Here is a 227,591-nt window from a genome sequence, read left to right on the forward strand (position 1 = left end):
CAGCGTTCAGCGCGCCGCCACCGGCTTGCCGAACCCGCCGAGAATCTTCTTCTCGAGCGCGATGTAGTCGCGGCCGAAGTGGTGATCGCCCTGCGTCTTGATCACGTCGGCGCCCGTGTTCGCGAGCGCCGGGCACATCGTGTCCTTCTCTTCCGCGCCGTAGAAGCACTGCACGAGCTGCGGCGGCACCTTCGCGATTTCCGGCGCGACCTTCAGCGCCTTGTCGCTCGCGGGCATCCCGAGCCAGCCCGTCACGCGGATCTGGAAATCGGCGGACGGCGCAAAGCCGAGCAGCGACATCACCGCGACCTTGTCGCGCAGGTCGGCCGGCAGCCGGTTGTACGCGAACGGCATCACGTCGGCGCCGAACGAGTAGCCGACCAGCGCCACGCGGCTTGCATGCCAGCGCGCCATGTACGTGCGCATCACGCGTGCGAGATCGCGGCTCACTTGCGCGGGCGGCTTCTCGCTCCAGAAATAACGCAGGCTGTCGATGCCGACCACCGACACGCCGTCGCGCTGCAACGCCTCGGCGATCGTCTTGTCGAGATCGCGCCAGCCGCCGTCGCCCGAGATCACGATCGCCAGCCGGTCACTGCCGCCCTTGGCCGGCAGTTCGACGAGCGGCAGATCCGACACGTCGAGTTCATCGCCGCTGCCGCTGTCGCGCAGGTGCGACGTGACGAGCGAGACCAGCTTCGTGTTGTCGCCCGCGGCCGCCGTTTCGACGAAGCCCGGCATCGCGCGGCGCACGATCGTCGGATCGGGCGGGCACGGCTTGAAGCGCGGATCGAGCTTCGCGGCCGGGGCGACCGACACGACGCCGGCGATCGTGTTCTCCGGCGCCATCGACAGGATCTGCTTCGCGATCGCGCCGCCCTGGCCCACGCCCGCGACGATCGGCGTGAAATAACGCGACGACTGCGCGAGACGTTCGAGCTGATGGCTGACCGCCTCGGCGTCGCCGTCGAGGTGGTGGCAGGTCTCCTGCTTCGCGGCGAGATTCATCGCGTAGCGCTCGGTATCGACGCCGACCGTCATCGCACCGGCTTTCGCGAGCGCGTCGGCCGCCTGCTGATCGGCGGCATTCCAGCCGGCCTCACGCGAGAACAGCACGACGAATCCGCGCAGCGGCCCGCTCGGTTTGGTCACGGTAACGGGCCCATAACGGCCGCCCGACACGGTTTCGGCTTTCACGGCGGCCGGCTGCGTGGCGCACGCGGCGCCGGCCAGCATCATTCCCGCGCAGGCGGCTGCCGCCCGCGCGATTCCCTTCTTCAAACTCATGAGCGCCGACCTCCAGCCAGCAATGACAGATCCGCCAGCGTGACGAACACGCCGACCGAGCCCGAGGCCGCGAGATAACGCGGCTCCCAGTGCGGTTCGAACTTGCTCTTGAAAGCGCGCAAGCCGCGGAAGTTGTAGAAGCGGCCGCCGAAGCGCCAGACCATCAGGCCGAGCCGGTGCCACGGCGACGGCATCTTCGCCGCCCCCATTCCCGAGAACGGCGCGATGCCCAGGCTCAGCTTGCGGAAACCCGCTTCCTTCAGATGCAGCGCGAGCTGCGTGAACAGATACTCCATCGCGTACGGCGACGCGTCCGGCAGATGGCGCATCACGCCGACCGTCGCCTCGGTATTGAGATCGGTCGTCATGAACGTGACGAACGCGATCGGCTTGTCGGCCTGCCGCACGAGCATCACCGACTGCGTCGCGAGATAGCCGTCGTGGAACGCGGCCACCGAGAAGCTTTTCTCGCGCGCATCGCGGCTATCGAGCCAGCCGTCGGAAATGTCGCGCAGCGCCGGCAGCGCGGCCGGCACGTCGCCCGGCGCGATCACCTCGACCGTCAGCGCGTCCTTGTCGCCGCGGCGCAGCGCGTAGCGCAGGTGGGAGCGGTTCGAACCCTTCAGGTCGAACCGGTCGAGCGCGATATGCGCTTCCTCGCCGAGTTTCATCAGCGTGAGGCCCGCGTCGAGATACAGCGGCAGCGCGTTCGCGCGCACCTGGTAGAACGCCGCGCGGCCGCTGTGCGCGTGTGCGAGCGCGATGAACTTGCTGATCAGCGCCGGCCATTCTTCACGCGGCCCGACCGGGTCGTGCAGCGCGGCCCACGTGCGGCCGTTCTTCGCGTACATCAGGAACGCGCGGCGCGATTCGGAAAACAGGAAGGACTTGTCGCCCATCAGCGCGAGGCCCGCGTCGCTGCATTCCTGCGCGCGGATGATCTGCTCCGCGTCGATCAGGTCCTGCTCCGCGGGTTTCACGAAACGCCCGGGCGCCGGACGCAGCAGTTGCCACAGCGCGAACAGCGCAACGAACACGCCGGCCGCGAGCGTCGCGCGCAGCGCGCGCGGCGCACGCGCATCGAAAGAGAAATGCGACCACAGCTCGCGCGTGTACGGTACGTCGCGGAACGCGAAGAACAGCACCCACACGGCCAGCATCAGCACCATCGTCACCGACACGAACCAGCTCACCGTGAAGCGCTCGGCGAGCAGCGACGAATGACGGTTGAAGCGTCGGCGGCTGACGAGCAGCAGCACGAGCAGCGTGCCGAGCACGCCGGCCTCGACGAACGCGAGACCCTTCGCGAGCGACAGCGCGAGGCTCGCGAGCGTCAACGCGAAGGTCATCCACCATGCGCCGTCGAGCCGCCGCAGCAGCCCGCGCGCGACGAACAGCAGCGCGACGCCGAGCACGCTGCAGATCACCTGCGAGCCTTCGAGCACCCACAACGGCACGATATGACGCAGGATCGCGATCCGATGCCAGAACGCCGGCGTCGCGCTCGAGATCACCAGCATCCCGCCGACCGCGAACGTCACGAGGCTCAGGAACACCGGTGCGAGCTGCGACACGCGCACGGCCTGCCGCGTGACGAGCCGGCGCCGCAGCGCGCGGCCCTCGAAACCGGCCAGCAGGCCGGCCGACAGCACGAGCGGCACGCCGAAATAGATCGCGCGATAGGCAATCAGCGCGGCGACCATCGCGTGCGCGGGCACTTCGCGGCCGAGCGTGAACACCATCGCGGCTTCGAACACGCCGATCCCGCCCGGCGTATGGCCGATCATCCCGAGCAGCAAGGCGGCCGCGTAGACGGTGATGAAGGTCGGGAAACCGACCGGCGCGGCCGGCAGCAGCACCCACAGCGTCAGGCCTGCCGCGACGACGTCGAGCACCGCGTAGACGACCTGCGCGACGAGATCGCGCCGCGCGGGCACGTCGAACGACAGCCACTTGAAGCGCGTGACGACCGGGCGCGCGGTGTGGCCGCACATCGCGACCATCACGGCCAGCACCACGAGCAGCGCGGCGCCGGTCCACGTGAGCACGCCGGGCGCCACGTGCAGCATCGCGGCAAGCGCCTCCGGCACGCAGACCATGCCGACCGCCGTCATCAGCACCATCGCGAGCGCCAGCGTGCCGCTCGTGAAGACGGTCATCCGGCCGATCTGCGCGGGCGTCACGCCCGATACGCCGTACACGCGCGCGCGGACCGCGCCGCCCGTCAGTGCGCCGAAACCGGTTGCGTTACCGAGCGCGGAGCCGGCGATCGCGCCGATCCACAGCGCGACGCGCGGTACTTTCGCGGCGACATAGCGCAGGCCGACCGCGTCGCGGGCGACGAGCGCGAGATAACTGAGGGCCGTCGCGGCGAGCGACGCGCCCCACTCGCCGGCGGACAGGTGACGCAGTTGGCGGATCACCGACCGGTAGTCGACGGATTCCGACAGGTGCTGGAAAACCACGATCAGCAGCAGGCCGATGCCGAGCGCGAGCAGCGGCGACAGCACGCGCTCGTTGCGGATCAACGCCCGGGCACGGGCGATCACCGCCGCGGCGCGGCCGGGCGAACCAGAGTGGCGGGAAGACATAAATTGTTCAGTGGTGGTGCATAGCGTGTCGCGGCGCAGGCAAGCCAAGCGGCGACGTATCTGGTTGTTCTGCGTGGGCGGTCGGCCGAAGACGGGGCCCGGCGGCGCCTGGATCAGAACTTACGAGTATACGGAATTTATATTACAGAATCTTTCAGGTTCGCATTGTGCGCTTTTGTGACTCGCCGGGCGAGCTGACAACACATAAAAATCGTGCACCGCACAAACGCAAGGTGCGCATCATACCGGGAACACGGGCAGTTTTTTCATCGGATGAATGACTTGTGATGCATTTGGGAAAAATCCGCCGGACGGGGCGCGGAGGGCGAGGACGAATTTGTCGGGGAGTGGGCGCTGCTGAAACGGGGCCGGGTCATCTGACGTGCCGCCCGTCGCTTGAAAGGTTGCAATCCCGGCTTCGACGATTGGCCGGTGATGCAGTCTGGACCACGTGGCGACAACGGTGGTACCCCGAACGCCAGGCCATTTATGATTTACGCGTAACGCGTGACCATCCAGACACCGATCAGGATGACCAGTGCACCGACTGCCTGCATCGGTCGCAACAGATGCTCATGCAGCGCCGTGAACCCCAGCACGACGAGCATCGAGATCGCAACCATGGTCGGATACGCAACGCCGAGCGAAGTCTTGCGCAGAGCGACCGCGTAGAGCACGAACCCAATACCATAAGCCCCTACCGCCGCGCCGCGCACCATCCACGGCAATACGCTCGACTCGCCAAGCGCAATCCCCTTGAGCGCCGCCACTCTGAGCAGCAGGCTGGCCAGCCCGCCGAAAGCACCACTCGCGATCACAATCAGCCAATTCATCTCGCGACCTCCGTCACCGTGGCAACGTCGGGCCGACGACCGGACCGGACACGAACGCCGTCCGGCTCGCCGGCGCCCCCGCCAAAGATCGCATTGAACCGATTCGCGCCATGGAGAGCGATCAACACGATCGCAGGAAAGACGACCGAGAAGTTTCGCGCCTCGTCCCGATAACCGAAAAAGCAGAACAGCAGCAGCACCGGAAGGAACGCCGCAAGGAAGTAAGCTCGATAACGTGCGGGCGTCGCTCGCCAAGCCGCCCGGAAGAACACCGCAAGCGGCACGAGCATCAACGGGTTTTCCAGGCTCGGCGTAAAAATTCCCTTGCCGACGAGGTTATAGAACGACAAGTAGGACACCGGATTCAGCCAGAACTTAAGGTTGTCCCATATATGATATTCAACGAAGCCGCCCGCGTTCCCGCCATAACCGCTCATGATGAAATGCCGGGTCACCGCGCAAATGCCCAATTGCACAACCAGCCATGCAACGCGCCTCGACAACGCGACGTCGCGTTCATGCAGGAAGAAAAATGCGAGCGGAACCAGGAAGAACGTCTCCTTGTTCAGCGAGAAAACGGCAATCGTCAGCGTGCAAGCCAGCAGGCGCTTCGTCAATACGAAGTAGCACGCCGCCAGCACACCCAGGAGTTCGAAGAAATCGTAGTAGTAGCCGCCCTGCTGAAATGTGAGCGGGTAAACGAAACTGAACGCCGCCAGAAATCCGACGGAATGCCCGAAGCTCAACCCATGCAGCCGGGCCAGCCTGTACACCATCCACAGCGCCAGCAGCGTCGACAGTACGATCGCAATGTAGGTCAGGTGATAGACAAGCGCCACGACCGGTGTCCAATACTTGTCCGGCACGTTCGTGAAATAGGCGTTGCGCAGCGAATCATGGCGGATGATCGATTTGAACAGCTTGTCCTGCCTGGCTTGCCCGAGGCGTTCGACCATCCATTTCGCGGCTTTCGGAAATGATGAACGATAGACAAAGGGTTTCGGCGCATCGCCGTTCATCATTCCCACGAGACTGTAGCTCGTTGCAAAATCGCCTTTCTGATCGTCACGGAACCCCCACTTCAACAACATGCTGTTGGTGATGTTACCGGCGCACACGAAGAGCAACACGTAGACGATGGCGAAGCGGCAGAATGCCCGCACGCGGTTTCGGTTCATTTCCGTCATAGGGATCCGCGCTACTTACAGCACGGGCAGAAAGTGAGCAGCCAGCACGAGCGCCACCATGACGCAAAGCATGCCGAGACTACCCCGGTTTTCGAGAATATGGACGATTGGATCGTCGTGCATCGCGCCACGCACCGTTGCGATCCAAAGTCGGCCGAACAAGTAGATCAGGCCGATCTGAACGAACCAGAGCAGATGGGGAATCGTGTAACGGGCGGCCGTTTCAGGCGCATTGATAAACAAGCCGAACACGACCACCGCGGCAAGCGACGCGCCGATCCCGAACGGCCAGAGTACTTCGAGATCACTTACACGATAGTCACGGCCCGCCGATACGGGTTTTCCGTTCTGGCGGAGGAACACCAGTTCCGAGCAACGCTTCACGAGCGCCAGGCTGAGAAAGGCAAACACGGAAAACGCGAGAAGCCAGCGGCTGACCTGGATTTCAGCTGCAACCGCTCCCGCGACGATCCGGTGCGTATACAGCAGCGACAACGCCACCACATCGAGCAGCACGACGGATTTCAGGCTCCAGCTGTATGCGGTCGTCAATATCAGATACAGCACGAACATTCCCGCAAACTCGGACGACACCGCGAATGCCAATGCAAGCGCGATCACGAGCAGTAGCGCGGCACCCCCGATACCTTGGGCGATCGACAACGTGCCGTTCGCGAACGCACGATTGCGCTTGCGCGGATGGCGCCGGTCGTTGTCCAGATCCCACAGATCGTTGGCAATGTACGTTGCGGATGCCCCCAGTGACATCGACAGAAACGCGAGCACGAGCGTGGCAACCTTGGCGACGTCAAAGAATGCAAAGGCCGTCAACAGCGGGACGAACAGCAGCAGGTTCTTCAACCATTGATGGACTCGCAACGCCTTGCACCAGGTCAGGAACCCGACAGGCTCGTTCGGAAACTCGCGTTCGACTGGAATGTTGCTCCGGACGTCCGCGGCAATACCGGGGGCGACGCCCGCCAGAATGGCGCCCTTCGCATTCGCCCAGATCGGGATGTCGGCCTTGCTGTCTCCGGCGTAGACGAAATCGTCGCCGACTTGTTGACGAATGCCGGCAAGCTTCGTCTCGCTTTTCAGGTTCGTATCGCCATGGGTTGCAATGACGAGGTCGAACAAACCGAGATGAGCATCCACCTGCTCGGCAATCGAACGATGGGCCGCCGTTGCCAGCACGATCTTGCGACCACTTTTACGCTCGTGGGCCAGATAATCGACAAGCGACTCGCGGTAGGGAAGCGTCTCGGCCCGAAAACCAACCTGTTCCGCGACCTTGCCCTTGAATGCAGCGCGGCCGCCCACGAGCCAGAAAGGCAATTTCAGCAGGTTTGCAGGTTGATGCTTGACGACGCGTATCACGGATTCCATCAAGGTATCCGACGTCGTCAGCGTGCCGTCGAGATCGACGACAAGCGGCAATTTTCTGGTCTCTCGCATCATGTGTGATTCATTTCCGTTTGACATCGACGCCAAACTGGTCAATCCGTTCCTTGCGCCAAATTTATCGGCAGAAAGCGATATCGGCGTTCTTTTTTATTTACACCAGCCCCGACTTCATTGTGAATACTTTTCAAATCGCGGGATCTTACCAGAAAACGGGGTCCGATAAGCCGAACCCGCAACAATACGACCACTTTTGTCCCGTGTCGCCCTTGTCCGCATGATCGCGTCAGCTACAGACGCCCCCACTCACGATAACGTGACGGGCGGCAGGCAGCCATTTCTATTATTTTTTAAAGAATGTCACCAAATGGCGACTCTCTCCAAAACATTCCACGTTATTCCGTCACGCTCAATGCGCAATGCATTTACGAAGACACATAATCCCCCGGCTCCCTCCAGGACAAAATCGAAAGGCACTCGCCTCAATTCTGTTCCGGCCATTTCCCGGCTGAATTTCGACACGGTCGATACCGGACGATATCGCGGGACCATGACACGCCGGATCACGCTTCACCTCCCCCGCTCACGCTCCCCCAACGCGATTGCCTTGTAGTCGTAAGTCGGATAGAACTCCGTCCGATAGGCGCCCCACGCCGTATCCTCGAGCACGCGATTGACCTCGCGCAGCCGCGACGCCGGCAGCCGCAGCACGACGATCTGCCCGATCCCCATCGTCACGGTCCAGCTCACCACTTCGACGCCCGGCGGCGGAAACGCCTTGTAGAACCCCTGCTTCGCGAGTTGCGCATTCAGCTCGGCGAGCGGGCGCGCCTGGTCGTGTTTCAGGAAAACCGTCAGGAGTATCGCGTTATCCGGCGTCGCAGCGGCCGAGCCCGCCGGCACGGTCGACGTCTGGCCGACGGCCGGCGCGCTACCGGTCGCGGCACCGGCCAGCGCTGCGGCGATCACAAGGGTTCGAATCGGGAAAAACCGGGCTGCCGTCATGACGCGACTCCGTGGCTTCGTGGCTGGAGCCGCCATCATGCGCCGCCTCGGCCAGCGCTGCAGTCAGCCGGCCGCTGCGGCGATCACGCCGCGTCCGCGCCGTCGCGCTCGCGCAACACGTCGATGAGCGCGCGCAGCTTGGCCGGCACGTGCTTGCGATTCACGTAGTACAGCCACATCGGCGGCAGTGTGCGGCACACGCCCGGCAGCACCTCGACGAGCGAGCCATCAAGCAGATCCTGCTCGATGCGCTCGCGCATGAACGCGAATGCAATGCCGACACCCGCGCGCGCCGCATCGATCACCGCGTCGGCATCGTTCGTCACGAACACGCCGTCCGGATCGAGGTCGACGTCGCGCGGCCCGTCTTGCAGCAGCCATTTGTGCAGGCGTCCGCTTTCCGAGAAACGGAACCGGATGCACGCATGACGCCCGAGCGCCGCAATCGACGCCGGCACGCCATGCCGTGCCAGATAACCGGGCGACGCGACCAACGCACACGTCAGCGCCGGCGCGATGCGCACGCCGATCATGCCCGGCTGCAACCGGTCGGCCAGCCGGATTCCCGCATCGAACCCGTCCTTCGCGATGTCGACCAGTTCGTTCTCGTAGCGGATCTCGAGCCGGACTTTCGGAAAACGCTCGCGAAACGTGGCGAGTACGGGCGCGATCACGAGCGAGCGCGCCAGCGGCAGCGCGGTCACGCGCAACACGCCGCTCGGCTCGCTGCGCGCGTCCTTCAGCTCGTCGCGCGCCTGCATGACCTGCCGGTACGCGGGCTCCGTCTGCCGCCAGTAGCGCTGCCCGGCTTCCGTCAGGCTCACGCCGCGGGTGCTGCGGTTGAACAGCTTCACGTTCAGCTCGCCCTCGAGCTGCCCGATCGCGAGACTGACGGCAGCCGGCGTCAAGCCGAGCGCGGCGGCGGCCCGCGTGAAGTTGCCGGCCGTCGCGACGGTCATGAACACGTGCAGCCCGGCCATCGGATCGCGTCTGCCCATCATTAGAAAAACTTGAAACTCTTTCGAGCGGAATGCGGATTCTCCCATATACCGCAACTGCCTACACTGACGCTGTCGTCTCACCGGAGCTTCGCATGTCACCCGTTACCGCCGCGCTGCCGCTCGCAGCCGCCCGTCACGCGATCGATGCGGCCCTCGCGCACGCCGCGTCGCTGCAGGTCGACGGCGTCGCCATCGCCATCGTCGATGCCGGTGCAAACCTGCTCGCCTTCGTGCGCACCGACGATTGCTTCCTCGGCGCGATCGATCTCGCGCAGCGCAAGGCGCTGACGGCAGTCCGCTTCCGTGCGTCGACCGATGCGCTCGGCGCGATGTCGGGCGACGGTCCGCTGCACGGCATCGAGCACAGTCACGGCGGGCTCGTCACGTTCGGCGGCGGCGAACCGCTGATCGACGGCAACGGGCGCTGCGTCGGCGCGATCGGCGTCTCGGGCGGCAGCGTCGATGAAGACACCGCGATCGCGCGACACGGCCGCGACCGCTTTCCGGCAACGCTCCACCTCCCAACCACAGGGTAAGCCCATGACACAGAAGCGCATCCTCATCACCGGCGCAGGCACCGGGTTCGGCCGCGAGGTCGCCTTACGGCTCGCCGCGCGCGGTCACGACGTGACGGCCGGCGTTCGCGTCACCGCCGAAATCGACGCACTGACGGCCGCCGCCGCGCAACGCGGCGCCGCGTTGCGCGCGATCAAGCTCGACGTCACGTCGGCGCACGATCGCGCCCGCGCGGCGGAACTCGACATCGACGTGCTCGTAAACAACGCGGGCGTCGGCGAGGCCGGTGCGCTCGTCGACCTGCCGGTCGAGATCGTCCGCGAGCTGTTCGACGTGAACGTGTTCGGTCCGCTCGAACTCACGCAGCAGATCGCGCGCGGCATGCTCGCGCGCGGGCACGGCAAGATCGTGTTCGTGTCGTCGATCGCGGGCCTGATCACGGGGCCGTTCACGGGTGCGTATTGCGCGTCGAAGCACGCGGTCGAAGCGGTGGCCGAGGCGATGCAGGCGGAACTGGCGCCGCACGGGATCCGCGTCGCGGTCGTGAACCCCGGCCCGTACCGCACGGGCTTCAACGACCGGATGATGGAAACGACGCGGCGCTGGCGCGATCCCGCCGTGCATACCGTGACGCCCGAGCGGCTGACGTTCCCGCTCGAACAGCACGACCCGGAGGAAATGATCGCGAAGATGGTCGACGTGATCGACAGCGACGGCGGCGCGTTCCGCAACCTGCTGCCGGAATCGTCGGAAGCATTCGTACGCGCCGAACAGGCGCGCGCATGGGAACGGCAGCAATGACGAGCCGGGCGGCAGGCGCCGGACGGCGCGCCGCCGCTCGCGCGGTCAGTACACGTCGCGCATGTAGCGCCGAGCCTTCGCGAGCCGCGCGACATAGTCGTTCGCGGCTTCGTCCGACATCCCGCCGTGCTCGGCAACGACGGCCTTCAGCGCCGCATCGACGTCCCTGGCCATCCGCGCGGCGTCGCCGCACACGTAGAAGTGCGCGCCTTCCTCCAGCCACGCGAACAACTCGGCGCCCTGCTCGCGCATCCGGTCCTGCACGTAGATCTTGTCGGCCTGGTCGCGCGAGAACGCGAGATCGAGCCGCGTCAGGAAGCCGCTGTCGTGCATCGCACCGAGTTCGTCGCCGTAGTAGAAGTCGGTCTGCGCGTGCTGCTCGCCGAAGAACAGCCAGTTGCGCCCGCGCGCGCCGCGCGCCTGCCGCTCGTGCAGGAACCCGCGGAACGGGGCGACGCCGGTGCCGGGGCCGACCATCACGATCGGCACGTCGCCGTTCACCGGCGGCCGGAAATGCGCGGACTTCTGCACGAACACCGGCACGCGTCCATCGTCCGCGCGATCGGCGAGGAACGTCGACGCGACGCCTTTGCGTGCGCGACGGCCGTTGTGATAACGCACGGCCGACACGGTCAGGTGAATCTCGCCCCGGTGCGCGCTCGGGCTCGACGCGATCGAATAGAGGCGCGGCTGCATGCGCTTGAGCATGCCGACCAGCTCCGTGCCCGACAGATCGACCGGAAACGCGTGCAGCACGTCCGCGAGCTGCTGCCCCCACAGCCATTGCTTCAGGTCGCCCTTGCGATCGTCGCCGAGCAGCGCCTTCAGCGCACCGTTCGCGCTGCGCGACGCGATGAACGCGAGCGTATCCGGATGCGGACGCGTGATGTCGAAGTGGCGCGCGAGCGCGTCGCCGAGGCGGATCTCGCCGACACCCGCCACCGACACCGGCGCATCGGCCTTCAGCGCGGTCACCGACAGCAGTTCGTCGACCAGTTCCGGGCAGTTGGTCGGCCACACGCCGAGCGCATCGCCGGTTTCGTATTCGAGGTTCGCGCCGTCGGTCGACAGCGACACGTAGCGCGTGTCCTTCGCAGCGCCCGGGCGATTGAGCCGCACGTTCGCGACGAGCTTCGACGGCGCCGGCTGCGCCTTCGTCGGCAGCAGCCCCGGCGGGCTCATCCCGCCGGACGGCACCGCGTGCAGCGCCGCGTCGGCCTCCTTGATCCGCGCGACGACGCGTTCGAGCCACTGGTCGGCATCGTGCTGGAATTCGACGTCGCAATCGACGCGCGCGCACAGGCGCGCCGCGCCGAGTTCCGCGAGCCGCGCGTCGAGGCGGCGGCCGTGGCCGCAGAACTGGTCGTAGTTGCGGTCGCCGAACGCGAGTACCGCGAAATGCACGCCGTCGAGCCGTGCCGCGCTGCCGGCACGCAGCGCGTCCCAGAACTCGCTGCCGTTGTCGGGTGCGTCGCCGTCGCCGAACGTGCTCGTCATCAGCAGCACGTATTGCGCACCGGCAAGCGACGCGACTGGATAGTCGGACATGCACGCGCTGCGGATCTCGAAACCCGCGTTCATCAACCGCGTCGCGTAGTCGTCGGTCAGCGATTCGATGTTGCCGGTCTGCGACGCCCACAGCAGCACGACCTTCGGTCGCGTGCGCACGATCCGCACGCCGCCGGATGCGGCGGTCTCGGCCGGCAGCGCGGCGGTGTCGGCAACCTGCGCATGCGCAGGCAGCGAGCGGCTGAACAGGCCCGCGAGCATCCCGTCGAGCCAGAGCCGCACCGGCGGCGTCAACGGCGCGGCGGCCGGCAGCACCGGCACACCGCCCTCGCGCCGGCCGGCGCTGGCCTTCAGCCCGCTGACGAGGCCCGCCACATACAGCCGTTCGGTATCGGTCAACGGCGGCGGCGCGAGATCGGCGACGCCGAGCGCGGCCGCGAAAGTGTCGATGTCTGCCATGTCGGATTCCTGTGAAGCAGCAGCCTGCACCGGCGCCGGCGCGGGCCCCGCGTCGTCGGCGCATGCATCGGGTTGCGCCGCGTCGTCATCGGCGGACGCGAACGCATCCGTGTCGACGCGCCGCAGCGCGACCGCGCAATATTTCAGTTCGGGTTGCTGCGATTCCGGATCGATCGCGTCGTTCGTCACCGCGTTGACGCACAGGTCGTCGCCGTACACGTCGTTCCAGTGCATCGGCGCGAAGCAGTTGCCGCGCCGCACGCGTTCGGTCACGACGGCCGGCAGCACCGCGCGGCCGCGCGCCGAACGGATTTCGACGCCGTCCTTCGCCGCAATGCCGAGCGCGCGCGCATCGTCCGGGTGCAGTTCGACGAACGGGCGCGGGTTGAGCTTGTTCAGCATCGCGACCTTGCCCGTCTTCGTCATCGTGTGCCACTGATGCTGCAGCCGCCCGGTGTTCAGCACGATCGGGAACGTGTCGTCGGGCAGTTCGGCCGGGTCGACGTGCGGCCGCGCGAAGAAGCGCGCCTTGCCCGACGGTGTCGGGAATGCGATGCGCGGCGCATCGCCGCCGTCGGCGGCCGTGCGCGGCGTCTGGCTCACGCCGTCGTTCAGGTAGCGGACCGGATGCCGCTCGCGCGCGGTGCCCGGCGCGACCGGCCATTGCACCGGGCCGTCGCGCAGCGCCGCATGGCTCGCGCCGCGCAGGTCGTAGCCGGTCGCCGGATTCGAGAAGCGCACGATCTCGTCGAACACGTCGGCCGCCGACGCATAGTCGAAGGCCTCGCCGAAGCCCATCGCACGCGCGACTTCCGCGACGATGCGCCAGTCGGGCAGCGCGTCGCCGGGCGGCGCGACCGCCGCGCGCATCAGCGTCATGTTGCGCTCGGAGTTGACCATCACGCCGTCGCCCTCGGCCCACAGCGCACCGGGCAACAGGATGTCCGCGTAGCGGTTGGTCTCGGTGTCGAGGAACGCGTCCTGCGCGATCACGAGCTCCGCGGCCTGCAGACCGGCGATCACGTTCCGCCGGTTCGGCACGGTCGCGACCGGGTTCGTGCAAACGATCCAGCACGCCTTGATGTCGCCGGCCGCCATTCGCTCGAACAGGTCGACCGTGCCCTTGCCGGCGTCCTTGCGCAGCGTGCCGGCGGGCACGCGCCACAGGTCCTCGACGAAGCGGCGGTCGTCGTCGGACAGCACCGAGCGTTGGCCCGGCAAGCCCGGCCCCATGTAGCCCATCTCGCGCCCGCCCATCGCGTTCGGCTGACCGGTCAGCGAGAACGGGCCGCTGCCGGCGCGGCAAATCCTGCCGGTTGCCAGATGCAGGTTGCAGATCGCGTTGGTGTTCCACACGCCGTGCGTGCTCTGGTTGAGCCCCATCGTCCAGCAGCTCATCCATTCCTGCGCGTCGCCGATCCATTGCGCGGCCGTGCGCAGGTCGGCTTCCGCGAGCCCGGTGATCGCGGCCACGCGTTCGGGCGTGTAGTCGGCGAGAAACGCGGGCATCGCGTCCCAGCCTTCCGTGTATGCGTCGATGAACGCGGCATCGGTGCGGCCGTTCGCATGCAGCAGATGCAGCAGCCCGTTGGCGAGCGCGAGATCGGTGCCGGGCCGGATCTGCAGGAACAGGTCGGCCTTGTCGGCGGTGCCGGTGCGACGCGGATCGACCACGATCAGCTTCGCGCCGGCCTTCACACGGTCCATCATTCGCAGGAACAGGATCGGGTGGCAGTCGGCCATGTTCGCGCCGATCACGAAAAACAGGTTCGCGCGATCGAAGTCCTGGTACGACCCGGGCGGGCCGTCCGCGCCGAGCGACTGCTTGTAGCCGGTGCTCGCGCTCGCCATGCAGAGACGCGAGTTCGACTCGATGTTGTGGGTGCCGACGAAACCCTTCGCGAGCTTGTTGACGAGGTATTGCGCCTCGATCGACATCTGCCCCGACACGTAGAACGACAGCGCGTCGGGGCCGTGCGCATCGAGCACCGCGCGCAGCCGGCGCGCGGTTTCGGCGATCGCGTCGCGCGCCGGCAACGGTACGAGGTCGTCCTCGCGCGCGCGGCGCACGAACGCGCGGTCGAGCCGTCCCGAGCGGCGCAGCGCCACGTGCGCCGACGATCCCTTCGTGCACAGCCGCCCGAAGTTGGCCGGATGGTCGGCGTCGCCGGAGACCTTGACGACTTCGCCGTCCTCGACGTGCAGCACCATTCCGCAGCCGACGCCGCAGTACGGACACACGCTCTTGACGGGGGTGGCGGTCATGCGTGCTCCGGGACGGTCAGGCCGCGATCCATACGAAGCCGTCCTCGACCCGCGACGGATACGCGTTCACCGACTGCTCGGGCGCCTCCAGGCATTCGCCGGTGCGCAGGTCGAAGTGCTGCTTGTACAGCGGCGACGCGACCACGATGCGCTCGCCGAGGCTGCCGATCAGCCCGCGCGACATCACGGCCGCCTGCGATACCGGATCGACGTTGTCGATCGCGAACACGCCGCCGTCGGCATGCGCGACGTGGAATACCGCGACCTGCGCGCCGTTGACGAGCGCGCACACGCCGGTGTTCGGCACGATGTCGTCGAGCGCGCACACGCGGGTCCAGGATGGCGAAAGACGATCGTTCATGACGGGCTCCTTGAAGTGATGCGGATATCGGTCAGGCGGTTGCCGGTTCGGTCGCGCTGTCGGCCACGACGGGAATCGGCACGCGCTTGCCGCCCGCCCGCTCGCCGGGTGTCGCGGGCCGGATCTGGCCGCGCGTCTCGACGAATTCGATGGTCGTGTCGGGCGCGTCGCTGTTCACGAAGTGGCGGAAACGCTTGCGCGTATCCGGATCGGTGACGGCCCGCTTCCATTCGCATTCGTAGGTGTCGACCACGTGCTGCATGTCGGCTTCGAGTTCGGCCGCGATCGCGAGCTTGTCGTGCACGACGACGTCGATCAGGTAGTCGAGACCGCCTTCGAGGTTGTCGCGCCACACGCTGGTGCGCTGCAGCCGGTCGGCGGTGCGCACGTAGAACATCAGGAAGCGGTCGACGTAGCGGACCAGCGTGTCGCGGTCGAGGTCGGACGCGAGCAGCTCCGCATGGCGCGGTTTCATCCCGCCGTTGCCGCACACGTACAGGTTCCAGCCCTTTTCGGTCGCGATGATGCCGACGTCCTTGCCCTGCGCTTCCGCGCATTCGCGCGTGCAGCCGGATACGCCGAACTTGATCTTGTGTGGCGCGCGCAACCCCTTGTAGCGATGCTCGAGGTCGATCGCGAGACCGACCGAATCGCCGACGCCGTAGCGGCACCAGGTCGACCCGACGCACGATTTCACCGTGCGCAGCGCCTTGCCGTACGCGTGCCCCGACTCGAAGCCGGCCGCGATCAGCTCCTCCCAGATCGACGGCAACTGCTCGACGCGCGCGCCGAACAGGTCGACGCGCTGGCCGCCGGTGATCTTCGTGTACAGGCCGTACTTCTTCGCGACCTGACCGACCGCGATCAGCCCTTCCGGCGTGACTTCGCCGCCCGGCATGCGCGGCACGACCGAGTAGGTGCCGTCGCGCTGGATGTTCGCGAGGTAATAGTCGTTCGAATCCTGCAGCCCCGCGTGCGCCTTCTTGAGCACGAACTCGTTGAAGCACGATGCGAGAATGCCCGCCACGGCCGGCTTGCACACGTCGCAGCCGAGCCCGCGGCCGTGCTTCGCGAGCAGTTCGTCGAAGGTCGTGATGCGCTCGACGCGAATCAGGTGGAACAGCGCCTGACGCGAATACGGGAAGTGCTCGCACAGATGGTTGTCGACCGCGAGGCCCTGCTTCCGCATCTCGGCCTTCATGATCTGCGTGACGAGCGGCACGCAGCCGCCGCACGACGTGCCGGCGCCCGTGCACGTCTTCAGCGCGCCGAGGCTCGTCGCGCCGTCGGCGACCGCCGCGCAGATCTGCGACTTCGACACGTTGTTGCACGAGCAGATCTGCGCGGCCGCGGGTAGCGCGTCGACGCCGATCGCCGGCTTCGCCGCGCCGTCCGACGACGGCAGGATCAGGAATTCGGGCGACTCGGGCAGCTCGATGCGGTTCAGCATCATCTGCAGCAGCGTGCCGTACTCGGCCGCGTCGCCGACCATCACCGCGCCGTGCAGGAACTTGCCGCAGTCGGATACCACGAGCTTCTTGTAGACCTGGCGGCGCTCGTCCGCATACTGGTAGGTGCGGCTGCCGGCCGTCGTGCCGTGCGCGTCGCCGATGCTCGCGACGTCGACGCCCATCAGCTTCAGCTTCGTGCTCATGTCGGCGCCCGCGAACGCGGCTGCGGCCCCCGCGCCGACCTCGCCGCCAAGCTGCGTCGCGACCACGCGCGCCATGTCGTAGCCGGGCGCGACGAGGCCGTACACCATGCCGTTCCAGGCCGCGCATTCGCCGATCGCGTAGATGTCAGCGTCGCTCGTGCGGCACGCGTCGTCGATCGCGATGCCGCCGCGCGGGCCGGTGTCGAGCCCGCACGCACGGGCCAGTTCGTCGCGCGCACGGATGCCGGCCGAGAACACGATCATGTCGGCGTCGAGATGCGTGCCGTCGGCGAATGCCATCCGGTGCGCGCCGTCCTCGCCGTCGACGATTTCCAGCGTGTTCTTGCCCGTATGCACGGTCACGCCGAGCGCCTCGATCTTCGCGCGCAGCATCCGGCCGCCGCCGTCGTCGACCTGCACGGCCATCAGCCGCGGCGCGAATTCGACGACGTGGGTGTCGAGCCCCATGTCGCGCAGCGCCTTCGCGCATTCGAGGCCGAGCAGCCCGCCGCCGATCACGACGCCGCGCTTCGCGTGCGCGCCGCACGCCTGCATCGCCTCGAGATCCTCGATCGTCCGGTACACGAAGCAGCCTGCGCGATCGCGCCCCGGCACCGGCGGCACGAACGGGCGCGAGCCCGTGGCGAGCACGAGCTTGTCGTACGCGAGCGTTTCGCCCGACGCAAGCGTGACCGTATGCGCGGCGCGGTCGATCGACGCGACCTGCGCGTTCAGCCGCAGGTCGAACTGCGGATGACGCTCGAAGAAGCCCGGCTCGACCAGCGACAGGTCGTGCGCCGACTTGCCCGCGAAGAACTCGGACAGGTGCACGCGATCGTAGGCCGGGCGCGGCTCCTCGCCGAGCACGGTGACCTGCAGCGCGCCCGCCGCGCCCGCTTGCGCCGCGACGCATTCGAGGAACTTGTGGCCGACCATGCCGTGGCCGATGACGATGAGTTTCATGGTGAAGGTTCCTTCGCTCGATCAGTTCGCGGCGTTGGCGGCGGCCAGCGCGCGATCGCGCAGCTCGGCTTCGCGTGCCTTGTGTTCTTCGCTAAAGCGCACGGCCATCGCGCACAGCGCGGTCGCGGTCACGACGAGGCCGAGCAGGCTCAGCGTCTGCTGCACGTCGCCCACGCCCTTCAGCAGGAAAGCCGCCGCCACCGCGCCGACGTTGCCGCCCGCGCCGACGATCCCCGCGACGCCGCCGAGCGCCTTGCGGTCGATGAACGGCACCAGCGCGTAGGTCGCGCCGCAGGCCATGTGCGTGAACAGGCCGAAGGCCAGCATCGCGACGAGTGCGACGCCGACGCTTTGCGCATGCGAGAACCAGATCAGCCCGAGCCCTTCGCCGACGATCAGCGCGCACAGCAGCGCCGCGCGCACGTCGAGGCTGCGGCGCGCGGCGATCTTGTCGGACAGCCAGCCGCCGAGCGCGCGGGCGAACAGCGCGAGCAGCCCGAACAGGCCGACCGCGAAACCGGCGTCCTTCAGCGACAGGCTGAAGTGATTGACGTAGTACAGCGCGGCGATGTTGTGGATGAATACCTCGACGCCGAAGCACGCACCGTAGGTGACGAACAGCATCCACACGCGATAGTTCGCGCATGCGGCGACAAAGCTCGCCCAGCCGCCCTTCTTGCCGCTGTCGACCGTCACGCCTTCCTTGCGCAGCGCGATGATGTCGCCTTGCGGGCAGTCCTGCGTGAAACGCCAGTACGCCCAGGCCATCACGAGCATCGCGACGCCCGGCACGACCAGCGCGACGCGCCACGACGAATCCTCGCCGAGGCCGAGCATCAGGCCGGCGGCGACGAGCAGCGGCATCAGCGCCTGCGTCGCGCCGGCACCGGCGTTGCCCCAGCCCGCCGTCGTCGCGTTCGCGGTGCCGACGACGTTCGGCGCGAACATGACCGACGTGTGGTACTGCGTGATCACGAAGCCCGCGCCGATCGCACCGATGCCGAGCCGGCAGATCAGGAACGACAGGTAGTCGTGCGTGAACGACACCGCGAACACGGGAATCGCGCCGAGCAGCAGCAGGCCGACATACACGCGGCGCGGGCCGAAGCGGTCGCACAACGGGCCGACGAGCAGCCGCACGGCGATCGTCGCGGCCACCGCGGCGATGTTGATGTTGGCGACCTGAGCCGCCGTCAGGTGAAATTCGCGTGCAATGAGCGGCATCAGCGGCGCGCACGCGAACCACGCGAAGAAACAGACGAAGAACGCCATCCACGTCAGGTGGAACGCGCGCATCGGCGCGGTGCGGAAGCTGAAGAGATCGATACGGGTAGCTTTGTCGGTCATGTCATCCGCCAAACGAAAAACGGCGTCCTGCGCACCCGGTCTCGTCGAGACCCGATGCGTAGGACGCCGTTGCCCATGAAGCCCGTTGCCGGGCGCGTCGGTAATCGGTACTGCGGACGAATCGCCGTTGATCCGCCCGAATCGGCTTACGCAAACGCCATGCCATGTTGCCGCCAATCGGGCCCGCAGCCCCGCCGCACAAGGCTCGCCGGCCGGCATGCGGCGCCCGGCGACGCGCGTCGGACGCTGCGCGGTGAGGCAACGAGGCACAGATGTGGTGCGCTGCAGCACTGTCGCCGTGCGACATCGCGGTGCGCACACGTGGCGCGCGACGCACGCGATACGGCATGGCGGCTGCTCGCGCGCGGTGCGTGCCGGGCCGTGCACCGGTTGGCCCGGATATTGCTCGATCTCGTGCGCGACACCGGCAACGGCGCCGGTGGGCAGTTCCCGCAAACCCTTGCCCGCCCTTCGGGGCAGGCTCCCCCAGGACAACGGCGTCCCTCCCGTGCGCGGCACGGCGGATGCCGGTGCGTTTCGATCGCCCGCCGCCACCGCGCAGACCGTTATCGACCGCCGCACGCACGCATGCGGCAATGGAACACGACATGACGACTGGCAAAGTCACGCTGCTGGGCGCCGGCCCCGGCGATCCCGATCTCCTCACGTTGAAGGCCGTAAAGGCACTCGCCGCCGCCGACGTGCTGCTGCTCGACGACCTCGTCGCGCCCGGCATCGTCGAACTCGCGCCGCGGGCGCGCGTGATCCGCGTCGGCAAGCGCGGCGGCTGCCGCTCCACGCCGCAGGCATTCATCGAGAAGCTGATGCGCCGCTATGCGCTGCGCGGCGCGCACGTGGTGCGCGTGAAAGGCGGCGACGCGCTGCTGTTCGGCCGCGCCGGCGAAGAACTCGCGACACTGCGCGCCGCCGCGATTCCGGTCGAGATCGTCAGCGGCATCTCGTCGGGATTCGCGGCCGCCGCGAGCCTCGGCGTCTCGCTCACGCACCGCGCGCACTGCCAGGGCGTCACGTTCGTCACCGCGCACCGCCAGGATCACGGCGAACCCGACTGGGCGCGGCTCGCGGCGACCGGCATGACGCTCGCGATCTACATGGGGATGAGCCGCATCGACCGCATCGCGTCGGGCCTGCTCGCCGCGCTGCCGGCGTCGACGCCGGCGGCTGCCGTGCAATGGGCCGGCACGCCCGACGAACGCCGCTGGACCGGCACGCTCGGCACGCTTGCGCACGGCATCGACGCCGCGCGGCTCGGCAGCCCGGCCGTGATCCTCGTCGGCGGCGCGATCGGCGAAGCCGCCGCGCAGGATGCGGATGCCGCGGTCGGCACGGTGTTTTCGCGGGCCGCCTGACATGCGCGGCTTCGCACGGCTTCGGCCGCTCTCCGTTCCCGCCGCCAACGGCCACGCGCGCGGCCTGCATGCGCCGTTCGCGCGCGGCCCCGCGGCTTCACCGCTCCTGTCGCCTGCCTCATGAGTTCGCCTGCCCAGCCCCCCCGCCTGCGCGTGCTGCTCGTTACCGACACCGACAAGCCGATCGGCGAGCTCGGCGACGCGCTCGCGCGCCTCGGCTACGAGATGCTGAACGACGTCGCGACACCCGCGCGCTTGCCGGCAGCCGTCGAGGAGCAGCGCCCCGACGTCGTGATCATCGACACCGATTCGCCGTCGCGCGACACGCTCGAACAACTTGCGGTGATGCACACGACCGCGCCGCGCCCCGTGCTGATGTTCAGCCACGACGCCGACCAGGAACTGATCCGCGCGGCGGTCGGCGCGGGCGTCAGCGCGTATCTCGTCGAAGGCTTGTCGGCCGAGCGGCTCGCCCCGATTCTCGAAGTCGCGCTCGCGCGCTTCTCGCACGACGATGCGCTGCGCCGCCGGCTGGCCGACGTCGAGCGCGAACTCGCGGAACGCAAGCTGATCGACCGCGCGAAACGCGCGCTGATGGACCAGCGCAAGCTGTCCGAGCACGATGCGTACGCGGCGCTGCGCAAGCGCGCGATGGATCAGGGCCTGCGCATCGTCGACGTCGCGCGCCAACTGCTCGACGCCTCACCCCAGTCATGAGTGCCATGGATACCTCACCTCCCGCCGCGCCGGAACGCGCCCATCTTCGCCTCGGGTTCGTCGCGCTGAGCGACGCGGCCCCGCTGATCGTCGCGCAGCGCCTGAACCTCGGCGCGCGGCACGGCCTCACGCTCGAGCCGAGCCGCCAGCCGTCCTGGGCCGCCGTGCGCGACAAGCTGCTGAGCGGCGAACTCGACGCCGCGCATGCGCTGTACGGCCTCGTCACCGGGCTGCAGCTCGGCATCGGCGGCCCGCAGGCCGACATGGCCGCGCTGATGGTGCTGAACCGCAACGGCCAGGCGATCACATTGTCGCGCGGCCTCGCCGACGCGTTCCGCGACACCGGCAGCCTGCGCGACACGTTCGCGACGCTCGGCCGCAAGCCGCTGCTCGCGCAGACGTTCCCGACCGGCACGCACGCGATGTGGCTGAACCACTGGCTCGCGTCGCACGGCGTCGATCCGCTGCGCGACGTGCGCAGCGTCGTGATCCCGCCGCCCGAGATGGTCGCCGCGCTCGCCGGCGGCGAGCTCGACGGCTTCTGTGCCGGCGAGCCATGGCACGCGGTGGCCGACGCATGCGGCGCGGGCCGCACCGTCGCGGTCACGAGCGAGATCTGGCCCGATCATCCGGAAAAGGTGCTGGCGGCACGGCGCGACTTCGTCGCGCTGTATCCGGCCACCGCGCGAGCGCTGATCCGCACGCTCGTCGATGCGTGTGCGTGGCTCGACAGCGCCGCGCATCGCCGCGAGGCCGCCGACTGGCTCGCGTCGCCCGACGCGCTCGGCGTGCCGGCCCGCTTGATCGCGCCGCGCCTGCTCGGCGACTACGGCGCCGGGCCGTTCGCCACGCCGCCGCTGCCGATCCGCTTCCACGACGGCGGTACCGTGAACCGGCCCGATCCGCTCGAAGGCCGCTGGTTCCTGTCCCAATACCGGCGCTGGGGGATGCTCGACGGCCCGCACGACGATGCGGCGATCGCCGCGGCAATCGCGCAGACCGCGTTGTATGATGCTGCGGTCGCCGAAGGCGGCGCATCGGGCCCGTCGCGCGCGTAATGCGCGCGCCTGAAGCCGAAGGCGCGCTCCCGGGCCGCGCCACACCGCTCCGGGCCACCCAGCGGCGGCCGGCAGGCACCGCCCGGGCGACACCGCATGTCCACTCCGTCCCCGATCCGAATCGATGCCGAAACGTACGCGCGCGCCGCTCGACGTGCTGCTCACCGAAATCCGCGCGTGCCGTGCCTGCGAAGCCGACCTGCCGCTCGGCCCGCGCCCCGTTGTGCGCGCCCATCGCGACGCACGCATCCTGATCGTCGGGCAGGCGCCGGGCGCACGCGTCCACGCGAGCGGCATCCCGTGGGACGACGCGAGCGGCAAGCGGCTGCGCGGCTGGCTCGACGTCGACGCCGATACCTTCTACGACGAAGCACGCTTCGCGATCGTGCCGATGGGTTTCTGCTATCCGGGCCGCGGCGCGAGCGGCGACAACCCGCCGCGCCCGGAGTGCGCGCCGCTGTGGCTCGACCGGCTGCTGGCCGAACTGCCGTCGATCCGCCTGACGCTGCTGGTCGGCCAGTACGCGCAGCGGCATTTCCTGCGCGACACGCGCCAGGCGACGCTGACCGACACCGTGCACGCGTGGCGCGACTACGGCCCCGGCGTGGTGCCGCTGCCGCATCCGTCGCCGCGCAACCAGGCGTGGTTCAAGCACCACCCGTGGTTCGACGCCGAAGTCGTGCCCGAACTCCGCCGCCGCGTGGCACCGCTGCTCGGCCGATGAACGCAATCACCGGCGGCCTCGCCACGCCTCGCGTCCCGCCCGATGTCCCCGCCATCCCCTCATGAATACCACCTCGACCGACCTCGACTTTGCCTGCACCGGATGCGGCGCATGCTGCCGCGACCTGCGCATTCCGCTGACGCTCGACGAGGCGATCGCATGGCTGCAACGCGGCGGCCACGTGGAACTGCTGTGCGACGCGATGCCGTGGCCCGTCGAACCCGAGCCCGGCGACGCCTTCGCTGCCTACAAGCGCGCGCGTTCGACGCCCGCGACGAGCGGTTCGCTGCCCGTGCGCATCACGGCCGTGCTCACCGCGTCGCATGCCGGCCCGTGCCCGAACCTGCGCGACGACCTGCGCTGCGGGATCTACGACGAACGCCCGCTCGTATGCCGGATCTATCCGGCCGAAGTCAATCCGTTCGTGCCGCTGATGCCCGGCGGCAAGCAATGCCCGCCCGACGCGTGGCGGCACGCGCCGCTGGTCCGCGGCGGCATGCTCGTGGACGCGGCAACGCACGAGACCATCGCACGCTCGCGCGCGGCGAGTGAAGCCGAGACGCCGTTGCGCGCGCGGCTGTGCGCGGCGCTGGGCATCGACACCGCGGCCGTCGCCAACGAAGGCTTCATGGTTCATGCGCCGCCGGCCGCAGCGTTGCTCGCCGCGCTGACCGACCTGCGCACCCCGTTGCCGGCCGAAACCGGCGCCGCAATCGAATGGACGCTGGTGTCGAACCGCGCGCCCACGGTGGAAACGCTCGTGTCGGTCGGTGCATCGAGCATGCTCGCCGCCCGCGGCACGGAGCCGCACGCCCGCTATCTCGGCTTCCATCCGGACGCCTGATCGCCGCGCCGCCACGCGCCCGCACGTTCCGGCCGCGCCCGGTTCGCTGTACCATCGCGGCTCAACCGCGTCATCCACAGCAGAATCCCTCATGTCCTCCACCGCCCCGCCGCGCCTGTACGGGATGCCCGAACGCAGCGACCGGCTCGACTTCTACATCCGCGACCAGGCGTCGCGGCAGGCGATCACCGAGCCGCACCGGCACGCGTATTTCCAGATCCAGTTCAACCTCGGCGGCGACACCGAGCAACGGATCGGCGGCGTCACGCGGCCGTTTCCGCGCGGCGCGCTCGCGTTCGTGCTGCCGCACCGCGAGCACCTGATCCCGCATCCGGACGGCGCGCATTTCATCGTGATCAACTTCAGCCAGGCGTTCCTGCGCGCCGATCTCGACGTCGATCCGCTCGATCTCGAGGACGTGCCCGCACACCGCTTCCCCGAGCTGACGCCGTTCCGCTTCCAGGAGCATCTCGACTTCATCCTGACCGGCGACACGTTCGACGAGGCACGCCGCCTCGCGCTGTGCATGCTCGACACCGATCGCGTGCGCACGTTCGGCTCGACCACGTTGCTGCGCGGCTATCTGCTGCAGCTGATCGGGCTCGTCTGCACGCAGTATGCGGGTGCGCTCGACAAGCTCGCGCAGCGCGGCGCCCAGCGCGCGGGCCGGCGCGACGCGCTCGCGCGCGTGCTGCGGCACGTCCGCGCGAACCTGACCCGCGAGGACCTGACGCTCGCCGCGACCGCCGAGGCCGCGTTCCTGTCGCCGAACTATCTCGCGCACCTGATCCGCAAGGAAACCGGCAGCACGTTCACCGATCTCGTGACCGAGCGCCGGATCGCGCTCGCGCAATCGCTGCTGGCCCACACGAGCCGGCGCATCGCGGACATCGCGCGCTCGGTCGGCTTCCGCGACGAAGGGTATTTCGCGCGGCGCTTCCGGGCGCGCGTCGGCGTGTCGCCGAAGGCCTACCGCGACGCGAACGCCGCGCTCCCGGACGGCGACGATGCGCCGGCGGCCGCCGACACGTAGTTTTGTCCCGGTAAAACGCAGTTGCGTCGCATCCGGCCGCCCGCGCGTCGGGTATCGTTGCACGCATGCCGACCCGGGCGCCGCACGGGCACCGGTATCCGTCTTCCCACCGAATGAGGCCATCCGATGTCCGCCTATGTCATCGACGCCGCCGAGCGTCCTTCCGTCGAAGTCGACCAGTCGTCCGCGCGCTTTCCGGTGCGCCGCGTATTCTGCGTCGGCCGCAACTACGCCGACCATGCCCGCGAAATGGGCGCCGATCCCGACCGCGAACCGCCGTTCTTCTTCACGAAGCCGGCCGACGCGATCGTCCCGGCCAGCGGCACCGTCGCCTATCCGCCGCTGACGAACGACCTCCATCATGAAATCGAGCTGGTGGTCGCCATCGGCAAGGATGGCCGGTCGATCGACCCGGCCGACGCGCTGTCGCACGTCTGGGGCTACGGCGTCGGTGTCGACCTCACGCGCCGCGACCTGCAGGCCGAGGCGAAGAAGCTGAGCCGCCCGTGGGACTGGGCGAAGGGTTTCGACGCATCGGGCCCCGTGACCGCCCTGCGCGCGGCATCGGCCACCGGCCACCCGGCGACGGGCCGCATCTGGCTCGCCGTGAACGGCGACACGCGCCAGCAAGGCGATCTGGCCGACATGATCTGGGCCGTGCCCGACGTCATCGCCTACGTGTCGCGTTCGGTCGAGCTGAAGGCCGGCGACCTGATCTTCACCGGCACGCCGGCCGGCGTCGGCGCGCTGCAGCCGGGCGACCGCGTGACGGGCGGCGTCGACGGCGTCGCGACGTTCGAATTCGTGGTGGGCGCGAAGCCGTAATGCGGCACGCACGGCGGCCGCCCGTCCGGGCCGCCGTGCGGTATCCCGATGCCGGTCAGCCGTAACGGCGCAGGAATGCGTCGGCGACGGCCGGCGGATTCAGCGCTTTCGCCGATGCGTTTTCCAGCGCCTCGGCCGCGTCGTCGTCGCTGATCGACACGAACAGCGTGATGGCCGCCCTGTCCTCGCCCGTACCGAACAGGCCCTCGCGGTCGAGCAGCCGCAATGCCTCGATCATGTCGGTCTGCAGTTGCCGCGAGAATGCCGCGAATCGCGACTGGACGAACCGCGGGCTCAGCACTTCGTCGGCCAGCCTGCCGCAGATCGCGTTGAACGGCGAGGCCTCCGCCGCCTCGTACGCCCATTCGGCGGAGCCCCACGTGCACCACGGCGCCGGATCGTCGTCCGCGATCGCCCGTTGCGCGCGGATCCGGCCCAGCCCCTCGATCGAATTGGCGGCCGGCACCACCGTCATCGCGCCGCTGTCCGTATAAAGCGCGAACGCGTAGAAATGTTCGTCGGGGTGCAACGCCCGCAGCGCCTTGAAGGTCGCCCTCGCGGCATCGGCAATGTCCCGCTGGAAATCTGAAAAATCGCTCATCGCTTCCTCGCCCAGGCACCGTTCGCGCGTCGGCGAATACGGCTCGCGGAGGGTGCATCGTCTCCCGGTATTCGACGGATTGTCCGCCAATCGGCCGCGCCACGGTACCGGGCCGCACCCGCGGTCAGCGTGCGGTGTCCCGCGCATCGAATATCCTCACGCAGATCGCGGCCGCCAGCGCGATCGCCGTCGACAGCAGCATCATCGCGAGCGGCGCGTAACCCGCGTTGCCGGCGGTCAGCACCGCGCCCGTCAGCGACGACCACGCGGCGCCGCCGGCGATCGTCATCGCACCGGCCAGCCCCGACGCGGTGCCCGCCAGCTCCGGGCGCACCGACACCGCGCCGGCATGCGCGCCGGGATTCGTCAGCCCGTTGCCGATGCCGACCAGCACGCACGGGCCGAACCACGCGAGCGCATGCGTCGCGCCGCCGAACACGAGCGCAAGCGCGATCAGCGGCCCCGCACACGCGACGACGCGTCCGCACAGGATCGTCGTGGCCAGTGCGTAGCGGCGCGCGACACGCGCGGCCAGAAAGCTGCCGCCGACGAAACCGGCCGTGATCGTCCCCATGCAGAAGCCGATCTCCGCCGGCGAGATGCCGAACAGCGTTTTCGCGGCGAGCGGCGCGCCGGCCAGGAATGCGTAGAACGCGCCCGTCGAGAACGCCATGCAAAGCGCATAGGCCCAGAAACGGCGCGCGCGCAGCAGCGCCGGATAGGCACGAAGCTGCTGCCGGAAGCTCGATGAACGCTGCGTATGGGTTTCGACGAGATCGAACGCGCACCAGCCGAACAGCGCGATGCCGGCCGCGCCGAGCAGCCAGAAGCTCGCCCGCCAGCCGGCCGCCTGGTCGAGCGCGCCGCCGAGCGTCGGGCCGAGCATCGGCGCGAACGCGGCCGCCATCGCCGCATAGCCGATCCGGCTCGCCGCGCGCGCGCCGCCGCCGGTATCGCGGATCGTCGCCATCGACACCGGGTAGACCGACGTGATCGCCGCCTGCATCACCCGGCACGCGAGAAACACGCGGACATCGGCCGCCATCGCGCAGCCGAGCGAACCGAGCGCGAATATGCCGACGCTCGTCAGCACGACCGGCCGCCGCCCGAACCGGTCCGACAGCGGTCCCATCACGAACTCGAGCGACGCGGCCACCGCCGCGTAACCGCCGAGCGACAGCGCGACGAGCGCATAGTCGGTGCGCAGGTCGCGCGCGATCGCCGGCAACGACGGCAGGAACAGGCTCAGCGGCAGCACCGAGAGCGCGCACAGCAGGATCAGCGTCGCCTGTCGCGGCGACGCCGGGGCGGAATCGATCGGCGGGTTCGATGACAAGCGGATGCCCTCCATGCACGTGCCCGACGGCCGTGCGCAAAGCAAAAAAAAGCCCCCGAACGAGTCGGGGGCGCATGGGTGCCGGCGCGGTGCCGCTACCGGACCCTGCGCCTGTGGACTACGACGATGAAGCAAGCCGTTTTCATGCCGAATGGCTCCTGAATGCCGGGCAGACCGCCCGTGATATCGGACGATGTTAGGCGGACGACGCCGGCCGCGTCAACGCCCTAACGCGCGCGCACCGACACGAACTTCCGCGCGTTGTTGCGCTGGATCAGCACGGCGATCACGTTACCGCCGCTCGCTTCGAGCGACTGCACGTCGTCCGGCGTCTCGAGCAGCGTGTCGTTGAGTTCCAGGACGACGTCGCCCGGCTGGATGCCCGCGCTCGCGGCCGCCCCGTGCACCGCGTCCACCATCATCCCGACCGCGAGCCCCGTCGAACGGCGCTCGTCGTCGCTCAGCGCGTGCATCGTCAGTCCCAGCCGGTCGCCCCGGTCGCCCGCCCCCGGGCTCGATCGTGCCGCAGCCTTCGGCGCGGCCATGCCCGCCGTCGCGGCCGGTGCGTTCCCGGCCGCGTCTTCGGCGCCCGTGATCGTCAGCATCACCGGCGCGCGGTTGCGGATCACGCGCAGCGGCGCCTTCTCGCCGGGCGGCAGCGCGGCGGCCAGGTCGTTCAGTTCGGCCGAACGGCCAATCGCCTTGTCGCCGAACTTCACGATCACGTCGCCGGGCTTCAGACCGGCCGCGGCGGCCGGCGAGCCCGGCGCGACGCCATTGACGAGCGCGCCCGCCGGACGTGGCAGCCCGAATGCCGCGGCCAGCCCGACGCCGACGTCCTGCACGTCGACGCCGAACGCGTTGCCGGACGACGCCCCGGGCGCGGACGCCTGAACCTGTTGCGCCTGCATCTGTGCCTGTTGTTGCGCCTGCCACTGCGCGCGCACCTTTGCCGCGAATGCGATCGGAATCGCGAACGTCATGCTCGCGTAGCGATCGTTGCCGGTGTAGACCTGCACCGCGATGCCGATCACGTCGCCCGCGCGATTGAACACGGGGCCGCCCGAATTGTCGGGATTCGGCGAGATGTCGGTTTCGAAGAACGGGAACGTGCTGCCGTCCGGCAAGCGGTGCGACGTCGCACTGACGATGCCGGCCGTGACCGTGTTGCCCGACCCGTCCGGCGCGCCGATCGTCATCACCGGCTCACCCGCGCGGACCTTCGACGCATCGCCGGTGCGCACGAACGGCAGTTTCGTCGCGCTGACGCGCAGCAACGCGACATCGCTTTGCGGATCGACGGCCAGCACGGTCGCCTTGAATTCGCGGCGGTCGGTCAGCCGCACCGTCACGTCGGTCGCCTCGTCGACCACGTGGGCCGACGTGAGGATCAGGCCGTCGGCGCTGACGATGAAGCCCGAGCCGCTACCCGACACCGCACGCGGCGCCGTGTCGGGTGCCGGCGTCTGCGGCGCCTGCACTCCCTGCGCGGGCGGCGGCGCGTCGTGCCGGAAAAATGCGGCGAGCGGATCTTCGGGATCGAGCATGGCGAAGGACGGACCGCCCGTTTGCTGGTCGGGCGCGGCAGCCATGATGGTCACGACGGCCGGACCGTAGCGGTCGACGATCGCCGGAAAATCGACCGGCATCGCGTAAGGCGCGGCGGGCGCCCGCTGCTTCATCGCGCGTGGCGCGGCGGGCGGTGCGAGGGGGGCGGCAACGGCAGCGGGCGGCGGCGAAAAAACGGCAAGCACGCCCCCGATCAACGCGGTGCGAAGCACGGCGCGAGCAAGCGTCTGGCAAACCACGGTGCACCTCCCCCGGCAGTCGCGGCGCTGGCCTGCGCGAAACGCGCAGGCGCCCGACAAGCACCGGTACACGCATCCATTTATAGTCCACGCGGCCTGTTCGAACAGATGAATCGAAACCCGTATGCCGGATGGGGCGGCGGGCGCGGAGCCGCGATGGCGTTCGTTCCGGACAAAGTGCGCGGTTCGTCAATCCGCACAAGTCCGGCAACGAATCAACTCCCGGCCACCCGCTCCGCGAGCGCCGACAGCATCCGCAACATCGGCTCGAACGCATCGGCCGACGTATTGCCGAACCCGAGCACGAGCCCATTGCCCGCCCGCCCCGCGTCGATCGAAAAGCCCGACAGCGGAAACGGCCCGATGCCGTGCGCGCGGGCCGCGTCGACGATCGCGCGGTCGCGATAGCGCGCCGGCATCCGCAACGCGAGATGCAGCCCGCACGGCCCGCCCTCCACCTGGTGCGGCACGCCGAGGCTGCTGTCGAGCGCGGCGAGCAACAAACGCCGCCGGTCGCGATACAGCCGGCGCATCCGCCCGAGATGCCGGCCGTACTCGCCGGTCTCGATGAAATCGGCCAGCGCGAGCTGCACGTGACGCGTCCCGCCGCGCAGCATCTCAGGCAACGCCGGCCGCACGGCGGCCAACAGCGCCTCGGGCAGCACGAGAAAACCGATCCGCAACGCCGGAAACATCGTCTTGCTGAACGAACCGAGATAAACGACGGGCGAATCGGGAGCAAGCCCGTGCATCGCGCCGATCGGCTCGCCGGTGTGACGGAATTCGCTGTCGTAGTCGTCCTCGATGATCCACGCGCGATGCCGGCGCGCCGCATCGATCAGCGCGAGCCGGCGCGAAATCGACAGCACGGCGCCGGTCGGGAACTGGTTCGACGGCGTCGTGTAGACGAGGCGCGGCGTCCGCTCGCGCCAGTCGTCCGCTTCCGCGCGCAGTCCCTCCGCGTCGACCGGCATCGGCACGACCTCGAGATCGGCCGCCTGCATCGCCGTGCGCGCGCCGCGATAGCCGGGCTCCTCGACCCACACCGTATCGCCCGGGTTGGTCAGCAGCTGCGCGCACAGCGCGATCGCGCCCTGCGCGCCTTCCGTGATCACGATCTGCTCGGGATCGCAGCGCACGCCGCGCGTCACGGCCAGATGGCGCGCGATCGATTCGCGCAGCGCGCGCTCGCCGAGCGGGTCGCCGTACGCCAGCAGGTCGCGGCCGGCACGGCGCAATGCGCGGTCGATCGCGTGCCGCCACGCGTCCACCGGGAAATGCGACAGCGCGGGCACGCCCGGCCGGAACCCCTCCGACTCGCCGGCGCCGACGAGGCTCGGACGAATCCGGCCGAGCCGCTGGGCGACGGCCGGCGGCGCCGCTCGCCGGCGCGGCGGCGCCGGCCGCGACAGCCCGACCACGCGTGTGCCGCGACGGTCGGACTGCAGGAACCCCTCGGCGACGAGCTGCTCGTAGACGGCGGCCGTCGTGTTGCGCGACACGCCGAGCGTCTCCGCCAGCGCGCGCGTGCCAGGCAGCCGCGTGCCGGCCGGCATCGCTCCGCCGAGAATCGCGTCGCGCACGCGGCGCAGCAACTGGCGCTGCAGCGAAGGCGCGCCCGGTGCGCGCGCCAGCGGTGCGTCGAGCGGCAGCAACGGCGCGTCGCCGGAAGGAAAGGCAGTCGTCATCGGAACATCGCAGCGTGAAAATGTCGGAACGTGGCGCGCGGCGAGTGGCGCGAAGCCGGCGGCCGCCAGATCGTGGCACCATAAATTTGCCGATCCCTGGCGCTTCTCATGGTACCTCGCCGGGACTACGATCGTCTGCATGCCGGCATGTCGCCGGCCGCCAACCGAAGCGAGATCGACCTTGTCCACGCTCACCAACGCCTTCCAGCAATCCATCGGCCACCCCGTCCCCGACTGGTCCGCGCGCCCGCGCCCGGAGCGCATCGCGCTCGAAGGCCGCTACTGCCGGCTCGAACCGCTCGACGCCGAGCGCCATGCGGCCGACCTGTACGCCGCCTACGCACAAGCGCCCGACGGCAGCGACTGGACCTATCTCGCGCACGGCCCGTACACCGACGAGGCAAGCTACCGCGACTACGCACGCGGCGCGCAGGCAAGCGCCGATCCGCTGCACTACACGGTGATCGATCGCGCCACGGGCCGCGCGGTCGGCACGCTCGCGCTGATGCGCATCGATCCGGCCAACGGCGTGATCGAAGTCGGCTCCGTCACGTTCTCGCCGCTGCTCAAGCGCACGCCGGTCTCGACCGAAGCGCAGTTCCTGCTGATGAAGTACGCGTTCGACACGCTCGGCTACCGGCGCTACGAATGGAAGTGCGACGACCTCAACGAACCGTCGCGCAAGGCGGCCGCGCGGCTCGGCTTCCGTTACGAAGGTACGTTCCGGCAGGCGATCGTCTACAAGGGCCGCAATCGCGACACCGCCTGGTTCTCGATCGTCGACGGCGAATGGCAGGACGTGCGCGCCGCGTTCGAAGCGTGGCTCGCGCCGGACAACTTCGACGCGCAGGGCAGCCAGCGCCGCTCGCTCACCGCGATCCGCCAAGCGCAGGCCGACGCGCGCGACGCGGCCAGCCGTGCGAACGACGCCACGCGCGTCACGGTACGCCCGCTCGTCGCCGCCGACGAAGCCGCGTGGCGCCCGCTGTGGCAGGGCTATCAGAAGTTCTACGACACCGCGCTGAGCGATGCGGTATTCGCCACGACGTGGGCACGCCTGATGGATCCGGCCGAACCGATGTTCGTGCTGGGCGCCTTCGACGCGTCGGGCAAGCTGGTCGGGATCGTGCATTCGATCTACCACCGTTCGTGCTGGACCGAAGGGCCATACTGCTATCTGCAGGACCTGTACACGGCCCCCGACGCGCGCGGGCAAGGCGCGGGCGGCGCGCTGATCGAGGCCGTCTACGCACGCGCCCGCGAAGCCGGCGCGAGCCGCGTGTACTGGCTCACGCACGAAACCAACACGACCGCGCGCGCACTGTACGACAAGCTCGCGAACAATGCGGGGTTCATCCAGTACCGGCACGATCTGAAGAAGTAACGCGGATTCGCGGCCGGCCGGCGTTCCGCTCAGTCGAGCACGTCGGCCGAGTCGTGCGCGTCGTCGTGCCCCGCGGCCACGTCGCGCGTCGCGGCGGCCGCGCCCGGCACCGACGCCGGGCAGATCATCTCGTCGCCATTGGCCGGCACGGGCCGCCGCACCGGCCGGAACACGGGCTCGCCCGGCGCGATCGGCTGCCCCGAGATCGCGCAGCGGCCCGGCTGCAGCGCGACGCGCAAACGCCAGCGTTGTTCGCCGTAATGGCAACGGCCGCTCTCGACCCATCGAATCAGCAGGCCGTCGTCACCGGCCTCCAGCACCGTGACGAACAGTTGCGGACGCAACGGCGAAACCGCCGCCGCGTGCTCCGGCCCCGACGCACGGCCGATCGTCACGAACGGTTGGGCGACGACGCCATCGCGCGGCGGCCTCGCTTCGTGCTCGCCATATGCAGGCGCGTCGCACGACACGTCTTCTTCGCAGGTCGGGCTTTCCAGGGTGTTGAGCATGCTTGACGAATTTCCGTGCAGGTTGAACGGCACCGGCGCACTCAGCGCCGGCCCAGCGGTTCGCGCAGCAACGCCACGCCGATCGCCGCACCGGCCGCGGCGGCCGCGAGCATCAGCCCGATGCCGCCAGGCCAGCCGAACGCACCGACGATCGCGCCGATCGCCAGCGGCCCGATCACCTGGCCAAGATAGTTGCCCTGCACGACCCAGCCGATACTGAGCGGCGCCAGCGACGGCGACGGCGCGGAACCCGGCGCACAGGCGAGAATCGTCGCGGGCAGCATCCCGGCCAGGGCCGAGAACGCGAAGCCCAGCGCGACCGCGAGCGGCGCGGGCGTCGCCGCGCCGAAGAGCCCCGCGCCGGCCGCACCGATCGCAACCGACGTCGCGGCCATCACGATTCCAGGCCGCGCACCGCGTGACAGCAACCAGCCGGCCGTCAGGTTGCCGATCACGCACGCGGCGACGATCGCCGCACTGATCAGCCCCGCCGCGCCGACCGTGACGCCGAGGCGCTGCATCAGGAACACCGGCAGGAACGTCATCACCGCGAAGAACTGCACGTTGTAGGTCGCGAAGCCCAGCGCCAGGAGCATGGTCGAGCGCGACCCGAGCACGTCGCGCAGCGCGGGCCCGATGCGTGTCGCAGCCGCCTGACGCGACGGCGTGCCGGCCGATGTCGTCACGGGTACCGCGGCCGCCGCGACGAACGTCAGGACCGCGGCCGCGAGCCAGCCGTTGCGCCAGCCGCCGAGCAGCGGCCCGACGAGCATCGACAGCGCCATGCCGGCCGGCATGAACGTGCTCCACAGGCCGAACGCGAGATTGCGCCGCTCGGGCGGCGTCACGCGATTCAGCACGGCCGGCGCGGCAACAACCACGATCACGAAACCGAGCCCTTCGGCGAAGCGCGTGGCCAGCAGCAGCGCGAAGCTGCCCGCCCACGCGCCTGCGACGCTCGACGCCCCGAGGAAAACGAGGCCCGTCGTCAGCAACCGCCGGTCGCCCCAGCGTCGCACCAGCAACCCGGCCGCGATCCCGCCGAACACGCCGACGAACGGAAACACCGACATGATCCCGCTCAGCGATGCAAGCGAGCCACCGAACTCGTGTTGCAACGACGGTAACGCGATCGTCGCCTTGCCGACGTGCAGCGCCGCTACGATGCTCGCCAGCACGACGTTCGCGACGGCGGCCCGGTAACCGCGCGACGGCAGCGCGGCGGCATCGGCCGCGACAGGCGATTCGGTCATCTCCACCTCCGTTGAAGCGGGCGCGCGCAACGGGATGTCTCACGCGCCCGCAGTCGGACTGGCGCACATGATACAAATTGAAGTTAACTTCAAGTAAAGGGGTAACTTGCGCAACGATACATTGCGGCGATCGCGACAATCGGTCGGCGCGACGGCAGCGGCATCCTGATTTAAGCTGTCGGCTTCGCCCCGACGACGTGGTGCACCGACGCATGCCGACCGCCTCCCCCGCTCCTGCCGCCCTGTTCCCGCTCGACGAAGCCTGGTCGGCGTTCCCCCGTCGCAAGGCTGCCGTGCACACGTTCATCGCCGGCTACTGCGCCGCACGCGACCGTCGCGACGCCCCGCTGCGCGACAGCCCGGACGGTCAGGTCGTGCAGTTCGACGGCGGCATGGGCCGGCCTTTCGAGCATTTCGTTATCGAGGGCGCGCCCGCCTCCGGCGACGGCCCGTTTGCGGTCGGCGCGTGGATCACGCGCTACGGCGCCGCGCCGCTGCCGCCCGCGCTGCACGGCAGGACACGCCGGCTGTCGGAAGAAACCTTCATGGCCGCCGATATCGACGTATTGTCCGGCAGCGACGCGCTCGCGCAAGCGCTCGCCTGCCACACGCCCACGGACATCGACGCGTTCAACGTCAGCGACACTTTCCCGCCGTTCCAGCCGAATCCGGCCGCGTTCCTATTCGCGCATCGCGTCGACGGGCGGATCGCTGCCACCGCGCGCTACGGCTTCGCGTCGCCGCGCGATATCGTCGTCGACCGCGTCGGGACGGCAGACGCATTCCGGCGCCGCGGCCTCGCGACGCAACTGCTGTCCGCCATCGTCGCGCACGCGCGGCAACGTGGCGCGCGGCGCGCGTGGCTCGTGTCGACCGAGGCGGGTCAGCCGCTGTACCGTGCCGCCGGCTTCACGCCGCTCGCGCCGGTCACGGTGGACGAAGTCGTCGCCTGAGCACGCAGCGCACCGCACCACGTGCTGCCGTTCGTCTCACGATCCGTCTCATCGCGGTGAGACGACTGTCCCGGCGTCTCACTCGATCCACCGTTTCTCGCGCGCAGCACATTCCGTATGCGTTGCTCGCAAAATCATTTCCCGCCGGGGGAATGAAGCATGCTGCACCGCACACATCTCCCTCCATTCGATGACCGTAACGGACACCGATCCACGCTGGCCCCGTTCCTGCATACCGGTCGAGCGCGCATTCGCGCGACGGGCGCCGCGGCAGCCATGCCACGCGCCCGACGACAACCTGACGGAGACAGCAACGTGAGTACACCGGCACCGATCACCGCCCGCAGCATGAAAGCCGCCGTCTGGCGCGGCCGCCACGACATCCGCGTCGAAGAGGTTCCCGTTCCGCAGCGCCCGCCGGCCGGCTGGGTCACGATTCGCGTGCACTGGTGCGGCATCTGCGGGTCCGACCTGCACGAATACGTCGCGGGGCCCGTGTTCATCCCGGTCGACGCGCCGCATCCGCTGACGGGACTGAAAGGCCAGTGCATCCTCGGCCACGAGTTCAGCGGCGAGATCGCCGATCTCGGCGAAGGCGTCTCCGGCTTCGCGGTCGGCGACCGCGTGACGGCCGATGCGTGCCAGCATTGCGGCACCTGCTGGTATTGCCGGCACGGGCTGTACAACATCTGCGAGAACCTCGCGTTCACCGGGCTGATGAACAACGGCGCGTTCGCCGAATTCGTCAACGTGCCGGCCGAACTGCTGTACAAGCTGCCCGACAACTTCCCGACCGAGGCCGGCGCGCTGATCGAGCCGCTCGCGGTCGGGCTGCATGCGGTGAAGAAGGCCGGCAACATCGTCGGGCAGACCGTCGTCGTGGTCGGCGCGGGCACGATCGGCCTGTGCACGATCATGTGCGCGAAGGCCGCGGGCGCCGGGCGCGTGATCGCGCTGGAGATGTCGGCCGCGCGCAAGCAGAAGGCGCTGGAAGTCGGCGCGAGCGTCGTCATCGATCCGAAGACGTCGGACGCGGTCGCGGAAGTCAAGGCGCTGACGGGTGGTTACGGCGCCGACGTGTCGTTCGAGTGCATCGGGCACACGGCCACCGCGAAGCTCGCGATCGACGTGATCCGCAAGGCCGGCAAGTCGGTGATGGTCGGCATCTTCGAGGAGCCGACGCCGTTCAACTTCTTCGACATCGTGTCGACCGAGAAGGAAGTGATCGGCTCGCTCGCCTACAACGGCGAGTTCGCGGACGTGATCCGTTTCATCGCGGACGGCCGCATCGACGTGCAGCCGCTCATCACCGGGCGCATCGCGCTCGGCGACATCGTCGCGCGCGGGTTCGAGGAACTGGTCAACCACAAGGACCGGAACGTGAAGATCATCGTGCAGCCCGCCGTTTCCTGATAGCACGCGCCTCACCGCTTCATGGCCGACCGTCGCCCGATTCCCGGGCGACGCATCCGACCGCCCTCTCCCGATTTCCCGCTGCCACCATCCGAAACGAACCGCATCTCGTTTTCCGACGCGGACACGGTTTCGAATAAACTTCGTTATCCATACAATCAACCACGACGCGCCACCTGCCTGACATGCGATCAGGGTTTCTCCCGATCAACCATGTTTCACCCGGTATCGACAGGACCGTGGCGCAAGGCGATCCTGTGCAACGCGCGATGCGGCTTCCCGGCCGCGATCGGTGCCGCCGCGAAACGGCGGCGCCCCTGTTGAACCTCACGGTGCAACGGCGCCGACAGGCCGACAATACGGCCTACCCGGGATAGCTTGCAAACATGGTGTGTCATGACCCTCTCGTTCCATCGGGATCACGCAAACAACGTTCGAACGCTGACGATCCAGCAGAAGACCCATATCGGCTTCGCGCTCGTCACCACGCTGCTGGCCGTGCTGTGCGGCACGATCATCTGGGGAAGTTTCCGGCAATACCGGCAGGAAAACGCCGACCTGCAAAGCTTCGAATTCATCCACGGCACGATGGTCGCCGCCAACCTGCTCTCGGCCGAGCGCGGCCCGACGAACGACCTGCTGGTGCGCCCGCAGAACGACGACACGACGAAACTGCGCAACCTGCTCGCCGCCCGCGACCGTTCCAACCAGGCGCTCGCGCGCTTGCGCACCGCCATCGGGCAGGCGGCCGCACTCGACGACCGCGAGCGCGGCAACCTGCTGCACGCACTCGACGCCATCCGGATCACGCTCGCCGATGCGCGCGCGGAAGTCGACGCGCTCGCCGCCCGACCGCTCGCGTCACGCACCGTTCGCGATATCCAGCACGCGCAGGCGCGCCTGTTCCGTGTCGTCGACACCGTGTCGCGGCTGATCGACGGCGCGATGGCCGACACGGCAATGCGCGATCCGCGCACGTCGGGCGCGATCCTGCTGGCGCGGCTCCTGAGCGATCTCCGGGAATACGCGGGCCGCACGGGCTCCGTGCTCATCGCGCCGATGTTCAAACGGCAGGCACTCGATCGCGCGCAGTTCGCGGACATCATGCTGATGCGCGGGCGCATCGAGCAATTGCGCGCCCTGATCGACGGCGCGATCGGCGCACAGCTCGACGATGCCGACGTCGCGCGCGAGTACGCGCAGCTCGACGCGGCGTTCGACACTCACCTGCTCCCGCTCGTCGACACGATCGTCGCGAGCGGCCGGACCGGCACTTATGCGATGAGCGCCGCCGACTTCTCGAGGACGATCGTCCCGTATTTCCGGCCATGCGAACTGCTGCGCGACCGCGTCATCGACGTCGCCCGGCGTCAGGCCGTTTCGGACCGCGACACGGCCCGGATCAAGGTCGCGATATCGGCGCTCGCGACCGCGCTCAGCGTCGCGATCCTGATCTCGCTCGCGCGCGGCACGCAGCGGCTGCTGTCGAAACCGCTCGATGCGCTCGGCCGCCGGATCGTCGCGCTCAGCGACGGCGATACGGCGCACGTCGCGATGCCGCGCGGCATCGGGCCCGAGATCGCCCGCATCCACGATGCGCTGGAGACGTTGCGCCACGCGTATGTCCGCCGCGACATGCTCGAGCGCCAGCGCAACGACATGCTGACGCTGTTCTCGCACGACATGCGCGCGCCGCTGACGTCGCTGATCATCCTGATCGACGCGCAGGAAGACCACGCGCGCGATGCACGGACGAAGCAGCAGTTCGCGAGGATCGCCAGGATCGCGCGGCACACGCTGGCGATGGCCGACGGTTTCGCACAGCTGTCGCGTGCCGAGGCCGGCGAATACGAACACGTGCCGGTCAATCTCGCCGACCTGATGAACGAGGCCCGCGACGCGGTGTGGCCGCTCGCGCACCGCAAGCACATGTCGATCGACGACGTGCCCCGACGCGACGATACGGTCGTGCCGGGCGACCCGGCCCTGCTGTCGCGCGCGCTGATCAACCTGCTGGACAACGCGATCAAGTACAGCGCGTCGCTGACGAGCGTCGAATGCCGGGTCGAGCCGGGCGCCGACGGCAAGACGGTACGCTGCACGATCCGCGACAGCGGATGCGGAATCAGCAGCGCGGACCAGACGCGGCTGTTCGAGCGTTACCGGCGCTTTCGCACCGCCGGACAACCGGAAACCAGCGGCGTCGGGCTCGGCATGGCGTTCGTCAAGGCCGTCGTCGAGCGGCATGGCGGCACGATCCAGGTGGAAAGCGCCGTGTTGCAAGGCACCGCGGTCACGATCACGCTGCCGTCGGTCGCCAACGCGTGACGCAACCGGACGCGGCAGACGGCGATTGCGGCGCCGCAGCCGCGCACGATTCTTCGATATACTGGACCGAACCCTTTTCGGGGCAACCGCGGGCCACCCCGTCCGTCGCGCGTTCGCCCCAACCTGCGTGGAATGGCGCACCGTGAAACCGCGAGCCGGACTGATACTCGAACTCTTCGTCAACCTCGTGCTGCCGTGGGTGGCCTACCGGGTCGCGCAACCGCATTTCGGCGAAACCGGCGCGCTGTACGCGTCGGCAGTCCCGCCGATCGTCTGGTCGATCGTCGAATTCGTCCGCTCGCGCCGCGTCGACGCGGTGGCGGCCATCGTGCTGCTCGGCATCGCGCTGTCGATCATCGGGATGGCGCTCGGCGGCAGCCCGCGCACGCTGCTGATGCGCGAATCGCTCGCGTCGGGCACGATCGGCGTCGTGTTCCTGCTGTCGCTGTTCCGCACACGCCCGTTGATCTTCTATCTCGCCCGCGCGACCGTGGCCCGCGAGATGGACGGCGGCGCCGCACATTTCGAAGCGGTCTGGGCCGCGCAGCCGGGGCTGCGGCAGATGCTGCGGCGGATGACGTTCGTGTGGGGCGGTGTCATGACGCTGGAAATGCTGCTGCGCTGCTGGATGGTGATGACCTGGCCGGTCGAGCGCGTGCTCGTCGTGTCGCCGATCGTCGGCTACACCGTGTTCGGCTGTCTGCTGGCGTGGACGTTCTGGTACCGGCGGCGAATGCGCGTGCGCAACAGCGTCGACATCCCGGGCCGCAACGGCGTCACCGAGACCGCCGGCCGCTGACGTCCGGCCCGCTGCCGGCTCCACCCGTTCGTCGCGCGCCGGCGGCAGTCGCGACGGCTGCTGTATGATGCGCGGCGTCTCGTCCGACCCAAGCCTGTCCCGTCATGTCCCTTTCGCTCCTTCCGTGTGCCACGATCTGGCTCGCCCTGTTCGCGGCCGCCGCATTCGCCTGGCATCGTCCGCTGCACGGCCTGAGCATCATCCTGGCGACGTTCGGCTATGCCGTCGCGCTGGCGTTCGGCAAGCTCGGGGCGCTCGCGCTGGCGCCGCTCGCGCTGCTGGCCGCGGCCGCGTGGGGCGTGCTGCCCGCACGCCCGCGCGCGGTGCGGATCGCCGCGCACGCCGTGTTTGCCGCGCTGGCGATCGCGCTGAGCCTGCACCTGATCCCCGGGTTCCACAATCCGCTCGTGATCGGCCCGACGCGCTTCACGCCGGACGCCGTGCCGTTCACGATGTACCTGAATCTCGACAAGCCGCTGGTCGGCCTGTGGCTGCTGTGGGCACTGCCGTGGGTCGCGCCCGACGTCGCCCTGCCGCGCGCGCTGCGCACCGGCGCGATGGCGGCCGTCGCGACGGCCGCCGCGTGCCTGGCCGGCGCGCTCGCGTTCGGCATGGTCGGCTGGGCGCCCAAGTGGCCGGCGTCGGGCTGGCTGTGGCTCGTGAACAACCTGTTGCTCGTGACGCTGGCCGAGGAAGCGCTGTTCCGCGGCTACGTGCAAGGCGGGCTGACGCGCGCGCTCCGCGCGTTCTCGTGGGGCCCGTGGGCCGCGCTCGCGACCGGCGCCGTGCTGTTCGGCGCCGCGCACGCGGCCGGCGGCTGGCAATGGATCGTGCTCGGCACACTGGCCGGCGCCGGCTACGGCCTCGCGTGGCGGCGCGGCGGCCTGCTCGCAGCCGCCATCGCGCATGCGGGGCTGAACGTCGTCCACTTCGGCCTGTTCACCTACCCGATGCTCGCCGCCGCGCGCTGAACGCGGTGCGCGGCGGCGCCAGCGGGGCCGCTCGATCAGTTGAACCCGGCGACCGCGTGCGGCACGTACGGGCGCTCGAGCGTGGCGATTTCGTCGTCGGTCAGCTTCAACTCGAGCGCGCCGAGTGCGTCGTCCAGCTGCTGCGGCTTCGAGATGCCGACGATCGGCGCGGTCACGCCGCGCTTCTGGGCCACCCACGCCAGGGCGACCTGCGCCCGCGGCACGTTGCGCGCGGCGGCGATCGCCGCAACGGCGTCGACGATCGCCTTGTCCGCCTCGATCGTCGCGTCGTACAGCCGCTGGCCGACGTCGTCCTTCCGCTGCCGTTCCGACGATTCGTCCCAGCTGCGCGTCAGCCGGCCGCGTGCGAGCGGGCTCCACGGAATCACCGCGATGCCTTCGTCCTCGCACAGCGGCAGCATTTCGCGCTCCTCTTCCCGATACAGCAGGTTCAGGTGGTTCTGCATGCTGACGAAGCGGGTCCAGCCGTTCTGTTTCGACATGTGCAGCGCCTTCGCGAACTGCCACGCGAACATCGACGACGCGCCGATATAGCGTGCCTTGCCGGCCTTCACGACGTCGTGCAGCGCCTCGAGCGTCTCCTCGATCGGCGTGCCGTAGTCCCAGCGGTGGATCTGGTAAAGATCGACGTAGTCGGTGCCGAGCCGCTTCAGGCTCTGGTCGATGTCCGTCATGATCGCCTTGCGCGACAGGCCGGCGCCGTTCGGCCCCGGGCGCATCCGGTAGAACACCTTGGTCGCGATCACGACGTCGTCGCGCTTCGTGAAATCGCGCAGCGCACGGCCGACGATCTCCTCCGACGTGCCGTCCGAGTACATGTTCGCGGTGTCGAAAAAGTTGATGCCAGCTTCGACCGCCCGCTGGATGATCGGCCGGCTTTCCGCTTCCGGCAGCGTCCATGGGTGCGTGCCGCGCAGCGGCTCGCCGAACGTCATGCAACCCAGCACCAGCTTCGACACGTCCAGCCCGGTCGACCCGAATTTCACGTATTCCATTGCACGCCTCGCCACTCAAGTTGGGATTGCGGCGACATGCGCGTCGCGCATCCGCCGGACGTCGCATGGTATCCCGCACCGCGCGAACGCGTACGGCACGCGCACGCGTGCAGGCTGCGTGAAAGGATGAACCGGGACGATCCGGTTACTTGGCCTGGTCGGCGATCGGCTGCAGGAACGCGGAGAAGCCGGTCAGCATGATCTGTACGCCGATGCACAGCAGCAGGAACGCCGACACGCGCTTCGCGACCTTGGTCCCTTCGCTGCCGAGGTAGCGCGCGAGCAGCGCGGAGCGGCTATAGACCTGCCAGATCACGACCGCGACGAGCACGGAGACGGCGATCGACACGATGCTCGACAGCATGAACTCCGACAGCTTGTGCGTGCGGTTCGCGTTCAGCGCGATCGCGGTGGCGATCGAGCCGGGGCCGACCGTCAGCGGCACGGTCAGCGGGAAGAACGCGCGCGTCATGATCGCGTTCGCGTCGATCGGCTTGACCGGCGTGTCGCCGCCGCCCGGGCCGCCAGGCCCGTCGGGCTCGTTCAGCATCTGCCAGCCGGCCACCGCAACCGCGAAGCCGCCGCCGATCCGCAGCGCTTCCATCGAGATGCCGAAGAAATGCAGCACCGGCGTGCCGGCGAAGAACGCGACCAGCAGCACGACGAACGAGTTGAACGCGACCTTTCTCGCGAGCAGGTCGCGCTCGTGCTCGGTGAGCGCCTCGGTCCGTTCGAGAAACAGGAACGCGATGCCGATCGGATTGATGATGCCGATCAGGCCGGTGAAGCCAAACAGGATCTCGGAGATAAGGCGGTTGACGATCATCGTGCGAAGCATCGGTCGGGGCTGGGCCGGCAGCGCGCCGGAGGTCACGCATTGTAGAGCAAGCGCCCGCGCCCGAGACGCAATTCGCGGACCGGCCCGTTTCGCCGCCGATCGGGGTCGCGCCGCCTTACTCGGCGCCCGCCTCCCAGGCCGGCGGCCGCTTCGCGAAGAACGCGGCGAAGCCCTCCTTCGCTTCCGGTGTCGCCCGCACGCGGGAAATCGTCTGCGCGGTGAATGCCGCACGCTCGTCCGACGGCGGATACTCGCCGATCGCGTCGAAGAAGCGCTTGATCTCCATCAGCGCGTGCGGGCCGTTGCGGCCCAGTTCGGCGAGCGTGCGGTCGAGCGTTTCGTCGAGCGCATCGAGCGGCACGGCCTGGTGGATCAGGCCGATCGCGACGGCTTCGGCGGCGGCGAGCTGCGTCGCGGTCAACGCGAGCCGGCGCGCCTGGCGCTGGCCGACCGCCTCGACCAGATACGGGCCGATCACGGCCGGCAGGATCCCGAAGCGCGCCTCGCTGACCGAAAAGCGCGCGTGGTCGCTCGCAATCACGATATCGCAGGCCGCGCAAAGGCCGACGCCGCCGCCGAACGCGTGGCCCTGCACGCGTGCGACCGTCGGTTTCGGGCACTGCCGGATCGCGCGCATCATCGCGGCGAACCGCTCGGCATCGCGCAGGTTCGCGGCCGCGTCGTTCGCGCTCGCCCGCTGCATCCACTGCAGGTCGGCGCCCGCGCAAAATGCGCGGCCGTCCGAACGCAGCACGATCGCGCGTACGTCGTCGCGCCGGCCGAGCGCCGTGAACGCATCGGTCAGCTCGGCGATCATCGTCTCGTCGAACGCGTTGAGCACGTCGCCGCGCTGCAGCGCGACGGTCGCGATGCCGCGCGCATCGACCGTGACGGCCAGGGTCTTCAATCCATCCATCGAACAGGTTTCCTCGGGGTGAACGGCAAATATCGGCATCAGGCGGCCTGGCGACGATCGATCACGCGACGCGCCTTGCCGGTCGCGGTGGCGGGAATGCCGCCGGCCGCCAGCACCGTCACGCCGGACGACACGCCGACCATCGTCTTGATCCGGTGCTGCAGCTCGTGCGCAAGCGCCGCGCGATCGCCGTCGGTGACGGACGCCGCCACCTCGGAGCGCAGCTCGACCGCGAGGTCGAGCCGGTCCATGTGACCGTCGCGCGACAGCGTGATCTGGAACTGGCCCGACAGCTGCGGCAGCGCGACGACGATCTCCTCGATCTGGCTCGGGAACACGTTCACGCCGCGCACGATCAGCATGTCGTCGGAGCGGCCCGTGATCTTCGCGAGACGGCGCATCGCGCGCGCGGTCGGCGGCAGCAGCGCGGTGAGGTCGCGCGTGCGGTAGCGGATCACCGGCATCGCCTCCTTCGTCAGCGACGTGAAGACGAGCTCGCCCTGGCTGCCGTCGGGCAGCACTTCGCCCGTGACGGGATCGATGATCTCCGGATAGAAATGGTCTTCCCAGATCACCGGGCCGTCCTTCGTCTCGACGCATTCGCATGCGACACCCGGGCCCATCACTTCCGACAGCCCGTAGATATCGAGCGCGTCGATGCCCACGCGCGTTTCGACCTCCTCGCGCAGCGCCTGCGTCCACGGCTCGGCGCCGAAGATGCCGATCTTCAGCGACGATTCGGCCGGGTCCATCCCCTGCCGCACCATCTCGTCGATCAGGTTCAGCATGTACGACGGCGTGACGAGGATGATCTTCGGCTCGAAATCGCGGATCAGCTGCACCTGCTTCTCGGTCTGTCCGCCCGACATCGGCACGACCATGCAGCCGAGCCGCTCGGCACCGTAGTGAATCCCGAGACCGCCCGTGAACAGGCCATAGCCGAACGCGTTGTGCAGCGTGTCGCCCGGGCGGCCGCCGGCCGCGCGGATCGAGCGCGCGGTCACGTTCGCCCAGGTGTCGATGTCGCGCGCGGTGTAGCCGACCACCGTCGGCTTGCCGGTCGTGCCGCTCGATGCATGGACGCGCACGACCTGCTCGCGCGGCACCGCGAAGAGCCCGAACGGATAGTTGTCGCGCAGGTCGTTCTTGGTCGAGAACGGGAATTTCGCGAGATCGGCGAGCGACTTCAGGTCGTCCGGATGCACGCCGGCCGCGTCGAACGTGCGGCGATAGTGCGGGACGTTGTCGTACGCGTGGCGCAGCGACCACTTGAGGCGCTCGAGCTGCAGCGCCTGCAGTTCGTCGCGGCTGGCGGTCTCGATCGGTTCGAGGGCGGCGGCGGGATGCGTCGGGTGAGTCATCGGGGTGCTCCTCCAATGGAGTGATGTCGTTATCGTGTTCGAAATGGCAAGACGATCACGACCGGAACGTCCGGCCGGCCGCGTGCAGCGCGGCGATGCGCGGCGACACGCGATAACGGTCCTCGCCGTAGCTCGCCGCCAGGTTCGACAGCACGCGAAACACGCGGCCGATGCCGATCGCATCGGCCCACGCGAGCGGGCCGCACGGGTAGTTCACGCCCTTTTCCATCGCGAGATCGAGATCGGCGGGCGAGCACACGCCCTGGTTCACCGTGTCGGCCGCCTCGTTCGCGAGCATCGCGACGGTACGCATCGCGACCATCCCCGGCACGTCGGCGACGCCGACGACGCGAAAGCCCGCCTGCTGGAACAGGCCTACCGCATCCGCATAGGCCGCGTCGCCGCACTGGAGCGCGCGCGTCAGCGCGACGAGCCCGGCCTGCGCGTAATCGCGCGCGAGGTCGACGAGCACGAGATCGGCCACGCCCGTCTGCGCGGCGCGCGCGGTGGCGGTGCGGCCGTCGGTCAGCGCGATCGACGCGCGGCCGGCCGTCGCGAGCAGGTCGTCCTGCTGCATGCCCGCCTGCCGGGCACCCGGGATGCGTTCGGCGAAGCGCGCATGCAACACGGCGGCCGGGCCGTCCTGCGCGAACAGCACGACGTCGGCCGGCGCGGCGCGCGGCGGTTCGAGATCGGGCGCGGGCGGCGTCGCCCCATCCGCATACGAATAGAAGCCGCGCCCCGACTTGCGCCCGAGGAAGCCCGCGTTCACGAGTTCCTGCTGGATCAGCGACGGCGTGTAGCGCGGATCGTTGAAGTACGCGCGGAACACCGATTCGGTGACCGCGAAGTTCACGTCGTGGCCGATCAGGTCCATCAGCTCGAACGGCCCCATCCGGAAACCGCCGGCCTCGCGCATCACCGCGTCGATCGAGGCCGGTGCGCCGCCCTGCTCGTTCAGCACGCGCAGCGCCTCCGCGTAATACGGCCGCGCGACGCGGTTCACGATGAAACCGGGCGTCGATTTCGCCATCACGGGCCGCTTGCCCCATGCGGCGGCAGTCGCGTAGAGCACTTGCGCCACATCGGCAGCGGTCGCCAGCCCGCTGACCACTTCGACGAGCGCCATCAGCGGCGCCGGATTGAAGAAATGCAGGCCGGCGACGCGCCGCGGCACGCGCAGCCCGGCCGCGATCGACGTGATCGAAATGGACGACGTGTTGGTCGCCAGCATGCAGGCGTCGTCGACATGGCGTTCGAGCGTCGCGAAGATCTCGCGCTTCACGTCGAGCCGCTCGGCCGCCGCCTCGACCACCAGCGCGGCGCCCGCGAAGTCGGCCAGCGCGCGCACCGGACGGATCCGGTTGCCCGCCGCATCGGCGTCCGCCGGTTCGAGCCGGCCTTTCTCCGCGAGTCGCATGAACTGTGCGCGGATGCCGGCGAGCGCCTTGTCGCAGGCTGCGTCGCTCAGGTCGTACAGCAGCACCGTGTGGCCGGCCGCGGCCGCGACCTGCGCGATGCCCGCCCCCATCGCGCCGGCGCCGATCACGCCGACGACGGCCGACGGCGCCAGCGCGCCCGAGTTCACCGATTGTGCAGAGGAAACAGCCATCGCTTGCGATCCGTCATGAAGTGGAGGTGCGAGCAATTATAAACCGACCGGTCGGTAGATTTATGTCAGGGCGTGCCCGAATGTGTCGTGCAAGAGACCGTTACGGAGACTGCAAAGATAAAAAATCGAAAGATCGGGGCACTTTTTGTGAACCGAAAGGTCAACGTAAGGGTTCGAATATGAGATAGTGACCCCGGAACGCCTGATAAAATTCGACAAACCGCCGGATTTCAGGGGGAAACCGCGTGTCACGCCGCCACCGCCGTCCATCGCCGGCCACCCTTGCGGGGTCGGAACCGGGCCTACGGCCCGCGCGTCGTCCCGTGGACTCGCCTCGCCGTCCGCGGCCGGCCGCCTTGAACCGTTTCATCCAGCGACGGGCTTCGGCCCGCCCGCGCCCCTCGCCGCCTCACCGCGGCGAACCCAGGGCAGCGCATTGCGCACTGCCCCCCTTCGGTTTCATCGTCCTCGTTCGGCGGATAGTACGGCCGGGCTTCGTCAACCCGTGACGGCGCGTCGCGCGCCGCCACTCGCACCAGGAAACCCTCCATGCCGCTCTCGTCCAACCAGCTCCCGCGCTGGACCCTCTTGGCCCCGCTTGCCGCCTGGCTGGTACTCGCGCTGTCGCGCGTCGTGCCGGCCGAAGGCCTCGTCATCGCGGTGCTCGCCGCCGCGCTCGCCGGCGCCGTGTTCGCCGCCGTCCATCATGCGGAAGTCGTCGCGCATCGCGTCGGCGAGCCGTTCGGCACGCTCGTGCTCGCGGTCGCCGTGACCGTCATCGAGGTCGCGCTGATCGTGTCGGTGATGCTCGGCGCGGGCCCCGAGAAATCGGGCCTCGCACGCGATACCGTGTTCGCCGCCGTGATGATCATCTGCAACGGCATCGTCGGCATCTGCCTGCTGGTCGGCGCATGGAAGCACGGCGAGCAGGACTTCCAGGGGCGCGGCGCGAGCAAGGCGCTCGCGGTACTCGCGTCGCTGTCGGTGCTGTCGCTCGTGATGCCGAACTACCTGAACGCCGCGCCGGGCCCGTTCTTCTCGAAATCGCAGCTCGCGTTCGCCGGCGTCGCGTCGCTCGTGCTGTACGGCGCGTTCGTGTTCGTGCAGACCGTACGCCACCGCGACTACTTCCTCGCCGCGCACGACAGCGCGAACGAGGCGGTGCACGCGGCAGCGCCGAGCAACCGCACCGCGGTGACCAGCATGATCCTGCTGTTCGCGAGCCTCGTCGCGGTCGTGCTGCTCGCGAAGCTGCTGTCGCCGGCCGTCGAGCATGCGGTCATGAAGCTCGGTGCGCCCGAGGCCGCGGTCGGCATCGTGATCGCCGCGCTCGTGCTGCTGCCGGAAGGGCTCGCCGCCGTCACCGCCGCGCGCGCGAACCGCCTGCAAACCAGCATGAACCTCGCGCTCGGTTCGGCGCTCGCGAGCATCGGGCTCACGATCCCGACCGTCGCGGCCGTGTTCATCTGGGTCGGCCAGCCGCTCACGCTCGGCATCGGGCCGATGGAAACCGTGCTGCTCGCGCTCACCTTGCTGGTCAGCACGCTCACGCTCAGCCAGGGGCGCACGACGGTGCTGCACGGCGTCGTTCACCTCGCGCTGTTCGCCGCGTACCTGTTCCTGTCGATCACCCATTGACGCCCGAAAACGCGCGGCCCGGCGGATCACCTCCGCCGGGCCGCGCTCGTTTACGTCCCTTCACCCGCCCGCGTTCACGTCACGCCATCGTTACCGGACCGGAATCACGAGATGCTGGCCCGCCAGGATCAGGTTCGGATTGGCAAGGTTGTTGCGGCGCTGGATCTCGCGATAGCGCTGGCCGCTGCCGAGCTTGCTCGCCGCGATCATGTTTAGCGTGTCGCCCGCCTTCACCACGTACGTATGTTCGCCCGATGCGGCCGCGGTCGTCACCGTCTGGTCGCTGACGAAGTATTTGCGCAATAGGTCGAGATACTGCGGTGACTGCTTGAGCTTCGCGATCGCGGCGTTCAGGTAGATCAGCAGATCCTGGTCGTCGGCGCGCACGCCGATCTTGTACGCGATGCTCGAGCCGTCGAGCTTGGTCACCGCGAATTTCAGGTCGGTATTCCTGATCGAGCTGACCGCGAACGGATAGTCGTAGATGAACGCGTCGACCGTGCGGCCGTCGATGCTCTTCGCGATGAACGCCGGATCGGAATCGTCGACCTCGACGAAGTGCACGTTCGGATACTGGCGCGTGACGAACGCGCGCACGTCGGGGTCGCCCTTCAGGATGCCGACCGTCTTGCCGACGAGATCGTCGGTCGAGCGGATCGCCGAGCCTTGCCGCACGATCAGCGAATAGCCGAAATCGTCGACGTACGGCACTGAATAAACGACGCCGGCCGGCGAGTTGTCCGGGAACGTCAGCCCGTCCATCGCGACGTCGACCACATGGTTCCCCTTCGCGTCGGTATCGAGCAGTTGCTTCGGCACACCCGGGTACGTGTCGACCTCGTGGCGCGTATCGACGACGACCGGCTTGCCGCCGCGCGAGAACGACGGATCCGCGAACAGCAGCCGCGCGAATTCGACGTTGAAGCCGTGCGGTGCCCCCTTGTCCTCGCCGAAGAACGGCTCGCTCGGGTTCTGCACCGAGATTCGCACGATGCCGTTCTCGGCAATCGATTTCAACGTGCTGGCCTGCGGCGTGAAGCCGGCCGGCAGCACGTTCGCCGACGGCGGTGTCTGCGCGGACTGGCCGGTGTCGACATTTTGCGCGGATGTCGAGGACGGTGCCGCGTCATGCGCGGGAATCAGCGTCGACAGGCCGCCCTGATGCACGATCCATACGCCGACGAGCACGACCAGAAACGCGATTGCGCCAAGAAGTTTTTTCATGGTTGAGGGCCTGCGGGAAGTTATTGTTGTTTGGACGGCAACTGCGCGGGGTTCGCCGCATCGAGTCCGGGCGCGCGGCCGCCGTTCAGCACCGCCTGCTGCTGCGCCTGCTTGACCTCGGGGTTATCCATCAGCGACGTCTCCATCTCGGAGAACGCCTTGTTGACCGAGCGCATCACCGAATCGACGGCCACGTCGGTCTTGATCTGCTCGAACGTATCGGACGCCTGCCGGCCCGCGAGCTTGTTCATCTTCTGCGCCGCCTGCGACATGTCCCACATCGCCTTCGCGCGGTCGATCGCCGCCGCGAAATTCTTCAGTTCGACCTGCACCTGCTTGTAGCGGCCCTCGCGAAACGCGAGCAGCTGCTTCATCGTGTCGAGCTGCGCGCGAAAGCGTGGCGCGTCGTCCGGGTACTGCTTCTCGAACAGTTCCGTCTTGCCCTCGAAGTTCTTCACCTCGGTACGAAACGCGGTGATGCTGTCCGCGAACTTCTGCGCGTCCTGGCGCTTTTCCGCGAGCTGGTTGATCAGCGTCTCGATCGGATTCGACTGCGCCTCCTCGACGATCATCTTCACCTTCTGGTTCGCGAGCTTCATCGCGACGACCGGCGCCAGATAAATCGCGCCGAGACCGATCACGCCCGCCGTGACCAGCGCGATCACCCCCTTCAGGATGAACAGCGCGGCCGGTGCCGCGATCGCGACGCCGGCGACGATGATCGCCCACTTGATCAGCTTGACCTTGCCACTCCCCGAACTGCCGTTTGCTTCATTCGAAAGCTGCGACATGAGTTTTTCTCCTGGAACCTCGAACCGAACTGCGTACGTGTGCTTTTTCAAGCTCAATCGAAATGCTTCGGACTCCGGTGCCGCCCGGCAGACAGGCAAGCCGGCGGCGCAATGCAAGGATGGGCGCGTGCGGACGTCACGAGACGCCGGTGTAGGCGCCGTTCGGAATGCGGTGATCGGGGGCGGCGTGCGACGGTGCGATGCGGCAGGCCGAACCGGCGCCGTTCATCGTCGCGGCCCGTGCGCGGACGGGAAAGTGTACCGACGTGCGGTACGAAACGGGATGACGGATACGTGACGCGGCGGGCGTCGGGTGAAGCGTCGTCGCGGCGCGCGAACGGATGCGGCGCCGGTATTCCGGTACGAGGGCGTAAAGGCTCATCGTTGTTCTTTTGCGTGTCGCGGGTGCAGGAACCGCGCGGCCGGCGCGTCCCGCTCCAAATGCACGAACGTATCCTGCGCCGACCGGCATTCAGCGTCAAGCGGTCGGCATGGCCCGTGGCTTTCCCGATCGAAAGCGTGCACCGCACGTCAACTTTCAACACCGTAAGCATGTTGCCGGCACGGCAAGCGCCCGTGCCCGGTCAGGATTGCTTGGCATCGTCCCGCAGCCTGCGGCCGGCCGGTCGACCGGCAGCTACGTCACGGCGTCGGGCGAGGTGCGCGCATCGAACCCGTAGAGCGCCGCCGGATTGTCGACGAGAATCGTACGGGCCGCCGCGTCGTCCGCGGCACAGGCGTACAGCCAGCCCAGCAGGTTTGCATCGTCGGGCACTGGCGACGCATTCGGGTGCGGCCAGTTGCTGCCCCACACGCAACGCGCCGCGTGCTCGCGCGCGAGCACCGCGGCGAGGCGCGTGACGTCGCCGTAACCGGGCGCACCGGACTGCGACGTTTCGTAAGGCGCGGACAGCTTCACCCACACGTGGCCGCGATCGAGCAGGCGCCGCAACGCGACGAACGCCGGCGCCTCCGTTTCAACCGGCGTCAGGAACTTGCCCGTGTGATCGATCACGACACGCGCCGGTAACGACGCCAGCATCGACCCGACGTCCGGCAGCGTCCGGCCGTCGAGCTGCACGTCGACGTGCCAGCCGAGCGGCGCGATCCGCGCGGCCAGGCGTTCCAGTTCGTCCCAGCGCGCGACGCCGCCTGCGAGCGTCATGAAGCGCACGCCGCGGATACCGGCCGCATGCAGCCGCTCGAGCTCGGCGTCCGGCACGTCGACCGGCACCGTCGCGACGCCGCGCGCCTGCGGGCCGAACGCGGCCAATGCGTCAAGCGTGCAGCGGTTGTCGAAGCCATAGCCGGTCGGCTGCACGACGACCACACGTGTGAGACCGAGCGCCTGTTGCATGCGCCGATACGCGTCCACCGGCGCATGCGGGGGACGGAAGGTCGCCGTCGGCGCGAGCGGATACGCATCGTCGTAGATATGGATATGGCAATCGCACGGGTTCGGCGGCCGACCGCCCGTCGTGTCGTGCGTCATCGCACGCCCCGTGCGGCAGACGCGACGGCCGAACGCCAGCGCTCCAGCCGCGTCGCCTGCGCCGCGTTGACGGCGCCGGTCGGCACGCGCCCGTCGAGCAGCGCGGCGAGCTGGTCGACCGTCTCCAGCGCCTGATGCTCGATCGCCGGCAGCGTCAGCCCGCCGATGTGCGGGGTCGCGATGACGCGCGGATGCGCGGCCAGCGCGGGCGTCGGCATCTGGTCCGCCGCGCGGCCGACGTCGAGCGCGCAGCCGGCCAGCCGGCCGCCGTCGAGCGCGTCGGCCAGCGCCTGCTCGTCGACGAGTTCGCCGCGGGACGCATTGATGAAGCACGCGCCCGGCTTCATCGCGGCGAATGCCGCCGCATCGATCAGATTCGCGGTGGCCGGCGTGGCCGGGGCAAGGCAGACGACGTAATCCGCGTCGCGCAGCAACGTGGCGGAGTCGACCTGTTCGAGCGGCCGCGCGTCGACCTGCACGTACGGATCGCTGACGAGCACGCGCATGCCGAGCGCCGTCGCGATCGGTGCGAGATGGCGCGCGATCTGCCCGTAGCCGATCAGGCCGAGCGTGCTGCCGCGCAATTCGCGCCCCATCCGGGGCGCGGGCGGCGCGCCACGATGGTACGCGTCCGCGTAGCCGCCGATCCCGCGCGCGAGGTCGATCATCGCGCCGACCACCCATTCGGCGACGGCCGGCCCGAAGCCGGGGCTCGCCTGCGTGACCAGCACGCCGAACGCGCTCGCCGCGGCGACGTCGACCGTGCGGATGTCGACCGCGCAACGCAGGAACGCGGCGAGTACCGGCAGCCCCGCGAACAGCGCGCGCGGTGCCGGGGTCTGCCGGTACGCGACGATCGCGTCGCATCCCTGCGCGGCGGCAATCAGCTCGTCCGTGTCGAGTTCGCGATCGTGCGGGTTGCAGGCGACATCCGCGATCGCGCGCAGCGCGTCGAGCGCCCTGGCGCCGAAGTAGTGGTCGATCATCCCGACCGGATGCGTGACGTAGACGCGCGTCATGCGCGGCCTCCGCTCGTGCCGGCCGCATGCGGCGGCGGCGCCACCGACGCGCGCTCGACGAGCGTCACGTCCGCGAACACGCATTGCCCGGCGGCCGACGGCGCGTCGCCCTCCTGCCGCATCACGCGCCGCACCATCTCGTCGGCCATTTCGGTAACGGGCAATTGCACCGTGGTCAGCGCCGGCCACGAGATCGCCGACAGGAAATGACCGTCCATCCCGACGACGGATACATCGTCCGGCACCCGCAACCCGCCGTCGCGCAGCCCCGCCATCAGGCCGAGCGCGAACAGGTCGTTGACCGCGACGATGCCGGTCGGCCGTGCGGGATCGGCCGCGAGCTCGACGCCGAGCGCACGCCCGACATCGACGATCACCGAATCGCCGTATTCGTTGGCGGAGCCGCCGTCGAGCACGCGCGCCTGGGTGGCGCCGCCCGCCTCGCCTGCCACGGCGAGAAAGCCGCGGATCTTGTCGCTGCGGCTCACGGTGATGCCGGCCACCGTCGCGAACGCGAGCCGCGTATGACCCGCCTCGACGAGGCGGCGCGTCGCGAGCCGCGCGGCCGCCTCGTTGTCGGCCGTCACATGGTCGACCTTCGATGGCTCGCCGGGCGTCGCGCGGCGGTCGTAGCTGACGACGGTCATCCCGCGTTCGGCCGCGCGCTCGAGGTGACTTTCGTCGGCGAGCGACGAGATCACGATCACGCGCCGCACGCCATGCGCGTAGAGATCGTCGAAGAACGACGCCTCCTTGCGCGCGTCGCGATACGTGTTGCCGATCAGCACGCGATGACCGTACTGTTCCTGCGCGCAGGCCTCGACCTCGCGCGCGATGTAGCCGTACATCGGGTTCGCCATCGACGGCACCAGCAGCCCGACGAGCGGCGTCTGCCCCGTCTTGAGCTGGCGCGCGAGCGTGCTCGGCCGGTACCGCAGCGCGTCCATCGCGGCCTTCACGCGTTCGAGCGTTTCCGGCTTCATCTGATCGGTACGGCCGTTGAGCACGTTCGAAACCGTGCTGACCGAAACGGCCGCATGACGGGCCACGTCCTGAATCGTACTCATGTCGTCTTGCATGGAACGGGCTACAGGCCGAAACGGGCCGGCAGCCACAACGAAAACGCCGGTGCGAAGATCAGCGCCACCAGGGCGACGAACAGCACCAGCAGGTATTTCACCATCGGCCGGGCCACGCGCCCGACCTCGGTGCCCGTGATCGCGCACGTCGTGAACAACCCGAGGCCGACCGGCGGCGCGAACAGCCCGAACCCCATCGCCACCACCACGACCGTACCGAAATGCAGCGGGTTGATGCCGAGCTGCAGCGCGATCGGCGCGAGCAGCGGCCCGAAGATGATCAGCGCGGGCGCGCCTTCGAGCACGGCGCCGAACACGATCATCAGCAGCGCCGACAACAGCAGGAACATCGTCGCGCCGTACTGATGGGCGAACGCCGTCATTGTGCCCGAGACGAGCGCCGGAATCTGCTCGATCGACAGCGCGAACGACACGCTCGACGCCGCCGCGACGATGAACAGGATGCCGCTCGCCATCGATGCGGCGCGCACGAACACGCGGCCGACCGAACGCCACGTCAGTTCGCGGAACGCGAGCCAGCCCACGACCAGCGCGTAGACCACCGCAAACGCGGACACCTCGGTCGACGTCGCGACACCCGACGTCACGCCCTTGCCGATCATCGCGACCATGACCAGCGCGACGAGCGCGCCGCCCGCGAGCGGCAGCCACGCGCGACGCTCGACGAACACCTCGGCCACGTCGATCTTGCGCCCGGTGATCACCGTCACGACCGCGAGCGACGCGGCCAGCACGGCCGCCGGCACGATCCCGGCGACGAACAGCCCGGCGATCGAGATGTTCGCGACGAAGCCCATGATGATCATGTTCACGCAGGGCGGAATCGTCTCGGCCATCACCGCGCTGCACGCGAGCAGCGCGGCGGTTTCGTTCGGGTCCTGCCGTGCGCGGCGCACGGCGGGCATCACGACGCCGCCCACCGCCGCGATATCGGCCAGCTTCGAGCCCGACACGCCGGAAAAACACGCGGTCGCGAAAATCACGATCAGGCCGAGCCCGCCCCGCACGCGTCCGAACATCCGCAGCAGCAACTCGACGAGCCGCGCGGACATGCCGTTGGACTCCATCAGCAGCCCCGCCAGCACGAAGAACGGCACCGCCAGCAGCACGAAGTGATCGGCACCGGCCATCACCTGTTGCGAGTAGACGAGCAGCGGCAGCGTCGGATCCGCGAGGAAATACAGCAGCGCGGAAAACGCCAGCACGAACCCGATCGGCACGCCGAGCACCAGCCCGCCGACGAAGCCCGCGACGAGCAGCGTGCCCGGCGCGACCGCATGCGCGGGCCACAGTGCGTTCCAGCCGTACACGGCGACCGCGAGCGCCGCACAGCACGCGAACGTGCCGATCACACGGCGGCGCGGCGCGTTCAGCGCATTGGCGAGTGCGAATACCGTCATGAACAGCGCGCCGAACATCATCGGATACCCGTTGATCCAGCCCGGCAAGCCGCCCGTCGTCATCTGGTCGTACGAATCCGCGAGCAACTGGCACGACGACACCAGCAGGTTCAGCGCGACGGCCGCCACGATCCAGTGACCGACCTGGATCAGCGCGCCCTGCCAGCGTGCCGGCAGCCGGCCGCGAAACACGTCGATGCCGACATGCTGGCTGCGCCCCAGCACCGTCGCCGCGCCGAAGAACACCAGCACGATCATCAGCGCACTGGCCACTTCCTCGGCCCAGTCGACCGGGTCGTGCAGGAAATAGCGGAACACGACCGACACGAACACGACGAGCACGTCGACGGCGAGCACCGCCGCCGACAGGATTTCAATCCAGCGCAGCGCCGCATCGAGCACGCGGGCGGCGCGATGCGCCGGTTGGCCTGCAGCGGGCGCCGATGCGGCGCCCGAGACGGAATGCATGTCCATCGCTCAACCCCGCGCGGCGGCGATCGCCGGAAACAGCGGCGCGGTGGCCGGATACTGCTTCGCGAACGCGACATACAGGCGGTCGCGCATCGTCTGCCGCAGCACCGCGCGCTCGGCATCGGCCAGCGGGTAAAACGACATGCCGCGCTGCTTCAGCGCCTGCTCCGCCTGCGCGGCCTTCTGCGCGGCAATCGCACGCTGCTGCACGGTCGCGTCGGCCACCGCGCGGTCGAACGCCGGCCGCAGATGGGCCGGAATCCGGTCGAGCGCACGCCACCCCATCACGACGGTCATCGCCGCGAACACGTGGTGCGATTGCCAGCACGACTTCACGGTCTCGTCGAAGCGGCTCGCGAGCACCGTGGCGGGATCGTGTTCCAGGCCGTCGACGACGCCCGTCTGCACGGCCATGTACAGCTCGCCGAACGGAATCGGCGTCGGCACCGCGCCCATCGCCTTGAAGGTGTCCATGAACGCGGGCGTCGGCAGCACGCGCAGCTTCGTCCCCTTCAGTCCCGCCAGCGCCGTCACCGGCTGCTTCGTGAACACGCAGCGGCCGCCGAAATGCGAGCCCCAGGTCAGCACCGAACATCCGGCGCGCTTTTGCAGCAGCGTGTTCAGGCTCGTGCCGACCGGCCCGTCGAGCGCCTTCGCGACATGCGCGTAGCTGTCGAACAGGTAGCCGAGATCGAGCATCCCGAGCTCCGGCGCGATCGTGGCCCAGATCGACGAGCCCGCGATCATCATGTCGATCGCGCCGATCTTGACCTGCTGCACGACGTCGTTTTCCTTGCCGAGCTGGCTGTTCGGAAAGTAGTCGACCCGGATCGCATCGCCCACGCTCGCCTTCAGGTTCGCCGCGAGACGCTCGTACCACACGTAGTGCGCGGCGTTCCGGTCGGCCGGCATCGACGACGAGCAGCGCAGCGCGACGACCGGCTGCTGCGCGCGCACGCTTTCCGGCAAGCCGCCCGCGGCCGCGAGCGTGGCCGCCGACACCGTCTGCAGGAAGCGCCGCCGGGTGTAGGTATTCATGAGCCGTCTCCTTTGCAGTGCGCCTCGCGACGTCACTGTATCGATTTAGTGTATCGATACAGTAATACGATGACCGATAAGGAAAAATGAGGGTTTCCCCTGCCTAAAATGAAAACCAAGGGGGCGTGCAGCGCGTTTTTTCGCGAAAACCGGACAAAAATTGGCCGCTTCCCGCACATTTTCGGCTGCAGCCGAAACAATTCGAACGGCGGATCGAATCGTCAGACGACAGACTTTTCGGCGCGCGCCGGCGCCCGCTCGTGCGAGCAAACGCCGCTAGACGCCCACGTCGTCCGTGCTCTCGGTCAGAAACCGCTCGACCATCGCGTTGAACACCGGCAGCGCCGGATTATCGTTGTCCGCCCGCCACGCGAGATACAGCTCGGCCGCGACATTGACGCCCGCCAGCGGCCGGAACACCACGCCGTCGACATGAAGCTCGCGCGCCGATGCCGGCACCAGCGCCGCGCCGAGGCCCGCGCGCACGAGGCCGAGGATCGTATGCGTCTGCCCGACGTAATGCAGGTAGTTCGGCAGCCGCCCGGCGCCCGCGAACATCCCCGAGATCATGTCGTGGAAGTACTTCCCCTCGTTCGGCGAGTACGCGATGAACGGCTGCCGGTCGAGCTCGTCGGGGCCGATCTGCTCGTAGCCGGCGAGCGGCGCGCCTTGCGCGACCGCGACGAGCATCGGCTCGCGCTGCACGAGCCGGTATTCCAGCGGCTGGCGCGCCGCGCGCTGGCGCACGAAACCCGCGTCGAGCATCCGCGACGCGAGCGCGTCGATCTGCACGGTCGACACCATTTCGCGCAATTCGACGTCGACGTCCGGCAGCGCATGCGCGGCGTGCGCGAGCAGCACCGGAATCATCCGGTACGCACTGACGGCCGTGAAGCCGAGCGTGATGCGGCCGGCCCCGCCGTGCGCGACGCGCTGCGCGGCCTGCTCGGCCCGTGCCGAGAATTCGAGGATGTGCCGCGCATCGCGCAGGAAGCGCTCGCCGGCCGCGGTCAGGCTGACCTGCCGGCTGCTGCGTTCGAGCAGCGCGATGCCGAGCGCGTGCTCGAGCAGCTGGATCTGCCGGCTGAGCGGCGGCTGGGTCATGAAGAGCCGCTTGGCCGCGCGGCCGAAATGCAGTTCCTCGGCCACCGCGACGAAGCAGCGAAGCTGGTGTAGTTCAATCATCCAAATCTTGAATCAATCGATAGTCTTTTGATGTTAGACCGATATCGATGCGATTCCTATACTCGGTTCCACCTGATGCACGGCCCGCGCCGAACACGACGACCGAGACCTTCATGACCATCGACATCCTGCTGACCCAGCCGCTCCCCGACACCATCGACGCCGAACTGTCCGCCCGTTACGCGGTGCACCGACCGTATGCGGCCGCGCAGCCCGACGCGCTGCTCGATCGCGTGGCCTCGCGCATTCGGGGTGTCGTGACCGGCGGCGCGAACGGCCTGTCCGCCGCGCTGATGGACCGGCTGAGCGCGCTCGAGATCGTCGCGATCAACGGCATCGGCACCGATGCGGTCGATCTCGATCGCGCCCGCGCACGCGGCATCCACGTGACGACGACACCCGACGTGCTGACCGACGACGTGGCCGACATGGCGCTGGGGCTGATCCTGATGACGCTGCGCGATCTCGGCGCCGGCGAGCGGATCGTGCGCGCCGGCCGCTGGGGCAAGACGGCCCAGCCGCTCGCGACGCAGGTCACCGGCAAGCGGCTCGGCATCGTCGGGCTCGGCCGCGTGGGCCGCGCGATCGCGCAGCGCGCGCAGGCGTTCCGGATGCCCGTGAGCTACTTCGGCCCGCGCGAGCACCGCGACAGCGGCTATCGCTACGTGCCCGATCTCGCCGCGCTCGCGCGCGACAGCGACGTGCTCGTGATCGCGGCATCGGCCGATCACGGCAACGTGCTCGTGACGGCCGACGTGCTCGCCGCGCTCGGCCCGCAAGGATTCCTGATCAATGTCGCGCGCGGCAAGCTGGTCGACGAGGCCGCGCTCGTACGCGCGCTGGCCGACGGCACGATCGCCGGCGCCGGCCTCGACGTGTTCGCGAACGAGCCGCATGTCCCGGCCGCGCTGCTCGAACTCGACCGCGTCGTCGTGCAGCCGCACCGCGCGAGCGCCACGCACGAAACGCGCGAAGAGATGGGCCGGATCGTGCTCGCCAACCTCGCCGCGTGTTTCGCGGGCCAGCGCCCGCCGACCAGCGTCACCGGCTGACCGCGGCGCGGCCGTACGGCCGGCATCCTCGATACGACAACCGATGCCTCCGCCCGACGGAGGCCAGGAGACACGCATGCCCAATCGATCCAGCGGCGCCGCCCTCGCCGCCTCCCCCGCCGCGTCGCGCACGATCGGCCGCGTCCGCTACACGGTCCTCGCGCTGATTTTCGCGGTCACCGTCATCAACTACGCGGATCGCGCGACGATGTCGATCGCCGGCACCGGCGTCGCGCACGACCTCGGGCTGACGCCCGTGCAGCTCGGCATCGTCTTTTCCGCGTTCGCCTGGGCCTATGCGATCGGCCAGGTCCCGGGCGGCTGGCTGCTCGACCGCTTCGGCGCGCGGCGCGTGTACGGCCTGAGCCTGCTGCTGTGGTCGGTCTTCACGATGCTGCAGGGCACGGTCGGCTGGCTCGCCGTGCAGGGTGCGGGCGCGACGCTCGCGCTGTTCGTCATGCGCTTCATGCTCGGCCTCGTCGAATCGCCGGCCTTCCCCGCCAATTCGCGGATCGTCGCCTGCTGGTTCCCGACCGCCGAACGCGGCACCGCGTCGGCGCTGTTCAATTCCGCGCAGTACATGGCCGTCGTGCTGTTCACGCCCGCGATGGCCTGGCTCACGCACGCGCTCGGCTGGGAGCACGTGTTCCTGTGGATGGGGTTGCTCGGCATCGCGCTCGCGGTGCTGTGGTTCGCGTGGTATCGCGAACCTCACGGCCACCCGCGCGTGACCGATGCGGAGCGTGACTACCTGCGCGCACACGGCGCGCTCGTCGATCTCGAGGCGAATCGCGTGCGCCACCGGCCGCGCGTGTCGTGGCACGACGCATCGCAACTGTTCCGCCACCGGAACCTGTGGGCGATCTATATCGGCCAGTACTGCATCACGGCACTCACGTACTTCTTCATCACGTGGTTTCCGATCTACCTGATCAAGGGGCGCGGGATGACGATCATGGAAGCCGGCTGGGTCGCCGCGCTGCCGGCGATCTGCGGGTTCACGGGCGGCGTGCTCGGCGGCGTGCTGTCGGACTGGCTGATCCGGCGTGGACTGCATCCGTCGAAGGCACGCAAGACGCCGTTCGTCGCGGGGATGGCGATGGCGACGCTGCTCGTGCTCGCGAACGGCGCGTCGTCGAACGCGATCGTGATCGCGCTGATGACGATCGCGTTCTTCGGCAAGGGGCTGGCGGCGGTCGGCTGGGCCGTGCTCGCCGATACGGCGCCGGAAGGCATGGTCGGGCTGAGCGGCGGCGTGTTCAACGGCCTCGGCAACATCGCCGGGATCGTCACGCCGCTCGCGATCGGCTACTTCGTCGCCAGCACGGGTTCGTTTGCCGGCGCGCTGTGGTTCGTCGCCGCGCACGGGCTGATCGGCATCGCCGCATACACGTGGCTCGCGGGCCGCTTCGAGCGGATCCGCATCACGCCGGCCGCGTGAACGCCGCCGCCGCGCGCAGGCGCGCCGTCACGCGCGCTTGCGGCCGCCCGGAGCCGGTTCGATCGTCAGCCGCTCGAGCTCGCGCAGGTCGTTCTCCAGCGCAGGCGTGAGCGTCGTGCGCAGGTGATCGAGGAAGGTGCGGATCTTCGCGTCGAGATAACGGCGCGTCGCATACACGGCGTACACGCTCACCGTCTGCAGCCGATACTCGGGCAGCACGCGGATCAGCCGCCCTTCGCGAATGTCGTCGAGCACCGTGTACAGCGCGACGCACGCGATCCCGCGCCCGGCGCGCACCGCGACGCACAGCGCGTCCGGCACGTTGACCTGGAACGGCGCCGGCTGCAGTTCGTAGACCGCCTCCTCGCCGTCGCTGCGCTCGAGCCGCCATTCGCCGGCCGGCGACGCCGGCGTGTCGAGGCGCAGGCACACGTGGTTCGGCAGTTCGTCGGGCGTCTGCGGCGTACCGTGCCGCGCCAGGTATTCGCGCGACGCGACGAGCACGCTGCAGCTCGTGCCGCAGGTCTGCGCGACATAACCTGAATCGGGCAGTTGCGACGCCGTCACGATCGACACGTCGTAACCCTCCTCGACGAGATTCGGCATCCGCTGCGCAAGCGTCAGTTCGACCGACACGTCGGGATTGTCCTCCTGGTACCGGACGATCGACGACACGACATGGCTCTGCCCGAGCCCCGTCATCGCATGGATGCGCATCTTGCCGCTCGGCCGCAGCAGCGCGTTGCGCGCCTCGGCGTTCGCGTAGTCGATTTCCGCGAGGATCGACTTCGCGCGCTCGAAATAGCGTTCGCCGCTTTCGGTCAGACCGAGGTGGCGCGTCGTGCGATGCAGCAGGCGCGTCTGTACGTGCGCTTCGAGGTTCGAGACCGCGCGCGACACCTGCGCGGTGGTCGCGTCGATTTCCTTCGCGACCGCAGTAAAACTGCCGGCTTCGACAACGCGCACGAACAGGCGCATGTTTTCGAGCATGTCCATTGGATTGGCTTGGGGAGAGTCAGTGGGGAGGCGTCGGCGGCGCTCGCGTCAGAGGGGAAACGGAACGCGGCCGCGAACCACGTCGAATCGATCAGCGAGCCGGGGAAAAGGCGGGAGAGCGGGCATCGCGTACGTGGTTCTGGCATGACGGGGGATTCAGTGGCCGGAATTGTACGCCGCCGCAGACAAATTTGCGCGATTGTCCGCCCCCGAAGCTTTCATCGGACGAAAGGTTTTCGCAAGACTCGGGCTCCCCCCCGTGCGCAACGGCTGGATGCCGCGCGGCAATTTATATCACAACACGATATAATTCCGCTCTCGTCACCGCGCGCGCACCGCGCCGTCACTTTTACCGCTCGCCCGTTCATGTCACCAGGCTCCCCTCCATCGCGCCGCACGTTGCGGCAATGGCTGCACGGCTTCCTTCCGCATCCGATATCGCTTGGCTGGCGCGAGCGCCTGCGTTCGTGCACGGGTGCGCTCGTGGGAATCGCGACAGTCGGCGCCACGATGCGGCTGCTACCCGGCGTGCCGGGCCTCGTGCCGCTGCTCGTCGCGCCGATGGGGGCATCGGCGGTGCTGCTGTTCGCGGTGCCGGCAAGCCCGCTCGCGCAGCCGTGGTCGATCATCGGCGGCAATCTCGTCGCGGCGACGGTCGGCGTTGCCTGCGCGCAATGGATCGCCGATCCGGTCACGGCCGCCGCGGTCGCGATCGCGTGCGCGATCGGCGGCATGTTCGCGCTGCGCTGCGTGCACCCGCCGTCGGGCGCCGTCGCGCTCACAGCCGTGGTCGGCGGCCCGGCCATCCACTCGCTCGGCTTCCGTTTCGTGCTGGAGCCGATCGCGCTGCAATCGGCGATCCTGCTGTCGGCCGCGCTCGCGTATCACGCGCTGACCGGGCATCGCTACCCGCATGGCGGCGTACATCCCGAAGCGAAACCGCGGGCGGGCGGCGCCGTGCCGGCGCACGGCGGCTTCACGCGCGGCGATCTCGACGCGGTGCTGAAGCGCCGCGGCGAATGGCTCGACGTCGATCCGGACGATCTCGAAACGCTGCTGCGCGAAACCGAGATGCAGGCCTATACGCGCACGTTCGGCCAGCTCACTTGCGCCGACCTCATGACGAAACACGCGATCGAGGTCGCACCGTCGACGTCGGTAACGGCCGCGCTGACACTGCTCGACCGTCACTGCGTGAAGGCACTGCCGGTGGTCGATGGCGAAGGCCGCCTGACCGGCATCGTCACGCGCGCCGACCTCACGCGCCAGCCGCACCGCTCGGCCCCGCTGTGGCAACGCCTGTCCGCGCGACTGCCGCAATCGCTCGGCGGCCGGCCTGCGAGCGTCGCCACCGTGATGACGCGCGACGTCGCGTGCGTGCCGGAAACGATGCCGATCACCGCGCTCGTGCCGCTGTTTACGCATTCGGGCCACCACCACATTCCGGTCGTCGATGCGTCGCGTCGGCTCGTCGGGATCATGACGCAGACAGATCTCGTGACGGGCCTTTATCGGCAGACCCAAATGCTCGAGGCCGCGTAACGCACGTGACGCCACAAAACGGCTGACGCAGCGCGGAACGTCTCCATTCCGCCCAATATCGTTTATTTATATCATGTTGTGATATATTTGACGCTACCGTCCCCCGTACGACCGACCTCGATGAACGATACCCGACGCGCGCTGAACAAGAGCGATTTCCAGCAACTGTCCGAGTTCCGTTACCAGATGCGCCGCTTCGAGCGCTTCTCCGAACGCGCCGCGCAAAGCGAAGGCGTGACGCCGCTGCAATACCTGCTGCTGCTGCACATCAAGGGCTATCCGCATCGCGAATGGGCGACCATCGGCGAGCTCGCGGAACGCCTGCAGGCGCAGCATCACGGCGTCGTCGCACTGGTGACGCGCTGCGAAGCGCTCGGGCTCGTGAAGCGCAAGCCGAGCGAAGCCGATCGCCGCCAGGTCGAGGTCCACCTCGAGCCGGCCGGCGAAACGCTGCTCGCCCGCCTCGCGGCCATGCATCGCGCCGAGCTGAAGTCGCTCAAGGACACGTTCCAGGTGCCCCGGATCGATTACTGACCCTTGCCCTTGTCACGCCGATGAACGCACCACACAAACGCGATTTCGCGCCCAACGAACGCCTGCCCGGGATCGCGTTGCTTGCCGCCGGGATCGGCCTGCTCAGCACGCTCGCCGCGTTCGTGCTGTCGAGCCTGATCCACCTGTTCACGAACCTGTTCTTCTTCCAGCAGCTCTCGTTCGCCGACCGTTCCCCGGCGAACAACACGCTCGGCGCATGGGTGATCGTGATCCCGGTGATCGGCGGGCTGATCGTCGGGATGATGGCGCGCTTCGGTTCGCGGAAGATCCGCGGCCACGGCATTCCCGAAGCAATCGAGGCGATCCTGTTCGGCAAGAGCCGCATGTCGTCGAAGGTCGCGATCCTGAAGCCGCTGTCGTCCGGCGTCGTGATCGGCAGCGGCGGCCCGTTCGGCGCCGAAGGCCCGATCATCATGACGGGCGGCGCACTCGGCTCGCTGGTCGCGCAATGCGTGCACGTGACCGCCGCCGAGCGCAAGACGCTGCTCGTGGCCGGTGCGGCCGCCGGCATGACAGCCGTGTTCGGCACGCCGGTCGCCGCGGTGCTGCTCGCGGTCGAGCTGCTGCTGTTCGAATGGCGTCCGCGCAGCTTCCTGCCGGTCGCGCTGGCGTGCGCGGTGGCCGGGTTCGCACGCGCGGTATGTTTCGGCGTCGATCCGCTGTTTCCGCTGACGACGGCCGTGCCGACGCCCGTCGCGCTGCTGTCGTGCATCGTCGCCGGCCTGCTGTCGGGCATGCTCGCGTGCGGCCTGTCGGCGGCGCTCTATCGCGTCGAGGACACCTTCGCGAAGCTGCCTGTGCACTGGATGTGGTGGCCCGCGCTTGGCGCGATCGCGATCGGCATCGGCGGCTGGCTCGAACCGCGCGCGCTCGGCGTCGGCTACGACGTGATCGGCGATCTGCTTCATCAGCACATCGCGTTGAAGATCGCACTTGCGCTGCTGGTCGTGAAGGCCGTGATGTGGGTGATCGCGCTCGGCTCGGGCACGTCGGGCGGCGTGCTGGCGCCGCTCCTGATGCTCGGCGCCGGCCTCGGCACCGTGCTGTCGCCGATGCTGCCGGGCGGCGATCCGGCGCTGTGGCCGCTCGTATGCATGGCCGCGACGCTCGGTGCCACGCTCGGCGCTCCGCTGACCGCGATCGTGTTTGCGTTCGGCCTCACGCACGACGCGAACGCGCTGCTGCCGCTGCTCGCGGCGACGCTCGTCGCGCACGGTTTCTCGACCATCGTGATGAAGCGTTCGATCATGACGGAGAAGATCGCGCGTCGCGGCTATCACATCTATCGCGAATACGGCGTTGATCCGCTCGAGCGCCATGACATCGGCGAAGTCATGACGTCGGCCGACCGGGTCGTCGCGATCGACGGCGCGACGACGCTCGCTACCGTCGAGTCGCGCTACTTCGGCGCGAAGCAGACGCATCGCGCGTACCCGGTCGTGCAGCACGGCCGCCTGCTCGGCCTCGTCGATCGTGCGACGCTCGATGCGCGGCGCGCAGAGGCAGGCGCCGAGTCGCCGATCTCCGATGCATTCGCCAACCGCGTGCCGGCCGTCGCGCTCGCGCACGAAACGTGCCGCGTCGTCGCATCGCGACTCGCGATGCTCGGCCTCGAACGCCTGCCCGTCGTCGACGACGAGCAATCGCTGCGCGTCATCGGCATCGTGTCGCGCAGCGACCTGATCAAGCCCGCGCGCCAGCACTTCGACGACGAACAGAAGCGCGAGCGCTTCCGCCCCATCGTCCCGGTCAACCTGCGCGACGCAGGCACCCGCGAGGCGGGCTGATGCCCCCGCGTGCTGCATCGCATTCGGTCGCGTCCCGCGTTTAAAGTTGGTTAACAGTTCGACGGGCGAAAGTTTGTCATGATGGTGTCCATGCGACGGGGCCATCAATCAGCCATTCCACTTCGCCATCTGATAAAGAGTCGCGGCACGGCATGCACGCACATGCCGTTTGCCGCGGCCGTCACGACACCACACGACCGGACCGCGCGCCGACCGGGCAACACATGACGTCGAATCGCAGACGACGCATGCCGCATCGCAGCAACGCTGCACAGCACCGGAGCCGCCATTTGGCAAGCGCGTTAACAACTTGTTTCGGAATAGCCGGAACCGTGCTCGCCCGATGCGATCTCACTAGCACGCAGTACTACTGCGGATCCCACCTAATCAATCACGACTCGAGGGAGATAACGTGAACGCGAAATACTTACCGCTCATCGCATTGACCGTGGCATTTTCTGCTCATGCAGCCGATTCTGCCCTGCAGAACGTGGGACAAAGCCAAAAGCCCGCCGACCAGGTCGCGCAGTGCATCGCCAAGACGTGGGCCGACAAGTCGCAACAGCAAGTGACGTCGCAGTACGAACTGGCGAACGGCCTCGCCATGGCCGTTTATGCACCGGGCCAGCAGCCGCCGAACGGCGCTGCCGCCGTGGTGCGCCCGGCCAACGCCGCGAACGCGAAAACCTGGGTCGGTTTCCGCGGCGGCGATGCCTCGTCGGCCGGCGACATCAACGCCTGCCTGTAAATCGAACAGGCGCTCCGGATGGCCTTGCGCCATCCGCTTGCGACAAGCCCCGTTTCGACGGGGCTTTTTCTTTTTCTGCCGCCCGCGCTTACAGGTAGCTGCAGACGTAATCGAGCGTCTCGAGCACTTCGATGTCGAAGCGGCTCTTGCCCGGCACCGAGAACGACTCGCCGGCGCCATAGGTTTGCCATTCGCTGCTGCCGTCGAGTTTCACGCGGCACTTGCCGGCCTGCACTTCCATCAATTCGGGCGCGTCCGTACCGAAGTTGAGCGCGCACGGCAGGATCACGCCGAGCGTCTTGCGCGTGCCGTCCGGGAAGAGCACGGTATGCGACACGCACTTGCCGTCGAAATAGACGTTCGCGCGCTTGACGACCGATACGTTGTCGAATTGGGTTGCACTGGTCATGTGATGCCTCTGATTGCTGGATGCCGGATAGTGATGGATTGGAGGCCGGCCGGAGCGGCGGGCCGGCCGATATCATACCGGCTCGCGCGGCATACGTCGGAACGGCCGGCCGCCGGTCGCTTGTCGGGGTGGTCATCATCAGGATGACTACATGATTGCCGTGGAACTCGGGTTCACCGCAACCCCTTGCGCCGCGCGGAATCGCGCAGGCAGTCGAGCAGCATCGCCGCGGCCGGCGTCAGCGGGCTGTCGCGGCGCGTGACGACCTGTACCGAGACACCCGGCAGCCGCTCGCGGATCGGCAACACCGCGAGCTGGTCGCGCGCCCACTCGCCCTGCAGCAATTGCTCGGGCATCGATGCGATCAGGTCGCAACCGGTCATCAGGCTGTGTGCGAGCCCGAAGCTCGGGCATTCGACGACGCGCGCCGGCACCGGCAGCCCGTACGCGACGAATGAATTGAACAACACCTGCGTCGAGCTTTCGGGCGACGGGTTCATCAGCCAGTCGGCGTCGACGAGATCGGCGAGCGACGTGGCCGACGCGAGCGGATGCCCCTTGCGCGCGACGATCAGCGAGCGGCTCGCGTAAAGCTCCGCATGGTCGAACTCGGCCGCCAGCAGTTCGGGGACGACGACCGCCACCGCGAAATCGAGCGAGCCGTCGTGCAGGCGCGGCAGCGCGACGCCCGGAAACCCTTCGATCAGGTTGACGCGCGCCACCGGGAAGCGGCGCCGGAATGCCCGAAACGCGTCGGGCAGGATCGTCACCGCGGCCGCCGGTGTGATCGCCGCCGACACGGAGCCCGTCATCGCCCCCTGTGCCTGCTCGATGTCGTCGCGGGCGCGCTGCATTTCGGCGACGATCAGCCGCGCGCGCACCTGCAATTGCTGGCCGAACGCGGTGAGTTGAACGCCGCGCGCGGTACGCACGACGAGCGACACGCCGAGCGCGATCTCGAGTTCCTTGACCGCCTTCGTCAGCGCCGCCGGCGACACGTTCAGGCGCCGTGCGGCCGCACGGATGCTGCCTTCTTCGGCAACGGTGACGAACGCTTTCAACTGATGGTATTTCATGGCGGCAACGCGTGATCCGTGGAAACCCCGTGCATCGCGGCGTTACCGGCTCAGGGTATTCCCGAGCGGCAACCGGTAGTGTGCACCAAAGCAATTTATCAGCTTCTGGTACGCAAAAGAAATTTATATGCTTGCTCGTCATATACGCGTCAAACGCCCTTCGGCCCCACTGGAGACCCCATGCTGCAAGCCGTGAACCCCGTCATCCCCGGTATCGCCGCGATCGCCCCCGAGCTGGTCGAGGTGCGCCGCCGCATCCACGCCCATCCCGAGCTCGCGTTCGAAGAGACGCTCACGAGCGACCTCGTCGCCGAGCTGCTCACCGGCTGGGGCTATGAAGTGCATCGCGGCATCGGCAAGACGGGTGTCGTCGGCGTGCTGCGCGAAGGGCAAGGCACGCGCACGGTCGGGCTGCGCGCCGACATGGACGCGCTGCCGCTCGCCGAAGCCACGGGCCTGCCGTACGCGAGCCGCCATGCGAACAAGATGCACGCGTGCGGCCATGACGGCCATACCGCGATGCTGCTGTGCGCGGCGCGTCACCTCGCGGCGACGCGCCAGTTCTCCGGCACGCTGAACCTGATCTTCCAGCCGGCCGAGGAAAACTTCGGCGGCGCGAAGGCGATGATGGACGACGGCCTGTTCGACCGTTTCCCGTGCGACGCGATCTTCGCGATCCACAACATGCCGGGCCGCGCGGCCGGCGACATGGCCTTCCGCACCGGCGCCGCGATGGCGTCGGCCGACCGCGTGACGATCACGCTGCGCGGCGTCGGCGGCCACGGCGCGATGCCGCATTTCGCGCGCGATCCGATGTCGGCCGCGGGCAGCATCATGGTCGCGCTGCAGACGATCGTCGCGCGCGAGGTCGACGCCCAGCAGGCGGCCGTGATCACGGTCGGCAGCGTACAGGCCGGCGAGACGTTCAACATCATTCCCGAGACCGTCGTGATGAAGCTGTCGGTACGCGCGCTGAACGCCGACGTGCGCGCGCTGCTCGCGCGCCGCATCGAAGCACTCGCGAGAGGCCAGGCGGAAAGCTTCGGCGTGAGCGCGGAAGTCGACTACGACTACGGCTACCCGGTGCTCGTCAATCACGCGGAACCGACCGCGTTCGCGGCCGACATCGCGCGCCAGATGCTCGGCGCCGAACGCGTCGAAACCGAAGCCGCACCGCTGATGGGCAGCGAGGATTTCGCGTTCATGCTCGAAGCGCGCCCCGGCTGCTACGCGTTCATCGGCAACGGGATCGGCAGCAAGGGCGGCTGCATGGTGCACAACCCCGGCTACGACTTCAACGACGACATCCTCGCGATCGGCGCCAGCTATTGGGTGCGCGTCGCCGAAGCCTGGCTCGCCGCCTGACGGCCCTTCATCACGCAGTTTCGCGCTTATCGGGGGAACCCCATGGAAACGTCTGCCCTTCCGTTCGCCGGCACGCCGGTCGATGCCCGCGCCGCCGCGAAGAAACGCCGGCTGATCGCGGCCGCCGCCGTCGGCAACGCGCTCGAGTTCTACGACTTCACGGTCTACAGCTTCTTCGCGATCCTGATCGGCAAGCTGTTCTTTCCCGTCCATTCGCCGTTCGGGCAGTTGATGCTCGCGGTCGCGAGCTTCGGCGTCGGTTTCGTCACGCGTCCGCTCGGCGGGCTCGTGATCGGCATGTACGCCGACCGTGCCGGCCGCAAGAGCGCGATGATCCTCACGCTGCTGCTGATGGCGCTCGGCACCGCGACGATCGCGGTTGCACCGACCTTCGCGCAGATCGGCATCGCCGCACCGCTGCTGCTCGTGCTCGCGCGCCTGCTGCAGGGGTTCGCGTCGGGCGGCGAAGTCGGCGCGTCGACGACGCTGCTGCTCGAGCAGGCGCCGCAGCATCGGCGCGGCTTCTACGCGTCGTTCCAGTTCTCGAGCCAGGGGCTCGCCGCGCTCGCCGGCGCGCTCACCGGCGTTGCACTGACGTCGACGCTGAACGCCGCGCAACTCGAAAGCTGGGGCTGGCGCGTGCCGTTCATCATCGGCACGCTGTTCGTGCCGCTCGGCTACTGGCTGCGCCGCACCGTCGAGGAGGTACCGGCCGCCGCACCTGCCGCCGCGCACGACGAGCCGGTTGCGTCGCTGCCGCTCGCCGACGTGCTGCGCCATCACGGCAAGGCGGTGTTCGCGGGCCTCGGCGTGACGATCGGCGGCACGTCGATCCACTACATCATCGTGTTCTACATGGCGATCTACGGCGTGCAGGTGCTGCATCTGCCGACCTGGCTGTCGATGACGGCCGGCTGCGTCGCCGGCGCGATCCTGATGCTCGTGACGCCGATCGGCGGCCACCTGTCCGACCTGTTCGGGCGCAACCGGATCGTCTGGTGGACGCGCATCGCGCTGATGGCCGCGATCTACCCGGCGTTCATCGCGCTGAACCGCTGGCCGGGCGCCACGTCGCTGCTGTCGATCATCGCCGCGCTGTCGATCGTGCATGCGATCAACATTGGTGCGACGGGGGCCATGCTCGGCGAGTTGTTCCCGCGTGCGGTGCGGGCGACGGGCGGTGCGCTGGTGTACAGCGTGGGCGTCGCGATCTTCGGCGGCTTCGCACAATTTTTCGTCACGTGGCTGATCGCGGCAACCGGGAATCCGAATGCGCCGGCGTGGTATGCAATCGGATGTGGCGCGATGACGTTGCTCGCGATTCGTTGCATGGATGAAAAGGCGGGGAAGGCGTTGGACTGAGCGGTGGGGGGATGCCCGGTGTGTGAAGCGTCATTGACGCCGCGCGCATCGGACATCATTGACCAATACACAACACCACGATCACCCTTTCGACGACCACACGCACGATCGCCTTCGGCGGGCTCGTGCGGCAAGTGCGCGCAATATCGTAGCGTCACCGATTCCCACAGGCCCCACCGGTTCCGGACGGGGTCTTTTCGATTCTCCTTCTGCATCGGCCACTCAGGAGAAACGTAATGTCCGACACCGTCTCCCCAAAACGAGCGCTGCTTTCGCTCAACATGCAGGCGGGATGTTCCACGATTCCGATCGTCCGCATGGCAGCGAACGCTTGCTGGTCAACGTCAACCGGTTGACCTGTCGTGCACACGACGCGAGTGGGTCGATGTTCGCCGTGAGTCGCACCGGGTCCGCCGGCTCGCCGATCGCTCCCGACTCGCTGTGCCGTTGCCGAAACTTGTGATCGATAAGGCACGCGATATCGTATTCGACAAGACCCGATCGAGTTGCTTCGTGGGCACGCGGTCGACATCTGCGAAATCGTGATTCTGGGGGTAAAGACGCAATACTGCATGGACACGCCCGCATCAATGGCTAGGTTTCCCACTGCCGTTGTAGCGTCACCCGAGACTCGAAATCAGATGACAGCCGCATGTCGCTCGATGGCCGTGTCGTGCAACCGGAATGCCGTCGTCCTTCATCGATTCGTCGCCTTCCTCGACGAGATTCGGCGACACCTCAGGATGCTGCGGACACGACACGCGGTCGCCTTTACGGGCGACGTAGCGGCCATCAAATTTCATCGATGACGAGCCAGTTTCGACTTTGCCTCCGTGATCAGTGGAATCTCCGATACGAATGATATCAATTGACATATCTCTCTTGCGCTCTCGACGGAATCTTTGAAGCATTACCTGATCTATTCATCAAGTTAACATACCTCTTATATGCTGCACGCCCCTTCTCGACATCCCCCCTGCTCCAGTACGAATCGGCAATATTAAGCCACGCAACAGCTCGATTCGGCACAACGGATAACACAGTCAGAAAAACAGGAATGGCCTCATCATCTCGATTATTTAATTGAAGGGCGTATGCATAATCATTAAGCGACGAAATCAATATATCACGCACAACTCGATCGTCCAACCAATTTTTCTGGTATGCCTCAGCATACGAGGCGAGAACTTTAGCAGCATCTTTAGGACGATCATTCTTCAAAAAAAGAAGAGCCTCTTGATGAACCATATCAAGATAATAAGCATACTTTTCCCTTAAACCACCCCCTTCCGTTACTATTTTATAATTCCCAGTGAAATCTATATCATCCGCACATATCCCTGCAACATTTGCATCCATTACTTCAATAATTGACTTTTTTACCCTTGCAAAGACACGATGACCCGCAACACTCTTCTCGCCAATATTCGCAATTCCGTTGTGAATAGGCGCGAACTCTCCATCAAGAGAATCACTCTTTAACTTTATCTCTCTAGATTTAACGTAACAATCCGCCGAAGTAGATGCACCGGCTGGCGGGGCACCACCTGATAGCGTTAACGTATACAGGTCATCAACTTTGACCAGGGCCGCATCCGCTCCTTGAGTTTCATAAAATTTGACAAAACTCTCGGAGTGCGCAAGCAGTGTTGTGAAAGTGAAAAATCCACCAATAGATAAATTAATAATCTTTTTCATTAGCAAGCTCATGTTGCGCCTTCGCCCTCTCCGAAACAAACCTCTTTGCAACATTTTCTTGCCCATGAGACGACGAATGGATAAATCGAACAAGTTTCCCATCCGAATTTTTCCTACCCCTCTCTGCATAGATGGCATCAATCAACTTCACGTCGTAGTCTCGCGTCTCCGTCGGTGGCTCGAGAGAACTCATTGCCGTTGTAATAACATCGGTTGACGGCCCATGTTGAACGCACGTTGACCAAATGACATCATTCAGCGCATGAGAATGGTACCTCATGTCAACACGCGCAAAAACCTCAATTGTTTTAATCTGGATGTCGTAGTGAGTTTCTCTCGTGAACTTATGCTCTGCATCATGAAATTTAGATTCATCTGACTTCACAAGCTCCCGCCATTTATCAGAGAACTCCAACGATCCCGGCGTTAATCCTTCAAAGGCGTTTGGCCAGGGAAATCCAGACCATGAAACAAACTCCTTTACTCTACCGCCAATGATGGGCTCACCATGCTTCTGTCGCGTTTGGCTCGTAAACTGATACGATCCGTACGAAACTCCCCCGGGGTCTCCTTGACCACCGGAGATGGCAATTGGCCCTCGGCCACCCGTTTCGTAATATGTCGACAACCGTCCAAGATCGTAATCCCGTCGTTTTCTGACAGTGGCGAGGAAATTCCCCAGCAACCCAATCGGATGGAAGTGCCAAGGCGAGAGGTCCGTAGGAAAGCCATCAACTCCCTTGACTTGTTCCCACCACTGAAGCTTGGCAAGCCGATCAAGTTCCGTCTTCCACATCTCGGTCTGCTTCTTCATGAGCGGGGTGAGTTCCTCCCACTTGCCCATACCGCCACCCCATTCGGTTTCATTGCGCACAACAAGGTGCGAAACCGCTTCAGCCATCCACCGCGTTTCCAGCGCATGCTTCAGTTCCTGTGCAGTCACCTTCCCGTCGTGGTTCGTATCGATCGCCGTTTCAAGTTTCGTGATGAGTTCGCCAGCGTTGACCTTCCCCGCCGCGCCCTTGAACTCGGTACCTTCCTCATCCGCCAGATATTGTTCGGTCGTATGGATATGGCGTTTGAACATGTCGGCAGGGCTGACGCTGCCGTTGTCGACCAATTCGAAACCCGGCCATTCCCAAGGGCTACGCAACTGCACGCCGTCATGACCGGTATCGCATACCCATCCCTGTCGTGCGGAACCGTCCTTCGAACCAATCGTGATGTTCCACCAGTGATGCCCCTTGTCGTCGATCGCGACATTGTCCGCCCCAAGCTTGTCGAGCCCCGTACGGCGGAGCACATCCCGGAAATCCGCTTCCGGCCCGCTTGCCTTGGAAACGTCCAGCGGAAAGTTCTGCCATCCCGCGACATTCGCCGTGCTGATCGTGTTCGCGAGACTGCTTTCAACCCACATCGGGTTCCCAACGTCCGCGAAGGTTTGTTTGGCCTTCTGCTTGCCTTTCGCGGGCACAGTCATCACGCTCTTTGGCTGCACCTTGATCCAGCGCGAACCCTTTGCGTCGCCTATCGGTACAAGCTTCAATCCGGATTGGGTCAGTTTCTGATCCGGCGCGGGCACTTCGCTGACCAGCTTGGCCCCCGGCTCGATTTCCAGAAGCGGTTTGTTTTTATCGTTCAATTCTTTCGCATGCGCACGGCTTTGATCGATGAAGTCTTTCAGGTCCGGCCCCGCGAACACTTCGAGATGCAACATCGGATAGTTCGGCTTCGGCGGTATCGGGCTCGCCTTACTGGGCCATTGATACTGGCCGACATGCGCGACGACTTCGCCTGCCTTGACGCGCTGCGGCTCCTTCAGGATCACTACCGTATCGAGCGGTTTCGGATCGACAACAGCGTCCAGGTCCCCTTTGAACACGTAGCTCCACGGCGCTTGGGGGGACACCGGCTTACCGACTTCGGCAGACAAAACCGTGCCCGATTTAATGGACTTGATCTTGATCCAGTCCAGGTGCGTGGGATCGCCTTCGCCCGCAACGATTTCGGCCCCGATCGGTAATATCCCGATAATCTTGCTCTTTCCGTTCGGCAACTCTCGAATGTGCAAGCCTGTCTCCGGCGCTGGAGGAGTGGCATCTTGACCGCTATCTGCGGGCGGAGGCTCGTTCTGGTTCGTGTTGTTGACAGGCAGATCGTCGGCACCATTGATCCGCTTCGCGGATGGCTGCGCAGGCGCCTTCCGCTTCGGAACGGTTTGCTTGTCCTTCGCCTTGCCGCCCACTCGATAGTAGCGATCGCCTTCCCAATACGACATCGGTACCGGAAGCGCCGGGTCAGGCTTCGGGTTCGATTTCGCCTGTTCAATTGCTTTCTGATAGCCGGCCCAATCCATCGTGTGCATGTACAGGCTGAAGAACACGAGGGATTTGTCGTTCGCCGGTTTGCCGTTGGACGGCGCGTTATTGGCAGGGGCGGCTGTCGGGGGCGCGGTATCAGTCGATGCAGGCGCGGGGGCCGATGCGGGAGCCGATTTCGCGGATTCCTTCGCGGCCGGCTTCGGCGGCAACTTCAGTTCGTGGCGGACCAGTACAAAGCCGGTCGAGTAGTGCGCCCGACCAGCATTGTTCGGGTACGTCGTTTCCTCGTATTTCGCGTTCAGCCGATACGCCACGATTTTGCCGTCCGCAATCGCGCGCACGCCGCTGTCCTGCTTCAGCATTTCCGCGCTGCCGTCGGCGAAGTGCACGCCACCGTGCCACATGCCGCTGACGCCGAGCGGATAAAAGCCGTTTTCGCACTTGGCCAGCGCCCTGAAATAGGTCATCGGGTCGGCCGCGTCGTTCTTGCCTACCGGCGTGAACGGGTAGGCCCAGCTCAGTGGCGTATCCGCCGGTTCCGCAGGTTTGGTGGCCGATTTTGGGGCGGACGCCGGATGGTGCTTCTTTTTAGGCATTGTCTTGCTCATGATTCCCGACTCGGATTCGGTTTCAGGATTTTTTGTATTGGAACGATCCCGCCGCGCGGTTTAACCGGAGAACACGGTGAAACGACCGCCGTCGGCCGATACTGGCGACGAATGCAGCGGGTTTCGCAGCGCGCCGCTTGCCGCTCCCGCTTTCTCCCAATCCGCACACTTTTCTACAATCTGGCCGGAGGTTGCGTTCTCGATCATGTTCGCCGTCAGTTTGATATGCGAACCATTTGCGCCGATCCAAATTTCGTCAGCCGACAGATACATCCTCTTGCCCGCCGTAATTTTCACGTCTTGCGATGCGGTCAAGCTCATCGAATCGTTCTGCGCCTGAAGGTCTATCGGCCCGCTCCCCGCGTAGATCTTGACACCGAGTTTTTCCGCAAAGAGGCTGATTCGCTCCAGCACACTGGCGAGCAATGCTCGCCCGGCCGCGAGGTTGATGTTCTCGCCGGCAACCACATTGGCTTGCTTGTTTGCCGTAACGTGTGCCGACCCTTGTGTCGATACGGCAATGCCTTCCGGACTCGACAGCAGCATGATCGGCTTCGCGAAGCCGTTCGCGTTGCCCGTGCCACCGCCTGCCGTGCGCCCACCCTTGATCGTGCCAGCCACCGGGTGCCGCGTTGCGTCCGTGAAAGTTTTCAGTGCATCGTGGCCGTCTTGCTGACTCTGCGCCCGATTCGTCTGGCTCGCCTGCGACGTCGTCGCCAGCATCGCTTCGGCGCGAGTAAGCTGTTCGGATGCCGCCGCCGCACGCATCGGTTGCGTGGCTGCCGGTTGCGTCGACACATAGAGCCCTTGTTCGGCCCGCACCGCACCGTAGCCCAATGACTTGAGGTCGAAGCCCTGTCCGATGAATGCACCGCGCGTGTTGCCCGAATGCTGGATCAGGTAGCCCAGGTGCAAATGCGAGCTGTAACTCGTCGAATACAAGTGCACGCGGTTCTGCCCGCTGGCGTCGTCCATCATCAGCTGGTTATAACCTTCGCCGCCATATTCGCGCGACAGCAAGCCCGAGGTCAGCCCGTGCGTGTGCCATTCCGGCATGCTTTCGCCACCGTGCATTCTCGACAGAATCACGGGGCGATCGCAATCACCGTTAACGAAGCCGATCAGGACTTCGTCGTTCTTGCGCAGCGGAAACATGCCGCCGCGCTTGTGGCCCGCATCGGGCATCGCCGCGCGTATCCACGCCGAGACGTTCTGGTCGCCGTCATTGAGTCGATCGGATGTCAATCGAACCTTCGCTCGCAACATCGCATCCGTATGGATTTCCTCGCTGCCCGGTCCGCCGACAATGCCGGTCTGAAGCTGCATGACGGGCCTCTTGTGTTCGAACGGACTGCGAAACGCGACGCGACGCCGCTGCGCTTCGATTTCGACGTGGAAAAATCCAACGCCACCGTCGGTATGGCGCACCACCGAACCTGCACCATTCGTACGCACTTGCTCGACCTCCGCGCGCACGCTCTTGCGAAATCGCATCAGGTTTTCCAGCCCCGGCACGTTATTCTGGATGAGCCAGCTCACGGAAAGAATCGCCATCTCGCGATCCTGTTCCAACTGCGCATCGTGCACCGGGTGCCCGGTCAGCAGACCATAGCGACCCGGCCATGCGCAACGCAGCGCGCCCACTCCGTAGAAGCGCTGAGCGCGTGAGCGCCATTCCTCGGCGATAAAGTTCGCTTGAGCCTCGCCCATGTCGCGATCCGACCACGTGTGCGACCCCGTGTATTCGTATTGCTCGCCCAAGCCTGGAACATCGTCGAGATCGAATGCGGGCATCGTGACGTGTTTGGAAAGATCCGGACGCTTGTAATCGAACGTGCCCGTGTCGAGTTCGGCGGACTGGATTTCTTGCGAATCGATCCATTCGCTCAGGCCGTCGAATTCCTCGTCCTGCACCGAACCGCTAAACGAGATGGTCCTGCGCTTCAATTCGGGAACTGAAAAAAGGTCGTCCATGATGACGACCCGATACGACTTGCCGTCCGGTGCAATGTCGAAGCGCGGAAACAGGCCGAGTTCCTCAAACGTGCGGTGGACGTAGTTCCAGTCGGATTCCCATTGCATGCGCTGAGAATACGAACGTAGCGCTCGACGCAATTGCCAGGTCACGTTACCGGATGCCTGCGGATACTTTGCGAGCACGTCGGACACGGTTTGCTGTGCGGGCGCCTCGACCCAGTCCCGACGGTCGCTGCCCAGCCGAAGCAGCGCGAGGAACGAATTGAACCGAAGCTGGTAGTAGGTGTTGGCACCGTCCGCGCCCAAGCGACTGAACGCAGTCACATAACCGTGAATCGGCATTTCGCTGCCGTCCGTCTGCCGAATCCACAGCGTCACGGATTGCCGAATCAGGGCCTTGGCCTGAATCAATTCGAGCCGGGTCGAGGTTGCATCGATCGTGAATTCGAAGTCTCGCCCCAAACACGCACGCCCCCGGACATAGAGCGGAATCAACCGGTCCTCGCCAAGCGGCGTGTCAAGACGGACAATCCGTCCGTGTTGCGTGTATTGCGCGCGCAGCGCCTTGTTCAGCAAATCGGAAACCATCAGGCTACCCCGTACCATGTAGTAACAGAAACGACCGCCGGGCAACGCCACGAGCTGATTGCTATCTCGTCAAAAGAGGAAAAGGCCCGGAATTGCGACCACTGGTGAGAACCTTCGGGCACCGGCGCGATTCAAACCACTGAATCGGACCGAATCGGCATTCACCGCATCCAATCGTGATCGGTCCCGTCGTACGCTGATGATGCTTTCCCATTCAGCGTCGCAACGCGTCGGAATGAATCCCGCACAACTTACATCCTGCTTTCGATTGCGGCAATGTCGCGGGAAGCATCGGCTCGCGACTGGTCGAGCAACTGCATTCGGCAGCGTCGGCAAAGTCGTGATTGCCGGGATGAAGATGGACATGGCATGCCGAACGGGCGCCAGCCTCGGTTTTCGTGCGGTAATGGTCGCCGGTGCACGATCTTCATGGACACGTCCGTGCTGTCGGCCAAACGGATCGAATAGTGGCGATATCAGTTGATAGCGACCAATCGCGGATCCGTTGTCTGCTTCGGATTTCCGGACCGTAAACGTTTCGGAGTGTGAATCCATCGAGTGCGCATCACCGGCAGCGCACTACTCAGGTACGCCATACGCTATGAGCGAACCGATGGCCGCTCGATGTACGGCAGCGATATAACAGCCGTCCCGGCTCGCAAGATGCATTCGAATTCCGCGTCGACACCAATATGCTCGCCGCAATCATCTTCGCAGTCGCCGTAAACGCAAAAAAGGCACGGGTGCGACCACCCGTGCCTTTTACGTATCTGCCGTTGCCCGCTTAGAACGTATGCATCATCCCCACATACGCACCCGTCTGCGACTCGCCCGCCAGCGGGCTCGTGCCCGACGTCGCATCGCGCGGCGTCGCGAGCAGCGAGAAGTTCGAATTCCCGCCGTTGCGCACATACGCGACCGTGCCGTACAGGAACGTGCGCTTCGACAGGTTGTACGTGGTGCCGAGCACGTACATCATCGCGTGCCCCGACGGATCGTGCGATGCGTCGCTGCCGCCGTCGCCCACCTTCACGTAATAGCCGCCGGCCGTCACGGCCCATTGCGGATTCGCCGCATAGGTCGCGCCGAGCCAGTAGTGATCGGCGCGATCGGCCACGCCGGCCGGGCTGTCCGGCGCCTGGTAGTGCGTATACGCGCCCTGGATCTTGAACTTCTGCACCTTCACGTTCGCGCCGACGAAATACTCGCGCGACGCGGTGAAGATGTTGCTGAACTTGCCGTTGTTGTCGCGCAGTTCGTCGTAGATGCCGCGTACGTCGAGCACCGGCGAATGGTACGAGATCATGATCCCGTCCGAGCGGCCGAAATCGTCGGCCGCGCCGTAGTTGAAGCCGCGCGACTGGTTGCCGAACGCATACTGCGCCTGCACGTCGAAGCCGCCGATCACCGGGCTGTGATATTCGATGTTGTTGCTGCTCTGCTGCCAGTTGCGGCCACGCACGAGCGACGCCGACGAAAACGCCTGCTGAACGAACGGGTCGAATTCCCACACGCCGTCGCTGTCGATGAACAGGTTGCGGCCGGCCTGCAGCTGGCCCCACGTGTTGCTCTTCAGCCCGACATACGCGCGCCGCGACCACATGCGACCGCCGCCGGTCGTGCCGTTCATCACCTGGAATGCGGTTTCCAGGTTGAAGACCGTCGACAGCCCGCCGCCGAGATCCTCGACGCCCTTCAGGCCGAACATGCTGGTGCCCCAGTCGCCGCCTTCCGCGCTCCAGCGCGACTTGCTGCCGGTCGGCGTCGCGATGTGATTCAGGTATTCGATGCCGCCGTCGATCCGGCCGTACAGCGTCACGCTCGTCTGTGCAAAGGCGGCCGCCGGTGTGGCGGCCGCGATCAGCCATGCGAAATGTTTAAGTCGCAAAATGATGCCCCCTCGGAGTCTCGACCTTCCCGCGCGCGCCCCATGCGCGCGCCCAGGGTCCGTTTATCCGCGATCGATCGAATATCGGCCGGGGCCCGCTGCGCACAGTGCAAGCAAGCCGCCCGCGATCGCGATGTTCTTGTAGAAATGAATCATGTTGTTGATCTGCTCGCCGCCCGTCATCGTCCAGTAGTGGTGGCCGATGATGCCGGTGCCGATCGTATAGAGCGCCAGCAGCAGCGCGAGCGGGCGCGTCTGGAAGCCGACCAGGATCGCGATGCCGGCGAACAGCTCCATCACGACGGAGATCGCCGCGGACACGATCGGCGCGGGCGCGCCCTCCGAACCCATGAACGCGATCGTACCGGAGAAGTCGATGATCTTCTTCCAGCCGAACATCACGAACAGGATCACGAGCAGGATTCGGGACAACAGCAGCAGCACATCGCGCTGGGACGCGAGAAACGGTTGATTCGGTGTCATGGTCTCGATCAACGAAAGCGATGCACGGTCTACGCGCACCGGATTGCCAACGATCCAGGACGGGCGGCCGCCTGCGCCGCCCGTCCCGCTCTGCAACAACCGGCATCGGGCCCGCCCGATGTGCTGTGCGCCTCCTCTTGTCTATTGTTGCCCTGCTTCGCCGCGCGCCGCGTCAGCGCAGCTTCGCGACGTCCTGCTCGGTCACCTTCGCGGCCGGATTGCCGAACTGCCCGGTCAGGTAGTTCGTCAGCGCGGCGATCTGCGCGTCCGACAGCTCGTGACGGAATGCCGGCATCCCGACATCCTCGCTGCCGGCCTTGCGCTGCACGCCGTTCAGGATCACCTGCACGAGGTTGGTCGGATTCGGCGCGCCGACCGTCGAGTTGTGGAACAGCGGCGGGTAATAACCGTCCGGCGTGCCCTTGCCCTGCATCTGGTGGCACGTCGCGCAGTTGCCGAGGTACAGCCGCGCCGGATCGATGCCCGACGACGCGAGCGCGACGCCGCGCAGCTTCAGCCCGTCCTCGGCCGGCTTGCCCCACGACGAGCGCGACTGCTTCGCGTCGCCGCTTGCCACCGCCGGCACCGTGCGGATGTACGTCGAGATCGCGCCGATGTCCGCTTCCGTCATCTTCGAGAAGCTGTGCTCGATCGCCTCGGCCATCGGGCCGGCCGCCTGCGCGAGGCCCGGCACGCTGCCGGTGCGCAGGTACTGGACGAGCTGCTGCTGCGTCCATCCGCCGATCCCCGCGTTCGGGTCGGACGTGATGTTGTAGCCGTCCCAGCCTGCGAGTACCGAACCCGACAGGAAGCTGCCGCCGGTTTCGTCGAGCGATTTCTCCTGCATCGCGATGCCGCGCGGCGTGTGACATGTGCTGCAGTGCGCGAGGCCCTGCACCAGATACGCACCGCGGTTCCACTCGGCGCTTTGCGCCGGCTTCGGCTGGTACACGCCGTCCTTCAGGAACAGCCAGTTCCAGACCTTCAGCGGCCAGCGCATGCTCAGCAGCGCGGGGATCTCGTTCTTCGGCGGCGCCTGCTTGACCGGCTCGACACCGTGCATGAAGTACGCGTACAGCGCCTGCACGTCGTCGTCGTTGATCTTCGCGTACGACACGTACGGCATCGCCGGGTACAGGTTGTCGCCGTTCTTCGAGACGCCGTGGCGCACCGCGCGCTCGAAGTCGTCGAACGTCCAGTTGCCGATGCCGGTATCCGGATCGGGCGTGATGTTGCTCGTATAGATCTTGCCGAGCATCGGCACCGGCATGCCGAGACCGCCCGCGAACGGCTTGCCGCCCTTCGCGGTGTGGCACGCCATGCAGTCGCCCGCGATCGCGAGGTATTCGCCGCGCTTGACCTGCGCCGGATCGGCCGAGTCGGCCGCGCGTGCGAAACCCGGCAACGCGAGGCAGCCGGCAAGGAGGAAGGTGAGAGTAGATTTCCGCACGGTCAGACTTCCTTCTTCAGCGTGTCCGACATCCGCAGCGCAAGCGCCGCGATCGTCAGCGTCACGTTTACCGTACCGACGGTCGGCATCGTCGAGCTGCTCGAGATGAACAGGTTCGGATGGTCGAACGTGCGGCAGTCCTTGTCGACGACCGAATCGCGTGCATCCGCGCCCATGATCGTCGCGCCCGTGATGTGGTTGTTCGGCGCGAACTCGTCGTTGAAGACGACTTCGGTGCCGCCCAGCACCTTCGCGGCCGTCGCGTAGACCTCGCGCGTGTGCACGGCGCCGCGCTTCACGTAATCGTCGATCGCGTACGTGATCTCGGGGCGCGGGATGCCGATCGCGTCGGTGGCCGTCTTGCTCGGCACGATGCGGTTCTCGGGCTGCGGCAGGATTTCGTGGAAGCAGTCGAACTGCACGTAGCGCGCGGAGCGGTCGCGGATCTGCGCGTCGAGTTCCGCGGGCTTCATCAGCTTGCCGGCCTTGAAGATCTTCTGCGTCTCCTGGTTGATGCGCGACATGTTCGACAGGTGGATCTTCTTCGCGGCTTCGGTCGCGCGGAACGGGCCGTCGCGGAAACCGATCAACGAGGTCATCTCCTGCGGGCCGCGGCCCGGCCACAGCTTCTCGTTCGCGTAGAACGACACGCCGGTGCCCGGATGGTCCATCAGGTTGCGGCCGACCATGTCGGAGCTGTTCGCGACGCCGTTCGGGAAATCGCGGTTCGCGGACATCAGCAGGATCTTCGGCGTCTCGATGCCGTTCGCGGCCACGACGAAGTACTTGCCCTCGACGCGATGGTCGGCACCCGTCTTGTCCTTGTAGATCGCGGCGACGATGCGCTTGTCCGGCCCGGTCTCGAGCTTGTAGACGACCGCGCTGTCGATCAGCTTCGCGCCGGCCTGCTCGGCCTTCTCGACGTGAACGATGCCGTTGTACATCGCGCCGATCGGGCAGATCGGCATGCAGTTGTTGTTCCCGCAACAAGTGGGCCGGCCGTCGTACGGGCGGCTGTTGCGCGCGACGGGTTCGGTCACCACGTGGAACTTCGGGTCATAACCGTTGAGCGCGCTCTTGATCGTCTGCTCGTTGAACGACAACGGCAGCGGCGGCATCGGGTACGGCGCCTTGCGCGGCGAGTACAGGTCTTCCTCGGGGCCCGGGCCCCACACGCCGAGTTCCTCCTCGGCGCGCTGGTACCAATGCTCGAGGTCGTCGTACTGGATCGGCCAGTCGCGGCCGACGCCGTACACGGTCTTCATCTTGAAGTCGTTCGGGATGAAGCGCCACGCCGACGCGGCCCAGTGCCACGTCGTGCCGCCCACCGCACGGATGTACTGCGAGTTGAACTTGTGCTCGCCCTTCAGGATCAGGTAGTCGTTCGGCGGGCCGTATTCCGGATGCGGCGCCCATGCGCTCGACGGGTACGGCGCCATGAAATCGGTCTTGTCGACCTGGTTGCGAAAGCGCTCGACGATGTCGCCGCGCGGCATGCGCGGGCCGGCTTCCAGCAGGATCACGGACTTGCCGGCCATCGCGAGCTGGTGGGCAACGATCGCGCCTGCGACACCCGATCCGACGACGACGACGTCGGCTTTTTGCGTATCGGTATCGGCCATCAGGCTTGCCTCTCGATCGGTTTTTCGGCCCAGAAGCCGGGTTTGTTGGGGCAATACGAGGGAATCACGAGCGTATCGGAGACGACGCTGAACATTAATGCTTCTTCGTAGGTAATCACGACGTTGTCGACGATGCCGAGATACCACGCTTCAAGAATCTTCAGCGCGAGCGCTTCCTGATCGGGGTTCAGCGAACCGGACGCAAGTGCGCCGGCGAGTTGCGGCAGGCTGTCGGCCGTCTTGAACGAGCCCTTCTGCAAGGCCTGCAGGAAGCGTTCGCCGAGCACGCGGCTCAGCCCCTTCTTGCCGGTCAATGCTTCCGAGAGCGTCATGAACGTATCGAGCGGCGCTGTGCCGGGATCGTCGGCCAGGGCCCGCAACGCCAGCGAGCCGGTGAGGCCCGCCGCCGTCAGCGCCAGTGCGCCCTGCAGCCATTGACGCCGCGTGATGCCGCTTGCGGTTGCGTCGCTTTCGCGACGCGAGTGGGGAGTGTTGTCGTTGTGCATGTTTCCTTCTCTCGAACACCGGATTCGGGAAAACCACGCTTGATATTTCTCAAACATTGGCGCGGACCTGAAATGTACGCGCACAAATCGGATCGAACAATCTTTTTATAGTCCATTTAATGTTCCGCAATCCGAGACAATCGAAATTTCGATGCATTTTTGTGTCGTCGGCGCGACAAATCTGCGGCGCGCAACCCCGGTGTCGCATGCCGGCGACACCCCGAGCGCCGCGATGCGCGCGCATGACGGTCGGTTAGAATCGCGTGCAATCAAACAGAAAGCTTCCCTCCGAGGGCAATCGAGCGATGAAGCAGCACGACAAACACAACAAAGCCGATCGAACCGACCGCACCATCCGGCTGCTCTGGCGCATCGGCGCCGTCGCGGCGCTCGGCGGCGCAACGGCGCTTTCGCTGCACGCGGGCGCGGCGCGCACGGTGAGCGTGTCGCCGCAAGGCACCGTCACCGAGGTCCGGCAGAGCGTCGTCAAGTTCGACGAACCGATGGTCGCGTTCGGCTCGGCCTCCGCGCCGAACCCCGCCCGCGTGACCTGTAACGACTCGACGGCCGCGCGCGGCCAGGGTCACTGGCTCGACGACAAGACCTGGGTTTACGACTTCGAAAACGACCTGCCGCCCGGCGTGCGCTGCTCGGTCGCGCTCAACGACACGCTGCGCTCGGTCGCCGGCAATGCAGCCAGCGGCCCGCGCCGCTTCACGTTCCAGACGGGCGGCCCGTTCCCGGTGTCGGTGCGCCCCGGCTCGCGGGAAATCGAGGAACACCAGGTTTTCGTGTTGAAGCTGAACGGCCCGGCCGAGCCGCGTTCGGCGCTCGCGAACATCTGGTGCGAAGCGGCGGGCATCGGCAACCGCATTCCGGTCACGGCCGCCGACGACGATACGCGCAACGCGCTGCTCGATCATTTCGGGTTCAAGAAGGAAGCCGCGCGCGTGCTGACGCTGTCGTGCTCGCAGGCGCTGCCGGCCAGCGCGAAGATGCAGCTCGTCTACGGCAAGGGCGTCGCGAGCCCGAGCGGCATCGCGAACGAAACCGAACGCCGCTTCGATTTCACCGTACGCGCGCCGTTCGCCGCGAGCTTCTCGTGCGAACGCGAGAACGCGAAGGCGCCCTGCACGCCGCTGCGCCCGCTCACGCTGTCGTTCAATGCGCCGATCTCGCGCAAGAACGCCGAAGCGATCAAGCTGCGCGGCCCCGACGGCTCGCTGAGCCCGACCTTCGCGGCCGACGACCACAGCGAGGAAGTGACGACCGTCACGTTCAACCCGCCGCTGCCCGCGCAGGCCGGCCTGACGATCGAACTGCCGTCGGGCCTGCGCGACGTGACCGACCGCTCGCTGTCCAACGCCGACCTGTTCCCGCTGGCGACACGCACCGCGCCGATGCCGCCGCTCGCGAAATTCTCGTCGGGCACGTTCGGGATCGTCGAGCGCTTCGCCGAACCCGACACGCCCGCGCTCGTGCCCGTCACGCTGCGCAACGTCGAGGCCGACCTGCATATCGCGGGCCTCAACGCGGGCGGCGCGCAATTCGCGAACCTGAAGGTCGAGAACGATACGGCGATCCGCCAGTGGATGCGCACCGTCGACCGCTTCGACAACTGGTCGATGACGGCCGGCTCGATCGACAGCCAGATTCCCGGCCTGCTCGACCGCAAGGGCCAGCACCCCGTCTACGTGCCGCTCGAAGCCGGCGAAAAACAGCCCGCGCCGAAGAATCGCCGCATCGACGTGCGCTCGCTGTCGCTGCTCGAGGGCGAGCCCGGCGCGCAAACGCTGACGCTGCCGCAGGCCGATCCGAAGACGCTGCGCCCGTTCGAGGTGGTCGGCGTGCCGATCGACAAGCCCGGCTTCTACGTGCTCGAACTCGCGTCGCCCGCGCTCGGCCGCTCGCTGCTCGCGAAGCCGTCGAGCATGTACGTGCGCACCACCGTGCTCGTGACGAACCTCGGCGTGCACCTCAAACAGGGCCGCGAGAACAATCTGGTCTGGGTCACGACGCTCGACAAGGGCAAGCCGATGCCGAACGCGCAGATCCGCGTGTCGGACTGCAACGGCGACGAAATCGCGGCCGGCACGACCGATGCGCAGGGCCTGCTGAAGATCGACGGGCCGTTCGAGCCGAAGCGCGCATGCAGCTCGTCGGAGCAGCGCTTCGACGACTACTTCGTGTCGGCGCGCGTCAACGATCCGAAAACGGGCCCCGACATGGCGTTCGTCAGCTCGGGCTGGAACCGCGGGATCGAATCGTGGCGCTTCAACGTGCCGACCGACACCGACAGCGCGCCGACCGTGCGTGCGCATACGGTGTTCGACCGCACGCTGCTGCGCGCCGGCGAAACCGTGTCGATGAAGCATTTCATCCGCACCGAGACGCTGCAGAGTCTCGCGTTCCCGTCGCAAACCCCGACGCGTGTGACGATCCGCCATCTCGGCACGGGCCAGACGTACAAGCTGCCGCTCACGTGGGCGGCCGACCATAGCGCGGACACGCAGTTCACGCTGCCGGCCGCCGCGAAGCTCGGCGAATACAGCGTCGAACTCGAAGGCGGCCCGGAAGATGCACCGACCGCCACCTACTACAGCGGCAGCTTCCGCGTCGAGGCGTTTCGCCTGCCGGTGCTGAAAGGCTCGATCGGCGCGCGCGACGCGCAGAAGAGCCCGCTCGTCGCCGCGAAGGAAGCGCCGCTCGCGGTGCAGATCGACTACGTGTCGGGCGGCGGCGCATCGAACCTGCCCGTGCAGGTGTCGGCGCTGATGAAATGGGCATCGCCGCCGTTCGCCGATCGCTTCGAGGATTTCAGCTTCACGCCGTACCGTCCCGACTCGAGCGACGGCAACGCCGACGACGATTCGCAGGACGGCGACAACGCGTCCTCGTCGAACCACGATCCCGACGCGACGAAGCTGATCGCCGACAAGCTGCCGCTGACGCTCGACCGCAACGGCGCGGGCTCGGTCACGCTCAAGGGTCTGCCCGACGTCGACGCGCCGAAGCGCATCGCGCTGGAAGCGACGTTCGCCGATCCGAACGGCGAAGTGCAGACGATCCGCGGCGACACGATCCTGTGGCCGGCCGCGGTGGTGGCCGGCATCAAGGCCGGCCGCTGGGTGTCGGTCGGCCAGCGCGTGCCGGTGCAGGCACTGGCGGTCGATTTGCAGGGCAAGCCGCGTGCGTCCGTGCCGATCGAGATCAAGGGCGTCGCGCACATCACGACCTCGTCGCGCAAGCGGATGGTCGGCGGCTTCTATGCGTACGACAACAAGAGCGACACGCGCGAGCTCGGCGTGCTGTGCTCGGGCAAGACCGACGACAAGGGCCGCATGGCCTGCGACGCGACGCTCGAACAGGCCGGCAACGTGCAGCTGATCGCGGTCGCGAAGGACGGCGACGGCCGCACGTCGAATGCGTCGACGTCGGTGTGGGTCACGCGCGAGGACGAACTCTGGTTCGGTGGCGACAACACCGACCGGATCGACGTGATCCCCGAGAAAACGTCGTACGAACCGGGCGAAACGGCCCGCTTCCAGGTGCGGATGCCGTTCCGCTATGCGACGGCGCTCGTCGCGGTCGAACGCGGCGGCGTGATGGAAACGCACATCGTCGAACTGAACGGCAAGAATCCGACCGTCGACCTGAAGGTCGGCGATTCGTGGGGGCCGAACGTGTACGTGTCGGTGCTCGCGCTGCGCGGCCGGATTCGCGAGGTGCCGTGGTATTCGTTCTTCACGTGGGGCTGGAAAGCGCCGGTCGAATGGGCGCGCGCGTTCTGGCGCGAAGGCCGCCACTATGAAGCGCCGACGGCGTTCGTCGACCTGTCGAAGCCCGCGTTCCGCTATGGTCTCGGCGAGATCAAGGTCGGCACGGGCGTCCATCGCCTCGGCGTGACCGTGACGACCGACGCGACGCGCTACACGGTGCGCGGCAAGGCGCAGGCGCACGTGAAGGTCACGCTGCCGAACGGCCAGCCTGCACCGGCCGGCACGCAGATCGCGGTCGCGGCCGTCGACGAGGCGCTGCTCGAACTGATGCCGAACAACAGCTGGGACCTGCTCGACGCGATGCTGCGCCGGCGCGCGTACGGCGTCGAGACGGCCACCGCACAGATGGAGATCGTCGGCCGCCGCCACTTCGGCCGCAAGGCCGTGCCGGCCGGCGGCGGAGGCGGCAGCGCGCCGACGCGCGAGCTGTTCGACACGCTGCTGCTGTGGAATCCGCGCGTGACGCTCGATGCAAGCGGCAGCGCGACCGTCGAGGTGCCGCTGAACGACGCGCTCACGCGCTTCCGGATCGTCGCGATCGCGGCGGTCGGCCCCGACCGTTTCGGCACGGGCAGCACGTCGATCCGCAGCACGCAGGATCTGCAGCTGATCTCCGGCCTGCCGCCGCTCGTGCGCGAAGGCGACGCGTTCCGCGCGCAGGTCACGCTGCGCAACACGACCGACCGCGCGATGCAGGTCGTCGTGACGCCGCGCGTGACGGGTCTCGACGTCGCGCCGCAAACCGTGTCGCTCGCGGCCAATACGGCAACCGAGGTGGCCTGGACCATCACCGTGCCCGAGCAGGCGCTCGATGCGGCCGGTGCGCTGAACTGGCGCATCGAGGCGGCCGAGCAAGGCGGCAAGCGCGCGTCCGACGCGCTGGCGGTCGCGCAGAAGGTCGTGCCGGCCCTGCCGGTGACCGTGCAGCAGGCCACGCTCGCCCAGGTCGACGGCACGCTGACGGTGCCCGTGTCGGCCCCGGCCGGCGCCGTGAACAACGCGCAGGGTTCGCCGCGCGGCGGCATCGCCGTCTCGCTGCAGTCGAAGCTCGCCGACGGCCTGCCCGGCGTGCGGCGCTGGTTCGAGCGTTATCCGTACCGTTGCCTCGAACAACAAACGTCACGCGCGATCGGCCTGCGCGACCCGGCGCAATGGCAGGCGCTGATCGCCCGCATGCCGGTCTACCTCGACGGTGACGGGCTGGCGAGCTATTTCCCGCCGTCGTCCGACGATTCGCACCACGGCAGTCCGACGTTGTCGTCGTACCTGCTCGTGGTGTCGGACGAAGCCAGCCGCCTCGACCCGCGCTTCGCGCTGCCGGAAGACCTGCGCACGCAGCTCGAGGCCGGGCTTGCACGCTTCGTCGACGGCCGCATCGAGCGCAACGCGTGGGCGCCGCGCCAGGATCGCGACCTGCGCAAGCTCGCCGCGATCGAGGCGCTGTCGCGCTTCGGCGCCGCGCAGGGCCGCATGCTCGGCTCGATCGAGATCGCGCCGAACCAGTGGCCGACGTCGGCGGTGATCGACTATCACGCGATCCTGACGCGCGTGAAGGACATCCCGCAGCGCGACGAGAAACGCGCGCAGGTCGAACAGATCCTGCGGGCGCGCCTGACGTACCAGGGCACGCAGCTCGTGTTCTCGACCGCGCGCGACGACGACCTGTGGTGGCTGATGACCAGCAACGAGACCAACGCCGCGCGTCTCGCGCTGGAATTCGCGGGCGACCCGGCATGGAAGGACGAGATGCCGCGGGTGACGGCCGGCCTGCTCGCGCTGCAGCGCCAGGGCGCATGGCAGACGACGACGTCGAACGCCCTCGGGCTGCTCGCGGTCGAGCGCTTCTCGCGCACCTACGAGAGCACGCCGGTCGCCGGCGCGACGAAGGTCGCGCTCGGCGGCGACGAGCGTTCGATCTCGTGGTCGCAGGCGCCGGCGCCTGCCGACGCACCGGTGTCGTCCACCGCCGCGACCCGCGCCGCCGCCGCGCGCAGCGTGATGCTGCCGTGGCCGCGTGCGTCGCAGGGGCCAGCCACGCTGTCCGTCACGCAGGACGGCACGGGCCGCCCGTGGGCGACGGTCGAGAGCCTCGCGGCCGTGCCGCTGCGTGCGCCGTTCGCGGCCGGCTACCGGATCACGAAGACCGTCACGCCCGTGTCGCCGGCCGTCAAGGGCGTGCTGACGCGCGGCGACGTCGTGCGCGTGCATCTCGACATCGATGCGCAGAGCGACATGACGTGGGTCGCCGTCAACGATCCGATCCCGGCCGGCGCGACGATCCTCGGCTCGGGCCTCGGCCGCGACTCCGAAGCGGCAACGCAGGGCGAGAAGACGCCGGACGGCGCATGGCCGGCATTCATCGAGCGCGATTTCGACGGCTACCGCGCGTACTACGACTATCTGCCGAAGGGCAAATTCTCGGTCGAGTACACGGTGCGGCTGAACAACGTCGGCACGTTCGGGCTGCCGCCGACGCGCGTCGAGGCGCTGTACGCGCCGTCCGTCCACGGCCTGTGGCCGAACCCGCCGATGACCGTGAAGGCGCCCGACGCGGGCAAGTAACGAGACCGTGATGATCGATCTGGCATGGCCGCGGCCGGCGCGTTTCGCCGGCCGCGTATTCGTCGCCGTCGTGCTGGCCGCGCCGCTGGTTGCACATGCGCTGCCCGGCTACGACGACGTGCGCCGCAACTGGCGCAGTTCCGACTGGGTGCTGCTCGCGCGCGACGGCACGCCGTTGCAGCGCACGCGCGTCGACCTCGCCGAACGGCGCGGCGACTGGGTATCGCTCGCGGATGTCTCGCCCGCGTTCCGCGAGGCGATCGTCGTGTCCGAGGACAAGCGCTTCTACCAACACAGCGGCGTCGACTGGCGCGGGATCGCCGGCGCCGCGTGGGGCAACCTGTGGAACGAGCGCACGCGCGGCGCGTCGACCGTCACGATGCAGCTCGCCGGGCTGCTCAGCGATTCGCCGCGCCGCTCGGGCCAGCGTTCGCTGCCGCAAAAGGCCACGCAGGCGATGAACGCGCTGCTGCTCGAACGCGGCTGGCGCAAGGACCAGATTCTCGAGGCCTACCTGAACCTGGTGCCGTTCCGCGGCGAGACGGTCGGGCTCGGCGCGCTGTCGCAGGTGCTGTTCGGCAAGGCGCCGTCGGGCCTCGACGCGCGCGAGGCGGCGATCGCGGCTGCGCTCGTGCGTGCGCCGAACGCGGCGCCCGCGAAGATCGCCGAACGTGCGTGCCGGATCCTGCGCGACATGCACGCCGAACCGGCGTGCGCATCGCTCGACGGTTACGTGCAGCTCGTCGTTGTGCGCCCCGCCAGCGCCGTGCGCGATGACGGCGCCGCCCTCGCCCCGCACTTCGCGCGGCGCATCGCGGCCGAGGTCAAACCGGCGGCCGGCGCGCAGGTCCGCACGACGCTCGATGCGCCGCTGCAGCGCTTCGCGCGCGACACGCTGATGCGCGCGCTGACCGAACTCAATGCGCCCGCGCACCGGCGCAACGTGCAGGACGGCGCGGTCGTCGTGATCGACAACGCGACCGGCGAGATTCGTGCATGGGTCGGGTCGTCGGGCGCACTGTCGAGCGCGCGCGACGTCGATGCCGTGCTCGCGCCGCGCCAGGCCGGCTCGACGCTCAAGCCGTTCCTCTATGCACAGGCGCTCGACGAGAAACGGCTGACGGCCGCGTCGCTGCTCGACGATGCGCCGATCAACCTCGCCGCCGGCGGCGGCCTGTACATTCCGCAGAACTACGACAAGGATTTCAAGGGCTGGGTGAGCGTGCGCAGCGCGCTCGGCGGCTCGCTGAACGTGCCGGCCGTGCGCACGCTCGTGCTCGTCACGCCGCACCGCTTCGCGCGCACGCTGACCGCACTCGGCCTGCCGCTCGCGCAGGAAGGCGACTACTACGGCTTCAGCCTCGCACTCGGCAGCGCCGACGTCACGCTGCTCTCGCTGACCAACGCCTATCGCGCGCTTGCGAACGGCGGCGTCGCGCGCAAGGTCGTCGACCTGCCGGCCGCGGCACCGGCATCCGGCGCATCGGCGCCCGCCGGGACGAATGACGGCACGCGCGTGTTCAGCGAGGCGGCCAGCTTCATCGTCACCGACATCCTGTCCGACAACAACGCGCGCGTGCGCACGTTCGGCTTCGACAACCCGCTCGCGACGCGCTTCTTCTCCGCCGTCAAGACCGGCACGAGCAAGGACATGCGCGACAACTGGACCGTCGGCTACACGTCGCGCTATACGGTCGGCGTGTGGGTCGGCAATGCGGACGGCTCGCCGATGTGGGACGTGTCGGGTGTCACGGGCGCGTCGCCCGTGTGGTCGGCCGTCGTCGGTTATCTGCACCGCGACCTGCCGAGCCGCGCGCCGCGCGCGCCGGCCGGCGTCGAGACGCGCCGCATCGCGTTCGAGCGCGACATCGAGCCTGCACGCAACGAGTGGTTCCTCGCCGGGACGGCGGTCGACACGATCCGGCTCGCGGCGCCCGTCGCGCCGGGCAAGGACGGCGCGCGCGCGCCGCTGACGATCGGCGCGCCGACCGACGGCACGATCTTCGCGATCGACCCGGACATTCCGCCGAGGAATCAGCGCATCTGGTTCGAGCGCTCGGCCGGGCGCGCGACGAAGTTCGCGTGGCGGCTCGACGACAAGGTGATCGGGCATGCCGACCGTATCGCATGGCTGCCGTGGCCGGGGCGGCACCGGCTCGAGCTCGTCGACGCACGCGGCAACGTCGCGGATGCGATCAGCTTCGAGGTGCGCGGCGCGTTCGCGAAGACGGCCGCGCGCAAGCCCTGAGCACGTGAACCGGCCAACCCCGGTGCAGAGGCATGTGCGTCGCTGTCGTCGCGACCGGGTCAAACGAGCCAGCAGCGCGCCGATCCGAGGCCTAGAATGAGAACAGCGCCGCCTTCCCGACGCGCACCGGTTGCCCCATTCTTCCGATCGTCCGCGACCATGAACATTCGCCACGAACGCTTCACCCGCCCCGCGCTGGGCGTCTTGTGCGTCGCAACGCTCGCCGCCCTCCAGGCGTGCAACGGCGATGCCTGCTTCGGCGTCGATGTCTGCTTCAACAACAATACGCAAACCGTCGCGCTGTCGGGTACGGCCGCGACGGGCGGCGCGCTCGCGAGCGCGCAGGTGACGGTCAACTGCGCGGCCGGCTCGGCGACGACGCTGACGGACGGCGGCGGCAACTACCGCGTGACGCTCAACGCGACGCTGCCGTGTGTGATCACCGTGGCGTCGGGCGGCACGAGCCTTCATTCGCTCGCGTATGCAGGCGGCACCTTCAATACGACGCCCGAGACCGAGTTGATGCTGGTCTATCTCGCGGCCCAGCTCGGCACGAACACGGCCGGGCTGATCGGTCATTTCCAGGGCAGCCTGCACGATCAGCAGGTGATGAACGACCCGAACGCGGTCCAGGCCGCGCAATCGGCCGTCGTGTCGAACCTGCAGCAGCGCTATGCGGTCACGCTCGCGGCGCCGGCGTTCCTGACCACATCGTTCGTGGTCGGGCAACCGGGCGTCGACAGCGACCTCGTCGCACTGGCCAAGGCCGGCGCGATCGACTCGAACGGACAGCCGGATCCGGTTGCCGTTTCGCTGTTGCAGCAGGCCGGCGCCGCGCATCCGCTGTAACGGGCGCGACGGGAATCAGCCGTCAGGTGCCGGCTTCGCGCGCGTCGTCCGCCAGCAGCGCCCAGCGCTCGTGGTCGCGCCATTCGCCGCCGATGCGCAGATAGCGCGGCGAAAAGCCCTCTTTCGCGAAGCCGAGCCGCCGCACCAGCGCGATCGACGCGTGGTTGCCGGGCTGGATGTTCGCTTCGAGCCGATGCAGTCCCAGCTCGCCGAATGCGACGGCGATCGCCGCGCGCAGCGCATCCGTCATCAGCCCCTTGCGGCTGAAATCCGCCATCCCGTAGTACGCGAGATACGCGCTCTGGAACACGCCGCCGACGATCTCGTTGAGGTTCACGACACCGACCACCGCGCCGGACGCCTGCTCGCGCGCGACGAGGCCGACGTTCGGCCCCGTCAGGCAGCGGGCGAACCATGGGTCGAAACCCGCCTGGTCGACGAACGAGTCGACCCACGGCAGATGATGATTGCGGCTTGCGCGATTGGCGGCGATCAGGTCGGCGGCGTCGGATCGGGCGACGCGGTTCAGCAGGATTCGGCTCATGGGTCGGCCGGCCGCGCTTACGCGGCCTCCCCGCGCCCGCAAACAACCGGCGCGGCCTGTTGCTGCGACAGGTAGCGCAGCAGCTTCGTCACCATCCACACGACGATGAACGACAGCGCGACGAAGAACACCGCAAGCGGCGTCAGCACATGAATCGACACGAAGCCGGCCAGCCCCATCATCGCGGACGACACGAGCAGCAGCGCGCAGCCGAGGATCGCGCTCGTCAGCCCGGCGATATGCGGAAACAGCGAATTGCCCTTGGCCATCAGCGTCGGATACATCGCGCCCGCGCAGAAACCCATCACGAGCACCGGGGTCGCGAGCGTCCACACGCGCAGGCCGACGGTCAGCGCGAGCACCAGCATCGTGACCGATGCGCCGGCCATCACGCGCGCGCCGATGCGCAGCCGTTGCTCGGCGCTCGGCAGCCCGCGCCCGTGAATCCGGTTCGACAGCCCGCCGAGGAAATACATCAAGCCGATCCCGAGCGCGAGATAACCGAAGAAGGTCGGCGGCTTGTGCAGCGTCGTCTGCACCATGAACGGCCCGACGATGTTGAACACGAGGAGGATGCTGTAGCACAGCCCCTGGGCGAGGAAGCAGCTCTGGAACACCGGGCTCGCCAGCACCTTGCCCGCGTTCGTCATCAGCGTGCGCGGCTCGAGATGCACCGGCTTCGGCAAGGTTTCGCGGTAGTGCCACAGCAGCGCCCACATCACCAGCGAGTAGACGAGCAGGAACACGAGGCACGCCCGCCAGCCGAACCATTCCTGCAGGTGCGCGCCGATCACCGGGGCGATGATCGGTGCGAGCCCCCACGCGATCGACATGTACGTGAACGCGTGCATCAGCGCCTGGCCCGAGAACGAATCGGTGATGATCGCCTTCGCCAGCAGGTTGGTGGTCGCGATCCCGAAACCCTGCAGGCAGCGCGCCAGGATGAACGTCTCGAGGTTCGGCGCGCCGAGCGACAGCAGGCAACCGATCGTGTAGATCACGAGCCCGAATGCGAGCACGCGCTTGCGCCCGTACGCGTCCGCGATCGGGCCGAAGATCAGCTGGCCGAGCGCATAGGCCGCCATGTAGCCGGACACGCTCGACTGGATCGCCTGCGGCGTGGTCGCGAACGAGCGCGCCATGTCGGGCAGCGCGGGCACGTAGATGTCGATCGCGAGCTGGCCGGCGGATGCGAACAGACAGATCAGGAACAGCAGGAAGCGCGGCGAATTCGACTCGCGCGCGGGAGTGAGCGTGGCGTTCATGACGACTGGGAAGGAGATCGGGCAGCGGTGCCGCACCGTCGATGTTCGAATGTCGAACAGGCGTGCGATCGTGGCGAATCCCGTATTGTGCCTGTTGTAGCGCCAGGCGACCGGATTCCCCCTGGCGCGGGCGAGGTTGAATGCCGCGCGGCCCTTCCGGAAAGGCGCTGACCGGGGCGGCCGGCCGCGGTTTTAATGTTGATTTAAGCCGACGGCGGCATTGTCCCGGATGGCTCACTCCGTGAGCCGCACGTCATTGTTGATTCGATCAGTCTCGTTTGATGGAGATACGAAGATGCGATTCCGTTCGTATATGGCGGCGGGCGCGCTGGCACTGGTGCCCGTGCTCGCCTTGGCCGGCCAGGCCGGCGCGGCAGCCGCCGCCCAACCGATGTTCGTCGACGTCGACGGGCATGCCGTGCCCGTGAAAGCCGAAACGCGCGTCGTCCAGACGGCCGTCGGCCCGATGAAGGTCAGCACGTGGAGCTGGCACGGCCCGCAAGGCGGCGCGAGCTTCGAGATGCAGACGTCGTCGTCGGGCGGCATGCCGCCTGCGGCAGCGTTGCGGCAGATGCAGGCCGCGCAGTACCGGATGCAGGCAGCCCAGGCGCAGATGGTCGCGATGCAGCAGCAGATGCTGGCACTCCAGCACATCGCGCTCGCCAACGCGTTCGCCATGCCGATGCCGCAACCGGTCGGGTTCGCGATGCCGGCGTGGGCCGTGCCCCAACCGGTGCTCGTCATCGTGCCGGCGCGGCCTTCGGTGCCTTCGGCGGCGCCGTCGGCACCGGCCCGGCCGGCTGCGCGCGGGCCCGAAATCAAGGCCTGACGCGCGACGCCGGCGCACGAGCGACCGGGCTGCAAAACAAAACCGCCGGCATGTGCCGGCGGTTTCTTCATGTGCGACGCCCGGCGTGTCGCCAGAGGCGGCGCGTGCGCCACCGCCCCCGATCCTCCGGACTTTCCTCCGATTGACACACCTCCCCGCCTTCCCCCTATACTCCCCGGAGCGCCAATCAATTGTTGAACAATCAATCATGCGAATTGACGCCTGACCGGCCACCATAAAGGGTTACAGCCGGATCGACGCATCTGCCAACCTTTCCCGAGAGTACCGCGTCATGTCGAACTATCCCGCTGCCTACCAGGTCACCAAGGGCTCCGTCCTGAACGTCGACGAAGCCTTTTATTCCGCGATTGCCCGGCGCCAGGACGCGCGCGAACGGATTGCCTCGCACGTCGTGCCGATCCGCAGCGGCTTCGCTTGGACGGTGCCGGCCGGCCACGTATTCCGGATCGTCACGCTCGAGGGCCCGCAAGTCGCGGATTTCAACATCTGGAACCTGCACAATCCGCGCGAACGCATGTGGGCGTCGCGCACGCGCCAGTTGCAGGCCGCGCACGTGACGACGTTCGACCGGCTCTGGTCGACACTGCCGTATCTGCGCCCGATGGTCACGATCACCGACGACACGCTCGCCGGTTACGGCGTCGACGGCGACGGCGGCCGCGTGCACGACCTGCTCGGCACGCGCTGCGACCCGTACGTGAACAAGCTGCTGACCGGCGAGGATTTTCATTTCCACTGCCACTCGAACCTCGTGCGCGCGGTCGCGCCGTACGGGCTCACCGAATTCGACGTGCACGACGTGCTCAACGTGTTCCAGTGCACGGGCCTGAACGACGACGACAAGTACTTCATGAAGGCGTGCCCCGCGAAACCGGGCGACTACCTCGAATTCTTCGCCGAAATCGACGTGCTGTGCGCGATGTCCACCTGCCCCGGCGGCGATCTGTCGGTGCCGATGTGGGGGCCCGGCGCGCGCGATCCGATCGACGTGTGCCGGCCGCTCGGCGTCGAGGTGTACCGGCTCGACCCGAGCCTGCTCGAAGGCTGGTCGTCGCCGTCCGTCGCGCCGTACCGCGGCCAGCACGGCATGCAGCAGCCGCAGGCCGACGCGCCGTACCGCGGCCAGCACGGCATGCAGCAGCCGCAGGCCGACTGGCAGCACGGCGAAACGGCGTAACCCGAGCCGCAGCCCGTAGAATGGCGAAACGCCGCCGGCCGGCCACGCCGGCGGCGCACGATCAGGAGAGGAGCGAACGAACGGAATGGCAAGCGAAAAAGCGAGAGGACAGTCGGTCGCCGACCGGATCAGCCATCAACTGCGCGAGCACATCATCAGCGGCAAGCTGCCGCCCGGCACGGCACTGATCGAGATGGACCTCGCCGCCGAATACGACACGTCGCGCAACTCGCTTCGCGAAGTCCTGCATCAGCTCGGCCGTGAAGGGCTCGTCACGTTCGTGCGGCACAAGGGCGTCGTCGTGCGCACGCTCAACCGCCAGGACGTGCGCGATCTCTATGTCGCGCGCCGGACGCTCGAACTGCATGCGCTGAACACGGCCGAACTCGCCCAGCCGGCGCTGCTCGAAAAGATGCAGACCGCCATTCGCGCGGCCGAGCGGGAACTCGACAAGGAAAACTGGCAAGCCGTCGGCACGCACAGCCTGCGGTTTCACCAGCACATCGTCGCGCTTCAGAAGTCGGCGCTGCTCGACGAATTCTTCCGGACCATCTCGGCGCAGTTGCGTCTCGTCTTCGCGGCCGATCCCGACGAGAAGCGCGTGCAAACGCCTGACTGGATCCAGCGCGAATACCAGATCTACGACCTGCTCACGCAGAACCGCCGCAGCGAAGCCGTTACCACGCTGGCGCGTTATCTCGACGATTCCGAACGGATGCTCGTCGAAGCGATCAAGCGCGGCCATCGCGACGCAGCCTGACACCACGCACCGCACGATGCGGTGCGCAACGGCCCGACCGCACACGGGGTCAGGCTTGCCGTTCAGCCGGAAGCGCGTAGCTGCCGTCTTCCCGATGCGTCTCGAGCCCCGTCAGCGGCGGATTGAACACGCACACGAGATGCAGGTCGCCGCGCGTCGCACGCAGGATATGCGGATCGTTCAGATTCAGCGCATAGATCGTTCCGGGCGTGATCCGATGCACGGTGCCGGTCGCCGTGTCGACCACCTCGCCCTCCCCGGCCACGCAGTAGTTGGTCTCGAAGTGGTTCTTGTAATGCAGATGCAGTTCCGCGCCTTCATGCACGCGCGTTTCGTGGACGGAGTAGCCAACGCCGTCCTGCCTGACGATCATGCGCTTGCTGTCCCAGCCCGGGCCGCGCGCATGGCGTTCGGTATTGGCAATATCGGCCGATCTCACGACAATCATAAGTACCTCTGAATAATGGCGATGAAAGATGACAAGGCGATCCTTGCCGCGGGGAAACGCGTCATGCGAAACCGGTCAGCGTCCGTTCGACCGTGGCCGCGACATCGAAGAGTCGTGCGTCTTCGCCGCGGCGCCCGGTGATCAGCAAGCCGACAGGCTGCCTGTTCCGCAGGTCGCCCGGCACACTGATGCTCGGCAGATCGAGCCGGTTGGCGAATTCGGTCAGCCTGAACGCCCGCGCATTCTGTGCGAGATACACGGCTTCGTCGGCCAGATCGGTCAGGCGCGGCGGCAGCATCGGCACCGTCGGCGTCAACACCGCATCCGCGTCGCCGAGTTCGGCGTGGTATGTATCGGCAAGCGCGGCGAGACGCAGCAAAGCCGCCGCGTAGTCGTGCGCGCGCACGTGCTCGCCCGCCGCGATGCGCGGCCCGACCAGCGGATCGTAGCGGTCCGCGGCCGTTGCGAGGCGCGCGCGATGCAGCATGAACGCCTCCGCGGCGATGATGCCGCCCGTGCGGGCGACGGCACCGGCCTCGGCCACGCAATCGAGCCGCTTGCGCAGGATGCGCGCACCCTGCGCGGACAGCCGGGACAACCATCCGTCGAACGCGCGGCCGACCACGGGATCGAGGTCGTCGGTCGCAAATGGCTCGGGCACGATGAACGTGAAGTCGCGAATGGTTGCCGGTGCCGCCCGTTGCAGGCCGCGTCCGTGCAGCACCGCGTCCGCACGCCGGCACAGGCGGACCGTCGCGGCCAGCAAGCCCGGTACGTCGAAGCTAGTAGACAGAAGCTGCATGCCGCCGGTCGCATAGCGTCCGCGCGACGGCTTGAATCCGGTCACACCGCAGAATGCGGCTGGAATGCGCGCGGAACCGCTCGTATCGGAACCCAGCGACAGCTCGGCCGCGCCGAGCGCCAACGATACGGCCGCGCCCGAACTCGATCCGCCGGCGACCCGCTCTCGCCGTGCATCGAGTGGCGTCATCGGCGTGCCGTACGCGTGGTTCACGCCGAGCGCGCCATACGCGAACTCGGTCATCGCCGTCTGCGCCACCACGACGGCACCGGCACGACGCAGCGCCGCTACCGGTGCGGCGTCGGCGCGCGCCGGCAGCGCGTCCGCCAGCACGCGCGAACCCGCATGCGTGACCCAGCCTTCGCAATCGAAACAGGCCTTCACCGCCAGTACGACCCCGGCCAGCGGCGCATCGGCCGTCCCGGCGCGCAACGACGCGTCCATTGCCCGCGCTTCGCGGGTCGCCGCGTCGTCACGACGCGCGAGCCATGCCGTTTCGATGTCGCCGGGATGCGCGTTCGCGCGTTCCATACAGGCGCGCAGTCGCTCGGCACACGCATGATCGTGCATGTCGCTCAGCCGGAAAGCCGTCGGGTCCATTCCTGCTCCGATCCAGTGGTCCGTCATGCAAAGTGAACGTGCTTCAGAAAATCCTTCACGCGCGCGTCCGCGCTGCCGCGGATCCGCTCCGGCGGCACGTCGTACAGGATGCGTCCGTTCTCCATGAACACGATCCGGTCGGAAACCTTGAACGCGAAATTCATTTCGTGGGTCACGATGACCATCGTCATCCCTTCTGCTGCCAGCGTCTCGACGACCTTCAACACTTCACCGACGAGTTCGGGATCGAGCGCCGATGTCGGCTCGTCGAACAACATGATCGACGGCCGTGTCGCGAGCGCACGCGCAATCGCGACACGCTGCTGCTGGCCACCCGACAACTGGTGCGGATACTTGTTCGCATGTTCGAGCATCCCGACCTTCGACAGCAGCGACAGTGCCTGCAGCCGGACCGCTGCCGTATCGGCCTGCCGGTGATAGCACGGCGCCATCGTCACGTTCTGCAGCGCGGTGCGATGCGGAAACAGGTTGAAGCCCTGGAACACCATGCCGATATCCAGGATGCGCGCGTCCGACACGCGCGGCGGATGCGAAGCGAACGCGCGGATGAACGATACGCCGTACAGGTCGATCTCGCCGGCACTCACCGGCGCGAGGCCGTTGATGGTACGGATCAGCGAGGTCTTGCCGGAGCCGGACGGGCCGATGATCGACACGACCTGCCCGGGCGCGACGTCGAGATGAATATCCTTCAGCACCTCGTGGCGGCCGTAGCGCTGCTGCACGCCTTTCACGCGCAGTGCGAATTCCGCGCTCGCCCGCGGTCTGGGCGCGACAGCAGGCACCGACAGCGGCAGTTCGAGATCCGCGTGGCCTGACTGCGCGGGCGTGCGGCGGCTGACGTCGAGGTGCCTCTCGAGATAACCCAGCAGCCGGCTGAACACCGTGACGATCAGCACGTAGTAGAACGCGACGGCCAGCATCGTTTCGAACACAAGGAAGTTCTGCGTGTACAGCCGTTGTCCGACGAGCAGGATCTCGGCAAGCGATATCACGGACACCAGCGACGTGAGCTTGACGATCGTGATGAACTCGTTCGCGAGCGCGGGCAGCGCAATGCGGATCGCCTGCGGCATCACGATCAGCCGCTGAATGCCGGTAAAGCGGATCCCGAGCGCGCGCCCCGCCTCGATTTGCCCGCGCGGCACCGACAGAATCCCGCCGCGATGGATTTCCGCGAAATACGCGGTTTCGCTCAGCACCATCGCGATCAGGCCGGCCGTGAACGGATCGGACAGCACCACGCTGGTCGCGGGGAAGACCTGCGGGAGGTTGTAGATGAAGACCAGCAGCACGAGCAGCGGCAGGCTGCGGAAGAACCAGATGTACCCGGCCGCCGCGCGCTTCAGCAGCGGCCGGTGCGACTGCCTCGCGAGCGCCACCGGAAACCCGAGCAACACGCCGAGCCCCCACGTGGCGACACTGAGTTCGACGACCACGACGCACGCGCGCCAGAAATCCGTGTCCCGCAACAGTTGAAACGCATAGTGCCAATCGAACTGCATCGAAGACTCCTCAACCCCGAAGGGCGCTGCGGCCGCACCGAGCGGCACGCGATGGTCGGGTCGTGCCTGCTTCGCGCTTATTTCGCGGCGCCCAGCGCCCCGGCAACGTCGGCCGGCGTGGGCTCCTGCAACCCGTATTTCTTCACGAGGCTGCCGTATTCGCCGCTGCGTTTCGCATCGCTCAGCGCGCCTTCGAGCGCGCCCTGCAGGCCGCTGTCGCCCTTCGTCACGCCCAGGCCGATCACGATCGGATACAGCAGCGTCGTCGAGCTGATTTCGATGCGCTCGTTCGTCTGCTTCGTGATCCCCTGCGCGACGGCCGCATCCTCGATCTGGACGTCGACCGCCTTTGCCATCAGCGCGGACGTCGCTTCCGGCGACGTCGGGAACTCGAGGATCGCGATCTCGCCGCGGCCGGCCGGCTTGCAGGTGTCCTGCGAGACCGCGCGCAGCTTCGGCGTCCAGGACGCGCCCTTGATCGAGCCGACCCGCTTGCCGCACAGGTCCTGCGGCGTCTTCGGCAGAAATGCGCTGCCTTTTGCGACGAGCAGGGACGCGCCCGTCTTCAGGTACGGCACGAAATCGACCTGCTTCACGCGATCGGGCGTCACATAGAGCGCGGACGCGACGACATCGAAGCGGCGCGCCTTCATCCCGAGGATGAGGTCCGGAAAGCGTGTATCGAGGAACACCGGCTCCAGTTGCAGGTGGTGCGCCAGCATCCGCGAGAACTCGGCGTCGAAGCCGGCGGGCTTGCCGGCATCCAGGTACGCGTACGGCGGATACGTGAGATCCGATCCCACCAGCAGCGTGCCGGGCCGCACCGTCTGCAGCGGCGACGCCGCTGCGAGCGAGCACGCGAAGGCCAGCGGCACAAGCGCGCCGCAGAGGAAACGTCGAAGCGGAAGACGAGCGGACATGGCGAAGCTCCTGGGTTATTCGGCTCCCGCGCTGAAACGCCACAACGCCTCCCGCACGCCGCCCTGCGCGGCTTTCCGGGATTTTTCGCCGAAGATTGTTGAACAATTTCGGCCGATTCTGACCAGTTCAAATTGAAATCTGAATTCGGGTTTACGCGGCACACGGCGCCGGCGGATACGCCACCGGCGTGCACGCACAGCCGGTCGCCCGGCGCATGGAACGGGTCATCAAAAAGGAGCAAGGAACTCGCACGGACGAGGCCCGGGACGGCGTCCGTCGAGATACGGCGCCGCGGGCACGATGCGTGTTGCGGGGATCAGGAGGCGGGTTTCGGCATCCGGCACGGACGGCGCCGAGCGGGTTCGCGGCCTCCGACGCCGCTGCTTCGCAGGCCGGGAAGCCAGCGGATCCGGGTACCGGGGCTGCAACGCAAAACCGCCGGCATGTGCCGGCGGTTTTTTCATGTGCGGCGCGATACCGCCACGATGCAGCGATCAGTACTGCGCCTGGTCCGTCGGATTCTTGAACAGCTGCTTCATCTCCGGCGACAGCGGATAGTTGAGGCTCACGCCCTTCGGCGGAATCGGCTGCATGAACCACTGGTCGTAGAGCTTCTCGGCCGCGCCCGACGTCTGCATCTTCGCGATCACGCCGTCGACGACCCGCTTGAACGCCGGATCGTCCCTGCGCATCATGCACGCGTAGTTTTCGTGGACGAGCGGCGTGCCCGACACCGTGTACGCGCCCGGGTTGCGGTCCTTCGCGATCTCGCCGTACAGCAGCGGCTCGTCCATCACGAACGCCACCGCGCGCCCGGTCGTGACGTTCATGAACGCTTCGGCGTGATCCTTGGCGCTGATGATCGTCATGTTCATCGCCTTCTCTTCGTTGAGCTTGCGCAGCAGGCGCTCGTCCGACGTGCCGGCCGTCGTCGCGACCGTCTTGCCGGCCAGGTCCGCGAAATCCTTCACGCCCGAGTCCTTGCGCGTGCTGAAGCGAATGCCGTACAGAAAAATGCTGTTCGAGAACGCGGCCTGCTTCTGCCGTTCGAGCGTGTTCGTCGTCGACCCGCACTCGAAATCGATCGTCCCGTTCTGCAGCAGCGGAATCCGGTTCTGCGACGTGATCGGGATTTCCTTCACCGTGAGGTTCGGCGCATTCAGATCCGTCTTCAGTTGATCGATGATGCGCGACGCGATGTCCCGCGAGTAGCCGATGTTCTTCTGCTGGTTGTCCGAATACGAGAACGGCACCGACGACTCGCGAATGCCGAGCGACACGACGCCCGTCTCCTTGATCTTCTTCAGCGTACCGGTAAGGGCCTGTGCGTGCGCGGCGCCCGCCAGCGCGCAGGACAGCGCGACAGCCAGCCAACGGAAACGGCGATCCATGCGTATCTCCTGACGAAACGTTGATCGAACCGCGATCGTACGCCCGACAATATTCGCGTCACATCAGGGCAAGCGTAAGCGACTTTCAACACCGGCCGGACCGTGAAAGAGGTTTTCCGTGCCGCGCCAATCGATTCCGCGCCGCACGGTCACCCCGACCGGCCTCGCACGGGCTCGCCCCCGCCCTTTGTGCCACCCGTTCCAAACGCGCGTTCATGCTGCGCCGCACCGACGAAATCGTTTGCGGCACCCCCTGTTTTTCTCGCGAAACGCACTCAAGAAGCCGCCGCGCACGCCGTTACCCAGTGCATGGCGCGTCGCAGCAACCCTGCTGCAACCGTCAGACAAAAAAGACTAGGTCCGGATCAGCCGGACCAGCGCCACCGCCGGCACGACGGTTATCTACGAGGATCGAGTTTCAACATGAGAGCCAAACGTTTCAATTCTGCGCTGGCGCGCTCCGCACACGCGCGCATGCTCGCCGGCATGCTGTCCGCCGCCGCCCTCCTGCCTCTCGCCGGTTGCGGCGGCGGAGGCGGCGGCGACGGCAGCAACCCCTCCTCCTCCAACGCTGCACCGGCGCCGACACCGACGCCGACGCCGGCCCCCACGCCCACGCCCCCCGCGACCCCGCCCGCCTCGTCAGGCGGCAATGCATGCACCACGCAGCAGGCCGCCGTGCAGATGGCTGCGCAGACGGCACCGGCCGAGCCGCCGGTCGATCACCTGATCGTCAAGCTGAAGACGCTGACGGCCACGCGTGCGATGTCGGCCATCGACAACGGGACGCGGCTCGACGCGGTCATCCAGCGCGCGATGACGCGCTGGACGGCGCCGGTGGCCGGCAGCGCGCGCGCCTATGCGAGCACGGTCGCGCAAGCGCCGGTGAACGTGCAGGTCGAACGGACGATCTCGAACGGCGCGGCCGTGCTGTCGCTCGGTCAGCGCATGGCGGCCGCCGACGCAGCCGCACTCGCGCAGGCATTCGCGGCCGACAGCGATGTCGACTACGCGGAACCGGATCACCCGATGCAGGTTCGCGACACGCCGAGCGACCCGCTCTACAACCAGCAGTGGTACCTGTCCGACCCGACGGCCGGGATCGACCTGCCGCCCGCCTGGAACGTGAGCAAGGGTTCACCGACCGTCGTCACGGCCGTGCTCGACACGGGCTACCGGCCGCACGCCGACCTCGTGGGCAACCTGCTGTCCGGCTACAGCTTCATCAGCAACGTCAACACCAGCAACAACGGCATGACGCGCGGCCCCGACGCAACCGATCCGGGCGACTGGGTCACGCAGCAGGAACTCGACAACGCGAACGGCCCGTACTATCACTGCGCGAGCCAGCCGAGCGACAGCAGCTGGCACGGCACGCGCGTGATGGGCGTGATCGGCGCGACCGCCAACAACGGCACGGGTATCGCGGGCGTGTCGTGGCTCGGCCAGATCCTGCCGGTGCGCGTCCTCGGCAAGTGCGGCGGCGTGACGAGCGACATCGCGGACGGCATGCGCTGGGCAGCCGGCATTGCGGTGAACGGCGTCCCGACGAACCCGCGGCCCGCGAAGGTCATCAACCTGAGCCTCGGCGGCGTCGGCGCATGCAGCACGACGTTCCAGCAGGCGATCGACGACGTCACCGCGAAAGGGGTGACCGTGGTCGTCGCGGCCGGCAACGACGGCCTGTCGACCGGCCTCGACCAGCCCGCGAACTGCCGCGGCGTGATCACCGTCGGCGCGACCGACGCGACGGGCCGCCGCGCATCGTTCAGCAACTTCGGCGCCGATGTCTCGCTGAGCGCACCGGGCGTCAACATCCTGTCGACGTCGAACACCGGCACGACGACGCCGGGCACGGACACCTACGGCCCCGCGAACGGCACCAGCCTCGCGACGCCGCAAGTGTCGGGGGTCGCCGCGCTGATGCTGTCGGTGAACGGCAACCTCACGCCCGCGCAGATCCAGCAGAAGCTGCAAGGCGGCACGCGCGCGGCGAAGCTGGCAGCCGGGACGTCGTGCACCGCGATGCCGGCAGGCTCGGGCATCCTCGATGCGGGGGCGGCCATCGCGTCGGCGAACCAGTAACCGGCGCGCTGACCGACGCGGCCGCGCGCATGCCCGCATGGCGTGCGCGCGGCCGTTTCGTTGCCGTCCGTCCGGCGATTCCGCGCACCCACGCCGGCCCGGCCAAGCATCTCGAAATAACGCCTGACAAAAGGGTTGACGCTTCGCACGACGAGCCATTACCATCGCTCCCGTCTCAATACATGGAGTGTTCTGTGAACACCGATGCGAGTTGTAGTTGGTGCTCGACCAACTTGACTGCTGCCTGAGGAAAACGCGCAGAGCCTCGTCTTCTGCCGCATCCCGGGAAGCAGGATGCGGCGTCCTTCCGGCCTGACTACCGGCCCGATCTCCCGCCGAATTTTTCGATATCGTCGAATGCACGCGACGCGCCATTGCGCGCGTGCGTTCACGTTGCGCGCGGCGCCAGCCGCGCGCGCTCTCCGTTCGCGTGCCGTCCGGCCGCGCGCCTCGTTGCGCGCGTCTCCGCCGATCGCCCGTGCCGATTATCCGCAACCGACAGGAGTGCAGATGAACTCAGACGACAGTAGTCGATTACCGCTCGCCGGTGCGACGCCGCGCATCGACACGCCGACCGCTTCACGCGCGCCGGCGAGCGTTCCCGCCTTTTCCGATCCACAGCCGATCGCGCCTGACGCGACGCGGCGGGGAGCGCTCGTGCGTCGATAACGTCACGGTCGCTCCCCGCCCGCCGCCTCGTGCGCAAGGAGCGACTCATGACAACACGACACAACCCATCGCAGAAGAAACAGCGCGGCTTCATCAAGAGCGGCGCCGGCCAGCAGAACGCGCCGCGCATCATGCGCGCGGCACAGGAAGCGGCCCGCCCGCTCGAGGACACGCTGAAGACGCTGCACACCAGCACGCGCGGCCTCACCTACGACCAGGCCGCCGACCGCCTGCAGCACTACGGCCCGAACGAGATCGCGCACGACAAGCCGCCGCACTGGACCCGCCAGTTGCTGCTCTCGTTCCACAATCCGTTCGTCTACGTGCTGCTGGTGCTCGCCACCATCAGCTTCTTCACCGACGTCTACTTCGCGGCGCCCGACGATCGCGACTATGTCGGCATGACGATCCTGCTGACGATGGTCACGATCAGCGCGCTGCTGCGCTTCGTGCAGGAATTCCGTTCGTTGCGCGCGGCCGAGAAGCTCAAGGCGATGGTCCGCACGACGGCCACCGTGCAGCGCGCGATGACCGACACGTCCGAGCCGACCCGGCGCGAGGTGCCGATGCGCGAGGTCGTGACCGGCGACATCGTGCACCTGTCGGCCGGCGACATGATCCCCGCCGACGTCCGCCTGCTCGCATCGCGCGACCTGTTCATCAGCCAGGCCGTACTGACCGGCGAAGCGCTGCCCGTCGAGAAGTACGACACGCTCGGCGCGGTGGCCGGCAAGTCCGCGGGTACACCGGCCGCCGGCTCGGCGCCCGACGCGTCGGCGTCGCTGCTCGATCTCGAGAACGTCTGCTTCATGGGCACCAACGTCGTCAGCGGCACGGCGACGGCCGTCGTCGTCGCGACCGGAGAAGACACGTACTTCGGCTCGCTCGCGCGCAACGTCGTGAGCCACAAGCGCATCGAGACGAGCTTCGACCGCGGCGTCGCGAGCGTGAGCTGGCTGCTGATCAAGTTCATGTTCGTGATGGTGCCGATCGTGTTCATGATCAACGGGCTGACCAAGGGCGACTGGCTGAGCGCGCTCACGTTCGCGCTCGCCGTGGCCGTCGGCCTGACGCCCGAGATGCTGCCAATGATCGTCAGTGCGAACCTCGCGCGCGGCGCGGTGGCGATGGCACGCCGCAAGGTCGTGGTCAAGCGGCTGAATTCGGTGCAGAACTTCGGCGCGATGGACGTGCTGTGCACCGACAAGACCGGCACGCTCACGCAGGACAAGATCATCCTCGAACATCACCTCGACCTGTCCGGTCACAAGAACGAGGAAATCCTGCGGCTCGGCTGGCTGAACAGCTTTCACCAGAGCGGCCAGAAGAACCTGATCGACATCGCGGTCGTCGCGCGTGCCGACGAGATCGGCGAACGCGTGAAGCCGCAGGGCTACAAGAAGATCGACGAGCTGCCGTTCGACTTCGTGCGGCGCCGCCTGTCGGTCGTCGTCGAGGACCGGCACGGCACGCACCTGCTGATCTGCAAGGGTGCGGTCGAGGAAATGCTCGCCGTGTCGACCCACGTGCAGGACGAAGACGGCGTACGCCCGCTCGACTTCGTCGCGCGCAAGCGGCTGCTCGAACAGGCGACCGCCTACAACGAGGACGGCTTCCGCGTGCTCGTGCTCGCGACGCGTACGATTGCACGCGGCGACGAGCGCGCGCAGTATCGCACCGCCGACGAACACGATCTCGTCGTGCGCGGCTTCCTGACCTTCCTCGATCCGCCGAAGGAATCGGCCGCGCCGGCCCTCGCCGCGCTGCGCGAAAACGGCGTCGCGGTGAAGGTGCTGACGGGCGACAACCCGACCGTCACGATGAAGGTGTGCCGCCAGGTCGGCCTCGAACCCGGCAAGCCGATGCTCGGCACGGAAATCGAAGCGCTCGACGACGCGACGCTCGCGCAGGTCGTCGAACGCACGACCGTGTTCGCGAAGCTCACGCCGCTGCAGAAGGCGCGCATCGTCAAGGCGTTGCAGGCGAACGGCCACACGGTCGGCTTCCTTGGCGACGGCATCAACGATGCGCCCGCGCTGCGCGACGCCGACGTCGGCATCTCGGTCGACAGCGGCGCCGACATCGCGAAGGAAACCGCCGACATCATCCTGCTCGAAAAGAGCCTGATGGTGCTCGAGGAAGGCGTGATCAAGGGCCGCGAGACGTTCGGCAACATCCTGAAGTACCTGAACATGACCGCCAGCTCGAACTTCGGCAACGTGTTCTCGGTGCTCGTCGCCAGCGCGTTCCTGCCGTGGGAGCCGATGCTCGCGACCCAGCTGCTCGTGCTGAACCTGATCTACGACACGTCGCAGATGCTGCTGCCGTGGGACCGGATGGATCCCGAGTTTCTGAAGAAGCCGCGCAAGTGGGAAGCCGGCAACATCAGCCGCTTCATGCTGTGGGTCGGGCCGACGTCGTCGGTATTCGACATCACGACGTACGTCCTGATGTGGACCGTGTTCGGCGCGGGCGCGCTGTATCACCTGAACGGCGGCACGGGCGGCCAGGTCGTGATGAACTCCGGCTGGTTCATCGAGAGCCTCGTGTCGCAAACGCTCGTCGTGCACCTGCTGCGCACGCAGAAGATCCCGTTCCTGCAGAGCACGGCGTCGCTGCCGGTGCTGCTGTCGACCTTCACCGCGATCGCGATCGGCTGCTGGCTGCCGTTCTCGCCGTTCGCGGAAGCGATCGGCTTCATGCACCTGCCGGGCACCTACTGGCTGTGGCTCGCCGCGACGATGATCGGCTACATCCTGCTCGCGCAGATCGTCAAGACGATCTACGTGCGCCGCTACAAGCAGTGGTTCTGATCCGTTCAGGATCGGTACCGGTTCCGTCCGGATAACGACGTGCCGGCCCGCGCCACGCCGCGGGCCGGCACACTCACGACGCTCCACGGGTAATGTGATGAAAAGAATCCTTCCGCTCGCCGCCGCGAGCGCCCTTCTTGCGCCCCTCGAAGCCCATGCCGCCCATCCGCTCGTCAGCGACGACACGAGCACGCAGGGCAACGCGAACTGGCAGGTCGAGTTCAACGGCGAGGAAACCTCGAAACAGGAAGACAGCGGCCGCCACCAGTTGTGGAACGCGACGCTCACGCGCGGGTTCGGCGAACACGCCGACGTGTACGTCAACGCGCCGTACACGCATCTGCAAACGCGCACCGACGAGAACGGCGCCGGCATCGGCGATGTCGAAATCGGCATGAAATGGCGCTTCTTCGAACGCGGGCCGCTGTCGCTCGCGCTGAAGCCGAAAGTGACGATGCCGACCGGCAACGACAGCCGCGGGCTCGGCACGGGCCGCGTCGGCACCGGTGCGACGTTGCTCGCGCAGGCCGACGTCGCACGTGTCTCGCTGCTCGCGAACGCGGGCATCGCGTACCAGCCGAATCGCCAGGGCGACCTGACGTCGGCCTGGGCCGTGTCGGCCGCCGCGATCTACAAGGCGACCGACCGGCTGCAACTCGTGGCCGACATCGGCACGTCGCGCAACACGGAAACCACCGCCGGCGCGAATCCGGCATTCGTGCTCGCGGGCGCGATCTATTCGCCGACGCGCTGGCTCGATCTCGACATCGGCTACCGGCGCGGGCTGAACGATCAGACCTATCGTCATTCGGTGATGGGCGGCGTGACGGCGCGCTGGTAATAGGCGGCATGGCGCCGCGCACGCGCGGGCCGCCATTCGACGGGCCGCATCGGCGGCCCGTTCTTCATTCACGGGCCGTCGTTTGCGCCGAACAGTTGCGCGCACACCGCGCGCCCTTCGTCGGTCAGCGCGGCGCCACCGGTGCCGTCCTCGTTCAACGTCGTGGCGCTCAGGCCCGCGGCGTCGAGCTGCGTCAGCACGCGGCGCAGCGTACTCATCGGCAGTTGCGTGCGCTTCGCGATCTTCGGCAGCGACCACGTCTTGCCGGCCGGATCGCTCGCGGCCTCGTGCAGCGTCGCGAGCGTCGCAACGAGCGCGGGATCGAGCGGGGATTCGTCGGATTCTGAAGTCATCGGTTCGGGTGCGTCGGCCGGCGCCGGGCCGGCCTTCATTCAGGAAAGGCGATCGCGGATACTATACGCCGCGTCACGCGCCCTTGAGCGCGGTGCGCATGAACGACACGAAACGCGTGGTGACGGGATCGTCGCGATCCGACAACCATGCGAGCCCCACGCGCCACTTCGCGTCCCGGCCGTCGAGCGGTATCACCGTCGCATCGCGCAGCAGATATCGCGCGCTCGACGGGATGAACGCGACGCCGACGCCGGCCGCGACCGACGTCAGCACCGACTGCACGTCCTCCGCCTGCTGCATCACGTGCGGCACGAAGCGGCGCTCGACGCACCACCGGTCGATCTGGGCGGCCAGCCCGGGGCCGCGCGCACGCTGCAGCGCGATGAAGCCGATCTCGTTGAGCACGTCGAGGTCGGCCGGCACGCGTTTGAAGCCGAGATGCGGCGGCACCGCGAGCGCGAGCGCTTCGTCGACCACCTTGAACGACGACAATCCTTCGTCGGACGGCAAACGCAGAAACCCGACGTCGAGCTTGCCCGCGCGCAGCCGGCGCGTCTGCTCGGACGACGACAGGTCGCTCAGCGTGACGGCAATGCCCGGATTGCGCCGCCGGAACTCGGCGATGAGCTTCGGCACGAGCATCAGCACCGACAGGCAGATACCGAGCCGCAGATGCCCGCGCTGCCCGCTGGTCGCTTCCCTCGCGCGCGCAAGGATCTCGTCGGCGTCTCGCACGAGCGCCTGCGCATCGGGCAGGAAGCGTTCGCCGAACGGCGTCAGCTCCGCGCCGTGCCGGCCGCGCTCGAACAGCTTGCCGCCCAGGCTCGCCTCGAGCGCGCCGATCTGCTTGCTCAGCGCCGGCTGGCTCATGTGCAGCGCATCGGCCGCGCGGCTGAAATGGCACAGCTCGGTCACCGTCAGGAACGTGCGCAGCAGTTTCAGTTCCATTCTTGAAAGGAATCGGATCGATTGAAATATTCATTTTACTGATTGAACGCGGTGACGTTCAATACGGACATGCCCTTCCCGGAATTCACCGTCATGTCTTTCGATCAAGCCGTTGATTGTGTGGCCGAGCCGTCATGCGACGGTGCGGACGCAAACGAACACGCTGCCGCAACCGATGCGCGCGCACCGAAACGTCGTGCCGAACGCGCCGACGGCCGCACCCGGCGTTTCCGCTTCGGCGATGCGATCGAAGACCCGCCGCCGCGCACCATGACGGGCTCGATCGCGATCAGTTTCGCGGTCGTGTCGCGACGGAACTGGCCGCGCTGAACGGCTTTCACCCCGCGCGCAGCGCCGACGGGCGGCACGAAAACGATCGGAATCCGCCCACATCACGCGTCATTGCGACTCGTCCCCTCTCATCGCCACGCGATCGACCGTATAATTTCCCGCAACCGCCGACCGCCCACGCATTCCGCGCAGCCGCATTGCGCGTGAAAAGGAGACTTTCGCTTGACCGGCCTCATCGCGCGCCTGCCTCGCGCTCGGACCTCCCTGATCCTCGCCCTCTCGTTCCTGCTGCTCGCGTTCGCCGCGAAGGCGTCCGCGCAGCACGTGCAGCCGCATCGCACCGCACACGCCCAGGCGCACGCGCACTCGAAGGCCGTCAAGAAGAAGCCTCACCGCACGAAAAAGGCCGTCAAGCACCGTCGCCCGCGCGTCAAGCATCAAGCCGTCAAGCGTCACGCCGCACCCGCGCCGCAACAGCGGCGAGCGCAGCGCACGACCGCGGTGCGGCCGCGCCCGGCCGCGAAACCCAGGCTGCTCGCCAGTTGCGGCTACACGCCGCGCGCGGTCAGGGCGCTGCATTCACGCGCGGCCTACGTGCTCGACGTCGACTCCGGCACACCGCTGCTGGCTCGCAACGCGCGCGCCGTGCGGCCGATCGCGTCGATCTCGAAGCTGATGACGGCCGTCGTCGCGCGTGACGCCGATCGCCCGCTGAACGGCGTGCTGCGCGTCACCGCGCACGATCGCGACACGATCAAGTTCACCGGCTCGCGCCTGCAGGTCGGCTCGGCACTGTCGCGCCGCGACATGTTCCATATCGCGCTGATGTCGTCGGAGAACCGCGCGGCCGCCGCGCTGAGCCGCGACTATCCGGGCGGGCGCGCCGCGTTCGTCAACGCGATGAACCGCGAAGCGCGCCGGCTCGGCATGCGCCATACGCACTTCCGCGAGCCGACCGGGTTGTCGCCGCACAACGTGTCGACGGCGGAAGATCTCGCTCGGCTCGTCGGCGCGGCCGCACGGGATCCGCTGATCCGCTATTTCTCGACGGACACGTCGACCACCGTGCGCCCGGGCGACGGCGAACTCGTGTACGTGAATTCCGACCCGCTCGTCCGCTACCGCCGCCTGCCGATCCGGCTGCAGAAAACCGGCTTCATCAACGAATCCGGGCACGGGGTCGTGATGCGCATGCGCGTGAAGGGGCGCCGCGAAACGGTCGTGCTGCTCGGCGCGCCGACGCGGGCCGGCGTCTCGAGCGACGCGCTCAAGATCCACCGCTGGCTGTCCTGCTCGATCCAGTAAGCGTGCACGGGCAGCCGGCACGTTCAACCGACGGGAGCGACGCCATGCAGGACGAATACCGCTTCAACGCCTTCGGACGGCTGCTCGCCGTCGTACGCAAGAACGACTGCTGGGCCGTGTTCGATCTCGGCGCCGAAGGCAAGCGGCGCCCCGCCGGCCTGCATGTCCCGTCCGCCCTCGGCGCGGACGAACTCGCGCAATACCTCGGCGACCTGCTGCACGAGAGCGCGACCCCGAAATACAACGAAGTCGTCCCGATCGCGCCGCGCGACGCGTAATCGCGCGCGGGGCGCGCAGTCGTCTCGCGGATAATTCAACAGTTAAACTTGCAAGTTTTCCTGTCGTATTCTAAGATTCGCCGCATGAACCCGCCACGCAAACCCGGCGCTTCCGCCGAAACCGTCGCCGCCGACCTGACCCTCGCGGTCGGCCAGCTCATCCGCCGTCTGCGCTCCGGGATCGAATCCGATGGGCTCGGCATGTCCCAGACGAGCGCGCTCGCGCGGCTCGAACGGCACGGGCCGATGACGACCGCCGATCTCGCGCGCGCCGAGGCGATGAAGCCGCAGTCGATGAAGGCGATTCTCGCGAGCCTGGAGGAAGACGCGCTCGTCGAGCGCGAACCGCATCCGACCGACGGCCGCCAGATCCTGTTCAAGCTGACCGCGGCCGGCCTCGACGCCCGGCGCAAGCGCAACGCCGCGAAACACAAGTGGCTCGGCGCCGCGATCGAGAAGCTCGAGCCCGCGGACATCGACACGCTCGCCGCCGCGATCCCGCTGATCCGCCGCCTCGGCGAGCAATGAATCCCGCCGGCGCGCCGCGCGGCATCCGCGCGTCCGGCGTTCCCCGCCCTTTCCCACGGAGCCCCATCATGAGCGCAACCCGCCTCGACACGAACACGGCACTGGTCGTCATCGACCTGCAGAAAGGCATCGTCGCCCTGCCCACGGCCCACCCGGTCGCCCCGGTGATCGCACACGCGCGCACGCTGCTCGACGCATTCCGCAGCCGCGGCCTGCCGGTCGTGCTCGTCAACGTCGCCGGCGGTGCGCCGGGACGCACGCAGCAGCCGGCGCGGCGGGACGCGCTGCCCGCCGACTGGACCGAACTCGTGCCCGAACTGAACCGGCAACCCGGCGACCATGTCGTGACGAAGAAGACCTGGGGCGCATTCACCGGCACGGATCTCGACGCGCACCTGAAGGCCGCCGGTGTCACGCAGATCGTGCTGACCGGCGTCGCGACGAGCATCGGCGTCGAATCGACCGCGCGGCAGGCCCACGAACTCGGCTACAACGTGACGCTCGCGGTCGATGCGATGACCGACCTCAACGCGGACGCGCACGTGAACAGCATCGAGCGCCTGTTCCCGCGCCTCGGCGAGACCGGCACGACGCAGGACATCGTCGCGCTGCTCGACCGGCGCGGCGCGTGAGCGACGAACGCGCGCAGCCGGCGCCGGGCCTCGCGGCGGGCCGGCTCGATCCGTCGATCTGGAAGGTCAGCGCGGTCGCGACGCTCGGTTCGCTGCTGTCGCAGCTCGATGCGACGATCGTCAACGTGTCGCTGTCGAACCTCGCGACCGATCTGCATGCCGGCCTGTCGACGATCCAGTGGGTGACGAGCGGCTACCTGCTCGCGCTGACGCTGGTGCTGCCGCTGAACGGCTGGCTCGTCGACCGCATCGGCGCGAAAGCGCTGTACCTGTGGTGTTTCTCGGCGTTCACGCTCACGTCGGCGCTGTGCGGGCTCGCGTGGTCCGCGCCGTCGCTGATCGCGTTCCGCGTGCTGCAAGGCGTCAGCGGCGGGCTGCTCGCGCCGATGGCGCAGATGATGATCGCGCGCGTCGCCGGGCAGCAGATGGCGCGCGTGATCGGCTACGCGGCGGTGCCCGTGCTGCTTGCGCCGATCCTCGGGCCGGTCGTGGCCGGCGCGATCCTGCAGCACGCGTCGTGGCGCTGGCTGTTTCTCGTGAACCTGCCCGTCGGCGTGCTCGCACTCGCCCTGGCCGTGCGATTCCTGCCGGGCGACCACGACGATGTCCAGCCGCGCGCACTCGACTGGATCGGCCTCGCGTTGCTGTCGCCGGGCCTCGTGCTGTTCCTGTACGGCGCCGAACGAATCGGCTCGGCACCCGGCATCGCCGCGCTCGCGTGCTCGGCGCTGCTGCTCGCCGCGTTCCTGCGCTTCGAGCGCCGCCAGGGCGAGCACGCGCTGATCGATCTCGCGCTGTTTCGCTCGCGCGTGTTCGGCGCGGCGGCCGGCACGCAATTCCTGTCGAACGGCGCGATGTACGCGGGCCAGATGCTGATTCCCGTGTTTCTGATCCAGGCGTGCGGCCGCTCGCCGGGCGAGATGGGGTGGCTGCTCGCGCCGCTCGGGCTCGGCATGCTCGTCACCTATCCGTCGATGGGCGCGCTGACGGGCCGGTTCGGCGTGCGCCGGCTGGCCGCCGCCGGCGCGTTGCTCGCGCTGGCGGCGACGCTGCCGTTCGTGTTTCTCGCGCTGACCGGCTACGATCCGCTGGTGCTCGTGCCCGCGCTGTTCCTGCGCGGCATGGGCCAGAGCGCGATCGGCGCGCCGTCGATCTCGGCCGCGTATGCATCGGTCGAACGCCGCAACCTGCCGATGGCGACCACCTCGCTCAATATCGTGCAGCGCCTCGGCGGCCCGACGTTCACGACGATCTGCACGCTGTTCCTCGCGTGGCGACTGCAGGCCGAATCGATGTCGCCCGGTGGCACGCCGGCCGTCGCGTATGCATGGGCGTTTGGCCTGCTGTGCGCGCTGCATGCGGCGAGCTTCGTCACGACGCTGCGGCTGCCGTTGAGGTCGAGCGCTGCCGGGGGCCAGCCTGCCGGCGCCGCGCGGGCCGGCTCGCGCTGAACCCGGGGCGCGTCGCGCGACAGGCGCGGCGGCCCGCTACGGCAGCCACATCGGAACGATCGACATCACGAGCAGCAGCCCCAGTCCCGCATTCAGGCAACGCCACTGCCGCTCGGTGCGCAACACGCGTGCGAACAGCAGCCCGGCGAAACACCATAACGACAACGACGCCATCGCGGCCACGCCGAATGCCAGCCCGAGCAGCACGCCAAGCCGGGCCGGGCCGGACGCGAGCGCGGCAAACGACGCGGCCGCGCCGAGCGTCATCGCCCAGCCTTTCGGGTTGTGCCACAGCATCCACACCCCGCTGACGAACCCTTGCGGCCGGTGCACGGCGGCGTCGAGCCGCGGCTTGCCGCCGCGCCCGATGCGGACGGCCAGCCACACGAGGTACAGCGAACCGGCTGCTTTCATCGCAAGCTGCAACGTCGGCAGCGCGAGCAGCACACTGCCGAGCCCGGCCGCCGCCGCGGCCGCCATCGACGCCAGGCCGGCCGCGATCCCGGCCATCAGCGGCAGCGATCGCCGGTAGCCGAAATGGGCGCCCGACGCGGTCGCGAGCGTCGTCGCGCCGCCTGGCGTCACGGTGGACACGATCACGAACAGCATCAGCGGCAGGTAGTCGTGAAGCGGCACGGCGGCTCCCGGTTGTCGTCGTCGAAGCCCCGTTTTTACCCGCGATCCCTCCATTACGAAAGCGAAAGCTTTTTATGCCTGCCATTAGCATTCATAATGCGACGCATGGCACGCAATCTCGACATCGCGCTGTTGCGCGCATTCGTCTCGGTCGCCGATCATCGCAGCATGACGGCGGCCGGCCACGCGCTGCACCTGACGCAAGGCGCGATCAGCCAGCAGGTCGCGCGGCTCGAGGCGCTGTCCGGCCCGTTGTTCGTCCGCGAGCATCGCAACCTGCTGCTCACGGCGGCCGGCGAGCGGCTGCTCGAACAGGCGCGCCGGCTGCTCGCCGTACACGATGCGCTGCTCACCGACATGACGACGGGCGCCGTGGAAGGCGCGGTCCGTCTCGGTGCGCCGCAGGACCTGGTCGGCACCTGTCTCGCGCCGATCCTGAAAAACTATGCACAGGCGCATCCGCAGGTCGCGCTCACGCTCGTGTGCGCGGCGTCGCCGGAACTGCGCCGGGGGGCTCACGCGGGGCGACCTCGACGTCGCGCTGATCGAGGCGCCGGTCGGGTCGTCGCGCGGCGAGTGCATTGCCGTCGACCGGCTGGTCTGGGTCGGCGCGAAAGGCGGCACCGCGCACCGCAACACGCCGCTGCCGGTGTCGATGGTCGCGCAGACCTGCGCGTTCCGTCCGACCGTGCTCGACGCGCTGCGCGGCTGCGATCGCGCCTGGCGCACCGTGTTCGAGAACGGCAGCTTCGATGCCACGGCCGCGACCGTGCGCTCCGATCTCGCCGTGACCGTCTGGCTCGCGTCCACCGTCCCGACCGACCTCGATATCCTGCCGGCCGGCAGCGGCCTGCCCGCGCTGCCGAACTTCTCGATCGACCTGCATGTGCCGCGCGGCCAGCGCACCCCGGCCGCGACGGAACTGGCCCGCTATCTGCGCAACGGGTTCGCGCGCTTGCGCGCGGCCGCCTAGCGCCCGTTCGCGCTACACCGTGCCCGGCTCCTGCGGCGCCGGCGGCGTCGTGCCCGCCGCCTCCAGCGCCTGATGCAGCGTCGCGAAGATGCACGATGCGCCGACGACGTCGGTGATCCCGTGGCGATCCATGTCCGCGCGCAGGTAGCGGTTCACCCGCCCGAACAGCACGCCGATCCCGCGCGCGTGCAACGTCTTGACGAGATCGGTCAGCGTGCGCGCGGCCGAATAGTCGACATCGGTGATCGCCCCCGCATCGATCACGAACCAGCGCGGCGGCACCGGCGCCGTGTCGACGAGTTCGATGATTTCGCCGGCGAACAGATGGTCGTTCGCGAAGAACAGGTCGGAACCGAACCGGTAGACGATCAGCCCCGGCGCCGTCATCGCACCGCGCCGCGTGGGCACCGGCAGCCAGCGCCCGTTGCCCGCGACAGGCTCGAGCACCATCGTATGCGGCTGGTAGCTGTGGCGCACGTGCCGCATCAGCGACAGCGCGACGGCCAGCAGGATGCCGTGTTCGACACCGACGGTCACGACGGCCGTGGCCGTCACGAGCGCGAGCGTGAATTCTCCGGGGCTTTCCTGGCGGATCGCCGCGAGGCTGCGCACGTTGATCAGCCCGAGCGCGATCGTGAACACGATGCCGGCCAGCACCGCATGCGGGAGGTACTGCAGGAACGTGCTGAAGAACAGCAGCACGACGGCCACCACGGCGGCGAATGCGAGATGGCCGATCTGGCTGCGCACGCCCGCGCCATCCGCCATTGCCGTCTGCGTCGGGCTGCCGTTGACGACGAACGCGCCGCCCACCGCCGCCGCCGCGTTCGCGGCCGCGAGGCCGAGGATATCGGCGTTGGTGTCGACGTCTTCGCCGTACTGCTGCGCGAACACCCGCGCGGCGGCCGCGCTCTGCGCGATGATCATCACGAAACACGAGGCGGCGACCGGCACGAGATCGAGGAACTGCTGCCACGTGACGGACGGCCAGCGCAGCGGCGGCAACCCGCCCGCGACGGGCCCGAGCACCGCAACGCCCTGCGCGGCGAAGTCGAACGCCGCGCTCGCCGCGATGCTCCCCACGACGACGATCATCGGCATCGGCACGCGCGGCGCGAACCGCTTGCACGCGAGGATCGCGACGACCACGAGCGCCGCGAGCGCGAGCGTCGGCCGGTTCGCGTGGACGAGATGCGTGACGACGTAGTCGAGTTGCGCAAGGCTGCGCGACGCCGGGTACGGCACCGACAACCCGAGCATGTCGCCGAGTATCGCGATCGACACCTGCACGCCGACGCCGGCGAGAAAGCCGACCAACACCGTGCGCGACAGGAAATCGGCGAGAAAACCGAGCTTGAAGATGCGCGCGAGCAGCAGCATCGCGCCGGTCAGCAGCGCGACCATGCCGGCCAGTGCCGCATATTCCGCGCTGCCGGCAGGTGCCATCGACGACAGCCGGCTCGCGAAGATCGTCGCGGTCGCGGAGTCGGCGGCGACGACAAGATGGCGCGACGCACCGAAGCACGCGAATGCAATGAGCGGCAGGAACACCGTGTAGAGGCCCGTGACGGCCGGCATCCCGGCGATGCGCGCGTAGCCGAGCACCTGCGGGATGTCCATCGAGGCGAGCGAGAGGCCCGCGAACACGTCGCGGATGGCGCCTGCCCGGCGGATCGGGAGCAGGCCTTTCAACAGCCGCACGCCCGACGGGCGGTTTTCGTAGGAATCTTGCATGCGTGAAATGCGTGAGGTCGAAGAAGTGGCGAGGATCGCGAAGCCGTTCGCGCATCGTGCCCCGGGCGGGCCTTGCCTGGCAAGTGCGCGAACGCGGCGCGCGGCGCTCACCGTTGACGCACCGCTCGCACGCCGGCGCGTGCGGCATGCCGGCAACACCCGCGACGCTCGCATGATTGCATGGATCGCCGACCATGCGCGTCGACGCGCGAAGGCCCGCCACGCCGGGTTCGAGCCGATCGCAGCCGTGCGTGCGAGGCATCCGGCAACAGACTCGCGCACCGGCGTGCGGTGACGCGGATTCACCGTCCGCCCTCACTTCGATGCGAAGGACACCTGCACAATGGTGAGCGTATTCGGGAGCCGTTCGACCCGCCGTCACCCCACGCGTCCGGAACCCGATGGCACAATCACGGTCCCTTTCATGTGCCCTTCACCGGGCGCGCGCCGCGTCGCGGCGCCGATTCAACGCACAAGAAGGTCCCTGTTTTCCGCCATGACACTGAACGAATCCTGGTTGACGCCGCTCGTCGGCATCCTCATTCTGCTTGCCACCGCCGGCGCGATCACCGCCGCCGTCCATTTCCTGCTGTTTCGCGTGGTCGCGCGCCTCGCGCGGCTGTCCGCCACGCGCATCGACGACGCGCTGTTCGAGTTCGGCGCCTTCAAATGGCTGAACCGCATCGTCCCGTTCGTCGTGGTCAAGCTCGGGCTCGGCGCGGTGCCCGGCATTCCGGAGCGCGTCACGCAGGTCGCCGACAAGGTGCTGTTCGCGCTGATCGTGTTCCTCGTGACGATGACCATCAGCGCGACGCTGTCCGCGCTCGAGCACACCCACCGCACGCACCAGCGCGACCAGCCGCGCCTGTCGCTGAAAGGCGCGATGCAACTCGTCAAGCTCGTGATGTTCATCACCGCCGCGCTCGTCGTGATCGGCGATGCGACCGGCAAGCAGATCGGCCTGCTGCTGTCCGGCATCGGCGCGATGTCGGCGGTGCTGATGCTGATCTTCAAGGACACGCTGCTCGGCCTCGTCGCCGGCGTGCAGCTGTCGTCGAACGACATGCTGCGGATCGGCGACTGGATCACGATGCCGTCGGCCGGTGCGGACGGCACCGTCATCGACATCACGCTGAACACCGTCAAGGTCGCGAACTTCGATCACACGATCATCACGGTGCCGACGTGGAAGCTGATCACCGAGAGCTACCAGAACTGGCGCGGGATGACCGAAGCGGGCGGCCGCCGCATCAAGCGCGCGCTGTTCGTCGACGCGACGAGCGTGCGTTTTCTATCGAACGACGAGATCGAACGGCTCGAACGCCTGACGCTGCTGAGGGATTATCTCGAGGACAAGGTCGACGCGATCGAGCAATGGAACGGCACGCTCGGCGCGGCCGGCGACTGCCCGGCGAACCGCCGCCAGCTGACGAATCTGGGCACGTTCCGCGCGTACGTCGCGAACTACCTGAAGGGTCATCCGCGCATCCGCCGCGACATGACCTGCATGGCGCGGCAGTTGCCGCTCACCGCCGAAGGCATTCCGCTCGAACTGTACTGCTTCACCGATACGACGACGTGGGTCGACTACGAGGCCATCCAGGCCGACCTGTTCGATCACCTGATCGCGGTGCTGCCGGAGTTCGGGCTGCGCGTGTACCAGCATCCGTCGGGTTTCGACATGCGGCAGATGGTCCGCGCGGCGTAAGCCGGCGCGCGGGCGCCGCGGACGGGTCGATGCGCGACGCGGCCGCGCCTATCGCGCCGCGCACTCCGATGCGAGCCGCCCGAGCACCTTCAAGGCGTCCTCGATCTGGCGCGACCACGGATAGCTGTAGTTGAGCCGGATGAAATGCCGGTAGTCGGTGCCCGCCGAGAACATGTGGCCGGGGCCGACCGTGATCCGCTGCGCGAGCGCGAGCGTGTACAGCTTCATCGCATCGACCTGCCGCGGCAGCTCGACCCACAGCACATACCCGCCCTGCGGCTGCGACAGCCGTGTGCCTTCCGGGAAGAACCGGCGCACCATCGCGCTCATCAGGCTCGCCTGCTGCGCGTACAGCTTGCGCATGCGCCGCAGGTGGAAATCGTAGCCGTCGTATTTCAGGTACTCAGCGATCGCGAGCTGCTCGATCGCGGGCGTCGCGAGCGTGTTGAGGAATTTCAGCTTCTCGACCTGGTCGCGATAGCGGCCCGGCATCGCCCAGCCGATCCGGTAACGCGGCGACAGGCTCTTCGTGAACGACGCGCAATGCAGCACGAGGCCGTCACGGTCGAACGATTTCAGCGCGCTCGGGGTCGTGTCGCCGAAATGCAGCTCGTGATACACGTCGCTCTCGATCGCCGGCACGCCGTGCTTCGCGAGCAGTTCGACGAGCGCGCGCTTGCGCGCATCGGGCATCTGGAAGCCGAGCGGATTCTGGAAATTCGGCATCACCATGCACGCGGCGATGCGCTCGCGCTCGAGGACCCGTTCGAGCGCGTCAAGATCGATGCCGTCGCCCGGGTGCGTCGCGACTTCCAGCGCGCGCATGCCCATCCGCTCGATCGCGTGCAGCATCGCGTAGAACGTCGGCGACTCCACCGCGATCGTGTCGCCCGGCTTCGCGACGGCCTGCAGGCACAGGTTGATCGCTTCGGTCGCGCCGATCGTCATCACGATCTCGCCCGGCTCGACGGCGACCCCGCGTTCCGCGTAGCGCCGCGCGATCTGGCGGATCAGTTCCTGGTTGCCCGGCGGCAGGTCGTCGATCACGCCCCAGCGCGTGCGGCGTCGCCCGATCGTCTGCGCATAGCGTGCGAGACGCTGCACCGGAAACTGCGACGCGTCGGGATACGGCGAACCGAGCGGCACCGCGTCGTCGCGCGCGATCGAGCGCAGCGTCGACAGCACGAGCCGGCTCACGTCCACCGCCGACGGCTCGGCCGTCGGCGCCGACGTATGCAGCTCGGCCTCGGCCGGCGCCGCCGCGCGTGCCCGCACGAAGTAGCCCGACTGCGGCCGGCTTTCGATCAGGCCGCGGCTTTCCAGCACGAGGTAGGCGCGCAGCACGGTCGTCACGCTGAGCTGCTGCTGCCGGCTCGCCTGCCGCACCGACGGAATCCGTTCGCCCGGCCGGTACACGCCACGCTCGATCTGCGCCTGGAGATCGTCGGCCAGTTGTTCGTAACGCTTCACGCGCCTCCCTTTCAACTTCCCTTCAACAACACAGTGGCGATCCGCACCGTGCGAATGGCCGAAACTGTACTCTTTTTTGAAGCGAACAGGTGTACACACAGCGGCACGGGTGCCGCGCGTACTCTGCACCCATCGACCCCGACACCCGCTGCACCATGAAAAAGAAATCAGCCACCGCGCGCATCGAACCGTACACTCACCCGGCCGCCGGCTGGGGTGCGCTGAAAGCCGTCACGATCAACCTGATCAAGGAAAAGGTCGCCGGCGGCAACTACCGTACGCTGCTGCGCCAGAACCAGCCGGACGGCTTCGACTGCCCCGGCTGCGCGTGGCCCGACCGCCAGCACGCATCGACGTTCGAATTCTGCGAGAACGGCGTGAAGGCGGTGGCCGCCGAGGCGACGAGCAAGCGCGTGACGCCCGAATTCTTCGCCGCGCACACGGTCACCGAGTTGCTCGAACAGTCGGATTTCGAACTCGAACAGCACGGCCGCCTCACCGACCCGATGGTGTACGACGCGCAAACCGACCGCTACGTGCCGATCGCGTGGGACGACGCGTTCGACCTGATCGCGCGCCACCTGCGCGCGCTGCCCGACCCGAACCAGGCCGCGTTCTACACGTCCGGCCGCGCGAGCAACGAAGCGGCGTTCCTGTACCAGTTGCTGGTGCGGCTGTACGGCACGAACAACTTCCCCGACTGCTCGAACATGTGCCACGAGGCGACGAGCCGCGGGCTGCCGGCCTCGGTCGGCGTCGGCAAGGGCACCGTCACGCTCGACGATTTCGAGCACGCGGACATGCTGCTGATCTTCGGCCAGAACCCCGCGACCAACCACCCCCGGATGATGGGCGAGCTGCGCGAATGCGCGAAGCGCGGCGCGACGATCGTGTCGATCAACCCGCTCAAGGAGCGCGGCCTCGAACGCTTCGCCGATCCGCAAAGCCCGATCGAGATGCTGACGATGTCGGGCACCCGGATCGCATCGACGTTCATCCAGCCGACGATCGGCGGCGATTTCGCGCTGATCAAGGGGATGGCGAAACGGGTGCTCGAACTCGACGACGCCGCGCGCGCCGCCGGTGCGCCGCGCGTCGTCGACACCGCGTTCATCGCCGAGCACACGGCCGGTTTCGACGCCTTCGCCGACGACCTGCGCAACGAAAGCTGGTCCGCGCTGACCGCCGAAAGCGGCGTGCCGTACGAGCAGATCGACAGCCTCGCGCAACGCTATGCGCGCAGCGAACGCGTGATCGCGACGTGGGGCATGGGCATCACGCAGCACAAGCATTCGGTCGCGACCGTGCAGATGCTGACGAACCTGATGCTGATGCGCGGCAACATCGGCCGCCCCGGCGCCGGCCTGTGCCCGGTGCGCGGCCACTCGAACGTGCAGGGCAACCGCACGGTCGGCATCGAGGAAAAGCCGTCGCAGGCGTTCCTCGACCGCCTCGGCCACGTGTTCGACTTCGAACCGCCGCGCCACCACGGCTACGACGTCGTCGAGACGATCGAGGGGATGCTCGAAGGCCGCGTGAAGGTGCTGATCGGCCTCGGCGGCAACTTCGCGATGGCGACGCCCGATACGCCGCGCACGTGGGAAGGCATGCGACGCTGCGACCTGTCGGTGCACATCACGACGAAGCTGAACCGCAGCCACCTGATCCACGGCCGCGACGCGCTGATCCTGCCGACGCTCGGCCGCACCGAAATCGACCTGCAGGACAACGTCGCGCAAGGCGTGACGGTCGAGGATTCGATGAGCATGGTCCACGTGTCGTACGGGATGAACAAACCGGCGTCGCCGAACCTGATGTCGGAGCCCGCGATCGTCGCGCACATCGGCCATGCGCTGTTCGGCAGCGGCAAGATCGACTGGCTCGCGTACAAGGACGATTACGCGAAGATCCGCGATGCGATCGAGGCGACGCTCGACGGCTTCTACGACTACAACACGCGCATCGCGCGGCCGGGCGGCTTCCACCTGCGCGTCGCGTCGCGCGATCGCGAGTGGCTCACGCCGACGGGCAAGGCGAACTTCATCGCGCACGCGTTGCCGACCGACACGCCGATCCAGCGCGCCCGCGCGCTGCACGGCGAACGGCTGATGACGCTGATGACGACCCGTTCGCACGACCAGTACAACACGACCGTCTACGGGCTCGACGACCGCTATCGCGGCGTGTTCGGCCAGCGCCGCGTGGTGTTCGTCAACCGCGACGATCTCGCGATGCTCGGCCTGAAGGCCGGCGAATGGGTCGACATGGAAACCGTGTGGCACGACGGGATCGAGCGGCGCGCGGACGGCTTCCTGCTCGTCGAGTACGACATCCCGCGCGGCTGCATCGGCGCGTATTACCCGGAAACCAACCCGCTCGTGCCGCTCGACAGCGTCGGCGACGTGTGCAACACGCCGACGTCGAAGTCGGTGCCCGTGCTGCTGCATCGCGCGGCCGCGCCGGCCTCGATCGCCGCCTGACGGAGCGCGACGATGATCGTTCGTCCGCGCGAGCACTGGCTGCGGATGCTGCTCGTGTGGAACGGCTCGGTGCTGCCCACCATCCTGCCGCAGCTCGTGCTGACGCTCGCGATCAGCCTCGTCGCGGTGTGGGGCGGCGGCCGCGTGCTCGGCGAGAAGGTGCCGCTGAACCCGACGCCATTCACGCTGATCGGGCTCACGCTGGCGATCTTCGCGGGGTTTCGCAATAACGCGAGCTACGAACGCTACCGCGAGGGCCGGCAACTGTGGGGCGGCGTCCTGACCGCCGCGCGCACGCTGGTCTCGCAGGCGCTCTGCTACGGTGCGGTCGACCGCGACGACGCATCGCGGCGCGCCTTCGTGCGGCAGGTCGTCGCCTTCGTCTATGCGCTCAAGCATCAACTGCGCGGCACCGATCCGGCCGCCGACCTGCGCGGGCTGCTCGACGAGGCCACTCATGCGCGTGTCGCCGGCTCCCGGTTCCGCCCGATCGTCATCGTGCACGCGCTGCGCGAAGCGTTCGCCGCACGCGCCGACGCGGGCCGCCTCGCCGATACGCGCCTGTGGATGCTCGACGCGCGCCTCGACGATCTCGTCGCGATGGTGAGCGGCTGCGAACGGATCGCGTCGACGCCGATCCCGTTTTCCTACGACGTGCTGCTGCACCGGACCATCTACGCGTACTGCGTGCTGCTGCCGTTCGGCCTCGTCGACTCGATCGGCGCGGCGACACCGTTCGTCACCGTGTTCGTCGCCTATACGCTGATCGCGCTCGACGCGATCGCGCATGCGATCGCCGAGCCGTTCGGCGACGGGCCGAACCATCTCGCGCTCGATGCGATGACGCGCCAGATCGAACGCACGCTGCTCGAACTGAACCGCGAGCCGCTGCCGGCCGAAGTGACGCCCGGCCGCGCATACCGCCTCACCTGAACCGCTCAGTCGCCGAGGCCGCGCAGGAAACGGCCGTGCTCGGCGGCTGCGTCGGCGATCCGCCGCACCAGCACGACACCGCGCAGCATCGCCTGCGCGGCATCGCCTGCGCGACCGGCCGCGCGCCGCCGCAGCACGCGCGCCGCCGCGTCGCAGGTCCGGTCGAGCCGCGCGAATTCCGCCCGCGCGACGCGGCCGCGCACCACGGCCGCCGCGCGGCGCACGGTCGGCTCGCGCGAGGCCAGTGCGGCGAGCGACAGCAGGCTGTCGCCGATTCCCCAGATCGCGAGCAGGTCGCGCATGTCGCGCTCGATCAGCGTCTGCGGCAGGCTGCCCGCGAAACCGAGTTCGCGCGCGAGACGGTCGGCCGTCCGGCTCAGCCACACGCTCTCCGACCAGGCACGCGGGTCGCGTGCGATGCCGGCCAGGTCGCGGCGCACCGCACGATGCAGCCGCCGCCGGCTCGTGCCGGGATCGCCGGGAAACACCAGCGCGAAGATCAGCGCGCCGAACGCGATGCCGAGCATGGTGGCGAGCGCGCTGTTCAGGAACGCGGCATCGCCGATGCGCGCGGTATTGTCCGGCGACGTGAAATTCCAGAAGAAGATCGCGAATGCGCTGCCCATCGCGGCCGTGCGCGGATGACGCATCGCGACGCCGTTGGCGACCAGGAACACGCCGAGGATGGTCGCGAGCATCTCGAAGCCCGACACCGCGGGCAACAGGACGAAGTTGCAGACGACGCCGGCGGCCGCCGCGCATGCCGTGCCTTTCAGGAAACCGACGGCCGCGCGCACCGAGTTCGGCCGCGTCGAGAACAGCGCGCCGACCACGGCCGTGATCGCGACGAAGCCGGCGCCCGACGGCCACGCCGTGACGATCCAGATCGCCGATGCGGCCAGCACCGCGATGAACGCGCGGATCCCGTTGTGCCACGCGAGCACCGGATCGTGGTGAAAGGCATAGCGCACGCGCGAAGGCGGCGGCTCCGGCCGGTCGAGCAGCGCCCGGCTCGCGAACGCGCGCTCGAACCCGGCGAGCAGCGCCGCCAGCCGGTCGAGCGTGAGCAGGCGCGACGTGTCCGGGCCGCGCTGCGCGGCCGCCGCCGCGTGCAGTGCGTCGTCCACGCGCGCGCGCAACGCCGCGATCGCGTGCCCCGGGGTGTCCGATGCAGCGACGCCGTCCAGCACGCGCGCGACTTCGTCGATCAGCGGATCCGGCGCGTCGCCGGCGCGCGCCGCATGCTCGCGGATCGCCTGCCCGGCGGCCTGCGCGGTGAGCACGCCCAGCGCCGCCGCGCGCAGATGGCCGATCGCGTTGCGCACCGGCGGCGCGCCGGCCGCGGCATACTCGGCCGCCGTGTCGAGTTCGAGCGCATCCGCGAACAGGCGGTGCACGGCCGCCCCGTTCGGCTCACGGCGCAGCGCGCCCGCGCCGAGCGTCACCGCGCGGTCGAGATAGCGCGCAAGCCGCGTGCGGACATCGTTCAGCGGCGCGCCCGGCGCAAACACCGTTTCGAACAGCGCGCCGCACAGGATGCCGACGACCACATACAGGAATCGCGCCACAGCGATGTCGAACGCATGCAGCGGCGCGGACACCGCATCCATCGCGATGATCGCGGCCGTATAGCCGGCGAGCACCGCCGCATATGCGCGGAAATTCCGCTGGAACGTCGCGACGCCCGCGCACAGCCCGATCCACGCGGCGAGCGCCGGCAGGAACAGCTCGGGCGTCTGCGCGAACGCACCGGTCAGCGCGAGCGCGACGGCCGCGCCGATCGCGGTGCCGAGAATCCGGTACTGGCTCTTCGACAGCCCCATCCCGCGGCTGCCCTGCGCGACGATCCACACGGTCGACGCGGCCCATTTCGGATCGTCGAGATTCATCCGGAACGCGATATAGAGTGCGAGCAACGACGCGGCGGTATTGCGCAGCGCGAACGCGAGCGCGCCGGGCGGCAACATCGGGCGCGCGTCGCGCAGCGCGGCCCGGACGGCCGCGAACAGCGGCACGCTGGGGAAAGCGAATTTCATCCGGCGAGCATACGATCGCGCGCGGGCCGCCACTACGGGGCGGCGGCGGGATGCGTTATTGCACCGGGCAGGATAATCGGTGCGGCCCGCCGCGATCCGGCGCGCGACGGTAAGATGCGCGCAGGCCGAACCCTGAAACGCCCCGTATGGACCTCGAAAGCATCCGGATATTCTTGCGCGTGGTGGAACGCGGCAGCTTCACCGCCGCCGCCACGCAACTCGACATGCCGCTCAGCCGCGTGAGCCGCAAGGTCAGGCAGCTCGAGGACGATCTCGGCGTCCAGCTGCTGTACCGCACGACGCGCCGCGTGTCCGTCACCGAAGCGGGGCGCGACTATTACGAACGCTGCCTGCGCGCCGAGGAAATCCTGCTCGACGCGGACCGCCAGGCGCGGGCGCTGCGCACCGAGCCCGAGGGCACGCTGCGCGTGCTGGTGCCCTACGCGATCGGCCTGCTGGAACTGGAGCCGGCGCTCGCCGAGTTTCGCCGGCGCTACCCGCTGGTGCAGCTCGTGCTGATCTACGACAACAGCGCGCTCGACCTCGTCGAGCACGGCTTCGACGTCGCGCTGCGCACGGGCGTGCTGACCGATTCCGGCTATGTCGCGCGCTCGCTCGGCTGGTCGCACGCGAAACTCGCGGCCAGCCCGCACTATCTCGACCGTGCCGGCCGGCCGCAGACACCACAGGACCTCGCCGATCACGACATCCTGTTCGTCGGCCGCGACACGCCCGGCCTGACGCTGCGGCTCACCAACGCGGCCGGCGACGTGGCCGATGTGCCGGTGCGGCCCGTGCTGATCTCGAACGAATCGGTCACGGTGCTGCGCCAGGCCGCGAGCGGCGGCGGCATCGCGTTGATCTCCACGCACTTCACCACGCGGCGGCTCGCGAACAACGAACTCGAAATCGTGCTGCCCGACTGGCACCGCACCGACGACGTCGAACTGCACGCGCTGTATCCGAAGCGCGCGACGCTCGACAGCAAGGTGCGCGCATTCGTCGAATTCCTGACGGAAGTCTTCACCGCGTGGCGCGCGTCGCCGTAACCGGCATCGCGCGACCGGCCATCGAGGCGGGCCGGCTGCATTATTGCGGCGCACGAAAGGAATTAATGAGCGCGCGAGCGTTGATCGCCGTTCGCCGCATCGTTAGCCTGTGCCCATGAAAAATCGCCACACACGCTACGGCAGCCACGCGAGCGCTGCCCGCCGCCGCGTCACGCGCGTCGCGCCTTCCTGACCGGCCTGCCCGCGCCCCGAAGCCCGTCATGGCTTCGCCGATCCGATCGAACGTCTGAACCGCACGCCGCGCGCGGACGGCCCCGTTTGCCGGGCCGCCCGCGCGTGGTGCATCGTGCCGTCCGCTTCGCGGCCCGCCCGCACACGCGGCGCGCGCGCGGCCGACGGCGCGCGCCGCCCGGCCACCTTTCATCACGCAGGAACACCATGTCATCTCCGTCACCCCAGGCGCCGCTGTCGGGCGGCAAGCTCGCGATCGGCACGATCGCGGTATCGCTCGCCATGTTCATGAACGTGCTCGACTCGTCGATCGCGAACGTCGCGATCCCGACGATCTCGGGCGACCTCGGCGTCTCGGTCGACGAAGGCACGTGGGTGATCACGATCTTCGCGGCCGCGAACGCGGTGTCGATTCCGCTGACCGGCTGGCTCACGCAGCGCTTCGGCCAGGTGCGCCTGTTCGTCACGTCGATCCTGCTGTTCGTGTTCGCGTCGTGGCTGTGCGGGATCGCGCCGAACCTGCCGACGCTGCTCGCCGCACGGATCCTGCAGGGCGCGGTCGCGGGGCCGCTCGCGCCGCTGTCGCAGGCGCTGCTGCTTGGCGCCTGGCCGCGGCAGAAATCGTCGAGCGCGCTCGCGCTGTGGTCGATGACCGCGCTCGTCGGCCCGATCGCGGGGCCGTCGCTCGGCGGCTGGATCACGTACGACTACAACTGGTCGTGGATCTTCTACATCAACATTCCGGTCGGCTTCTTCGCGGCGGCCGTCACGTGGATCGTGTTCCGCGACCGCGAATCGGCCACGCGCCGCCTGCCGATCGACACGGTCGGCCTGCTGCTGCTCGTGCTGTGGGTCGCGTCGCTGCAAATCATGCTCGACAAGGGCAAGGATCTCGACTGGTTCAACTCGCCCGTCGTCGTCGCGCTCGGCATCGTCGCGCTGATCGGCTTTGCGTTCTTCCTCGTGTGGGAGCTATACGAGGCCAACCCGATCGTCGACTTGCGGCTGTTCACGCAGCGCAACTTCGCGGGCGGCACGATCGCGATCTCGGTCGCGTACGGGATGTTCTTCGGCACGCTCGTGCTGCTGCCGCAATGGATGCAGGGTTATCTCGGCTACCGCGCGGTCGATTCGGGGCTCGCGACCGCGCCGCTCGGGCTGTTCGCGATCCTGCTCACGCCGGTCATGGGACGCCTGCTGCCGCGCACCGACCCGCGTTATATCGCGACGCTCGCGTTCGTCGGCTTCGCGGTCGTGTTCATGATGCGCACGACGTTCTACACCGACGTGTCGCGCTGGGACCTCGTGCTGCCGACGCTGCTGCAAGGCATTCCGATGGCGATGTTCTTCGTGCCGCTGACGTCGATCATCCTGTCCGGGCTGCCGCCCGAAAAGATCCCGGCCGCGGCCGGCCTGTCGAATTTCGGCCGCACGTTCTGCGGCGCGGTGGGCACGTCGCTGATCAGCAACGCGTGGAACGACCGCACGATCCTGCATCACGTGCGGCTCACCGAACAGGCGAGCGTCACCAACCCGGTCTTCACGCAACAGGTCGACACGACACGCTCGCTGCTGCACCTGAGCCCCGATTCGGCGCTCGCGTTCTTCAACGCATCGGTCGATTCGCAGGCGGCCGTGATGGGGTTGAACGACATCTTCTACGTGTCGGCGATCATCTTCATCGCGATCATCCCGCTCATCTGGATCACGAAACCGGCGCGCTCGGGCGGCGGCGATGCCGATGCGGCGGCGGCCGGCGCGCATTGATCCGCGGCCGTTGCGGCCGGGCCTCGTGCCGCGCATGCCGGGCCCGGGCCGCCACCCAGCGACGTAATAAAGACTTGCAATCGATACAGGCGGAAACGTCAACAGCCGGCACCCGTACCGCGTTTTTTCGTCATGCGCCGCTCCTCCAGAGGGACGGCGCAACGACAGGAGAAAACACGATGCGAGCCCTGACCCGTCAAATCGCGATTGCCGCCGCCCTGATGTCGGTCCTGACCGGCACCGCGTTCGCCGAGACGCCGTGGCAGCAAGCGCATCCGCGCCGCGAAGCGGTCAACCGGCGCCTCGCGAACCAACATCGCCGCATCCATCACGAAGTGACGGAAGGCGAGATGTCGCACGCCCGGGCCGCGCGCCTGCACCGTGACGACCGCAAGATCCGCCGGGAAGAGCGGGACATGGCCGCGCAGGATCACGGCCACATCACGAAGAGCGAAAAGCACGTGCTGAACCAGCAGGACAATGCGGTCGGCAACAAGATCGGCCGATAACAGCGACAACACCGGCAAGCGCCCATTCGCCATCACCTGAAACGCCCGCTGCCGCGATGCGGCAGCGGGTGCTTGTTCGATCGGCTGGTTGTATCGAATCGTTTCAACGCGCGAACGGCCTCAGATGCTGCGGGTATACTCCGTCGTCAGCCGCCTGTCGCATCGTCGTCCGTCAAAAGCGGCCCGATTCCGGGCGGTTTCGTCGCGAAGCTTCGCGTTTCGCCTACCCCGCGCCCCAGCCTCGATACGAGACACCCGACGACCGACCATGAAACGATTCCTGCTGCTCCTTCCCGCCGCCCTGCTCGCCGCCTGCGGTTCCGCGCCCTCGTCCGACTCGGCCTCGTCGGGTGCCGCACCGATGATCTACGTGTCGTCGCAACGTCCGGCCTACGCCATCGCGAACTGCCTCGACAGCCGCCTGTCGGGCACCGAGCAATCGCAGCACAACGGCGTGACCGATATCGCCGTCGGCTCGAATTCCTACTTCGTCACGCTGACGCCGTCGGGCAACGGCTCGGTCGTCAAGGTCGTGCGCGGCTCGGGCAACGAACCGGCCGAGGAAGCCATGCGCTTCGCGATCGCGCGCTGCGCGATCTGACGCCCCCCGCGCCGGGCACCCGCCCGGCCGACTGCCGTGCGCCGTCCCGCGCGCACGCCGAATATTTTCATCCGGACGGCCGTCGATGAGAGAATCGCACCACGATTCCCTCTCGATGGAGCCCGCATGAAGCACCTGCTGTCCCGGCTGTTCGTCAGCGCCGCGCTCGTCGCGCTTGTTCCGGCGCTGCCGGCGCAGGCTGCCACGCCGCCCGGCATCTTCGTCGTCGCCACGCAACTCGGCGAATTCACGACCCTCGACCCGAGCGGGATCTACGAGCTGGTGCCGTCCGAATACGTGGCGAACACCTACGAGCGGCTGGTGCGGGTCGACCTGAAGGATCCGACGCGCTTCGACGGACAGATCGCGCAATCGTGGACGGTCGGCACAGACGGCACGACCTACACGTTCAAGCTGCGCCCCGGCCTCACGTTCCATTCCGGCAACCCCGTCACCGCCGACGACGTCGCATGGTCGCTGCAGCGCACCATCCTGCTCGACAAGGGGCCGGCCGGCGTGCTCGCCGATCTCGGCCTCACGAAGACGAACGTGATGCAGAAGGTGCGCGTGGTCGATCCGCAGACCGTCGTGCTCGAAACCGACCGCAAGTACGCGCCGAGCTTCGTGCTCAACGTGCTCAGCGCGTGCCCGGCCTCGGTGTTCGACAAGAAGCTGCTGCTGTCGCACCAGCAGGGCAACGATTTCGGCAGCGCCTGGCTGCGGACCAACGATGCGGGCTCGGGCCCGTACCAGCTCGTCAAGTGGACGCCGAACGAGAGCATCGTGCTGCAGCGTTTCGAGAAATACCGCACGCCGTACCCGATGAAGCGCGTCGTGCTCCGCCACGTGCCCGAAGCGTCCGCGCAGCGGCTGCTGCTGGAGAACGGCGACGCCGACGCCGCGCGCAACCTGAGCCCCGACAGCCTCGCCGCGCTGTCGAAGGCCGGCAAGATCAAGGTCGCGTCGTGGCCAGTATCCGCGCTGCTGTACCTGAGCCTGAACACGAAGAACCCGAACCTCGCGAAATCCGAGGTGCAGCAGGCGATGAAATGGCTCGTCGACTACGACGGCATCCAGCGCAACATCGTCAGCACGACCTACAAGGTGCATCAGACCTTCCTGCCCGAAGGCTTCCTCGGCACGTCGAACGCGCGGCCGTACAAGCAGGACGTCGCGAAGGCGAAGGCGCTGCTCGCGAAGGCCGGCTTGCCGAACGGCTTCGACGTGACGATGGACATGCCGAACGACTATCCGTACCTCGAGATCGCGCAGGCGCTGCAGGCGAACTTCGCGCAGGGCGGCATCCGCGTGAAGCTGATCCCCGGCGATGCGAAGCAGGCGATCGGCAAGTACCGCGCGCGCCAGCACGACATCTTCATCGGCGAATGGTCGCCCGACTACATGGACCCGAACAGCAACGCGCGCGGCTTCGCATGGAATCCGGACAACTCGGATCAATCGCCGACGAAGATGCTCGCGTGGCGCAACAGCTGGGATATTCCGCAACTGACGAAAGACACCGAGGCCGCGCTCGTCGAGCCGTCGCCCGCGAAGCGCGCGCAGCGCTACGAAGCGCTGCAGAAGGCCGTGCTCGCGAACTCGCCGTTCATCATCATGTTCGAGAAGGTCGTGCAGGTCGCGACGCGCCCCGGTGCGACCGGGCCGGAAATCGGGCCGATCAACGACCTCGTGTCATACCGCACGCTCGCGAAATAATCGCGGCGGCCCGCGTGCCCGGCCCTGCCGGCGCGCGGGTAATCGCCATGGGCCGCGGCGCCGGCGCTATGTCGCGCGGCGGCGCCGATCTACAATGACCGGGGCCGGCGGCGCCCGGCGGTGATCCACGTCACCGGATTCGCGTCACCAACCAGGACAGGATGCGCACGCCCGAGTGCGCACAACGGGAACCGAACATGCATCCGAGCGAGCACGCGGTCTGCGTAGCGATCAACGACAACAACCGCGCGTGGTACGAAATGCTCGTGCCGTTCCTGCTGTCGCTCCGGCAGACCGGCTACGACGGACGGATCGCGGTGATCGGCTACGGGCTGTCCGAGCGCAAGCGGCAGATCCTCGCGAGCCAGTCGGTCGACGTCATCGACGCGTCGGACGCGTATGCGCTGCCGGTCGGCCGCTTCATCGAGGCGGCCGGGTATTGCGCGCGCAACCCGCAGATCCGCAAGCTCGCGCTGTACGATGCCGACATCTGGTTCTGTGCGTCGCAATTCGACCTGTTCTCGCGGATCGGCGACGACCGGATTCACGTGTGCCCCGACCCGCTGTTCTGCACGTTCGTCGTCACGCCGCTGATCGGCGAGCGGCGCGACCATCACTGGCGTCTCGTCGTCGACGCGGTCACCGCCCGCCACGGCGGTGCGCTGCAGGCCGGGCTCGTGGCCGGGACCGCCGACGCATGGGCACGCTATGCCGCTCACCTGCGCGACTGCCTCGCGCGCGTCGGCACCGATTTCCAGGCGTGCTTCGGGATCGACACGACGTTCCTGCATCTGTGGAGCGCCCAGGGCGAAACGGCGCTGCTCGACCCGGTCCAGAACTTCGTCAGCAAGTACGGCATTCACGAATCGTTCGACGCGGGCAGCGGTACGACGACGCTCCGTTACCAGGACGAACCGATCCGCGCGCTGCACATGACCGGCGACATCCGCTTCCTCGACCGGTGGCGCTACTACGCGAACCACACCGACGCCGCGCTGCGCGACGGCGCGCCGTTCGCGCTGTCGGACGGCACCCTGGTGCCCTCCGGCGCGGTCGCCGCACGCATCGCCGCGGCGGACTACGTGCGATCGGCCGGGCTGACCGTTTCGTCCGCCGCGATCGAGGGCAGCGCGGGCGCCTACCTGCAGGCGATCGACGAACCGGGCGGCACGATGCTCGTCGGCAGCGGCAACCACGAAGTCGTGTTCACCGCGACCCGCGACATCGCGCGCCTGAACGTCTACGTCACGCACCCGTCCGGTTCGCCGTCGCCGCTGCGGTGCGAAGTGCTGGTCGACGGGCAGGCGCAGCGCAAAGGCACCGAGCTGATGGCGCATTTCTGGTATCAGGTCGCCGCCGGCACCGTCGTCACGCTGCGCGCGACGAGCCTCGGCGGCCAGCAGTGCAACGCGATCTGGCGGCTGCGCGAGGCGCCGGACATGCAGCAGTAGCCGCCCCGCCGCCGCCTAGTTGAACACCGCCCACACCAGGTACGCATTCAACCCGACGATCACGACCGTCGCCGCGCCGGCGACGATCCGCAGCGGCATCCGCATCGCATAAGCGCCCATCACGTCCTCGCGCGCCGACAGCATCAACAGCGCGATCATCGGTATCGGCAACACGAAACTGAGCACGACCTGGCTCGCGACCATCGCGCGCGTGACGTCGCAGCCGAGTGCGACCACCGCGAACGCGGGCGCGATCGTCACCGCGCGGCGCACCCACACCGGCAGGCGGCGATGGATGAAGCCCTGCATCACGACCTGCCCGGCCATCGTGCCGACCACCGAACTCGATACGCCCGACGTCAGCAGCGCGACGAGGAACAGCGCGCCGGCGGCCGGCCCGAGCACCGGGATCAGCGTGTGATACGCGTCGCCGATGTCGGTCATGCCCGGCGCATTCGCATGGAACGCCGACGACGCCATCATCACCATCGCGAGATTCACGAACCCGGCGAGCCCGAGGGCGACGACGACCTCGCGGTTCGAAAAACGCACGAGCCGCCGCCGTTCCACGTCGTCGCGCGGCGCGGCGCGATCCTGCGTGAGGCCCGAATGCAGATACAGCGTGTGCGGCATGATCGTCGCGCCGATGATCCCGACCGCGATCGTCAGCGCCGCGTGATCCGGAATCTGCGGGACGACCAGATGAAACGCCGCGGCATGCCAGTCCTGCGGCGCGATCAGCAGTTCGCCGAGATAACACGCGCCGATCACGCCGACCAGCGCCGCGATCGCGGCTTCCAGCGGCCGGAAGCCGCGCTTCTCGAGTGCGAGGATCGCGCAGGTCGCCAGCGCCGTCGCGATCATCCCGGCGAACAGCGACAGGTGGCACAGCAGCCCGAATGCGAGCGCGCCACCGAGGAATTCGGCGAGATCGGTCGCCATCGCGGCGATTTCCGACGCGATCCACATGCCCAGCACGACCGGCGCGGGGAAACGGTCGCGGCACAGCTCGGCGAGGTTGCGGCCGGTCACGATGCCGAGTTTCGCGGACATCGCCTGGAACAGCATCGCGATCGCGTTCGCGGCCAGCACGACCCACAGCAGCCGGTAGCCGTACGCGGCGCCGGCCTGGATGTTGGTCGCGAAGTTGCCGGGGTCCATGTAGCCGATCGACGCGATCACGGCCGGGCCGACGAACGGCAGCAGCGCGGCGATACCGGTGCGGCGGCCTTCCAGCGCGGCGCGCGCCGCGCCGTCGATGCGTTCGGGAGACGCGCCCGGCAGCGCGAAGCCGCCGGCGGTTTTGCTCGTGACGGGAATCATGGTGAGGTTCCGTTCGGATAGGGGCTTACGTGGAAGTGGAAGCGGACGCCACGGCCGGCCTGCCGCCCGCCGGCCGCGGCGCGCCGGCCGCGTTACAGCGGCACGACGTCGGGACGGTTGCGCGGAAACCGCGCGATCACGTCGGGCGCGACGTTCAGGTGCGCTTCGACGAGCTTCGGCGGCGTATGCGCGAGCCAGTCGGACAACGACACCTCCGCATACCGGTCGGTCTTGAAGATCTCCAGGAACACGAGATCGGTCTTGCCGGTGTTCTGCACGTAGTGCCCGAGGCTCTTCTTCACGTAGCCCACGTCGCCCGCGCGGAAGTCGGCCGTCTGCGCCTTCGGCCCCGTGTCGAACACGGTCATCCGCGCCTCGCCCTGCAGGTAGTACTGCCATTCGTCCGCGTTCGGATGCCAGTGCAACTCGCGCATGCCGCCCGGGTAGACCGTGACGAGCGCCGCCGCGACCGTCGTCGAGATGTTGAAGTTGGTGCTGTCCGCGATCCGCACTTCGCCGCCGCGCGTCTTCTTGACGGGTTTCATGTCGCCGAGCGAGAAGATGAACGGATGCGGCGGCGCGCCGGCCGACGAGGCCGATGCGCGCTGCGCGTCCGCGAGCGGGCCCGGTTCGTCGCCCTGGAAGATCCACAGGTTGTCGAGCGGAATGTTCCTGAACGCGTCGGCCGGCACGCCGAAGTTGAGCGCGAGCACGTCCGGCGGCGTATGCGCGACCCAGTCGGTCAGCAGCAGCGTATTGAATTCCGATGCGCGGCCGTTATCGAACGCGAGCAGGAATTCGGCGCCGTCGGTGCCGAGGCCCTGCAGCGAATGCGGCAGGCCGGGCGGGAAATACCAGAGATCGCCGGTCTTGACGTCCTGCACCGACGGCCGCCCGAGTTCGTCGAGCACGGTGATCCGGCAGCGGCCGTCAAGCATGATTGCCCACTCGGCCTGCTGGTGCCAGTGCATCTCGCGAATGCCGCCGCGCGTGAGGCGCATATTGACGCCGGAAATGGTTTCGGAAATCGCAAAATCGTCCTGCGTGACCTCGCGCGCCCACCCGCCGTTTTGAATGCGTTTATGGGCATTATTGAAAGACGCCCAGAATAACGGCATCCCGTTGATATCGGTGGCAGGCGGATCCTGAAAAGACGGGAATTGATTCGCCAATGCGGGATTTTGTGGCCCCGGGTCGGTCAATCCCTGTTTGTTGCGCGCGTTGATCGCCCCTTCCGGCGGACTGTCCGGATTGCCGAACGACGCGGCTTTGGCCGTTACGGCAAGGCCTGCGGCGGCAATGGCGCCAGCCGTATTCGCCAGCATCTTGCGTCGAGAAAGATTCGTCATGATTGCCTCTTCATTATTTCGATTGAGCGAATTCCCATTACGGAATACATGCCGTTTTCGGATTATCGAAAATCGAACATCCCGTCACGCAAGTTAAATCCAAATCGACGTAAAACTTAAATGAATTATTGACCTGAATTAATGATTTAATGTGATTCGCTTTAATTTTGTAATGATCGCGATACCGCGGGACACGACTGGCGGAACGGCTCACCGCGACATTCAAGGCGAACGATCCGCCAATCGATTGGCGATTCAGGGTTGGGCCGTGCGAACGCCGGTCCGTCACGCACCTATCACCCATCCCCACACCATAGTTTTTATCCGCTGGCGCGAATGATTTTGGCTTTGTCAGATAGATGACATTCGATCACCAAACGACAACGATCTAACAGCCGATGACTTGCGCGTTCGCCCGTACCGTCGAATCCCGCTACGCGGAGCTGACACCGACCGCCAAGCGCATCGCGAGCTACATGCTCGCGAACCTCGACCGTCTGGGGCTCGAGACTGCCGACCAGATCGCGCAGCAGGCCGGCACCAGCGGCATCTCGGTCGGGCGCTTCCTGCGCAGCGTGGGCTACCGCAATCTCGACGACCTGAAGCGCGAGCTGCGCGGCGGCAGCGATCGTCCGTGGATGATCACCGACCGGCTCGACGAATACCGCCGCACGGTGGGCACGCACTCGGTCGACGGCGATGTCGGCGGCAACGACGGCGCCCGCCGCGGCGAACGCGCGCTCGCGTTGTCGCTCGAACGCGAGCTCGATGCGATCCGCCACGTGTACCGGCTCGCCGAAGGCCCGGTGTTCGCGCAGGTCGCCGACCGGATCGCACAGGCCGACGCGGTGTTCATCCTCGGCATCCAGTCGACGCGCGGCATCAGCAACGCCTTCAGCAGCTACCTCGAATACCTGCGCCCGCGCGTGTTCTATTCCGATGGCCAGTCGGGCTCGTACGTCGATTCGCTGAACTCCGAATTCGAGCGGCCGTACTGCATCGTTACCGATACGCGTGCGTATTCGCGCGGCGCGCGCCGCTATTGCCAGGCGGCCGCCGAGCGCGGGCAGCCGTTCGCGCTGGTCACCGACCTGTCGTGCCCGTGGGCGCGCGACTGGCCGTCCGACCTGCTGCAGGTGAAGACCGATGTCGGCCAGTTCTGGGATTCGCTCGCGCCGCTCACCTGCCTGTTCAACCTGCTGATCACGGCCGTGGTCGACCGCCTCGGCCCCGCGATCGACCGCCGCGTCGAACGCAACCGCGAACTGCAGCGCACGTTCGACCAATTCGAATCCTGAGCGAGACCGCCCTGCCGATGAACGATCACCGCCTCGTCGAAATCACGCCCGCCACGCATCGCGTCGACATCGATCTCGTCTACGCGACCGACCGCAACCTGACCGGCAAGCCGATCTACCGCCAAGCGCACTGCCTGCTGCTGGCGCCGGCCGAGGCCGCGTTGCGGCGGGCGGTCGACATCGCGGCGCAAGCCGGCTTCACGCTGCGCGTCTACGACGCGTACCGGCCGCCGCAGGCGCAGCAGGTCCTGTGGGATTTCCTGCCCGACCCGAACTTCATCGCCGATCTCGGCCGCGGCTCGAATCACAGCCGCGGCACCGCACTCGACCTGACGCTCGTCGCCGCGAACGGCGAGCCGCTCGACATGGGTACCGGTTTCGACGAGATGGTCGCCGCGTCGGGTCACTTCCACGCCGGGCTGCCTGAAGCCGTGCAACGCAACCGCCTGCTGCTGCTCGGCGTGATGCACGCGGCCGGCTTCGCGCACATCGACAGCGAATGGTGGCACTACGAACTGCCCGGCTCGCACGCGCTGCCGCAGATCGACGACGCGGCAAGCGGCCCGTGGCGCCTGATGTAACGACGATGCACGTCCCCCTCACCGTTCACGTTCAACGACTTCAACGACAGATGGAGCGCCCATGAAATTCCCGACATCCCGACTCGTCGCGGCGCTGGCCGCCGCGGCCGTTCTCGCCGCCGTTCCGCTTTGCGCCGCGCATGCGGAAACACCGAAGGACATGTTCGTGATGGCCACGCTGCTCGACGAATTCACGACGCTCGACCCGGGCGAGATCTACGAACTGGTGCCGGAGGAATACGTCGCGAATACCTATGACCGACTCGTGCGCGTCGACCTGCGCGATCCGTCGAAATTCAACGGCGACGTCGCGCAGTCGTGGACGGTGAGCACCGACGGCCTGACCTATACGTTCAAGCTGCGCCCGGGCCTCAAGTTCCACTCGGGCAATCCGCTGACGGCCGACGACGTCGCCTGGTCGATCCAGCGCGCGGTGCTGCTCGACAAGGGCCCGGCCGCCGTGCTGACCGGCATCGGCCTGACGAAGACGAACGTCGTCGCGAACGTGAAGAAGCTCGACGACCAGACGATTGCCGTCACCACCGACCGCAAGTACGCGCCGACGTTCGTGCTGAACGTGCTCGGCTCGTGGCCCGCGTCGGTGCTGGACAAGAAGCTGCTGCTGTCGCATCAGCAAGGCAACGACTTCGGCAATGCGTGGCTGAAGACCAACGAAGCCGGCTCCGGCGCGTACAGGCTGGTCAAGTGGACGGCCGGCGACAGCCTCGTGCTGCAGCGCTTCGACGGCTACCGGTTGCCGCTCGCGATGAAACGCATCGTGCTGCGCCACGTGCCCGAGGCCGCGAGCCAGCGCCTGCTGCTCGAAAACGGCGACGTCGACGCGGCGCGCGACCTGAGCCCCGACGATCTGGCGTCGGTCGTGAAATCGGGCAAGGCGAAGGTATCGGCTTCGCCGCAGGCGACGCTGCTGTATCTCGGCCTGAACACGAAGAACCCGACGCTCGCGAAGCCCGACGTGCAGGAAGCGCTGAAATGGCTCGTCGACTATGCGGGCATCCAGGGCAACGTCGTGAAGACGACCTACAAGGTGCACCAGACCTTCCTGCCCGAAGGCTTCCTCGGCACGTTGAACGCGAACCCCTACAAGCTCGACGTCGCGAAGGCGAAGGCGCTGCTCGCGAAGGCCGGCGTGCCCGACGGCTTTTCGGTGACGATGGACGTGCGCAACGACTATCCGTACACGGAAATCGCGCAGGCGGTGCAGGCGAACTTCGCGCAGGCGGGCATCAAGGTGCAGCTGATCCCCGGCGACAACAAGCAGACGCTCGCGAAATACCGCGCGCGCCAGCACGACATCTACATCGGCGAATGGTCGGCCGACTACATCGATCCGCACAGCAACGCGCAGGGTTTCGCGTGGAATCCGGACAACTCCGACAAGTCGAGCTATAAAATGCTGGCCTGGCGCAACAGCTGGGACATCCCGCAACTGACGAAGGAGACCGACACCGCGCTCGCCGAGCCGACCGCCGCGAAACGCGCGCAGCGGTATCAGGCGATGCAGAAGGAAGTGCTCGCGCACTCGCCGTTCGTGATCATGTTCGAGAAAGTCGCGCAGGTCGCGACACGGCCCGGCGTGAGCGGGCTCGAGGTCGGGCCGATCAACGATCTCGTGTCGTACCGCAACCTGAAGAAGCAATAAGATTCGCCGCATGTCGACTCCCGCCTCCTCACTCGAAGCACTGCGCACGCTGCCCGCGCGTCGCCCGGCCGTGCGCTGGGCGCTGCGCGTGCTGCGCTGGGCGCTCACGCTCGCCGTCACGTTCGCGGGGCTGCTCGCGCTGACGTTCGTGATCGGCCGCAAGGTGCCGATCGATCCCGTGCTCGCGATCCTCGGCGATCGCGCGTCGGCCGACGCATACGCGGCCGAACGCATCGCGCTCGGGCTCGACAAGCCGCTCGCCACGCAATTCATGATTTACGTGCGCGACGTGCTGCACGGCAATCTCGGCGTGTCGCTGCTGACCGCGAACCCGGTGCTCGACGACATCCGGCGCGTGTTCCCGGCCACGCTCGAACTCGCGACGATCGCCACGCTGATCGGCATCGCGATCGGCGTGCCGCTCGGTGTCGCGGCCGCCGTGAAGCACAACCGGCCGATCGATCACATCGCGCGCTTCGTCGGGCTGATCGGCAATTCGGTGCCCGTGTTCTGGCTCGGGCTGATGGGGCTGCTGCTGTTCTACGCACGGCTGCACTGGGTCGGCGGGCCCGGCCGGCTCGACCCCGTGTACGACGGGATGGTCGACCCGCGCACGGGCAGCCTGCTGATCGACGCCGCTCTCGCCGGCGAGTGGGACGTGTTCCGCAACGCGGTGTCGCACATCGCGCTGCCGGCCGCGATCCTCGGCTACTACTCGGTCGCGTATCTCAGCCGCATGACGCGCTCGTTCATGCTCGACCAGTTGAGCCAGGAATACATCGTCACCGCGCGCGCGAAGGGCTTGTCGGAACGGCGCGTGATCTGGCGGCATGCGTTCGGCAACATCGCGGTGCCGCTGCTGACCGTGATCGCGCTTACGTACAGCAACCTGCTCGAAGGCTCGGTGCTGACCGAGATCGTGTTCGCGTGGCCGGGGCTCGGTTCGTACTTGACCGGCGCGCTGTTGAACGCCGACATGAACGCGGTGCTCGGCGCGACGCTCGTGATCGGCGCGATGTTCATCACCGTCAACCTGCTGACCGACGCGCTCTACCGCGTGTTCGATCCGCGTGCGCGCTGAGGGCTACGCCGACATGACCGCTTTCCCCCCGCTTCTTTCATCGCCGATGCCGAAGGTCGTCCAATCATGAACACCGAGCGCCTCACGCCGCGCGCGTGGCTGCTGTCCGATGCGCCCGCGTCGCGCTCGCAGGCCGCACTCGGCCTCGCGTACCGACGCTGGCGCCGGTTCGCCACCAATCCGCTCAACCTGTTCGGGCTCGCGATCCTCGTCGCGCTGATCGTCGTCGCGATCATCGGCCCGCTGATCATGCCGCACGACCCACTGCGCCAGGTGCTGTCCGACCGGCTGCTGCCGCCCGGCTCGCCGTCGCACTGGTTCGGCACCGACCAGCTCGGCCGCGACATCCTTTCGCGGCTGATCGCCGGCTCGCGCCTCACGCTCGGCATCGCGCTGCTCGTCGTCGTGATCGTGGTGCCGATCGGCCTCCTGATCGGCACCACGGCCGGCTATTGCGGCGGCTTCGTCGACAGCGTGCTGATGCGCATCACCGACATCGCGCTCGCGTTCCCGAAGATCGTGCTCGCACTCGCGTTCGCGGCCGCGCTCGGGCCCGGCGTGATCAACGCGGTCGTCGCGATCTCGATCACCGCGTGGCCCGCGTATGCGCGGCTCGCGCGCGCGGAGACGATCCGCATCGCGCAAGCCGACTACATCCACGCCGCGCGGCTGCAGGGCGCGTCGGGCCCGCGCATCCTGCTGCGCTACATCATGCCGCTGTGCATGTCGTCGGTGATCGTGCGCGCGACGCTCGACATGGCCGGCATCATCCTGACCGTCGCGGGCCTCGGCTTTCTCGGCCTGGGCGCGCAACCGCCGAGCCCCGAATGGGGCTTCATGGTCGCATCGGGCCGCAACGTGCTGCTCGACGCGTGGTGGGTCGCGACGCTGCCCGGCATCGCGATCCTGCTCGTGAGCCTCGCGTTCAACCTGCTCGGCGACGGGCTGCGCGACGTCTTCGATCCCCGCCATGGAGCATGACATGCCGACGAATACCGCCCCCGCGCCCGCCCCACTCTGCGAGATCGACGGGCTGAAGATCGGCTTTCGCGGCCACGACGGCGTCGTCACCGACGCCGTGCGCGACCTGTCGCTGACGCTCGCGCCCGGCGAACGGCTCGGCATCGTCGGCGAATCGGGCTCCGGCAAGTCGCTGACGGGCCGCGCGCTGCTCGGCCTGCTGCCCGACGCCGCCCGCTGGTCGGCGCGCACGATGCGCTTCGCGGGCCACGACCTGCTCGCGATGTCGCCGCGCGAGCGCCGGCGGCTGTGCGGCAGCCAGATGGGCATGATCCTGCAGGACCCGAAGTATTCGCTGAACCCGGTGATGACAGTCGCGAAGCAGATGGGCGAAGCGTTTCGTCTGCACGAGCCCGGGCTGCGCGGCCGCGCGCTGCGCGAACGGATCGTCGACGCGCTCTCCGCCGTGCAGATCCGCGACCCGGCGCGCGTCGCCGATGCGTATCCGCATGAATTGTCGGGCGGCATGGGCCAGCGCGTGATGATCGCGATGATGGTGTCGACCGGCCCGCGCCTGCTGATCGCCGACGAACCGACGTCCGCGCTCGACGTCGCGGTGTCGATGCAGGTGCTCGCGGTGCTCGACGCGATGATCGCGCGCCACGGCACGGGCCTGATGTTCATCAGCCACGACCTGCCGCTCGTGATGTCGTTCTGCGACCGCGTCGCGGTGATGTATGCGGGCCGCGTGGTCGAGACCTGCGCCGCGCGCGACCTGCGCGACGCATCGCATCCCTACACGCGCGGGCTGCTCGCGGCGACCCCGCCGCTCGCAAACCCGCCCGACGAACTGCCCGTGCTGCGCCGCGATCCGGCGTGGCTCGAGCCCGCCGGCCGACAGGAGGCAGCACGATGATCGACGTCGATCACGCATCGATCCGTTTCCCGACCCGCACGGGTCACGTCGACGCCGTGCGCGACGCGAGCTTCGCGGTGCGCGACGGCGAAGTGTTCGGGCTCGTCGGCGAATCGGGTTCCGGCAAGTCGACGCTGTTGCGTGCGCTGACGGGCCTGGTGCCGCTCGCGTCCGGCAGCCTGTCGATCGACGGACGGCCGGTCGGCGGCACGCCCGATCGCGCGTTCCGCCGCCACGTGCAGATGGTGTTCCAGGATCCGTACGCGTCGCTGCATCCGCGCTTCACGGTCGACCAGACGTTGCGCGAGCCGCTGTCGATCCATGCGATCGGCGACGCCGATGCGCGCATCGCCCGCGCGCTGTCCGAGGTCGGCCTCGGCCCCGCGTTCCGTTTTCGCTATCCGCACCAGTTGTCGGGCGGCCAGCGGCAGCGCGTCGCGATCGCGCGTGCGTTGATCGTCGAACCGCGCGTGCTGCTGCTCGACGAACCGACGTCCGCACTCGACGTGTCGGTGCAGGCAGAAATCCTGAACCTGCTGCGCCGCCTGCATCGCGAACGCCAACTGACGATGATCCTCGTGAGCCACAACCTCGCGGTGATCGGCTTCCTGTGCCAGCGCGTCGCGGTCATGCAGCACGGCGAGATCGTCGAACAGCTCCGTGTCGAGGACGTGCGGGCAGGACAGGTCGCACGCGACTACACGCGCACGCTGCTGAACGCGACCGAAGGCTACCGCCGTCTCGACCCGGTGGTTGCAACACCGGCGAACTGACATCCGCGCGACGCGCCGGCGTGCGATACTCGGCACGCCACGCGCCGGCTGGCCGTTGCATGGAACCCTTGCGCGCCACGCGGGTCCATTTCCTTTCATCAACAGCTCAATCGCAATAGGGAGGCGTTCATGCTGCAATTCATCGAAACCCTGGTCGTCGGGCTCATCGTCGGCCTCCTCGCCCGCGCGCTCAAGCCCGGCGACGACAAGATGGGTATCCTGATGACCGTCGTGCTCGGCGTCGTCGGCTCGCTGATCGCCGGCTACGTCGGCCGCGCCGCCGGCTGGTATGCGCCGGGCCAGGGCGCCGGCTGGATCGCGTCCATCATCGGCGCGATCGTGCTGCTCGTGGTCGTCGGCGCGATCCGCAAGCGCACGGGCTGAACACCGCGCTCGCGTCGTGTCAATGCAAAACGGCCGCTCGTCAGAGCGGCCGTTTTGCTTGTGGCGAGCCGAAAACCGGGTAACTACCGATTCGTTGGCTTCGCAACGATTCAACGGCACGCTCCTCCATCCGCCAATGGTCTTCCAGCGAGCGTACGCGACCGGCGAATCCCCGACTTGCGGACGCGCAAATTTGAGATAAATTGATTGAAGGAATAACGCGCGGTTTGCTTATTCCCTTTATTTCCATTTTTCGATTCAAGAGGTCCGATGGTTTTGCCGTTTACGCATACAGCATCGCAGCGTTGACGGACTGCCACCCGAGCGGCCCCGCTGCGACGCGCTTCCTCTCTGGAGCCTGTCATGAAGCATCGCCTGTTCGCCGCCTCGTTCGTCCTGGCTGGCTCGCTTCTGGCCACGTCCTCGTCCTTTGCCGGCGGCACGTCCGGCATCATTCACTTCTCCGGCATGATCGTCGAGCCGCCCTGCTCGTTCGCGCTCGATACGGCCGATGTCGCCCACGCACACGTGCGCCCCGACTGCCCGCGTCCGGCAAGCGGACAAGTCGCGTTCGTCGACGCGGCCAGCCTGCGCACGATCAAGACCACGACCTTTACGCAGGCCTCGCGCGCAATCGTTTTACCTGAGCGTACGGGCAGCAATCATGCGCCGATGATCGCCGTCGTGACCTACCAGTAAAATCCGCCGTCGGGCGCCCGCCGCCGTGGCCGCCCGTCAGTCGCGATGACGCGCGATCCAGTCGCTGAACGCGCGGATCTTCTGCTGGCTGCCGATGGTTTCGGGATACACGAAGAAGTAGCGCGCGCCGGTTTCGAGCACGATGTCGAACGGCCGTTCGAGCCGGCGCGCGCTGACGTCGTCGTCGACGAGCGTCACGTCGCCGATCGCGACGCCGAAACCCTGCATCGCCGCGTTCGTCGCGAGATCGAGCGTGTCGAACGTCGGCCCGCGCGCGGGATCGACGCCGCGCTCGCCCGCATGGTCGAGCCACGCACGCCAGTCACGATGGTCGCGCGTCGGATGGAGCAGCGTATGGCGCGCGAGATCGCCGACCGTATCGAGCGGCGACGCCTGCCGCAATTCGGGCGCGCAGACGGGCGTCAGCCGTTCGTCGAACAGCGGCAGCGCGAACACGCCGGGGCCCGGCGACGTGCCGTAGACGACCGCCGCATCGAACGGCTCGGTCGAGAAATCGACGACGTGCTGCCACGCGGTCGTGATCTGCACATGGAGATCGGGGTGCTCGCCCTGGAAGCGCATGATGCGCGGCAGCATCCAGCGCATCACGCAGGTCGGCACCTTCAGCGCGAGATCGGTGCGCTGCCGCGTGAGCTTCATCGAGATGTCCTCGATCCGCGCGAAGCTCTCGTTGACGACCGGCAGCAGCTGCTCGCCCTCCGCCGTCAGCGTGAGCCCCTTCGCATGCCGCTTGAACAGCGGAAAGCCGTAGTGCGCCTCGAGCGTCTGGATCTGCCGGCTCACCGCGCCCTGCGTGATGCACAGCTGCTCGGCCGCGCGCGTGAAGCTGCGGTGGCGAGCCACCGTCGAGAAGATCTGCAACGCGTGCAGGGGCGGAAGTCGGCGCATGGCGAACGGGAAACGGAAAAACGGCGCGAAAGGGCCGCGCGCCGACACCGGCGCGCACAGACCGACACGATAAGCCAAACGTGCGCGTTGCGCGAGACGCCGGACGGTCAGGCCGTCGCGGTCAACGCACCCGCCGCGATGCGCGCCGCCGACGCGACGACGTCCGCGCGGGCCGCCGCGTCGGCCCGCTGCTGCGTGAACGACACGGCCATCACGATCGGCGCGCGCGACGGCGGCCACAGCACCGCGACATCGGTCGTCGTGCCGTAGCCGCCCGTAGCGGCCTTGTCCGCGACGCGCCAGCCCGGCGGCACGCCCGCCGCGATGCCGGTCGCGCCGCGCGCGCCACCGGCCATCCATTCCGTCAGCTGCGTACGCTGCGGCTCGTGCAGCGTATCGCCGAGCAGCAATCGCTGCAGCGTGTCGACCATCGCGACCGGCGTCGACGTGTCGCGTTCGTCGCCGGGCGCGGCCCGGTTCAGTTCGGGCTCCCAGTGGTCGAGGCGGAACGTCGTGTCGCCGCTCTCGCGCGCGAACGACGTGACGGCCTGCGGGCCGCCGAGCACGCCCATCAGCAGGTTCCCCGCCCCCTTGTCGCCGGCCTGCAGCATCGCCTCGCACAGCTGCGCGATCGTCATGCCCGTGTCGACGCGGCTTTCGGTAATCGGCGAGCCCGACACGACTTCATAACGACGATACAGGATGCGGCGCGGCAGCAGCGACGCATCGAGCGACCCGCGCGCGAGCATCGCGGCGGCCGCCATGACCGCGTAGGTGCCGCACAGCGGGAAGCGTTCGCGCGCGTGATGGGCGATGCGCACGCCATTCGACGTATCGAGCGCGGCGACGCCGAGCCGGCCGTTCGAGGCTTTTTCGAGCGCGGCCAGTTCGGCCTGCGCGGTATGGGCGCGCCCCTGGTCGGCGACCGGCGCGGACGTGCACGCGGCGACGAACGGTGCGGCAACGGCGGCAAGCAACAGCGAGCGGCGTGTCGGAGAATGTTCCATGAATGCGGTGTGTTCTGTCGGAAACGGTGGCACGAAGCAACGCGGGCGCGCTTCGACGAAGCGCGCCGGTTCAGGCCGACGGCCGGCCCGCGACGGCATTCGCCGCGCATCCCCGAATGACGCCCGTCGGCCCCGCCATGCGCGGGACGCGCATGAACAGCCCCTAGCGTAGCAGCGAGCGCCGCCACGTTCCAGCAAAACGGCCCCGCGTCACCCTTGCGACGAAGGCAGGTACGGCATCGGATTCACCGGCTTGCCGTCGCGCCGCACCTCGAACAGCAGCGCGACGCGCGAGTTGTCGAGGTCGCCCATCTCGGCGATCGCGTCACCCTGGCGCACGATGTCGCCCGTCTTCACGAGCAGCTTGCGGTTGTGCGCATACGCGGTCAGGAAATCGGCGTTGTGCTGGACGATGATCAGGCTGCCGTAATCGTTCAGGCCGGTGCCCGCATACATCACACGGCCGTCGGCCGCGGCGCGCACCGGGTCGCCCGGTCGGCCGGCGATCTGGATGCCGCGGTTCTGCCCCGGCCGGAACCCTTCGACGATCTTGCCGTTGGCAGGCCACTTGAGCGCGACCCCGCCCGCATGCCGTTTCGTTTCCTTGACGACCTGCCGGTCGCTCGCGTTCGACGCGGCGCTCTGCGACGTTGCCTGACTTCCCGCGGCCCCATTGGCCGCCGCGGTTTGCGTGCCGGCCGCGCCGGCCGGCGGCAACGGCTGCTGTTTGACGATGCGCAGTACCTGCCCCATGCGCAGCCTGCCGTGCGCGGGCAGTTTGTTCCAGGTGCGCAGGTCGGCAACGCTGCAGTCGTTCGCGGACGCGATGCCCGTCAGCGTGTCGCCGCGCTTCACGACGTACTTTTGCGCGACGAGAATCGGCGCCGGCGGCAGCGCGGCGGACGTGGCCGCCGACGGAGCGGAAGCCGGCTGGTTCGACGTGGGGCCCGCGAGCGTGTCGCTCGGCGGGACGGACTGCGTACTTGCACAACCGGCCATGACGAGCGCGGCTGCCAGGCCCGGCAGCCACGCCGCGTTGCGGTGAATCTCGCGCGTTTTCATGGACGATCCGACTCCGGTTTGACAATCTTTCAAGCATCTCAAAAACGGAACGGCCGACGTGTAACCGGATGCAAACAATGATGACAAACGATCACGAACCGGATGCCGGCCGGCATTCGATACCGGTAATACGGTCCGATTCGGAAAAACTTGATGTCTTTTTGCAGGAAAGCGGAAGAATTTTCGTTTCAAAAAACTATGAAGGATCAATCTCGATAGGTACTCGATTCAACGCAACCATCCGACGAATTCGGCACAGGCCCACGCGATGCCGATGCACAGGAACAACAGATGCAGCGCGATCTTGAACGACACGCCCCATGACGAATCGATCTGCATGACAGGCTCCCCGGTTGATGTGCAGCCATGATCGGCCATCGATCGCGCCCCGGAAATGCGGAACCGTCGAAGCGGGCCTCAGGCTGCGCCTGAGACCGGCGCGGCGGTTCCTGCTAACTTATCGGCCATTCGACAACGTCCTTACGCCCCGCCCATCATGCGCTTCGACCTGACCGACCTGCGGCTCTTCCTGAACATCTGCGAAGCCGGCACGATCACGAGCGGCGCGGAGCGCACGCACATCACGCTGCAGGCCGCGAGCGAGCGGATCCGCGGCATGGAGGACGAGCTCGGCGTGCCGCTGCTGCACCGGACCAAGTCGGGCGCGCAGGCGACCGACGCGGGCCGCGCGCTTGAACACCATGCGCGCACCGTGTTGCAGCAGATCGACCACATGCGCGGCGAACTGCAGCAATACGGCCAGGGGCTGCGCGGCCATATCCGGCTGCTGTGCAACACGGCATCGTTGAGCGAATACCTGCCCGACGCGCTGGCCGATTACCTGCCGCATCACCCGAAGCTGTCGGTCAGCGTCGAGGAGCGCTCGAGCCAGGAGATCGTGCATGCGATCCGCAACAAGACGGCCGAGGTCGGCATCGTCGCCGATTCGGTCGGGCTTGGCGGGCTCGAACAGAAGCCGTTCCGCGAGGACTGGCTGATCGTCGTCGTGCCGGCCGCGCATCCGCTCGCGTCGCACGAGAAGGTCGCGTTCGACGCGATCGCCGGCGAGGATTTCATCGGCCTCACCGACGGTAGCGCGTTGCAGGTGCATCTCGCCGACCAGGCGCGCGCGCTCGGCAAGCGGATCCGTTATCGCGTGCAGTTGAAGAGCTTCGATGCGATCTGCCGCGTGATCGCGAGCGGCGTGGGCATCGGCATCGTGTCGCGTCATGCGGCCGAGCGCGCGATGCAGACGATGGACGTGCGACTCGTCGAATTGTCCGATCCGTGGAGTCACCGGAAACTGACGCTCTGCGCGCGCTCGTTCGACGCGCTGCCGAAGTACACGCGCGAATTCGTCGCATTCTTGTCCGGCGAGGCAGCGTCGCGGTGACGCATGCGGTCTCGTCGATACTCGGAGCCATGACCATGACCGACACCGATCTCGCCACCCGCTATCGCGCCTATATCGACTGCCTGAACCGGCAGGACTGGCAGGCGCTCGGCGAATACGTGGCCGACGACGTGATCCACAACGACCGCCCGCTCGGCCTCGCCGGTTACCGCGCGATGCTCGAACGGGACTACCGCGACATTCCCGATCTCCGCTTCGAGATCCGGCTGCTCGCGTGCGAGCCGCCGCGCGTCGCGTGCCGGCTGCGTTTCGCCTGTTCGCCGAAAGGAACGTTCATGGGGCTGGCCGTCGACGGCCGCAAGGTCACGTTCGCCGAGAACGTGTTCTACGAGTTTCATGACGGCAAGATCCGCCAGGTCTGGTCGGTGATCGACAAGGCCGCGATCGAGGCACAGCTTTAACCCCGTCGCGGCAGCCGCTGCCGGTCGGGATCGGCGATCCGATTTCCCGCCTGATGCACTTCGGCCCTTAAGGATAACGTTTTCTCTCATGACTGGCCGAGAGCGTGCCGTCGTTCAGCCTTGCCGTTTGCCACGCCACGCCACGCCACGCCACGCCCGCACCCAGGATGAAACGCGCTCGCCCATCGGCAATATCTTGCGTGATTTTCGCGAAATTCTGATTCGCGCACCTGTCCGGTCATTCCCACCATCCGGGTTTTCACCGGCGCCTCCGACGTGAAAGTTCATTGACATCGCACCGCGCGATGCCTAAATTTGGAAAACGTTTTCCCCTTCATCGGCGCGACGTCGGCCACGGTCCGCGCAGGGGAAACGCTTGCGCGCTCGAATTGTGATTCAGGCCGTCCGCCTTCAGGGATCAGGGTTGCAAGGCGACGGTCAGGTACGGGCATCGAGCGCGGCAACGGCCACACCCGCCCGTCCTTCATCACTATTCAAAACTGGAGACATAATGCATCCGCGCAGCAGATTCGCGCTCGGCGCCGCGCTCAGCGCCCTTTCCGTCGTGTTCGTCAGCGCGTGCGGCGGCAACGACGTGACCGATACGCCGCCGTCATCGCCGCCCCCGTCCACGTCCACGCCCCCCGCGCTCGCGGCGAACTCGCTGCAGGCGCTCGTCTACGGCGCGCCCGACACCAGCGTGCCGGCCGGCACGAACGTGCCGGTCACGATGATGGGCCAGATGCGCGCGCTGTTCGACCTGATCCGGAAATCGCCCGACTTCACGCAGGTCGTGATGGATCTCGGCGACGGCACGCCCGTCCACGTGCTCGACACGAACACCGGCGACAAATTCCTGCCCGGCAAGCTCGCGCTCGGCCTGTCGTACATCCTGATCGACATGAAGTCGAAGAACGACCCGCAGTATGCGAGCTACCTCGCGACCTACCAGACGATCACGACCGCGATGATGGCGCAGTCGGGCGGCAACTACACGTACGCGAACACGTCGTGGGGCGAGTACTACTATCTCGTCGCGCTGAACAACCTGAAGGCGCACGGGATGCTCAACGAAGTCTTCAGCGACGCGATGCTCTCGACACTGCAGCAGCGCCTCACCTTCTGCGACATGTTCGGCCCCGATGCGAGCGGCAAGACCAACACGTGCCCGGCCGCCGGCACGCCGATCGACATCGCGTCGCTCAACACCGCGCAGAATTACTATGCGGTGTCCTACGGCATTGCCGGGCTGCGCCAGAAACTCGGCTGGAGCAGCCCGTCGTTCGCGTCGAAGACGGATCCGTCCGTCGCGGCGATGGGCGCGCGCGATGCGCTGCTGTACACGCTGACGAACCACATCCGCAACGATTCTTCCGGCGGCTTCTCCGATGAAGCGTCGAACACGCACACGACCTACTACGACCAGGCGCGCTTCGACCGCTACAGCACGCTGCTGATTGGCGAAGTGGTCGAGCGCACGTTCGAGATGGACAACGTGGCGAATCTCACGCCCGAACTGAAGGGCTATCTGCGCAAGTCGGTCGACCTGATCCTGCCGCAGCTGAACGCCAGCGGCCAGGGCTTCAACTACGGCCGCTCGATCGGCCCGTACGGCGATTCCGCGTTCATGGAAGCGCTGACGGCCGCCGCCAACGCCGGCGTGCTGACCGACCAGGAGAAGCGCGTCGCGTACACGTTCATCTACCAGGCCGCGCATCGTTTCGACACGTACTGGTATGACCCGTCGCTGCCGACACCGTCGGTGAACATGTGGGTCAAGGGCCGCGGCACTGACGCGTATCGCGGCAAGCCGCGCGTGATGGGCGAGAACTTCAGCCTGCTGCACCAGTACCTGTACGTGAACGCGTGGTGGAACAAGCTCGGTTTCGGCGGCAAGGCGCCGATGGCCGATGCGGACTACGGCGCATGGCTCGACGCACTGCCGCGCTATACGCTGACCTGGTACAACCAGCCAACCGACGCCGCGCATCCGTACAGCGCCGCGCTGCTCACCGTGCGCGACGGCCGGCGCGTGATCAACCTGAACCTGAGCCAGGCGCCCGACTACAACTCGTACACGCCGTACTACCCGGTACCGTTCTCGGACAAGCTGATCTACGGCACGACCGACCTCGGCTACGCGCTGCTGGTGCCGCAGGTGACGTACAACGCGAAGACGTACATTCCCGTCACGTACTACAAGAACCTGAACGTGCAGCAAGCCAACGGCCAGGTGATCGTGTCGTTCGATACGACGAAGTTCCGCCTCGCATCGAAGAACGCCGCCTACACGACGGATCTCGACCTGCAGGTGCATACGGTGCTGACGTTCGCGCACGGCACGATCTCGCGCAGCGATACGCTCAGCTCGGGTACGCTCACGGGCAACCTCGCGGTCGAGACGGACTTCACGTCGTTCGCGGATTTCGCATCGACGCAGGCCAACGGCGATGGCGTGTCGGTGACGTACGCCAACAGCGCCGCGACCGGTTATGCGGCGTCGGGGTTCGACACCTGCGCGCTGTCCGCCTTCGACACGGCGAACGGCACGACGAACCCGCTGTCGACGACACCGATCGGCCAGCTGCACTCGAACTTCGCGTGCACGACGAAGCCGTTCGCACTCGGCGCGGGCACGACGCGCACGTTCGGGTGGTCGCTGAAGTACGCCGACCCGGCCTGAACCGTGTGATTCGCGCCACGTGAACGCGCCCGAAGCCGGCCGCTTGAGCCGGCTTCGGGCACTTCAGCAAGGGGCAGCGCCCACGCGCGGCGCGTGGTACCCGTTCACAGCCACCCCGCAACGGCCATATACGCGCCGAGCGCGATCAGCCCGACGAAGAAGCAGCGCTTGAACGCCGTTTCGCTCATCACCCGTCGCGCATACTGCCCGCCGGCCATCCCCGCCAGGGCCGGCACGAGCGCGAGTGCCGACACGCCGAGGTCGACCGTCTGCAACGCACCCGATACGCGCAACTGCAGGCCGAGCGCGATCGTCGATGCGGTAAACGACAGCCCGAGCGCCTGGATCAGGTCGTCCTTCGACAACCGCAGCGCCTGCAGATACGGCACGGCCGGCACGACGAACACGCCGGTTGCCGCCGTCACGACGCCCGTCAGGTAACCGACCACGGCGGACAGCCATTTCTCGCGGCGTCCCGGCGCGGGCAGCCGCGCGGCGGCCAGCCCCCACACCCCGTACAGGATCAGCACGACACCGAGCGCCGCGTGCGTCCACGTGCTGCCGGCCGCGAGCGCGGGCAGCCCGCCCGTCAGCGTGCCGATCGTGAGGCCAGCGAGCAGCGGCCACAGCCGGCGCAGCAGCGGCCCGAACGACGGGCCGAGGCCCAACTGCCACACGTTGGTGATGAACGACGGCACGAGCAGCAGGCTCGCCGCGGCCGACGGCGGCATCGCGAGCGTCAGCAGCCCCATCGCGATCGTCGGCAGCCCGAGCCCGATCATGCCCTTGACCGCGCCGGCCAGCAGGAACACCAGCACGATGATTGTCAGCGTATGAATTTGCATGGAGGCGGTTCCATCCGGTCGAGTACGGCGCCGATGGTGCCGCTCCGCCACGCAGCCCGCCATCTGGTTTTGCCTGAGGCTGGCTAGGCCCCGCCGGACGGGCCGGCCCCTGGCTCACCCCCGTCCGTGCTCGCTGTCGAGGTGGGCCATCTGGGCGGCGGGATAACGCTCGCCGGCAGCCGACCCGGCGGGTACCGCCGCTTCGATGCGGTCGACATCATTGACCGTTAGTTGCATTTTTGTCGCCAGCAAACCGTCCTGCAGCTGCGTGCGCTTGCGCGCACCGACCAGCGGCACGATGTCGGTGCCGCGCGACAGCGCCCACGCGATCGCGACCTGCGCCGGATTGCTGCCCTTCTCGTCGGCGATCGCACGCAGCGCGTCGACGAGCGCGAGGTTGTGTACGAGGTTGTCGCCCTGGAAGCGCGGGCTCGCCGCGCGGAAGTCGCGCTCGCCCTGCCGTGCCGCGCGCCAGCGCCCGCCGAGCAGCCCGCGCGACAGCACGCCGTAGGCCGTCACGCCGATGCCGAGCGCGCGACAGGCCGGCAGGATGTCGGCTTCGATGCCGCGCGACAGCAGCGAATACTCGATCTGCAGGTCGGCAATCGGCGCGACGGCCGCCGCGCGGCGGATCGTGTCGGCGCCGGCTTCGGACAGCCCGATATGGCGCACGTACCCGGCTTTCACGAGATCGGCGATCGCGCCGACCGTGTCCTCGATCGGCACGGCCGGATCGACGCGCGCGGGCCGGTAGATGTCGATGTAGTCGGTACCGAGCCGCTTCAGCGAATACGCGACGAAGTTCCGGATCGCGACGGGCCGTGCGTCGTAGCCGGCAAACCCGCCGGCCGGATCGCGCAGCGCGCCGAATTTCACGCTGATCAGCACCTGGTCGCGCGCGCGGCCGCGCGACGCGTCGCGGATCAGCATCTCGTTGTCGCCCATCCCGTAGAAATCGCCGGTGTCGAGCATCGTGATGCCGTTGTCGAGCGCCGCGTGCAGCGTGGCGATGCTCTCGTCGCGGTCGGCCGGCCCGTACAAGTCCGACATACCCATGCAGCCGAGTGCGATCGCCGATACCTGCGGGCCCGTGCGGCCCAGTTGACGCGTGTCCATGTCCGTTTCCTCCGAAGGGTGAGTGGATGGAACGGATTCTGGGCGCACGACGCCGCGCGATAAACGCGAAACGCGCCACCAAACCATTCGACGCTGATTAACAATGGAGCCTGTTCTCCTCCCCGCCCAGGCTTCCGCCCGCATGGACCATCTGCAAGCAATGCGCATCTTCGCGCGCGTCGCCCATCTCGGTAGCTTCACGAAAGCGGCCGAGCAGTTGCACCTGCCGCGCCCGACCGTCAGCAACGCCGTCCAGTATCTCGAAAAGCACCTGAAGATCCGCCTGCTGCAACGCACGACGCGGCGCGTCGCGCTGACGGCCGAAGGCGCGACCTACTACGAACGCTGCGTGCAACTGCTCGCCGATCTCGACGATGCGGAAACGCTGTTCGAGGACGCCGGCGCGTCGCCGCGCGGCGTGATCCGCGTCGACCTGCCCGAACGCTTCGCGCTGAACCAGGTGATTCCGGCGCTGCCGGATTTCCACGCGCGCTACCCCGACCTGCGCGTCGTGATCGGCACGACCGACCGTTTCGTCGATCTCGTCGCCGACGGCATCGACTGCGCGGTACGCGTCGGCGTGCTGTCCGACACGTCGCTCGTCGCGCGGCGCATCGGCGAGCTGGCGCAGATCAACTGCGCGTCGCCCGCGTATCTGGCGCGCCACGGCACGCCGCGCTCGCCGGACGAGTTGCCGGACCACGTCGCGGTCGGCTATTTCTCGAGCCGGACGGGCCGCGAGCTGGACTGGGAATACGCGGACATGGATTCGGGCGAGATGCACGCGGTGAAGATGCACAGCGTCGTGTCGGTCAACAGTTCGCAGGCGTATCTCGCCTGCTGCCTCGCGGGCCTCGGGCTGATCCAGGCGCCGCGCGAGGGGCTCGCGCCGCTGCTCGCCGACGGCTCGCTGGTCGAAGTGCTGCCGGAATGGCGTGCCGGGCCGCTGCCCGTGTCGGTGGTGTTCCCGTACGGCCGGCACCTGGCGCCGCGCGTGCGGATCTTCGTGGACTGGCTTGCCGACACGCTCGGCGGCACCCACCTGGCGGACTGACGCGGGCCGACGCCGGGGCGCCGGCCCCGCCCGCCGATCAGAACTTGTGGCGAATCGCGGCGCGCACCGCGAACTGGTTCGACGACGCCGACGGGCCGTCGGTCCCGACGACGTAGCCGCCATCGGCCGCCGTGCCGGTCTTGTCGCCGGCCACCTTCTGCCACGCGCCCTGCAGGTACACGTCGGTCCGCTTCGACAGGCTGTAGTCGGCCATCAGGCCGACCGTGTGGTACTTCGGCTTGAACGAGCCGGCGGCCGCATCGAACTTCCCGTCGGTGTACACGTACTGCGCACCGAGATAGAAATCGGGCGTGAGCTGGTACTTGCCGTTGATCTCGATGTTCTGGAACTTGGTCGCGGTCAGCCCGAGGCCGGCGAACGTCGAGGCCGGCAGGTAGACGGTCGACACCGGGTTCTTCACGTCCGTCTTCGTGTAGACGACGCCGACCGTCGCCGGGCCGAACGTGTAGTTCACGCCGCCGCCGAAGATCCGCAGGCGGTCGGCGACGAAGTTCGCGTCGTCGGCCGCGATCGCGCCCGCGTTGCCGATGCCCGGATTGTTCGCCTGCAGATAGGCGGCCGCGACCTGCAGCCCGGCCAGCGAATACTGCGCGCCGATGCTGTACTGGCGGTTGTTCGAGAAGCCCGTGCTGTTGCTGAAGCTGTACGTGCCGCCCAACGTCAGGCCGTTCCAGTCGGGACTCGCGTACTTGACCGTGTTGTTGACGCGGAACGAGTTGTCCGTGTTGTCGTTGTCGAACGGGTGCGAGAACAGCGTGCCGCCCCAGTTGCCGTTCGCGGTCAGCGGCGCGAGATAGTCGACGACGGCGTCGTACTGACGGCCGAAGGTAAGCGTGCCGAAGCGCGACTGGCTCAGCCCGACGAACGCCTGGCGGCCGAACATGCGGCCGCCCTGGCCGAGCCGGCCGTTGTTGACGTCAAATCCGTTTTCCAGCGTGAAGATCGCCTTCAGCCCGCCGCCGAGATCCTCGCTGCCCTTCAGCCCCCAGCGGCTGCCCTGCGCGTAGCCGCTCGCGAGCTGGTAATTCGTCTTTCCGACCCCATTGACGTTGACGTTGTTCGTGTAATTGATGCCTTCATCGATCAGGCCGTACAGCGTCACGCTGTTCTGGGCAAAGGCCGGCGCGGCGAATGCAGCGAGCGCGGCGGCAAAAATGGCGTGCTTCTTCATGACGTATCTCCGGAGCCGGGGGCCGGGCGGGCCGAGCGCCCGGCGAATGTTTGGTCTGTTGTATGTGTGGCCCGCAGGGCGGACGACGCGGTGTGCGGCCGCGTGAGGATAAAATGGTGTCACGTCGGAAACCGTCCGTCCATCGGGGGGGCGTCACCGTGCGCAAAGCGTTGCGCTCGTCCAACTGCCCGGTTGCGCCGACCGCCTGACCGGGCTTATCGGCAGCGGCAGGCGGGCCCGCCATCCGCGTAAACCCGGTGGGTGTCGCATCGGTGGCACAATGCGCATCCGTTCGCCATTTCTTCACGAAGTCATGCTTCACCCCGACTCATGCGCGGCCCGTGCCGGCCGCGCCCGCGGCGCGCGCCGGGCGGCGGTCCGATGACCGCGCCTGCCCGGGCCGGCCGCTACGCCGAACTCGATTTCTTCCGCGGCCTCGTGCTGCTCGTCATCGTCGTCGACCATATCGGCGGCAGCATCCTGTCGCGCGTGACGCTGCATGCGTACGCGCTGTGCGACGCGGCCGAGGTGTTCGTGTTTCTCGGCGGCTTCGCGACCGCCATTGCCTACAACTCGCTCGCCGAACGGCACGACGAGGCCGCCGCGCGCCAGCGCTTCATCCGGCGCGCGTTCGAGATCTATCGCGCGTTCCTCGTGACGGCCGGGCTGATGCTGCTGATCACCGCCGCGCTGAACGCGTTCGCGATCGACGGCCCGAACATGCCGACCAACGACCTCGACGGCCTGCTGCACAAGCCGCTCGCCGCGCTGCGCGACATCCTGCTGTTCCGCCGCCAGCCGTACCTCGCGTCGGTGCTGCCGATGTATGCGTTCTTCGCGCTGCTCGTCCCGCTCACGCTGCCGCTGGCGCGCACGCAGCCGTGGCTGCTGCTCGCGTTCAGCGGGTCGCTCTGGTACGCGGCGCCGCACGTCGCGCGCTTCTTGCCGACCGTCGAAGGCGTGCCGTGGGACTTCAACCCGTTCGCGTGGCAGTTCCTGTTCGTGCTCGGCGTGATCGCGCGCTGCCAGCCCGTCTACCAGACACTCGCTCCCCGCCCGCAGGGCTGGCTGCTGACGGCCGGCTCGCTCGCGATCGTCGCGGCCGGCGCGTACTACCGGCTGCGCATCGAGCCGTTCCCGACCGATCCGTCGATCAAGCAGAACCTCGGCGCGCTGCGGCTCGTGAACTTCCTCGCGATCGCATGGCTCGCCGCGAAGCTCGTGCACCTCGGCTGGATGAAGAAGGTCGCGCACGCGATGCCGTGGATCGGCACGATCGGCCGGCAGGGGCTGCTGTGCTTCGTCGCGGGCACCGGCATCTCGCTCGCCGTCGATTCGCTGCTCTACCAGGCGACCGAAGGTTATCTGAACGTGCCGCTCGGCCTGGCCGCCGACGCCGTCGCGATGGGCCTGCTGTATCTCGTCGCCAAACTCTACGGGCCGCTCGTCGCGCGGCTGCCGTTCCGTTCGCGGCGATGACGCGCCGCGCCGTCACGCGCCGCTGCTACGATAGCCGGCGCCTCTCCTGAAACGCTTCGCCATGCGCCGACTCGCCCTTCCGTTCGCCATCGCCCTGATCGCCGGCTCCATCGCCACCGCCGGCGCCACGCCGGCCGCGCCGCCGGTCTCGCCCGTGCCGCCGCCCCCGGCCGTCCAGACCGCCACGACACCGTCGAGCGCCCAGGAACCGCCGGTCAACCCGGGCAGCAGCGTCGTGCTGCGCACGTTCCGGTCGGCGTCGCTGAAGCGCGACTGGTCATACACCGTCTACCTGCCGCCCGGCTACAACCCGGAAGGCGCGCGCTACCCGGTGATGTACCTGCTGCACGGCAATGCCGGCAACGCGAACGACTGGGTCACGCAAGGCCGCCTGCAGGCCACCGCCGACACGCTGATCGAGCGCCGCGAGATTCCGCCCGTCGTGATCGTGATGCCGCAGGGCGGCACCGACTGGTACGTCGACCGCAAGGAGAAGATGCAGAGCGCGTTCCTCAACGACCTGCTGCCGGAGGTCGAGGCGCACTTCGCGGTGTCGAACCAGCGTGCGGGCCGCGCGATCGGCGGCGTGTCGATGGGCGGCTTCGGCGCGTTGCGCTTCTCGCTGCTCGAGCCGGGCCTGTTCTGCGGCGTGATGCTGCTGAGCCCCGCGATCTATGCGAACGAGCCGCCGCTCAATTCCGCCGCGCGCTACGTCGGCGTGTTCGGCGACCGGCAGTTCGATTCACGCGTGTGGCACGAGCTGAACTACCCGGCGCTGCTGCGCGGCTATTTCGCGCGCAGCTGGCGCGTGCCGATGTTCATCGCGGCCGGCGACGACGACCTGACGATCCAGGCGGAATCGAGCGTGCTGTACACGCACCTGCGCCGCGCGCAGAATCCGGCCGAGCTGCGCATCGTCGACGGCGGGCACACGTGGGACGTGTGGCGCGGGGTGCTCGGGCAGGGGTTGAAGTACACGCTGGAGTGCGTGAAGTGACGACCGGCCGATAACCGGCGAACGCAACACCTGTCGCGTCCGCCATCGGGCTCAAAGCCAGGTACCGCCCTGCCGCTCGCTCGGCTCATCGTCGAGCGCGTCGAAGTCGTGAATCCAGTCGAGGTGCTGCAGCACGCGATCGCGGTCGGCCAGACGCGCGTTGCGCGCCTGCGCGGCCGGCCCGTCGGGCAGGTGCAGCACGTCGGCCGCGGAGATCGATGCGTATTGCACCTTGCGCGTGCGGCCGCGACGCAACCGCTCGTAGGCTTCCTGCGCCTCGCGCCACTTCCCAGGCCCGGCCTTCGCGAGCTGTGCCGCCAGCACCACCGCATCCTCGATCGACTGGTTCGCGCCCTGCCCGTGGTGCGGCACCAGCGCATGCGCGGCATCGCCGATCAGCGTCACGCGCCCGCGGCTCCAGCGGCCGAGCGGCGGACGGTGGAACAGCCCCCAGCGCTGGCTGATCGGTACCGCGGTGATCATCTGCACCACGGCCGGGTGCCAGTCGCCGAACACGCGCAGTTGCTCTCCCTCCTGAGCCGGCATGACCCAGTCGCGCGACGGCCACGGCGACGGATGCCGCTCGACCAGCAGGAAGTTCTGGTCGCCGTTGTCGCCGATCGGATAGTGCAGCAGATGCCCGTGCGGCCCGACCCAGAACTGGATCGTGTCGGGATCGGGCAGCAGGTCCATGCGCGCGGCCGGCACCACGCCGCGAAAACCCGAGCAGCCCGAATACAGCGCGTCGTCGTAGCCGAGCATCCAGCGCCGCGTGATCGAACGCGCGCCGTCCGCGCCGATCACGAGATCGGCGTCGACGCGCGTGCCGTTGTCGAACGACAGCGTCACGCGATCGGGCTGCTGCGCGAGATCGACCAGACGATGGCCGAGATGGATGCAGTCGGGACCGACCGCGTTCGACAGCACCGCCTGCAGATCCGCGCGATGCACGCCCCAGTACGCGCCGCCGAATTGCCGGCGGTAGTCGGGCTCGCCGCGATGATGGCCGATCACCGCGCCGCCGCGCCCGTCGCGATACACGAGCCCCGGGATGTCCGCGCACACCGCATCGAAGGCCGCGCGCAAGCCCATGCGTTCGTAGAAGCGCGTCGCATTGGCCGACAGCGCGACGGCCGCGCCGACTTCGCGCAATTCATGGGTCTGCTCGTAGAGCTGCGCGTCGATGCCGTGCTCGCGCAATGCGAGCGCGAGCGTCAGGCCGCCGATGCCGGCGCCGACGATCGCAATCTTCAGATTCGTCTGCATGATGAAGGTGTCTCCGATATTTCCGTGTGGGGCCCGCGCCTTGCGCAGCGGCCATGTCGAGTGCATGGGCCGTATCGGTATTTTCAGGAGTGGACTTTCATCCCGCAATAAAATGAAATGAATCTGCTTCATCACGGAATGCAATGAACCGGGCACCGCGAAACCCATGGAACTGAGCGAGATCGACCTCAACCTGCTGCTGCTTTTCCAGCGGCTGATGCAGGAGCGGCGCGTGTCGAGCGTCGCCGAACAGATGAACATGAGCCAGCCGGGCGTCAGCAACGCGCTCGCGAAGCTGCGCCGCCGGCTGGGCGATCCGCTGTTCGTGCGCGGGCCGGGCGGCGTCGTGCCGACGCCGTTCGCGCTACGCCTGGCCGAACCCGTGTCGCATGCGCTGGCGACGCTGCACGCCGCGCTGAATCCCGAAACCGGTTTCGATCCGCTGCGCGCCACGCGCACGCTGACGATCGGCATGACCGATATCGGCGAAGTCGTGTTCCTGCCCGCGCTGCTCGAACACCTCGCGCGCGCGGCGCCGGGCATCGCGCTCAATACCGTGCGCAACACGAGCGTCAACCTCGGCGACGAAATGGCCGACGGCCGCGTCGATCTCGCGATCGGCCTGCTCCCGCAGCTCAAGGGCGGGTTCTATCAGCGCCGGTTGTTCGATCAGCGCTACGTGTGCCTGTTCAGGCGCGGCCATCCGCTCGAGGAAGCGGCGCTGACGGTCGACGCATGGCGCGACGCCGAACATCTGGTCGTGGTGTCGGCCGGCACCGGTCACGGGCAGGTGGACGAATGGCTGCAGCGGCGCCGCGTGAAGCGCCGGGTAAGGCTGACGGTGCCGCATTTCATGAGCGTGGGCTACATCCTGCAGCGCACCGACCTGATCGCGACGGTGCCCGAGCATCTCGCGCAGCAGCTCGCCGCGCCGTTCTCGCTCGGCTGGCGTGCGCTGCCCGTCGCGCTGCCCGGCACGCCGATCCATATGTTGTGGCACACGCGCGTCAATCAGGATGAAGGCAACCGCTGGCTGCGCGACGTCGTGGTCGACCTGTTCGCGGAGACGGGCGCACGAGCACGGAAGGCCGCGACTGGCCGGAAGAAATGATCGCCTTCGCCGCGTGGTCGGACACGAGGCCGATATCGCTCGAATCCGTGCGCCGCGCATTTCGACTACATTGCCGAAGGGCTGACGACATCGAACCTCGGCCGCCTCGTTCCTCACTCAACCCGCAGGAAATCAAGCCATGTCTGTCTCGAAGAAATTCGCCGCCGTTACGGGCGCCGGCTCCGGCATCGGTCGGGCAGCAGCAATCGCGCTCGCGCAGGCCGGCTTCACCGTCGCGCTGCTCGGGCGCACGGAGGCCTCGTTGCGAGAAACGCAGGACACCATCCGCGCCGCCGGCGGCGACGCGCATGCGTTTCCCGCCGACGTCACCGACGAGGCGTCGGTCGACCGCGCGTTCGCGCAGATCGCGCAGCAATTCGGCCGGCTCGACGTCCTGTTCAACAATGCCGGACGCAACGCCCCGGTCGTGTCGCTCGACGAATACGACCTCGACGTGTGGAACAGCGTCGTCGCAACGAACCTGACCGGCGTCTTTCTGTGCGCACGGGCCGCGTGGCGCGTGATGAAAGCGCAGACGCCGCAAGGCGGCCGGATCATCAACAACGGCTCGATCTCGGCGCACGCGCCGCGCCCCGATACGATCGCGTACACGGCCACCAAGCATGCGGTGACCGGGATCACGAAATCGCTGGCGCTGAACGGCCGCCGGTATAACATCGCATGCGGCCAGATCGACATCGGCAACGCGGCGACCTCGCTCACGGAACGGATGACGCAAGGCGTCCCGCAAGCGGACGGCAGCCTCGCGCCCGAGGCGCGGATGGACGTCGCGCATGTCGCGAACGCGATCGTCCAGATGGCGAACCTGCCGCTCGACACGAACATCCTGAACATGACGATCATGGCGACCGCGATGCCGTTCGTGGGGCGCGGATAGCGCGCGCTGCGGGCGAAGGCGCGTTGCGCGCGCCGCACCGGCCGATTCTTCGGAACCCGATCACCGGGTCGCCGTGCAGTATCGCTCCAGGCGCTTCGCGACTTCGTCGATCACCTTGACGGGGGCGACTTCCAGCTGCAAATCATGCGTTGTCAGCACCCTCGCGAACAGATGGAATGCGTCGCCGTCGAAATGGAAATGCCCTTGGCAACCCGAGGAAAACGCGTGGTTCGCGATCTTTTCCAGGTCCTTGTACGAAGCGTCCTCGACATCCCCGTAGCCGTATTCGCACAGGATGCCCGTGGCGATCACGGTCCTCATCAGGACCTGAAGCGCGACAAGCGACCCCACCCCGGCATGCAGCGCTTCGAGCTGAAGGTGATACTCCAGCGACAAGGCATCGCGTATCGGCCTCGGCAAGGGCAGCAGTTCCGTTTTCGCCTCGCGTTGCGTGCGGCTGGACTGACTGAGACGATGAGCCCATTTATTCACGTTCCATTCCACCGGCAATGCGCCGCCTCGACGGCCATGACTATGCGGTGCCTCCGACGGTCATTTCATCCACCCTCACGGTCGGTTGGCCCACGCCCACCGGGATCGACTGCCCCGCCTTGCTGCACGTCGCCCTGCCGGGATCGCAGGCGAGATCGTTGCCGACCAGGCTGATGTTCCGGATGGTATCGGGGCCGTGGCCCGTGATCGTCGCGCCCTTGACCGGCGCGGTGATCCTGCCGTTTTCGATCAGGTAGGCCTCGGATGCCTCGAAGACGAACTGACCGCTCGTGATGTCGACCTGCCCGCCCTCGAGACCCGACACGTAGATACCGTTGCGTACCGACTCGATGATTTCCTGCGGCTCGTGGTCCCCGTTCAGCATGAACGTGTTCGTCATGCGCGGCATGGGCGGCGACGCGTAACCCTCGCGGCGGCCGTTTCCGGTCGGCTCCATTCCCATCAACCTCGCGCTCAGCGCATCCTGCATGTACGCGCGCAGCACGCCGTTCTCGATCAAGGTCGTGCGCCGCGTCGCGCACCCTTCGTCGTCGATATTCAAGGAACCGCGGCCCCCCTGGAGCGTTCCGTCGTCGACGATGGTCACGTTCCCGGACGCCACCTTTTCGCCGAGGCGTCCCGCGAAGGCGGACGTCCCGCGGCGCACGCCGTCGGCTTCCAGTCCATGGCCGACCGCTTCGTGCAGCAAGACGCCATTCCAGCCCGGGCCGACCACCACCGTCATTTTTCCGGCCGGCGCCGGCCGCGCCTGCAGCTTCGTGAGGGCGGCCGTCACACGCTCCCGCACGAAGGTACGAAGTTCGTCGTCATCCCACGTCCGGATGCCATAGCGCCCGCCGATCCCTCCGCTCGCGCTCTCCACGCGCGCACCGGACCTGACGCGCACGTTGATCCACAAGGCCAGTTGCGGACGCACGTCGCCGCCACTCAGGCCGTCGCATCGCGCGATCCAGATCGTTTCATGCACGGCGCTCAGCACCGCATGCACTTCGATCACGCGCGGGTCGGCGGCCCGGGCGATCTCGTCGAGCGTCTTCAGCAGCGCGATCTTGTCCGCTCCCTCCATCGTCCGCAACGGATGAGCCGGGTCGTAGAACGATCTTGCCGTTGCAACCGGCCTGCGCTGCATCGCTGCCGAGCCGTCACGCGACATGCCGCTTCCGGTTTCGCTAAGTCGCGACGCAACATGCCGGAGCGCCATCGCGTCGATGCGTTGCGAACTCGCCAGCGTCGCCTGCTCTCCCTTCAACACGCGCAGTCCGAAGCCGCTATCGCAACGATACGAACTCGCGCGCACGGCCCCGCCTTCCAGCGACCAGGATTCCGCGGTCGTTTCCTTGAGGAAGACATCCGCAAAGTCCCATCGCTGGCCGAGGGCGATGCCCATCGCGGAAAAAAGCGCCGTCTCGTCGATGCCATGCCGGTCCAGCAGCGCGTGCCGCGCCAGCGTGCGGATCTCCTCGCGGGCAGGCCGCAATACCTGCCGCTGCTTCATGTCACTCATGTTTCAAGCTCCCCCGATCTTCATTGCATCGATCAGCCACGATCCGGAGGTCGCCCATCCCCTCGTCAACGCGTCGCTGCCGATCGCCTGTAGTCCGCCGAACATCCGGCGGAGATTCGACGCTATCGTGATACCGCTCACCGGGAAGCGGATCTCGCCGTCTTCCACCCAGAACCCCTTGGCGCCGCGGGAGAAATCGCCGGTCAGGCGGTTCACGCCGCCGCCGACCATCTCCGTAACCAGAAGTCCGCGATGCAGCTTCCTCAGCATCGCGGCGAAGTCGTCGCCGGGCTGGGTCCGTGTACTGCGCATGTCGAGGTTGTGAGGCCCGTAGCCGTTGCCGGTGGGCGTCAGGTTCAAGCGGCGCGCCGCATAAAGTCCGAGAAACAGCCCGCGCAGGCGGCCGTCCTCCACCACCTTGCGGCGCCCGCCCGGAATGCCGTCGCTGTCGAAGCAGCGGCTGGCCATCCCGCGCCTGACGAATGGATCCTCGTCAAGCTGGACATGCGGCGGAAACAACGGCGCGTCGATGTCATCCTTCAAGAACGATCCGCTCCGGTACAGCGCATCCCCCGATGCCGAGGACACCAGTTCGGCCAGCAGCCCCAGCGACGCCGACGGCTCGAACAAAACCGGGCATTGCTGCGTGGGGACTTGCGTCGCGCCGAGCGCGTCGATGGCTCGCCTGGCGGCCAGCGCCCCGACCTCCTCCGGTTTCGCGAGATCGTCGAATGCGCGACTTGCATGGCCCCAGAAACCGATCTGCTTCTCGCCGGTGCCGAACGCGACGGGCGCACATGCGATCGAATGGACGGACCACGGCGCCGTCGCATGGAACCCCGCCGACGTGGCCAGCAACGACGTGCCCGACATCGTTCTCACCGTCACGCCCTTCGACGCCTTGATCGACGGGTCATGTGCGAACGCCGCATCCTCGGCGCGTTGCGCATGGGCACCGATATCGTCGAGCGACCAATCCAGCGGGTGATGGAGATCGAGATCGGGAAAGTCCCTGGCCAACTGGCTCGAATCGGCGAATCCGGCCGCGGGATCGGGCTCGGTTGCGGCGGTACTCTCGATCGCCGCGCGAACGATTTTTTTCAGCCCGTCGTCCGACAGGTCCGACGATTTCGCGAAAGCGCGTTTTCCGTCGCGCAACACCGTCACCGTCATCTCCAGGGTGCCGCAAAAACTGCGTTCCGTCTGTACCCGGTTCGTCACGGTCACGGCGCTCGATTCGGCGGCCTCGATCTCCACGCGCGTCCCCTCGGCACCCGCCTGCCGCGCGAACGCGATCACACGCTCCGCCGAACTCGCCAGTTCAGCGGCAACGGTTTGCAACTGCGTACTGCTCGATTGCATCAGCCTGCTCCTCCGCCATGCGGCATCGTGTCGTCGAATGCGTCAGGTGGTCTGCCCAGTGAGCGCGATCAGCATGTCGCCGATCGCGCTGCCCCGCTCGGCCGCGGCAAGATGGCCGTCCTCGTAATAAGACAGGAAACGCCCCACGAGTTGAGGATCGACCTCCGCCACCCGCTCCATCAGCGCGCTGCCCCGCGGCGGCTCGACGCCGGCGTCGATTGCCTGCTTGAAGACCCCTTCCGCCAATTGATTCAAGCGCGCATCGTCCTGCGCGCCCCAGTTGCATTTGACCTGAAGCCATTTCCGCACGGAGCTGCAAAGTGAAAAGACGAATTCCTTCAAGACGTCCGGATTCCGGGCCAACGACGACGAAGCGGCCTCCAGCACCTCGGCGGCCACGGCAGCACTCCCGTCGCCGAGTTCGGCCGCCGCCGCCCTGGATGCCTGTCGGACGTCCGCCCAGTTCGCGTCCGCCACAGGAGCGCCGTCCGTTTCCGCCGCGTGCAGCGAAACCAGCTCGTCACGAATCGCCAGCAACCTCGATTCCCCCTCCAGCGTGTCCGAGACGATCCGGCTCGACAGGATCGACACCAGCAGCCGGCCGGGCAGCGTCGAGAGATTCGCGCCGACCGGCACGCTTTCCAGCCAGTCCGCCACGAACAGCGCCGCCTTGAAATGGGTGCCTCGATAGCTCGACAGGACCGTCACCGCCTCGACCACATCGGTCGGCATGCCCAACACGGATGCGCACTCGTCCGGATCATGCGAGTCGGCGACGAATTCCAGTGCGCCGCTGATCTTGTCCGGCCACATGGGGGTGTCCAGCGCGGCTTGCTTGTGATCCAGATAATCGAGCAACCGTGCGATGCGCGCCGCTTTCACCTGCGGATCACCGCCGAACGCGCGAAGCGTCACTTCGGGCCTGGCCAGCTGCGTGACGGTTCCCAGGTGCGCATCGAGATAACTCGCCAGTTGCGTGGCCGACCGGGAGCCCACGATGCGACCCGCCTCGTGGCCGCCGTTCATGAGCACCAGGGCGGGAATGCCACGCACACCGAAACGCTCGCGCAAGGACGGATGCTCGTCGACGTTGACCTTGACGATGTCGACCTTGCCGTCGAAGTTCCGCGCCACCTTCTCGAGCGTCGGCGCCAGCGCCTTGCACGGCCCGCACCATTCGGCCCAGAAGTCGACCAGCACCGGACGGCTGTTCATCATCACGTCGGCCTCGAAGCTCGCGGCGGTCACACTTTTCAAATCGCTCATTTCACGTTCCTGTCCATCAGTTCGGTTTTGTCGGACCTTGCCCCCGGTGAGGTGCAAGCGTCCTGACGGGATCACGGTGTCATGCCGGGCAGGCAGACGAAGCCGGGCCGGTCAGGCCGGCCGCGACCGCGGATGCCCGTTCCGGCGAAAAGTCGAGGGTCTGCTGATGAAAGGCCAGCAACGCCTGTCGATGCGCAACGCTGAGGATCGTGGCCTGAGGTAGCCAGTCGATCAGCAGTTGGTAGAGCGTTCGCTCGCTCTCGGTGTCGAGCGCCGACGTGCATTCATCGAGAAATATCGTGGTCGGGCGGGCCAGCAACACGCGTGCGAACGCCACCCGCTGCTGCTCTCCGCCGGAAAGCCGGTCGCTCCAGCGATCGGCGTCCAGCATCGATGCAACGTGCGCATCGAGGCCGCATGCGCGCAGGACGTCCGCGCATTGGCCGTCGGTGTACGTCGATTCCTCGTGCGGATACGCGATCGCCGCCTTCAACGTGCCGACGGGAATGTAGCTGCGCTGCGGAACGAACATCGTTCCTTCGGCACCGCAGGTGACGATGCCCTCGCCGTAGGGCCAGAGGCCCGCGAGCGCTCTGAGCAGCGTGCTTTTCCCGCTTCCGGAGCGCCCGCGGATCAGACAGCGCGAACCGGGTGCGAGCGAGAAGTCGGGCACGCGGGCAATCTCCGCGCCGGCTGCGTCGCGCAGAACCAACCCGTGGGCGCCTACGGCTCCGCGCTCGCCGGCGGTCAACACGACGTTTCCCCGCGAATCCAGCGCGTTCACGTAGAGAAATTCCCGAAGCCGGTTCGCTTCGGCGCGCCACGCGGTGAATCCCAGATAGGCCTGCGGAAAGAACGCCAGGGAACTGGACACGGAACTGAATGCTGCGTTCGATTGCATCAGCCCGCCCAGCGTCAGCCCCCCCGTTATCAGTTGCGGCAATACCAGCAACGTGGGCACCACGGGCACCACCGAGCTGAATTGCCCGACGATGTTGGTAAACAGCGAGACCCGCGTGTTGACCCAAAGCAGCGCATAAAGATTCGAAACGACCTGGCGAAAAGCCCCGTTCAATCGCTTGCCTTCCGCGCCGCTTCCATCGAAGAAGGCGATCTGCTCGGCGAATTCGCGCACCCGCACCATCAGCACGCGGAAGTCGCCCTCCACGCGGTTCTGCTTGGCATTGAGGGTGATCAAGCGTCGGCCGAGCAGGTGCGTGGCCCAGAAAAACAGGCCTTGATAGAGAAAGACGGCATAGACCAGGTATCCGTGGATGCTGTACGTGTGTCCACCGATATCGAGATCCAGGGAATGGCCGATCGACCACAGGATCACGCTGAAGCTCACGATGCTCACCGGCACCTGAAGCACACCCATCGACAGCTGCAAGGTGTCCTTGACGAACTGCTTCGCATCCTCCGCGATACGCTGATCGATGTTCTCGAGCGCGCGGTCGCGCTCGATGCGGTAGTAGGTATGGCGGGCCAGCCACTGATCGGCCAGCCAGGTCGTCAGCCATCGCCGCCAGCGAATCTCGACGATCGATTGCATCACCACCGTGGACACCGTCAGCGCGGCGGCGGCCATGGACACCAGCAGGAACTGCAACAGCAGGTTCGGCAGCGCCTGAAACCTCCCGGATCCCACGGCGTCGTAGAACGTGCCGGTCCATCGGTTGAGCCACACGGCGATATAGGTGTGGCTCCAGCCCGCCCCAAGCACGTAGGCGAGCATCAATGCCGACAGCATGCCCTCCCTGGTGGTCCAGTACGGCGTGATCAACTTCCAGACGGAAGGAAAGTGACGCCTGGCATCCCGATCCTCGGCGCGATCCGTCGGGAATGCCCGATTCCTGATCATTGCTGGCCCTTGTCCGGTTGCATGACGAAATTGATCTTGTTCAGCCCGCCGCCCTGCAGCGCCGCGAGTATCGCGGCGACCTTCCCGTATTCGACGTGCTCGTCGGCATTGATGTTGACGGCCGGTGGATCGCCCTGCTTCGACGCCGCCTCGACACGCAGCTTCAGCGCCGCGTCGTCGACCACATCCTTGTTCCACAGCACGGTCTTGTCAGCCGTGATCGACAGGTCGATGTCCTGCGTTTTCGACTGGGCGGGCTGGGCCGCGGCCTTGGGCAGATCGACCTTCACCGCCTTGTTGATGACCGGTAGCGTCACGATGAAAATGATCAGCAGAACCAACATGACGTCGATCAACGGCGTCATGTTGATGTCGTTCATCACGCCTTCGTCGTTGTTGCCATCCATGAGAATCGACACGATAGGCTCCCGGTCAGGCGGCGGCGTTGACGCGCTTGCTCGTCGCCGGCGCCGCGGGCACCGGGCGAACGTCGCAGCGGGCCTTGGCGCCCGTCACGAAGTACACGTGCAACTCGTGCACGAACCGGTTCAGCCGATGGCTCACCCGCTTGTTGCCTCGATTGACGTAGTTGAATCCGAGCACGGCGGGGATCGCCACGAACAGGCCGATCGCCGTCATGATCAGCGACTCGCCGACCGGGCCCGCGACATGATCGAGGCTGGCCTGTCCCGACACGCCGATGGCCATCAGCGCGTGATAGATGCCCCACACGGTCCCGAACAGGCCGACGAACGGCGCGGTACTGCCGATCGACCCGAGAATGGCCAGGCCGTTCTGCAGGCGGGCAACCTCGTCGTCGAACGCGTTGCGCAGGCCGCGCGCCACCCATTCGCTGCTGCTGAGGCTGCCTTGCAGCGACGCGTCGCCGCCGGCCTGCTGGTCGTTCGCCTCGCGGCCGGCAAGGGCCACGGCGCGATACGGATTGTCGGTGCCGTCGCCCAGCGCCTCGATGCCGTCATCGAGCGACGGCGTGGACCAGAAGCGCGTCTGCGCACGCTTGCCCATGACCTCGAGACGTCGATTCGCTAGGCCCTTGGTCACGATGACGAACCACGACACGATCGACATGCCGAGAAGAAAGACGAAGATGAACCGGGTGATGAAGTCGCCCTGCTGCCAGACGTTGGCGATGCCGTACTGTTCCATTTTTTGCTCCGTAGATTCCAGGTCAATCATTCAGGTTGAAGGCGATCGGCTGCTCGGCCTCTACGGCACGGGCAATACCGGCGGTCGTGTAGGGCTGGCAATGGCCGGCTTCGATCGCCGCCAGCGCGGCCGCATCCAGCAGCGGGTAGCCGCTGCTTTGCGCAACCCGCGCCGTCTTCACCACACCGTCCACGCCGATGTTCAGCCTCACCACCACCGTGCCTTGCTGCTCCAGCCGCCGGGCCTTCGGCGGATAGTCCGGCCGCGGGATACGGCAACCGAGCTGCTTGAGCTCCGCGCTGCTGATCTGCTTCGGGCTATCGAGCAGTTGGGGGCCCGGCGCGGGTGCGGGCGGTGTCGCAGCGGAGGGCGCGACCGCGCTGGGCACCGGTACCGGCGGCGCCGGCGGCGCCGGCTCGACCGGTTTGACGGGCTCGGTCTTGGCTGGCGCGACGGTCCGGGCAGCAGGAGCCTCCGAGGAAAGCAAGGGTGCCGTCTTCCGCACCACGGGCTTTTCGACGGGCTTGGGTTCCGGCTTCCGCTGAGGCTCCTGCTTGGGCTTCGGTTCCGGCCGCGCGACGGGCTCGGGTGTCGGCGCGGCAACGAGCCTGACCTGAACCGACGCACCGGAGGCCCGGTCGGCCTCCAGCCTGATCAGGTCCACGCTGCGATGAACGATCAGATACAGCCCCAGTGCGTGCGCCAGCACGACCGCGCCCCCGATCGCCGCGCGCCGCCATCGCGCCCGCGAATGAGTGATGCGCTCAGGATTCGACATGCCGCCGCTCCACGGCCGAGTCTCGAGGGTGTCAGAAATCATAGGTACCGGTGAGCATGACGGTCCGCTCCGGTCCCATCGGGATCAAGGAGGGCGTCGTGCTGCTGTAGTAGAGCTTGCGATTGAATACGTTCTTGACCGAAAGATTCAGGCCGTAACCCTTCTTCCGATAGAACACGCCGAGATCCGTCTCCACCTGGCTGGGGATGCGATACGCCGAGCCCGTGCCGATGTACTGCCCACTCGCGAAGAACAACCCCGCGCCGACACCGAAACCCTGGAGCTTCTCGGAGCGGAAGTTGTAGGTCGCCCACAGGCTGGCGCTGTTCTTGGGCAGGTTCACCGCCAGCTTGCTGTTCGGCGGCTGCACGAAGTCGTTGTACGTGTAGCTGCCCACCACGTTGACACCGGGCAGCGGCTGCCCGGTAATCTCCGCTTCGAATCCGCGACTCACGGCGCCGCCGGCGGGAAGATAGAAGCCGCGATGGGCCGGGTCGGCAACGTTGTAATTGCTGAACGAGGTGCGGTAAGCCGAGGTCGTGATGGCCAGCTTGTCGTCCAGCAGGTTGAACTTCATGCCCACTTCGACCTGCTGGCTGGTTTGCGGGGGGAGCACACCGCCGCCGAATTCAAGCGCCGTGCCCGGCTGAAAGCCACGGTTGTAGCTGGCGTAGGCGGCAACCTCGGACGTCAGTTCGTAGAGCAGGCCGAGGCTCGGGCTATACGCATTCTGATGGTTTCCCGGGGGTGGGTTACCGGCGTAGGTCGCATGTGTCAGATAGGTATCCCGGCGCACGGACGCGAGTGCATGGAAATTCTTGTAGGAGAACTGATCTTGTAGATACAAGCCGGTTTGGGTGAAGTAGGTAGTCCCATTCGGCATCAGGTTTCCCGTGTCGGAAGACGGAAGCGTAAATGAGCCGAAGACATTCGGAATGGAAATGAATTTCGATGTCGTGGTGTCAAACTGATGCTGGCTGTAGCGAAGAACGTCCCAGCCGGCAATCACCGTATTTTTCGCAGCGCCGACATTGAACTTGGCGCGCAGGTAGTTCTGGAAGCTCCAACTGTAGAAATCCGAGAGCGAATCGAAATTGTGGAACAACACGCCGTTGGTCGCCGAGAGCGGCGTGGCCGTAGTCCAGGCTTGCTGCGTTTGTTGGGTCCGCGTATAGGAACCCTTGCTCACGAAGGTCAGCGCCGAGCCGAGCTTTTGTTCGAGATGAATGAAAATATTGTCCGTTTGCGCGCCGAAATGGTCGGACGGCGTGCCAAGCGGCTTGTCGATATAGTTTCGATAGATATCACCGGCAGCATGGCCGAGCGTGAACTGGGGAACCGGCTCGCGGTAGACCGTGCGCTCATAGCCGACCGTCACATCCGTGGTCGAGTCCTTCCATTGCACAGTCGGCGCAAAGTAGAAATTTCTCTTGCCGTCATATCCCATCGAATTCTGGCCGACCCGTTCACCCGAGATGATGAAGCGATACCGGAGTTTCTTGTCGGCGGTGATCGCGCCCGTGCTGTCCAGCGCGATCTGGGTGTCGCCGTACGATCCGTAGCCCACCTGGATTTCATGAAACGGATCGGCCTGCGGCGTCTTCTTGACGAGATTGATGACGCCTCCCGGCGGACTGTTGCCATTCACGATGGCCGAGGGTCCCTTGACCACTTCCACGCTCGAGATGGCGATCGTCGGCGTAACGTTAGGGGCCGTCCCGACAGTCGACAATCCATCCGACGTGAGGTTTTGCGCTACAAACCCGCGAATCGTGTAACTCGGCACGCCCAGCGGCCCCGGCCGCGTGACGACACCGGAAGCATTCCTCAGCACATCGGAGAGCGACTGAGCACCCTGGCTCTGGATCACCGCGGCATTGATGACGCTGACCGATTTCGGCGTCTCGCTCAGCGGCACATCCGAGCGCGCATAGGTGGAGGACGATTCCGCGACGAAGCCGGTACCGCCTGAATCCCGGCTGGCCGCCACGCTGATGAGGGGCAAGGTGGTGTCCACCTGCGCCGTGGTCGCCGCGGCTGCGGCTGCGGCAGCGGCCGGCGCCGACGAAACCCCCTTGGCATCCGCCTTGACGTGAGCCAGCGTGTAACCGCCGTTCGCCGTCGGAACCAGGTCGAGGCCCGTGCCCTGCAACGCCTTGCGGATCGCGGCCTCGGCCGAATACGTGCCGTCCACCGGCGCCGATTTGAGCGACTGCACCAATGACGCGTCATAGCTCAACGGAAGCTGCGCGACCCGGGCGATCTCCACCAACGTGCGATCCAGCGGACCGCTCGGCAGATGATAGGTGTGTTGTTCCGCCTGCTGCGCATACGCCGCGGACACCATGAAAGTCTGGGCAACCGCCATTGCGATCGCCATTGCCGCAACGTTGCGGGCCATACCCTTGCCGTCGAACTTGATCCCCACGATGCACCCATCCCTAGTCGGTTGTATTTCGGCAAAACGCCTGTCTTGTCCCACACGATCGAGAAGTCGGGAAGCAGCAGTCAACCGCAACGGCATGCCTTCCCCCTTCACTCCCGGCTTCGCTCGAGGCCGCCGGCCCCGGCAGGCTTGCCGGCTCCTCATCCACCTGAAAAAGTCTAGCGATCCCGCCCGGAATACTTTTTTGAAAGAATTCGTCCTTCGCGCCATTTCCGGTTTTTTATTCCCACCGACCGCGCCGTCCTTGAAAATTCAATCCAGCAGGCGGAATCCGCAGACAAGAAAATCAGCAAACGTAATCGAGGGGCAACCTCGTCGTATGCTTGATGGTCTCCATCGAGAAACTCGAACTCACATCGAAAATTTCCAGCTCGCTGATCAAGCGCTTGTACACGCCGTCATACCCGGCAATGTGCGGAACGACCACCTTCAGCAGGTAGTCGATATGACCGCTCATGCGGTACACCTCGATCACCTCGGGGATGTCGGCGACCACGTCGCAGAAGCGTTTGAGCCAGGCCGCGGTATGCTGCGCAGTCCTGATTTCGACGAGCACGGTCACGCCGACATTGAGCTTGTCGGCGTCGAGCAGGGCAACCCGGCGGGCGATGACGCCGTCCTGCTCGAGCTTCTGTATGCGGCGCCAGCAAGGCGTCGTCGACAAATGCACGCGATCGGCGATTTCCGCCACTGAAAGCGTGCTGTCCTCTTGCAGGACTGTCAGGATGGCCTTGTCGATATGGTCGATCACAGTTCCCCCCTTCGGGACAAGGTAAGCGTCGCAGGCATTCGGACGCCTTCATTCACCTTGTGCAACGAAGCGGGAAAAGTGACACCGGGAAAGAAAAATTTTTTTCGCGCCCCGGCTGAACGGGGCGCGGCGTCAAGCCTCGGAGGCGACGGCCAGAACCTTGCCATACACGGCCAGGGAGAGTCCCAGGCCGTTGGCGAGCTGGTGCAGCGCCGCCTCGGCGTCGTTGAGCGGGAACACGCCGCTGACCCGGCGAGCGAGCGCGGCCTGCGGGAACCGGATATAGCCGCCGTAGTAGCGGCCCAGCGTCTCGAGGATGTCAGGCAGCGGCCGATCCAGGACGACGAGCGTGCCGCGGCTCCAGGCGAAGATGTCGGCGGCCGTCTCCGGCATGCGGGCAATGCGCCCCGGCGATAGCGACCAGACCGAACCATCGGCGATGCGGACGCTACCGCCGCGTGGCGTCGCAAGGGTTGCATCGCCGCCCTGCACCGCGACCACGGTGTGATAACGCAATGCATCGACGCTCAGGCGGGCGCGGCTCGTGATTGCCGTCCCGTCCCGCGTCCTCACGGCGAACGGCGAGCGGTTCGTCGTGGTGGGACTCGACAGGATCTGGCCGGACGCAAGATAGACGTCGCCGCGCGCGCCGTCCCGCGTCCAATAAACACGCGCCGATGCCCCGAGGACGATCGGCGTTCCGTCTTTCAGCGCCACGGCCTGCGGCGTCAGATCGCCATTGTGATAATCGGCGTCGAGCGAATAGGCCCGGACCAGTTCTCGTGTCCCGATCGCGGCCAGCGCCAGCGCGCCCACCCCGGCGCCCGCCTTCAACATGCGGCGCCGCGCACGGGACGGCTCGTTCAGCGCGCTTCGCACCGCCGAGCCGGGCGCGTTCCGCAGCGACGCAAACCGTGCCAGCCCCTCCTGGAGCCGTATCCACGCCGCTTCGTGCGCGGGATCGGCGCGGCGCCATGCCTCGAAGCCATCGCGATCCTGCTGCGTGGCGTCCTCGGCGCGCAACCGGACCTCCCACTGAATGGCTTCTTCCGCGCACGAATCGACCGTGGCGGCGCCGCGCGCGGCGTTCAACTGGTCAGAAAGCATCGGGTAAGCGCCTGGGCGATGTATTTGCGAACCATGCTTGTCGAGACGCCGAGTCGAGCGGCAATCTCGGAATAAGTGAGGCCGTCGATCTGGCTGTAGATAAAGGCACTTCTCGCTTTCGGAGGCAATCCATCGAGCGCCTGATCGATCAGGAACAATGCCTGGGAAATCTCGACGATCGATTCGGCGGACGGCGCGAGGGGTTCCTCGGCATTGAGGAGCGCCTCATGATACGCGCGCTCGAGATCCCGGCGGCGCCACATCTCGAAGGTGAGACGCTGGGCGATGACGGTCAGCCACGCTCGAGGCTCGCGAATACCCGGCGGGTCATCGACGCCGGCAAGCGCCTCGAACGACGACGACGCCAGATCCTCGGCATCGGCCGGCGATCCGACACGCCGCATCAGCTTCGCCTTCAGCCATCCGTAGCTGGCCCGAAACTCGTTGGCGAGCCAAACCGAGCGGGAACGAGCCGACTCGTCGTCGCTCCTTTCCAGTTTGTCGAGAGGCTGTGCTGCCGGGCCAGTGCTCATGTACCAATTTCCAAAGCGATGGCGCGATGGGCGTGCACTGCAGGATGCCAATCATCTGCCGAAATGCAACGTCATGCCCCGCTAGATCGGTGTCGTAGTATGCCATTTCAAAATCGCCGCGTGCCGGCGCGATATCAATCCAGAACCCTGATGTCCGGGGCAGTCGTCCTCGACGCCGGGACGGCAAGGGCGCCGCGATACCCGAGATCCATCGTCACCGGCTCGCCTGCGTCAAATGCCGCCCATTGCCCGATCCATGTCGAGTCGGCAGCGAAGTCGAAGCGGCCGGGCGCAACATGCCCGGCCGCTGCCGTCACGGACGAACTCCGTTCGCGCGGGCCGTCAGTTTCGCCACGAGGACGTCGCCGAATTCCGGCGCCGACATCGGCTGCTGCCCCGTGATCAGCTCGCGATCGACGATGACATTGCCGTGCCAGTTCGCCACCGTATCGACGTGGGCGCCGGCTTCGGCCAGCGCGTTCACCGGATAGAACGGCACGTTGCCGCCAAGCCCGTTCGGCCCCTCGAGCTGCTGCTCCTCGCCCGTCGAGAAGACGGTCATCCGGTAACCGGCATACGGCCAGCCGGCCGCGAAGGCATTCGCCTTGCCGTCGTTGGCGGTCATCGATGCAACGAAGGCATCCGGATCGTGCAGCGTCGACAACAACACGATCGGCCCGTGACAGATGATCCCGGTGGGACGGCCGCTGTCATGGAAGCTGACCAGGATCTTGCCGAGATTCCGGTCCTTGAGCAGGTCGACCATCGGCGCATGGCCGCCGGGGATAAACAGGCCGACATAACCGTCGGTCCCCTCGGAGACGACGGACGCGAGCGTCTTCGGATGCTTCAGTTGCGCGATACCCTGCGCGTATTTCAGTGCATCCGCGCGCGCGGCATCGTCTCCGCCGAAAAACAGCTTGTTGTTCGAGTTCGCGTCCATCACCGGCATGTCGCCATTCGGATTGGCGATCACCGGCTCGTAGCCCGCCTCGACGAGCTTGCGGTACGGCACGACGAATTCGTTGAGGTAATAACCGGTCGAATATGTCTTGCCATCGCGCAGATCGAGCGCGTGAGCGCTCGACATGACAACCAGCACCTTGCCGCGCGACTGCGCCGACGCGCCCACCGGCAATGCAAACGCGGCCGACGTGGCGAGTACGGCAGCACCGATCTTGAGGATGTTCATCATCAAACCCTTCCGAAAAAATGAGTGAGCCGGTTCAAGCGCCGGCCTTGGCATCCGCCGCGTAGCGCGGAGCGGCCTTGGCGTTCGCGAATTTCGGCGTGAGTGCGCGGCGGGCCGCTTCCCATTGCGTCCAGCCGTCGCCGTCGTGCAGCGTCGGGATCGTCACGAGCTCGCCCTGATCGAGGCCCGCGAGCGCGGCATCCACCAGGTCGTCGGCCGTCATCGTGCTGGCCGCCTCCTTCTGCTTCGCGTAGCCGGCCACATCCCAGAACTCGGTCGCCGTCGCCGCGGGCAGCACGGTCTGCACGCGCACGCCCTTGTCCGCCAGGTCGCGTTGAAGGGCGTGACCAAAGCTCAGCACGTACGACTTCGACGCGCTGTACACGCCGTTGAGCAGTTCGACCGCAATGCCAACGACGGAGCCGATGTTGACGATGGTGCCCGTGCCCTTGCCGGCGAACACCGGGGCGACGGCGTAAGTCAGGCGGGTGAGCGCGGTGATGTTCAGATTGATCATCGACTCCATCGTGTCGACGTCGCCGTTGAGAATCGACGCGACCGAGCCAATTCCCGCGTTGTTCACCAGCATCGTGATGCTGCTGTCCTCGCGCAGAATGCCTTCGATCTTCGCGAGCGCGGCCTTGTCGTTCAGATCGGCGGCAACGGTCTCGACCGAGCGGCCGGTTTCGGCCGTAAGGCGGGCCGCCAGCGTATTCAGACGATCCTGATTACGCGCCACCAGAATGAGGTCGTAGCCGCGTTTGGCGAGGCGGTCCGCGTAAATGGCGCCGATGCCGGCCGATGCGCCGGTGATCAGCGCGGTGCCTTTCGTGGAAGTGCTCATGTCTGTTCCTTTCCGTGGATTGAGCCGACCGGATGTCGGTTCGTGGAATGAATTCTGGTTTCGACCACGCTCTTCCTCAATGTCATAGATGCAATGATTTCTGCCATCCGTGCATTGACCGGAAACCTTGCGGATTCGTCCTTTGCAAGTGACGCCCGGTTACTCAAAATCGGCCCTGCAGGGGGTGCCGCGCGGTGCCTTGCCCCCTCCGAAGACGGCCGACAGGACGACCCTGGAAAAAGACAGCGGGAAAACCGGTGAAGATAGGCATCCTGATTGAATCGAGGCCACACGAAACGCGCGTCGCGCGATGCCCGAAACGGTCGCGCAGTCCGTTGCGCCACGCCATCGGGTGGCGCCTCGACGACATCGACGGGCATGCCGGCGAAAGCGCGGCAGCCCCGGATCGGGCCGCGCACAAGGTCATGGGTGACGCGCCACCGCAGCCCGCGGCGATGTCCGTTTTATGCTAGATTCAAATAATCAGGCCATCCACCTGGCGGACGTCATGCACACCGTAGGACTCGTTGTTTACCCAAATTTCCAGTCGCTCGCGCTCGCGGTGGCGAGCGTGTTCGAGTACGCGAATCTGCTCCGCGGCGAGGCGGTGTACCAGTTCCGGATCGTGTCCGAGCACGGCGGAGCGGTCGTGTCGTCGCAGGGGTTTTCGGTCAACACCGAGCCACTGGCCAACGACGGCTATGACACGCTGATCGTCGCCGGCGACAACGAATGCCGGCTTCCGTCGGCGACGCTGGTGGACTTCCTGCGTCGCGCGCCCTTCCACTCGCGGCGCATTGCGTCGATATGCACGGGCGCCTTCGTCCTCGCGGCCGCCGGCCTCCTCGACGGGAAACGGGCCACGACGCACTGGTATCACGCGCGGGATTTCAGGAAGCAGTATCCGGACGTGCAACTCGACGAAGACCGCATCTTCGTCGTGGACGGCCAGGTCTGGACTTCGGCCGGAATGAGCGCCGGGGTGGATCTCGCGCTCGCGATCGTCGAAAGCGACTTCGGGCTGGAAACGGCGCGCATGGTCGCGCGCAAGCTCGTGCTGTACCAACGGCGCGGCGGCGGGCAGTCGCAATTCTCGACGTTGCTGGAACTGGACGCGCGATCGGACCGCGTGCGAATGGCGCTGACCTATGCGAGCGAGAACCTGGCGAGCGATCTGTCGGTGGAACGACTGGCGGAGGCGGCACGTTTGAGCCCGCGCCAATTCAGCCGCGTGTTCCGGGAGGAGACGGGGCAATCCCCCGCCAAGGCGGTCGAGCGGCTGCGCGTCGAAGCCGCGCGCCTGATGATGGAAACGACGCGCCACCCGATCGAAATCATTGCGAGAGAAACCGGCTTCGGCGACCGCGAGCGCATGCGCCAGGCGTTTCTGCGCGCGTTCGGGCAACCCCCGCAGACCATCCAGCGAGCCTCGGGAGTCGCGCCGCTCGTGAACTAGGACTTGTTGAACCAAAAGGCGAGGTTTGCGCGGTCTTGCCTGCCCAAACCCCGAGCGCCCGACCACCGGCAGGTCTGCAGGCAGCGAGCCGTGCAAGCGGACGATCTATTGCTCGCCGGGGCCCCACTCCGGGCTGTAACCGCCCAGCGCCGGGTGGTACATCTCGTCGCCGGAATGCTGCGTGAATTCGACATTGAGCCGGTCCTCACGCAAGCCGAGAATCTCCACGCAGTGCGCGCAAAGCGCCTGCGCCACTTCCATGCGCTGCTCGGGCGGGCGCCCCCGCCGGATATCCAGCATCATCACGGCGACCGGGACCGGCGCTTTGCCCGCCTCGGCAATGCGCCAGACACCGCCTTGCCCCAGTTCCCGGATCGCGACGCTGATACGCCGAATATCGACCGACATCATCCGCGCATAGGTCTCGCTCATTCTGGCGGCGAGCAATTGCTTGGCTTCCACCGAATAGTGGTCGTTCACGTCCAGTTGCAGATAGGGCATGGTGGTCAGGATTCCAGGTGATTGATCGAACTCGTGCGGCATCGACCTGTGCGTAGGCTGCCAGCCGATTCTGGCACCCGGCTCGCCGCCCTCGCCATGTCGGATAAGCAATGATTCCGGACACAGCGCGTCGCTACTGCCCAATGGCCTGTTGCTCGAAGGAGGCCGCCACCGACTCCGCGAGCACGTCGACCGCGCGCCGCAGATTGCCTAGCGCGCGCGGAAACACGAGCCACACGTCCAGCGCCAGCGCAAAGCCGCCGACCTCGACGACGCTGAGCTGCGAACGCCACGGGCTCGCGCGCAACACGTCCGTCGGCACGAGGCCAAGCCCGAGCCCGCTGGCCACGAGCCTGAGTTGCATGTCGGTTCCATAGGTGTCGATGCTCAATCGAAAGCGCTGCCCCCGATTGGCCATCGCACGCTCGAGCGCGGCGCGATAGCCGCAGCCGTCAGGGTTGAGTATCCACCCGTGGGCGGACAGCGCTTCCACCGTCGCGCGCGCATCGACGACCGGCTTCGACGCGCTCTGCACCACCTTCACATCGAATCTCGTGACGAGGCTGCAGCCGAAGTCCTCCGGCAGCGAAGCCCCCGCCGGCAACATCAGCAACGCGACGTCGAGCGATCCGTTTTCGACCATGCGCTGCAAACCGACGCTCCAGTCGGTAAGCAACCTCACGTCCAGCGCAGGAAACCGCGCCTTCATGGTCATGACGGCGTCGAACAGCACGATATCCGCGACGGCCTGCGGCAAGCCGAAGCGCAGCGTCCCCGACGGCGGAGAATCTTCCCGGGCAATGTCGTGAAGCTGGTTCAACGCGCGCAGAACCGGCACGGCCTGTTCGTAGACCCGGCTGGCAAGCGCCGTCGGCCGCGGCGGCTTGGCGTTTCTGTCGAACAACGTGGCACCCAGCCCCTCCTCGAGCCGCTGTATGCGCTTCGATATCGTCGATTGCGACACGCACAGCTGATCGGCCGCGCGGGTCAGCGAAGCCGCGTCGACTACCGCGATGAACGATTTCAGTTCTTCAATCATCATTCCGATTCGTCAACATTTCAATGAAAAACATTCGTTTGTGGAAACTTTTGCACTAGCCTACTCTCAACCGCAATCGCACACCAGTCCACGGAGAATGAAATGCCCCTCGTACGAATCAATCTGTCGAAAGACACATCGCCCGAAGTCGTCAAGGCTGTCAGCGACACGGTCTACGAAGCGATGACCACGGTCGCCAACGTCCCGGAGAACGACAAGTTCCAGATCATTTCGCGCCATGCGCCGGACGAGCTCGTCTATCCGGCCGACGGTTATCTGGGCGTGACTTACACGTCCGGCATCGTGTTTATCCAGGTCACCTGGAACGCGGGGCGCACGATCGACGTGAAGAAGGCCTTCTACCGCGCCGTTGCGGACGGCATCCACGCGAAGGCCGGCGTGCGCAAGGAAGACGTGTGGATCAGCCTCGTTGACGTCGCGCGCGAAGACTGGTCGTTCGGCAACGGCGAGATGCAATACGCGCCGAAGGCGTAACTCCGCCGCCCCAACTCCTGCGTCACTCGCGCCATCGGACGGTCGGTCACGATGCGCTTTGCCGACATCACGCCGAGCGGCCAGCCGACCGTGTCGCCGGTATCGGCGGCGAGACGGCCTACTGGCCGGAGCACGACCGGGTGTGCCGGGGATAGGGTCGAACCGGGCGTGATCACCGGCAACGCCAGCGCGATGGTTTCGCCGTTCCCTCCTCGATCGAGACGAACCCAATTCCCGGCCATCGAATCGAAACGTCATCCCCGAAAGCGAATCCAACCCGTTTCAGGATCAGTCAAGCAGCCTGGCGGCACAAATTTGACTCAACGTTCTGTTGGCTGCGCCGCAAAGTACTGCGATTGAACTTACAAGAACAGGAGGCCAGAACAGTTTTTGAAACGTAAGGATCGCCATTTCCCCGTCTATTCTCAAGAATTGTTAGTATCTGCCGTTATTGCAGGTTTGTCGGCAACCTCTTCCTCGTCGTGGCGGCGACGTGCTTTATAACGACGATGAAAGTCGATCTTGCTACCCTCTACCTTTTAGCGATCGGAACCTTGTTGGCCAGTTCCGCCATGACATATTGGGAGCACGTATCGCATCCCAAGCGCAGCAACGAACTGCGAATGCTGGCGGCCGGCTATGCGACGCTAGGGGTCGGTTGCGCGGTGGCTGCGTTTCGGCTTGAACTGCTGGGCTCCGCTGGCGCTGCTATAAGCAATCTCGTGATTCTGGGCGGCTATCTCCTGGTTTTGCACGCTGTGGCGATGTTCAACGGCCGGCGGCATCTCGCAAGCTCGATCGGTCTGCTTCTCTTGATGGGGCTTACATGGGCGGCGGCCGGTGCGCGCTGGCAGGCCGCAGTATGGCTCTATGCCAGCGCGATACCCATCGCGCTCGTTTCCGCAATGACAACCCTCGAACTGACACGACGTGACGCGATGCCGGCCGTTCAATCTCGACGCGTCGCTGTGGCGGTGACGGGAATCCATGCATTGTTCTACGCTGCCAGAGCCATTGTCCTGCCATGGCTGGTCTCGATTTTTGGGACGCAAGCATTGTCAATTTCGAGCAAAATCACGATGTACGAGGGTGTCCTCTATTCCGTCATTTTGCCGATGACGCTACTCCGGCTCACCCGGGAGGAAGTTCATGGCGAACTCCTGCAAGAGTCCCGTACGGATTACTTGACCCGCCTGGGAAATCGCAGGCTGTTTTTTGAAGAGGGAGAGCGAGTGATCGACGATTGCGCAATACGTCGACGCCCTGTCACGCTCCTTGCGTTTGATCTCGACCACTTCAAGAGAATTAACGATCGCTATGGTCACAAGGCCGGCGACGAGGTATTGAGGTCGTTCGCGAGCGTGGTTCGCGCCAGTACCGACGCGAATACGATTCTGGCGCGCATCGGCGGTGAAGAATTTGCTGCCCTGCTGCCTGACCACGATAGCCATCGCGCGAAAACAGTCGGAGAAATCATTGCGAGCCAGTTTGCCAGGATGGTTCACAGCGCCGACGGTCATCGAATTCAAGCAACCGTCAGCATTGGCCTGGCGACATCGAATTCGGAGATGATTGCACTCACCGATCTGCTCGCAGCTGCAGATCAAGCACTATATCTGGCCAAGTCCCAAGGTGGCAGTCAGCTGGTTCATCACGCCCGAGGACAAGAGCGCGACGAGACCGCACGTGCGTAGCATCGCGAATAAGTCAACTGTGAGCGATCGATAAACGACGCCCCTCGGTCATCAAACGCGCAAGAACGCTCTAATAGCTTTCGCCTCTCATTCTGGCTGACCAGGAGCAGTGACATGCGTTGGATAGTGCCTCTCGTACTGGCGATCGTATGTACGCGTTCCGCGCTGGCTGATTCGGCCGCTTTTAACGCAGGGGTAATCCGGCTCTGCCGCTTTCAATCCGGTGATCTTTTACCCTTACGCGTGAGCGTGAGGTTCCGTGGCAAGCGGGCCCGGTCACCGTTGAGGCGACGCGCGATGCTTCGCCTGTACCGGATGGCCGCTTCCCCGTTGTATTGATTTCACATGGGCGAGGCGGCGGTCCCCTCAGCCTCCGTGAATGAGCCAAGGCAACGGAATCGGCCGTGGCTACTAGTCGACTTTGAAGATAGACACTGCCGCTTTCAGGCTTTCCGCTTGGTCGGCCATCGACCACGCCGCGTTGCTTCCCTGGAGCAGGTCAGCTCAGTCTGGATGACTTATAGATTTGCGCGTAGGAACTCCACGACCTCATGGTCGATCTGGCGATGAATCTCCACACGATCGATCCCGGGCGCATCCTGACAGATCAGTGCCGCACTGGCGGCGACCGAGGCCGGACAAGGATCAATGAAAACGAAGTGGTCGCCTGGCACGATGTGGACTGCGGGCGGTGTGGGCAAGCCTGACACAACTCCAAGAGCGTTTCTCGCAGAACCAAGATAGCTGTCGTCCCGCGGTCGATAGAGCATCGTCGGTACGCGCACGGCGGACAAGCCAGATGCCTCAAACATCATCGCCAGCGGATCCATCAGCACCAAGGCCTTCAGGCGGCGATCAACGGGCGGTTGCCAAGCTACCAGGTCAGCGGGTACGGCCGCTTTGCCTTGGGTGCCGTGCGCACCATTGCTGGTTGCTGGACGCGGACACGATCCCGGATCATCGTGATCTGCGCAGTACGCACCGGCATACGCAAAATCGGGTTTCGCTCCGGCCAGAATCAGCGCAGTGTAGCCACCGGCTGAGTATCCGATCATGCCAATTCGGCCGACATCGGCGCTCGCGGAAAACCGTGGATCCGCGAGGACTGCATTGAGCGCGGCCTCTGCCTGCCGGGGGCGATCAATCAGAATCTGGGCTTGGGACTGCGCTCGGGGATAGCCTGAAGCGTCCCCAACGTGCGTCGGCAAGACGACGATAAATCCAGCGCGAGCCAGAGTTGTGGCCAATTCACGGTGGCTGAAGGGACCGCCGCCTCGTCCATGTGAAATCAATACAACGGGGAAACGGCCATCCGGTACAGGCGAAGCATCGCGCGTCGCCTCAACAGTGAACGGGCCCGCTTGCCACGGAACCTCACGCTCACGCGTAGGGTAAAAGATCACCGTGTTGAAAGGGGCAGCTTCGTTCACCCCCGTGAGCCGGATTATCCCTGCGTTAAAAGCGGCCGGATCAGCCAGCGCGGAACACGGACATACGATCGCCAGTACGAGAGGCACTATCCAACGCATGTCACTACTCCCCTGGTCAGCCAGAATGAGAGGCGAAGGATATCAGAGCGTTCTTACACGTTCGATGACCGAGGGGCGTCGTTTATCGATCGCTTGCGATCGGACGATCTCCTCCATTGTCGCTCCAGCGTTCGAAACCGGATTTGAACCCGCAGCGACGTGAGATACCGATGTTCCGATGAGCTCGTTGATTTCCTTCGCCGCTACCGCACTTCGTTGTGCCAAGGTTCGGACTTCACCTGCGACAACCGCGACGCCTCGTCCCTGCTCATCCGCACGCGCCGCGTCGACCGCTGCGTTGAGCGCAAGGAATGCGGTCGGCTTCCTGTGCCATATCTTGCTGGGCAGTGAGCAAAGCCAGATTCCGGATGGCGATTGCGCGATCCTGTATTGATGAGCATAGTGGGTTCGCCAACCGTGCTTCCGTATTGCTTACTCGCGTAATAGCGTCAAGTTGATGGCTCAATTGCCACAGTCCGTAAAACGCGGTCACGGCTATTGCCACCAGTAGGACCGTCAATAACCCGAATCCGATAGTCAGGCGGCTAGATCCTTACCTATTTCTCATAGAGGTTCCCGAGGCGATGATGAATGGTCCATACAAGTTGTTTACGACAAAATGCAAACTTGCGGAAGGGAACTCGTGATCGACGGCATTGGGAACCCCGTGCTCCATCGCGCGGGACCGTCATCGTCGATCTGCGTGCGGCTCCGGACGCGCGATCCCGATGCCGCGGGGCGCACAGCAGAAAATGCCGGAGCCCCCTCTACAAACGCCGCGCGCGTACTTTTAGGAGGGGGAACTTGAAGGCGCATGCAGAATTCTCGCCCTGTAACATCCTCAGTTGCCTGACGATCGTCGGTTGCAGCGCGGCGCGCGACGACAATCGGTGTATCGAGCGTATCAGCCGCTTGCGCGTCAGACTAGGTCTTGCGCAATTGACGCATTGCGGCGAGTGCGACGAGCGCACCCGCCGTGGAGGTGACAATGTCGAGAAACACGCTGTTGGCTACCGATAAATCTAGGACATGAGCAATACCTGAGACCACGCATGCGCCCATGACGCCCAGGACGATATCGCGAATGATCTGGTACGGGCGTCCACGCCAGACCACCCCGGCAAAGCAGCCTGACGCGCCGCCGATGAGAATCCACGTCAGCAGGCTATGGGAGGTATCGCTCACGATGGTTTATCCGCGGGTGGCCGGCACGGCATTAATATCGAGTTGATCGAAGCGCTGGCTGTCCTGCACGTGGTGCAGGACGACACCTGCTTCGTAATACTTGCCCGCGTTCAGCAGTGCCGACGCCTGATCGATACGCTCGGCGGTTTGGTCGAGTGGAACGACGTCGACGGTATAGGCGACATTGACGTCAGCAAGTTTCAGCGCCTTGATCGCCCCTTCGCGGTCCCCCTTCTTCAAGGCCGCGTTGGCGTTGGCGACTGCCTTGGCCTTGACCGGCTGGGCGGTAAAGTCATCCAGTACGGTCATGTCACCGCCGACCGGCAGCCATGCCGTAGCCTGATTGCTCGTAGCCGTGTTGGCGTGTGCACCGGCGGCGTCGCTCAGCGTCGATTCGGCCTTCATGAAGGCCGAGTTGTCGGACTTCGCCGCCTGCATGGCCGTCTTGGCGTCGGCCAGCAGATGGGTGGCCGCCTCAGGATGGCCGTCGAAGAGCGCAGATCGGGCAATCATGACGTCAATCATGGCCCGATTCCCGGCATGCGACAGTTTCGTGAAATCCTGGTTGACGGCCTTTGCCTGGGTGACGGCCGCGACCGCATAGCCGGCAGGCACAGTGCCGCAGACCAGCAATGCGACCGACATCACGCAGAAGGCTACTTTCTTTCTGTTCAGGGTGGACATGTCGAATTCTCCTTCTCTGATCGTTGTTGTTCCCGTAGGGCGGACTGGACATCACGCAGTTGCATCATTCACGCGCCCTGAACACAAGATACGAAGGCGGACTTAAAAGAAACTTAACCCTGGCGGTCAACACGCGATTTCACCAACCCATCTGGCGCGCAGTGGGAAACCTCTCGATGGAAATCAACACATGAGTTGATTCGGATTCCGCAGAATGGAGGGCGTCATGTCCCGGTGGATGCGCGGAGCATGTTCCATCCTGACGAGATCTTTACCGAGGCCGGCCTGAAAAAATGGAACCGACAGACTCCCTCGTCCCATTAACGTTGCGCTCCACGGCCTTCAGCCGTTCGCGTTCGTCAGTGGTCACGCCATCACGCTCGCCATGATCAACCTGGTTTGCCCAATGCGAGCGGCGTCTGCGCCGTACAGCCCATCATCGGCGCCATTGACTCGACCGCCGCTCGCGCCGGCGAATGTTCGCTACGCTGCTCGCGCAAACTTGCCGAGGTGGAACTTCCACACGCGCGGCGTGCCGGTGCGGACGCGGGACCGCATTGCTTTTTATTGATCGCGCACATACGCAAACGATTGCGCACAGGACGAAAATAAAACGTTTCTGTACCATTCAGATAATAAGGATCACTTCCGGATACGACCACGAACCGGCCTGACACATTGATTTCACAGCCGGAACGTGTCGCGTTTCAGAAGCTGTTGTCTGACAAAACCTGCCAACCGAGCGATGCGAGTGCGTGCGTACCGCATACATCGCATGCTTCAAACAAGAATGGCCCGCCACATCGTCCCCACGGCCACCCCATTATTCTCGACCGAACGTCGACGCAGACGCGAACGCGATTGCCCTGCATTGTGCAGACCATTTCCATGAGCACCGACGTAGCACCGTTCCACGCAAGACCATGCCGCTAGTCAGACCGAGGTTTTCAACGCAATTGTCGCTACTCAGGGCACTTGCCGCGGCGTTGTGCGCATCGCTGGTCACAATCGTCTGGTTAATGGCCAGTTGCACCGAAGGCCACCGGATCGCATCCGCCAGGCAGCGCGCGAGCGACGCGTGCGACGCGATTGCTTCCCACTACACGCTGTCGTTACCTCACGCGACGGAGCCGAGCGTTCAACTGTTGCGCGACGTACTCAACGCGGCCCTTGCCGCATCCGCGGGTATCGAAGGGGGCTTCTGGCACGCTGGCGCGTTGCATTCCGCGCCGTCGGCGAATGCGCCCGAGCGTGCCGGTGGATTTCTGGCTTACGCGTTTCCGTCGTACCCCGGCAGCGGCATCAAGCGCGACATTCCGGAAGCGGAAACGCCGCTGATCCTGAGCGCGCTCTCGGCAGCGTCCACCGGCGTGCGCTCCGCCGCCGAAATAGCGGGAAGGCACCACGACGCAGTCATCGCGATCGCGTGCCCCGTGAACGGACATACCGGGCTCTATGCATGGACCCTTGTGCGTGCGCAATCGATGTTGGTCCGTCAGGGCGACGCCATCGTAGCAACGTTTGCCGTCGTTCTGGCGCTTCTGTTCGCCGTTTCCCTGTATCTCGCCTTCGCACTGCGCGCATGGCGCGACAAACTCGTGCGGCTCGACACGGCGCTCTCGAACGACGACGCCGATTCCGCCGGCAGCATCCCCTGCCCGGGCGAGCCGGAACTGGATCGGATCGCGCATGCATTCAACCGCTGTACTGCGCGTACCCGCAATGCTCGCGAACACGCGAGCGAACTGGAAATACGCCTCGCGCAAGCACATCGTGTCGCGCTGCTCGGCACACTGGCCGCCGAGGTTGCGCATGAAATTCGCAATCCGGCTGGCGCGATGCGATTGAAAGCCGAGAACGCGCTGGCCGGCGATGCCTGCCGGCAGCAATCGGCGCTGCGCTCGATACTCGGCCAGATCGAGCGCATCGAAATCCAGGTGTCCAGGCTCCTGGCGCTCACCCAGCCCGTTACGCCGCGCCTGGAGCCGGTCGATCCGGCCACGTGGCTTTCGGAAAGCGTGCAGACACACGACGAGCTCGCGCGCGGCAAGAATGTCGCGCTGACGGTGGCCTGCAATATGCCGACGGCCTCCACCAGCGACACGACCGATCGCCCCGTATTCGACCCTGCCCAGATGCGTCGTGCGCTCGACAATCTGATCGTCAATTCGCTGGCGCACGTTCGCCCGGGCGGCAAGGTTCACGTCGAGGCCAGCCGCCGCGCTTCACCATGCGGCGCACGCTTCGTGCTCGAAGTCGCCGACGACGGCCCCGGCGTTGCCGAAGCCGAGCGCGCGCGCATCTTCGAGCCCTTCGTCAGCGCGCGGCCCGGCGGCTGCGGGCTCGGTCTCACCCTGGTTCGAGAGATCGCAGCGTCGCACGGCGGCAACGCCTGTCACGCCGCCACCCCTACTACTTGCTTTGTCATCGATATCCCATGGCGACCATCCTGCTGATCGACGACGACGATGCCTTCTGCGAAGGATTGTCTGAAACGCTGACCGATCTGGGTCACGAAACCCTATGCGCCGGCACGGGCGAGCACGCGCTCGCCCGCGTCGACCGAGGTCTGCAACCCGCCTGCATATTCCTCGACATCCGGTTGCCCGACATGGACGGCATTGCCGTGCTCGCGAAACTGCGGCGCGTCCCTCGACTCGCGACGGTCCCCGTCGTGGTACTGACCGCCTATGCCCGTAGCGGCAACACGATCGCCGCCATGCGCCTCGGCGCATTCGACCACCTGACGAAGCCGGTCGGCCGCGACGATATCGCGAGCCTGCTCGAGCGGATCTTCGCGGCCCATCCTCTGTCCGATGCCGCTCCCCATGCGCAGGCGAACGTCGACGCGTTCGACGAACCTGCCGGTGCGGAGCCGCGCTTGCTCGGCATCAGCGCGGCGATGCGCGAAGTACAGAAATGTATCGGCCGCGCGGCAGCGTCGGACGCGACCGTTCTCATCACCGGGGAAACGGGAACCGGCAAGGAAGTCGCGGCCAGGGTGCTCCACGTCGAGTCGTCGCGTAGCGCCGGCCCGTTCGTTGCCGTGAATTGCGCGGCGATTCCTCATGAGCTGCTCGAAAGCGAGCTTTTCGGCCATTGCAAAGGTGCCTTCACGGGCGCCACGGCCGCCCGGACCGGCCGAATCGTCGAAGCCGATGGCGGCACGCTTTTTCTGGATGAGGTCGGCGACATGGCGACCTCCATGCAAGCCAAGCTGCTGCGGGTGCTGCAGGAACAGCAAGTCACCCCACTCGGCGTCAACCGGTCCATTTCGGTGAACGTCCGCGTGATTGCGGCAACCCATCGGGACCTGCGGACCATGGTCGCGAACGGAACGTTTCGCGAAGACCTGCTTTACCGACTCAACGTCATCCCCATTCATCTGCCGCCGCTGCGCGAGCGGCTGGCCGACATCCTGCCGCTCGCCGTCCATTTTCTCGACACGACGTCGGCCTCGACTACGACGAAGCGGCTGTCCGTGCAGGCGCAGCGCCGCCTGATCGCGTATGCGTGGCCGGGCAACGTACGCGAACTGCGCAACGCGATCGCGCGCGTGAATGCGCTCGCGCCCGGCGCCGTCGTCACCGGATGCGATCTCGCGTTCCTCGACGAACCGGGTGTTCCTTCGCGCGACGCGCTGCTGCCTGCCGCGATGCTCAATCGTCCGCTGTCGGAAGCACTCGCCGCCGTCGAGCGCGAGATGATCCTGCGCACGCTCGGACTCACCGGCGACAATCGCGCGGAAGCAGCGAAGCGGCTCGGCATCAGCCGCCAGTCGCTGTACACGCGCATGGCACACCTCGACATCGGCTAGCGTCGGATTGCCGGACACGCGTGTCCGGATGCGTTGACAGTCTCGCTGCCGCGCTGCCCGCAAAGCCTTGTCCGACAGTCCCCTTTATGTGGCACACCGCTTGCATGTATTGCCCGGAGCGATCTCGCGGATCGCACCGGGCAGGCGGCGCTCATCCTTCGCGAAACAGCACGCGAAGACATCGAAGCCGGTACCGGTCCCTGCGTGATCGTGATTTCAACGACGGGACGCGGATGAGCGTCGACGCATGTCGATGCCTTCCCGACCCGACGTTTATAACAAGCACAACGACAACCGCTCGACCAGGGCAAACGACAGGGGAAGACTAAACATGAGCTTCGGACAATTGACCGTGCGAGCGAAACTCGCGCTGACCTTCGGCATGATGGCCGCGCTGGTGGTTCTGGTTTCGGTGATCGCACTCGGTGCGCTCGGGGATGCGAACGACAGTTTCGCCAACTACGTCGACGGTGCGCGTGCACGCGCGGAGTTGACCGAAAAAGTTCGTGCGGCGGTACTTCGTCGCGCGGTCGCCGTCCGTAATCTGGTGCTCGTGACGAAGCCCGACGATATCGAAGCCGAACGCGTTGCGATGACGCAGGCGCACGACGAAGTACAGGCACGGCTTCGCCAGCTGAACGAAGCCATCGCCACCAACCCCGACGTGACGGCGAAAGGCCGCGCGCTGGTGGCCGAGATCAACCGCATCGAGTCGCGATATGGCCCGGTGGCCGTCGCGATCGGCGACGCCGCGTTGCACGGCCAGCGAGACCAGGCGATCGGGATGATCGACGATCAATGCCGGCCGCTACTGAAGGAACTCGTCGCAGCAGCCGACACCTACGCCGGCTTCGCAAGCAATCGGGCGGCCGAAAGCAAGCAGGCGTCCGCGCAACAGTACGACAGACACCGCGCGCTGCTGATCGGCATCTGTCTCGCCGCCGTCGCCGCCGCCGTCGTTGCGGCGCTCCTGATCACGCGCAGCATCACGCGCGCACTCGGCGCGGAACCCGGCGCCCTGAGCGACATCACACGCCGCGTCGCGGCGGGCGACCTCGGCACCGTGGACGGCGCCGCGGTCGCGCCGCAAGGCAGCGTGCTGGCATCGATGGGCGAGATGCAGGCGAGCCTCGTCCGGCTGATCGGGCAAGTCCGTACCGCCGCGGACAGCATCGCGACGGGATCCAGCCAGATCGCGTCCGGCAACCAGGACCTGTCGTCCCGCACGGAGCAACAGGCGGCGTCGCTGCAGGAGACGGCATCGAGCATGGAACAGCTCACCGCTACCGTGCGTCAGAACGCGGAGAGCGCGCAACAGGCGAGCGCCCTGGCCAACGGTGCGTCGGACGTCGCGCACAAAGGCAGCGCGGTGGTGAGCCAGGTCGTGGAAACCATGACCGACATCAGCGACAGCTCGTCGAAGATAGCCGAGATCACCGGGATCATCGAGGGCATCGCGTTCCAGACCAACATTCTCGCGCTGAACGCCGCCGTGGAAGCTGCCCGCGCGGGCGAACAGGGTCGCGGCTTCGCCGTCGTGGCGAGCGAAGTGAGAAGCCTCGCGCAGCGTTCATCGAGTGCAGCCAAGGAAATCAAGGCGTTGATCGGCGCATCCGTCCAGAAGATTCGGGACGGCTCGCGTTTTGCCGACGATGCGGGCCATACGATGGCCGACGTGACGAAGGCCGTGGCACGCGTGACAGACATCATGGGTGAAATCGCCGCGGCGTCCTCCGAACAAAGTCGCGGGATCGAACAGGTCAACATCGCGATCACGCAGATGGACGAAGTTACGCAACAGAACGCGGCACTGGTGGAAGAAGCGGCGGCCGCGTCGAAGTCGCTCGAAGATCAGGGCCATCGATTGACCGAGGCCGTCTCGTTCTTCCGTGTCGGGTCCGTGGATAGCCATGCCTACGATCAGCCGGCGACGCGCCGGGGTGCGGCCACCACGGCGGCCGTGTCACGGCCGGTGCGACCGGGCCGCACGCCCGTGACGGAGGCAAGCGCGCCGTCACCCCGTGCCGCGATGGACGCGGCAGCAGACTGGACCGCCTTTTGATACGGCACTAACCATCCATTTTCTGGAGCATGACATGACGGAAGCAGTTGAAATCGCGGAGAGCGTACCCGTACGCGAAAGCGCCGGCGACGCGACCAAGCAGGTATTTGTCGCTTTCGTGCTCGGCGACGACGAATACGGCATCGATATCATGAGTGTCCGCGAAATTCGCCCCTATGTAGAACCGACGCCCGCCGCCGATGCGCCGCCGTTCGTCAAAGGCACGATCAACCTGCGCGGCCTCGTCATGCCGATCGTCGACCTGCGCATGACGTTCTCGCTGGACCCGATCAGCGACACCGTACCGACCGCCATCATCGTACTCGACGGTGCGGAACAGGCGATCGGTTTGATCGTCGACTCGGTGAGCGGCGTGGTCGATATCGATCTCTCCGCTCGCCGCCCCGCGCCGGAGGTCGGGACCGCGATGCAAACGGAATGCGTCACGGGCCTCGCCATCCATGAAGGGGACGACGGCGAACAAATGCTGACCCTGCTCGACATCGATCGACTGATGGAAACGATCGATGTCGGCGCGCGCTGGAACCGGCCGAGCGAAGCTTGATCGACATTCAACCGATGACGAAAGACACGCAACGGCCGCCGGTATGGCGGCCCATCGAGTTTTTGCCGATCCTGTTTTATCTGGTCGACATTCAAGTGGACGAAGCGAGGGCGACCTTCGACAAATTGACCCGGCACACGACGGAAGGACGCATGGCCGATCCTGCGATGCGCGAGCGAGTCACGCATTACTACATCGGGCAACGGAAGCTGTTGCCGATTCAATACGAGCAATTCATGCGTTGGCAATGGGAAGCCACGACTACGGAGCAACGGGAAATGCTCAGGCGGATCGGCGAGCGCGCCGACCACCTCGCCGCGCTGTACGATTCGATCATCGCGTGGCTCGACGAATCGTCCCGGGCAACATCCGGCGTCAAGCAGCCGAACGATTCGTCGACGTTCGCCCGACCTCGATTCGAGCCGGCGCCATGAGCCTATGCGCACTGGCTTTGCGAAAACCCGCCGTGCGAATGAACGGTATCGGCGATGTAACCGGCATCGCCTCCCTTTCCAAACTATTTCGGTTGATTGACGGCAATAAAACAATACCCACATCAACCTCGATCGGCGTCTAATTCGTTGACGCCGGTGTATCGATTGCTTGACACATCTGATTGTTCGCTGTTGGCAGTGCCTTTGTCCGGCATAGGCCTTGACGTGGCACGTCGCTTGCATATTTCGCGCGAACAGGAAGCGGTCCGTGCAACGGTGGACGTAGTCGAAAGCGGACCGGATAGCGCGGCATGCTCGCTTGACCGTCACGCAGCCCCTATGCGCGGCGACATACCGTATGGTCTTCAAACAGGTGCCAAGGATGAACATGCTACCGATCGAGAGCACGCTGCCCGTTTTGACGGATGCGGGCACGCTGCAATTTTCCGCTTATGGATTCGGTTGGGGATATCGCTCGTTTTCGTTATTGCGCGAGACGGTCCGCACCTGCCTCGGCGCCCGGGATACGAGCGAACAGCAGATTCGGCTGGCCTTCGAACTGAATCGGCATCGGATCCTTCGCGCGGTCGGACCATTCTCGGCGATACCGTATCAAGGCGAGACGATTCCCGTTCCGGTCGAGAACCTGTAGAAAGCTTGCGCAGACATTCATCCACGCTTGAAGAGGGGCGAAACGACATGCGGGCATGACGCGGTCGCCACACGGAAGCGCGATACGGCCGGCGCTCGGTTCACCGAACATCCTGCGACAAACTGCCTCGATCCATGAAAGCATCGCCATGCGAGCGACTCGGCGCCTCGCGCATCGACTTCGAGTGGAGCACCGAGATTCGGGGGGCGTCAGTGCGCGAGCGCGCGACCGATCCTGAATACCCCGACCACCTCGCGCAGCGTGGTCGCCTGCTGTGCCATCGCCTGCGCGGCCGCCGATGCCTGCTCCACGAGCGCCGCGTTCTGCTGCGTGACCGAGTCCATCTGGCCCACGGCGACGTTGACCTGCTCGATACCCGTTCCCTGTTCGTCCGACGCCGATGCGATTTCATTCATGATGTCGGTCACTCGCCGCACGGACTGCACGATCTCCGACATGGTGGCGCCCGCGCGTTCGACCTGCTGCGACCCTTGGGCCACGCTTTCCACCGAACCCGTGATGAGATCCTTGACTTCCTTGGCCGCGTTCGCGCTGCGTTGCGCCAACGTGCGCACTTCGCCAGCCACCACCGCAAATCCGCGCCCCTGCTCGCCCGCACGCGCGGCCTCGACTGCCGCGTTCAGCGCGAGGATGTTCGTCTGGAACGCAATCCCCTCGATCACGGTGATGATTTCGGCAACCTTGCCTGAACTGCTCGAAATGGCGCGCATGGAGTCGACCACCTGGTTCACCACTTCGCCGCCGCGCGTCGCGACCTCGCACGCGCTGCCCGCGAGCGCATTCGCCTGCCGGGCGTTTTCCGTATTCTGACGAACCGTCGCGGTCAACTGCTCCATGCTGGCCGCCGTTTCCTCGAGCGAAGCCGCCTGCTCCTCCGTTCGCTGCGAGAGATCCAGGTTACCTTGCGCGATTTCGCCAGCCGAAGTCGTGATCGATTCCGCGGTCGACTGGATTTCCGACACGATGCCGCTCAGTTGCCGCCGCATCGATTCGAGCGACGCCATCAGGCTGCCGCGATCGTTCGGCGCGACCGGCACAGGTGCTTCGAGATTGCCTTCGGCAATACGCCCGGCCACGACCGCGGCGTCGGCGGGCTCGCCCCCCAGCGACCGCATGATTCCGCGCGTGATGACGGTTCCCAGCACGATCGAGAGGACGACGGTGATGACGCCTGCTGCCGCCAGCGTCAACTTGGTCAACGCAGTCAAGCTAGCCACTTCCCCTGAGCGCTGATCGAGCAGCGACTGCTCGGCCTCGTTCAGCTCGGCGGCCACGGCTCGATAGCGATCCATGAACTGCTTGTCGTTGCCCTGCTTGAAGTAGTCGATCAGCACGTTGGCCGGCTGCGTACCGGCATTGACGTCACGCCGCATCGCGATCAGCTTGTCATCGATCTCCGCCACCTTCCGATGCATGTCGCGCAGTGTCTCGAGACGACGCTGCTGCGCCGCGTTGTCCGCGGTGAGGCCGCGAACGACATCGAGCGACGCGGCGAACTGCTTGACGCCTGCCTTGTAGGGCTCCAGAAACCGGTCATCCCCCGAGGCCACGTAGCCGCGCACGCCCGTCTCCATGTTGACCATGCTGGTCAGCATGTCGTCGTTCGCTCGCAAGACCTGGTAACTATGAACGTTCCAGCCGTTCGCCTGATTCAGCTTCAGAAAATTGACGATCGAGATCGCGCTGCCGATCAACGATATAAGTACGACGATACCGAATGCAACGCCCAGCTTCCTGCCGACTGTCATGGAGCCCATGCTTGCTTCCCCCCGTGTGTTGTTGTTCGTTATGTCGGCACGCAAGCAAACTTCCTGTAACTCATGCATTCCTCGCCTGAGGAAACCTTTCGCGAGATGGTCGGATATATCGGTCGGCTTGCCCTGACACGCTTGCGCCTCAGGTGACTATCCGTCCTCGCAAACGATCACGGGCGTATTATCTTTTTATCGATTGCCGCGAAAAACGTCGCGTCGGCCGTGATGAAAATGCAGGACGCCCTCGTCACTGGGGAAACGGGAAACGGGAAACGGCAGCGCGGTCGCATCGTCGCGTACCGCGACGAGTACGGATTTCCATACATCGGTGTCACGAACCGTTGACACATGGGTTTCAGCCCTGCCGGCCAACCCTTGCCTGATCGAGCGGACCCGATGGCATACCGATTGCATGTATTGCGCGGTCGATGTCCAGCCAGTGGCTCAATACCGGCGCGCGCAGCGTGGGGGACTCTCGACACAGATCGACAAAACAGTCATCCCGGCGGATTTCCAACGATGAACGACACCACGCGACAAGCGCCGGCATGGCGACCGATCCGGTTTTTGCCGACCTTCCTTTATTTGTTCGACGCTCAACTGGACGAAGCGCGTGGGATACAGGTCAAACTGACCACGCACAAAATGGAGCCGCACGTGCTGGACGGCGCGATGCTTGGACGAATCCGGCATTACTACGCCCGGCAACGAAAAACGTTACCGATTCAAGACGAGCAGTTCATGCGCTGGCAAGCAGAGGCCACGACCGCCGAGCAGCGAGAAATGCTTGCTCGCGTCAGTGTGCACGCAGACGAACTCTCCGGGCTGTTCAATTCGATCATTGCGGCAATCGACGCGCTGTCTCGAGATACGCTCGACAGCAGTAGGCAGAATGCGTCAATCTCCGCCGAACCTCGCGTCGCGGCATCGCCATGATGCCGTCGCATCGGGGCCCGTGCCGACGGTGCGCAACGCTCCGTCCGTCACATACGGAATGAGACCCGTCGCGCGAATCTTCGCGGCGATCGTGTCGCGGCACGCCGCGTCTTCCGGCGGGCAATAGTCGATCGAGACCACCGGTAGCGCATAGCGCGCTTTAATCGCCTTTGCTTGCGCGAGCAACCAGTCGCGATCCGCCGCGGGGACGGCGCCGTAACGCCGGTTGCGCTGATCCCAGTTGCCGAACAGCGATTCGAATGCAACCGCGGCGATCGCGTCATGCACCTTCGGCAAGATCTCGAAGCCGCGGTTCAGGATCAGTTGCGCAGTCGGATAGCGCGATTTCACGGCGTGGATCACGGCGACCAGGCCAGCCTCCTGTTTCGCGCGCGCCGCTTCCGTCTTCGCGACGAGCTGGTACGAATCCAGCGTGTCGAAAAAGAAGCCTCGGTACCCACGCGCCCACAGCGGCGCGATCACCTGTTCGACGAAAAACGACGGCCACCCCTGCGCCGACTGATCGACGACCGCCGACGCCCATGTCGTATTACGCCCGAACAACCACCGTTTCGGCATCCTGCGCGCATAGTCGCGCTCCTGCGTGACTTCGCCGACGCTCACATAGGCGAACCACGCGGGGCGTCGCACGTCTTGCGCACGTGGATCGAAGCCGCTGTCGGGTTCGACGACAACGACATCGAACTTCTCCAGCTGGCGAACCGGCACGTCGTTGCCGTAGAAGAACGCGACAGAATGCGCACGCATCGCATCGGCCGGATCGCACGCGTCGGGCGACGATACGGGCGGTGCGGGTTGCGCATAGCCTGCCCGCCCGCACAGCGCACCCAAGATGACGACTGCGACGGCGGCCGCGGCCGGCGCCAGCGCCATCATCGGCCGCCCGTGCGGCCGACGGATTCGGAATGAAAACATATCTCCTCAATGACGCAACATATAGGTTTCGTATTCGAGGCGGCCGAACTTGCGGTCGAGCAGCAGGACCGCCGCGACATCGAGAACGAGCAGCGCAAGCGCGAAGCCATAGCCGTATGCATCCGGCGTCATCCATAGCGTGATGCCGGTCAGCACGCCGTTGAGCGCGACGAACGCCGTCGACAGCGCCACGACCAGCCGGCGCGCGTCGAGATAGAAGAATACGTTCAGCAAACCCAGCAGCAGCACCTGCAGACTCGCGGCGATCACGTCGACGAGCAAAAGCGGAAGGTACAGCGTCGAGATATGCAGGGCCGCCAGCAGCCAGTGACCGAATGCGACGATCAGCACCAGCACGGCGGCCTGCACCTTGATGATTTCATACAGCCCGGCGCGCACGCTGCCGACCATCATGTCGCGCATGTCGTTGATGTGCCGCAGCGTCGCACCGCTGCGCACGGCTTCGTAGAACGCATCGTAATACTCGACGAAGTCCGCCTCGATGCGTACCAGGAACGTCGCCATCCCAGGCATCACGCAAACGTACGCGATGAACACGGGTATGTCGTAGATCACCGATGCACGCAACGGCCCGATCACCTGCGCACCCGTGCCCGGTGCATACCAGAACATGAACTTGTCGAGCCATACGCCGAGATTGAACAGCAGTCCGACAAGCGCGAGCGTCGGATACGCGAAGCGCCGGTCGAGCATCTCGAACGAGACGAAGCGATCGCTGCGGTAGTTTCGGTAGATCAACCCCGAAAGCCCGGCAAGCAAGACGAGATGCCCGGCGACGAAACCGCCGAGCAGGCCGCAAATGCCCTGCCGGTTCAGCATCAGCGCGAACGCGACCGTGCAGCCGTATCCGACCAGGAATACCGCGAGAATCTGCCGGTACTGTTTCACGCTGGACAAAAAGATCACCGCGATCCAGATATTGCTGACGATGACGAATCCCGCGACCATCAGCAGCCGATACAGCAGCGGCTCGCCGCGAAATCCCGACGCCACCGCGATGAAGCCGGCACATCCCGATGCCGCCGTGGCAATCAGCGCCACACCGTTATAGTTCGACAGCACGAGATCGTCGCGCTTCTCGAACAGCCGGTCGGAGATGAAGCGCGTGAACGACAATTGCAGCGGCCCGGTCAGAATCAGACTGCACGCGATCAGGTAAGTCACCGACACCTGAAACTGGACGATCGCATATTTGGGTATCACGAACGCGACGCTCATCACGCCGATGATCAGAATTCCGAATATCGACAGAATCAGCGGCCCGGAGCTGATCAGCCCCGCATACGCGTATGCGCGTGCGACGCCGAAGAGCGTCTGTTGCCGCAGGATCTTGCGCAACTCGAAGCCGATGCCGGCCATCAGCGGCCCTCCTTGCGCGAGCCGGATGCAACCACGCCCGCACCTGCATGGTGCACCGGGCAGCCGGCTTCGAACGGCCGCCCGCGGCGCATCCGGTCGGGGGCGATCGCGAGCGCATCGTACAACGCCCGATACCGGTCGATCATCTGTGCACGCGTGTAGAAGCGTCGGACGCGGGAGAGGCCGGCTTGCTGCGCGGCCTGCCAGCGCTGCGCGTCGCCGAGCAGGTCGAGCGCCGCCTGCGCGAACGCGGCCGGATTCGCGATCGGCACGACCGCGCCCGCGGGCCCGAACGCGCGGTCGTCCTCTCCGAGCCCTTCGATCAGTTGCCGGCACGACCCGACGTCCGTGGTAATCGACGGCACGCCGGCCGCGAAACCTTCGAGCACGACGAGCGGGAGCGCCTCGCTGATCGAGGTCAGCGCGATCACGTCGACTTTCGGCAAAATGTCGTGCATCCGCTGGAAGCCGAGAAAGCGCACCGTCGTCGCGAGCCCGAGGCTCTGCGCGAGCGCCCGGCATTCCAGCGCGTACGCGGGATCCTCTTCTTCCGGCCCGACGATCCAGCCTTCGATTTCCGGCATCGTCCGCGATGCGATGAACATCGCGCGGACGAACGTCTTGATGTCCTTGATCGGCACCACGCGGCCGATCAGCGCGACGACGTGGCGCGGGCCGCCGTCCCGCTTGTCCAGCAGCGGCGCGAAGCCGTCCACGTCGACGCCGTTCGGAATGTTGCGCGTCCGGGCGGCATCGGCGCCGTCGGCGATCTGACGGTGCCGATTGGCCTCGTAGAGCGCGACGATCTCGTCGGCCGCGTCGTAGGCGAGCTTGCCGAGTGCTTCGAAGAAACGCACCCACAGCGCGCGAAAATAGCTGATCGCCGATATGTCCCGTTCGAACGCGCCCCGGTTGTCGCGGATCCACTCGCTTTGCAGCAGATCGATCTTGCGTTCCTTGGTATAGATACCGTGCTCGGAAACGAGTAGCGGCCGGCCCGTGCGGTAATGCAACAGCGCACCGAGAAAGCCCGCATAACCCGTCGATACTGTGTGATAGACGCGCGCCGGCGGCAGTCCGCGTGCGATCCGCGCAAGCTGCCACAGCGGCTTGTGCATGATCCGTACCGTCCAGAAGTAGTCGGTGAAGGACGGGTCCGTGCAGTAGCGGCGATAACGCTCGACGATGAAGTCCCACGCCGCGCGGCTGGTGGAAAACTGCCGCTCGTTCAGCGGTCCGTCGTCGTCGATCAGTTGGACCAGGTCAGCCATCAGCGCAGCCGGATTCGCCACGACGCCGTCCGCATCCCGCCCGCGCCACGCATCGTGCAGCGCAGCCGAACGCCTGAACGCTTCGGCGTCGCCGGGAATCTCCCGTGCGCTGCCCGTATCGGCGGGCACGTCGCCATACAGATAATGGGACTCGAAGTGGACGACGTTGTCGGGCAATGCGTACGCGGCGCCATGATAGTCGTCTTCCCGGCTGCCGATGAACACGATCGCGAAGTGCTTGTGCGGGTAGGCACGAATCATCTCGTTGACCCAGCTCGATACGCCGCCTCGCACATACGGGAACGTGCCCTCGAGCAGCAGGCAAACGTCGATCGCGGTCGACGGACCGGCACGGCGGTGAATGGACGGTTTCATGACGACCAGTAACGAACGACGGGATTGAGAACGGGCAGCGCGGCCGCGTTGCCGAGCGACGCGAGCAGTTCGGCCGTGCGCGGATACTCGCCACGCAGGAATGCAGCCTCGGCAAGCCACGGCACGAGACGCTCGCGCGGAAAGCCCCATTCGAGCGCACGGCTCATGTATTGCACGGCCGCGTCTGCGTCGCCGGTCGCGAGTGCGAGGCGGCCGCGAACGAGCCACATCGCCGCGTCGCCTGCGTCGATCGCGAGCGCGGCCTGCGCGTGGCGGTCGGCCTGTTCGCGCGTGTGCCCGTGCACCGCACCGAGCACGAGATTCTGATAGACCAGCTCGAAGTACAGCTCGGCAAGCCGGCGATGATTCGCCTGGCGCGTTGCATCGTCGTCGGCGGCATCGAGCGTCTGCTGCGCACGGAAGATGTTCTGCGCGATCTCGTTCTCGGCGCGGTCGAGCGTGCCGTATGCGATGAGCCGCACGTCTTCGAGAGGATCGGCGAGCAGATCGCGCAGCAGCGTGCCGGTCGTGCGCGTCGGCATGCTCTGGATCGCAACCAGCGCGGAGAGCCGATCCGACGCGGCCACCCGCGTATTCACGAGACGCGCCTGCAGACGTGCACCGCCGCCGTGCGAGACGCGCGACACGAGATAGGTGACGAACTCGGGCAAAGGCACGTCGGCGTATGCGTCGTCGCCCTGCTTCGCGGGCCAGCAAGCCGCCCACGCACAGCTGGCCAGCACGACGAGGCCGCCGCCGACCGGCACGAACGTACAGGCGAGCCAGAGCGCCGCGAGCGTCCCGTTGCGTTGGGTTCGGTAACGTTGCGGCAGCAACTGCCGGTACAGCACCGCCTGCGCCGCGCCGCCCGCCACCATCGCCCCGAACACGGGCCACAGGGGGTCAACCGACGGTGCCAGGACGGTCATCGCCGCCCCCACCCGGGCGGACCCGCCGAACTGCACGAGCACGGCATACTGCAGCGCCGCGACGATCGCAATGCCGACGCACGACGCGAGTGCGGCCAGCATCGACGCCGGCGGCACGCGCAACGCGTGCCGCTCGAGACCGGGCGCCCGCGAACCGGATCGCGGCCTAGACATGAACGCCGCATCCCTTCAGCAGGCGCTGCAATGCCGCCCCCGGTTCGAGGCTGCCCAGATGCAGCGTATGCACGCCAATCCGCGCGCCTTCGAGATCGAGACCGAACTGCGCCGCGAAGCTCGCCTCGATGCGCGCGAGATAACCGTCGACGCCGGCCGTATCGGTCGCCGGCATCAGGTTCACGAGCACCGATTGCGTCGGCGTCTTCAGCGGCCATATGAGATCGAGCGAACGGCGCCCGCGCATCACGTGCTCGAACAGCGAATCGTCCGCCTCGTCGTGCTGGAACACGAGCGCGACCAGCGACGACGCGATCCCCGACTCGCGCTGCAGGCGCGTCAGACGCGCGATGTCGAGCGCGAATTCGTACGGGCATGCCGGTACTGCCGCCACCACGTCGCGCACGCACGCCGCATGCTCGACGCCGTCCGCGTAAAAGCCGAGCAGCACCAGCAGCAGTTGCAGATTATCGAAGTTCAGCGACAGAAACGGCATGCGCTTGATCGCGAGCAACGCGATCAGGCGACCGTCGGCGCACACGACCGGCGCGGCGACCAGCAGCGCCGTATTCGGCGCCACGTCGCCGCCGCTCTTCGGATGGGCGATGCATTTCGTCTCGAGCATGCGGGCCACGAGGCCGTCGCGCGGGTCGAAATCGAATGCATCGCCGAGCCGCGCAACCGGTTCGCACACGATTCTGGGCGACTGCGTCGCGCCTTCGACCGGATACAGCGCCGCCACCTCGATCTGACATGCCTGCGCGACGAATTCGAGCAGCGCGTGCGCACCGGGTAGCCGCACCGTGCTCGCCACACCCTGCGGAGGCGCATCGAATCCGTGCGCGAGCGACAGACGGCGCAGTTCGGTGATCGAATCCCGCAGCGTGGTCGGCTTCGACAGCAAATCCTTTTCCAGCCGCTCGTGCGACAGACGCATCAGGTAGTGGCTCTTCGTGATCGCGACGAGCCGGTCGTTCAGATAGTCGTTGAGCGCGTTCGCCCGAGTTGCGCGAGCGCCCCACGTGTCGCCGAAATGGCCGACGACGATCGTCTGCAGCAAGCCGCCGGCGAAGCGCTGCAGCGGCCACACTTCGCCGGCCGCGGCAGGATGCAGGTGGGCGACGCATTGCCATGCGCCGATCATCAACGCGTTCGCGACCAACCCGAGCAGCGTCCCGTAACGCAGCGCGACGACGAGCGGGCCGAACCACAGCCACGGAAAATCCGCATGCAGCAGCAGCGGATCGCTCCGGTCGAAGTGCCACGCAAGCGCGAGCACGATCAGCATGAACACGATCGTTTCCACGACCGAAATCGGCCGCGCAACGGCCGGCGCGACGAGACGGCGTATCCTACTCAGGTGCCCGAACGGATTCGTCTGGCGCGATCGAGGCGACGCCGATGCAGGGCCGCTCCCGCCGTGAGGGTTATCGGTAGCGTTCGCGGAGCTCATGGTCGTCTTCCGGTGCAGTCGTGTCGAGCACGCATCACGAGCGCGGACGCAACGGCGCGAGCAGGCGGCCGACCAGCGCATTCGCGACGCTCGACAGGCTCGAACGGCTCCAGCCGCTGCGCGTACCCGCGGCGCTCCAGACGACCCGGCCCGACTCGACGTCGACGAGTTCGAAGGTCAGGCCGGCGACCGGCTCGCCGTCGACGCCCACCTTGTAGCGCCACTCCTCGACGGCGCCGGCCAGCACGTACTTCACGTGATGCTCGCGCGCCCACGCGAGCCGACGCTCGCCCGTGTCGCGCTGCGCGGTGTCGAACATCGCGTTGCCGTCTCCGTCGGCCGGCGCGAGACGCACGTCGGCCAGCCCGTTCGCGCGCAACACGGTCGCCGCGAGCGCCGCGGCGCTCCCGCCCGCCGCGGGCGTTTCGGTGAAGTTCGCAATCGGCGCGATCGCCACCGCATCGCTGGCCGCGAGCGTCGGCGCCGCAGTCTGGCGCATCGAGCCGCAGCCCGCGAGCACCGCCGCCGACATCGCGATCGCCGCGCCCCAACGGACGAGCCGGGCTGCCTCCGCGCAGCGCAACCATCCGGACCGTACAGCCGCTTCGTTCATCTCGTTCATCGAACCACTCCCTACTCACTTCGTTGTATGCATCATCGTGTGCGTCGTTCCGTTCGCGCCGCGCAACGACGGAAACCGGAATCAATAAAACCAGCGGTATTGCGCGCCGACCACCGTCACAGGCGTACCGAGGCGTGACACACGCTGGTGCTGGATGAACAATGCCGCGTGGTCCCCGCCGAACACCGAGCCCGCCATGCCGGCATCGATGGCCGCTCCGCCGCCCTGAATCGAATCGTGCACGACGCCGACCTCGAGAAACGGCCGCCACCGATGCGTGTACCGTTCGCGCAGATCGGTCCCGAACCCCGCGAACAATCCGTATTGCGTGTACGTGGCCGGCATGAAGTTTCCGGCGGAGGCCGACCGGCTCGCGGCAGGCAGAAGCGACGAAATCAGCGTGTCCGCCCGCCCCCCCGCACCGTAAGCGCCGTGCGTGCCGACGACGCGGATCGTATAGTCCGGGTAGGCCGTACGAATTCGGTAGCTCACCTGCGCGGTCGACAGTACGCCGCTACCGAGATAGGTGCGCGCCTGGCTGTAGAAGCGGTCCATCTCGACACTGCCGGACACCGTCACGCATTCGTTCGCCTGCCAGTTTCCATCGGCGATCAGGTTGTCCTTCATCCCGCCGATGCGCAACGCCGGCAGCTCGTCGGCGACCTGATCGCGACCCGCACGTATGCCGAACCGCAGCGGTCCGTCGCGTCCGAATTCCGCGCCGAGTCCGATCGTATAGAAGGTGCCGAGTCCTTCGCGGCGGCCCGCACTCACCGTGAACGCATCGTCGCGCGTCTGCCGACGGGCATGGACCACCAGCGAGCGGTCCGCCGACGGCACGTTGACCAGTTGCGACGCGTCCGTCGATCGCTGGAGGTCCAGCGTGGCGGTCATGCCGATCAGGTAATGCCCGGCGATCTTGCGGCTTGCCGCGATCGTCTGCTCGCTGTAATCGAGCGGACGTTCGGCGTAGGTCGTCATGCTCGCGTCGAGCGACTGCGGCCACGCGAGCGCGGTTTCGACGAAACGCCGATGCATTTCGCTGTCGTCGGGCGCGCCATCGAGGCCATCGAACGCGAGCGTTTGTGCTTGCGCCGGCCGGTCGACGGCTTCGGCCGCATCGATACGGTCGTAGCGCGGCAGGTGCACGCCCTGATCGAGCAGACGTTCCATCGTCCCGATGTCGCCGTCGGCTAGCGCGACGGTCAATTGCGCGGACGCCGGCCGCGCGAACAGATTCGCCGCCTGCAACGCGAGCCACCGCTTCGCCAGCGGATTCGCCTCGTGCGACAGCGCCCAGCTAATCGCCACCTCCTGCGCGACCGCGGCGTACGCACGGCGGTCTTTTTCCAGCATGTCCTGTGTCGATTTCGTGCTGCCCCGCGCCGACGATTCGAGCGGCGAAAGACCGCGTGCATCACCGAGCAAGGTACGGCGTTCGCTGATGAAATCGGCAGCCGCCGAGCCGTCCTTCAGCAGTTCGTCGAGCAGCGCGACCGCGTGGTCGGCATTCGAATATTGCGCAGCCAGATCGACGCCGCGGCTGCGCAGCTCCAGGTGCGTCTCGATGTCATGCGACGTACGTGCCGGAACACCGCGTTGGATGGGTTGCGACGCTTGCCGCTCCTGCGTCGTCCGTCGCGGCGGCGAGGACCGTGCGTCCCGTTCCTGCGGCGTCTGCCAGGCCTCTTTCCGGCCGAATGCGCCGATCTGCAGCCACACCTTGCGACGAATCGACCACGCGAGATCCGGACGTCCTGCCATTTCCTGCGCATCGGCGTACGTGATCAGCCACAGCGGATCGTGCGACATCATCACGGCCTGACGGCGCAGATATTCGAGCGCATCGACGGGCCGGTTCAGACGGAGTTCGGCCGCGGCGTACGGTCCCCACAGCGGCGCATCAGCCGAAGCCTTGTCGCGCCAGCGCACGAGCGCCGCATGCAACTCGGCATCCGTGCCGTAATCGACCAGCGTCCACAATAGCGCCGCATTCAGATCCACCGATGCGCCCGGCAGATCGACCGCACGCTGCAGATCGTGCAACGCATCGAGCGGACGGCCCGCTTGCCGCTCGTACTCGGCGCGCACGCCGAGAAAACCCGGCGACGCCTCGGCTGCCTCGCGCTCCTGCGGCGTGAGGCTCGCGAGCAGCGCATCGATGCGTTCCATCGCGCCGGCTGCGGTGTAGTAGTAAACCGCCTGCTGCAGCGCGCGCACGGTATGGTCGCGCCGGTAGTGCAGCACCGAGATGCGGCCGGCGTCGATCGGGTACGCATCGTAGAAGTACGACATGTCGGCCAGATCGTCGGGCGTTGCCGCATCGCTCGCCAGCAGATGACGATACGCGTCGTGCGCCGCGTCGTCACGTTGCAGCAGGCGCGCGAGTTCGCCGTAGTTGCGCCAGAACGCCACTTCGCCGTCCTGCGCGTAACGGCTCGCATTCGTCATTGCATCGAGTGCGCCCGCGTAGTCACCGTCGCGATACAGCACATTGGCGGTGTGCAGCGCGTAGCGCGGATTGCGCGGCTCGCGCCGTTGCAACCGACGGTAGATCGCGAGTGCCTCGTCATCGTGGCCGGCACGTTCCGCGAGCGCACCGGCGCGTTCGTCGAGCGCGTTCGCTTCACGGCCGTGCGGCAGACCGTCAAGGAACGCGATCGCGTCGTCCGGCCGCCCGAGACGCTCATACGTTGCGGTGACGGAATCGACGAGCTTGAGATCGTCGGGCGTCGCCCGTGCTGCGTACAGCAAAGCGGCCAGGTAGGCGTCGTCGTCGTCCAGCATCGGGGCGATGCGCCGAACGTTCCGCCAGCCGACGGGGTCGCCCGTTTGTCGCGCATAGTCGAGCCACGACTTCAGCGCGAGCTGCGACGCCCCATTCCATTCGGCCACCTGTGCAAGGCGCTTGCGCCACAGCGCCGAATGCGGTTCCTTGGCGAGCTGCGCGAGCGCGACCTTCTCCGCATTGGCGGGATCGGCGGACTCCAGGAACGACTGATAGAGAAGATCGGCAATGTCCGCCCCATCGGCAGCCGGCGGCGACGGAAGTTGCACGGCTCTCGCATGATTCGATACCTGCGTCGCGTCGACGAAGCGCATCATTGCGTCGCGCCGTTGCAGCGCGACCTTCACGATGTGCGCCCGCGGTTGCGTCGGTGCGGTGACTTGCGCTTGCGCCGCATCGATGAACGGGCCATGGCCGTCATGGCCTGCCCGGAGCTGCCGCGCGACGCGACCGCGACGTGCGCCACCCCAGACCATCGGACCGTCCAGATAGGCGTACGCCTGCTGCGTCGAACCCGACCGGTGAACCGCCGGCATGGCGAGCACGCGCTCCGCGCGCCTGCTCCGATAGGCAATCCCGCCGATCCCCGCGCGCCGCGCCAACGCCTTCGCATACCGCTCGATCAGGTCCGGCCGCTGCGCCGCCCGTGCGAGATCGAGCAACGCGACAAGCGTCGGCTGATCGTCGATGAACGCGTCGTTCTGGCGCTGCGCAACCGCGATTGCATCGGCGGTCAGATTGCCGGCCTGCAGCACACGAATGCCGGCGATGAAGCAGCGACGCTGCGCGCCGAGCGTCGTCGCGTTCTGCTGACGCCGGAACCAGCTGTCGGCCGCCTCCTGGTAGTCGCCGATCTGCAACGCGTAGCGCGACACGTATCCGTCCCACTTGTCGCGATGTGCAGTGTCGCGCCGTGCGAGGCGCACATAGAACCGCAGCGCGAGCGCGGGGGCACCGACCGATGCCGCGGATTGCGCGAACCATTCGAGATCGCGATCGGACCAGTCGAGCGCGGCAGCATCGGAAATCTGCCGGCGCAGTGCGGCAAGCGCAACGGAACGGCGCGGATCGTCGGCCTGCATCTCGTTCGTGCGTTGCTGCGCGATCGCGAGCTGCAGCTTCAGCGCGGCCTGCCGCAGGGGCGGGGAAGCCGCCTCGTCCATCCGTTGAACGACCCGCCCCGCATCCGCGAGCCGGCCCAGCGACACATATTGCTCACCGAGCATCGCCAGTAGCGCTTCGTCGCGCGGCCGCACTTTCAACCATGCTTCGAGATACGCCGCGCTCAGATCGCTCGGGCCGCCCACCGCGGCCATCCGCTCACGCAGCCCGTCATGAGGTGCAACCGCATAGCCAGCCAGCAGCACGACGCCTGCCAGCACCAGCACGAGCCATGGCGGCGCGATACGCGGGCGATTACCGGTCACACGCAATCTCGACCGGCTGGTAGCGCATCGGCAGACGGATGTCGGCCGCCGTTTCGAAACGGAGAACCGTTCCGTCGCGCCGTGCATCGATCGGTCGGCCCGCGATGCGCACACGGCAGCGCTGCGCATCGGCAAGCTCGACGAACGGCTGGTAGTAGCCGCCGAACTCGAACGACATCCCGCCGGCGGTACGGTGGAAGTGCCGGACGAATCCGTTCGCTTGCGCGATGTACGGTGTCCCGCCCGGGCCATGCGATTGCGCTCCGCCGCGCAGTCCGCTCTCCGTGGCGCGCTCGAACACGACACGTGCGGCGCCGTCGGCAATATGGATATAGAGGCCGTCCGGGCCGGGCGCATAACCTGTCACGCCCTGCGATGCACGCAGGTCCGGCACGTCGTTGCGCGGCCAGTGCAACTCGCGCACGTCGCCGTTGCCGCGCACGACCCATGCGCCGCCGGCCATTTCACGCGCGACCGCGAAATCGCGCCAGTCCAGCACCTTGTGCGTGTAATCGGTGATGTAGACGGGCAGCACCGGCTGCGTCAGCACGGTCGAGTAGATCTGATCCAGCGCGCGCAGCGACGCGATCTTCGTGCCGCTGTACATGTGGTAGTACACGTCGATCGGTTTGAAGCGATACGGATGCTCCGTCATGTCGTAGGTTTCGAGTACCTGCGTGAAACCATAAAACGGGCCCTGCCAGTCGTTCGTGTAAACGTTCTCGTCCTGGTCCGGCGCGTATACCTGGTACGCGCCCGGCCCTTTGTCGATGCCGAGCGGCGCGATATGGGTCCAGCTGTTCACCGACTTGCGGATGATCGTGTCGCCGCCGTTGATGTTCTGCACGCCGGCCGCATAGGCCTTGCGCACGGCGATCGCGGGCGGCTCGCAGTCGCCCGGCCATTGCAACACTTCGGTACGCTTGCCCGGCGGCGCGAGACGCGAGTCGATGTAGGCGATCGAGCCGGCGATCTCGCGGTCGAGATCGAACGTGTAGCCCGGGATATCCAGCGAGAACGCCGTATCGCCGCCGTTGCCGCGCTCGACGTTGTTCCGGTGGTCGACGCGCGCGCCCGTCGTCGCATCGAGGTCGGCCATCTGGAACGGATGCGAGTAGGTGTGCGAACCGATCTGCACCCACGGCAGCGCGAACATCTGCCGCGCGAGCGCCTCGAGGCGCGGCGACAGTTTCGGATACAGGCCTGTCGGCCCCACTTCGCCTTCGATGACCGACAACGTCATCGGCACTTTGTAGCGCGTGAAGATACGTCGATAGAGTGCGTCTCCCGAATAATCGGCACCGGGGAATTCCGCGCGCGACGCATAGCCGTCGCCGTCGACGTGCGTCATGAACAGGCGGCGGCCGTTCTCCGTCGTGACGCTCGGCGACGGCATCCGCACGAGACGCAGCGCGTCGGTCACGAACGAGATCGGCTGGATCGCCCAACGCGTCTGCCCGATGCCGTTCAGCGAAACGACCGTGTACGGACTCAGCGTATAGCCGCCCCACGGCGTGATCGCGGCCGCGTCGATGTTCGTGCCGGCCGCCGCGAGCCGCAACAGCACGCGGCTGCGCGAGCCGACCCGCATCCCGACGAGATCGCGCGCATCCGGCCTCGGATCGATCTCGAAGTGCATCATCGGATCGCGCGTCACGACGCTGAGCGGCGCCGTGAACGGGCCGGGCACCGGCTGCAGATCGAGTGCCGCGCCCTCTTCCTGCGCGGCGTCGAAACCGAACTGTCCCATGAAAGCGACCGGCACGTGATCCGCGATGCGCGCATCGATCCAGCGCCGCCATCTCGCCGGGTCGGCGGGCTCCGCGCCTTCGATCCAGGCGACGACGCCCGCGTAACGGTCCGGGGTGATATCGGCCGGCAGCGGCGCGTCGAGATCCGCGTATTCGACGTCGTAGCCGAGATAGTTGAGCGGCATCGCGAGGTCGCGCACGCCGCGCGTTTCGTCCACCGGCGTATCGGCGTCGCGGTTCTGCACGATCAGCACCTTGCGAGGCAGCACTTCGATCGCACCGATGCCGACGACGTCACGGCGGGCGTCCGTCACGTACGGCGTCACGCCGGTCGCGACGACCTGCGCGGCCGTCGCGCGTGCACATGCACGGTCGGTGCGCTCGCAGATCTCGATCGACAACACCGGCACGTGCGTCTCACGCATGAAAATCCGTGCCGCGTCGACGCGTGCGGCACGGTCTGCAGCGGCGACGTCGCGTACCGTACCCATATCGTCGCCGTCCACGAAACCGCGTACCAGCGGCGGCCCGAGTACCGCGTAAAGCGCATTCGCATGCGATTGCGCCGCACGCAGCGCATCGTGGCCGCCGACGATCAGCCGCGCGTCAGGATAGGCCGCATGAATTGCCTCACTCGATGCGATCGCCTCCGGCGTGTCGAGCAGGAAGCCGCGATAACCGCGCGCCCACAGCGGCTCGATGCGCTGCGAGACAAACGCAGCCGGCCCAAGGGCCGAGCCCGACGCGTCATGCGGTACGTGCGCGATCCAAACGGTGTGCGCGAGCGGGTGCGTTGCCGGATCGAAGCCTCGGGCCGGATCGAGCACCACCGCGTCGAACGCTTGCAGCAACGCCTCGGGCGGCTGCGCGCCGTCGAAAAACGCGACGTTCGCATGCAGCGCGCCCGACGAGGATGGAACTGCCGGGGTATCGGCCGCCATGACGTGCAGCGAAACGAACGCAAGCGCCGCGCTGCACAAGATCGCGGCCACGCTGCCGCGGACAGCGAGCACGGAGGCCGCGCTTGCTCTGGGTGGGTGATTCAATTCGTGTCGTTCCGGACGTAAAGCAATGCCGGCACACGCCGCCCCGGCACAGCACAGGTAAGACCTAGCGGATGGTGTCGAAAGCCGACAGACGTCCGTCCATCTGCACGCGGCCGTCGCGCTCCATCGGAGCACGTGCATGCAGCAACCACGATGAAGTGGAGGTCGTTTGCGCACTCATCGTTTGCCGACGCCCATGCCTGCGATGGCCCGCGTCCGTGATACGCGGTATCTGCAAGCGCGTGGCGATTCTGAAACCGGCGGCCTTGTCGGCAGCCAGTACGAGGGCGGCTTGAAGTGCGCCCATGCCGTGTATGTCCGAGCAATATTCGAAGCAATCCGTGCTCTCGGCCTTCGCCCCGAACGGCACCACTTCGCCTCGATAGGCGACGAAAAAACAGCACGTGATTGCCAGCACACACAAGACCCGCACCGCAAATGGCTGCAAGCGCAGCGCATTGCAGCCATTGATCGCGGAAGAGCCGATGAAACTAGCGACAAGCATCAACCCGGATGCTTTTTCCGACTTGGCCATACTTATTATTTCCCCGTTTGTTCTTCTTTTTTAAATTACCATGCCCATTGATAAATTTTATGTTCTTACATAAATTTATGTTTTGATGCGACATCGTAAAGACGACGAAGGCATTTCGACGGACATTCGCGGCGAGATGGGATGACGCCGTTGCCCAATCGAACCGGAGCCACATACCGAGATCGAAATCACCGGCGGAGTTCCTGGATTATCCCGGCCCAAGATGACCTGCGTATGGCATTCGACTCCCTCGATGCGTCGCAACAGGCGTGACGCGCACCATGGCCGCACACGTTTGCAGCGCCGCGCTGCCATGGGTACCGATTGCTTTGAATACCGAATTCGATTGCCTTACAGCCTGCCTTTAACCGCGATTTATCCACGCCGCGGCACATGCGACTGGCGTGCCTACGCGCGAGCACGCCCGCATTCGCTTCGATCGATAAAATCGCCGATCGGGCGCGATCTGGCCATCTCGTCATCGCGTATCGGGCATATCGATGCCGCTGGCGGCCCTCGGCATCACCGCGGCAACGCTACCGGCCGACGCGGTCGGCCCAGCCCCGGTAGAGCGCGCGGTACTTGAGCACGAGCTTGTCGTATTTGCCGTACGCGCCGCAGCCGTCCGGCTTCATCCCGTTCCAGATCTTGACGTCGTACCCCGAGGCCTGCCGGGTCTGGAGCCCGAACAGCAGGTAGTCGGTCGCGCGGCGCAGGACGCCGCCCACCTTCCGGATCGAGATCAGCATGTGCATGACGTTCTTGCCGTCGCTCACCGGCGTCACGCACCGGAGCAGCTTGTACTTGACGTCTCCGTCCAGCGCGACGGTCATCACGCACCCGCCGGGGTAGCCGTCGAAGTGCAGGTTCATCTGCGACATGTTCAGGCCCAGCGCGCGCGTGACCTGCGGCGGCGACAAAAGATCTCGCATCTTGTGCCGCTCTAACCACGTCAACAGCTCTTTGCCAGCGACAGAAGCATTGCCAACGTCGATTGGGAATCGATTTGCATCGTGCAACGGCTGTACCAACATCTCCTACATGGGAGGTGGGGCTATACAGTTGGCAATCGCTTTAACCACATCAGATATCGAGACGTAACCCGGATGTAAATGGATTGGTCAAGTTATCAAGATCGTTGAAAAACATGCTGCTTCGGACTGACGGCCGTCGAACCCGATTCGGAGGCATCGATTCCACGAGGATCTACGTAGACCGATGTCACTCCCGAATGCCTACACGACGCCTACACAATGACAAAAACGACACGCCATCTTGAAAAACAACCACAACCCATTGAATTAATTGAATTTACAGTAACAATCAATCATCAAACATCCGGATCCGGAATCCGCGCCGACTGAATCACCACCAGCGTATCGCCCGCCTCGATCCGGCACGGCGGATCCTCGTAGAACGACTGGATCTTCCCGCAGCGGTCGAGCCCGACCACGATCGCGCCCGGCACGACGTTCGTCATGCAGCCGATCTCGTGCGGCAGCGCCTCGCGCTCGATCAGCGTCGCCCGCCCGCGCGTCGACAGCATGTCGTTGACGAACGGCACGATGTAGCGGCTGTGCACCGCGTCCGCGAGCAGCAGCGCGCCGATCTTCGTCGACGACACGATCACGTCCGCGCCGGCCTGCCGCAGTTGCCGCTGATACAGGTTCTCCTGGATCCGCACGACGATCTTCGTATCGGGCGCGATGCTGCGCACCGACAGCGTCAGCAGGATCGCGGTCGGATCGTCGGTCACCGAAATGATCACGGCCTTCGCCGCGCGCACCTGCGCCTGCTGCAGCAGATCCTCATGGGCGGGATCGCCGAGCAATCCCGTCACGCCGAGCGACGTCGCGGCCTCGAGCGCCTGCTGCTGCGAGTCGATCACGATGATCGTCGCCGGATCGACGCCGCTTTCCAGCAGCTCGCGCACCGCGATCGACCCCGACAGGCCGTAACCGCACACGACGATGTGATCGGACAGTTGCTTTTGCAGGCGTTTCATGCGGAATTCCTCGATGACGCGCTGGATCACGAACTGATAGGCCGTGCCCAGGAAAATGAACCAGATGACGATGCGGATCGGCACGATGAAGAACGCATCGAGCAGGCGCGCCCGCTCGGTGACGGGCACGATGTCGCCGTAGCCGACCGTCGCCACCGTCACCATCGTGAAGTACACGAGATCGGCGACGGTCATCGGCGTGCTCTTGGTCGAATCGCGCAAGCCGTCGCGATCGAGGTACAGCACGACGAACGCGAGCGTGCACAGCAGCGCGACCGCGCCGATGCGGAACAGCAGCGTGCGCCGCGGCGACGTCGCGGGACGCGTGAACAGCGTGCGCGCACGCGGCGCCTGCCACGGATTGCGGGCGCGACGCAGGCGCATGCGCAACGAGCGGCGCTGGTCGGAGGGCGTTGCCAACGGGGATTCTCCTGAAGGATGCGGGCTCGATTCTACGACGGGAACGCGCGCACCCGGCCGTCACAGCATGCTGCGCGGCCGCACCATCGTGCCGTCGACGAAGCGCTGCGCGCGAAACGCCGACAGGTCGAGCGACGGCGCGCCCGTGTCGATCCATTCGGCGAGCAGCCGGCCGACGATCGGCCCCATCGCGAAACCGTGCCCGCAGAACCCCGTTGCGATCGCGAGCCCCGCGGGCGTGCCCGGCGCGTCGATCACCGGGATGCCGTCGGGCAGCACGTCGATCAGGCCGGCCCACGCCTCGACGATCTGCGCATCCTTCAACGCGGGGAAGATCGCCTTGAGCTTCGCGAGCGCGCGCGGCGCATGCGCGCGGTTCGGCTGCGGCTGCGGATCGCGCGGCTCGATCGGCCCGGCCGCGCCGTTGATGCGTGCAAGCCCATCGCGCCACGCCGCCGCATTCACGTGCAACCGGAATTTGTCGCGCTGCGACCAGAACTCCGGCCAGAACAGGCTCAACCCGCGCAAATGGCCGAGCGTCAGGTCCACGTCGACCTGCATGTCGTCGGCGAGGTTGATCGCGCCGTTCTTGCGCTGCCGGATGCCGAGGCCATGCCCCCACACCGTCGCCGCCGACACCGGCGGCACCACGTTGGTGCGCATGCAGGTGCCGCGCACGGCCTGCTGCGGCAGCCGGATGCCGACGCCGTCGAGCAGCCGGAAGCTGGTCGCGCCGGCCGCGCAGATCACGCGCCGCGTGCGGATCGTGCCGCGCTCGGTCGCGACGCCGACGACCGCGCCGCCGGCCGTCTCGATCGCCGTCACGCCGCAGCCTTCGAAGAAACGCGCCCCGCCCTCGGTGGCGCGCGCGGCGAACGCGGCGGCCACGCGACGCGGCTCGGCCTGCCCGTCGGTCGCGGTATACAACCCGCCGAGCGTACGCGCCTGCGGCGAAAGGCCGCTGACGCGTTCGTCGATCTGCGCGCGGGTGAGCGTGCGCGTGTCGAGCCCGTGCTCACGCGCAATGGCGAGCCACGCGTTGAACGACGACCAGTCCGCTTCGTTGTCCGCAATATAAAGACAGCCGCCCTGCCGCCATTCGAGATCGAAACCGAGGGTTTCCTCTAACCCTTCCCAGATTCGCATGGCGGCCATCATCAGCGGCACCTCGGCCGACTCGCGGCCCTGCTGCCGCACGAAGCCCCAGGCGCGTGTCGACTGCTGCCCGGCGATGCGCGACTTGTCGAGCACGACGGCCTTCAACCCGCGCAGGCTCAGGTAATACGCGGCGGCGCAGCCCATGATGCCGGCGCCGGCGATCACGACGTCGGCTTCGGCCGGAAACGCCGTTTCGGCGCGGGTCAGGGCATCGTGCAGCGGATAGGTTGTCGTCATTGCTTCCTGTCAAGCGTTAATCCATACGAGATGAGGGGGCGCGGCGGTAACGTCGTGACACACCTTTCACACAAACGCACCTTACGCGACACTGAATGACGACCATTTTGCGGTAAAGTTATCTTTTCCGCGCGTGGCCGGTCGGCTCGCCATTGGACGTCATGAAGACTGTCCGTCGAGACTGCCGCAAGGCGTCGTTCTGAACGTCACGATCCGTTCCCGTAGCATGACCACTGAAGCAATCACCACGGATTCCCTCGCGGTTGCCGAGCGCGTGCGCGAGCTGATGACCCGCAACGGCATCGGCAAGCGCCAGCAGACCACCGAGCTGTGCCGCATCCTCGACCTGAGTTTCTCGCAAGGCCATCGCAAACTGCGCGGCAGCAGCCCCTGGACGCTCGCGCAGATCAAGAAAGTCGCCGAAGCGTACGGCGAACCCGCCGCGCAGCTGTTCGGCGCGCAAACGCTCGACCCCGGCATGGTCGGCGCCTATTCGCAGGAGGCCGTCCTGTATGCGGGCGTCGCCGAGATTCCGTGCACCGCATGGATCGGCGCGCCGCTCGAGGCCGGTGCGCGCCCCGAGTTCGTCGCGTACGAACAGAACGGCCGCTGGCGCGTGCTGCGCCACACCGGCGTGCTGTATCAAAACGCGTACGACGTGCACAAGATCGAAATCTATCCGCGCCGCGCGGAGAGCGACAAGCTTGTCGTCGCGGTGATCGACCCCGACCGCGTGAGCGCGACCGAGCTATGCCGCTACCTCGAACGGCAGGGTTTCTCGACGGCCTCGTTCGACGGCCTCGCGCCGTTCGTCGACGCGCTGCAGGGCCAGGCGTTCGACGCCGTGCTGACCGAATGGCTGTTCGACGACAGCACGGCCGCCACCGCGATCAAGGCCGTGCGCACGTCCGACAACCCGGGCGCGCCGATTTTCGTGCTGACGGGCGACCTGCTCACCGGCCGCGCGAGCGAGGCCGACATCAGCGAAGTGATCCGCGCGTTCGACGTCGTCTGCTACGAAAAACCCGCGCGCATGGCGATTCTCAGCGCCGATCTCGCGAAACGGCTCGCGCGCGGATAACCTCCGCCCGGCCGCCCTTCGAGCGGCCAACGCACGCGCGGCGCCGCGGGCATGAACAGGTTCATCAGTACAATAGCCGCACCTGTTCACGCCCACGCCGGCATCCGCCGCCCACGCCATGGCCCGCCTCATCCCCGACGACTGGAAAAGCCTCGCCGCGACCGGCGCGGCCGAACGCGAGCGCGAAACGCTCGCCGCGCTCGAACACGCGCTGCCCGACAGCTACACCGTGTATCACGGCGTCCACTGGACGCGCGCCGACCAGGCGTTCTCGGTATTCGGCGAAGCGGCGTTCGTCGTCGTGAGCCCGGCCGGCCGCGTGCTGCTGATCGAGCAGAAGGCCGGCTTCCTGCGCGAAACGCCCAAGGGGCTCGTGAAGGTCTACCTGCAGAAAGAGCGCAATGTCCCGATCCAGCTCGCGCGCACGCAGGAGACGCTGCACCGGCGCCTGACGGCCGCGCTCGGCGCGGGCGTCTACGGCGTCGAGGCGCTGCTGTACTGCCCCGACTACTCGATCCGCGACGCGTCGATCGCGGGGGTCCCGGCCGACCGTATCGTCGACGCATCGCGCAAGGCCCAGCTCGCGCACGTGATCCTGCAGATCCTGCCCGAGGACGATGAGCCCTTTCCGAACGCGCCGAAACTCCACCATTTCCTCGCGGACGAGCTCGCGCTCACGCCCGACACGAGCGCGCTCGTCGGGCAGGCCGGCACGCTCGTCACGCGGCTGTCGGGCGGGCTCGCCGCGTGGGCGCGCCAGCTCGAATTCGCGCCGTTCCGGCTGCGCGTCACCGGTACGGCCGGCTCGGGCAAGACGCAACTCGCGGTGCAGGCGATGCGCGACGCCGTCGCGGCCGGCAAGCGCGTGCTGTACGTGTGCTTCAACCGGCCGCTCGCCGACTACATCGCGCGCATCGCGCCGCCCGGCGCGAAGATCGCGAACTACCACCAGCTGTGCGACTGGGTCGCGCGCGACAGCGGTTATACGCCCGACTTCCAGGCGCCCGGCGAATTCGAGCGGCTCGAAGCGCGTTTCGCGGAAGCGCCGATTCCCGAGCGCTGGCGCTTCGACGTGCTGGTCGTCGACGAAGGACAGGATTTCCACGCGCCGTGGGCGGCCGCACTGGAGCGCTTGCTGGCGCCGGACGGCGCATGGTGGTGGCTGGAGGATCCGCTGCAGAATCTGTACATGCGCGACCCCGTCGCACTGCCCGGCTGGGTCACGCTGAAGGCGCTGACGAACTACCGCAGCCCGCGCGACCTGCTCGAATTCGTGCGCGACGTCGTCGGCCGCGTCGAGCCGCTCGCGGCCGAGCTGCGCTCGGGCAGCCCGTTCGACGGTTCGGATCCGTCGGTATCGGCATACGGGGAACCAGGCGCGTCGGCCGACGCATTGGCGGAAGCCTGTATCGACGCGACCAAGCGTGCGGTCACGCAGGCGCTGTCACTCGGCTTCCGCAAGCAGGACATCGCGGTACTGTCGTATCGCGGCCGCGAAGGCTCGGTGCTCGCGCCGCTCGACCAGCTCGGCCCGCACCGGATCAAGAGCTTCACCGGCAAGTACGACCTGTTCGGCAACCCCGAATATCGCGAAGGCGACGTGCTGCTCGATTCGATCTATCGCTTCAAGGGCCAGTCGGCGCCGTGCGTGATCCTCACCGAGGTCGACTTCGACACGCTCGACGCGCGTGCCGCGCGCAAGCTGTTCGTCGGCGCGACGCGGGCGACGATGAAGCTGCTGATCGTCGCGTCGTCGCGCGCGGCCGCGCAACTCGCGGCGGGATAACGCGGCGGGACGGCGCGCCCGGTAGAAAAGTCGACCACCCGCCCCTGGATTACGAGGGCAACCTGGTTCGCTACATCGATTTGACCGGCAAATCGCGTTACGAAAAACATCTGACGATTCCGCCATCCAGGTGGGATTGGCTTCGCGCCAGATTGCCCCTGTTTTAAAGGCACGCCAGAAAATCGCGATTTATAAAAGAATAAAGCCCCGTTACCGGGGCTTCACTTCTCGACGGGCCCTCAAGCCACCCGGAACGCGCCCACCGCGCGACGCAACCCGTCGGCCTGCTCCTCGAGCGACGCCGCGGCGGCCGCAGCCTGCTCGACGAGCGCGGCGTTCTGCTGCGACACCTGATCCATCTGCGACACCGCGCGGTTCACCTGCTCGATCCCGTCGCGCTGCTCGCCCGATGCGGCCGCGATCTCCGTCATGATGCCCGTCACGCGCCCGATCGCCTGCTGGATGTCCTGCATCGTCGTGCCGGCCATGCCGACGAGCCGCGAGCCGGTCGCGACGCGTTCGACCGATTCGCCGATCAGCGTGCGGATTTCCTTCGCCGCGGACGCCGAGCGCTGCGCGAGCGTGCGCACCTCGCCCGCGACCACCGCAAAACCGCGGCCCTGCTCGCCGGCGCGCGCGGCTTCGACCGCCGCATTCAGCGCAAGAATGTTGGTCTGGAACGCGATGCCCTCGATCGTGCCGATGATGTCGGCAACCTTCTGCGAGCTCTGGTCGATCTCGTTCATCGTGCCGATCACCTCGCCCACCACGGTCGCGCCGCGCGTCGCGATCTCGCTCGCACTGTCCGCGCAGGCCTGCGCCTCGAGCGCGTGGTCGGCGTTCTGCTTCACGGTCGCCGTCAGCTGCTCCATGCTCGCGGCCGTCTCCTGCAGCGCCGATGCCTGCTCCTCGGTGCGCTGCGACAGGTCGGTGTTGCCGGCCGCGATCTGGTGCGTCGCCGTCGAGATCGCTTCGGAACCCTGGCTGACCTGACGCACCGTATCCGCGAGGCTGCGCTGCATGCCCGTCACGCCCTTCACCAGCTCGGCCATTTCGTCGTGCGACGACCAGCGCACTTCCGACGTCAGGTCGCCCTCCGACAGGCGGCGGAAATGCGACAGCAGCCGGTTCACCGGCTGCGTGATCGCGAAATGCAGGCCGATCGCGCAGCCGAGGCACGCGGCCAGGCCGAACGCGATGCCCGCGATCGCGCCCATGCGCATCCAGCCGTAATAGGTCTGCGCGGTGTCGTACACGTCCTTGCCGCGCGCGACCTGGTATGCGTCGAGCGCATCGGTCGCCTGCGTGAGCGCGACCGACAGCGGCGGCGCAACCGACATCAGCAGCCGGTCGGCCTCGTCGCGCCGGCCTTCGCGGATCGCATCGATCAGCGGCTTCAGTGCCTGCCCGATCAGCGCCTGGCGCGCGGCGTCGAGGCGGCTCGCAAGCGGGCCTTCGTCGCCGTCGTGCGGCATCGCCGCGTAGTTGCGCCAGGCCGCGTCGGCCTTCGCGAGATAGTTCTCGGCCTTCTTGACGAGATCCGGCACGTCCGGCGCTTCCGGATGCAGCAGCGCGCGATCGAGCGTCGTGCGCACGATCGTCAGGTTCAGGCTCGCCGCGGACAGCGCGGTCTTCGCAGCCAGTTGCTGCGTGTAGGCCTCGTCGAGCGCGCGGTTCGAGCTCTGCATGCCGGCGAGGCCGATCAGCCCCGAGACGACGAGCAGCAGGGCAACGAGGCCGAGCGTGGAGAAGATCCGCGTACGGATCGAGAAACGGGAAAACAGGGCGTTCAGGTTCATGACGGCACGTGAGCGGTGAAAAGTGCCGCGGCAATCGGTCCGCAGCACTCTGTATTACGGTTTGCCTGCAAGAAACTTGAGTCCGCCCCGTTTCTCGTCTGATCCCGGTCAATTTTTCGTGCCGGCAATCTCCTGTTACGCCTGCAACATATCAAGGCTGGGCAGAGATTGACCAGGCAATCATCCATGGCTATATTTCGATTCAATTCCCTGCCATGGCAGACATATCGATGACAAGCGACACCCTCCTCACTCCTCCGGCCGTCGAAACGGCGCGCCGGGACGCGCCGACCGGCCTGATCGTCGCCGCGCTGCTGCTGGTCATGCTGCTGTCCGCGCTCGACCAGACGATCGTGTCGACTGCGCTGCCGACGATCGTCGGCGAGCTCGGCGGGCTCGACCAGCTGTCGTGGGTCGTCACCGCGTACCTGCTGTCGTCCACCGTCGTGCTGCCGCTGTACGGCAAGCTAGGCGACCTGTACGGCCGCAAGATCGTGCTGCAGGCCGCGATCGTGCTGTTTCTCGCGGGCTCCGCGCTGTGCGGCGTCGCGCAGGACATGACGCAGCTGATCGTGCTGCGCGCGCTGCAAGGACTCGGCGGCGGCGGCCTGATGGTCGTCACGATGGCCGCGATCGGCGATCTGGTCCCGCCCGATCGCCGCGCGCGTTACCAGGGGATGTTCGGCGGCGTCTACGGCCTCGCGACGATCGTCGGCCCGCTGCTCGGCGGCTTCCTGGTCGAGCACCTGTCGTGGCGCTGGATCTTCACGATCAACCTGCCGCTCGGCTTGCTCGCGCTCGCGGTGATCGGCGTGGCGTTCCGGCCGCACACCGCGCAGGTGAAGCACCGGATCGACTACATGGGCGCCGCGTTCCTCGCGACCGCCCTCACCTGCGTGATCCTGTTCACGAGCGAAGGCGGCTCGCTGCTGCCATGGACATCGCCGCAACTGTGGATGACGCTCGTGCTAGGCGTCGTCGCGATCGGCGGCTTCGTCTACGAAGAGCGCCTCGCGGCCGAGCCGATCATGCCGCTCGAACTGTTTCGCCATCGCACCTTCGTGCTGGTCAGCCTGATCGGCTTCGTGGTCGGTGTCGCGCTGTTCGGCTCGGTCACGTTCATCCCGCTCTACCTGCAGGTCGTGAAAGGCTCGACGCCGTCGCAGGCCGGCCTGCAGTTGCTGCCGATGATGGGCGGAATGCTCGTGACGTCGATCGTCAGCGGCCGGCTGATCTCGCGGCTCGGTTCGTACCGGATGTTCCCGATCGCGGGGACGCTGATCGGCGGCGTCGCGATGGCGCTGCTGGCGACGCTCACGCTCGACACGCCGCTGCACACGATGTATGCGTACATGGCGCTGCTCGGGATCGGGCTCGGCATGGTGATGCCCGTGCTCACGCTCGCCGTGCAGAACACGGTCGAATTCCGGCACATGGGCGTCGCGACGTCGGGCGCGACGCTGTTCCGCTCGATCGGCGGCTCGCTCGGTGTCGCCGCGTTCGGCGCGCTGTTCTCGCACGGGCTGCAGTCGCGGATGATGCACGCGCTGCCGGCCGGCACGGCGTTGCCGCCCGCGCTCGGCCCGGCCGCCGTGCACCAGTTGCCCGACGCGGTGCGCGATGCGTATCTGCACGCGTTCGCCGGGTCGCTGCATGTCGTGTATCTGTCGGCTGCGACGGTGATCGCGATCGCGTTCGTGCTCGCGTGGTTCGTCGAGGATGCGCCGCTGCGCAAGCACCACTGAGCGTTCGGCGAATCACGACGCGACCAGCGGGCCGCCTCGCGATCGGCGCGCGACCGCCGTCATGGCAGCAGCACAACACCGCCCGTCGTCGCGCGCGACTCCAGCAGCCGGTGCGCGTCGGCCGCCTGTTCGAGCGGCAGCCGCGCGCCGATCTCGACATGCATGCCGCCGGCCAGCCGGTCGAGCGTCGCGCGCGCGGCGTCCCGATATCCGTCGACGTCGCGCGCGATGAAGCCGAGCACGCTCGGCCGCGCGAGCGCGATCGAACGGGTCGGGCCCAGTTCGTCGAGATCGAACGTCTGCCGCGTGCCGATCGCGGCCACCTGCCCGATGCTCGCGACCATCCCGAACGGACGGACCGCGCCGAGCGTGCGCGTCAGCACGTCGCCACCGATTCCGTCGATCGCGTAATCGACCCCCGCGCCACCGCCGAACGCACGCGCCGCCGCGACGAAATCCTCCTCGCGATAATCGACCACCGCGTCGGCGCCGTGCGTCCGCACGAGCGCGGCCTTCGCGGCCGACCCGACCGTGCCGATCACCCGCGCGCCGAGCGCGCGCGCCCACTGCGTCGCCAGCAGCCCGACGCCGCCGGCCGCCGCATGCACGAGCACCGTGTCGCCGGCGCCGACCTGGCGGACGCGATGCATCAGCATGTAGACGGTGATCCCCTTCAGCAGTCCGGCAGCGGCGGCTGCGTCGCTCAGGTTGTCGGGAATCGGCAGTACGCGGCCGGCCGGCATCGTGCGCAGGTTCGCATAGCTGCCGGTCGGCATCCCCGCGTACGCGACGCGCTGGCCGGGCACGAGATCGGTCACGCCCGGCCCGACCGCGTCGATCACACCGGCCGCTTCGACACCGAGGGCGTCCGGCAGCGCGGGCAATGCGTGCGCCCCCGTCCTGAAATAGATGTCGACGAAGTTCACGCCAATCGCGGTCTGGCGAATCCGCACTTCGCCGGCGCCGGGCGGCGCGACGGGCGCATCGACGCGGCGCAGTACGCCGGCGTCGCCGTAACGGTCGATCCCGATCCGGATGGCATGGGCAGTCTGGGTCATGACGTTCCTCGCTTTCGAATGATGTGATGCGATCATCCCATCGTGCATAATCGAGCGGAATTCACGTTAATCGCCCATTTACTGTGCAAAATTCGACCGATCCGGATTCCGCCCCGGCATCCGCGCTGCCGATGAGCTGGGACGACGTCCGCTACTTCCTCGCGGTGATGCGCGGCGGCAGCCTGTCGGCCGCCGCGCGGGCGCTGCAGGTCCAGCACTCGACGGTCGCGCGGCACATCGACGCGCTGGAGTCGGCGCTCGGGATCCGGCTGTTCGACCGGCTGCCGCGCGGCTGGCCGCCGACCGACGAAGGGCTGCACCTCGCCGAACACGCCGCGCGCCTCGAAGCCGACGCACATGCGTTCGCGCGCGCCGCGCAAGGGGCCGCGGCGCTCGACGGTGTAGTGCGCGTGTCGGCGTCGCCCGTGTTCGCCAGCCATTTCCTCGCGCCGCGCCTGGCCCGGGCACAGCGTGCGTGGCCGGCACTGCGGATCGACCTGCTGGGCGAGATGCATGCGGCGAACCTGTATGCGCGCGAGGCCGATCTCGCGGTGCGGCTGTCGCGGCCGAGCGAGCCGGGACTCGCCGCGCGCCGGCTCGGCACGATGCGTTTCGCGCTGTGCGCGGCACCGGAATGGGCCGACGCGCCGCCCGACACCTGGCCGTTCGTCGGCTACGACGACGCGCTCGCGCAAACGCCGCAGCAGCAATGGCTCGAACGCTTCGCGGCCGGGCGCCGTTTCGCGTTCATCGCCAACGACCTCGCCGCGCAGCATCGCGCGTGCGCCGCCGGGGCCGGCGTCGCGCTGCTGCCGAGGTTTCTCGTCGACGATCCGGTCGCCCGCGTCGCTGCGCCGCTCGTCGAGCTGACCGACGCCCCGCGTTGCGACATCGAGCGCGAGATCTGGCTCGTCGTTCACCCGGACGTGCGCCGGTCGCCGCGCGTGCAGCGCGTCGCCGAAGCGATCGCCGATGCAGTTCACGCGGCGGACGGACGGCTGTAGACAGCCGACACCGTAATTTGCCCGACAGCTTTGCCAAGCCGCACGGCGAGCGGCATAGTAACGTTTTCATTTCTCCGCCGCCTCCGCCATGTCCACTGCTCCTGCCTGCGTCGTTCGCGACGCCGTCGACACCGACCTCGATGCGATCCACGCGATCTATGCGCACCACGTGCACCACAGCGTCGCGTCGTTCGAGGAAACGCCACCCGACGTCGCCGAACTGCGCGCGCGTCGCGACGCGGTGCTGCGCCAAGGACTGCCGTATCTCGTCGCGGAATGCGACGGCCGCGTGGCCGGCTACGCGTATGCCACGCCGTACCGCACGCGCAGCGCGTACCGCTTCGCGATCGAGGATTCGATCTACATCGACGATGCGCAGCGCGGGCGCGGGATCGGCCGCGCGTTGCTCGCGGCGCTGATCGCGCGCTGCGAGCAAGGCCCGTGGCGGCAGATGATCGCGGTGATCGCCGACGGCGGCACCGGCGGCTCGACCTCGCTGCACCACGCATTCGGCTTCGAACCGGCCGGCGTGCTGAAAGCGGTCGGTTTCAAGCACGGCCGCTGGATCGACACGGCGCTGCTGCAACGGCCGCTCGGCGGCGGCGCGCACACGCTCCCCGCCTCGCCCTGACCCGCCGCGTCGCGCTAGAATGCCCGCATGTCAAAACAGACTCATTCCACGCCCGACGAGGCTGCGCCGGATTCCCGCAACGAGTACACGGTCGACGAACTCGCGCGCGTGTCCGACACCACCGTGCGCAACGTCCGCGCGTACCAGGATCGCGGCTTGCTCGCGCCGCCGGAGAAACGCGGGCGCGTCGGCATCTACGACGATACGCACGTCGCGCGCCTGAAGCTGATCAACCATTTGCTCGCGCGCGGCTACACGCTGTCGAACATCCAGGACCTGATCAAGGCGATCGACGAAGGCCACGACCTGCGCTCGATCCTCGGCCTCGAAAACGCGATCGGCGGCCGCTGGTCGCACGAGTTGCCGAAGACCTATTCGCTCGCCGCGCTCGCGCAGATGTTCGGCCCGCAGGCGACCACGCAGCTGTCGCGCGTGACCGAGCTCGGGCTGCTCGAACGGCGCGGCCTGTCGTTCGTCGCGAAGAGCCCCGCGCTGCTCGAGGCGGCGGCCGCGATGACGAAGGAAGGCATTCCGCCGCGCGAGCTGCTCGACGTGATCAGTCTCGCCCGGCCGCACTTCGACGCGATCGCGCGGCTGCTCGTCGATCTCGTCGTGAAGCGGCTCGACCGCTACGACGCCGGCACGCTGCCGCCGGCCACCGACGTGCCCGAACTCGTCGACGCGATCTGGCGCCTGCGCCCGCTCGCGGCCGTGTTCGTCGAAGGCGAGACGAACCGCGCGCTCGAAACCGCGGCGGGCGCGTATCTCGGCGGCCGCGTCGCGACGATCCTCGACAAGAAGCTCAGCGACGAAGCCGCGCGGCAGTCCGGCGCGCCGGATACATCCGATCCCGCACGCGACGGCGACAAAGCATAGGACCGCCGCCGTCATATTCATATCGGCAATGCTTCGTTTGCGGGCACGAACGCCCATGCGACGATTCTTCCAACCGAGCGGCACCGGCCGCTCCCCGAAGACGTTTCGCATGGAGTCCGTTCGATGATTCGTTTCACCCGCTGGATCACCCGCACCGCCGCCGTCACACTCGTCGCGCTTGCCGCGACGTCCAGCTTCGCCCAAGGCGCCGCCGACAAGGTCGTGCGCATCGGCTATCAGAAGGCCGGCCTGTTGTCGGTCGTCAAGGCGCAGGGCGCGCTCGAATCGCGCCTCAAGCCGCTCGGCTACGACGTTCAATGGTTCGAATTCCCGGCCGGCCCGCAACTGCTCGAGGCGCTGAATGCGAACAGCATCGATTTCGGCTACACCGGCGCGCCGCCGCCCGTGTTCGCGCAGGCGGCCGGCGTGCGCTTCGTGTACGTCGGCGCGGAGCCGCCGTCGCCGCACAACGAGGCGGTGTTCGTGAAGGCCGATTCGCCGATCCGTTCGCTCGGCGACCTGCGCGGCAAGAAGGTCGCGCTGCAGAAGGGTTCGAGCGCGAACTACCTGTTGCTCGAGGCGCTGAAGAAGGCCGGCGTGCGCTACGACGAAATTCGCCCGGTGTACCTGCCGCCGGCCGACGCGCGCGCCGCGTTCGAGAGCGGCAACGTCGATGCATGGGCAGTCTGGGATCCGTACTACGCGGCCGCGCAGAATTCGCTGAAGATTCGCACGCTGTCCGATTACACGGGTCTGACGCCGGCGAACAACTTCTACGAAGCAACGCGCGATTTCGCGCAACGGCATGCGGACGTGGTCGGCGCGATCCTGAAGCAGGTGCGCGAAACGGGCCTGTGGGTCAATGGGCATCCGTCGGAGACCGCCGCGCTGATCGCGCCGAAGGTCGGCCTGCCGTTGCCGCTCGTCGAGACGTGGATCAAGCGCGTGCCGTTCGGTGCGGTGCCGGTCGACGAGAAGATCGTCGCGGTCCAGCAAGGGGTGGCCGATGCGTTTTATGCGGCAAAGCTGATTCCGCAGAAGCTGAGCGTGGCAGAGAACGCGTGGACCGACAAAAGCGTGGCGAGCGCGCTGGCGGCGAAGTAACGCGCGCACCGCGGCGCGAAGTGTCGGCGATCGGCCCAGGCACCCATTCGCTCCGTACGGTTGACAACTGCCACTGCAATGGTTGATGCTTCAAGACATGAGCCACCGAACATTCGCCATCGCGCTGATTATTCACACCATTCTTCGAATGGTGGGTTAGCGCGCATCCGGCTCAATGACGACAACCCGCCCCTGAGGCGGGTTTTTCATTTCCGCCCAGGGCATGTCAAACCCGCCCTCGAAAGGAAATGACCGTGTCTTTGTATCGCAGCTCGCCCGACGCCTGCGTCGCACCTGTCAAGCAGGCCCGACCACCGATCGACTACGTCAAGAAAATTCTCACGGCCCGTGTGTACGACGTCGCACGCGAGACCGAACTCCAGCCGGCCCGCAACCTGTCGGCCCGCTTGCACAACATCGTTTACCTGAAGCGCGAGGACAACCAGCCGGTGTTCTCGTTCAAGCTGCGCGGCGCGTACAACAAGATGGCGCACATTCCGGCGGACGCGCTCGCGCGCGGCGTGATTACGGCGTCGGCCGGCAACCACGCGCAGGGCGTCGCGTTCTCGGCGGCCCGGATGGGCATCAAGGCCGTGATCGTCGTGCCGGTCACGACCCCGCAGGTGAAGGTCGATGCCGTGCGCGCGCACGGCGGCCCGAGCGTCGAGGTGATCCAGGCGGGCGAATCGTACAGCGATGCCTATGCGCACGCGGTCAAGGTGCAGCAGGAACGCGATCTCACGTTCGTCCACCCGTTCGACGATCCGTACGTGATCGCCGGCCAGGGCACCATCGCGATGGAGATCCTGCGCCAGCACCAGGGCCCGATCCACGCGATCTTCGTGCCGAT

182 protein-coding genes and 4 pseudogenes are annotated in these 227,591 nt (G+C 66.9%); 85 read left to right on the plus strand and 101 right to left on the minus strand.

Translation table 11 applies throughout. The features are described 5' to 3' along the window. Positions 1–6: 6 nt before the first annotated feature. From AC0KUR_RS14795 to AC0KUR_RS14825, 7 genes are all read right to left on the minus strand, one after another. Positions 7–1,287: a virulence factor family protein gene (locus tag AC0KUR_RS14795; RefSeq protein ID WP_059556607.1), complete on the minus strand. Its 1,281-nt coding sequence runs from the start codon at positions 1,285–1,287 to the stop codon at positions 7–9. Further along, entirely contained in the window at positions 1,284–3,878 is a 2,595-nt protein-coding gene (mprF, locus tag AC0KUR_RS14800; protein WP_034191255.1) for a bifunctional lysylphosphatidylglycerol flippase/synthetase MprF, read from the minus strand. Before mprF ends, AC0KUR_RS14795 begins: the two co-directional genes overlap by 4 nt. A 494-nt stretch (positions 3,879–4,372) precedes the next feature. Beyond that, positions 4,373–4,711 carry a DMT family transporter gene (locus AC0KUR_RS14805; protein ID WP_034191254.1) on the minus strand — a complete coding sequence of 113 codons (339 nt, stop codon included), beginning with the start codon at positions 4,709–4,711 and terminating at the stop codon, positions 4,373–4,375. After that, positions 4,708–5,898 (minus strand): hypothetical protein, encoded by a 1,191-nt coding sequence (locus AC0KUR_RS14810; protein ID WP_473376096.1) that lies wholly within the window; start codon positions 5,896–5,898, stop codon positions 4,708–4,710. Before AC0KUR_RS14810 ends, AC0KUR_RS14805 begins: the two co-directional genes overlap by 4 nt. Before the next feature lie 15 nt (positions 5,899–5,913). Continuing rightward, positions 5,914–7,353, minus strand: a complete 1,440-nt coding sequence (locus AC0KUR_RS14815; RefSeq protein WP_034191649.1) for a UbiA family prenyltransferase — start codon at positions 7,351–7,353, stop codon at positions 5,914–5,916. Positions 7,354–7,869: 516 nt separating this feature from the next. After that, on the minus strand, positions 7,870–8,304 hold the full coding sequence (locus tag AC0KUR_RS14820; RefSeq protein WP_301740982.1) for a hypothetical protein: 435 nt from the start codon (positions 8,302–8,304) through the stop codon (positions 7,870–7,872). Between the two features lie 83 nt (positions 8,305–8,387). Then, positions 8,388–9,302 (minus strand): LysR family transcriptional regulator, encoded by a 915-nt coding sequence (locus AC0KUR_RS14825; RefSeq protein WP_034191251.1) that lies wholly within the window; start codon positions 9,300–9,302, stop codon positions 8,388–8,390. Between the two features lie 95 nt (positions 9,303–9,397). Here AC0KUR_RS14825 and AC0KUR_RS14830 point away from each other — a divergent pair, with 95 nt between their 5' ends. Both AC0KUR_RS14830 and AC0KUR_RS14835 read left to right on the plus strand, forming a co-directional pair. Next, entirely contained in the window at positions 9,398–9,841 is a 444-nt protein-coding gene (locus tag AC0KUR_RS14830) for a GlcG/HbpS family heme-binding protein (protein ID WP_069704690.1), read from the plus strand. Positions 9,842–9,845: 4 nt separating this feature from the next. Then, positions 9,846–10,622, plus strand: a complete 777-nt coding sequence (locus AC0KUR_RS14835; protein WP_034191249.1) for an SDR family oxidoreductase — start codon at positions 9,846–9,848, stop codon at positions 10,620–10,622. A 45-nt stretch (positions 10,623–10,667) separates the two neighbouring features. Here the strand turns inward: AC0KUR_RS14835 and AC0KUR_RS14840 are convergent, their stop codons facing one another. From AC0KUR_RS14840 to AC0KUR_RS14855, 4 genes are read right to left on the minus strand one after another with little or no spacing between them, the layout of a single operon-like run. Beyond that, positions 10,668–14,855, minus strand: coding sequence for a molybdopterin-dependent oxidoreductase (locus AC0KUR_RS14840; RefSeq protein WP_473376097.1), 4,188 nt, complete (start codon positions 14,853–14,855; stop codon positions 10,668–10,670). Positions 14,856–14,871: 16 nt separating this feature from the next. Beyond that, complete coding sequence (gene nirD / locus AC0KUR_RS14845; protein WP_034191247.1) at positions 14,872–15,216, minus strand: nitrite reductase small subunit NirD; 345 nt, start codon at positions 15,214–15,216, stop codon at positions 14,872–14,874. Between the two features lie 31 nt (positions 15,217–15,247). Beyond that, entirely contained in the window at positions 15,248–17,833 is a 2,586-nt protein-coding gene (nirB, locus tag AC0KUR_RS14850) for a nitrite reductase large subunit NirB (protein ID WP_226193962.1), read from the minus strand. Positions 17,834–17,854: 21 nt separating this feature from the next. Further along, positions 17,855–19,180 carry an MFS transporter gene (locus AC0KUR_RS14855; protein ID WP_034191245.1) on the minus strand — a complete coding sequence of 442 codons (1,326 nt, stop codon included), beginning with the start codon at positions 19,178–19,180 and terminating at the stop codon, positions 17,855–17,857. Between the two features lie 608 nt (positions 19,181–19,788). Between AC0KUR_RS14855 and cobA the strand changes: the two genes are divergently transcribed. The 7 genes from cobA (at position 19,789) to AC0KUR_RS14890 (ending at position 25,751) form a co-directional block, all read left to right on the plus strand. After that, positions 19,789–20,550, plus strand: a complete 762-nt coding sequence (cobA, locus tag AC0KUR_RS14860) for a uroporphyrinogen-III C-methyltransferase (RefSeq protein ID WP_034191648.1) — start codon at positions 19,789–19,791, stop codon at positions 20,548–20,550. A gap of 120 nt (positions 20,551–20,670) precedes the next feature. Further along, entirely contained in the window at positions 20,671–21,267 is a 597-nt protein-coding gene (locus tag AC0KUR_RS14865; RefSeq protein WP_034191244.1) for an ANTAR domain-containing response regulator, read from the plus strand. 5 nt (positions 21,268–21,272) lie between these two features. Next, a complete protein-coding gene (locus tag AC0KUR_RS14870) occupies positions 21,273–22,325 on the plus strand; it encodes a CmpA/NrtA family ABC transporter substrate-binding protein (RefSeq protein WP_034191243.1) in 1,053 nt (350 codons plus the stop codon). A gap of 124 nt (positions 22,326–22,449) precedes the next feature. After that, positions 22,450–23,049 carry a uracil-DNA glycosylase family protein gene (locus AC0KUR_RS14875; RefSeq protein ID WP_069704686.1) on the plus strand — a complete coding sequence of 200 codons (600 nt, stop codon included), beginning with the start codon at positions 22,450–22,452 and terminating at the stop codon, positions 23,047–23,049. Positions 23,050–23,110: 61 nt separating this feature from the next. Beyond that, entirely contained in the window at positions 23,111–23,893 is a 783-nt protein-coding gene (locus AC0KUR_RS14880) for a YkgJ family cysteine cluster protein (protein ID WP_124608838.1), read from the plus strand. A 91-nt stretch (positions 23,894–23,984) separates the two neighbouring features. After that, positions 23,985–24,926 carry a helix-turn-helix transcriptional regulator gene (locus AC0KUR_RS14885; RefSeq protein WP_049032577.1) on the plus strand — a complete coding sequence of 314 codons (942 nt, stop codon included), beginning with the start codon at positions 23,985–23,987 and terminating at the stop codon, positions 24,924–24,926. Between the two features lie 126 nt (positions 24,927–25,052). Continuing rightward, positions 25,053–25,751, plus strand: a complete 699-nt coding sequence (locus tag AC0KUR_RS14890) for a fumarylacetoacetate hydrolase family protein (RefSeq protein WP_046548002.1) — start codon at positions 25,053–25,055, stop codon at positions 25,749–25,751. A 55-nt stretch (positions 25,752–25,806) separates the two neighbouring features. Here the strand turns inward: AC0KUR_RS14890 and AC0KUR_RS14895 are convergent, their stop codons facing one another. From AC0KUR_RS14895 to pdxR, 4 genes are all read right to left on the minus strand, one after another. Next, on the minus strand, positions 25,807–26,352 hold the full coding sequence (locus tag AC0KUR_RS14895) for a DUF4303 domain-containing protein (protein ID WP_175028563.1): 546 nt from the start codon (positions 26,350–26,352) through the stop codon (positions 25,807–25,809). Between the two features lie 124 nt (positions 26,353–26,476). Beyond that, positions 26,477–27,703 carry an MFS transporter gene (locus tag AC0KUR_RS14900; protein ID WP_473376098.1) on the minus strand — a complete coding sequence of 409 codons (1,227 nt, stop codon included), beginning with the start codon at positions 27,701–27,703 and terminating at the stop codon, positions 26,477–26,479. 212 nt (positions 27,704–27,915) lie between these two features. Beyond that, entirely contained in the window at positions 27,916–29,496 is a 1,581-nt protein-coding gene (locus AC0KUR_RS14905) for a trypsin-like peptidase domain-containing protein (RefSeq protein ID WP_473376099.1), read from the minus strand. Between the two features lie 215 nt (positions 29,497–29,711). Continuing rightward, on the minus strand, positions 29,712–31,184 hold the full coding sequence (gene pdxR / locus AC0KUR_RS14910; protein WP_069704681.1) for a MocR-like pyridoxine biosynthesis transcription factor PdxR: 1,473 nt from the start codon (positions 31,182–31,184) through the stop codon (positions 29,712–29,714). Positions 31,185–31,365: 181 nt separating this feature from the next. On the opposite strand from pdxR, the gene AC0KUR_RS14915 reads away from it, so the two are divergent. Further along, positions 31,366–32,568 carry a GNAT family N-acetyltransferase gene (locus tag AC0KUR_RS14915; RefSeq protein WP_473376100.1) on the plus strand — a complete coding sequence of 401 codons (1,203 nt, stop codon included), beginning with the start codon at positions 31,366–31,368 and terminating at the stop codon, positions 32,566–32,568. Positions 32,569–32,597: 29 nt separating this feature from the next. On the opposite strand, the gene AC0KUR_RS14920 is transcribed toward AC0KUR_RS14915, so the two are convergent. Both AC0KUR_RS14920 and AC0KUR_RS14925 read right to left on the minus strand, forming a co-directional pair. Continuing rightward, the gene (locus AC0KUR_RS14920; protein WP_059556621.1) at positions 32,598–33,077 is read right to left on the minus strand and encodes a DUF3331 domain-containing protein; all 480 of its coding nucleotides are present in this window, start codon (positions 33,075–33,077) and stop codon (positions 32,598–32,600) included. 41 nt (positions 33,078–33,118) lie between these two features. Next, complete coding sequence (locus AC0KUR_RS14925; protein WP_473376101.1) at positions 33,119–34,330, minus strand: MFS transporter; 1,212 nt, start codon at positions 34,328–34,330, stop codon at positions 33,119–33,121. A 212-nt stretch (positions 34,331–34,542) separates the two neighbouring features. Between AC0KUR_RS14925 and AC0KUR_RS14930 the strand changes: the two genes are divergently transcribed. From AC0KUR_RS14930 to AC0KUR_RS14950, 5 genes are all read left to right on the plus strand, one after another. Then, on the plus strand, positions 34,543–35,283 hold the full coding sequence (locus tag AC0KUR_RS14930) for a GNAT family N-acetyltransferase (protein ID WP_124608832.1): 741 nt from the start codon (positions 34,543–34,545) through the stop codon (positions 35,281–35,283). A 348-nt stretch (positions 35,284–35,631) separates the two neighbouring features. Continuing rightward, positions 35,632–36,696 (plus strand): 2,3-butanediol dehydrogenase, encoded by a 1,065-nt coding sequence (locus AC0KUR_RS14935; RefSeq protein ID WP_034191231.1) that lies wholly within the window; start codon positions 35,632–35,634, stop codon positions 36,694–36,696. Positions 36,697–37,092: 396 nt separating this feature from the next. Next, the gene (locus AC0KUR_RS14940; protein ID WP_473376102.1) at positions 37,093–39,024 is read left to right on the plus strand and encodes a sensor histidine kinase; all 1,932 of its coding nucleotides are present in this window, start codon (positions 37,093–37,095) and stop codon (positions 39,022–39,024) included. A 142-nt stretch (positions 39,025–39,166) separates the two neighbouring features. After that, positions 39,167–39,823 carry a VC0807 family protein gene (locus AC0KUR_RS14945; protein WP_034191647.1) on the plus strand — a complete coding sequence of 219 codons (657 nt, stop codon included), beginning with the start codon at positions 39,167–39,169 and terminating at the stop codon, positions 39,821–39,823. Between the two features lie 104 nt (positions 39,824–39,927). Beyond that, positions 39,928–40,794, plus strand: a complete 867-nt coding sequence (locus AC0KUR_RS14950) for a CPBP family intramembrane glutamic endopeptidase (protein ID WP_059556624.1) — start codon at positions 39,928–39,930, stop codon at positions 40,792–40,794. Positions 40,795–40,829: 35 nt separating this feature from the next. Here AC0KUR_RS14950 and AC0KUR_RS14955 read toward each other — a convergent pair whose 3' ends face one another. From AC0KUR_RS14955 to AC0KUR_RS14975, 5 genes are all read right to left on the minus strand, one after another. After that, positions 40,830–41,810, minus strand: coding sequence for an aldo/keto reductase (locus AC0KUR_RS14955; RefSeq protein ID WP_059556625.1), 981 nt, complete (start codon positions 41,808–41,810; stop codon positions 40,830–40,832). Between the two features lie 145 nt (positions 41,811–41,955). Beyond that, positions 41,956–42,636, minus strand: a complete 681-nt coding sequence (locus AC0KUR_RS14960; RefSeq protein ID WP_034191227.1) for a MarC family protein — start codon at positions 42,634–42,636, stop codon at positions 41,956–41,958. Between the two features lie 127 nt (positions 42,637–42,763). Then, complete coding sequence (locus tag AC0KUR_RS14965) at positions 42,764–43,564, minus strand: enoyl-CoA hydratase-related protein (protein ID WP_059556626.1); 801 nt, start codon at positions 43,562–43,564, stop codon at positions 42,764–42,766. Positions 43,565–43,602: 38 nt separating this feature from the next. Further along, the gene (gene paaK, locus AC0KUR_RS14970; protein WP_473376103.1) at positions 43,603–44,925 is read right to left on the minus strand and encodes a phenylacetate--CoA ligase PaaK; all 1,323 of its coding nucleotides are present in this window, start codon (positions 44,923–44,925) and stop codon (positions 43,603–43,605) included. Between the two features lie 55 nt (positions 44,926–44,980). Beyond that, positions 44,981–46,537, minus strand: coding sequence for a 3-hydroxyacyl-CoA dehydrogenase (locus tag AC0KUR_RS14975; RefSeq protein ID WP_473376104.1), 1,557 nt, complete (start codon positions 46,535–46,537; stop codon positions 44,981–44,983). 549 nt (positions 46,538–47,086) lie between these two features. On the opposite strand from AC0KUR_RS14975, the gene AC0KUR_RS14980 reads away from it, so the two are divergent. Beyond that, complete coding sequence (locus AC0KUR_RS14980) at positions 47,087–48,175, plus strand: calcium:cation antiporter (protein ID WP_034187870.1); 1,089 nt, start codon at positions 47,087–47,089, stop codon at positions 48,173–48,175. Between the two features lie 90 nt (positions 48,176–48,265). Here AC0KUR_RS14980 and AC0KUR_RS14985 read toward each other — a convergent pair whose 3' ends face one another. From AC0KUR_RS14985 to AC0KUR_RS15025, 9 genes are all read right to left on the minus strand, one after another. Then, positions 48,266–49,399 (minus strand): transporter substrate-binding and LysM peptidoglycan-binding domain-containing protein, encoded by a 1,134-nt coding sequence (locus AC0KUR_RS14985; protein ID WP_124669915.1) that lies wholly within the window; start codon positions 49,397–49,399, stop codon positions 48,266–48,268. 20 nt (positions 49,400–49,419) lie between these two features. Next, positions 49,420–50,190, minus strand: a complete 771-nt coding sequence (locus AC0KUR_RS14990) for a hypothetical protein (protein WP_034187872.1) — start codon at positions 50,188–50,190, stop codon at positions 49,420–49,422. Positions 50,191–50,326: 136 nt separating this feature from the next. After that, positions 50,327–50,572, minus strand: coding sequence for a hypothetical protein (locus AC0KUR_RS14995; RefSeq protein WP_034187873.1), 246 nt, complete (start codon positions 50,570–50,572; stop codon positions 50,327–50,329). Between the two features lie 255 nt (positions 50,573–50,827). Continuing rightward, on the minus strand, positions 50,828–51,682 hold the full coding sequence (locus tag AC0KUR_RS15000; RefSeq protein WP_473376105.1) for an amidohydrolase family protein: 855 nt from the start codon (positions 51,680–51,682) through the stop codon (positions 50,828–50,830). Continuing rightward, on the minus strand, positions 51,679–52,701 hold the full coding sequence (locus tag AC0KUR_RS15005) for an NAD(P)-dependent oxidoreductase (RefSeq protein ID WP_367188492.1): 1,023 nt from the start codon (positions 52,699–52,701) through the stop codon (positions 51,679–51,681). The genes AC0KUR_RS15000 and AC0KUR_RS15005 overlap by 4 nt, the downstream gene beginning before the upstream one ends. After that, a complete protein-coding gene (locus AC0KUR_RS15010; RefSeq protein ID WP_473376106.1) occupies positions 52,698–53,780 on the minus strand; it encodes a LacI family DNA-binding transcriptional regulator in 1,083 nt (360 codons plus the stop codon). The genes AC0KUR_RS15005 and AC0KUR_RS15010 overlap by 4 nt, the downstream gene beginning before the upstream one ends. An 8-nt stretch (positions 53,781–53,788) precedes the next feature. Next, positions 53,789–55,675, minus strand: coding sequence for a TRAP transporter large permease (locus AC0KUR_RS15015; RefSeq protein ID WP_082744620.1), 1,887 nt, complete (start codon positions 55,673–55,675; stop codon positions 53,789–53,791). A gap of 3 nt (positions 55,676–55,678) precedes the next feature. Further along, positions 55,679–56,710, minus strand: coding sequence for a TRAP transporter substrate-binding protein (locus tag AC0KUR_RS15020; RefSeq protein ID WP_473376107.1), 1,032 nt, complete (start codon positions 56,708–56,710; stop codon positions 55,679–55,681). Positions 56,711–56,986: 276 nt separating this feature from the next. Continuing rightward, positions 56,987–57,895, minus strand: a complete 909-nt coding sequence (locus AC0KUR_RS15025) for a LysR family transcriptional regulator (RefSeq protein ID WP_034187879.1) — start codon at positions 57,893–57,895, stop codon at positions 56,987–56,989. A 113-nt stretch (positions 57,896–58,008) separates the two neighbouring features. On the opposite strand from AC0KUR_RS15025, the gene AC0KUR_RS15030 reads away from it, so the two are divergent. Continuing rightward, the gene (locus tag AC0KUR_RS15030; protein ID WP_124608820.1) at positions 58,009–58,947 is read left to right on the plus strand and encodes a 2-hydroxyacid dehydrogenase; all 939 of its coding nucleotides are present in this window, start codon (positions 58,009–58,011) and stop codon (positions 58,945–58,947) included. 76 nt (positions 58,948–59,023) lie between these two features. Continuing rightward, entirely contained in the window at positions 59,024–60,388 is a 1,365-nt protein-coding gene (locus AC0KUR_RS15035; protein WP_069704667.1) for an MFS transporter, read from the plus strand. Positions 60,389–60,415: 27 nt separating this feature from the next. Here the strand turns inward: AC0KUR_RS15035 and AC0KUR_RS15040 are convergent, their stop codons facing one another. Then, positions 60,416–61,384 carry a LysR family transcriptional regulator gene (locus tag AC0KUR_RS15040; RefSeq protein WP_034187882.1) on the minus strand — a complete coding sequence of 323 codons (969 nt, stop codon included), beginning with the start codon at positions 61,382–61,384 and terminating at the stop codon, positions 60,416–60,418. 366 nt (positions 61,385–61,750) lie between these two features. Between AC0KUR_RS15040 and AC0KUR_RS15045 the strand changes: the two genes are divergently transcribed. The 4 genes from AC0KUR_RS15045 (at position 61,751) to AC0KUR_RS15060 (ending at position 66,016) form a co-directional block, all read left to right on the plus strand. Beyond that, a complete protein-coding gene (locus tag AC0KUR_RS15045) occupies positions 61,751–62,926 on the plus strand; it encodes an HPP family protein (RefSeq protein ID WP_473376108.1) in 1,176 nt (391 codons plus the stop codon). 120 nt (positions 62,927–63,046) lie between these two features. After that, a complete protein-coding gene (locus AC0KUR_RS15050; protein ID WP_034187884.1) occupies positions 63,047–63,460 on the plus strand; it encodes a MarR family winged helix-turn-helix transcriptional regulator in 414 nt (137 codons plus the stop codon). A 20-nt stretch (positions 63,461–63,480) separates the two neighbouring features. Continuing rightward, positions 63,481–65,268 (plus strand): chloride channel protein, encoded by a 1,788-nt coding sequence (locus tag AC0KUR_RS15055; RefSeq protein ID WP_473376109.1) that lies wholly within the window; start codon positions 63,481–63,483, stop codon positions 65,266–65,268. Between the two features lie 412 nt (positions 65,269–65,680). Continuing rightward, complete coding sequence (locus AC0KUR_RS15060) at positions 65,681–66,016, plus strand: hypothetical protein (protein WP_021162025.1); 336 nt, start codon at positions 65,681–65,683, stop codon at positions 66,014–66,016. An 88-nt stretch (positions 66,017–66,104) separates the two neighbouring features. On the opposite strand, the gene ppnP is transcribed toward AC0KUR_RS15060, so the two are convergent. Both ppnP and AC0KUR_RS15070 read right to left on the minus strand, forming a co-directional pair. Then, positions 66,105–66,425 carry a pyrimidine/purine nucleoside phosphorylase gene (gene ppnP / locus AC0KUR_RS15065; RefSeq protein WP_006478890.1) on the minus strand — a complete coding sequence of 107 codons (321 nt, stop codon included), beginning with the start codon at positions 66,423–66,425 and terminating at the stop codon, positions 66,105–66,107. 173 nt (positions 66,426–66,598) lie between these two features. Further along, positions 66,599–67,501, minus strand: coding sequence for a LysR substrate-binding domain-containing protein (locus AC0KUR_RS15070; protein WP_049034222.1), 903 nt, complete (start codon positions 67,499–67,501; stop codon positions 66,599–66,601). A gap of 180 nt (positions 67,502–67,681) precedes the next feature. Here AC0KUR_RS15070 and AC0KUR_RS15075 point away from each other — a divergent pair, with 180 nt between their 5' ends. After that, entirely contained in the window at positions 67,682–68,866 is a 1,185-nt protein-coding gene (locus AC0KUR_RS15075) for a M20 aminoacylase family protein (RefSeq protein ID WP_034187887.1), read from the plus strand. A gap of 42 nt (positions 68,867–68,908) precedes the next feature. After that, positions 68,909–70,228 (plus strand): MFS transporter, encoded by a 1,320-nt coding sequence (locus AC0KUR_RS15080; RefSeq protein WP_034187888.1) that lies wholly within the window; start codon positions 68,909–68,911, stop codon positions 70,226–70,228. A 620-nt stretch (positions 70,229–70,848) separates the two neighbouring features. Here AC0KUR_RS15080 and AC0KUR_RS15085 read toward each other — a convergent pair. The 9 genes from AC0KUR_RS15085 to AC0KUR_RS15125 form a co-directional block, all read right to left on the minus strand. Further along, positions 70,849–71,103 carry a PAAR domain-containing protein gene (locus AC0KUR_RS15085; protein WP_083286478.1) on the minus strand — a complete coding sequence of 85 codons (255 nt, stop codon included), beginning with the start codon at positions 71,101–71,103 and terminating at the stop codon, positions 70,849–70,851. Continuing rightward, the gene (locus AC0KUR_RS15090; protein ID WP_473376110.1) at positions 71,093–71,926 is read right to left on the minus strand and encodes a tetratricopeptide repeat protein; all 834 of its coding nucleotides are present in this window, start codon (positions 71,924–71,926) and stop codon (positions 71,093–71,095) included. The genes AC0KUR_RS15085 and AC0KUR_RS15090 overlap by 11 nt, the downstream gene beginning before the upstream one ends. Next, positions 71,910–74,855: a VgrG-related protein gene (locus AC0KUR_RS15095; protein ID WP_473376111.1), complete on the minus strand. Its 2,946-nt coding sequence runs from the start codon at positions 74,853–74,855 to the stop codon at positions 71,910–71,912. The genes AC0KUR_RS15090 and AC0KUR_RS15095 overlap by 17 nt, the downstream gene beginning before the upstream one ends. Before the next feature lie 60 nt (positions 74,856–74,915). Next, positions 74,916–77,420 carry a type VI secretion system Vgr family protein gene (locus tag AC0KUR_RS15100; RefSeq protein WP_473376112.1) on the minus strand — a complete coding sequence of 835 codons (2,505 nt, stop codon included), beginning with the start codon at positions 77,418–77,420 and terminating at the stop codon, positions 74,916–74,918. 784 nt (positions 77,421–78,204) lie between these two features. After that, entirely contained in the window at positions 78,205–79,308 is a 1,104-nt protein-coding gene (locus AC0KUR_RS15105) for a porin (protein ID WP_049029477.1), read from the minus strand. A gap of 63 nt (positions 79,309–79,371) precedes the next feature. After that, positions 79,372–79,791, minus strand: coding sequence for a DoxX family protein (locus AC0KUR_RS15110; RefSeq protein WP_175903938.1), 420 nt, complete (start codon positions 79,789–79,791; stop codon positions 79,372–79,374). A gap of 172 nt (positions 79,792–79,963) precedes the next feature. Next, positions 79,964–81,241, minus strand: coding sequence for a cytochrome c (locus AC0KUR_RS15115; protein ID WP_034187893.1), 1,278 nt, complete (start codon positions 81,239–81,241; stop codon positions 79,964–79,966). 2 nt (positions 81,242–81,243) lie between these two features. Continuing rightward, positions 81,244–82,863 carry a GMC family oxidoreductase gene (locus tag AC0KUR_RS15120; RefSeq protein WP_034187894.1) on the minus strand — a complete coding sequence of 540 codons (1,620 nt, stop codon included), beginning with the start codon at positions 82,861–82,863 and terminating at the stop codon, positions 81,244–81,246. After that, positions 82,863–83,369: a sugar dehydrogenase complex small subunit gene (locus AC0KUR_RS15125; protein WP_049028374.1), complete on the minus strand. Its 507-nt coding sequence runs from the start codon at positions 83,367–83,369 to the stop codon at positions 82,863–82,865. The genes AC0KUR_RS15120 and AC0KUR_RS15125 overlap by 1 nt, the downstream gene beginning before the upstream one ends. A gap of 305 nt (positions 83,370–83,674) precedes the next feature. Here AC0KUR_RS15125 and AC0KUR_RS15130 point away from each other — a divergent pair, with 305 nt between their 5' ends. The 3 genes from AC0KUR_RS15130 to AC0KUR_RS15140 all read left to right on the plus strand — a co-directional run bounded on the left by AC0KUR_RS15130 (position 83,675) and on the right by AC0KUR_RS15140 (position 92,807). Next, the gene (locus AC0KUR_RS15130) at positions 83,675–89,710 is read left to right on the plus strand and encodes an alpha-2-macroglobulin family protein (protein WP_473376113.1); all 6,036 of its coding nucleotides are present in this window, start codon (positions 83,675–83,677) and stop codon (positions 89,708–89,710) included. 10 nt (positions 89,711–89,720) lie between these two features. Next, complete coding sequence (gene pbpC / locus AC0KUR_RS15135) at positions 89,721–91,958, plus strand: penicillin-binding protein 1C (protein ID WP_473376114.1); 2,238 nt, start codon at positions 89,721–89,723, stop codon at positions 91,956–91,958. A 159-nt stretch (positions 91,959–92,117) separates the two neighbouring features. Beyond that, on the plus strand, positions 92,118–92,807 hold the full coding sequence (locus tag AC0KUR_RS15140; protein WP_226227427.1) for a hypothetical protein: 690 nt from the start codon (positions 92,118–92,120) through the stop codon (positions 92,805–92,807). Between the two features lie 22 nt (positions 92,808–92,829). Here the strand turns inward: AC0KUR_RS15140 and AC0KUR_RS15145 are convergent, their stop codons facing one another. Both AC0KUR_RS15145 and AC0KUR_RS15150 read right to left on the minus strand, forming a co-directional pair. Then, a complete protein-coding gene (locus AC0KUR_RS15145) occupies positions 92,830–93,351 on the minus strand; it encodes a GNAT family N-acetyltransferase (protein WP_034187899.1) in 522 nt (173 codons plus the stop codon). Between the two features lie 17 nt (positions 93,352–93,368). Continuing rightward, complete coding sequence (locus AC0KUR_RS15150) at positions 93,369–94,616, minus strand: multidrug effflux MFS transporter (RefSeq protein ID WP_034187900.1); 1,248 nt, start codon at positions 94,614–94,616, stop codon at positions 93,369–93,371. A gap of 295 nt (positions 94,617–94,911) precedes the next feature. Between AC0KUR_RS15150 and AC0KUR_RS15155 the strand changes: the two genes are divergently transcribed. The 3 genes from AC0KUR_RS15155 to AC0KUR_RS15165 all read left to right on the plus strand — a co-directional run bounded on the left by AC0KUR_RS15155 (position 94,912) and on the right by AC0KUR_RS15165 (position 97,403). Further along, positions 94,912–95,445 (plus strand): hypothetical protein, encoded by a 534-nt coding sequence (locus tag AC0KUR_RS15155; RefSeq protein WP_473376115.1) that lies wholly within the window; start codon positions 94,912–94,914, stop codon positions 95,443–95,445. Between the two features lie 292 nt (positions 95,446–95,737). Continuing rightward, on the plus strand, positions 95,738–96,643 hold the full coding sequence (locus AC0KUR_RS15160; protein ID WP_473376116.1) for an urea carboxylase-associated family protein: 906 nt from the start codon (positions 95,738–95,740) through the stop codon (positions 96,641–96,643). Positions 96,644–96,728: 85 nt separating this feature from the next. Further along, entirely contained in the window at positions 96,729–97,403 is a 675-nt protein-coding gene (locus AC0KUR_RS15165) for a GntR family transcriptional regulator (RefSeq protein WP_034187904.1), read from the plus strand. A 49-nt stretch (positions 97,404–97,452) separates the two neighbouring features. Here AC0KUR_RS15165 and AC0KUR_RS15170 read toward each other — a convergent pair whose 3' ends face one another. The 4 genes from AC0KUR_RS15170 to AC0KUR_RS15185 all read right to left on the minus strand — a co-directional run bounded on the left by AC0KUR_RS15170 (position 97,453) and on the right by AC0KUR_RS15185 (position 101,699). Beyond that, positions 97,453–97,851 carry an ectoine synthase gene (locus AC0KUR_RS15170; RefSeq protein ID WP_034187905.1) on the minus strand — a complete coding sequence of 133 codons (399 nt, stop codon included), beginning with the start codon at positions 97,849–97,851 and terminating at the stop codon, positions 97,453–97,455. Positions 97,852–97,912: 61 nt separating this feature from the next. Continuing rightward, entirely contained in the window at positions 97,913–99,253 is a 1,341-nt protein-coding gene (locus tag AC0KUR_RS15175; RefSeq protein WP_473376117.1) for an amidase family protein, read from the minus strand. A gap of 23 nt (positions 99,254–99,276) precedes the next feature. Further along, positions 99,277–100,779: an amino acid ABC transporter permease/ATP-binding protein gene (locus AC0KUR_RS15180; RefSeq protein WP_473376118.1), complete on the minus strand. Its 1,503-nt coding sequence runs from the start codon at positions 100,777–100,779 to the stop codon at positions 99,277–99,279. A 77-nt stretch (positions 100,780–100,856) separates the two neighbouring features. Next, positions 100,857–101,699 (minus strand): transporter substrate-binding domain-containing protein, encoded by an 843-nt coding sequence (locus tag AC0KUR_RS15185; RefSeq protein WP_367188505.1) that lies wholly within the window; start codon positions 101,697–101,699, stop codon positions 100,857–100,859. Between AC0KUR_RS15185 and AC0KUR_RS15190 the strand changes: the two genes are divergently transcribed. After that, positions 101,698–101,835, plus strand: coding sequence for a hypothetical protein (locus AC0KUR_RS15190; RefSeq protein WP_154233740.1), 138 nt, complete (start codon positions 101,698–101,700; stop codon positions 101,833–101,835). The two genes, AC0KUR_RS15185 and AC0KUR_RS15190, sit on opposite strands and share 2 nt — an antisense overlap. A 359-nt stretch (positions 101,836–102,194) precedes the next feature. Here AC0KUR_RS15190 and AC0KUR_RS15195 read toward each other — a convergent pair whose 3' ends face one another. Further along, positions 102,195–103,091 (minus strand): glutamate/aspartate ABC transporter substrate-binding protein, encoded by an 897-nt coding sequence (locus AC0KUR_RS15195; protein ID WP_049034956.1) that lies wholly within the window; start codon positions 103,089–103,091, stop codon positions 102,195–102,197. A gap of 423 nt (positions 103,092–103,514) precedes the next feature. Between AC0KUR_RS15195 and AC0KUR_RS15200 the strand changes: the two genes are divergently transcribed. From AC0KUR_RS15200 to AC0KUR_RS15210, 3 genes are all read left to right on the plus strand, one after another. Next, on the plus strand, positions 103,515–105,176 hold the full coding sequence (locus AC0KUR_RS15200) for a S8 family peptidase (RefSeq protein WP_473376119.1): 1,662 nt from the start codon (positions 103,515–103,517) through the stop codon (positions 105,174–105,176). A 716-nt stretch (positions 105,177–105,892) separates the two neighbouring features. After that, a complete protein-coding gene (gene mgtA, locus AC0KUR_RS15205) occupies positions 105,893–108,658 on the plus strand; it encodes a magnesium-translocating P-type ATPase (RefSeq protein ID WP_082744629.1) in 2,766 nt (921 codons plus the stop codon). A gap of 97 nt (positions 108,659–108,755) precedes the next feature. Then, positions 108,756–109,499 carry a transporter gene (locus tag AC0KUR_RS15210; protein ID WP_473376120.1) on the plus strand — a complete coding sequence of 248 codons (744 nt, stop codon included), beginning with the start codon at positions 108,756–108,758 and terminating at the stop codon, positions 109,497–109,499. Positions 109,500–109,567: 68 nt separating this feature from the next. Here the strand turns inward: AC0KUR_RS15210 and AC0KUR_RS15215 are convergent, their stop codons facing one another. Beyond that, positions 109,568–109,852, minus strand: coding sequence for a hypothetical protein (locus tag AC0KUR_RS15215; protein WP_034187995.1), 285 nt, complete (start codon positions 109,850–109,852; stop codon positions 109,568–109,570). A 73-nt stretch (positions 109,853–109,925) separates the two neighbouring features. Then, complete coding sequence (locus AC0KUR_RS15220; RefSeq protein ID WP_049031348.1) at positions 109,926–110,801, minus strand: LysR family transcriptional regulator; 876 nt, start codon at positions 110,799–110,801, stop codon at positions 109,926–109,928. Between the two features lie 51 nt (positions 110,802–110,852). Between AC0KUR_RS15220 and AC0KUR_RS15225 the strand changes: the two genes are divergently transcribed. The 6 genes from AC0KUR_RS15225 (at position 110,853) to AC0KUR_RS15250 (ending at position 115,286) form a co-directional block, all read left to right on the plus strand. Then, on the plus strand, positions 110,853–111,131 hold the full coding sequence (locus AC0KUR_RS15225) for a hypothetical protein (RefSeq protein ID WP_226193970.1): 279 nt from the start codon (positions 110,853–110,855) through the stop codon (positions 111,129–111,131). Between the two features lie 183 nt (positions 111,132–111,314). Next, positions 111,315–112,397 carry a serine hydrolase gene (locus tag AC0KUR_RS15230; protein WP_059556646.1) on the plus strand — a complete coding sequence of 361 codons (1,083 nt, stop codon included), beginning with the start codon at positions 111,315–111,317 and terminating at the stop codon, positions 112,395–112,397. Between the two features lie 44 nt (positions 112,398–112,441). Further along, the gene (locus AC0KUR_RS15235; protein WP_034187913.1) at positions 112,442–112,675 is read left to right on the plus strand and encodes a DUF7661 family protein; all 234 of its coding nucleotides are present in this window, start codon (positions 112,442–112,444) and stop codon (positions 112,673–112,675) included. Positions 112,676–112,759: 84 nt separating this feature from the next. Beyond that, positions 112,760–113,203, plus strand: a complete 444-nt coding sequence (locus AC0KUR_RS15240; protein WP_034187914.1) for a MarR family winged helix-turn-helix transcriptional regulator — start codon at positions 112,760–112,762, stop codon at positions 113,201–113,203. Between the two features lie 68 nt (positions 113,204–113,271). Beyond that, positions 113,272–113,835, plus strand: a complete 564-nt coding sequence (locus AC0KUR_RS15245; protein WP_069704652.1) for an isochorismatase family protein — start codon at positions 113,272–113,274, stop codon at positions 113,833–113,835. Next, on the plus strand, positions 113,832–115,286 hold the full coding sequence (locus tag AC0KUR_RS15250) for a DHA2 family efflux MFS transporter permease subunit (RefSeq protein ID WP_034187916.1): 1,455 nt from the start codon (positions 113,832–113,834) through the stop codon (positions 115,284–115,286). The genes AC0KUR_RS15245 and AC0KUR_RS15250 overlap by 4 nt, the downstream gene beginning before the upstream one ends. Positions 115,287–115,322: 36 nt before the next feature. Here the strand turns inward: AC0KUR_RS15250 and AC0KUR_RS15255 are convergent, their stop codons facing one another. After that, positions 115,323–115,976: a LysE family translocator gene (locus tag AC0KUR_RS15255; RefSeq protein WP_082744623.1), complete on the minus strand. Its 654-nt coding sequence runs from the start codon at positions 115,974–115,976 to the stop codon at positions 115,323–115,325. Positions 115,977–116,018: 42 nt separating this feature from the next. On the opposite strand from AC0KUR_RS15255, the pseudogene AC0KUR_RS15260 reads away from it, so the two are divergent. Next, positions 116,019–116,895, plus strand: a pseudogene (locus AC0KUR_RS15260) (LysR substrate-binding domain-containing protein). 12 nt (positions 116,896–116,907) lie between these two features. On the opposite strand, the gene AC0KUR_RS15265 reads toward AC0KUR_RS15260, so the two are convergent. Further along, on the minus strand, positions 116,908–118,629 hold the full coding sequence (locus tag AC0KUR_RS15265) for a SulP family inorganic anion transporter (RefSeq protein WP_473376121.1): 1,722 nt from the start codon (positions 118,627–118,629) through the stop codon (positions 116,908–116,910). Positions 118,630–119,125: 496 nt separating this feature from the next. On the opposite strand from AC0KUR_RS15265, the gene AC0KUR_RS15270 reads away from it, so the two are divergent. Further along, positions 119,126–120,337 carry a mechanosensitive ion channel family protein gene (locus AC0KUR_RS15270; protein ID WP_059556651.1) on the plus strand — a complete coding sequence of 404 codons (1,212 nt, stop codon included), beginning with the start codon at positions 119,126–119,128 and terminating at the stop codon, positions 120,335–120,337. 48 nt (positions 120,338–120,385) lie between these two features. Here AC0KUR_RS15270 and AC0KUR_RS15275 read toward each other — a convergent pair whose 3' ends face one another. Then, positions 120,386–121,807, minus strand: a complete 1,422-nt coding sequence (locus tag AC0KUR_RS15275) for an aminotransferase-like domain-containing protein (RefSeq protein WP_034187921.1) — start codon at positions 121,805–121,807, stop codon at positions 120,386–120,388. Between the two features lie 155 nt (positions 121,808–121,962). Between AC0KUR_RS15275 and AC0KUR_RS15280 the strand changes: the two genes are divergently transcribed. Both AC0KUR_RS15280 and AC0KUR_RS15285 read left to right on the plus strand, forming a co-directional pair. Further along, positions 121,963–124,287 carry an FdhF/YdeP family oxidoreductase gene (locus AC0KUR_RS15280; protein WP_226227415.1) on the plus strand — a complete coding sequence of 775 codons (2,325 nt, stop codon included), beginning with the start codon at positions 121,963–121,965 and terminating at the stop codon, positions 124,285–124,287. Positions 124,288–124,299: 12 nt separating this feature from the next. Further along, positions 124,300–125,220 carry a bestrophin family protein gene (locus AC0KUR_RS15285; RefSeq protein WP_059556653.1) on the plus strand — a complete coding sequence of 307 codons (921 nt, stop codon included), beginning with the start codon at positions 124,300–124,302 and terminating at the stop codon, positions 125,218–125,220. 5 nt (positions 125,221–125,225) lie between these two features. On the opposite strand, the gene AC0KUR_RS15290 is transcribed toward AC0KUR_RS15285, so the two are convergent. After that, the gene (locus tag AC0KUR_RS15290; protein ID WP_473376122.1) at positions 125,226–127,256 is read right to left on the minus strand and encodes an FUSC family protein; all 2,031 of its coding nucleotides are present in this window, start codon (positions 127,254–127,256) and stop codon (positions 125,226–125,228) included. Positions 127,257–127,402: 146 nt separating this feature from the next. Here AC0KUR_RS15290 and AC0KUR_RS15295 point away from each other — a divergent pair, with 146 nt between their 5' ends. The 6 genes from AC0KUR_RS15295 to AC0KUR_RS15320 all read left to right on the plus strand — a co-directional run bounded on the left by AC0KUR_RS15295 (position 127,403) and on the right by AC0KUR_RS15320 (position 134,541). Next, on the plus strand, positions 127,403–128,305 hold the full coding sequence (locus AC0KUR_RS15295; protein ID WP_069704645.1) for a LysR family transcriptional regulator: 903 nt from the start codon (positions 127,403–127,405) through the stop codon (positions 128,303–128,305). A 399-nt stretch (positions 128,306–128,704) separates the two neighbouring features. Then, a complete protein-coding gene (locus tag AC0KUR_RS15300) occupies positions 128,705–130,264 on the plus strand; it encodes a DHA2 family efflux MFS transporter permease subunit (protein WP_034187926.1) in 1,560 nt (519 codons plus the stop codon). 179 nt (positions 130,265–130,443) lie between these two features. After that, complete coding sequence (locus AC0KUR_RS15305; RefSeq protein WP_473376150.1) at positions 130,444–130,773, plus strand: hypothetical protein; 330 nt, start codon at positions 130,444–130,446, stop codon at positions 130,771–130,773. Between the two features lie 268 nt (positions 130,774–131,041). Continuing rightward, a complete protein-coding gene (locus AC0KUR_RS15310) occupies positions 131,042–131,374 on the plus strand; it encodes a sugar ABC transporter ATPase (RefSeq protein WP_034187928.1) in 333 nt (110 codons plus the stop codon). A gap of 126 nt (positions 131,375–131,500) precedes the next feature. Further along, positions 131,501–133,090, plus strand: coding sequence for an ABC transporter substrate-binding protein (locus AC0KUR_RS15315; RefSeq protein WP_473376123.1), 1,590 nt, complete (start codon positions 131,501–131,503; stop codon positions 133,088–133,090). Between the two features lie 197 nt (positions 133,091–133,287). Next, the gene (locus AC0KUR_RS15320; RefSeq protein WP_473376124.1) at positions 133,288–134,541 is read left to right on the plus strand and encodes a hypothetical protein; all 1,254 of its coding nucleotides are present in this window, start codon (positions 133,288–133,290) and stop codon (positions 134,539–134,541) included. A 15-nt stretch (positions 134,542–134,556) separates the two neighbouring features. Here the strand turns inward: AC0KUR_RS15320 and AC0KUR_RS15325 are convergent, their stop codons facing one another. Then, positions 134,557–135,864 carry an Nramp family divalent metal transporter gene (locus AC0KUR_RS15325; protein WP_124670992.1) on the minus strand — a complete coding sequence of 436 codons (1,308 nt, stop codon included), beginning with the start codon at positions 135,862–135,864 and terminating at the stop codon, positions 134,557–134,559. Between the two features lie 92 nt (positions 135,865–135,956). After that, positions 135,957–137,213 carry an oxalate decarboxylase family bicupin gene (locus tag AC0KUR_RS15330; RefSeq protein WP_473376125.1) on the minus strand — a complete coding sequence of 419 codons (1,257 nt, stop codon included), beginning with the start codon at positions 137,211–137,213 and terminating at the stop codon, positions 135,957–135,959. Positions 137,214–137,611: 398 nt separating this feature from the next. Between AC0KUR_RS15330 and sapR the strand changes: the two genes are divergently transcribed. From sapR to AC0KUR_RS15375, 9 genes are all read left to right on the plus strand, one after another. Further along, the gene (gene sapR / locus AC0KUR_RS15335; RefSeq protein ID WP_069704642.1) at positions 137,612–138,511 is read left to right on the plus strand and encodes a sap1 transcriptional regulator SapR; all 900 of its coding nucleotides are present in this window, start codon (positions 137,612–137,614) and stop codon (positions 138,509–138,511) included. Positions 138,512–138,528: 17 nt separating this feature from the next. Further along, positions 138,529–139,092, plus strand: a complete 564-nt coding sequence (ddpX, locus tag AC0KUR_RS15340) for a D-alanyl-D-alanine dipeptidase (RefSeq protein ID WP_301741032.1) — start codon at positions 138,529–138,531, stop codon at positions 139,090–139,092. Positions 139,093–139,153: 61 nt separating this feature from the next. Beyond that, positions 139,154–140,755: an ABC transporter substrate-binding protein gene (locus tag AC0KUR_RS15345; RefSeq protein ID WP_473376126.1), complete on the plus strand. Its 1,602-nt coding sequence runs from the start codon at positions 139,154–139,156 to the stop codon at positions 140,753–140,755. Between the two features lie 10 nt (positions 140,756–140,765). Further along, positions 140,766–141,836: an ABC transporter permease gene (locus tag AC0KUR_RS15350; RefSeq protein WP_034187935.1), complete on the plus strand. Its 1,071-nt coding sequence runs from the start codon at positions 140,766–140,768 to the stop codon at positions 141,834–141,836. A gap of 66 nt (positions 141,837–141,902) precedes the next feature. Beyond that, the gene (gene nikC / locus AC0KUR_RS15355) at positions 141,903–142,817 is read left to right on the plus strand and encodes a nickel transporter permease (RefSeq protein ID WP_034187936.1); all 915 of its coding nucleotides are present in this window, start codon (positions 141,903–141,905) and stop codon (positions 142,815–142,817) included. A 1-nt stretch (position 142,818) separates the two neighbouring features. Next, positions 142,819–143,712 (plus strand): ABC transporter ATP-binding protein, encoded by an 894-nt coding sequence (locus AC0KUR_RS15360; RefSeq protein WP_059556662.1) that lies wholly within the window; start codon positions 142,819–142,821, stop codon positions 143,710–143,712. Next, a complete protein-coding gene (locus tag AC0KUR_RS15365; RefSeq protein ID WP_034187938.1) occupies positions 143,709–144,485 on the plus strand; it encodes an ABC transporter ATP-binding protein in 777 nt (258 codons plus the stop codon). Before AC0KUR_RS15360 ends, AC0KUR_RS15365 begins: the two co-directional genes overlap by 4 nt. Positions 144,486–144,614: 129 nt before the next feature. Continuing rightward, complete coding sequence (locus tag AC0KUR_RS15370) at positions 144,615–144,869, plus strand: GlsB/YeaQ/YmgE family stress response membrane protein (protein WP_034187939.1); 255 nt, start codon at positions 144,615–144,617, stop codon at positions 144,867–144,869. Positions 144,870–145,232: 363 nt separating this feature from the next. Then, positions 145,233–145,568 carry a type 1 fimbrial protein gene (locus tag AC0KUR_RS15375; RefSeq protein ID WP_034187940.1) on the plus strand — a complete coding sequence of 112 codons (336 nt, stop codon included), beginning with the start codon at positions 145,233–145,235 and terminating at the stop codon, positions 145,566–145,568. Between the two features lie 36 nt (positions 145,569–145,604). Here AC0KUR_RS15375 and AC0KUR_RS15380 read toward each other — a convergent pair whose 3' ends face one another. The 3 genes from AC0KUR_RS15380 to AC0KUR_RS15390 all read right to left on the minus strand — a co-directional run bounded on the left by AC0KUR_RS15380 (position 145,605) and on the right by AC0KUR_RS15390 (position 148,546). Continuing rightward, positions 145,605–146,477 carry a LysR substrate-binding domain-containing protein gene (locus AC0KUR_RS15380; RefSeq protein ID WP_034187999.1) on the minus strand — a complete coding sequence of 291 codons (873 nt, stop codon included), beginning with the start codon at positions 146,475–146,477 and terminating at the stop codon, positions 145,605–145,607. A 107-nt stretch (positions 146,478–146,584) separates the two neighbouring features. After that, positions 146,585–147,484, minus strand: coding sequence for a class A beta-lactamase (gene bla / locus AC0KUR_RS15385; RefSeq protein WP_034187941.1), 900 nt, complete (start codon positions 147,482–147,484; stop codon positions 146,585–146,587). 210 nt (positions 147,485–147,694) lie between these two features. Beyond that, entirely contained in the window at positions 147,695–148,546 is an 852-nt protein-coding gene (locus tag AC0KUR_RS15390; protein ID WP_343727211.1) for a peptidoglycan DD-metalloendopeptidase family protein, read from the minus strand. 496 nt (positions 148,547–149,042) lie between these two features. Between AC0KUR_RS15390 and AC0KUR_RS15395 the strand changes: the two genes are divergently transcribed. The 3 genes from AC0KUR_RS15395 to AC0KUR_RS15405 all read left to right on the plus strand — a co-directional run bounded on the left by AC0KUR_RS15395 (position 149,043) and on the right by AC0KUR_RS15405 (position 153,044). Next, complete coding sequence (locus tag AC0KUR_RS15395) at positions 149,043–149,939, plus strand: LysR substrate-binding domain-containing protein (RefSeq protein WP_034187943.1); 897 nt, start codon at positions 149,043–149,045, stop codon at positions 149,937–149,939. Between the two features lie 35 nt (positions 149,940–149,974). Then, positions 149,975–150,361: an ester cyclase gene (locus AC0KUR_RS15400; protein WP_059556718.1), complete on the plus strand. Its 387-nt coding sequence runs from the start codon at positions 149,975–149,977 to the stop codon at positions 150,359–150,361. A gap of 511 nt (positions 150,362–150,872) precedes the next feature. Then, positions 150,873–153,044: a hypothetical protein gene (locus AC0KUR_RS15405; RefSeq protein ID WP_473376127.1), complete on the plus strand. Its 2,172-nt coding sequence runs from the start codon at positions 150,873–150,875 to the stop codon at positions 153,042–153,044. Between the two features lie 104 nt (positions 153,045–153,148). On the opposite strand, the gene AC0KUR_RS15410 is transcribed toward AC0KUR_RS15405, so the two are convergent. Together AC0KUR_RS15410 and AC0KUR_RS15415 are read right to left on the minus strand one after the other, a co-directional pair. Beyond that, entirely contained in the window at positions 153,149–153,889 is a 741-nt protein-coding gene (locus AC0KUR_RS15410) for a sulfite exporter TauE/SafE family protein (RefSeq protein WP_034187945.1), read from the minus strand. A gap of 114 nt (positions 153,890–154,003) precedes the next feature. Further along, on the minus strand, positions 154,004–155,005 hold the full coding sequence (locus AC0KUR_RS15415; RefSeq protein WP_473376128.1) for an aldo/keto reductase: 1,002 nt from the start codon (positions 155,003–155,005) through the stop codon (positions 154,004–154,006). Positions 155,006–155,147: 142 nt separating this feature from the next. Here AC0KUR_RS15415 and AC0KUR_RS15420 point away from each other — a divergent pair, with 142 nt between their 5' ends. Further along, on the plus strand, positions 155,148–156,059 hold the full coding sequence (locus AC0KUR_RS15420) for a LysR family transcriptional regulator (protein WP_034187947.1): 912 nt from the start codon (positions 155,148–155,150) through the stop codon (positions 156,057–156,059). 37 nt (positions 156,060–156,096) lie between these two features. Here AC0KUR_RS15420 and AC0KUR_RS15425 read toward each other — a convergent pair whose 3' ends face one another. Then, positions 156,097–157,251 carry a porin gene (locus AC0KUR_RS15425; protein WP_034187948.1) on the minus strand — a complete coding sequence of 385 codons (1,155 nt, stop codon included), beginning with the start codon at positions 157,249–157,251 and terminating at the stop codon, positions 156,097–156,099. Positions 157,252–157,632: 381 nt separating this feature from the next. Between AC0KUR_RS15425 and AC0KUR_RS15430 the strand changes: the two genes are divergently transcribed. Next, positions 157,633–158,730: an OpgC domain-containing protein gene (locus AC0KUR_RS15430; protein ID WP_034188001.1), complete on the plus strand. Its 1,098-nt coding sequence runs from the start codon at positions 157,633–157,635 to the stop codon at positions 158,728–158,730. 61 nt (positions 158,731–158,791) lie between these two features. Continuing rightward, the gene (locus AC0KUR_RS15435; RefSeq protein ID WP_226227403.1) at positions 158,792–159,727 is read left to right on the plus strand and encodes an alpha/beta hydrolase; all 936 of its coding nucleotides are present in this window, start codon (positions 158,792–158,794) and stop codon (positions 159,725–159,727) included. A gap of 51 nt (positions 159,728–159,778) precedes the next feature. Here the strand turns inward: AC0KUR_RS15435 and AC0KUR_RS15440 are convergent, their stop codons facing one another. Further along, entirely contained in the window at positions 159,779–160,993 is a 1,215-nt protein-coding gene (locus AC0KUR_RS15440; RefSeq protein WP_473376129.1) for an FAD-dependent monooxygenase, read from the minus strand. 166 nt (positions 160,994–161,159) lie between these two features. On the opposite strand from AC0KUR_RS15440, the gene AC0KUR_RS15445 reads away from it, so the two are divergent. Both AC0KUR_RS15445 and AC0KUR_RS15450 read left to right on the plus strand, forming a co-directional pair. Then, the gene (locus tag AC0KUR_RS15445; RefSeq protein WP_034187951.1) at positions 161,160–162,104 is read left to right on the plus strand and encodes a LysR family transcriptional regulator; all 945 of its coding nucleotides are present in this window, start codon (positions 161,160–161,162) and stop codon (positions 162,102–162,104) included. A 139-nt stretch (positions 162,105–162,243) separates the two neighbouring features. After that, on the plus strand, positions 162,244–163,002 hold the full coding sequence (locus tag AC0KUR_RS15450; protein WP_473376130.1) for an SDR family oxidoreductase: 759 nt from the start codon (positions 162,244–162,246) through the stop codon (positions 163,000–163,002). A 60-nt stretch (positions 163,003–163,062) separates the two neighbouring features. Here the strand turns inward: AC0KUR_RS15450 and AC0KUR_RS15455 are convergent, their stop codons facing one another. From AC0KUR_RS15455 to AC0KUR_RS15520, 14 genes are all read right to left on the minus strand, one after another. After that, positions 163,063–163,494: a Fis family transcriptional regulator gene (locus AC0KUR_RS15455; protein WP_226104001.1), complete on the minus strand. Its 432-nt coding sequence runs from the start codon at positions 163,492–163,494 to the stop codon at positions 163,063–163,065. 40 nt (positions 163,495–163,534) lie between these two features. Further along, entirely contained in the window at positions 163,535–165,010 is a 1,476-nt protein-coding gene (tldD, locus tag AC0KUR_RS15460) for a metalloprotease TldD (protein ID WP_069704630.1), read from the minus strand. Positions 165,011–165,022: 12 nt separating this feature from the next. Beyond that, positions 165,023–166,381: a TldD/PmbA family protein gene (locus AC0KUR_RS15465; protein WP_175027751.1), complete on the minus strand. Its 1,359-nt coding sequence runs from the start codon at positions 166,379–166,381 to the stop codon at positions 165,023–165,025. Between the two features lie 42 nt (positions 166,382–166,423). Beyond that, positions 166,424–167,647, minus strand: a complete 1,224-nt coding sequence (gene trxA, locus AC0KUR_RS15470; RefSeq protein WP_473376131.1) for a thioredoxin — start codon at positions 167,645–167,647, stop codon at positions 166,424–166,426. A gap of 79 nt (positions 167,648–167,726) precedes the next feature. Next, positions 167,727–169,508, minus strand: a complete 1,782-nt coding sequence (locus tag AC0KUR_RS15475; RefSeq protein WP_059556673.1) for an ABC transporter ATP-binding protein/permease — start codon at positions 169,506–169,508, stop codon at positions 167,727–167,729. Next, positions 169,505–169,927: an ExbD/TolR family protein gene (locus AC0KUR_RS15480; protein WP_080287816.1), complete on the minus strand. Its 423-nt coding sequence runs from the start codon at positions 169,925–169,927 to the stop codon at positions 169,505–169,507. The genes AC0KUR_RS15475 and AC0KUR_RS15480 overlap by 4 nt, the downstream gene beginning before the upstream one ends. Positions 169,928–169,940: 13 nt before the next feature. Continuing rightward, positions 169,941–170,675 (minus strand): MotA/TolQ/ExbB proton channel family protein, encoded by a 735-nt coding sequence (locus tag AC0KUR_RS15485; protein ID WP_034187958.1) that lies wholly within the window; start codon positions 170,673–170,675, stop codon positions 169,941–169,943. 22 nt (positions 170,676–170,697) lie between these two features. Continuing rightward, complete coding sequence (locus AC0KUR_RS15490; RefSeq protein WP_261309883.1) at positions 170,698–171,453, minus strand: energy transducer TonB; 756 nt, start codon at positions 171,451–171,453, stop codon at positions 170,698–170,700. A 31-nt stretch (positions 171,454–171,484) separates the two neighbouring features. Beyond that, on the minus strand, positions 171,485–173,854 hold the full coding sequence (locus AC0KUR_RS15495; protein ID WP_473376151.1) for a TonB-dependent siderophore receptor: 2,370 nt from the start codon (positions 173,852–173,854) through the stop codon (positions 171,485–171,487). A 331-nt stretch (positions 173,855–174,185) separates the two neighbouring features. After that, positions 174,186–174,650, minus strand: a complete 465-nt coding sequence (locus AC0KUR_RS15500; RefSeq protein ID WP_105392488.1) for an Lrp/AsnC family transcriptional regulator — start codon at positions 174,648–174,650, stop codon at positions 174,186–174,188. A gap of 132 nt (positions 174,651–174,782) precedes the next feature. Next, positions 174,783–175,757 carry a DUF4880 domain-containing protein gene (locus AC0KUR_RS15505; protein ID WP_473376132.1) on the minus strand — a complete coding sequence of 325 codons (975 nt, stop codon included), beginning with the start codon at positions 175,755–175,757 and terminating at the stop codon, positions 174,783–174,785. Next, a complete protein-coding gene (locus AC0KUR_RS15510) occupies positions 175,739–176,290 on the minus strand; it encodes a sigma-70 family RNA polymerase sigma factor (RefSeq protein WP_226227401.1) in 552 nt (183 codons plus the stop codon). The genes AC0KUR_RS15505 and AC0KUR_RS15510 overlap by 19 nt, the downstream gene beginning before the upstream one ends. Positions 176,291–176,603: 313 nt before the next feature. After that, positions 176,604–177,485 (minus strand): type 1 glutamine amidotransferase domain-containing protein, encoded by an 882-nt coding sequence (locus AC0KUR_RS15515; protein ID WP_473376133.1) that lies wholly within the window; start codon positions 177,483–177,485, stop codon positions 176,604–176,606. A gap of 31 nt (positions 177,486–177,516) precedes the next feature. Then, entirely contained in the window at positions 177,517–178,326 is an 810-nt protein-coding gene (locus tag AC0KUR_RS15520; RefSeq protein WP_034187961.1) for an SDR family NAD(P)-dependent oxidoreductase, read from the minus strand. A 508-nt stretch (positions 178,327–178,834) separates the two neighbouring features. On the opposite strand from AC0KUR_RS15520, the gene AC0KUR_RS15525 reads away from it, so the two are divergent. After that, positions 178,835–179,782, plus strand: coding sequence for a GlxA family transcriptional regulator (locus AC0KUR_RS15525; protein WP_034187962.1), 948 nt, complete (start codon positions 178,835–178,837; stop codon positions 179,780–179,782). Positions 179,783–179,887: 105 nt separating this feature from the next. Here AC0KUR_RS15525 and AC0KUR_RS15530 read toward each other — a convergent pair whose 3' ends face one another. Together AC0KUR_RS15530 and AC0KUR_RS15535 are read right to left on the minus strand one after the other, a co-directional pair. Continuing rightward, positions 179,888–180,283: a tautomerase family protein gene (locus AC0KUR_RS15530; protein ID WP_034188006.1), complete on the minus strand. Its 396-nt coding sequence runs from the start codon at positions 180,281–180,283 to the stop codon at positions 179,888–179,890. A gap of 133 nt (positions 180,284–180,416) precedes the next feature. Beyond that, entirely contained in the window at positions 180,417–181,325 is a 909-nt protein-coding gene (locus AC0KUR_RS15535) for a LysR family transcriptional regulator (protein WP_034187963.1), read from the minus strand. A 99-nt stretch (positions 181,326–181,424) separates the two neighbouring features. On the opposite strand from AC0KUR_RS15535, the gene AC0KUR_RS15540 reads away from it, so the two are divergent. Continuing rightward, positions 181,425–181,817, plus strand: a complete 393-nt coding sequence (locus AC0KUR_RS15540) for a tautomerase family protein (protein WP_473376134.1) — start codon at positions 181,425–181,427, stop codon at positions 181,815–181,817. A 509-nt stretch (positions 181,818–182,326) separates the two neighbouring features. Then, entirely contained in the window at positions 182,327–183,511 is a 1,185-nt protein-coding gene (locus AC0KUR_RS15545; protein WP_059556722.1) for a GGDEF domain-containing protein, read from the plus strand. Positions 183,512–184,029: 518 nt separating this feature from the next. Here AC0KUR_RS15545 and AC0KUR_RS15550 read toward each other — a convergent pair. From AC0KUR_RS15550 to AC0KUR_RS15570, 5 genes and pseudogenes are all read right to left on the minus strand, one after another. Next, positions 184,030–184,941, minus strand: a complete 912-nt coding sequence (locus tag AC0KUR_RS15550; protein WP_473376135.1) for an alpha/beta hydrolase family protein — start codon at positions 184,939–184,941, stop codon at positions 184,030–184,032. Between the two features lie 195 nt (positions 184,942–185,136). Then, a pseudogene (locus AC0KUR_RS15555) lies at positions 185,137–185,358 on the minus strand (methyl-accepting chemotaxis protein); the annotation flags it as partial. 606 nt (positions 185,359–185,964) lie between these two features. Beyond that, the gene (locus tag AC0KUR_RS15560) at positions 185,965–186,225 is read right to left on the minus strand and encodes a GlsB/YeaQ/YmgE family stress response membrane protein (protein WP_034187966.1); all 261 of its coding nucleotides are present in this window, start codon (positions 186,223–186,225) and stop codon (positions 185,965–185,967) included. 6 nt (positions 186,226–186,231) lie between these two features. Then, on the minus strand, positions 186,232–186,909 hold the full coding sequence (locus tag AC0KUR_RS15565) for a YfdX family protein (protein WP_034187967.1): 678 nt from the start codon (positions 186,907–186,909) through the stop codon (positions 186,232–186,234). A 304-nt stretch (positions 186,910–187,213) separates the two neighbouring features. Beyond that, positions 187,214–187,409, minus strand: a pseudogene (locus AC0KUR_RS15570) (IS3 family transposase); the annotation flags it as partial. 456 nt (positions 187,410–187,865) lie between these two features. Between AC0KUR_RS15570 and AC0KUR_RS15575 the strand changes: the two are divergent. The 6 genes from AC0KUR_RS15575 (at position 187,866) to AC0KUR_RS15600 (ending at position 194,439) form a co-directional block, all read left to right on the plus strand. Continuing rightward, positions 187,866–189,365 (plus strand): sensor histidine kinase, encoded by a 1,500-nt coding sequence (locus AC0KUR_RS15575; protein WP_473376136.1) that lies wholly within the window; start codon positions 187,866–187,868, stop codon positions 189,363–189,365. Then, complete coding sequence (locus AC0KUR_RS15580) at positions 189,347–190,726, plus strand: sigma-54-dependent transcriptional regulator (protein ID WP_473376137.1); 1,380 nt, start codon at positions 189,347–189,349, stop codon at positions 190,724–190,726. The genes AC0KUR_RS15575 and AC0KUR_RS15580 overlap by 19 nt, the downstream gene beginning before the upstream one ends. 331 nt (positions 190,727–191,057) lie before the next feature. Then, the gene (locus tag AC0KUR_RS15585; protein WP_473376152.1) at positions 191,058–192,788 is read left to right on the plus strand and encodes a methyl-accepting chemotaxis protein; all 1,731 of its coding nucleotides are present in this window, start codon (positions 191,058–191,060) and stop codon (positions 192,786–192,788) included. A 34-nt stretch (positions 192,789–192,822) separates the two neighbouring features. After that, entirely contained in the window at positions 192,823–193,353 is a 531-nt protein-coding gene (locus AC0KUR_RS15590; RefSeq protein ID WP_473376138.1) for a chemotaxis protein CheW, read from the plus strand. Next, on the plus strand, positions 193,350–193,787 hold the full coding sequence (locus AC0KUR_RS15595; protein ID WP_124608772.1) for a hypothetical protein: 438 nt from the start codon (positions 193,350–193,352) through the stop codon (positions 193,785–193,787). The genes AC0KUR_RS15590 and AC0KUR_RS15595 overlap by 4 nt, the downstream gene beginning before the upstream one ends. 382 nt (positions 193,788–194,169) lie before the next feature. Further along, entirely contained in the window at positions 194,170–194,439 is a 270-nt protein-coding gene (locus AC0KUR_RS15600; RefSeq protein WP_034187971.1) for a hypothetical protein, read from the plus strand. A 209-nt stretch (positions 194,440–194,648) separates the two neighbouring features. Here AC0KUR_RS15600 and AC0KUR_RS15605 read toward each other — a convergent pair whose 3' ends face one another. Beyond that, on the minus strand, positions 194,649–196,217 hold the full coding sequence (locus AC0KUR_RS15605; protein ID WP_124608771.1) for a methyl-accepting chemotaxis protein: 1,569 nt from the start codon (positions 196,215–196,217) through the stop codon (positions 194,649–194,651). A gap of 516 nt (positions 196,218–196,733) precedes the next feature. On the opposite strand from AC0KUR_RS15605, the gene AC0KUR_RS15610 reads away from it, so the two are divergent. Then, positions 196,734–197,150 (plus strand): hypothetical protein, encoded by a 417-nt coding sequence (locus AC0KUR_RS15610; protein ID WP_059556683.1) that lies wholly within the window; start codon positions 196,734–196,736, stop codon positions 197,148–197,150. Here the strand turns inward: AC0KUR_RS15610 and AC0KUR_RS15615 are convergent. The 12 genes and pseudogenes from AC0KUR_RS15615 to AC0KUR_RS15670 all read right to left on the minus strand — a co-directional run bounded on the left by AC0KUR_RS15615 (position 197,112) and on the right by AC0KUR_RS15670 (position 215,657). Beyond that, entirely contained in the window at positions 197,112–198,047 is a 936-nt protein-coding gene (locus AC0KUR_RS15615) for an endo alpha-1,4 polygalactosaminidase (protein WP_473376139.1), read from the minus strand. The two genes, AC0KUR_RS15610 and AC0KUR_RS15615, sit on opposite strands and share 39 nt — an antisense overlap. A gap of 45 nt (positions 198,048–198,092) precedes the next feature. Continuing rightward, complete coding sequence (pelG, locus tag AC0KUR_RS15620) at positions 198,093–199,466, minus strand: exopolysaccharide Pel transporter PelG (protein ID WP_124608769.1); 1,374 nt, start codon at positions 199,464–199,466, stop codon at positions 198,093–198,095. Then, the gene (pelF, locus tag AC0KUR_RS15625) at positions 199,466–201,112 is read right to left on the minus strand and encodes a GT4 family glycosyltransferase PelF (RefSeq protein ID WP_473376140.1); all 1,647 of its coding nucleotides are present in this window, start codon (positions 201,110–201,112) and stop codon (positions 199,466–199,468) included. Before pelF ends, pelG begins: the two co-directional genes overlap by 1 nt. Further along, positions 201,109–202,143 carry a tetratricopeptide repeat protein gene (locus tag AC0KUR_RS15630; protein WP_059556724.1) on the minus strand — a complete coding sequence of 345 codons (1,035 nt, stop codon included), beginning with the start codon at positions 202,141–202,143 and terminating at the stop codon, positions 201,109–201,111. Before AC0KUR_RS15630 ends, pelF begins: the two co-directional genes overlap by 4 nt. Positions 202,144–202,207: 64 nt before the next feature. Continuing rightward, positions 202,208–203,668, minus strand: a complete 1,461-nt coding sequence (locus tag AC0KUR_RS15635; protein WP_473376141.1) for a PelD GGDEF domain-containing protein — start codon at positions 203,666–203,668, stop codon at positions 202,208–202,210. A gap of 34 nt (positions 203,669–203,702) precedes the next feature. Further along, positions 203,703–204,200: a penicillin-binding protein activator LpoB gene (locus tag AC0KUR_RS15640; protein ID WP_080287820.1), complete on the minus strand. Its 498-nt coding sequence runs from the start codon at positions 204,198–204,200 to the stop codon at positions 203,703–203,705. Positions 204,201–204,371: 171 nt separating this feature from the next. After that, entirely contained in the window at positions 204,372–208,592 is a 4,221-nt protein-coding gene (locus AC0KUR_RS15645) for a tetratricopeptide repeat protein (protein ID WP_473376153.1), read from the minus strand. Then, a complete protein-coding gene (locus AC0KUR_RS15650) occupies positions 208,495–211,443 on the minus strand; it encodes a bifunctional glycoside hydrolase/polysaccharide deacetylase family protein (RefSeq protein ID WP_473376142.1) in 2,949 nt (982 codons plus the stop codon). Before AC0KUR_RS15650 ends, AC0KUR_RS15645 begins: the two co-directional genes overlap by 98 nt. Next, on the minus strand, positions 211,367–211,837 hold the full coding sequence (locus AC0KUR_RS15655; RefSeq protein ID WP_226252273.1) for a hypothetical protein: 471 nt from the start codon (positions 211,835–211,837) through the stop codon (positions 211,367–211,369). The genes AC0KUR_RS15650 and AC0KUR_RS15655 overlap by 77 nt, the downstream gene beginning before the upstream one ends. 536 nt (positions 211,838–212,373) lie before the next feature. Further along, a pseudogene (locus AC0KUR_RS15660) lies at positions 212,374–212,742 on the minus strand (Rieske 2Fe-2S domain-containing protein); the annotation flags it as partial. Between the two features lie 425 nt (positions 212,743–213,167). After that, the gene (locus AC0KUR_RS15665) at positions 213,168–214,262 is read right to left on the minus strand and encodes a potassium channel family protein (RefSeq protein WP_034187980.1); all 1,095 of its coding nucleotides are present in this window, start codon (positions 214,260–214,262) and stop codon (positions 213,168–213,170) included. Between the two features lie 60 nt (positions 214,263–214,322). Then, positions 214,323–215,657, minus strand: a complete 1,335-nt coding sequence (locus AC0KUR_RS15670) for an NAD(P)/FAD-dependent oxidoreductase (protein WP_226227385.1) — start codon at positions 215,655–215,657, stop codon at positions 214,323–214,325. A gap of 226 nt (positions 215,658–215,883) precedes the next feature. Between AC0KUR_RS15670 and AC0KUR_RS15675 the strand changes: the two genes are divergently transcribed. Continuing rightward, positions 215,884–216,738 (plus strand): helix-turn-helix domain-containing protein, encoded by an 855-nt coding sequence (locus AC0KUR_RS15675; RefSeq protein WP_034187982.1) that lies wholly within the window; start codon positions 215,884–215,886, stop codon positions 216,736–216,738. 118 nt (positions 216,739–216,856) lie between these two features. Further along, entirely contained in the window at positions 216,857–218,524 is a 1,668-nt protein-coding gene (locus AC0KUR_RS15680; RefSeq protein WP_226227383.1) for an ATP-binding domain-containing protein, read from the plus strand. A 239-nt stretch (positions 218,525–218,763) separates the two neighbouring features. Here the strand turns inward: AC0KUR_RS15680 and AC0KUR_RS15685 are convergent, their stop codons facing one another. Further along, complete coding sequence (locus AC0KUR_RS15685) at positions 218,764–220,323, minus strand: methyl-accepting chemotaxis protein (protein WP_034187984.1); 1,560 nt, start codon at positions 220,321–220,323, stop codon at positions 218,764–218,766. Positions 220,324–220,553: 230 nt separating this feature from the next. Between AC0KUR_RS15685 and AC0KUR_RS15690 the strand changes: the two genes are divergently transcribed. Continuing rightward, a complete protein-coding gene (locus tag AC0KUR_RS15690) occupies positions 220,554–222,068 on the plus strand; it encodes an MDR family MFS transporter (protein ID WP_473376143.1) in 1,515 nt (504 codons plus the stop codon). A 59-nt stretch (positions 222,069–222,127) separates the two neighbouring features. On the opposite strand, the gene AC0KUR_RS15695 is transcribed toward AC0KUR_RS15690, so the two are convergent. Further along, entirely contained in the window at positions 222,128–223,126 is a 999-nt protein-coding gene (locus AC0KUR_RS15695; protein ID WP_473376144.1) for a quinone oxidoreductase family protein, read from the minus strand. A 131-nt stretch (positions 223,127–223,257) separates the two neighbouring features. Here AC0KUR_RS15695 and AC0KUR_RS15700 point away from each other — a divergent pair, with 131 nt between their 5' ends. From AC0KUR_RS15700 to AC0KUR_RS15720, 5 genes are all read left to right on the plus strand, one after another. Next, complete coding sequence (locus AC0KUR_RS15700; RefSeq protein WP_473376145.1) at positions 223,258–224,130, plus strand: LysR family transcriptional regulator; 873 nt, start codon at positions 223,258–223,260, stop codon at positions 224,128–224,130. 88 nt (positions 224,131–224,218) lie between these two features. Then, positions 224,219–224,761 (plus strand): GNAT family N-acetyltransferase, encoded by a 543-nt coding sequence (locus AC0KUR_RS15705; protein ID WP_034187988.1) that lies wholly within the window; start codon positions 224,219–224,221, stop codon positions 224,759–224,761. Between the two features lie 27 nt (positions 224,762–224,788). Beyond that, positions 224,789–225,637: a MerR family transcriptional regulator gene (locus tag AC0KUR_RS15710; protein WP_034187989.1), complete on the plus strand. Its 849-nt coding sequence runs from the start codon at positions 224,789–224,791 to the stop codon at positions 225,635–225,637. 123 nt (positions 225,638–225,760) lie between these two features. Next, positions 225,761–226,741, plus strand: a complete 981-nt coding sequence (locus AC0KUR_RS15715; protein WP_034187990.1) for a sulfonate ABC transporter substrate-binding protein — start codon at positions 225,761–225,763, stop codon at positions 226,739–226,741. A gap of 248 nt (positions 226,742–226,989) precedes the next feature. Then, positions 226,990–227,591: pyridoxal-phosphate dependent enzyme (locus tag AC0KUR_RS15720; RefSeq protein WP_473376146.1), on the plus strand; the 602-nt coding region annotated here is incomplete at its 3' end.

This window comes from Burkholderia sp. YHN3-13 (genome assembly GCF_055810675.1).

What these genes read in the sequence shown, in the direction of transcription:
- AC0KUR_RS14795 (WP_059556607.1), bottom strand. Translation starts at nt 1,287, where the DNA reads ATGAGTTTGAAGAAGGGAATCGCGCGGGCGGCAGCCGCCTGCGCGGGA.
- mprF (WP_034191255.1), bottom strand. Translation starts at nt 3,878, where the DNA reads ATGTCTTCCCGCCACTCTGGTTCGCCCGGCCGCGCCGCGGCGGTGATC.
- AC0KUR_RS14805 (WP_034191254.1), bottom strand. Translation starts at nt 4,711, where the DNA reads ATGAATTGGCTGATTGTGATCGCGAGTGGTGCTTTCGGCGGGCTGGCC.
- AC0KUR_RS14810 (WP_473376096.1), bottom strand. Translation starts at nt 5,898, where the DNA reads ATGACGGAAATGAACCGAAACCGCGTGCGGGCATTCTGCCGCTTCGCC.
- AC0KUR_RS14815 (WP_034191649.1), bottom strand. Translation starts at nt 7,353, where the DNA reads ATGCGAGAGACCAGAAAATTGCCGCTTGTCGTCGATCTCGACGGCACG.
- AC0KUR_RS14820 (WP_301740982.1), bottom strand. Translation starts at nt 8,304, where the DNA reads ATGACGGCAGCCCGGTTTTTCCCGATTCGAACCCTTGTGATCGCCGCA.
- AC0KUR_RS14825 (WP_034191251.1), bottom strand. Translation starts at nt 9,302, where the DNA reads ATGGGCAGACGCGATCCGATGGCCGGGCTGCACGTGTTCATGACCGTC.
- AC0KUR_RS14830 (WP_069704690.1), top strand. Translation starts at nt 9,398, where the DNA reads ATGTCACCCGTTACCGCCGCGCTGCCGCTCGCAGCCGCCCGTCACGCG.
- AC0KUR_RS14835 (WP_034191249.1), top strand. Translation starts at nt 9,846, where the DNA reads ATGACACAGAAGCGCATCCTCATCACCGGCGCAGGCACCGGGTTCGGC.
- AC0KUR_RS14840 (WP_473376097.1), bottom strand. Translation starts at nt 14,855, where the DNA reads ATGACCGCCACCCCCGTCAAGAGCGTGTGTCCGTACTGCGGCGTCGGC.
- nirD (WP_034191247.1), bottom strand. Translation starts at nt 15,216, where the DNA reads ATGAACGATCGTCTTTCGCCATCCTGGACCCGCGTGTGCGCGCTCGAC.
- nirB (WP_226193962.1), bottom strand. Translation starts at nt 17,833, where the DNA reads ATGAAACTCATCGTCATCGGCCACGGCATGGTCGGCCACAAGTTCCTC.
- AC0KUR_RS14855 (WP_034191245.1), bottom strand. Translation starts at nt 19,180, where the DNA reads ATGACCGACAAAGCTACCCGTATCGATCTCTTCAGCTTCCGCACCGCG.
- cobA (WP_034191648.1), top strand. Translation starts at nt 19,789, where the DNA reads ATGACGACTGGCAAAGTCACGCTGCTGGGCGCCGGCCCCGGCGATCCC.
- AC0KUR_RS14865 (WP_034191244.1), top strand. Translation starts at nt 20,671, where the DNA reads ATGAGTTCGCCTGCCCAGCCCCCCCGCCTGCGCGTGCTGCTCGTTACC.
- AC0KUR_RS14870 (WP_034191243.1), top strand. Translation starts at nt 21,273, where the DNA reads ATGGATACCTCACCTCCCGCCGCGCCGGAACGCGCCCATCTTCGCCTC.
- AC0KUR_RS14875 (WP_069704686.1), top strand. Translation starts at nt 22,450, where the DNA reads ATGCCGAAACGTACGCGCGCGCCGCTCGACGTGCTGCTCACCGAAATC.
- AC0KUR_RS14880 (WP_124608838.1), top strand. Translation starts at nt 23,111, where the DNA reads ATGAATACCACCTCGACCGACCTCGACTTTGCCTGCACCGGATGCGGC.
- AC0KUR_RS14885 (WP_049032577.1), top strand. Translation starts at nt 23,985, where the DNA reads ATGTCCTCCACCGCCCCGCCGCGCCTGTACGGGATGCCCGAACGCAGC.
- AC0KUR_RS14890 (WP_046548002.1), top strand. Translation starts at nt 25,053, where the DNA reads ATGTCCGCCTATGTCATCGACGCCGCCGAGCGTCCTTCCGTCGAAGTC.
- AC0KUR_RS14895 (WP_175028563.1), bottom strand. Translation starts at nt 26,352, where the DNA reads ATGAGCGATTTTTCAGATTTCCAGCGGGACATTGCCGATGCCGCGAGG.
- AC0KUR_RS14900 (WP_473376098.1), bottom strand. Translation starts at nt 27,703, where the DNA reads ATGGAGGGCATCCGCTTGTCATCGAACCCGCCGATCGATTCCGCCCCG.
- pdxR (WP_069704681.1), bottom strand. Translation starts at nt 31,184, where the DNA reads ATGACGACTGCCTTTCCTTCCGGCGACGCGCCGTTGCTGCCGCTCGAC.
- AC0KUR_RS14920 (WP_059556621.1), bottom strand. Translation starts at nt 33,077, where the DNA reads ATGCTCAACACCCTGGAAAGCCCGACCTGCGAAGAAGACGTGTCGTGC.
- AC0KUR_RS14925 (WP_473376101.1), bottom strand. Translation starts at nt 34,330, where the DNA reads ATGACCGAATCGCCTGTCGCGGCCGATGCCGCCGCGCTGCCGTCGCGC.
- AC0KUR_RS14930 (WP_124608832.1), top strand. Translation starts at nt 34,543, where the DNA reads ATGCCGACCGCCTCCCCCGCTCCTGCCGCCCTGTTCCCGCTCGACGAA.
- AC0KUR_RS14935 (WP_034191231.1), top strand. Translation starts at nt 35,632, where the DNA reads ATGAAAGCCGCCGTCTGGCGCGGCCGCCACGACATCCGCGTCGAAGAG.
- AC0KUR_RS14940 (WP_473376102.1), top strand. Translation starts at nt 37,093, where the DNA reads ATGACCCTCTCGTTCCATCGGGATCACGCAAACAACGTTCGAACGCTG.
- AC0KUR_RS14950 (WP_059556624.1), top strand. Translation starts at nt 39,928, where the DNA reads ATGTCCCTTTCGCTCCTTCCGTGTGCCACGATCTGGCTCGCCCTGTTC.
- AC0KUR_RS14955 (WP_059556625.1), bottom strand. Translation starts at nt 41,810, where the DNA reads ATGGAATACGTGAAATTCGGGTCGACCGGGCTGGACGTGTCGAAGCTG.
- AC0KUR_RS14960 (WP_034191227.1), bottom strand. Translation starts at nt 42,636, where the DNA reads ATGATCGTCAACCGCCTTATCTCCGAGATCCTGTTTGGCTTCACCGGC.
- AC0KUR_RS14965 (WP_059556626.1), bottom strand. Translation starts at nt 43,564, where the DNA reads ATGGATGGATTGAAGACCCTGGCCGTCACGGTCGATGCGCGCGGCATC.
- paaK (WP_473376103.1), bottom strand. Translation starts at nt 44,925, where the DNA reads ATGACTCACCCGACGCATCCCGCCGCCGCCCTCGAACCGATCGAGACC.
- AC0KUR_RS14975 (WP_473376104.1), bottom strand. Translation starts at nt 46,537, where the DNA reads ATGGCTGTTTCCTCTGCACAATCGGTGAACTCGGGCGCGCTGGCGCCG.
- AC0KUR_RS14980 (WP_034187870.1), top strand. Translation starts at nt 47,087, where the DNA reads ATGCCGCTCTCGTCCAACCAGCTCCCGCGCTGGACCCTCTTGGCCCCG.
- AC0KUR_RS14985 (WP_124669915.1), bottom strand. Translation starts at nt 49,399, where the DNA reads ATGAAAAAACTTCTTGGCGCAATCGCGTTTCTGGTCGTGCTCGTCGGC.
- AC0KUR_RS14990 (WP_034187872.1), bottom strand. Translation starts at nt 50,190, where the DNA reads ATGTCGCAGCTTTCGAATGAAGCAAACGGCAGTTCGGGGAGTGGCAAG.
- AC0KUR_RS14995 (WP_034187873.1), bottom strand. Translation starts at nt 50,572, where the DNA reads ATGAGCCTTTACGCCCTCGTACCGGAATACCGGCGCCGCATCCGTTCG.
- AC0KUR_RS15000 (WP_473376105.1), bottom strand. Translation starts at nt 51,682, where the DNA reads ATGACGCACGACACGACGGGCGGTCGGCCGCCGAACCCGTGCGATTGC.
- AC0KUR_RS15005 (WP_367188492.1), bottom strand. Translation starts at nt 52,701, where the DNA reads ATGACGCGCGTCTACGTCACGCATCCGGTCGGGATGATCGACCACTAC.
- AC0KUR_RS15010 (WP_473376106.1), bottom strand. Translation starts at nt 53,780, where the DNA reads ATGCAAGACGACATGAGTACGATTCAGGACGTGGCCCGTCATGCGGCC.
- AC0KUR_RS15015 (WP_082744620.1), bottom strand. Translation starts at nt 55,675, where the DNA reads ATGGACATGCATTCCGTCTCGGGCGCCGCATCGGCGCCCGCTGCAGGC.
- AC0KUR_RS15020 (WP_473376107.1), bottom strand. Translation starts at nt 56,710, where the DNA reads ATGAATACCTACACCCGGCGGCGCTTCCTGCAGACGGTGTCGGCGGCC.
- AC0KUR_RS15025 (WP_034187879.1), bottom strand. Translation starts at nt 57,895, where the DNA reads ATGATTGAACTACACCAGCTTCGCTGCTTCGTCGCGGTGGCCGAGGAA.
- AC0KUR_RS15030 (WP_124608820.1), top strand. Translation starts at nt 58,009, where the DNA reads ATGACCATCGACATCCTGCTGACCCAGCCGCTCCCCGACACCATCGAC.
- AC0KUR_RS15035 (WP_069704667.1), top strand. Translation starts at nt 59,024, where the DNA reads ATGCCCAATCGATCCAGCGGCGCCGCCCTCGCCGCCTCCCCCGCCGCG.
- AC0KUR_RS15040 (WP_034187882.1), bottom strand. Translation starts at nt 61,384, where the DNA reads ATGGACATGCTCGAAAACATGCGCCTGTTCGTGCGCGTTGTCGAAGCC.
- AC0KUR_RS15045 (WP_473376108.1), top strand. Translation starts at nt 61,751, where the DNA reads ATGTCACCAGGCTCCCCTCCATCGCGCCGCACGTTGCGGCAATGGCTG.
- AC0KUR_RS15050 (WP_034187884.1), top strand. Translation starts at nt 63,047, where the DNA reads ATGAACGATACCCGACGCGCGCTGAACAAGAGCGATTTCCAGCAACTG.
- AC0KUR_RS15055 (WP_473376109.1), top strand. Translation starts at nt 63,481, where the DNA reads ATGAACGCACCACACAAACGCGATTTCGCGCCCAACGAACGCCTGCCC.
- ppnP (WP_006478890.1), bottom strand. Translation starts at nt 66,425, where the DNA reads ATGACCAGTGCAACCCAATTCGACAACGTATCGGTCGTCAAGCGCGCG.
- AC0KUR_RS15070 (WP_049034222.1), bottom strand. Translation starts at nt 67,501, where the DNA reads ATGAAATACCATCAGTTGAAAGCGTTCGTCACCGTTGCCGAAGAAGGC.
- AC0KUR_RS15075 (WP_034187887.1), top strand. Translation starts at nt 67,682, where the DNA reads ATGCTGCAAGCCGTGAACCCCGTCATCCCCGGTATCGCCGCGATCGCC.
- AC0KUR_RS15080 (WP_034187888.1), top strand. Translation starts at nt 68,909, where the DNA reads ATGGAAACGTCTGCCCTTCCGTTCGCCGGCACGCCGGTCGATGCCCGC.
- AC0KUR_RS15085 (WP_083286478.1), bottom strand. Translation starts at nt 71,103, where the DNA reads ATGTCAATTGATATCATTCGTATCGGAGATTCCACTGATCACGGAGGC.
- AC0KUR_RS15090 (WP_473376110.1), bottom strand. Translation starts at nt 71,926, where the DNA reads ATGAAAAAGATTATTAATTTATCTATTGGTGGATTTTTCACTTTCACA.
- AC0KUR_RS15095 (WP_473376111.1), bottom strand. Translation starts at nt 74,855, where the DNA reads ATGAGCAAGACAATGCCTAAAAAGAAGCACCATCCGGCGTCCGCCCCA.
- AC0KUR_RS15100 (WP_473376112.1), bottom strand. Translation starts at nt 77,420, where the DNA reads ATGGTTTCCGATTTGCTGAACAAGGCGCTGCGCGCGCAATACACGCAA.
- AC0KUR_RS15110 (WP_175903938.1), bottom strand. Translation starts at nt 79,791, where the DNA reads ATGACACCGAATCAACCGTTTCTCGCGTCCCAGCGCGATGTGCTGCTG.
- AC0KUR_RS15120 (WP_034187894.1), bottom strand. Translation starts at nt 82,863, where the DNA reads ATGGCCGATACCGATACGCAAAAAGCCGACGTCGTCGTCGTCGGATCG.
- AC0KUR_RS15125 (WP_049028374.1), bottom strand. Translation starts at nt 83,369, where the DNA reads ATGCACAACGACAACACTCCCCACTCGCGTCGCGAAAGCGACGCAACC.
- AC0KUR_RS15130 (WP_473376113.1), top strand. Translation starts at nt 83,675, where the DNA reads ATGAAGCAGCACGACAAACACAACAAAGCCGATCGAACCGACCGCACC.
- pbpC (WP_473376114.1), top strand. Translation starts at nt 89,721, where the DNA reads ATGATCGATCTGGCATGGCCGCGGCCGGCGCGTTTCGCCGGCCGCGTA.
- AC0KUR_RS15140 (WP_226227427.1), top strand. Translation starts at nt 92,118, where the DNA reads ATGAACATTCGCCACGAACGCTTCACCCGCCCCGCGCTGGGCGTCTTG.
- AC0KUR_RS15145 (WP_034187899.1), bottom strand. Translation starts at nt 93,351, where the DNA reads ATGAGCCGAATCCTGCTGAACCGCGTCGCCCGATCCGACGCCGCCGAC.
- AC0KUR_RS15150 (WP_034187900.1), bottom strand. Translation starts at nt 94,616, where the DNA reads ATGAACGCCACGCTCACTCCCGCGCGCGAGTCGAATTCGCCGCGCTTC.
- AC0KUR_RS15155 (WP_473376115.1), top strand. Translation starts at nt 94,912, where the DNA reads ATGCGATTCCGTTCGTATATGGCGGCGGGCGCGCTGGCACTGGTGCCC.
- AC0KUR_RS15160 (WP_473376116.1), top strand. Translation starts at nt 95,738, where the DNA reads ATGTCGAACTATCCCGCTGCCTACCAGGTCACCAAGGGCTCCGTCCTG.
- AC0KUR_RS15165 (WP_034187904.1), top strand. Translation starts at nt 96,729, where the DNA reads ATGGCAAGCGAAAAAGCGAGAGGACAGTCGGTCGCCGACCGGATCAGC.
- AC0KUR_RS15170 (WP_034187905.1), bottom strand. Translation starts at nt 97,851, where the DNA reads ATGATTGTCGTGAGATCGGCCGATATTGCCAATACCGAACGCCATGCG.
- AC0KUR_RS15175 (WP_473376117.1), bottom strand. Translation starts at nt 99,253, where the DNA reads ATGGACCCGACGGCTTTCCGGCTGAGCGACATGCACGATCATGCGTGT.
- AC0KUR_RS15180 (WP_473376118.1), bottom strand. Translation starts at nt 100,779, where the DNA reads ATGCAGTTCGATTGGCACTATGCGTTTCAACTGTTGCGGGACACGGAT.
- AC0KUR_RS15190 (WP_154233740.1), top strand. Translation starts at nt 101,698, where the DNA reads ATGGCGAAGCTCCTGGGTTATTCGGCTCCCGCGCTGAAACGCCACAAC.
- AC0KUR_RS15185 (WP_367188505.1), bottom strand. Translation starts at nt 101,699, where the DNA reads ATGTCCGCTCGTCTTCCGCTTCGACGTTTCCTCTGCGGCGCGCTTGTG.
- AC0KUR_RS15195 (WP_049034956.1), bottom strand. Translation starts at nt 103,091, where the DNA reads ATGGATCGCCGTTTCCGTTGGCTGGCTGTCGCGCTGTCCTGCGCGCTG.
- AC0KUR_RS15200 (WP_473376119.1), top strand. Translation starts at nt 103,515, where the DNA reads ATGAGAGCCAAACGTTTCAATTCTGCGCTGGCGCGCTCCGCACACGCG.
- mgtA (WP_082744629.1), top strand. Translation starts at nt 105,893, where the DNA reads ATGACAACACGACACAACCCATCGCAGAAGAAACAGCGCGGCTTCATC.
- AC0KUR_RS15210 (WP_473376120.1), top strand. Translation starts at nt 108,756, where the DNA reads ATGAAAAGAATCCTTCCGCTCGCCGCCGCGAGCGCCCTTCTTGCGCCC.
- AC0KUR_RS15215 (WP_034187995.1), bottom strand. Translation starts at nt 109,852, where the DNA reads ATGACTTCAGAATCCGACGAATCCCCGCTCGATCCCGCGCTCGTTGCG.
- AC0KUR_RS15220 (WP_049031348.1), bottom strand. Translation starts at nt 110,801, where the DNA reads ATGGAACTGAAACTGCTGCGCACGTTCCTGACGGTGACCGAGCTGTGC.
- AC0KUR_RS15235 (WP_034187913.1), top strand. Translation starts at nt 112,442, where the DNA reads ATGCAGGACGAATACCGCTTCAACGCCTTCGGACGGCTGCTCGCCGTC.
- AC0KUR_RS15240 (WP_034187914.1), top strand. Translation starts at nt 112,760, where the DNA reads ATGAACCCGCCACGCAAACCCGGCGCTTCCGCCGAAACCGTCGCCGCC.
- AC0KUR_RS15245 (WP_069704652.1), top strand. Translation starts at nt 113,272, where the DNA reads ATGAGCGCAACCCGCCTCGACACGAACACGGCACTGGTCGTCATCGAC.
- AC0KUR_RS15255 (WP_082744623.1), bottom strand. Translation starts at nt 115,976, where the DNA reads ATGGAGGGATCGCGGGTAAAAACGGGGCTTCGACGACGACAACCGGGA.
- AC0KUR_RS15265 (WP_473376121.1), bottom strand. Translation starts at nt 118,629, where the DNA reads ATGCAAGATTCCTACGAAAACCGCCCGTCGGGCGTGCGGCTGTTGAAA.
- AC0KUR_RS15270 (WP_059556651.1), top strand. Translation starts at nt 119,126, where the DNA reads ATGACACTGAACGAATCCTGGTTGACGCCGCTCGTCGGCATCCTCATT.
- AC0KUR_RS15280 (WP_226227415.1), top strand. Translation starts at nt 121,963, where the DNA reads ATGAAAAAGAAATCAGCCACCGCGCGCATCGAACCGTACACTCACCCG.
- AC0KUR_RS15285 (WP_059556653.1), top strand. Translation starts at nt 124,300, where the DNA reads ATGATCGTTCGTCCGCGCGAGCACTGGCTGCGGATGCTGCTCGTGTGG.
- AC0KUR_RS15290 (WP_473376122.1), bottom strand. Translation starts at nt 127,256, where the DNA reads ATGAAATTCGCTTTCCCCAGCGTGCCGCTGTTCGCGGCCGTCCGGGCC.
- AC0KUR_RS15295 (WP_069704645.1), top strand. Translation starts at nt 127,403, where the DNA reads ATGGACCTCGAAAGCATCCGGATATTCTTGCGCGTGGTGGAACGCGGC.
- AC0KUR_RS15300 (WP_034187926.1), top strand. Translation starts at nt 128,705, where the DNA reads ATGTCATCTCCGTCACCCCAGGCGCCGCTGTCGGGCGGCAAGCTCGCG.
- AC0KUR_RS15305 (WP_473376150.1), top strand. Translation starts at nt 130,444, where the DNA reads ATGCGAGCCCTGACCCGTCAAATCGCGATTGCCGCCGCCCTGATGTCG.
- AC0KUR_RS15310 (WP_034187928.1), top strand. Translation starts at nt 131,042, where the DNA reads ATGAAACGATTCCTGCTGCTCCTTCCCGCCGCCCTGCTCGCCGCCTGC.
- AC0KUR_RS15315 (WP_473376123.1), top strand. Translation starts at nt 131,501, where the DNA reads ATGAAGCACCTGCTGTCCCGGCTGTTCGTCAGCGCCGCGCTCGTCGCG.
- AC0KUR_RS15320 (WP_473376124.1), top strand. Translation starts at nt 133,288, where the DNA reads ATGCATCCGAGCGAGCACGCGGTCTGCGTAGCGATCAACGACAACAAC.
- AC0KUR_RS15325 (WP_124670992.1), bottom strand. Translation starts at nt 135,864, where the DNA reads ATGATTCCCGTCACGAGCAAAACCGCCGGCGGCTTCGCGCTGCCGGGC.
- AC0KUR_RS15330 (WP_473376125.1), bottom strand. Translation starts at nt 137,213, where the DNA reads ATGACGAATCTTTCTCGACGCAAGATGCTGGCGAATACGGCTGGCGCC.
- sapR (WP_069704642.1), top strand. Translation starts at nt 137,612, where the DNA reads ATGACTTGCGCGTTCGCCCGTACCGTCGAATCCCGCTACGCGGAGCTG.
- ddpX (WP_301741032.1), top strand. Translation starts at nt 138,529, where the DNA reads ATGAACGATCACCGCCTCGTCGAAATCACGCCCGCCACGCATCGCGTC.
- AC0KUR_RS15345 (WP_473376126.1), top strand. Translation starts at nt 139,154, where the DNA reads ATGAAATTCCCGACATCCCGACTCGTCGCGGCGCTGGCCGCCGCGGCC.
- AC0KUR_RS15350 (WP_034187935.1), top strand. Translation starts at nt 140,766, where the DNA reads ATGTCGACTCCCGCCTCCTCACTCGAAGCACTGCGCACGCTGCCCGCG.
- nikC (WP_034187936.1), top strand. Translation starts at nt 141,903, where the DNA reads ATGAACACCGAGCGCCTCACGCCGCGCGCGTGGCTGCTGTCCGATGCG.
- AC0KUR_RS15360 (WP_059556662.1), top strand. Translation starts at nt 142,819, where the DNA reads ATGCCGACGAATACCGCCCCCGCGCCCGCCCCACTCTGCGAGATCGAC.
- AC0KUR_RS15365 (WP_034187938.1), top strand. Translation starts at nt 143,709, where the DNA reads ATGATCGACGTCGATCACGCATCGATCCGTTTCCCGACCCGCACGGGT.
- AC0KUR_RS15370 (WP_034187939.1), top strand. Translation starts at nt 144,615, where the DNA reads ATGCTGCAATTCATCGAAACCCTGGTCGTCGGGCTCATCGTCGGCCTC.
- AC0KUR_RS15375 (WP_034187940.1), top strand. Translation starts at nt 145,233, where the DNA reads ATGAAGCATCGCCTGTTCGCCGCCTCGTTCGTCCTGGCTGGCTCGCTT.
- AC0KUR_RS15380 (WP_034187999.1), bottom strand. Translation starts at nt 146,477, where the DNA reads ATGCGCCGACTTCCGCCCCTGCACGCGTTGCAGATCTTCTCGACGGTG.
- bla (WP_034187941.1), bottom strand. Translation starts at nt 147,484, where the DNA reads ATGGAACATTCTCCGACACGCCGCTCGCTGTTGCTTGCCGCCGTTGCC.
- AC0KUR_RS15390 (WP_343727211.1), bottom strand. Translation starts at nt 148,546, where the DNA reads ATGAAAACGCGCGAGATTCACCGCAACGCGGCGTGGCTGCCGGGCCTG.
- AC0KUR_RS15395 (WP_034187943.1), top strand. Translation starts at nt 149,043, where the DNA reads ATGCGCTTCGACCTGACCGACCTGCGGCTCTTCCTGAACATCTGCGAA.
- AC0KUR_RS15400 (WP_059556718.1), top strand. Translation starts at nt 149,975, where the DNA reads ATGACCGACACCGATCTCGCCACCCGCTATCGCGCCTATATCGACTGC.
- AC0KUR_RS15405 (WP_473376127.1), top strand. Translation starts at nt 150,873, where the DNA reads ATGCATCCGCGCAGCAGATTCGCGCTCGGCGCCGCGCTCAGCGCCCTT.
- AC0KUR_RS15410 (WP_034187945.1), bottom strand. Translation starts at nt 153,889, where the DNA reads ATGCAAATTCATACGCTGACAATCATCGTGCTGGTGTTCCTGCTGGCC.
- AC0KUR_RS15415 (WP_473376128.1), bottom strand. Translation starts at nt 155,005, where the DNA reads ATGGACACGCGTCAACTGGGCCGCACGGGCCCGCAGGTATCGGCGATC.
- AC0KUR_RS15420 (WP_034187947.1), top strand. Translation starts at nt 155,148, where the DNA reads ATGGACCATCTGCAAGCAATGCGCATCTTCGCGCGCGTCGCCCATCTC.
- AC0KUR_RS15425 (WP_034187948.1), bottom strand. Translation starts at nt 157,251, where the DNA reads ATGAAGAAGCACGCCATTTTTGCCGCCGCGCTCGCTGCATTCGCCGCG.
- AC0KUR_RS15430 (WP_034188001.1), top strand. Translation starts at nt 157,633, where the DNA reads ATGACCGCGCCTGCCCGGGCCGGCCGCTACGCCGAACTCGATTTCTTC.
- AC0KUR_RS15435 (WP_226227403.1), top strand. Translation starts at nt 158,792, where the DNA reads ATGCGCCGACTCGCCCTTCCGTTCGCCATCGCCCTGATCGCCGGCTCC.
- AC0KUR_RS15440 (WP_473376129.1), bottom strand. Translation starts at nt 160,993, where the DNA reads ATGCAGACGAATCTGAAGATTGCGATCGTCGGCGCCGGCATCGGCGGC.
- AC0KUR_RS15445 (WP_034187951.1), top strand. Translation starts at nt 161,160, where the DNA reads ATGGAACTGAGCGAGATCGACCTCAACCTGCTGCTGCTTTTCCAGCGG.
- AC0KUR_RS15450 (WP_473376130.1), top strand. Translation starts at nt 162,244, where the DNA reads ATGTCTGTCTCGAAGAAATTCGCCGCCGTTACGGGCGCCGGCTCCGGC.
- tldD (WP_069704630.1), bottom strand. Translation starts at nt 165,010, where the DNA reads ATGAAGCAGCGGCAGGTATTGCGGCCTGCCCGCGAGGAGATCCGCACG.
- AC0KUR_RS15465 (WP_175027751.1), bottom strand. Translation starts at nt 166,381, where the DNA reads ATGCAATCGAGCAGTACGCAGTTGCAAACCGTTGCCGCTGAACTGGCG.
- trxA (WP_473376131.1), bottom strand. Translation starts at nt 167,647, where the DNA reads ATGAGCGATTTGAAAAGTGTGACCGCCGCGAGCTTCGAGGCCGACGTG.
- AC0KUR_RS15475 (WP_059556673.1), bottom strand. Translation starts at nt 169,508, where the DNA reads ATGATCAGGAATCGGGCATTCCCGACGGATCGCGCCGAGGATCGGGAT.
- AC0KUR_RS15485 (WP_034187958.1), bottom strand. Translation starts at nt 170,675, where the DNA reads ATGGAACAGTACGGCATCGCCAACGTCTGGCAGCAGGGCGACTTCATC.
- AC0KUR_RS15490 (WP_261309883.1), bottom strand. Translation starts at nt 171,453, where the DNA reads ATGTCGAATCCTGAGCGCATCACTCATTCGCGGGCGCGATGGCGGCGC.
- AC0KUR_RS15495 (WP_473376151.1), bottom strand. Translation starts at nt 173,854, where the DNA reads ATGGCCCGCAACGTTGCGGCAATGGCGATCGCAATGGCGGTTGCCCAG.
- AC0KUR_RS15505 (WP_473376132.1), bottom strand. Translation starts at nt 175,757, where the DNA reads ATGCTTTCTGACCAGTTGAACGCCGCGCGCGGCGCCGCCACGGTCGAT.
- AC0KUR_RS15510 (WP_226227401.1), bottom strand. Translation starts at nt 176,290, where the DNA reads ATGAGCACTGGCCCGGCAGCACAGCCTCTCGACAAACTGGAAAGGAGC.
- AC0KUR_RS15515 (WP_473376133.1), bottom strand. Translation starts at nt 177,485, where the DNA reads ATGATGAACATCCTCAAGATCGGTGCTGCCGTACTCGCCACGTCGGCC.
- AC0KUR_RS15520 (WP_034187961.1), bottom strand. Translation starts at nt 178,326, where the DNA reads ATGAGCACTTCCACGAAAGGCACCGCGCTGATCACCGGCGCATCGGCC.
- AC0KUR_RS15525 (WP_034187962.1), top strand. Translation starts at nt 178,835, where the DNA reads ATGCACACCGTAGGACTCGTTGTTTACCCAAATTTCCAGTCGCTCGCG.
- AC0KUR_RS15530 (WP_034188006.1), bottom strand. Translation starts at nt 180,283, where the DNA reads ATGCCCTATCTGCAACTGGACGTGAACGACCACTATTCGGTGGAAGCC.
- AC0KUR_RS15535 (WP_034187963.1), bottom strand. Translation starts at nt 181,325, where the DNA reads ATGATGATTGAAGAACTGAAATCGTTCATCGCGGTAGTCGACGCGGCT.
- AC0KUR_RS15540 (WP_473376134.1), top strand. Translation starts at nt 181,425, where the DNA reads ATGCCCCTCGTACGAATCAATCTGTCGAAAGACACATCGCCCGAAGTC.
- AC0KUR_RS15545 (WP_059556722.1), top strand. Translation starts at nt 182,327, where the DNA reads ATGAAAGTCGATCTTGCTACCCTCTACCTTTTAGCGATCGGAACCTTG.
- AC0KUR_RS15565 (WP_034187967.1), bottom strand. Translation starts at nt 186,909, where the DNA reads ATGTCCACCCTGAACAGAAAGAAAGTAGCCTTCTGCGTGATGTCGGTC.
- AC0KUR_RS15580 (WP_473376137.1), top strand. Translation starts at nt 189,347, where the DNA reads ATGGCGACCATCCTGCTGATCGACGACGACGATGCCTTCTGCGAAGGA.
- AC0KUR_RS15585 (WP_473376152.1), top strand. Translation starts at nt 191,058, where the DNA reads ATGAGCTTCGGACAATTGACCGTGCGAGCGAAACTCGCGCTGACCTTC.
- AC0KUR_RS15590 (WP_473376138.1), top strand. Translation starts at nt 192,823, where the DNA reads ATGACGGAAGCAGTTGAAATCGCGGAGAGCGTACCCGTACGCGAAAGC.
- AC0KUR_RS15600 (WP_034187971.1), top strand. Translation starts at nt 194,170, where the DNA reads ATGAACATGCTACCGATCGAGAGCACGCTGCCCGTTTTGACGGATGCG.
- AC0KUR_RS15605 (WP_124608771.1), bottom strand. Translation starts at nt 196,217, where the DNA reads ATGGGCTCCATGACAGTCGGCAGGAAGCTGGGCGTTGCATTCGGTATC.
- AC0KUR_RS15610 (WP_059556683.1), top strand. Translation starts at nt 196,734, where the DNA reads ATGAACGACACCACGCGACAAGCGCCGGCATGGCGACCGATCCGGTTT.
- AC0KUR_RS15615 (WP_473376139.1), bottom strand. Translation starts at nt 198,047, where the DNA reads ATGATGGCGCTGGCGCCGGCCGCGGCCGCCGTCGCAGTCGTCATCTTG.
- pelG (WP_124608769.1), bottom strand. Translation starts at nt 199,466, where the DNA reads ATGGCCGGCATCGGCTTCGAGTTGCGCAAGATCCTGCGGCAACAGACG.
- pelF (WP_473376140.1), bottom strand. Translation starts at nt 201,112, where the DNA reads ATGAAACCGTCCATTCACCGCCGTGCCGGTCCGTCGACCGCGATCGAC.
- AC0KUR_RS15630 (WP_059556724.1), bottom strand. Translation starts at nt 202,143, where the DNA reads ATGCTGGCCGCACTCGCGTCGTGCGTCGGCATTGCGATCGTCGCGGCG.
- AC0KUR_RS15635 (WP_473376141.1), bottom strand. Translation starts at nt 203,668, where the DNA reads ATGAGCTCCGCGAACGCTACCGATAACCCTCACGGCGGGAGCGGCCCT.
- AC0KUR_RS15640 (WP_080287820.1), bottom strand. Translation starts at nt 204,200, where the DNA reads ATGTCGGCGGCGGTGCTCGCGGGCTGCGGCTCGATGCGCCAGACTGCG.
- AC0KUR_RS15645 (WP_473376153.1), bottom strand. Translation starts at nt 208,592, where the DNA reads ATGCACGGCGCGACGGAACGGTTCTCCGTTTCGAAACGGCGGCCGACA.
- AC0KUR_RS15650 (WP_473376142.1), bottom strand. Translation starts at nt 211,443, where the DNA reads ATGCACGTGCTCCGATGGAGCGCGACGGCCGCGTGCAGATGGACGGAC.
- AC0KUR_RS15655 (WP_226252273.1), bottom strand. Translation starts at nt 211,837, where the DNA reads ATGGCCAAGTCGGAAAAAGCATCCGGGTTGATGCTTGTCGCTAGTTTC.
- AC0KUR_RS15670 (WP_226227385.1), bottom strand. Translation starts at nt 215,657, where the DNA reads ATGACGACAACCTATCCGCTGCACGATGCCCTGACCCGCGCCGAAACG.
- AC0KUR_RS15675 (WP_034187982.1), top strand. Translation starts at nt 215,884, where the DNA reads ATGACCACTGAAGCAATCACCACGGATTCCCTCGCGGTTGCCGAGCGC.
- AC0KUR_RS15680 (WP_226227383.1), top strand. Translation starts at nt 216,857, where the DNA reads ATGGCCCGCCTCATCCCCGACGACTGGAAAAGCCTCGCCGCGACCGGC.
- AC0KUR_RS15685 (WP_034187984.1), bottom strand. Translation starts at nt 220,323, where the DNA reads ATGAACCTGAACGCCCTGTTTTCCCGTTTCTCGATCCGTACGCGGATC.
- AC0KUR_RS15690 (WP_473376143.1), top strand. Translation starts at nt 220,554, where the DNA reads ATGACAAGCGACACCCTCCTCACTCCTCCGGCCGTCGAAACGGCGCGC.
- AC0KUR_RS15695 (WP_473376144.1), bottom strand. Translation starts at nt 223,126, where the DNA reads ATGACCCAGACTGCCCATGCCATCCGGATCGGGATCGACCGTTACGGC.
- AC0KUR_RS15700 (WP_473376145.1), top strand. Translation starts at nt 223,258, where the DNA reads ATGAGCTGGGACGACGTCCGCTACTTCCTCGCGGTGATGCGCGGCGGC.
- AC0KUR_RS15705 (WP_034187988.1), top strand. Translation starts at nt 224,219, where the DNA reads ATGTCCACTGCTCCTGCCTGCGTCGTTCGCGACGCCGTCGACACCGAC.
- AC0KUR_RS15710 (WP_034187989.1), top strand. Translation starts at nt 224,789, where the DNA reads ATGTCAAAACAGACTCATTCCACGCCCGACGAGGCTGCGCCGGATTCC.
- AC0KUR_RS15715 (WP_034187990.1), top strand. Translation starts at nt 225,761, where the DNA reads ATGATTCGTTTCACCCGCTGGATCACCCGCACCGCCGCCGTCACACTC.